The sequence below is a fragment of the Pseudomonas sp. S8 genome (genome assembly GCF_050473925.1).
Classification (GTDB): domain Bacteria; phylum Pseudomonadota; class Gammaproteobacteria; order Pseudomonadales; family Pseudomonadaceae; genus Aquipseudomonas; species Aquipseudomonas parakoreensis.
The window spans coordinates 5,820,296-6,049,651 of the sequence record NZ_JBFDVZ010000016.1 but is presented as its reverse complement, the minus strand read 5'-3'; the positions used below and the strand labels follow the sequence as shown (position 1 = coordinate 6,049,651).

Here is a 229,356-nt window from a genome sequence, read left to right as displayed (position 1 = left end):
GGCGATGCAGGCCGAACATTTCGACGTGGTGGTGCTCGACCTGATGCTGCCCGGCGAAGACGGCCTGTCGCTGTGCCGCTGGCTGCGTGCCGAATCGGACATCCCGATCCTCATGCTCACCGCCCGCTGCGAACCCACCGACCGCATCATCGGTCTGGAACTGGGCGCCGACGACTACATGGCCAAACCGTTCGAGCCACGGGAACTGGTGGCGCGGATCCAGACCATCCTGCGCCGGGTGCGCGATGACCGCACCGAACAGCGGGCCAACATCCGCTTCGACAACTGGCGCCTGAACAGCGTGCTGCGTCAGCTGATTGCCGACGATGGTCTGGTGGTGCCGCTGTCCAATGCCGAATTCCGCTTGCTTTGGGTGTTCATTGAACGCCCGCGTCGGGTACTCAGCCGCGAACAACTGCTGGACGCCGCCCGGGGCCGTTCGATCGAAGCGTTCGACCGCAGCATCGATTTGCTGGTGTCGCGCCTGCGACAAAAACTCGGCGACGACCCGAAAGCCCCGCAGCTGATCAAGACCGTGCGCGGTGAGGGTTACCTGTTCGACGCGCGGGATATCGGCTGATGCGAGGGCGCTTCGACACGTTGTTCGGCCGCCTGTTTGGCATGCTGTTCGTGGCGATCGTCCTCGCGCATCTGCTGGCTTTTGCCTGGTTTCACCACTACGGCCCGCCCCCACCGCCGCCCCCGCCGGAATTTGCCGAGGGCGTCGACGGCCAACGGCCGCCACCGGATCCGCGTTTCGCCCATCGCCCGCCACGTCCGTGGTTCGGCGGGCCGCTGGTGCCGCTGACGTTCCAGTTCATCTCGCTGATGATTGCTGCGTGGTACGGCGCCAAACTGCTCAGCCGACCGATCCAGCGCCTGAGCGACGCCGCCGAGCGTCTGAGCGAAAACCTCGACAGTCCACCGCTGGACGAGTCCGGCCCGCGTGAGGCACGGCAAGCGGCGCACACCTTCAATCTGATGCAACAACGCATCCGCGAACAGGTGCAACAACGAGCACGCATGCTCGGCGCCGTCTCCCACGACCTGCGCACCCCGCTGTCGCGACTGAAACTGCGACTGGAACAGATCGACGACGAAAAACTGCAAGGTCAGATGCGCCAGGACCTCAACGACATGATCGGCATGCTCGACGCCACCCTCACCTACCTGCACGAACAGCGCACCAGCGAAGCCCTGCAGTTGATGGATGTGCAGGCGCTGGTCGAATCATTGTGTGAAAACGCCCAGGATCAAGGCGCGGACGTTGAAGTCAGCGGCCATTGCGCGCCGCTGCTGGTGCAACCGATGGCGCTGCGCTCGTGCATCAATAACCTGATGGACAATGCCCTGCGCTACGCCGGGCAGGCGCGCATCGAACTGCAGGATCAACGCGAACAACTGCTGATCCGCGTGATTGACCACGGCCCGGGCATAGCCGAAGACCAACGCGAAGCGGTGTTCGAACCGTTCTATCGCCTGGAAGGCTCCCGCAACCGCAACTCCGGCGGCGTCGGCCTGGGCATGACCATTGCCCGTGAAGCGGCGCAGCGTTTGGGCGGGCAATTGAACCTGGAAGAAACTCCCGGCGGCGGCCTGACCGCAATCATCCGCCTGCCGCGCGCCTGAGAAGAACACCTGTCCCCCTGTGGGTTTCTGGTGTTTCCGCGACTGTGTACCACCCGGTACAAAATCCAAATACCCAGGACAACTAGCTCCTTGAGTCTGTACCAGCCGGTACACCGACCGGCTTTACAGTCCAAGGAGTGAGCCCATGATCGGTAGCGTCAGCAACTACACGAGCTATACCAGCACCAGCAGCACCCAGAACGCCCGCAGCCAGCAACTGCAAAAGCAACTGTTCGCCAAACTCGACAGCAACGGCGACGGCGCGGTGGACCAGGACGAACTGAAAAGCGCCCTGTCGCAGAAGTCCGACGACGGTTTGCTGGTCAACCTGAGCAAGCAATTCGGCGATCTGGACAGCGACGCCAGCGGCAGCCTCAGCGCCGAAGAAATGACCGCCATGGCGCCCCCTCCGCCGCCCAACGACCAGGCCCCGAACACCGACCTCGCCGACGCCCTGATCAGCGCCCTCGACACCGATGGCGACGGCGCCATCAGCAGCGACGAACTGAGCAGCGCGCTACAGACCCGCGACAACACCTCAACGAACAGCACCGACACCAGCGCCGCACTGCTCAAAGCGCTGGACAGCGACAGCAGCGGCGACGTGAGCAGCGACGAACTGAAAGCGGCGCTACAGGCAGGTCGGGAACGCCCGCCTGAAGAAAGGACCGCCAGCACCCAGACCACCAGCGAAGCGCTGAACCGGATGATTGCCAACTTGAGCAAACAGTACTCGCTGGACAATGCTGCGCCGGTGGGCAAGTACCTGAATGTGGCGACTTGAGTTGATGTAGTGATGAGTGATCGTTTCCATGCAGTGGTGTGGGAACGGTCATTTGAGTACAGCGAGAAGAGAGTGTTGCCTGAGAGGGCCTCATCGCCAGCAGGCTGGCTCCTACAGTGAGAATGGGTGTGATCAGTTAGAGATTGGTCGGCTGTCAGTCCGCCTTCGCGAGCAAGCTCGCTCCCACAGTGGGAATGGGTGCGGTCTGTTGGAAATTGGTCGGCTGTCAGGCCGCCATCGCTGGCAAGCCAGCTCCCACAGGTGGATTCGGTGGGTTCAGTTAGAGATAGGTCGGCTGTCAGGCCGCCTTCGCTGGCAAGCCAGCTCCCACAGATGGATTGGGTGTGTTCAGTTGGAGATAGGTCGGCTGTCAGGCCGCCTTCGCTGGCAAGCCAGCTCCCACAGGTGGATTGGGTGGGTTCAGTTAGAGATAGGTCGGATGTCAGGCCGCCTTCGCTGGCAAGCCAGCTCCCACAGTGGATGGGTGCGGTCTGTTGGAGATTGGTCGGCTGTCTGGCCGCCTTCGCTGGCAAGCCAGCTCCCACAGGTGGATTGGGTGGGTTCAGTTGGAGATTGCTCTGCTGTCCGGCCGCCTTCGCGAGCAAGCTCGCTCCCACAGTGGAAATGAGTGTATTCAGTTGGAAATTGGTCGGATGTCAGGCCGCCTTCGCTGGCAAGCCAGCTCCCACAGTGGGGATGGGTGCGGTCTGTTGGAGATTGGTCGGCTGTCTGGCCGCCTTCGCTGGCAAGCCAGCTCCCACAGATGGATTGGGTGGGTTCAGTTGGAGATTGCTCTGCTGTCCGGCCGCCTTCGCGAGCAAGCTCGCTCCCACAGTGGAAATGAGTGTATTCAGTTGGAAATTGGTCGGATGTCAGGCCGCCTTCGCTGGCAAGCCAGCTCCCACAGTGGGGATGGGTGCGGTCTGTTGGAGATTGGTCGGCTGTCAGGCCGCCTTCGTGAGCAGGCTCGCTCCCACAGGTGGAATGGGTGTGTTCAGTTGGAAATTGGTCGGCCCATAGGCCGCCTTCGCTGGCAGGCTGCCCCCCACAAAAAAGCAAAGCAGTCCAGGCAGACTGCATGCTTTTCACCACTCAACAGGATGAGCGTTAGCTCGACTGCAGCTCTTGATCTTGCCGTGCCGGCCCCATCGGCAGGCTGAGTGGAGGGGTTTATCCGGGGGTGGGAGCGCAGCGACCGTTCGACGCAGTCGAACACATCGAGAGGAGGTGCAGCGAAGCAAACCGGAGGCGATGCCCCCGGATGAATCCCGTAACGAAGGAACCCGAGCCTAGGCGAGGGCCGTACGCCGGGGCCAAGACCTTTGCTTCCTTTGGGGCGTTTGCCAAAGGGAGTCGCTGTAAGAGCGAAACCGCCAGCCGCAACACCCGAAGCAACGGATAAACACCCAAAACCCCAAGAACCTGGTCGGCCCAGAGGCCGCCAAGTCAAACCACCCCAGCCAAATCTAAACCCGAGCCTGACTCTTGCTCCAATCCGTCAACAAACTATAAGCCACCGCCAACAACGTAGGCCCGATAAACAGCCCGATAAACCCAAACGCAATCAACCCGCCAAATACCCCAAGCAACACAATCACCAACGGCAGATTCCCGCCCCGGCTGATCAGATAAGGCTTCAACACGTTATCCACGCCACTGATGATGAACGTGCCCCAGATCCCGAGAAACACCGCCATCCCGTACTCGCCCTTCCACGCCAGCCAGGCCGTCGCCGGAATCCACACCAACGGCGGCCCCATCGGAATCAGGCTCAACAGGAACGTCACGATCCCCAACACCAGCGCCCCCGGAACCCCGGCAATCAGGAATCCGATCAACGCCAGAATCGCCTGCGCCGCTGCCGTACCGATCACCCCGTTGACCACCCGCTGCACAGTGCCGGCCACCAGCTCGATGTAATACCCGGCACGCTCGCCAATCAGCCGCTCCAGCAGACCGTGCACAAACGCCGCCAGTCGCGGCCCGTCGCGATAGAAAAAGAACACGAAGACAATGCTCAGGGTCAGCTCGAGGATCCCGCCACCGATCTGCGCACTGCGCGCCAGCAGCCAGTTGCCGACCTGCCCCAGATACGGCTTGATCGACACCATCAGCGCTGCGCCCTGCTGATCGATGCTGTTCCAGACCCCGACCAGCCGCTCGCCGACCAGCGGCACGCTGCCAAGCCAGGTCGGTGCTTCCGGCAGGCCGTCGACCTGTACATCCTTGATGAACGCCGTGGCATCGCGCACGTGATCGGCCAGGTTGAACCCCAGCCACACCAGCGGCGCCGCCACCAGCAGCATCCAGCCAAGGGTCAAAATAGCCGCAGCGAGTGATTCGCGGCCATTGAGCCAACGGGTCAACAGACGCATCAGCGGCCAACTGGCGAACGCCAGCACCGCCCCCCAGAACAGCGCCGACCAGAACGGCGCCATCACCCATAGGCTGGCACCAAACAGCACCAGCAGGAGGATCTGCACCAACAGCCGATCATTATTGAGCATATAAAGTCTCGAAGAAGTCAGTCGGTCAAAGCGTAGGCGAACACGCCCCGCGTGCACGTACGATGCAGCTTATCGCAACAGATCAATGCGCAGGCCAGCGCCGTCGGCGCTCCCCGCCTCCATCCGCGCCGCGCGCACGCCCTGACCGATCAATGCCTGACGCCAGGCCTCGGCCTTCGGCCCGGCGATCGTCACGCGCTGGGTGGTGTCGAGGTTCAAGCCACGGGAAATCAGTCGTAGCCAGGTGTCATCCGGGTCTCCGGTCAGCTTGGGAAAGTCCAGTTCGCCGGTGCTTTTGAGCTGTCGCAACAGCGTGGCCGAGGTCGGCAGCAACTCGCCCAACGGCGCGCTCGCTTCGAACTGTTCGACATGCAGGTAGGCTTTGCGATTGCCACGGGTGATGCTGTAGAGCGCCACCAAGGTGTTGTCCTTCGGTGCGGCCAGACGCAACAGCAGATAGGCCTGTTGCTCGTCGGCACCGTACAGCTTGGCATTGCCGAACACTTCATTGGCCCACAGGCTGCTTTCGCCACAGTCGCGGGCCTGGCACCAGAACAGCAACTCGGCGTCCTGCTTTTGCAGGGCTTCGCGAGCAGCAGTGAAGGCTTCGGTGGCGGAGTGCTCCGGGGGCAATTCGTAGGTGACCGAAGTGGTCTGGCCGCGCGCGGTGACCTGGCCGTCGAAGCGCAACTGGCCGCTGATCTTGCGGATCGAGCCCAGCGGATAGATCCGCTCGAGCTCCACCGGAGGGCGATAGTCGACAATCTGCGCATCGGCCAGGCGCGGCACGATCTGCAGATCATGGCTGCCTGGCACATCGGCAGCGAAGAGAACGGGACTGAAACAGCACAGCGCCAACAGACTGAGTGACCGCATAGTCAGGCTCATCGGATCGGCATGGCTTGGCGGGTCGGGGTCGCAGCGGTATAGAAATCCATCGTGTTTGTCTCCCATTTCAACCCGCCCAGCCTCGACAGTTGCCCGGTGCAAGTCAAGGAATGGCGAAGAAGCGATTGAAACAGTCTGCGACAAGGTCGGCACCGGACTCATCGTTCAGGTGCAAATGATGCCCGCCCGCCAGCTGTTCCTGGCTAAAGGGTAGACGCTCCAGCAACTCCGGATGTCTGGCCAGCATGCCGTCGGCGGCCACCACCAGTTGCGCCGGACAGGTGATGCGCTGGACGAACGCCATCGCCTGCTCCTGCGTCAGGCGCAGCGGTGATGGCAGGGTCAGGCGATTGTCGGTGCGCCAGGTATAACCGCCGGGCACTGGCATCAGGCCGCGTTGCGCCAGCAGCTCGGCGGCTTCGCGACTGACCGCCACCAAGCCCTTCATCCGGGCTTCGATGGCACGATCGAGGGTGTTGTAGACCGGTTTGCGCTTCTCGCGCAGGTCCAGCTGCGCCTGCAAGGCCATGCCCATACGCTCGGCAGCGTTTTCGCCTTTGTCTGTAGGCGGAATCACCCCGTCGATCAACGCCAGGTGGCTGATACGCTCCGGCAACGAACCGGCCAGCACCAGCGAAACAATAGCGCCCATCGAATGCCCGAGCAGGCCAAAGCGTTTCCAGCCCAATTGCTCGGCGACCTGCAGCACATCATGGGCGTAGTCCCACAGCGCATAACCGGCGCCGTTCGGGCGATGCCCGGAATGCCCATGCCCGGCCATGTCCAGGGCAATGATGCGCAGGCCTTTGAGCCTCGGCGCCAGGCGCGCGAAGCTGTTGGCGTTGTCGAGCCAGCCATGCAGGGCGATCACTGGCAGACCGTCCTCGGGGCCGAACAAGTGCGCCGCCAGTTCGATATGCGGCAGGCTCAGGCGCACTTCTTCGAAGGTCGGGCTCATGCGCAGTCCTTCTGCTGGCGGCGCTCCCAACGCGTAAACAGCTCCTTGAGCAGGCGCGCGGTGTCTTGCGGACGTTCGAGCGGGAACATGTGCCCGCCGGGCATGCTCAGGGCTTCACCCTGGGGCAGGCGCCCGACGAACCGCGTGTGATGACGCATGACCACCCGGCTCTTGTGGCCACGCACCACGGCCAGCGGCACCTGCAATTGGCGCGTACGGCCCGGGCTGGTGTGCGGCACGCCGCGATAGATGCTGATTTCGGTGGCCGGGTCGAAGCGCAGACGCAACCTGTCGCCAACCGTCTGCAGCCCGTGTTGCAGGTAGGCATCGAAGCATTCCGGATCGAAACCGCGAAACAGGGTCTTGCCGGCAAAGTAGCTGCGCGCCGTGTCGAGGTCGGCGAACTCTTCGCGCCGCCCCAACGTACGTCCGGCCGGGGTCAGCCTGTCGATGAAGCCGAAACGCTTGGCCGCGCGGATCACCCATTGGTCAGTGCGGGTCAGCACCGGCGAGTCGAGCATGACCACGCCGCGATACAGCTCTGGGCAGCGCAATGCGGCGTGCAGGTGCAACACGCCGCCAAAGGAATGGCCGACGCCCCACACCGGTTGATCCTGCTGCTGCAAATGGTGGATCAGTTCGTCGACCAGGTTGTACCAGTTGTCGTCCGCCGGGAAACGCGGGTCATGGGCATGCTGCTCCAGATGCGCAACCCGGTACTCGGGCGCCAGCGCCGCGAACAACTTGCCATAGGTGCCCGAGGGAAACCCGTTGGCGTGGGCGAAAAAGATCGGTTGCGACATGCGGACTTATCCATGAACGGGAAAACGTGATGTTGATTGTCCGTAAGACCGGGATCGGCAGCAATGACCATAACTGCCAGAAAGGGTGGTGGAGATGTCGTGAAAAGCAAAAGATCGCAGGCTGCGCCAGCTCCTGCATTGAAATCGCTTACATTCTGTAGGAGCTGGCGCAGCCTGCGATCTTTTGATCTTATGGATCGTCACCGCAGCGGCGGCTGCTCACCCAACGGCACCACCGCCATGGTCAAACGCGAGACGCAACTGGCCTTGCCTTCATCGCTGGTCAGGCGAATGTCCCAGACATGCGTGGTGCGACCGATGTGAATTGGCGAAGCCACTGCGGTCACCCGCCCGCCGCGCAAACCGCGCAGATGGTTGGCATTGATCTCCAGCCCCACGCAATAGAATTTGCTGGCATCGATGCACAGGTAACTGGCCATGGAACCGACGGTTTCCGCCAGCACCACCGAAGCGCCGCCGTGCAGCAGACCATAAGGCTGATGGGTGCGGTGGTCGATGACCATGCTCGCCGTCAACGACGCTTCGTCGAAGGACTCAAAGCGGATATCCAGCACTTCGCCGATAGTGTTTTTCTGGATTGCGTTCAACTGCTCGATGTTCGGAGTGGTGCGCCACAAGGTCATCGCAGGCTTCCTTTGTTGTTTTGATCGTCACTCAATCCTGCCACAGCACCGCCTCGCTGCGCGCGCTCCATTCTTCAAACCGCGCACCGTAAGTGTCTTCGATGACGTTGCGCTTGATCTTCAAGGTCGGCGTGAGAAAGCCGTTTTCCACCGCCCAGCTGTCCTTGACCACCACCAGCCGCCGCAGGCGCTCGTGCTTGTCGAGCACGGCGTTGACCTCTTCCAGCAGTTTTTCCAGGCTCGAATACAGGCTGGCCCGTCCCTCGTCCTGATTGACGGTGGAGAGCACGCACAAGCCCAGCGGCGCACTCAGGCCATCGCCGACCACGCAGACCTGTTCGATCCGCGAGTGCACCGCCAGCCGGTTTTCAATCGGCGCCGGAGCCACGTATTTGCCTTTGCTGGTCTTGAAGATTTCCTTGAGCCGGCCGGTCAGGCGCAAACGCCCCTCGGCATCCTGTTCGCCCTTGTCACCCGTACGCAGGAAGCCGTCCTCGGTGAGGGTCTCGGCGGTTTTCTGCGGCTCCTTGAAATAGCCAAGCATGTTCGCCTGACTGCGCACCTGTACCTCACCGGACTCGTCGATCCGCACCTCGACCTCCGGGCACGGCTTGCCGATCCAGCCTTGCTTGTACTGACCCGGCAGACAGATGTGCGAATAGCCGCAACTCTCGGTCATGCCATACACCTCCAGCACATCGAGGCCGAGTTTCCGATACCAGCTGAGCAGGGTCTGCGGCACCGGTGCCGCACCGGACAGGGCAACGCGCAAGGCATCAAGGCCCAACCCGGCCAACACCTTGTGCCCGACCCGCTTGCCAATGAATGGCAGGCCAAGCAGGAAATCCAGGCGCTTGGCCGGGATCTTGCCGTAGACGCCCATCTGGAATTTGGTCCAGATGCGCGGCACGCCGAACATCGCCGTGGGCCGCGCCCGCTGCAGATCGGTGATGAAGGTGTCGAGGCTTTCGGCAAAGAACACGGTTTGCCCGGTATAGATCGCCGCCAGTTCAACGAACATTCGTTCGGCGACATGGCACAGCGGCAGGTACGACAGCAGGCGGTCTTGCTCGTTGAGCCCGAACAGTTGCGTGCCGCGTGTCGTGGCAAAGCCCAGATTGGCAAAACTGTGCATCACGCCTTTGGGCAACCCGGTGGTGCCGGAGGTGTAGATGATGGTCGCCAGTTGTTCGGCCGCCGGGCGCGGATCGTCCTGGATCGGCGAGCTCCTTAGCAGGTCATCCCAACTGAAATCAAACTCGCCGGGCGGATGCAGCGGCAGACTGATGGTTGGCAAATCCGCCGGCACACCGACCGACATGCCCGGCCAGTCATCGAGCTTGCCGATGATCGCCAGCACGCTTTCCGAATGTGTCAGGACCTGATTCACCGAGTCTGCCGTGAGGTTGGGATACAGCGGCACCGAGACGTGTCCGGCCATCCAGATCGCCAGATCGGCAATGATCCAGTGCGCGCAGTTTTTCGAGATCAGTGCAATGTGGCTGCCTTGCGGCAATTCCCGTGCGCGCAGCCAGTGCGCGGCGCAACGGGCCTGATGGCCGACATCGGCCCAGGTCAGCGTCTCGACCTGCCCGCCGCCGATGGGCTGCACCAGAAAACGCTGGCGCGGATGCCGGGCCTCACGCTCGTAGAACACGTCCAGCGGCAAACGGAAGGCGGCAGACATGCGACTCGCTCCTGTTTTTTGGGTCTGGAGCAAGCGTAGTCAACCAAGCAAGTGCTTGGTTGGATTTTTTACCAAAAGAAACAAGATCAAAAGATCGCAGCCTGCGGCAGCTCCACCAGACATCTGTGCAGGCTGCGATCTTTTGCTGTTAAGGATGCTTGAGGCTGTTGAGGGTCATCGAGCCAATCAACAACTCAGGACTTTCCAATTCGGCCAGGCCAGCGGTGCTGACCTTCTCCGGCGGATAACCGGCGCCGTGCTGCAGATAGCTGAGCAGATTGCCCACCAGCGGGTTATGGCTGACCAGCAGCACATTGCTCACCGACACCAACTGATCGGTGACCTTGTCCGGATCGGTTTCCGGCGTCAACCATTCGACGGTGCGGATCTCCGGCTCGAACCCCAGAGCCTCGCGAACGATCTGCGCAGTCTGTTGTGCGCGCAGATAAGGGCTGGCGTAAATCGCCGTCAGCGGCTGACCGATCAATCGGGCTGCGCTGCTCAAGGCCTCTTGGCGACCGTGCGCGGTCAGTTCCCGTTCGGAGTCGGGGCACGAGCCATAAGGCACGGCCTCACCGTGACGCAATACCCAGAGTTTCATAGCTTGGGTTCCTCATCGCGGGCCGGATGCGGGGCTGGCGGCACGGCGTGCGGCGCCTCGCCTTCCGGGGCACGCGGGGTCGGCCAGTCGGCGAACGGCCAGGGTTTCTGGTCGCTGTGAAAGCTGCCGAAGCGGCCGATCTGCGCGAGGAACTGGCTCAGGCTGTCGCCGAAATTCATCAGGCTGGCGCTCGGCGCGCCGTAAATCAAACGATAGATCAGTTGCACCAGCACCACGGCGCCGAGGATGAACTGCGCCACTTGCCAGACCAGCACGTAGACGATCATCCACAGCACCCGCAGGAGAATGGATTCGTACTTGGCTTCGGTTTTCGGATCGTTCATGGCTCGCTTCCTGTTGAATCAGTTGAAACCGCTGGTGGAAATAAAGTCGACGTCGGTTTTCGGTTCGGCACGCATCAGTAGACCGATCACCTGCTCCAGCGTGCGTCCTTCAAACAGAATCGCATGCAGCCCGGCGACCAGCGGCATGTACACGCCAACCTCCTGGGACTTGGCCTTGAGCACTTTCAGGGTGTTGACCCCTTCAGCGACTTCGCCCAGGCGCGACACGGCTTCATCAAGGCTCAAGCCCTGACCGAGGGCAAACCCGACCTGATAGTTGCGGCTTTTGGGTGACGAGCAGGTCACGATCAAGTCACCGACCCCGGCCAGACCGAGGAAGGTCATCGGGTTGGCGCCCTGGTTCACCGCGAACCGGGTCATCTCGGCCAGGGCGCGAGTGATCAGCATGCTCTTGGTGTTCTCGCCCATCTCCAGCGCCACCGCCATGCCGGCAATGATCGCGTAGACGTTTTTCAACGCGCCGCCCAGTTCGACACCGAAACGGTCAGCACTGGCGTAAACGCGGAAGGTGCGACCATGCAACGCAGCCTGTACCGCTTTGCAGAGTTCTTCGTCTTCGCTGGCAACCACCGTGGCGGTCAGCGCGTGCTCGGCGATCTCCCGCGCCAGGTTCGGCCCGGACAGCACGCCGATGCGCGCCTGCGGGGCGATTTCTTCGAGGATCTGGCTCATCAGTTTGAAGGTGTGGGCTTCGATGCCCTTGGTCAGGCTGACCAGCATCTTGCCACTCAGGCGCTCGGCATGAGCGGCCAGCACCGTGCGCAGGGCGCTCGACGGCAGCGCGACGAAGCACAGCTCGCAGGCGTCGAGGGTGGCCTGCAGGTCCGTGACCGCAGTCACCCCCGGCAGGATCTTGATGCCTTTGAGGTAACGCGGGTTCTCGCGATTGACCCGGATGGCCTCGGCCTGCTCGGGGTCGCGCATCCACTGCAGGACTTGATGGCCGTTCTCGGCCAAAAGATTGGCCACGGCGGTACCAAAACTTCCGCCTCCCAGGACCGCAATCGGGCGCTGTTCAGTCATATGCAATCCGTTAATCCATACCAGTGGCGATGCCGGCATTATACGGGGCGACCGGAGCGCGGCCAGCCCCTGCGTCAATTACCGACACTTGTAGGAAGAAGACCAATAAAACCTAGGAAAATGCCAGCATCGTGACTGGAAAAGTCACTGTGCTCGGTTAACATGCGCGCCAATTCTTTGTGATCAAGGCTGTGTCGTGTCTTTTGGCTCTCCCCCCTCACGTTCGTCCCTGTTGCTGGCGCTGCTGTTCAGCCCGGTGTTGCAGGCGGACGACCTGTTTGTCGACAGCGAAACGCTGCCGCAGGTGCTGACGGCCACACGCCTGAAACAGACACCGGCGGAAGTGCCGGGGAGCATGACCGTACTCGACAGTGAACTGATCAACGCCAGTGGCGCCCGCGACATCAGTGAGTTGCTGCGGCTGGTGCCGGGAATGATGGTCGGCAACATCAGCGGCAATCAGGCGGCGGTCAACTATCACGGGACCAATGCCAGCGAAGCGCGGCGCATGCAGGTGCTGATCGATGGCCGCTCGGTGTACCGCGCGGGCCTGGCCACGGTGGACTGGAGTGATATTCCGGTGGCCATGGAAGACATCGAGCGGATCGAGGTTTTCCGTGGGCCGAACACGGTCAGCTACGGCGCCAACGCGCTGATGGCGGTGGTCAACATCATCACCCGCAACCCCGCAGACAGCCACGGCACACGCCTGAAGTACACCCGCGGCCAGCGCGGCATCAACGACTTCTATGCCAGCCAGGGTACGGGCTGGAGCGGCGGCGACTTGCGCCTGTCGCTGTCCGGCCAGGAAGACGATGGCTTCGACAGCGACCGCACCGGCGCCGATTACCGCGACAGCCGCCGTTTGAACCGCTTCAGCCTCGCCGTCAGCCAGACTCTGAGTGACAACCAGAGCCTCGACTGGCAGGTCAATGCAAAGGACGGTACCAACCAGCGGCCTTATACCTACCGCCCGGTTTTCTCGGGGATTACCGCTGCCGGGAACAATTCCGACGTGATCGCCAAGGATTACGCCGGCTCGGTGCGCTGGAATCTCGACATCAATCCCGAACACAGCCTTTATATACAAGGCTCGGCGCAGCACTGGGATCGCCAGCAAGTGTGGCGCGCCTGCGATGCCGAAGTGTCGTTCAGCCCGCAACTGACCCAACTGTGGCAGCTCAACCCGAACTACACCGAACGCCTGGCACGCAATATCACCCGCTTCACCGGCCCTGGCGCCGCGCCGGGTACCCCGCAGGAAATGGCCCTGGCCAATCAAGTGCTGGATCAGTGGCGCAACGGTGCCAGCCAGACCCTGTGCGGCGACATCGACCAAAGCGCCCGCGAATCACGCTACGATCTGGAATTGCAGGACACTCTCAGCCTGTCCGACAGCCTGCGACTGGTCAGCGGCATGAACTATCGTTACGACCGGGCCGACTCCGAGACCTACTTCAACGGCACGCTGGACGACACCACCTGGCGCGCGTTCGGCCAACTGGAGTGGCGCGCCAGTGAACACTGGCTGTTGCAGGGCGGCGCCATGTTCGAAAACACCCAACTGATCGGCAGTTCGCTGACGCCCCGCTTCGCGATCAACTACCTGATCAACCCACGCCATGGCCTGCGCGCGGTGTACTCGGAGGCGATCCGCTCGCCGGACATGTTCGAGAACAACGTCAACTGGAGCTATCAGGTGAGCAACCTGCGGCCGTCCGCCTATGGCCAGTCTTCGGCGCGCTACTTCGTCAAGACTCGCGGCCCCGGCGATCTCGATCAGGAACACATGCGTTCGCGCGAGTTGGGCTACAACGGCTATTTCGCCGAGTGGGGGCTGGCCGTGGACGTGAAGCTGTTCTACGACGAAATCACCGGGATGATCAGCGAGCCGCTGCGCAACAATCAGTACATCGCCAGCAACGCCAACAGTTCACGCTTTCGCGGCAGCGAAACCCAGCTCGACTGGCGCCTGAGCATGATCGATCGCCTGCGCTTCACTTACGCTTTCGTCGACGCCGAAGCGAGCAATCCGCTGGATCAGCAATTCACCTCGCGCAACAGCGGTTCTGCCGGCTGGCTGCGTGATTGGGGCCACGGCTGGAACAGCGCCCTGTTCTATTACGGCGACAACGCGCTTAACGGCTACCGCTTCGAGCGCGTTGACACGCGCATCGCCAAACGCATCCCGCTGGGCAAGGCGCAACTGCAACTGGCCGGCGTGCTGCAGCAGCGGCTCGACAACCAGCCGACCACTTTCGTCGACAACAATTACGACGAACGCCGGGTGCTGTACTTCAGCGCCGAGCTGGAGTTCTAGGGTGCGCTACGCCACGGCAAACAAGACGCCCACCCTTGGCCACTGGCTGGCGGGTGCCTGTCTGTTCTTGACCGCGTGGCTGCACGGCGTGGCGGTGCAAGCCGCCGATATCCTGTTGACCGGCGCCGAAGAAAGCCCCGGGGTGCAAGCCTTCGTCCAGGCCCTGAGCGAGCTGCGCCCCACCGACAACGTGCGGTTTCAGCCGCTGGCCAGCCTGCCGGCGCCGGGCAAGTTGCCGGGCAATTTGCGGATGATTCTGCTCGACCTGCCCAGTCTCGATTGGCGCCTGCAAGAGTCTCAGGGGCCGGCGACGCTGGTGTTGCGCATCAGCCGTCTGCAAGCCCGCAAACGCCTGGGTGCCGCACAACCACCGCACTTGAGTCTGCTGTGGAGCGATCCGCCGCTGGGGCGGCAACTGCAACTGATTCGGCGGATTCTGCCGCAGGTGCGGCGGGTCGGCGTGCTGTTCGACCAGCACAGCGAATTCCTGCTCAAGGAGCTGCATCAGGCCGCAGCGCCGCTGAATCTGCAAATCGTCAGCCAGCGCTGGGACAACACCCAGGACAGTCGCCCGTTGCAAGGCGTGCTGAGAAACAGCGAGGTGCTGCTGGGCCTCGACGACCCCGATCTGTACAACCCGAAAACCGTGAAAAACCTGTTGCTCAGCAGTTACTCCCGGCAAGTGGCACTGGTCGGGCCGAACGTTGCGTTCGTGCGTGCCGGCAGCCTCGCCAGCACTTACAGCGATCAGCCCGACTGGCTGGCGATCCTTGACGGGTTGCTGGATCGTCCCCCGGCGACGTGGCCGCGCGCGCTCTACCCCGATCGCTTCAAGGTCTCAAGTAATGCACAGGTCGCTCGTTCCCTGGGTATCGAGCCAATCGATGAAGCATCTGTCGCCCGCCAGTTGGCTGAAGGAGAAAGCCACCCATGAATCTGCGTCGCCGTTGGGACATCAACACCCGCACGCAATTGATCAGCCTCGGCCCGGCCCTGCTGCTTACGCTGCTGCTGATCAGTTTCTTTACCTTCGTGCGGATTCAGGATTTGCGGCAGGAGCTCAATCACACCGGGCAACTGATCGCCAACCAACTGGCGCCCGCCACCGAGTACGGAGTGATTTCCGGCAACAACGAAGTGCTGGAAAGCCTGCTCAAAGCGACCCTGGCCACACCAAACGTACGTTTCCTGGAAGTACAGGACAGCGCCAACCGGATCCTGGCCTACGTAGAACAGGCCGCCGATGCGCACAACCGCCCGCATCAGGTCGAGGTGTTTCAGGCCCCGGTGCGCCTGCAACGGATCGCCCTCAACAGTGATTTTTTCCACGACGCCAAAGCCAGCAATAACGTGACCAGCGAGGACTATCTGGGCCGGGTGATCGTCGGCCTGTCCAACGATGCCTTCAGTCAGCGTCAGCAGGAAATTCTGTTCAAGGCCGGGATTCTGGCGTTGTTCGCCCTGCTCTTCACGTTTGTGCTGGCGCGGCGTCTGGCCGGCAGCCTGTCGGCGCCGATCCGCGATATCGGCAACGCGGTCAAGGCGATTCAGCAAGGCGACTACAAGACCCCGCTGCCGATTGTCGATGACACGGAACTGGGCGCCCTGTCGCAGCACATCAACAACCTCGCCCAGGCACTGGAACAGGCCAGCCGCGAACAGCATCAGGCGATGGCGCAACTGATCCAGACCCGCGAAGAAGCGGAAAAGGCCAACAATGCCAAATCCGATTTCCTGGCGATGATGAGCCACGAACTGCGCACCCCCATGAACGGTGTGCTGGGCATGTTGCAGTTGCTGGAAACCACGGACATGACCGAGGAGCAGATCGAGTACGCGGCGCTCGCTTCGGAATCGACCGAACATTTGCTGAAAGTCATCAACGACATCCTCGATTTCTCGCGGATCGAACGCTCGGAGCTGGAGCTTGAGCACATCCCGTTCAACCTCGCCGACCTGATCGGTGCGTGTGCCCAGTCGTTCCAGCACAGCGCGGTGCAACGTGGCCTGGCCCTGAACCTGCGGATCCCCGAGGACATGCGCGCGTTGCAGGTGCAGGGCGACCCGACGCGGATCCGGCAGATTCTGGTTAACCTGGTGGGCAATGCCTTGAAGTTCACCGAGCGTGGCCGGGTCAGTATCGAAGCGCAATGGCAGGCGCTGGATCACGAACTGCTGTGGTTCACCTGTTCGGTGCGTGACAGCGGCATCGGCATCTCCTCGGAAAGTCTGGAGTTGATGTTCAACGCCTTCCAGCAGGCCGACAGTTCGATTTCCCGGCGCTATGGCGGCACCGGCCTCGGCCTGCCGATCGCCCGCACCCTGGCCGAACGCATGGGCGGAACGTTGCGCGCGCAAAGTGAAGAAGGCCTGGGATCGGTGTTCACCCTGGAAATCCCGCTGGCCTTATATAAGCAGATATTGCCGCCGCTGGCGGCACCGCGCGCGGCCAATGGCAACGGGCATGGCGAGGGGCGCCATGTGTTGCTGGTGGAGGACAATCCGGTCAACCAGACCGTGATCGAGGCGATGCTGCGCAGCCTTGGCTTCACCGTCAGCGTCGCCACCGATGGCGCGCAGGCGGTGCGCAGCGCTGAAGGCAATGATTTCGAAGTGATTCTGATGGACTGCCGGCTGCCGATCATCGACGGCTATGAGGCGACCCGGCAGATTCGCCAACTGCCTGGACGCGGCGAGGTGCCGATCATTGCGCTGACCGCCAACGCGCTGCAGGGCGACCGCGAAACCTGCCTGTCGGCGGGCATGAACGATTACCTGGCGAAGCCGTTCAAACGCAATGACCTACAACAGATTCTGCAGCGCTGGGTGCAGTAGTGACGGTTTTTCGACCATCTGCGACTGGCGTGAAAAGCGAAAGTGCGGCAGTCTTAGGCACCCGAACGAGCCTCAAAAGAGGCTTGAATAAAAATTTCAGTGCACAAGTGTACATTCATGTCCTTGGTGCTGTGACTTTCACCACAACGCAATAGTCTATGAGTAGGCTGCCGGTACGAGGCATGAACGCGTCGATCGGCCGGGAAGATTTGCCCCACCTGCCGCATGGGATTATTGAGGAGCTCGCATGACCAAACAAAACGCCTTTACTCGGGAAGACCTGCTGCGCTGCAGTCGCGGTGAGCTGTTCGGCCCAGGTAACGCGCAACTGCCCGCCCCGAACATGCTGATGGTGGATCGCATCACCCTGATCAGCGAAGAAGGCGGCAAGTACGGCAAAGGTGAATTGGTCGCCGAGCTGGATATCAACCCTGACCTGTGGTTCTTCGCGTGCCACTTCGAAGGCGATCCGGTGATGCCGGGCTGCCTCGGTCTGGACGCCATGTGGCAACTGGTCGGTTTCTTCCTGGGCTGGCAAGGCCTGCCGGGCCGTGGCCGTGCGCTGGGTTCGGGCGAAGTGAAATTCTTCGGCCAGGTCCTGCCGACCGCCAAGAAAGTCACCTACAACATCCATATCAAACGCGTCCTGAAGGGCAAGCTGAACCTGGCCATCGCCGATGGTTCGGTGACTGTCGACGGTCGCGAAATCTACACCGCCGAAGGCCTTCGCGTCGGCGTGTTCACCTCCACTGACAACTTCTAAGGGTTATTCGCATGCGCCGCGTCGTTATCACTGGTCTGGGCATTGTTTCGTGCCTGGGCAATGACAAAGAGACCGTCTCCGCTAACCTGCGTGCAAGCCGCCCTGGCATCCGGTTCAACCCGGAATATGCTGAAATGGGTCTGCGTAGCCAGGTTTCCGGCTCCATCGACCTCAACCTTGAAGAACTGATCGATCGCAAGATCTATCGTTTCGTCGGCCATGCAGCGGCTTACGCCTACCTGGCCATGAAAGACGCCATTGCTGACTCCGGCCTGACCGAAGAGCAAGTGTCCAACCCGCGTACCGGCCTGATCGCCGGTTCCGGCGGCGCGTCGACCCTGAACCAGATGGAAGCGCTGGACATCCTGCGCGAGAAAGGCGTGAAGCGCGTCGGCCCATACCGTGTAACGCGGACCATGAGCAGCACCGTTTCCGCATGCCTGGCCACGCCGTTCAAGATCAAGGGCCTGAACTACTCCATCGCGTCTGCCTGCGCCACCAGTGCTCACTGCATCGGTACCGCCATGGAACAGATCCAGATGGGCAAGCAGGACATCGTCTTCGCCGGTGGTGGTGAAGAAGAGCACTGGAGCCAGTCGTTCCTGTTCGACGCGATGGGCGCCCTGTCCAGCAAGCGCAACGACACCCCGGAACAAGCTTCCCGCGCCTACGACGCCGACCGTGACGGTTTCGTCATCGCTGGCGGTGGCGGCATGGTCGTGGTTGAAGAGCTGGAACATGCGCTGGCCCGTGGCGCCAAGATCTACGCCGAAATCGTTGGCTACGGCGCCACGTCCGACGGCTACGACATGGTTGCCCCAAGCGGCGAAGGCGCGATCCGCTGCATGCAGATGGCAATGTCCACCGTCGACACCCCGATCGACTACCTGAACACCCACGGCACTTCGACCCCGGTCGGCGACGTCGCGGAAATGAAAGGTGTGCGTGAAGTGTTCGGCGACAAAGCGCCTGCGATCAGCTCGACCAAGAGCCTGTCCGGTCACTCCCTGGGCGCCGCTGGCGTTCACGAAGCGATCTACTGCATGCTGATGATGGAAGGCAACTTCATCGCCGGTTCCGCCAACATCGACGAGCTGGACCCTGAAGTGGCCGATCTGCCGGTGCTGACCAAGACCCGCGAGAACGCCACCATCAACACCGTGATGAGCAACAGCTTCGGCTTCGGCGGCACCAACGCCACGCTGGTACTGAAGCGCTGGGAAGGCAAGTAATTCCCCAGGCTTGCGCCACTCAGGAAAACGCCCCGACTGGTTCGGGGCGTTTTTTTTGGCCTGCAGAAATGACTGAGTAATGCATAAGCCCTGTAGGAGCTGCCGAAGGCTGCGATCTTTTGATCTTGTCTTTAAAAATCAAAGTCAAAAGATCGCAGCCTGCGGCAGCTCCTACAGAGGACATCAGTAGCCTCCAAGATGAAACTTCTGTCATGAAACTCCCCGCCCTGCGACCGAATGTCGCGGATTACGCGGGCTGCAGCACTGTTGCAAAAACCGCAACAACACCTTGCGCAAATCAAGCGTTTACTTAGCAAGCTAACAAATCATATAAAAGAGTCCTGCACACGCCTTGCTGCAGATAACTTGAGATTTGGAGCTAGCAGATGACTGTAAAAGTAACTGAACGCGACGATTCACACATGTCCCATGAAGGCGTAGCCGCCGGTGTACGGATCTGGGATGTGCATCAACAAGACTTGCTGGTCGGCATGTTCCACAACGAGATCGACGCCCACAACTACAAGGCCGAACTTGAACTGCAGGAACAGCAGCGGGATCTGAAATCCGCCTGAAGCAACCACAGCATTGAAAACGACAAACCCCGCCATGAGCGGGGTTTGTCGTTATTACAGCTTTATCGGTTTACCACATCAGGTCATCAGGGATCTGATAGGCCGCGTACGGATCGTCCTCGGCATTGACCTCCTCGGTCTGCACGTTGAGCTGCACGATACGCTGCGGGTCGCGCTCCTGGATCTTCAGGGCCGCTTCACGGGGGATCACTTCGTAACCGCCGGCATGGTGCACGATCGCCAGCGAACCGCTGCTGAGTTTGTTGCGCATCAGCGTGTTGACCGAGATGCGCTTGACCTTCTTGTCGTCAACGAAGTTGTAGTAGTCCTCGGTGGTCAGCTTGGGCAGACGCGAGACTTCGATCAACTGCTTGACCTGCGCGGCGCGGGCCTTGGCCTCGGCCTTTTCCTGCTGCTGACGGTTCAGCTCCTGGTCGCGCTTGACCTTCTCGGCCATGGCTTCCTGAGCGGCGCGCTGCTGCGAATCATCCAGTTCGGCCTGCCCTTTGTGGGCCAGGCGCTGTTGTTTCTGCTTGTCTTTGCTGACCTGCTTGGCCTGCTTTTGGTTGACCAGGCCTGCTTTGAGCAACTGGTCGCGAAGGGAAAGGCTCATTAATGCTTACTCACTTGGGCAACGGCTCAGCCGCAGCTGGGCAGATTCTTTTCCTGGCGTTTGGCTTCACCCCACAGGGCGTCCAACTCTTCGAGGGTGCAATCTTCCATGGGACGACGGGTGTCGCGCAATGCCTGTTCGATAAAACGGAAACGTCGTTCGAACTTGGCGTTGGCGCCACGCAGCGCGGTTTCCGGATCGACCTTCAGATGCCGGGCCAGATTGACCACGGAAAACAGCAGGTCGCCGATCTCGTCGGCCACCGCTTGCGGATCATTTTCGGACATGGCTTCGAGCACTTCATCGAGCTCTTCGCGCACCTTGTCCAGCACCGGCAGGGCATCCGGCCAGTCGAAACCGACCTGCCCGGCACGCTTTTGCAACTTGGCCGAACGCGACAGCGCCGGCAATGCGGCGGGCACGTCATCGAGCAGTGACAGCTGCTCGGGCGCGGCAGATTTCTCGGCGCGTTCTTCGGCCTTGATCTCTTCCCAGCGCTGCTTGACCTGTTCTTCGCTCAGGCGCGGCACATCCAGCGGCGCATACAGATCGCCGGTGGGGAAGACGTGTGGATGACGGCGGATCAGCTTGCGGGTGATGCTGTCGACCACCCCGGCAAATTCGAAGCGCCCTTCTTCCCGGGCCAGCTGGCTGTAATAGACCACCTGAAACAATAGATCGCCCAGCTCGCCCTGCAAATGATCAAAGTCACCGCGCTCGATGGCGTCAGCCACTTCGTAGGCTTCTTCGAGGGTGTGCGGGACGATGGTTGCGTAGGTTTGCTTGATGTCCCACGGGCAACCGTACTGCGGGTCACGCAGGCGATTCATCAGGTGGAGCAGGTCTTTAAGGCTGTACATACAAAATCTCACTCAACCGTGTAGGAGCTGCCGAAGGCTGCGATCTTTTGATTTTGATTTTCAAGATCAAAAGATCGCAGCCTTCGGCAGCTCCTACAGGGGACCGCGTTATGGGGTACGGTTACGCCGCGTTTCGATGATGTTCGGCAACTGCGAAATCCGCCCCAGCAAACGCCCCAGCGCATCCAGACCCGGAATCTCGATGGTCAGGGACATCAGCGCGGTGTTGTCCTCCTTGTTCGAGCGGGTGTTGACCGCCAGCACGTTGATGCGCTCGTTGAGCAGCACCTGCGAGACGTCACGCAGCAGACCGGAACGGTCGTAGGCGCGGATGACGATGTCCACCGGATAGGTGAGCACGGGCACCGGGCCCCAACTGACCTGGATGATCCGCTCCGGCTCGCGCCCGGCCAGTTGCAGCACCGAGGCGCAGTCCTGCCGGTGAATGCTCACGCCGCGGCCCTGGGTGATGTAGCCGACAATCGCGTCGCCCGGCAGCGGCTGGCAGCAGCCGGCCATCTGCGTCATCAGGTTGCCGACGCCCTGAATCTGGATATCGCCACGCTTGCCCGGCTTGTAACCGGTCGCTTTGCGCGGAATCAGCTCCAGTTGTTCGTTGCCGCGTTCCGGCTCGACCAGTTGCTGCGCCAGGTTGACCAGTTGCGCCAGACGCAGGTCGCCGGCACCGAGGGCGGCGAACATGTCTTCGGCGGTTTTCATGTTGGCCTTTTCGGCCAGCTTGTCGAAATCCACCGCCGGCAGACCGAGGCGATTGAGTTCGCGCTCGATCAGGGTTTTACCCGCCGCGACGTTCTGATCACGGGCCTGCAACTTGAACCAGTGAACAATCTTCGCTCGCGCCCGGGAGGTGGTGACATAGCCCAGGTTCGGGTTCAGCCAGTCGCGGCTCGGCGTACCGTGCTTGCTGGTGATGATCTCGACCTGTTCACCGGTCTGCAGGCTGTAGTTGAGCGGCACGATCCGCCCATTGATCTTCGCGCCACGGCAGTTGTGACCGATTTCGGTGTGCACGCGGTAGGCGAAGTCCAGTGGCGTCGCGCCTTTCGGCAAGTCGATGGCGTGGCCGTCCGGGGTGAAGATGTAGACCCGATCCGGTTCGATATCGACCCGCAGCTGTTCGGCCAGACCACCGATGTCGCCCAGTTCTTCATGCCACTCGAGGACCTGCCGCAACCAGGAGATTTTCTCTTCATAGTGGTTGGAGCCGGATTTGACGTCGGTGCCCTTGTAGCGCCAGTGCGCGCACACGCCCAGCTCGGCCTCCTCGTGCATGGCGTGGGTACGAATCTGCACCTCAAGCACCTTGCCCTCCGGACCGATCACCGCCGTGTGCAGCGAGCGGTAGCCGTTCTCTTTCGGGTTGGCGATGTAGTCGTCGAACTCTTTCGGGATGTGCCGCCACAGGGTGTGGACGATGCCGAGCGCGGTGTAGCAGTCGCGCATTTCCGGCACCAGCACGCGCACCGCGCGCACGTCGTAGATCTGGCTGAACTCCAGACCCTTGCGCTGCATTTTGCGCCAGATCGAATAGATGTGCTTGGCCCGGCCGCTGATGTCGGCGTCGACGCCGGTGGCCTGCAATTCATCCTTGAGCTGGGTCATCACATCGCTGATGAAGCGCTCACGGTCCAGCCGCCGCTCGTGGAGCAGCTTGGCGATCTGTTTGTATTGATCGGGTTCCAGGTAACGGAAGGACAAGTCCTCCAGCTCCCACTTGATATGGCCGATGCCGAGTCGGTGCGCGAGCGGCGCATAGATGTCGAAGACTTCCCGGGCGACGCGGTTACGCTTCTCGTCGTCGGCGGTTTTTACCGCACGGATCGCGCAGGTACGTTCGGCCAGTTTGATCAGCGCGACGCGGACGTCGTCGACCATCGCCACCAGCATCTTGCGCAGGTTTTCCACCTGGCCCTGGGTGCCCATTACCATCGACTGGCGCGGGCTGAGGCTGGCACTGATCGCCGCCATGCGCTGCACGCCGTCGATCAGCTTGGCCACCACCGGACCGAAACGCTGGCTGACGGCCGCGAGTTCAATCTGACCTTCACGTACGCCACGGTACAGCACCGCCGCGACCAGCGAGTCCTGGTCGAGCTTGAGGTCGGCGAGAATCTCGGCGATCTCCAGGCCCGTACTGAAACTGCCGCTGCCCTCGGCCCAGAGGTTCTTCTTGGCATTGGACTGCTGTTCGGCCTCGCGAGCGAACTCGCAGGCTTCTTTCAAGGCTTCGCGATCCAGTGCCATGTCGACACTGACCGCGTGATCGAGCCAAGCCTCGAGATTGATACTGCCGTCGGTGTTGATCGGCTGGTGTGCTCTCACCTGTACCATGCTGCTTTACCTTCCCTACGACGCAGATTCAATGCGTCAAATCGCTGATCCCTAATGCCCGTTTGCGCTCGCGGGGCTGAAGCGAGCGCTGCGCGGACAGATCAGACGGATTCAGACGAGCCATCCTGGCTCGCTTCAAATAACGCCATGGCCTCGACATGCGCCGTCTGAGGAAACATATCGAGAATCCCGGCACGTTTTAACCGGTAGCCCTGCTTGATCAATTCGACCGTATCGCGCGCCAGAGTTGCAGGGTTGCACGACACATAAACCAACCGCTCGGCACCCAGGGTCGCGAGCTTGCTTACCACCTCGAAAGCACCGTCACGCGGTGGGTCCAAGAGTACCGCAGAAAAGCCGTTTCCGATCCATTCGACATCGGTCAAAGGCTGGGATAAATCGGCTTGAAAAAACTTTGTGTTATGCAAATTGTTGCTAGCGGCATTCGCAGCGGCACGGTCGACCATGGTCTGCACGCCCTCCACCGCCACCACTTCACGCACGCTTTTGGCCAGCGGCAAGGCGAAGTTGCCCAGACCGCAGAACAGGTCGAGCACGCGCTCGTCACCGGTCGGTTTCAGCCAGTCCAGTGCCTGCGCCACCATCGCCTCGTTGACCCCGGCGTTGACCTGGATGAAATCCCCCGGCCGCCAGGCCAGATCCAGATCCCACTGTTCCAGGCGATAACCCAAAGACTGCGTGGCATCCACCGGTTGCGGCTCGCCGTCGCCATGCAGCCACAGTTGCGCGTCATGGAACTGGCAGAATTCCTTGAGGATCGTCAGGTCGGCTTCAGACAACGGCGCCATGTGGCGCAACAACACCGCCAGCGAAGAACCACTGAACAACTCGACGTGCCCCAGCGCTTGCGGTTTGCTCAAACGACGGAGCATCTCCGGCAATCGGGTCATGATCGGCTGCAAGGGCTGTACCAGCACCGGGCATTCGTTGATGGCAACGATGTCCTGGCTGCCGGCGGCGCGGAAACCGACTTCGAGTTTTTTCGCCTTCATGTCCCAACGCACGGCAATCCGCGCGCGGCGGCGGTAGCCGAACTCGGGGCCGGTCAACGGCGCCGCCCATTCTTCAGGCGCAACGCCTGCAACCTTCGACAACTGCTCGGCGAGCATGCGCTGTTTCAGGGCAAGCTGTTCGGCATGGGGCAAGTGTTGCACGCTGCACCCGCCGCAGCGGCCGGCATGCTGACAGGCTGCCGGGCGACGCAACTCGCTGGCCTTGAACACGCGCTCGGTGCGCGCTTCAACCACTTTGCCGCGGGCGCCAAGCACCCGCGCCTCGACCTCTTCACCGGCGAGGGCGCCGAGGACGAACCAGGTTTTGCCTTCGAAAAACGCGATGCCGCGACCGTCATTGGCCAGGCGCTCGATGTTCAAGCGCTGCTTTTTGCCGGTCGGGATTTGCGCGGCCTTGCTGCCGCCGGTGGGCTGGAAGCGCAGGCCTCTCTCATGCTTGGCCATCAGTTGGCCGCGTCGAAAATGCCGGTCGACAGGTAACGGTCGCCACGGTCGCAGATGATCGCGACGATCACCGCGTTTTCAACTTCTTTGGACAGGCGCAGCATGGCTGCCACCGCACCGCCCGAGGACACGCCACAGAAGATGCCTTCTTCGCGGGCCAGACGTCGGGTGACGTCCTCGGCTTCGCTTTGCGCCATGTCGACAATGCGGTCAACGCGGTCGGCCTGATAGATCTTCGGCAGGTATTCCTGCGGCCAGCGACGGATGCCGGGAATGGCCGAACCTTCCATCGGCTGCAGCCCGATGATCTGCACGCTGTCGCTCTGCTCTTTCAAGTAGCGCGACACGCCCATGATGGTCCCGGTGGTGCCCATCGAGCTGACGAAATGGGTGATGGTGCCCTGGGTCTGACGCCAGATTTCCGGGCCGGTGGTGGTGTAGTGCGCCTCCGGATTATCGCCGTTGGCGAACTGATCAAGCACTTTGCCACGGCCTTCGGCTTCCATCCGCTGGGCGAGATCGCGAGCGCCTTCCATGCCCTCTTCCTGACTGACCAGAATCAGCTCGGCACCGTAAGCGGTCATCGCCGCTTTACGTTCGGCACTGGAGTTGTCCGGCATGATCAGGATCATCTTGTAACCCTTGATCGCGGCGGCCATGGCCAGCGCAATCCCGGTGTTGCCCGAGGTCGCTTCGATCAGCGTGTCGCCGGCGTGGATCTGCCCGCGCAGTTCGGCACGGGTGATCATCGACAGCGCCGGACGGTCCTTGACCGAACCCGCCGGGTTGTTCCCTTCGAGCTTGAGCAACAGGGTGTTGCTGGTGGCACCGGGCAGGCGCTGCAAACGCACCAGCGGAGTGTTGCCGACGCAATCGGCGATGGTTGGGTACTGCAGGGTCATGGCGTATTCGCAATCCAGACGTGCGGGGGCGCCTATCATACCGGCAAACGTTCGCAGGCCATATCACGCAAAGTGCGGTGCTTATGGTTTCTGGGAATAAGCAGTAAAAGTCTCACCAGTGGTGAGACAAATGATCGGGCAGTTCTGAAGTTTCCAGAGTGATGCAAATGGCCTTATCGCTGGCAAGCCAGCTCCCACAGGGCTTCAGGTGTTCACACGGTATTTGTCTGACAGAAGTTCACTGTGGGAGCTGGCTTGCCAGCGATGGCGTCGGAACTGAGTGCAGCGTCATCCGCCACCAGGCGCAGATTCAGGCGCAACCCCGCCCCGGTATTCTCCGCCCACACCATCCCGCCCTGACGCTGCACCGCATTCCTCGCAATGCTCAACCCCAACCCAAACCCGCCATCCCCCGGGCGTGAGCCGTCGAGGCGGGTGAAGGGTGAGAAGATCCGTTGCAGATCGCCCTCGGCCACCCCGCCGCCCTGATCCTCCAGCCACAAATGCCAGTAATCGCCGTCACGCCGTCCATCGAGGCGCACGATGCCGCCCTCGGGTGAATGCCGAATGGCGTTGCGCAGAATGTTCTCCAGCGCCTGCGCCAAAGTATTGAGGTTGCCGCGCACCCAGCACGACGCCGGCACCGCGCACTGCAATTGCAGGCTCGGCCAGCCGCTTTCATAACAGGCGTTGTCGGTGAGCATTTCCCACAGCGCCTGAATCTGGATCGCTTCGTCAGGCAGCGGCGCACGCTCGGTGTCGAGCCACGCCAGTTGCAGGGTGTTTTCCACCAGTCGCTGCATGCCGTCGACTTCACGGCTGATGCGCTCGCGCAGTTGCCGTAGATCCTGTTCGCTTTCACTGGCCACCCGCAGCCGGCTCAGCGGCGTGCGCAGTTCATGGGACAGGTCGCGCAGCAATTGCTGTTGCAGGGCGACGGTGGATTGCAGACGTTCGGACATCGAATCGAAGGCCCGGGCCAGTTCGCCGAGCTCGTCCGGGCGCTGGGTGATGCCGCTCGACAGACGCACATGCAATTGGTCGGCACGCCAGGCGTTGGCCTGCTCACGCAAGTTATTCAACGGCACTACCAGCAAGCGATACAGGCCAATGCACAGCAATAAGGTGAACAGCCCCGGAATCAAGCCGTTGGTGATCACCCGCCAGAACACCCGGTATTTCCCCGGCAGGAATCGCTCGGGCAGTTCGATCACCAGACTGCCGGCGGACGGGTCCTTCGGAAACGGCACGCGCAGCCACGGCCGGCCCTTTTTGTGGATCGGCCAGTCGAGGCCGCGCAAAAAGGTCAGGTGCTGGATTTCCTGTTCATCCAGCGGCTCGCTGCTCAACGATTGCAGATTGCGGTCGATCACCCCGACCCAGGCCGCCTCGCGCAACTCCATGCTCTGCAACCAGTTATCGACACCGTCGCGCTCACCGCGCTGCCACGCCCGCTCGGCCTCGCCGGCATAACGGCTGAGGGTGCCGCGCGCCTCGTCGGAGAGGAACTGGTTGCGCTCCTCCATGTAGCGCCCCCACGACCAGCTCAGCCAGATCATCAGCAGACAGAACGCCACCAGCAGACACGCCAGTTTCCAGAACAGCGAATGCCGCCCCGGCAAGTCAGAGACTTTCATCGGGCGCACTCAGCACATAACCCTTGCCCCACACCGTGCGCACTTCTCGTTCGGTGTAGCCGATGGCCTTGAGTTTGCGGCGGATCTGGCTGATGTGCATGTCGAGGCTGCGGTCGTGGGCCGCGTAGCCGCGTTGCAGCACGTGCTGATACAGGAAGGCCTTGCTCAGGACTTCTTCATCGTTGCGATTGAGGGTTTCCAGCAAGCGGTATTCGCTGCGGGTCAAACCGGCAGCTTGCGCGTTATAGAAGACCTCGCACTGTTCTTCGTCGAAACGCAGCGCGCCATGAATCGCCGCCGGGGCAATCGCTGCCGGACGCCGATCCAGCGCCACCCGGCGCAGGATCGCCTCGATCCGCACATGCAGCTCGGCCATGCTGAACGGCTTGGGCAGGTAATCATCGGCGCCCAGACGAAAGCCGCTGATGCGATCGGCCTCGGCGCCCAGCGCCGACATCAGCAGCACTGGCGTCGAATGGCTCTGGCGCAACTGCGTCAGCACCTTCAGGCCATCGAGCCCGGGCAACAGAATGTCCATCAGCACCACGTCGAACGGCTGATGGCGAGCGATGTTCAGCCCTTCCTGCCCGTTCTGGCACCAGGTCACCGCAAAGCCACTCCGGCCCAGGTGTTCGTGAACATAGGCACCGAGCACCGGGTCGTCCTCGATGGCAAGAATGCGTGGCAGGTCGGTGGAAACAGGAGTCATGAGTATCTGCAAATAATTCTCAGTTGGCCGATTATTCAAGATTGCCCGCCATCGGGCAACCCAAGCTTGACCGGCCGGACAAACGCGCCTCGCCCTGACGGCCGAGGGCGAGATGATTTTTCCGAAGATTGCCTGCCTGCAAATCGCTACACTGCGCCAATGTCGCGTGCCGGACGCACGTGCGAGTCAACAGTTCAGCGGGATGCAGGAGATGGGTGTGCTCAAGAAACTGGGAATCAAAGGTCGCGTATTGTTGCTGACCCTGTTGCCCACCAGCCTGATGGCGTTGGTGCTCGGTGGCTATTTCACCTGGATGCAACAGTCCGATTTGCAGACCCAACTGATGCAACGCGGTGAAATGATCGCCGAGCAACTGGCGCCGCTGGTAGCGCCCGCCATGGGCCACGGCAACACCGATCTGCTCGAACGCATCGCCACCCAATCGCTGGAACAGCCTGACGTGCGCGCCGTCACCTTCCTCGCCCCTGATCGCACACCGCTGGCGCACGCCGGTCCGACCATGCTCAATCAAGCCCCCAGTGGCGACAGTGCACAACTGCAACGGCGCAGCGGCAATGACGCCACACGTTATCTGATGCCGGTGTTCGGCAAGCATCGCAACCTCGCCGGCGACGTGATCCCGCAAGAATCCGAGCGCCTGCTCGGCTGGGTCGAACTGGAGCTGTCGCACAACGGCATGCTGCTGCGCGGTTATCGCAGTCTGTTTGCCAGCCTGCTGCTGATCGCCGCGGGCCTCGCCGGCGCGGCCCTGCTCGCCTTGCGCATGGGCCGCACCATCAACCGCCCGTTGAGCCAGATCAAACACGCCGTCGCGCAACTCAAGGACGGTCATCTGGAAACCCGTCTGCCACCGCTCGGCAGCCAGGAGCTGGACGAGTTGGCCTCGGGCATCAACCGCATGGCCGGGACCCTGCAGAACGCGCGCGAAGAATTGCAGCATAGCGTCGATCAGGCCACCGAAGACGTGCGGCAGAACCTGGAAACCATCGAGATCCAGAACATCGAACTGGACCTGGCGCGCAAAGAAGCGCTGGAGGCGAGCCGGATCAAATCCGAGTTCCTCGCCAACATGAGCCACGAAATCCGTACGCCGCTCAACGGCATTCTCGGCTTCACGCATCTGTTGCAGAAAAGCGAGCTGACCCCGCGCCAGCTCGACTATCTGGGCACCATCGAAAAGTCCGCCGACAGCCTGCTCGGGATCATCAACGAGATCCTCGACTTCTCGAAGATCGAGGCCGGCAAACTGGTGCTCGACCATATCCCGTTCAACCTGCGCGACCTGTTGCAGGACACCCTGACGATTCTGGCGCCGGCGGCGCACGCCAAGCAGTTGGAGCTGGTGAGCCTGGTCTATCGCGACACGCCGCTGTCGCTGGTCGGTGACCCGCTGCGGCTGAAACAGATCCTCACCAACCTGGTCAGCAACGCGATCAAGTTCACCCGCGAAGGCACCATCGTCGCGCGCGCCATGCTTGAAGAAGAACATGAAGACAGCGTGCAACTGCGCATCAGCATTCAGGACACCGGCATCGGCCTGTCGAGTCAGGATGTGCGCGCGTTGTTCCAGGCGTTCAGTCAGGCCGACAACTCGCTGTCGCGCCAGCCCGGCGGCACCGGTCTGGGTCTGGTGATTTCCAAGCGCCTGATCGAACAGATGGGCGGCGAAATCGGCGTCGACAGCACCCCGGGCGAAGGCTCGGAGTTCTGGATCAGCCTGAGCCTGCCGAAAACCCGCGACGACACCGAAGATTTGCCGGCCCCACCGCTACTCGGACGCCGCGTGGCGGTGCTGGAAAATCACGAACTGGCGCGCCAGGCCTTGCAGCATCAACTGGAAGACTGTGGCCTCGATGTCACGCCATTCAATACCCTGGAGAGCCTGACCAACGGCGTCACCGGCGCGCACCAGACCGATCAGGCCATCGACCTTGCGGTGCTCGGCATCACCAGCAACGACATGCTCCCGGAGCGCCTGAACCAGCACATCTGGGATCTGGAACACCTCGGTTGCAAAGTGCTGGTGTTGTGCCCGACCACCGAACAGACGTTGTTCCATCTCTCGGTGCCCAACCCGCACAGTCAGCTGCAAGCCAAACCGGCCTGCACGCGCAAATTGCGTCGGGCGCTGGCGGATCTGGCCAACCCGCGCCAGCCGCGCAATGAACCAGGCGAACCGCTGTCGAGCCGTGCTCCGAAAGTGCTGTGCGTCGACGACAACCCAGCCAACCTGTTGCTGGTGCAGACGCTGCTCGAAGACATGGGCGCCAAGGTGCTGGCCGTGGAAAGCGGCTACGCAGCAGTCAAAGCGGTGCAGAGCGAATCCTTCGATCTGGTGCTGATGGACGTACAGATGCCGGGCATGGACGGACGCCAGACCACCGAAACCATCCGCCAGTGGGAAAGCGAACGGCATTGCACACCGCTGCCGATCGTCGCCCTGACCGCCCACGCCATGGCCAACGAAAAACGCGCCTTGCTGCAAAGTGGCATGGACGACTACCTGACCAAACCGATCAGCGAGCGGCAACTGGCGCAAGTGGTGCTGAAATGGACGGGGCTGGCCTTGCGCAATCAAGGCGCGGAGCGCGCCAGCGAGAGTGCGACGGGCAGCAACGAACTGCCCGTGATCGACCACGAAGAAGGCTTGCGCCTGGCCGCCGGCAAGGCCGATCTGGCGGCGGACATGCTGGCGATGCTGCTTGCCTCGCTGGAAGCCGACCGCGAAGCGATTCGCGCCGCCAGTGAAGCCCGCGATCAGAATGCACTGATCGAGCGCGTGCATCGCCTGCACGGCGCGACCCGGTATTGCGGCGTGCCGCAATTGCGCGCGGCCTGCCAGCGCAGTGAAACCCTGCTCAAACAGGGCGACCCGAAAGCACCGGCGGCGTTGGAGGAATTGGAGCGGGCGATCAATCGCCTCGCGACCCAGGCCAGAATCAGCGCCTGACCCATGGCAATACCGGCGTTCGCAACCGCCGTTAAAGTGGTGGTGGTCAATATTGACTCGCCACCCCGTTCCAGGAGGAATACATGCGCACGCTCGTTTTCAGCAGCCAGACCTACGACCGCGACAGTTTCCTCGCCGTCGATTGCCCGGGCGGGATAGAACTGCACTTTCAGCAGGCCCGGCTCAGTCTCGACACCGCCGCCCTGGCCGAGCACCACGAGGTGGTCTGCGCCTTCATCAATGACGATCTCAGTGCGCCAGTGCTGGAGCGTCTGGCGGCCGGGGGCACGCGCCTGATCGCCCTGCGTTCGGCGGGCTACAACCATGTCGATCTGCTCGCGGCGAAACGCCTCGGGTTGGCCGTGGTGCGGGTGCCGGCCTATTCGCCACATGCGGTGGCCGAACATGCGGTGGCGCTGATTCTGGCGCTCAACCGGCGCCTGCACCGCGCCTACAACCGCACCCGCGAAGGCGATTTCACCCTGCACGGCCTGACCGGTTTCGATCTGGTGGGCAAAACGGTCGGCATCGTTGGCACCGGGCAGATCGGCGCGACGTTCGCGAAAATCATGCACGGTTTCGGTTGTCAGTTGCTGGCCTACGATCCTTATCCAAATCCGCAGGTTTTGGCTTTGGGCGCGCGGTATCTGAGCCTGCCGGAGCTGCTCGCGCAGTCGCGGATCATCAGCCTGCATTGCCCGCTCAATGTGCAAAGCAAACACTTGATCAACCGGGAGTCACTGGCCCATCTGCAACCGGGGGCAATGCTGATCAACACGGGGCGCGGCGGCCTGGTGGACACACCGGCGTTGATCGATGCACTGAAGGACGGCCAATTGGGCTATCTGGGACTGGATGTGTATGAGGAAGAAGCGCAGCTGTTTTTCGAGGACCGCAGCGACCTGCCGTTGCAGGACGACGTGCTGGCGCGGTTACTGACGTTTCCGAACGTGATCATCACCGCGCATCAGGCGTTCCTGACCCATGAAGCCTTGGGTGCGATTGCCGCGACCACCCTGCACAACATCGCGACCTGGGCCGCAGGCACGCCGCAGAACCAGGTCGAAGGCTGAGGATTGGCGGCTTATTTGGGCGACAGCGACGAGGCCAGAATCAGCAGCGCCAGCCAGCCAAACCCGAAAAAGCGCTGTTTCATCGAGTGGCCGTTGCGCAGCAGGAACCAGACAAAGACCATCGGCAACAGAAACACCATGATCTTCAACCAGCCTTCCACCGGACGCGAACCATCGGCGTTGGCCTGAGGCTGCGGCGCGGGCTCGGGCTGCCGACGGCGCCGGCCGACAGCGGCCGGTGTCACTTTCGGCGTCGGCTCCGGAGCTGGTGGCGGAACAAAGGCTTCGGGCACGGATTTGTTGCGCGGCAGGCTGCCGAATGAAATCGTCGCGGCGGCTTGCGCCGGTGTGTGCTCGTGCTGCTGCGCCATCGGAGCACCACAATGAATGCACGCCTTTGCTTCCGAGCTGATGCTGCGCTTGCATTCATAACATTCGATCAACGCCATGTTCCGTTCCCTCAGATTGAAGGGCGGCAGTTTGCCATGAGCGCCAGCCGATTTGAACCGGATCGAAGGTCGCACACGTACGCCATCCTGCAATCCAGCCCGTGCTAGCATGTCGCGCAGATTTGGAGGACCCATGGTCGAACACGATTTCCGCTACACCCTGATGAACCCGCAACACACCCTCACCGAATGCCGCGCCCTTGTACCGGGCCGCTATCAGGTCACCGGCAATGGTGGCTCGATTCGCAACGGTGACGTCCTGTTGGTCACTCTCAAAGGCAGCACGGACTTGTCCATGCGCCTGACCGTCGACACCGTGCGCCACCTGATCAATCCGCCGGGCCAATGGACCGCGATGACCACCGGCCCGGTGTTCGGCGAACTGGCGATCCACACCTGGCAGGTCAACTGCGACAGCTGCGCCAAAGAGCTGAACTTCGAGTTCGCCGTGGACGCCAAGCTGGGCAAGAGCGCCGAGAAGCCGGCCGCCACCGCGCGCATCGCCGAGCTGGGCTGGAAAGCCGTCGGCGACAAGCACTTGTGCCCGAAATGCCAGGAGCCTGCGTGATGAAACGCCTTGCCCTGCCGCTGCTGGTCGGTGCCGGTCTGGTGGGCTGCGCCGCAGAGCCAGTGCAGTTGCAACAGAACCGCAGCTACATTCTGGAATGGATCGGCGAGCGGCCCTTGATGGATTACAGCCACCTGACCGTGACCCTCGGCGACGATGGTCGTGCTTACGGCAACGGCGGCTGCAACCACTGGTTCGCGCCGTACACCCTCGAAGGCGACAAGCTGAGCTTCGGCCCGATCGGCAAGACCCGCAAACTCTGCGCCCCGGCGCTGATGGAGCAGGAACAACGCTTCCTGCAGGCGCTGCAAGGCGTTGAGCGCTGGGACATCTCGCCGATCGAGCAGATGCGCTTCTGGCCGGCGCAAGGCAAGCCGTTGCGTTGGTGGCTGGAAGAGGGTTAACCCCCTCCTGCTGCTGAGACTACCCTGTGGTGAGGGGATTTATCCCCGATGGGGCGCGGAGCGCCCCCCCTTCGGAGGGTCAGGGTAAACCGAGCTCTCGGGTTTCAGGGCTGCTGCGCAGCCCATCGGGGCGGTGCGACGTTTCGCTAAATCCCCTCACCACAAAACCTCACTTGCCCTACTTCGTCGCCTGCAACGCCTCCAGCTTCGCCATCACCCCCGCCGCCGTCTGCTCACCCATCAACTGCTCACGCACCTTGCCCTTGTTGTCGATGATGTAGGTCACCGGCAAGGCCTCACTGCGCGGCAGGTCGAACAGGTCGGCCGGATCCTGCGCCAGCACGGTGAATTTGATGCCGAGTTTCTCGCTGGCGCTCTTCAGGTCTTCACCCTGGACGTTGTCGAAGTTGACCCCGAACACACCGACATTCTTGCTCTTGAGTTCGTCCGCCAAATGGTTGAGTTCCGGGATTTCAGTGCGGCACGGGCCACACCATTCGGCCCAGTAATTGAGCACTACCCATTGTTTGTCCAGGCGCTCGGACGCCACTTTCTGACCATTCTGGTCAATGCCGTAGTCGTTGCCGCAGCCCCCCAGCATCAACGCCCCGATTATCGTCAATGCCGCTGCCAATCGCCGTGTCATGTCATGTTCCCTGGTCAAAAATTGAAGACGCCTGCGACCCGTTGCCTCTGAAGGTTCTGGATTGCGCGCTGCACAGTTAGAATAGCCGCCACTTTACGCCAGAAGCGACCTGCCATGACCGATCTGACGCTTTATCACAATCCGCGCTGCTCGAAATCCCGCGGCGCGCTGGAACTTCTTGAGGCCCGTGGCCTGACCCCGAACGTGGTGCGTTACCTCGAAACCCCACTGAATGCGGTGCAAATCAAGGCACTGCTCGGCAAGCTCGGGATCAGCGCGCGTCAGTTGCTGCGCACCGGAGAAGATGAATACAAAATGCTTCAGCTGGCTGACGAAAGCCTCAGCGAAGCGCAATTGATCGACGCCATCGTCCAGCACCCAAAACTGATGGAACGGCCAATTCTTGAAGTCGGCAACAAAGCCGTGATCGGTCGCCCGCCGGAAAATGTGCTGGAGTTGTTGCCGTGAGCGCGCCCTATATTCTGGTGCTGTATTACAGCCGCAACGGCGCGACCAATGAGATGGCGCGGCAGATTGCGCGCGGTGTCGAACAGGCGGGTCTCGAAGCGCGCTTGCGTACGGTGCCCGCCATTTCCACCGAGTGCGAAGCCGTGTCGCCGGACATCCCGGATGAAGGCGCGTTGTACGCCACGCTCGATGACCTGAAGAATTGCGCGGGCCTGGCCCTCGGCAGCCCGACACGTTTCGGCAACATGGCCGCACCGCTGAAGTACTTCCTCGATGGCACCAGCAATCTGTGGCTGACCGGCGCACTGGTCGGCAAACCGGCTGGCGTGTTCACCTCCACCGCCAGCCTGCACGGCGGCCAGGAAACCACCTTGTTGTCGATGATGCTGCCGCTGTTGCACCACGGCATGCTGATCACCGGCCTGCCGTACAGCGAGTCGGCGTTGCTGGAAACCCAGGGCGGCGGCACGCCGTATGGCGCCAGTCATCACGCCGGGGCCGATGGCAAAAAAGGTCTGGATCCGCACGAGATGGCGCTGTGTCGCGCACTCGGCGCACGCCTGGCGAAAACCGCGCAAAAACTGGAGGGCTGACATGGCCCGGAAGCCGAAAGTCCTGCCCAGCGTTGAATGGCTGGAGCCGCGTGTACGGGCGATGCGGGTTATCAGTCTGCTGTGCTTTTTCGGCCTGGCAGGATTGCTGGCGGCTTATTACCTGGTGTTCGCCGACCTGCACGGCGCTCGACCGTGGGTGATCCTGCTGGTCGAGCTGATCCCGTGGCTGATCCTTGCGCCGGGGATGCTGATGGGCAACGCACGTGCGCACTCGTGGATGTGCTTTGTGGTGAATCTGTACTTCATCAAAGGTGCACTGGCGGCCTATGACCCGAACCGGCAGCTGTTTGGCGTGTTGGAGATGGCCGCGAGCCTGGCGCTGTTCTGCTCGGCGCTGCTGTATGTGCGGTGGCGGTATCAGTTGAATCGCAAGCTGGCTGGCGAGGGCGAGATGTCCGTAGCCTGATGAAAAAGATCGCAGCCTCCGGCAGCTCCTACAGGGGGAACGCATTCCAAATGTAGGAGCTGCCGAAGGCTGCGATCTTTTAGCGATTCAATGATTGACGGTGTACGCGAGCATCATCGAAATCTGGCTCATCGGCCGCCCGCCACTCTGCTCATGCCACTGATTGAACGCGTTCTGCACAATCGCCAGATCACGCAGACTGGTCGGCGCCTTGTCGACGATCTTCTGCGCATTCAGCGCCGCGACCACGTCATAGCTCGGCACGAAGGTGTCCTTGCCGACCATGCGCAGGAAGCGCGGTGCCGACAGCCCACCTAACTGACTCCCGTGTTTTTTCAGGTAGGTCCACAAACCGACGATATCGGTCACCGGCCAGTCGGCGATCAGCGCGCCGAAACTGCCCTTCTCCTGCTCGACATCGAGAATGAACTGCGCATTGCGCGGCACGCTCTTGAGCTTGCCCAGGTGGCGGATGATCCGCGCGTCCTGCATCAGGCGTTCAAGATGTTCGGCGCTCATCAGCACGACTTTTTCCGGGTCGAACTTGAAGAACACCTCTTCGAAAGCCGGCCACTTGGCGTCCACCAGGCTGTGCTTGAGGCCGGCGCGAAACACGCGCAGGGCCATGGTCGAGAGGTAGCGGTCGTCGCTGATCTTGCGCAATTGCGCGGGAGTCTTGGGAACGGGCAGATGGGCTTCCAGTTCAGCCGCCGAACCGAAGCGGTTCAGACAGTATTCGTGCAGCCACTTGTAATCGCGCATGCCCTCTCCTATTGAATGAAACGAAAAACCCCATGTGGGGGCAGGCCCTGTGGTGAGGGGATTTAGCGAAACGTCGCACCGCCCCGATGAGGAGCAAAGCTCCCCCAGAAAAGCTGGGGCTGCTGCGCAGCCCATCGGGGATAAATCCCCTCACCACAGGGCCGCTCCCACAGGGAAGGGGTTTACAGGTTGACGACGTTAACGAAGCGCGAAGCCGCCGTTTCGTCGATCTTCAGGCTGGTGAAGTCGAACAGGTTGCGGTCGGCCAGTTGCGACGGCACGACGTTCTGCAGACTGCGGAAGATGCTTTCAGTGCGGCCCGGAGTCTTGCGCTCCCAGTCCTGAAGCATTTCCTTGACCACCTGGCGCTGCAGGTTTTCCTGCGAACCGCAGAGGTTGCACGGGATGATCGGGAATTCCTTGAAGTCCGAGTAGGCCTGGATGTCTTTCTCGTTGCAGTAGGCCAGCGGACGGATCACCACGTTGCGCCCGTCGTCGGCGCGCAGCTTCGGCGGCATCGCCTTGAGGGTGCCGTTGAAGAACATGTTGAGGAAGAACGTCTCGACGATGTCATCGCGATGGTGACCGAGGGCCATCTTGGTCGCACCGATTTCATCGGCAAAGGTGTACAGCGTGCCGCGACGCAGGCGCGAGCACAGCGAGCAGGTGGTCTTGCCTTCGGGAATCAATTCCTTGACCACCGAGTAAGTGTCTTTCTCGACGATGTGGTACTCGACGCCCAGCTCTTTCAAGTAGGCCGGCAGCACATGCTCGGGGAAACCCGGCTGCTTCTGGTCCATGTTCACCGCGACGATCTCGAACTTGATCGGTGCAACCTTCTGCAGGTGCAGCAGCACGTCGAGCATGGTGTAGCTGTCCTTGCCCCCGGACAGGCAGACCATGACCTTGTCGCCGTCTTCGATCATGTTGAAATCGGCGACCGCTTCGCCGGCCAGGCGGCGCAGGCGCTTTTGCAGTTTGTTCTGGTTGACCGTAAGAGTGCCCATGACGCGAAATCCGTGAGGTGTGACGAAAGGCGGGCATTTTACGCAAAAACCCACCGGCGGCGCAGCCTCCTGACGGACGCACCCTGTAGGAGCTGCCGAAGGCTGCGATCTTTTGAATTTAAAAACAGGATCAAAAGATCGCAGCCTTCAGCAGCTCCTACAGAGATAACTGCGATTAACCCGTCCGTTTACAGCGCGATTTGCTCTAAGTCCCTAGTCCATGTGCGGTTAAGTCCTTTCTATACTGCGACATAAGGTCGCACACATCTGAAGACCTGTATTTGCTCGGCCACCTTGGCCCGTAGGCGCTCCGCTGGGGGGCGATGGCAATAACAAGAGGAGTGACTGGCATGATCCATCACGTAGTGGGACTTTTTACCCACCCCGATCAGGAATGGAAGGAAATCCGTGGCGACCAAGAGGAAAGCATCAGCCACATGTACCTGACGCACACGCTGATCCTGGCGGCGATTCCGGCGGTTTCGGCGTTTATCGGCACCACTCAGGTCGGCTGGGTGATCGGCAACCGCGCGCCGGTGATGCTCACCGTCGAAAGCGCAATCTGGATGACGGTGATGTCATACCTGGCAATGCTCGGCGGGGTCGCGGTGATGGGCGCCTTTGTGCACTGGATGGCCCGCACGTATGACGCCAATCCAAGCCTGGCGCGTTGCGTGGCGTTCGCGACCTACACCGCGACACCGTTGTTCGTCGGCGGGCTGGCGGCGCTGTATCCGCATATGTGGCTGGGGATGATCGTCGGCACGGCGGCCATCTGCTACACGGTGTACCTGCTGTACGTCGGGCTGCCGACGTTCATGAACATTCCGTCGGACGAAGGCTTCCTGTTTTCCAGCTCGGTGCTGGCGGTGGGTCTGGTGGTGCTGGTGGCCATCATGGCGTTCACCGTGATTGTCTGGGGCCTCGGCGTGGGGCCGGTGTATACCAACTGATAGGCTTTATCCCAGAGAAAAACAAGATCTGCCAATACAGGCCGCCGCAAGGCGGCCTTCTCGTTTGGCGGATGACCATTCGGCAGGTCAGCGATTCGCAAGTCAGGAACGTTGCGGCATACTCGACGCCTCTGGAGATCCATCAAGCATGCCCGAGCAACTCAATACCCGCGTCGAAGACTGTTACCAACTCGCTGAAGCCTTTTTCAAACGTCATTTCCAACGCCCGGTCGTCAGCCTCAAGCTGCGCGGGCAAAAAGCCGGTGTCGCGCATCTGCACGAGAACCTGCTGCGCTTCAACCCGCAGCTGTACCGGGAAAACACCGAACACTTCCTCAAGCAGACCGTGGCCCACGAAGTCGCGCACCTGATCGCCCATCAACTGTTCGGCGACCGCATCCAGCCGCACGGCGAGGAGTGGCAACTGATCATGCGCGGGGTTTATGAACTGCCACCGGATCGTTGCCACACCTACGCCGTGAAACGCCGCAGCGTGACCCGCTATATCTACAAATGCCCGTGCGCCGACAGTGATTTTCCGTTTTCGGCGCAGCGTCATAGCCTGGTGCGCCAGGGGCGGCGGTATTTGTGCCGGCGTTGTCGCAACACTTTGGTGTTCAGTGGTGAGATGCGGGTGGAATAGCCGGTTCGTTGCTGCATTGGAGGGCCTCATCGCTGGCAAGCCAGCTCCCACAGGTTTTGTGCCGAACACAGAGCCTGTGAACACCCCAAAGAAACTGTGGGAGCTGGCTTGCCAGCGATGAGGCCAGCACCAACGCTAGAGAATGACCTTGGCCGCACGCAATTGAGCAATCCGCTCAGCATCAAACCCCAACTCCCCCAACACCTGTGCCGTGTGCTGTCCCAACTTCGCGCCAACATGCCGCGGCGCCGGCAGCGCCTCGGAGAATTTCAACGGACAGCCGATCTGCGCCTGAGTCGTACCGTCGCCACGCGGCACCTGGGTCACCAGTTCCCGTGCCTGCAATTGCGGATGCTGCACCGCCTCGCTCAGGTTCAAGACCGGTTCGACACAGGCATCGACTCCGGCGAACAATTCACACAGCTCGGCAAAGTCGTGCCTCTCAAACTCAACTTTCAGCGCATCCTTCAATAACCGTTGGTGTTCGGGTTTCGGCGACAAGCCCTGCGCCGCCAGCTCCGGCCGGCCCAGCGCTTGACACAGCTGCTGCATGAACCCCGGTTCCAGACTGCCCACCGACAACCAGCGCCCGTCGCGCGAGCGGTAATAGTCATAGAAGCTGCCGCCATTGAGCATCTGGTCTTCCCAGTGCGGTTCCTCGCCACAGGCCAGATATCCGGCGCCAGCCATGGCGTTCAGGCTGAAGGCGCAATCGGTCATGCTCACGTCCAGATGCGTGCCCTGCCCGCTCTGCTGCCGGGCGATGACCGCCGCCAGCAGGCCGATCACCCCATGCAGTGAACCGCCCGCGATATCCGCCACCTGCATGCCCAACGGCAACGGCCCGCTATCGGTGCGGCCGGTGTAGCTGGAGAGCCCGGCCAGCGCCAGATAATTGATGTCATGCCCGGCGCGATCCTTGTACGGGCCGGTCTGGCCGTAGCCAGTGATCGACACGTAAATCAGCTTCGGGTTGATCGCCTTCAACGCCTCGTAGCCCAGCCCCAAACGTTCCATCACCCCGGGACGGAACTGTTCCAGAACGATGTCGTATTCGCCCAGCAACTGCCTGATCACCTCCAGCGCCTCCGGCTGCTTGAGATCCAGCGCCAGGCTGCGCTTGTTGCGGTTGAGGTAAGCGTGGCTGGCGGACACCCCTTGATCGTGCGGCGGCAACACCCGCAGCAGGTCCATGCGCGTGGGCGACTCGATGCGCAGCACTTCGGCGCCCATGTCGGCCAGCAACAGCGAGGCGAATGGCCCCGGTAGCAGGGTCGAAAAATCGAGAATCTTCAGTGAGGCCAGCGGTGCGGACATGGGCGAACTCCTTGTGCGATGCACTCAGACTAGGCAGCGATGCCGCGCACGGCAATCACCGGATGTGTCAGCGGCAGTGACCGTAATGCTCAAATCGCAGGCAATAAAAAACCCCTGTAGCGAGGGGATTTATCCCCGATTGACTGCACAGCAGCCCCCTTCTATCTAAGAAGGGGCCGCTTCGCGACCCATCGGGGATAAATCCCCTCACCACAAGGGTTATCAGGCTCCAGCATTACACTGGAGCCAATTCAGATTACTTGACGTTGCTCGGGGTAGCACCTTCAGCCACACCCAGGTCGTCTTCCGGACGGGTGTCAGCAATACCGCGACCACCCGAAGCCAGCTCGGCTTGCAGCACGTCGGTGTCCAGCTCTTTCACCCACTTGGCAACCACGATGGTCGCCACGGCGTTGCCGACCAGGTTGGTCAGGGCGCGGGCTTCGGACATGAAGCGGTCGATACCGAGGATCAGCGCCAGACCGGCCACCGGCAGGTGACCGACCGCCGACAGGGTGGCGGCCAGCACGATGAAGCCCGAACCGGTCACACCGGCGGCGCCTTTGGACGACAGCAGCAGCACCACCAGCAGGGTGATCTGATGGGTGATGTCCATGTGCGTGTCGGTGGCCTGAGCAATGAACACGGCGGCCATGGTCAGGTAGATCGCGGTACCGTCGAGGTTGAACGAGTAACCGGTCGGGATCACCAGACCCACGACGGATTTCTTCGCGCCCAGACGCTCCATCTTGATCAGCATGCGTGGCAGTACCGATTCCGACGAGGAAGTGCCCAGTACGATCAGCAGCTCTTCACGGATGTAGCGGATCATCTTCAGCACGCTGAAGCCGTGCATGCGGGCAATGGCACCCAGCACGATCAGGATGAACGCCAGGCAGGTGATGTAGAAGCAGGCCATCAGTTGACCGAGCTGCACCAGCGAACCGACACCGTAGGCACCGATGGTGAACGCCATCGCACCGAAGGCACCGATTGGCGCGAGCTTCATGATCATGTTGATGATGTTGAACATCACGTGGGCGAAGCGATCAATGAAGTCGAGGATCGGACGGCCGTAGTCACCCAGGCGGTGCAGGGCGAAACCGAAGATCACCGAGAACATCAGCACTTGCAGGATGTCACCGGTAGCAAACGCGCCGACGATGGTGGTCGGGATCACATTGAGCAGGAAGCCGACAACGCTCTGGTCTGCGCCTTGCTGCACATAAGTGGCGACTTTCGAGGCGTCCAAAGTGCTGACGTCGATGTGCATGCCGTTGCCCGGCTGCACGATGTTGACCACGATCAGACCGACCAGCAGGGCGATGGTCGAAACGATTTCGAAGTACAGGAGTGCGTAACCGCCGGTCTTGCCGACCGACTTCATGCTTTGCATGCCAGCAATGCCGCTGACCACGGTGCAGAAAATGATCGGGGCGATGATCATTTTGATCAGCTTGATGAACCCGTCGCCCAGCGGCTTAACCGCCACACCGAACTGCGGGTAGTAGTGACCAAGGGCAATACCGATGATGATCGCGACGATCACCTGGAAATACAGGGATTTGTACAGTGGCTGACGAGTCGTCATTGCAAGTGTCCTCAAGCGTCCCGCGGGCAACATCCATCTGTTGAGCGCAGAACCTGAATTGCGAACCCTCCTGCACTGGAGGGATTTGTTGTGTCGAGCAGCGTTTTTCCAGCGGAAAGACGCACACTTCTGTCGCTCTTATCGCAAACGCCGTGCCACTTTGGTGCGATTCGCTGCAAGCCTTTTGATATCAGGGTATGCAGGGTATTTTTTGTCACAGCCCGGTGACGCCGGTGTGGCGGATTTCCGCCAAGTCAGCGGATCTCGTCCTACAATTTGGCGGAAATCCGCCTTGTTGCCCTGCGCTTGCCCCGGCTACCATCCGGCGCCTGAGGAAGGATCAGCCGCTTATGCGCGAACGTACCATCGCCAGTCATTTCGCCCGCGCCGCCCTCGGTGGCGCACGCCGTTCGGGATTCGACTATGCGCCGTTGCTGCAGCAACTGGGGATCAGCCCCGAGTTGCTCGATGAGCCACGGGCGCGCATCGCCCCGGAACAATTCACCCAACTGATCCAGAGCCTGTGGCTGGCGCTGGATGACGAATACCTGGGCTTTGGCAACGCGCCGAGCAAACCCGGCAGCTTCGCGATGATGTGCCACGCCTTGATCCACTGCCGCAATCTGGAGAAGGCACTGCAACGCGGTTTATTGTTTTATAGCCTATTCCCCGAGGCCCCGCGCCTGAGCCTGAGCCGCGAAGACGAATGGGTGCGCCTGAGCCTCGATGATGCGCAGTTATGGGACCCGGATCACTTTCTCAGCGAGAGCCTGCTGGTGATCTGGCATCGCCTCGGCAGTTGGCTGATCGGCCAGCGGATTCGTCTGGAGCAGGCCACCTTCAGTTACCCGAAACCGGCGCACGGTGCCGAGTACGACCTGCTGTTCCCCTGCCCTTTGGTGTTTTGCGCCGAGCAGAGCAGCCTGCTGTTTCACAGTCGCTACCTGCACATGCCGCTGTTGCAGGACGAACGCACCTTGAAGCATTTCCTCGAACGCTCCCCCGCCGACCTGCTGTCGCGCCCGGACGACGGCGACAGCCTCAGCAGCCGCCTGCGCCGTTTGCTCAGCCGCGACAGCGCACAGTGGCCGGACCTCGAAGCCGTGGCCGCGCAGCTGCACATCAGCCCGCAAACCCTGCGTCGGCATTTGCGTGAGGAAGGCAGCAGTTTTCAGGAATTGAAGGATCAGTTGCGCCGCGACATCGCGATTTATCACCTGGGCCGGGCGGATCTGTCGTTGCAGCAGATTGCCGAGCAACTGGGGTTTTCCGAACCGTCGGCGTTTCACCGGGCGTTCAAGAAATGGACGGGGCTGACACCGGGGGCTTATCGGGCGCAGGAGCAGTGATCTGTTCGCCGTCTGTGACGCCTTGACTGGCCTCATCGCTGGCAAGCCAGCTCCCACAGGTTTTGATGTCGTTCAAGGAATTTGTATACGACTCGGACACTGTGGGAGCTGGCTTGCCAGCGATAGCGCCCGAAAGACCAACACCTAAACCGCAGGAAACTGAATCCTGAACGCCGCCCCGCCCATCGGCGAATCCCCGAGCATCAGCTTGGCGTTGTAGCTTTCGATGATGTCCTTGACCACCGCCAGCCCGATGCCCTGCCCCGGATGCTGACGATCCAGTCGTTCGCCGCGCTCAAGGATTCGCGCGCGCTGATTCGGCGGCACGCCGGGGCCGTCGTCTTCGATGCACAACTCGATGCCGGCGAGGCTCTCGCGCACGCTGATGCGCACTTCGCTCAGGCACAGGCGATAGGCGTTTTCCAGCAGGTTGCCCATCATCTCCAGCAACGCGCCCTGTTCGATCGGCACATAACATTGCTCCGGCAGGTCGAACGCCACTCGAACATGTTTGTCGCGGTAAACCTTGTCCAGCGTGTCGCACAGACTCTTGAGCACCGGTTGCAGCCGCACCTGATGGCGTACCAGACCGCTTTTGCGCAGGCTGGCCCGTTGCAGTTGATAGCTGATCTGCTGGCTCATGCGTTCGATCTGGGTTTGCAGCACCCAGGCCTGATCGCGATCTTCCGGGCGTTGGGCCATGTCTTCACTGACCCCTTGCAACACCGCCAACGGGGTTTTCAGGCTGTGCGCCAGGTCATCGAGAGAGTCGCGGTACCGGCTGCGTTGCTGGCGTTCACTGTGCAGCAAACGGTTGAGCGAGCCGGTCAGGCGCAGCAGTTCGCGCGGGTGCTGTTCGGTGAGGCTTTCGCGGGTGCCGCTTTCGATTTCGTCGAGTTCCTGACTCAGCCGACGCAGCGCCTTGAGGCCCCAGGTCAGGCCGATCCACAACAGCGCCAGCAGCACCAACAAGGCAGCGCCGAAGCCCAGATAGAGGTTCTCGCGCAGGCCTTCAAGGGTGTTTTCATATTCGCGCACCGGTTGCAGCGCAACGATACTGAAAGCCGCGCTCTTGCCGCCGAGCAGTTTGACTTCGACGTCGTAGACGAAGAACTCCTGGCCGTTGCTCTCGCGGATTCGCGCGAACTCGTTACCCATGCCGTCGTAACGCGGCTTGTAGTTGATCTGCTCTTCCTGCGTACCTTTCGAGCGCCAGACCAGTTTGCCCTGGCGGTCGTAGATGTAGCCGAGCAAGCGGTTGTCGGTGAGGTTGAAACGTTCATCCGGCAACTGCGTCGGCATCACCAGTTGGCCGCTGTCGATGCGCGCCGCCGAGATCAGCGTGGTGACATCCGAGGCCAGGCGCTGCTCGATCGAGTCCTGCAGTGCCAGGCTGAACGCGCCCTGCATGGCCGGCAGCAAGCCGAGCATGAACAACACCGCCAACGTGGTGGCGGCGAGCATCAAGCGAACGCGAAGAGAACGAATCAAGTGCAGCGCTCATTGAACAGGTAGCCGAGACCGCGCACGGTATCGATCGGCTTGAACCCGCCCGGGCCTTCGAGCTTGCGGCGCAAGCGGCCGACCAGCACTTCGATCACGTTCGGATCACGCTCGTCGTCGTCCGGATAGAGCTGTTCCATCAGGCGATCCTTGGGCACCACTTGCTGGTGGTGGCGCATCAGGTATTCGAGGATGCGGTATTCGTAGGCGGTCAGCGCCAGCGGCTCTTCATCCAGTGACGCCTGCTTGCGATTGAGATCAAGCAACAGCGGCCCGGCAACGATGGTCGACTGGGTGAAACCGCTGGAGCGGCGCAGCAAGGCGTTGAGGCGCGCGTCGAGTTCTTCGAACTGGAACGGCTTGACCACGTAGTCGTCGGCACCGGCGGCGAGGCCTTCGACCTTGTCCTGCCAATTGCCACGGGCGGTGAGGATCAGGATCGGAAAGGTCTTGCCGCTCGAACGCAACTGGCGAATCAGGTCCAGACCGCCCATGCCGGGCAGACCGAGGTCGATCACCGCCAGATCGAAGTTGAACTGCCCGGTCTGGTACAGCGCCTCTTCGGCATTGGCCACGGACTCGACCACGTGGCCACTCTCCGTCAGGCGGGTTTGCAGGTGATGGCGCAACAGCGCTTCATCTTCGACGACCAACAGTTTCATAACGCTCTCCCGGGCAAATCAAAAACTCCAACAACGCATGTGTGGGAGCGGGCTTGCTCGCAAAGGCGATGTACCAGCCAACAGTGTTGTCGACTGATAGACCACTTTCGCGAGCAAGCTCGCTCCCACAGGGTCTAGAGCGGACCGCGCTTTAGAAAGCGTAGTTCGCCGACAGGTAAGTCTGGGCGCTGCTGGTCAAGTCCAGCGAGCCTTGCTTGCTGCCACCGCTCTCTTTCATTTCGGTGCTGGCGTTGCTCATCAGGTAACGGTAACCGAGTTCCACCGAAACGTTCTGCGCCACTTGTTGCAGCACACCGAACTGACCACCAACGGCGTACCCGATGTCGCTGTCACGGCTGTAGCCTGGCGAATCCTGGGTCAGCTTGGTCAAACCGGCCGTGGCACCACCGAACAGTTTGGTGCTGCCGCCCACTGGATAGAACAGATCGTAGCTGCCCAGCAGATTTTCCTGGCGCAGTTTAATGCCATTGTGCGAACCGGACACGTTGTCGTAAGTGGCGTAGTAGCGACCTTGCGAATTTTGCTGACCGAGGCGCACACCGTAAGTGTTGTTGCCGTCGATTGCGCCGCTGGCGTCCGGGTGGCCAAGGTTGTCGTTCAGCGCGTGGGACTTTTTGACCTTGTCACTGGTCTGGCCGAACGTCAGGCCGGCGAAGTTGCTGGTGTCATCGGCATGTGCCGCAAGGCTGGAGCCCAACAAGGTAAAAGCCAGCAGCAGTTTGTTCAGACGATTCATCGCGTTTCCTCTTTCACAGTGCTGTTTGGGTATGGCGCAAGGTTACTGACCTGCCCCTGTACCTGCCCTGAACACTCTCTGAACCTGCGCTGAATCAAATCGACTAGGCTGTCTTGACCACTTTCGATAAGGAGACCGACCATGCGCCTGTTTTTCGCCCTTGCCCTGCTCGCCGCCAGCAGCCTGGCCAACGCCGCGATCAAGACTCAGGAGATTCCCTACCAGAGTGCCGACGGCACCCGACTGATCGGTTATTACGCCTACGACGACGCAATCAAGGGCAAACGCCCGGGCGTGGTGGTGGTGCATGAATGGTGGGGCCTGAACGATTACGCTAAACGCCGCGCCCGCGACCTCGCCGAACTGGGCTACAGCGCCTTGGCAATCGACATGTATGGCGAGGGCAAGAACACCGAGCACCCGAAAGATGCGATGGCGTTCATGCAGGCCGCGACCCAGGATGCCGCCGCCTCCAGCAAGCGCTTTGAGGCCGGGCTGAATCTGCTGAAAAAGCAGCCGCAGACCGACGTCAATAAAATCGCCGCCATCGGCTACTGCTTCGGCGGTGGCGTGGTGCTCAATGCGGCGCGTCAGGGCGAGCCGCTGGCGGGCGTGGTCAGTTTCCACGGTGCGCTGGCGACCACCACCCCGGCGACGCCCGGCAGTGTGAAAGCGAAAATTCTGGTCGAGCATGGCGCGCTGGACAGCATGGTCACTGCCGACAACGTCACCGCGTTCAAATCCGAAATGGACAAGGCCGGCGCCGACTACAGATTCGTCAGCCTCGACGGCGCCAAGCACGGTTTCACCAATCCGGATGCCGATCGCTTGAGCCACGGCGATCACAGTGGCCCGGATATCGGCTACAACAAAGCGGCCGATGAAAAATCCTGGGCGGACATGAAGGCGTTCTTCCAGAAAATCTTCAGCTGACCCACTTCGCCCCCTGTAGGAGCTGCCGAAGGCTGCGATCTTTTGATCTTGCTTCTTAAGATCAAGAACAAAAGATCGCAGCCTTCGGCAGCTCCTACAGGGTCAGCGACGCCTGATACAGGTTTTGGCTCTACCCAGCATCCGCGCCAACCGGCAAAATACCCGCCATGAATTCCAGCCCGCCCCTCCCCGCCTGCTGCACCCCGCTCGACGCCCATTGGCCGTTGCCCAACGTGTTGCCCGACACCGTCCTGCTCAGTACCCGTTTCGACCCGAAGCAACTGCTCGGCGATGACTTCCAGCGCAGCGCCATCGAGCCGCCGCCGAGCATTCAGCGCTCGGTGGCCAAACGGCAGGCCGAGTTTCTCGCCGGGCGGATTTGTGCCCGGGCTGCGCTGCAGCAACTGGAAGGCTCAAACGTGATTCCGGCGATTGGCGAAGACCGTGCGCCGGTGTGGCCGGCGCACATCTGCGGCTCGATCACCCACAGCACCGGACACGCGGCGGCGATTGTCGCCAACAAGCGACACTGGCGCGGCTTGGGCATGGATCTGGAAAACCTGCTCGAGACCGAGCGTGCCAAACGCCTGGCCGGGGAGATCCTCACGCCAGCGGAGTTGCAGCGCATGGCCGCCGGCTCGCGAGAGCAACTGGGGTTGTGGGTGACCCTGACGTTTTCGGTGAAAGAGAGCCTGTTCAAGGCGCTGTACCCGATTGTGCAGAAGCGCTTTTATTTCGAGCACGCCGAGGTGCTGGAGTGGACGGAACAGGGTCAGGTTCGCTTGCGCTTGCTGACCGATCTTTCAGGTGAATGGCGTCATGGCACCGAGCTGGACGCGCAGTTTGGTGTGCAGGATGGGCAGTTGTTGAGTCTGGTCAGCATCCCTGCCTGAAGATTTTTCAGCGCCGCTGAGGGGCCCATCGCTGGCAAGCCAGCTCCCACAGGTTTCAGGGGTGTATCCAAAATCTGTGCTCACCACGGACACTGTGGAAGCTGGCTTGCCAGCGATTGGGGCCGGCAAAACCAGCACAAAACTCAGCGGCGCTCCTGATTCCTCGGCCAGCTCAGACTGAAACAGGCCCCACCCAGACTCTTGCTCTTGTTGATCAGCGCCCGCCCGTCATGCCAGTGAATGATCCGCCGCACAATCGACAGACCCAGCCCATGCCCGCCCGACGCCCGCGTGCGGCTGTCATCCAGACGCAGGAACGGCGTGAAGATGCGCTCCCACGCCGACTCCGGCACACCCGGCCCGTCATCCTCGACATCCACCCGGCAGCGCAGCTGCCCAACCTGATAACTCACCGTGACGTTCGAGTGCGCATGGCGCATCGCGTTGCTCACCAGGTTCTGCAACGCGCGATGCAAAAAGCGCGGCTCGGCCTCGACCCAGGCGCCGTCATTATCGGCAGCGGACAGGCATAACCCGCGCTGCACCGTGACCTCGGCACGCAACGGCGCCAGTTCTTCAATCACTTGATTGACCAGCGCATCGAGGTCGATGCGTTGAAAGGTCAGCGCGGGCGACCCCTGCTCCAGCCGCGCGTAGGTGAGCATTTCGTCCACCAGCTTATCGAGATCCTCGATGTCGTGATCCATGCCCTCGCGGTACTTTTCCAGCGCCTGCGGGGTGGTGGCCGAGCCGATCATCTCCAACCCGAATCGCAGACGCGCCACGGGTGTACGCAACTCATGGGACACCGCGCGCACCAGTTCGCGCTGGATCGCCAGCAACTGCTGCAAGTGCTCGGCCATGCCGTTGAACGCTGCCGCCAGCCGCCCCACCGAGTCAGCGCCACGGGCCGGCACGCGGGTTTCCAGACTGCCCTTGGCGATGCGCGTGGCTGCGGCTTCGAGACCGCGCAGACGTCGTTCGAGCTGGCGCACCAACAGATAAACGATCAGGCCGATCAGGCTCAGGCCGAGGGCCGCAATCAGCACCAGCCATTGCGGCGGATACGGATTCATCTGATACAGCGGACCGATTTCCAGCACCCACGGCGTGCCGACCATGCCGGCAAACACCCGGATCGAATCCCCGCCCTTGCCCAGCGCCATCACCGTATCGCCCTCGGACACACGGCGGCTCTGGTCTTCGTCCATGTCGGCCTCGTTGACCGTGACCAGGCGCAAATCAAAACCGAAACCTTTCTCCTCCTTTAACTGCGCCAGCCGCTTGGGCTGTTCGCCAACCGGCACCCGCACCAGTTCATCGGCCAGCAGGTAAATAGTCGCGCGGGCCAGTTGTTCGCTGATCTGCTGGACGTCGCCGGTCAGCAGCAACTGTTCCTTGTCGCTGACCAGTCGATAGACCCGCGCCGCATGCGGGCCGGTCTGCTCTACCAAGGCCTGACCGCGCTGCACCCGGGCGCGCTGAGAGAGGTCCAGATCGGTCTCGGAAAACGTCTTCAGCGCCAGCGGAATCCCCAGCAGACGCTCCCAGACCAACAATGCCCGGTGGCGCTCGGTTGCGTTCATCGGTTGCAGGTTGTCGGCCATCAGCGAGAACGTGCCGTGGGCCAGGCGCTCGCGGTATTGCTCGCTGCGCACCTGATTGAGCAGGTGCAATGCCAGCACCCCAAGCACCGCCACCAGAATCAGCGCCGCGCACATGCCGCCATAGATGCGCAGGAAGATCGAGTTCACAGCGCCAGATCCACACAGGCTTCCGGAACGAACAGATAGCCTTTGCTGCGGATGGTCTTGATCAGGCGCGGATGATCGGGGTCATCACCGATTTTCGGGCGGATGCGCGAGATGCGCACATCGATCGAGCGGTCCTGGCCGTCATAGCCGATGCCACGCAGCGCAGTGAAAATTTCTTCGCGAGAGAGGATTCGTCCGGCATTCGACACCAGCAGCCAGAGCAGGTCGAATTCGGCGCTGGTCAGTTCGATGCCGCTGTCACTGAGCCAGGCTTCGCGCAAGGCGTTGTCCACCACCAGCGGGCCGAATTGCAGGCGGCGGCTTTTTTCCGTGACCGGCTCGGCGCTGTCACTGCGCCGCAGCAAAGCCTGAATCCGTGCCAGCAACAGCCGTGGGCGCACCGGTTTGCACACGTAATCGTCGGCACCGAGGTCGAGGCCCTGGATCTGGTCGGCATCGTCGGTGCGCGCGGTGAGCATCAGGATCGGCCCGTCGTAACGGTCGCGGACCTTGCGGCAAATGCTCAAGCCGTCTTCACCGGGCAGCATCAGGTCGAGGATCACCAGGTCCGGCTGCTCCTTGATGATCCGCGCCGCCGCCAACGCACCGTTGCCTTCGATCTCCACGCGCAATCCATTGGCTTGCAGGTATTCGCGGGTGAGTTCGGCCAGTCGCTGGTCGTCCTCGACTATCAATACCTGCCAGGCTTCTTGCTCCACCGGTGACCTCTGCTTGCTGTTTTTGTTAATAAGGCAGAAACACACTGCCCCCTGTAGGAGCTGCCGCAGGCTGCGATCTTTTGCTTTTAAAAAGCAAGGTCAAAAGATCGCAGCCTGCGGCAGCTCCTACACAGGCGTGCGGTTGCCCGCAGATTCCGATGCTCCCGTCTTTTTGTCATCTTTTGGGAGCATAAGAATGGGTAAACGCCGCCCGATTGTATAAACGGCGTACCGGCAGAACACAAGTCGGCAAATGCGTTCGGACACGGCGGTTTTTTGTGATAGGGTTCGCGCCCTTAAAAATCCGCTGAAGCGTTTTTCCCGCGTGAAAAACAGTGACAAACGGTCTAGCTCAGCAGGTTCGCGGCCTACACGCGAATCAGCCCTTTCGCACACAATTTACGCACAGGTTTATCCACAGGCTATACGTTGCAATACTCCCCCGAAACGCATTATCTTGTAGCCCGTGCGCAAAAAAACCCTACATGTAGGGGTTAGCGCTAAAAAACCAAACACAAACCGGACAGTGAATTCAAGGCTTTTTATTGCCATTGTCGGGTTGAACCAAACGTATTTTCAGAAGCCCAAACCGCGCCTGCGGATGGCTACCGTTTTTCGGTCGACCACGACGATAACGGTACGGGTGTTGCAGTGACGAATCTGCTCCCCGAAAGGAATGCGGTTTCACGCGTAAAGCGCGAACCGAAGACTTCGGCATGGAAGCGGCGCCCACAAGGCCCCCTTCCTGAACTGTCCCGAAGTCGTTATGCCCGGCGCGTGCCGGTTGTAGTGCTTCAGGACGGAACGGTGGGCACCTTCATGGTGCCCAAACAAACATAGAGAACGTGGAGACACCCATGCAAACCGACACAACTCGCGAGAACCCGCAGGGCACCTTGCCGCAGGCCGCCGATTCGAATTCGGATCTGGCCGCCACCGCGCCTGGTCAACTGCGCGTGATCAAGCGTAATGGCACTGTCGTTCCTTACACCGATGACAAGATCACCGTCGCTATCACCAAAGCGTTTCTCGCAGTTGAGGGCGGCACCGCTGCCGCTTCGTCGCGAATCCACGACACCGTTGCCCGCCTGACCGAACAAGTCACCGCGACCTTCAAGCGTCGCATGCCGTCGGGCGGCACCATCCACATCGAAGAAATCCAGGACCAGGTCGAACTGGCCCTGATGCGTGCCGGCGAGCAGAAAGTCGCTCGCGACTACGTGATCTACCGTGACGCCCGTTCGAAAGAACGCGCAGCCCATACCCCGGTCGAAGCCGCAGTCGACGCGCATCCGTCGATCCGCATCACCCGCGCCGACGGCAGCCTCGCGCCGCTGGACATGGGCCGCCTGAACACCATCGTCACCGAAGCCTGCGAAGGCCTGGCTGAAGTCGATGGCGACCTGATCCAGCGCGAAACCCTGAAAAACCTGTACGACGGCGTGGCCCTGAACGACGTCAACACCGCACTGGTGATGACCGCGCGTACCCTGGTTGAACGTGAGCCGAACTACTCGTTCGTCACCGCCCGCCTGCTGATGGACACCCTGCGTGCCGAAGGCCTGGGCTTCCTGGGCGTGGCCGAAAGCGCCACTCACCACGAAATGGCCGACCTGTACGCCAAGGCGCTGCCGGCTTACATCGCCAAAGGTATCGAGTTCGAACTGCTGAACCCTGTGCTGGCCTCCTTCGACCTGGAAAAACTGGGCAAGGCGATCAACCACGAGCGCGACCAGCAATTCACCTACCTGGGCCTGCAGACCCTGTACGACCGTTACTTCATCCACAAGGATGGCGTGCGTTTCGAACTGCCGCAGATCTTCTTCATGCGCGTGGCCATGGGCCTGGCGATCGAAGAGAAGCAGAAAGAAGACCGTGCGATCGAGTTCTACAACCTGCTGTCGTCCTTCGACTACATGGCTTCGACCCCAACACTGTTCAACGCCGGTACCCTGCGTCCACAGCTGTCGAGCTGCTACCTGACCACCGTTCCAGACGACCTGTCGGGCATCTACCACGCGATCCACGACAACGCCATGTTGTCCAAATTCGCTGGCGGCCTGGGCAACGACTGGACGCCGGTGCGTGCACTGGGTTCGTACATCAAGGGCACCAACGGCAAGTCGCAAGGCGTGGTTCCGTTCCTCAAAGTAGTGAACGACACCGCTGTAGCCGTTAACCAGGGTGGCAAGCGCAAAGGCGCTGTGTGTGCCTACCTGGAAACCTGGCACATGGACATCGAAGAGTTCATCGAACTGCGCAAGAACACCGGTGATGATCGTCGTCGTACCCACGACATGAACACCGCCAACTGGATCCCTGACCTGTTCATGAAGCGTGTCTTCGATGACGGCAAGTGGACCCTGTTCTCGCCTTCCGAAGTACCGGATCTGCACGACCTGACCGGTAAAGCCTTCGAAGAGCGCTACGAGTACTACGAAGCCCTGACCGAGTACCCGGGCAAGGTCAAGCTGTTCAAGACCATCCAGGCCAAAGACCTGTGGCGCAAAATGCTCTCCATGCTGTTTGAAACCGGCCACCCGTGGCTGACTTTCAAGGATCCGTGCAACCTGCGTAGCCCGCAGCAGCACGTCGGCGTGGTTCACAGCTCGAACCTGTGCACCGAGATCACCTTGAACACCAACAAGGACGAGATCGCCGTTTGCAACCTGGGCTCGATCAACCTGCCGAACCACATCGTCGACGGCAAGCTGGACACCGCCAAGCTGCAACGCACCGTGAACACCGCCGTGCGCATGCTCGACAACGTGATCGACATCAACTACTACTCGGTGCCGCAAGCGAAGAACTCCAACTTCCGCCACCGTCCGGTCGGTCTGGGCATCATGGGCTTCCAGGACGCGCTGTACCTGCAGCACATCCCTTACGGTTCCGACGCGGCCGTCGAGTTCGCCGACAAGTCGATGGAAGCGGTCAGCTATTACGCGATCCAGGCGTCCTGCGACCTGGCCGACGAGCGCGGCGCGTACGAGACGTTCAACGGTTCGCTGTGGTCCAAAGGCATCCTGCCGCTGGATTCGCAACAGATCCTGATCGAACAGCGCGGCCAGAAGTACATCGACGTTGACCTGAACGAAACCCTGGACTGGGCACCGGTTCGCGCCCGTGTACAGAAAGGCATTCGCAACTCCAACATCATGGCCATCGCACCGACCGCGACCATCGCCAACATCACTGGCGTCTCGCAGTCGATCGAACCGACCTACCAGAACCTGTATGTGAAATCGAACCTGTCGGGCGAATTCACCGTGATCAACCCGTACCTGGTTCGCGACCTCAAGGCTCGCGGTCTGTGGGACTCGGTCATGATCAATGACCTGAAGTACTACGACGGTTCGGTGCAGCAGATCGAGCGCATCCCGCAAGAACTCAAAGAGCTCTACGCGACCGCGTTCGAAGTGGACACCAAGTGGATCGTTGACGCCGCCAGCCGTCGTCAGAAGTGGATCGATCAGGCCCAGTCGCTGAACCTGTACATCGCCGGCGCCTCGGGCAAGAAACTCGACGTGACCTACCGCATGGCCTGGTACCGTGGTCTGAAAACCACTTACTACCTCCGTGCCCTGGCCGCGACCAGCACCGAGAAGTCGACCATCAACACCGGCAAGCTGAACGCTGTTTCCAGCGGCGGCAACCACGGCGACGATTCGGTTCTGGCCGCTCCGGCAGGTCCGGCGCCAGTGCCAAAGGCTTGCGCGATCGACGAGCCGGATTGCGAAGCTTGCCAATAAGCTGAGTCGGATCAGGCGTCGCGAGACGCCTGATGCTTCCAGGCAAAAGAAACCCCCGACAGACTTCTGGTATGTCGGGGGTTTTCTTTGTCTGGAATAAAAATCGAAGCAAAAAAAACGGCGAAACCTGAACGTAGGCTTCGCCGTTTTTATTCATACAACGCCTTTTGTCAGACTGTGAATGACTCGGACATTGCCTGCCCTACGACAGGAATGGTGAAGGATTCACCGTTGTTGGTGTAGAACTTCTCGATGGTATTGGCGCCCGCATTCCAGTCCTTGAGGAATACACCGGAATTCAGGTTGCCGCTCTGGAAATCGGCTTTATTGAAGATATAGACTCCCAGGTCATTGGACTTGAGTACGACGTCACTGAACGTCTGAATATTCCTCAGGGTAACAGTGTCATTGCCCGAGCTGCCCTCATCAAAAATCGCCACCATGGTTTTTGAGGCCACGAAGTACTGATCGCTTCCTTCACCACCATAGCCATCACCCGACGCACTCAGGTACAACTTGTCGTTACCCGCTCCGCCACGCAGCTCGTAGCCATTACCGATAGCTATCAGCTCGTCATCGCCATCGCCACCATCGGCGATACCGGAAACGACGGTGATCTTGTCATTGCCGGCATCCCCGTAATAGATCGAACCAACGTCGCGCACGTAGCCCGAAATGTAGTCATTACCATTGCCGCCGTGGATGATATCTGCTTGATTGTCGGTCGAGGACACGCCCGTCAGTGCACCGGTAATGGTAAAGCTGTTGCCGTAGAGGACGTCATTGCCGTCACCACCGTCGATGATATCGTTACCGTCTCCGCCCTCAATCATGTTGGCCAATGCGTTACCCGTCAGCGTGTCGTTGAACGCGGAACCGACCAGGTTATCAATGTTGCTCAACACATCTCCCTCGGCATCGCCCCCGGTGCCAGCACCGGTCAACAGGCTCACCTGAACCCCGGCAGCGCTGTTGACGTACCACGCGGCATCACCGCGCCCCACGCCCGTCAGCACATCCGCACCGCCGCCGCCAACAAAACTCTCAACCGCGCCGGCACTACCCGTGAAGGTGTCCGCATAACTGGAGCCCTGGAAGGCTTCAATGGAGGTGTACACATCTCCCGCACCAGCACCCGTCACAAGAGGAGCACTGAGATTGAAGGTAACGCCCTCGGTTTCATATGCAAAACTCAGGAAATCGACACCGAAGCCACCATCAAACCGATCCAATCCAGCACCGCCAATAAAGATATCGCCAGTATTGGAACCGTTGATTTGCTCGATACCGCTGTAAGTATCCCCTGCAGCCGATCCGCCATTGGCAACGCCGGTTTTGGTGCTGATAACCGCCGAACCGCTGTCGGCATAACTGGCGATATCAAAACCTGCCCCGCCAATCAGTTGATCCGCACCCGCACCACCATACAGAGTGTCATTGCCTGCACCGCCGGTGATGATGTTGTCACCGGCGTTACCGAAACCGATGAAGTTACCGGTGCCGGTATAGGTCAGACGCTCCACCTCTGCGTTCAGGGTGTAGTTGACCTGATTGGTACGGACCTCATCGTCTCCCTCTCCCGCCAGTTCGTTAACCAGTACCGAACCTGTGCCGGTGGCAAAATAGACGTCATTACCCAGCCCACCACTGAATGTCATGGTTCCGGCCGTAACCGTGAACTGATCGTCGAAGACTGTCCCGATAATGTTCTCGAAATTGCTGAACACATCGCCCTGTGCATCGCCACCGACGCCCGTGCCGGCGTTATTGGCGACCGTCATGACGACAGCCTGGGCAGAACTGGAGTAATCCAGCTTGTCGGCGGTTCCAGCAGCACCATCAAGGATATCGACCTGGGCACTTGCAACGAAGATATCGTTGAAGGATGAGCCACGGAACGTTTCGATTCCGGAAAAAGTGTCCCCGGCCGCAATCCCGGTGTGTACGCCGGTCTTGAGGTTCAGCGTCACGCCAGCACCGCTGTAATCGTCCTGATAGCTGACAGTGTCCGTACCGGCTCCGCCGATCAACTGGTCCGCACCGCCCCCCCCCATAAGCAAATCATTGCCGCTGCCGCCAGTGATGACGTTGTCGCTCGCATTGCCCCGGCCGGTGAAAGTGCCATTGCCGACACCGGTATAGGTCAGGCGCTCGACATTGTTTGCCAGTGTCACGTCGGCCTGACTGGTACGTACTTCGTCATACCCGCCGTCGACGCCCTCAATGACATTCAGGGTGTAGTTACCGTTGACGATGTAGACATCGTTGCCCGCACCACCGGTGAACGTCATCGAGCCCGCAGTAAGGGTGAACTGATCATCCTGGGCGGTCCCGATGATGTTCTCGAAGTTGCTGAACACATCGCCCTGCGCATCACCGCCCCCCCCAACGCCGCCGCCATTGGCGACAGACATGACGATGGCTTGCGCAGAACCGGAATAATCCAGCTTGTCGACGCCGCCGGCACCATCGAGGGTATCAACAGCAGAACTGGCAACGAACGTATCGCCATTGGCTGAACCACGGAAGGCTTCAATACCGGAGAAGGTATCCCCGGCCGCTATTCCAGTGTGCACACCCGTTTTCAGATTGAGCGTTACCCCTGCACCACTGGCATCATCCTCATAACTCACGGTATCGATACCAGCACCACCGATGAGCTGGTCAGCACCTGCGCCACCCGACAGCACATCATTGCCTGCACCACCGGTGATGACGTTGTCGCTGGCATTACCGCGCCCGGTGAAATTGCCGCTACCGGTATAAGTCAGGCGCTCGACCTCTGCGTGTAACCCGGCACTGATCTGACTGGTACGCACCTCGTCATCGCCGCCGCCTGCCACTTCAACGATATTGAAACCGCCCGTGCCGTCGACGACGTAGACATCGTTGCCAGCGCCACCAACCGCCACCGTGAGGCCTGCATTGACAGTGAACCGATCGCCGTAAGCCGAACCGATAACCCACTCCATATTACTGAACTGATCACCCTGAGCGTCGCCTCCCAAGCCTGTACCGGCGCCATTGGCGACGGTGATGCTGACTGCCTGATCGGAGAGGGAATAGTCCAGTTTGTCCAGACCACCCGCACCATCCAGAATGTCGGCGCCCGTTCCGGCGAAGAAGGTATCGCCATAGGCTGAACCACGAATGGCCTCGATGCTGTCGAAGGTATCGCCCTGAGCCAGACCGGTATGCACACCTGTCTTCAGGTTGATGGTGACACCGGCACCCGTCCTTTCATCTTCATAACTCGCGGTGTCCATACCGGCGCCGCCAATGAGCTGGTCAGCACCTGCGCCGCCGATGAGCACATCATTGCCAGCGCCACCTGAAATGATGTTTTCGCCCGCGTTACCACGCCCGGTGAAGTTGCCCGTGCCCGTGTAAGTCAGGCGTTCGACGTTGGCTGCCAGGGTCATGTCAGCCTGGTTGGTAAAAAGCTCGTCAATACCGCCGCCAGCAGCCTCGATAATGGCGCCGTTGAAATAGCCATTGATGATGTAGACGTCATTACCCGCCGCGCCATTCAACGACAGCCCACCGCCATTGAGGGTGAAGGTATCGTTGAACGCAGAGCCGATCACGGTTTCCACGTTGATGAACGAATCCCCTAGAGCGTCACCACCAGTGCCTGTTCCCGCATTCACAGCGGAAGACAGAATGCTGATGGCTTGGGCAGAGGTCGAATAGTCGAGAATATCGCCACCCTGAAGACCGTCGAAGCTATCAGCAGCAGCGCCGCTGACAAAAGTATCGCCGTAGTTGGTGCCCTTGTAGAGTTCGATACCGGAGTAGCTGTCGCCCAAGGCGATACCTGTATTTACACCGGTCTTGAGGTTCAGGGTCACGCCGATGCCATTCACGACTTCTTCATAGCTGGCGATATCGAAACCGGCACCGCCAATCAACTGGTCAGCCCCTGCACCACCCGTCAACACGTCGTCACCCGCACCGCCGGTGATGATGTTGTCACCTGCGTTACCAACACCCTTGAAGTTACCCGTACCCGTGAAGGTCAGGCGCTCGACGTTGGCCGCCAGATACGAGGTGTTCTGTGTCGTGCGAACTTCGTCATCACCACCGCCGAAGGCTTCGATGATACCGGCGTTGGTATTGCCATTGATGATGTAGACGTCATTGCCCGCGCCGCCATTGAGGGTCAATCCACCACCGGTGAGGGTGAATGTATCGTTGAAGGCCGAACCGATGACAGTTTCCACGTTAGTGAACGTATCGCCCTGAGCGTCACCACCCGTGCCAGTGCCCGCCCCAGCAACGGCCGAAGTAATACTGATGGCCTGCGCCGAGGTTGAGTAATCGAGGACATCGCCGCCCTGCAGGCCATCAAAACTATCGACTGCTGCACCGCTGACGAAGGTGTCACCGTAGTTGGTGCCCTTGTAGAGTTCGATACCGGAGTAGCTGTCGCCCAAGGCGATACCTGTGTTTACACCGGTCTTGAGGTTCAGGGTCACGCCGATGCCATTCACGACTTCTTCATAGCTGGCGATATCGAAACCGGCACCGCCAATCAACTGGTCAGCCCCTGCACCACCCGTCAACACGTCGTCACCCGCACCGCCGGTGATGATGTTGTCACCTGCGTTACCAACACCCTTGAAGTTACCCGTACCCGTGAAGGTCAGGCGCTCGACGTTGGCCGCCAGATACGAGGTGTTCTGTGTCGTGCGAACTTCGTCATCACCACCGCCGAAGGCTTCGATGATGCCGGCGTTGGTATTGCCATTGATGATGTAGACGTCATTGCCCGCGCCGCCATTGAGGGTCAGTCCACCACCGGTGAGGGTGAATGTATCGTTGAAGGCCGAACCGATGACAGTTTCCACGTTAGTGAACGTATCGCCCTGAGCGTCACCACCCGTGCCAGTGCCCGCTGCAGCAACGGCCGAGACGATACTGATGGCCTGAGCCGACGTTGAGTAATCAAGGACGTCGCCGCCCTGCAGGCCATCGAAGCTATCGGCGGCGGCGCCACTGACGAAGGTATCCCCCCAATTCGTACCTCTGAAAACTTCAATGTCAGTAAACGTATCACCCTTGGCGGCACCGGTGTGCACACCCGTCTTGAGGTTCAGCGTCACGGGGATGACGTTGGTCACATCTTCATAACTGGCGATGTCGATCCCCGCTCCTCCATTGATCTGGTCGGCCCCCTCCCCGCCCATCAACACATCATTGCCGGCGCCACCATTCAAAATGTCATCACCGGCAAAGCCACGTATCTGATCATCACCCGCGGTACCCACCAGGGTATCTGCCGCGTTGGTGCCATTTATAACTGCCATTACATCTTCCTTGTGTTGTGTGTCGAAACTACGCAGAAACGCCAGACACTCCGGGGTTGACCCTCTCTTGAAGGTGTACTGGGTTTGATTATTTGTGGGGTTGAGCAGGCGAGGCAGTGTTTTTTATGACATCCGTTTCCGAGCAGCCTGTCGCTGCAATGTGAGGCAGACCGTACGAAAATTTGACGGACACCGCTTGTTACTCGTGGCGTCAGCAAGTTCCACACCAGACGAGCCGACGAACGGTAGAGAATTGAAAAATTAAATTCCGTTTACGCAAAAAAAAACCGACGCATCAAGGCGTCGGTTTTTAGTAGAGCCGGCTCCAGCAATCAAGTCATCTGAATGATGGTCTGCATGATGGTGCTCTGAGTCGAAATGGTCTTCGCGTTCGCCTGATAGTTGCTCTGGCCCTTGATCAGGTCCACCAGCTCGTTGGTCAGGTTAACGTTGGACTCTTCCAGCGAGTTGGACGCGATCGAACCCAGCGTACCGGTTTCCGGTGCATCGTAACCCGGGATACCCGAGGCGAAGGTTTCTTTCCAGCTGGTACCGCCGACAGCCTGCAGGCCTTGTTCGTTGGTGAAGCTGGCCAGCGCAACCTGGCCGATGGCCTTGCTCTGGTTGTTGCTGAAGTTGGCGAACAGGGTACCGGTACCGTCGATGGTCAGGTTGGTGATCTGGCCGGTGGCGTAACCGTCCTGAGTCGGAATCGAACGCGCGGTGTCTGCGTTGAACTGAGTGGTCTTGGCCATGGAAATGGTCACGCCATTGGCGTTGGCAGCCGCGCCGTTAGGCGTGAATTTGCCGTTGGTCACGGTACCCGGTACCCAGCCGGTCAGCTTCAAGTCACTGCTGATGATCGGCTTGAGGGGATCCAGCGGGTCTGGCGTGCTGACCTGAGTCAAATTGCCAGAGCTGTCGAAGGTCAGTGTCGAAGCAACCGGAGGAGTGGCAGGATCGCTTGGATCGCTACCGGTAGCGTCCGGATTGCGCCCATCCACCAAGGTGTAAACCTTCCAGGTATTGTCATCAGTCTTCACAAAGTACTGATCCATGACGTGCGAGTTGCCCTGAGTGTCATAGATCGGGGTACTGAATGACTTGGTGTACGTCGCAAGCTTGGTCGGATCGAACACGACAGCGTTGGCGCCCGTATCGACGATTTTTGTTGCCGAGGAGTTCAGGTTGATGCTCGAAGTCACCAACGAAGTCGACTTCGGCGCCAGGTTCGAGGTGTCGATCTTCAGGTCGGTCAACACGCCGTTGATGATCTTGCCGTTGGCGTCCACACCGTAACCCTGCAGACGCGAGGTGTAGTCGGTGTTGGTGATGAAACCGGCGTTGTCGACCTTGAACGTACCGGCACGGGTGTAGGTGATCGAGCCGTTGTTGCTCATGGTGAAGAAGCCGGAACCGTTGATGCCCATGTCCAGCACGTTACCGGTGTTGTTGATGTCACCCTGGGTGAACTGCTGGGACACGTTGGCCAGGCGCACGCCGTTGCCGATGACCTTGCTGCCGCTACCCAGGCGAGTGGCCGAGTAGACGTCTTCGAATTCTGCACGGGACGATTTGAAACCGGCGGTCGCGACGTTGGCGATGTTGTTGCCGGTCACGTCCAGTTGTTTGTTGGCTGCATAGAGACCGCTAAGGCCGATATTGAAAGACATATTCCACTCCTTTGTGCCGGTTAGTCGGCTCTATATACCAATGGTTTGTACTTTGGACAGGGCGACGGTGCCCTTGCCGGACAGGTTGAGCATCAGCTCGCCACCGGTCTGGCTGATCGTCACGCTGTTGACCGTGGCTGGCAGGTAGGTCGCCATATCGGTCGAGGTGCCATTGATCGAGGCGTTGGCCTTGACGGTATAGGTACCGGTCTTCACCAGGTTGCCGTCCTTGTCCTTGCCGTCCCAGGTGAAGCTCGCGCTGCCTGCGGCGCGACTGCCCAGATCGAGGGTGCGAACGACCGCGCCGCTGCTGTCGGTAATGCTGACGGTGCCGCCGGCAATCGACGATGGAACGGTGACCGAACCGGTCATGCCTTTGCTCGGGTCGTCCAGTTGAACGGTGTTGGTCTGCACGATCACGTTGCGACCGACCAGCGACGACGCCTGCAGTGCCTGCGACGAGTTGTAATTGCCGGCCAGCGAGCTGACGGTGCTGTTGAGGGTGGTGATGCCCTCAAGGCTGCTGAACTGCGCCAGCTGCGCAACAAAGGCGCTGTTGTCCTGCGGGTCGAGCGGGTTCTGGTTTTTCAACTGGGTGACCAGCAATTGCAGGAACGCATCCTTGCCCAGGGCTTGGCCGCCGGTGGAGCTGTTGGTGGCCGAGGCAATGCCATCAGTGGTCGTACTGCTCGTTTTCTTCGAGGAGTTCGCCAGGATGTCATTCATGCTCAGGCTGCTGGTGGTATCGGAAACACTCATGGCAGTCGCCCCTTATTACTGACCGAGGGTCAGTACCTTCTGCATCATGGTTTTGGCGGTGTTCATCATTTCGGCGTTGGTCTGGAACGACCGGCTCGCGGAAATCATGTCAGCCATTTCTTCCACCACGTTGACGTTCGGGTAGTACACGTAGCCCTTGGCGTCAGCGGCCGGATGGTTCGGCTCGTAGCGTGCTTCGAGGTTGCTCTGGTCTTCGACCACGCCAAGTACCTGCACGCCCTGCCCTGCGGCGTCCTGGCTCTGGAACAGCGAGTTGCTGCCGCTGTTCTGGCCGCCCTGAAACATGGTGGCGAACACCGGGTGACGGGCGCGGTAAGTCTGGTCGATGCTCGACGAAACGGTTTCGGCGTTGGCGATGTTCGACGCCACGGTGTTCAAACGCGTGGTTTGTGCGCTCATGCCGCTGCCGGCAATGTTGAAAACGCTGGACAGGGACATGGATTACTCTCCGCGCAGGGCCGATACCAGCCCTTTGAATTTGCTGTTGAGCAGGGTGAAGCTGGCCTGGAAGCCCACGGCGTTTTCCGCGTAATTGGACTGTTCCAGCTGAGCATCCACGGTGTTCTGGTCAATCGAAGGCTGCATCGGCGTGCGATACATCAGCGACTCGTCGCCATTGCCCAGGCCTTCAGCTTCGATGTGACGGCTGTTGGTCATGTTCAGGGCGATGGTGCCGTTGGCGTTTTTCTGGCTCTGTGCTTCGAGCACTTTGGAGAAGTCCAGATCCCGAGCCTTGTAGTTCGGGGTATCGGCGTTGGCGATGTTGTTGGCCAGCACTTCAGCGCGCTGGGCACGGAAACCCAATGCCTTTTCGTGAATGCCGAGCGCTTTATCGAAGCTGATGCTCATGTCGGGAACCTTCGGGTGAGCGGTTTTTCGTACCTGAGCTTTAGCAAGCGCCGTGCCAAACACAAAAACCCACGTAAACCGGGGCTTTGCGGGGAATCGGCAAAGCGGCAATGCCAGAAAAGCGGCAACCGGTTTCCGCTGCCTGCCGCTTTTCTGCCGCTTCGTCCTGTTAACACCTCTCCCTGTAGGAGCTGCCGAAGGCTGCGATCTTTTGATCTTGATCCTTCAAAACAGGATCAAAAGATCGCAGCCTTCGGCAGCTCCTACATGAAACAAAGCATCAGGCATAAAAAAGGGAGCCCTTGGGGCTCCCGATTTTGTATGCCTGATGCTTTGTTTCACTTCGCCTGGTAAATGATCCCCGGACTGCACTGAACCATCTGGTAATGATCCGGCAAACCGTTCAGCGCTTCGGACGCGCCAAGGAACAGATAGCCGCCCGGCTTCAGCGTGCTGTGAATGCGCAACAGGATGTCTTTCTTCACCTCGGCGGAGAAGTAGATCAGCACGTTGCGGCAGAACACGATGTCGAACTTGCCCAGACTGGCGTAGCTGTCGAGCAGGTTGAACGAACGGAATTCCACCCGGTTCTTGATCGGCGCCTTGATCACCCAGCGCCCCGGCCCTTTCGGGTCGAAGTAGCGCTGCAGGCGATCAGCGGACAGACCGCGACCGATTGCCAGGCTGTCGTACTCGCCGGTCTTGCAGTTGGTCAGCATGCTGCCGGACAGGTCGGTGGCAACGATCTGCACGCCCATCTTCAACTGACCAAGGTTGCTGCGCTCGAACTCGTCGATCGACATCGACAGCGAATACGGTTCCTGACCCGACGAGCATGCCGCCGACCAGATCCGCAGACGCTGGTTGGGGCTGGCCTTGATCGCCTCGGGCAGCACCTTGTTTTTCAAGACTTCAAACGGATAGGTGTCGCGAAACCACAGGGTTTCGTTGGTCGTCATGGCATCGACCACCTGCTCGCGCAAACCGCTGCGCGGCTGGGTCTGGATGCGCTGTACCAGCTCACCCAGGGACTTGATGCCTTGCTGCTCCATCAGTTTGTTGAGACGGCTCGAGACCAGGTACTGCTTGTTTTCACCGAGCAAAATGCCACAGGCTTTTTCCAGGAAGACCCGGAACTGTTCGAAATCCAAATTACCCGTAGACAATGATGCCGCCTCTTAAATCGTGTTGACCGCCAGGGGCAGAAGGCCCCTAGCTGATATCTGCTGCTTTGATCCGGTCGACTACCCGGGATGCCAGGTCATCAGGACGGAATTTGGCCAGGAAGTCATCGGCACCGACTTTCTTGACCATCGCCTGATTGAATACCCCCGACAACGAAGTATGCAGGATGATATGAAGCTTTTGCATGCGTGGATCGCTGCGGATTTCCGCCGTCAGGGTGTACCCGTCCATCTCCGGCATCTCGATGTCGGAAATCATCATCAGGAACTCTTCTTCCGGCTTCTTGCCCTCATCGACCAGCTTGCGCAGGTAGTCCAGCGCCTGCTTGCCATCGTTCAGCGCCACCACTTCGACCCCGACCGTCTGCAGGCAGCGCGTGACCTGCTTGCGCGCCACCGACGAGTCATCGACCGTCAGCACCCGCAGCGACAACGCCTTGCTCTGGGTCTCGACATCGACCACGCCGACCGAAATCGCTTCCGGCGTCGGCGCGACTTCCGCCAGCACCTTCTCGACATCGATGATTTCGACTAACTGATTGTCGACTCGAGTCACAGCGGTCAGGTAATGATCGCGCCCCGTGCCCTTGGGCGGCGGATGGATCTCTTCCCAGTTCATGTTGACGATGCGCTCCACCGAGCGAACCAGGAAACCCTGGGTCTTGGTGTTGTACTCCGTGATGATCACGAACGGACTGTTCTTGTCTTTCAACGCCCCGGAACCGGTCGCCATTGCCAGATCAAGGATCGGAATGGTCGCCCCCCGGATATTCGCCACCCCGCACACGACAGGACTGGACTTGGGCATCAACGTCAGCGACGGGCATTGCAGCACTTCCCGCACCTTGAACACGTTGATTCCGTAGAGCTGTTGACCGTCAAGACGGAACAACAACAGCTCCAGGCGATTCTGCCCTACCAGTTGCGTGCGCTGGTTCACCGAATCCATTACACCAGCCATGCCCAGACTCCTACACCAACGCCAAGTGTTGTTGCGACGCACATTCATTGCTAAACGGCACGGCGCTTGCTTTTTAACTCGTATGAACGCTCAAACGACATTTTTCCGACGCCTGACCTCCCGCACCCGCAAAGCGCTGTGCGCGACGTCTGCCGTCTGCTTGTTTTTCGCTGGCAGCCCTGCCGGTGCTGATACGGTTACCTTGCCTGACATGCTTATCGGCGTCACTCAGGGCTTTCTTGAGTTCACCGTAGAAGACTATCTGGCTACCAGTCAAACCGAAGGCCGCTACGAAATCGAGGTCAACCAGCTCGACCCGCGTATGCGCATGCCTATGTGCGACAAGGAATTGACAGCGTCGCTGGAGAGTCCTGCACGTCCGCTGGGCCGGGTTACGGTCAAGGTCCGGTGCGAAGGAAGCTCGCCGTGGACGGTGTTCGTGCCCGCTCAAGTCCGCCTGTTTCGCGAGATTGTCACCACCACCCGACCGCTCAAACGCGCCGGCATTATCGAGCCGCAAGACGTGACCTTGCGTGAACGCGACATCAGCCAGATCAATCAGGGTTTTCTGACGTCGGTGGATGAAGCCATCGGGCAGAAATTAACCCGACCAACGGTAGCCGATCAGGTGATTACCCTCGTGCATCTGGAACAGGCAGAAGTGGTGCGCAAGGGCGATCAGGTGGTCATCATCGCCCGCAGCGGCACACTCGCCGTGCGCATGCCCGGTGAAGCCCTGGCCAATGGCGGTTTGAAAGAACAGATCCGAGTGAAAAACCTCAATTCCAACCGGGTAATCAAGGCGCAGGTCATCGCGCCGGGCCAAGTGGAAGTCGCCATGTAAAACGCTCGAGCAGAAAACTGGCGCCAGCCCCGACGCTTCCCTAAACTGTGCCGCAGCAGGACACGCTTCGGCACATGCAGCTCATTGCAAAGTGAGCCTAAAGTTTTCCAGGGAATGGCCGAGAACATGGCAAGCGTCCAAATTCCCAGAGGTTTTTAACATGGTCATCGATTTCAGCCGTTTGAACAGCTCCTCGTCACTTACGGGCAGTACGCGTACCAGCAACGCCAAGGAAACCGCCGAAACCGGCACCTCCGCGCCGCTGAATACCCAGGCCGAAACGGCCGGTACCGCAAAAAGCGGGGAATCGGTACACCTCAGCAATGAGGCTCAACAGTTGCAGAAGGTCACTGACAAGCTGCGCGATCAGCCTGCCGTCGACAAAGCCCGCGTGGCCGAGTTGAAAGCAGCGATTGCCGATGGCAGCTACAAGGTCGACAGCAACCGTGTAGCCAGCAAACTGCTCAACTTCGAAGCCCAGCGCTAGGCTTTTGCCGGCGCCAGGCTTTTGGACGCTTAGAACCCAAGGCCAGCCATGCACGACACTAATTTATTGCAACTGATCACTGACGACTTTGCTCCAGCTCAACAATTGCTGGAGTTGCTGCAAACCGAGTCCCTCGCTTTGCACGGTCGCGACATGCCTCTGCTCGAAGATATTCTGGCGCGCAAACAGGCATTGATCATTCTGCTTGAACAGCATGGCCGCAAGCGCAGCGAAATCCTTGCCAGCCTCAACCTGCCGCTCGACCGCCAGGGCCTGGAGCAACTGGCCAGCCAGTCGAGCATTGGCGACCAGTTGCTGTCCCAAAGCGATGTGCTGACCGACCTGATTGCCCAGTGCCAGGCGGCCAACGTCAAGAACGGCCAGTCGATCCAGATCCAGCAGGCCGCTACGGCCAATCAGCTGAAAATCCTCACCGGGGGCGAACCGCCAGCGCTGTATGACGCCTCGGGCACTTTCGCCAAACCCACCAAGCCGCGTACGCTCAGCCAGGCGTGAGCCATTCGATGTGCCTGCACTATCAACCCGCGAAACATGCTGGCAAAATGCTGGCTAGTCGTAGTCAAATTTTGTCTGGAGATTGAGAAAACGTGCCAAACGCCCTAAGCGCGGATGATACTCCGCAGCCACCAAAGGTGCTGACCACGCCCCTGGAAATCTCCAGCAACCTGCGCCAGCTGCAGGAAAGCCACGATCCGCTGATCATCACTTTCCATGAGCGCAGCCAGCGCTTCCAGAGCTACCTGATCAAGGTTGACCGGGAAACCGCGACGATTGCCCTGGACGAAATGATCCCGCGCGATGGCGAGCGTTTTCTGCAGGCGGGCGAACCGTTCAAGGTCGAAGGCTTCCACGAGGGCGTGCGCATCGCCTGGGAATGCACTGGCACGCTGAACATCGAAGAATCCGACGGTGACCGCTTCTACACCGGTCAACTGCCAACCGAAGTGGTCTACCACCAGCGCCGTAATGCCTTCCGTGCCGCGTTGAAGCTGACCGATCTGGTCAGCGTCGAACTTGGCGGCGAAAAACTCAAGGCGCCGATCAGCGGCAAACTGCTGGATATTTCCGCCACCGGGTGCAAGCTGCGCTTTGAAGGCGACATCACCGACCGCCTGCAACTGGGCCAAGTCTATGACCGCATGATCGCCACCCCGCTGTTCGGCAATCAACCGATCTCGGTCGAGCTGCGCTACCTGCACTTCGAAGAAAAGCTCAACATCACCTTCGCCGGCTTGCGCTTCCACAACATCAATGGCCAAGCGGCGCGCAACGTCGAGCGCTTCGTTTATCAACTGCAGCGTGAAGCACGCCGGTTCGATAAAGACGATCTGTGATTCGCACAGGCAAATAGAAAGGGCAGTCCCTGGCGGGACTGCCCTTTTTTATTTCTACGTTCCCGTCCTGGACTGGAGATACCTGTGGCGAGGGGATTTATCCCGGATGGGTTGCGCAGCAGCCCCAGACCGGACGCCTCGATTCCACTGCCACACCGCACTGAATGGCTTAGGGTCGCTTCGCAACCCATCGGGGATAAATCCCCTCACCACAGTTAAAGAATCACTCTTTGAACATTGTTGCCCTCACCCGACTCAGGGTCTGGCCCCACTGATGTCCGGTGTCGGTTTATCGCCCTCATCAGCCGGATCAGGTTCGGCCACTGCTTCAGGCTGCACTTCGGGTTCTGGCTCCGGTTCTGGCTCCGGCGTAACCGTGGTCTGCATCTGCTCCTGCACCACCTGCTCATCCACCCGCGGATCGAGCGCGGCCACCAGCGGCGAGCTGGACATGCTGTCGGGCATCGCCACGTGATGCAGCGGTGCGTCGTCGACCTGATGCAGATTGGTCACCGCTTTCGGCCGAATGCGCCACACCAGCACCAACGCAAAGAAGCTGAAGAACGCGTACAAACTCTGACTGCCGAACAGCTTCATCAGCACGCCCGCCAGCAGCGGACCGATACTCGCGCCGACCCCGTAGGTCACCAGCAGCATCGCCGTCAGCGACACCCGGCGATCGCCCTCGACATGGTCGTTGGAGAACGCCACCGCCAGCGGATACAGGCAGAACTGCACCAGCGAACAAAGGAAGCCGACCACGAACAGCACCTCAAGCGGCACCTGCGGCAAGATCGCCAACGGCAACGCCGCCACCGCGAGGAATCCGGCAAAACAACGAATCAGCAGCGCTCGGTCATAACGGTCGGACAACCAGCCCAACGGCCACTGCACCAGCAGTCCGGCAAAAATGCAGCTACCCATGAACAGACCGACCTGCTCGGTCGACAGCCCCTGCTGCGACGCATACAACGGCGCCAGACCGTAGAACGAGCCGATGATCAGGCCTGCGCCGAGCACCGTGCTCAACGACTGCGGCACGCGCTTGATAAAGAAGCGCGGCTCCATCGGTGCCGGATGCAGCGGCGCCGGGTGAATCCTTCGGGTCAGCGCCACCGGCACCAGGCACAGGGCAAAACACAGCGCGACCAGCATCAGCAGCTCCAACCCCAGGCCCGGGTGCATGACCAGAATCAACTGACCGAGCACCAGCCCCAAGTAAGAAGCGATCATGTAACCGCTGAACACCAGCCCGCGCTGATTGGCGTCGGCCTGCTCGTTGAGCCAGCTCTCGATCACCATGTACTGACACATCATGCCCAGACCGACGATGGTCCGCAGCACCAGCCACGCCGGCAGCCAGTCCACCAGGCCATGCCCGAGCACCGCCGCGCCGACGATCCCGGCACACGCCGAATACGCTCGAATGTGTCCGACACGGGCGATCAAGCGGTGACCGATCTTGCCGCCCAGCACCAGGCCGAAATAGTTGGCCGCCATCAGCGCACCAACCCACAGCCCATCGACATGGTCAGCGGCCAGGCGCAATGCCAGGTAAGTAGAAAGAAGGCCCGAGCCGATCAACATCATCAGCGAGGCGAAATACAGCGCTCGAAAGGATTTCCAGATTTGGCGCATCGGCGTTCCGAGCGGCTCCTTGCAGTGAGTATCGGGCTATCCAAACGATAGCCCGATGGCGACAGTTCGTCAGGCCTGGGCTGCTAGAACACGCCGTTCCCAGGGAGTGATTTCATCAAAGAAGCTGGTCAACTCCATGGTCTTCGAAGCGATGTAGCCTTCGATGAACTCCTGTCCGAACAGTTCCCTGGCCAATTGGCTACGTTTCAGACGCTCGAGCGCGGCATGCAAGGTACACGGCAGCGAAAGATTGTCCGGCACTTCGAATTCGCCCTGAATCGCCGCGCTTGGCTCCAGCTCATGTTCGATCCCGTGCAAGCCGGCGGCCAGACTTGCGGCAATCGCCAGATACGGGTTGGCATCGGCGCCAGGCAACCGGTTTTCCACGCGTCGAGCCACTGGCGAACTGGCCGGAATGCGCAACCCTGCGGCGCGGTTGTCGTGGGACCAGCAGGCATTGTTGGGCGATGCATACGGGTGACACAGACGCTGATAGGAGTTCACGTTCGGCGCAAACAGCGCGGTGAAATCGGCCATGGCCGCCTGCTGTCCGCCGATGAAGTGGCGGAACATCGCCGTCGGCTGGCCATTCTCGTCACTGAACACATTCTTGCCGGTCGCGATCTCGACGACGCTCTGGTGAATGTGCATCGAACTGCCCGGTGTGTGCGCCAGCGGCTTGGCCATGCACACCACGTTCAGACCATGCTTGAGCGCGACTTCCTTGAGCAGGTGTTTGAACAGGAAGGTCTGGTCGGCCAGCAACAGCGGATCACCGTGCAGCAGATTGATCTCGAACTGGCTGACGCCCATTTCATGCATGAAGGTATCGCGCGGCAGACCGAGGGCCGCCATGCATTTATAGACTTCGCTGAAGAACGGCCGCAGACCGTTATTGGAACTGACGCTGAACGCCGACTGACCATCCTCGCGGCGCCCGTCGAGGCCGACTGGCGGACGGAACGGTTGGGTCGGATCGGTGTTCGGCGCGAAGACGAAAAACTCCAGCTCGGTCGCCACCACCGGCGCCAAGCCACGTGCGGCGTAACGAGCGATGACTTTCTTCAGTTGACCACGGGTCGACAGGTTTGAGCTTTCGCCGCTCAGTTCGTCAGCATCGCAGATGGCCAGGGCACGCGGTTCGTCGCTCCATGGCAAGGGATGAATCATGCTCGGCTCGGCGACCAGCGCCAGGTCACCGTCATCACTGCCGTAAAACCGCGCCGGCGGATAACCGCCCATGATGCATTGCAGCAGCACCCCCCGCGCCATCTGCAAACGCCGCCCTTCGAGGAATCCCTCGGCGGTCATCACCTTGCCGCGCGGCACGCCGTTCAAATCCGGCGTGACACATTCAATCTCATCAATGCCGGTCAGTCGCTGCGCGAGTGAACGCTGGCCATCGGTTGTCATGACGCAATCCTTGTTATTGTGCGAGCCGCGAACGGCGACCCGTACAAAATAGGCTCCGGCTGTTCGGAATATCAAGCAGCGTCAAACAAAAACCCGAGTCACGGCAGGTAAAGGCTGAACACCCCGCCCCCCAATGGCCCGCCATTACGAATTTCGGTGTGCCCGACCACGCCGTTGCGCTGATGCAACGCAGCAATGCGGTTGGCGAAATACAGGCCCAGACCCGTGCTGCCGCTGCTGTGATTGATGCCCTGCACGTAATCCGCCTGACGCTCGAGCATCTCGGCCGGGTAACCGTCACCGTCATCATTGATGCTCAACACCAGCTGCCCGGCTTCGTCACTGACAGTGATCAGCAGCGACTCGCGGGCATAACGAATGGCGTTGTTGATGCAGTTGCCCAACACCGACGCAACCAACTCACGATCGAAGAAACCCAGCGGGCTCAGCGGATCGACTTCATAGGTGGCGATAATCCCGCGACTGGCGAACACCTCTTGGTGCGATGCCAGTTGCGCCTCGATGAAATCATCCAGCTCGTGATACGCCGGTTGCAGCGGCAACTGGTTGACGCCGAGCTTGTACAGCCCAAGCAACTGCACCAGCATGCCGTTGAGGTGGGCAAACTCGAAGTCGATCACGCCCTGCTCCGCCCCTCCACGCTGCCCCTCGGGCAAACGCGCCAACCACTGGCTATGGGCCTGCGTCAGCATCGCCAGCGAGTTCTTCATGTCGTGAACGGTGGAGGCGATCACCGTGGAAAAATCCAGCGCCTGCTCGTCTTGGTTCATTCGCCAAACGCCTTGCTTTTCAGCTTCTGATAACGCGCATAACGCGCGTCGGTGTCGGGCATCAGGCCGACCATTTTCAGGCAGGCCCGACATTCTTCCAGTTCCGCCGACGGCACACTCGTGTCGGTGCCGTGCAGCAGAGACTGGGCCATGTTCAGCGCGATACTGATGTTCTTCGGTTGCATCTTCAGCGCCTTGCGGAACACCTCGCGGGCTTCCACCAGGTTGCCGGTCTTGTACACGCGCACACCCTGCCGGTTGAGGTCGGCAGCAGCGTTGCTCGAACTGAGGATAGTCGGGTCGTCGGTGAGCTTGGCGATGTCTTTCATCACCGCCGGATCGTCACCGTAGATCTCCGCACAGCTCTTGAGCATCGAAGTGCCCGCCTCGGCCTGACCAAGCATCTGCAATTGCTTGGCGACCAGCAGCGCCGCTTCAGGGCTCATGAACTGCTCCATGCCGTCGAGGCGCATCAGCGCTTGTTCGGTGAGCTTGTCGGCGGTTTCGGCATCGTTGAGCAACAGACTGGTGGCCTTCATCAGGCGCGCACGGATCTGCAGGCCCGGGTCCGACGGGTTCTCTTTGGCGACGGCGCTGAGCGTGGTGTTGATCTCCAGCCGCGTGCGCGTATCGAGACCGCGTTCACTGCCCTTGCTGATCAAGGCATGGGCCAGGCCAAGATTGCTTTCCGGGTCCTTGAAGCGCGACTGCGCCCCCTGCGCCACCGCCTGCCGATAGGCCCGGGACGCGGTGTCGAAATCTTCGTTGGCCATCGCCAGCTTGCCGAGCAACGCTTGCCGACGCACCGCCAGCGGCGACAAGCGAATCGCCTCCTCCAGCACCCGCTGCGCGCCTTTGGTATCGCCCTCGGCGACCAGCACATCGGCCATGCCGTCGTACAACGCCGGCATCATCGGGAACACTTTCAGCGCCTTTTCGTAAACATCCTTGGCCTGCGCCACTTGCCCACGCTTGAACAGCAACTTGCCCAGCCCGGCAAACGCCCACGGCAAAGGCCGGTCAGCGATGATGCTGTCGTAGAGGCGTTCCAGCGCTTCGTTCTGGTTCATGTCGCGCAGGGCGTCGGCCCGATAACGCAGGCACAGCGGCGAATAACGGATGTCCTGCTTGCACAGCGCAATGCAGGCATTGAGCACCTCAACCGGCTTGCCGCGATCAAGGGCTTGCAGAATCGGTTTGAGCAACGTCTTGCGCTGCTCCAGACGCTCCAGGCGCTGAGCGAGACCGGAGCGGTTGAACGGCTTGGTCAGGTAAGCATCCGGCTCGTGCTCCAGGGCGCTGAGCACCATGGCCTGACTGGTCTCGGCCGTGACCATGACAAACACCGCTTCATGGCTGATGAGCTTTTCCGACATCAGATCTTCCAGCACCTGCTGACCGTTCTTCTTGCCGTCACCGAGGTGGAAATCCTGCAGGATGAAATCGTAGGACTTCTGCGAACACATCTTCAGCGCCTGCTCGCCGGTATCGGCGGTATCCACATCCTTGACCCCCAGTTCGCGCAGCATCGAGCGGACGGAACTGCGGAAATCCGAGAAATCATCGACGATCAGAAAACTCTTTTGGTGATACGACAGCATCGAGGATTTCCAGGCAATTGAAGTAGGTGAACCGGGGGCGTTTTCACAGGCGCGCAGATGATAGCTGGAGGCCAAATGCTATCAAGCGATTTCGTGCGAGTCTGAGGTCGCCGAATGAGTTATCGGCAAGGGGTGGGGTTCTCTGAAGTGGAGGGGTTCAAGATTCCTTGTGCAGCGATTACCCTGCGCGCCGGGTCATCTTTTCACTACAGGGTTTATCTCGTGTACAAAGGACGTTGCATCGTGTCCGCCTGTGCGCTGCTGTTTTTCCAGCAGGCGATGGCGGGCGGAATGGATTGCGCAAAAGCGGCGAGTGCCGTGGAGAAGGCTGTTTGTGCGGATAAAGGATTGTATGCGCTGGATGCGCAGATGGGTGCTGCTTATCGGGAGCTGATGAAGATCTCCGGTGATAAGCAATCTGAACTCAAGCGCACACAACGGTTGTGGCTCAAGACACGTAATCAGTGCGAAGCGGATATTGCTTGCCTTGAACAAAGTTATCGTGACCGGCTGAAGTTATTACAGGCGCAGCAGATGGATGCCGTTGCGCACAGACCGACCGGCATCGACAAACAGGTTCTGGAAGATCTGCAACGCAGTATTCAAGCGGCCAGCGAGGGCGGCAATCGCGAGGTGGCGGTTGAACGAGTGCTCGCTTCACTGGCTTTCAACTCTGAAGAGACATCGTTTTCAGGCGACTCCGACAAAGAAAACCCCAGCGAGCAAACGCACTTTCCAGCTTCGATCCCCAAAGGCGTTACACCGGATGAATGGAAGGCATTGACCGCCACCGAAATCGATGCAGCAGCAGAAACCGGTCAAACCTCCTACTCGTTGCTGGACATGGACGGCGACGGGCAACGAGACCTGATCGTCCAGACTTACGCCGGTGGCACCGGCATGTTTACCTACGTGGAAACCTGGCGCCGAGACGGTGACCATTTTGTCAAAAGGTCTCCTGAGCCTGAAAGCGCGCTGTTCTATACCAATGATCGCGGAGCCAACCAGTCGGCGTACTGGATCAGGGCTCGGGGTAATATTTACCTCGCCTACCGCAACGGTGCCTACGGCGTTGATCACATCTACTTGCTCAATCCGTTGAAGATCAACCGTGAAGTGCCCACCGTAACGGTGCGATATGGCTACTACTTGAACGTGCCTACCACCCAACACAAGGATGACGGCACCAGCACCTTTGAGTTGGAACCTGATCTGCGGCTTACGCTCAATCAGGCAATCACCAAGGCGAACGAAGCACGCCCCCGTAAACCGGACACTCAGCGCACGCCTCTTTGCCCGATTCCTGCAACAGGTGCAGGCGAGAGCGATTACTACAGCTACGGCCCGGTGCATTACTCGGTGGAAGATGTTTTCGACCTGCCGGTGATTATCGGTAACGAATGCTACATCGGAAAACTGATTGACTGGTTTGGCAGCTACGACGAGAAACACGGCTTGTTTGCACAACTGGCACTGCGCAAACCGGACGTTGATGCAGATGGGCGCAGTTACGAGGTCAACGGGCGCCGGCATGTGATCGAAGTCAGCACCTCAATTGGCAAGGCCGACGGTGGAGCACTGAACTGAGCCACTTAATTACGAGCATGAAAAAGCCCCGCCAGATCATCCTGTGCGGGGCTTTTTTGCGAACCTTGGCAAGGTTCTGAAACGCAACAGGAAAGACTCAAAACTTCTAGCATCCTATCGTTCACCAGAAACGACTTTCCGCATTTGCGAACCATTCGGCCTGCCGCTACGATGATGGCCATATGCCAAGAAATCGGTGTCGCGCATTTAGCGTAGAACAATGACCAATGGAGTGCTGATGAAAACCACCTATACTTTCGCGCTAGAAGGTCATAGCCGATTTATCTCGGAGGTAACAACCATCCGAGAAAATTATTTAGATCCTATGCTTGAAAGTGAAGACTGGGATTACTCGAGTAAGTCTTTTCAAGACATACCCTCTCTAAGATTGGACTTCAGACCAAAAGCGCTCGGCGGACCTGAAGTTGCAGGTACGGTAATATTATTCCTTGGCACCTGCTTTGCAAAAAAAGTTTTTGACGAATTCTATGACCGCCTACTAAAGCGTCCTGTCGGCGCAATGGTGGACACAATAATAAAAAAAGTTAAGCTACCAGATCATGCGTACCTAGAATACCGAGATATAGTGTACTTTGAAGACATTGATACCTCCGTAGTGATTCGGCTATTGCTCAAAACCACAGAAGGCATAGATGTTGACTCGCTTCTACTAGAAGGCCACAAAGCAGCCCACCATTACCTCGAAGCTCATGGCAAGAAAGCGCAAATTCACTGCCATAAAATCGTCGATGGAAAGCTAGATGTTAATCCGAGTTTTTTCACTTCCCTAGATCACATCAAAGCGAGTGACAAAGAGCAACTGCAAAGCCAAAGAATTTTCTAAACACCAGCCCGCCAAATCGAAATCTTCAGAATTATACTCAACCACCAGGGATGAAGCGAATGACGTCAGGCTACATATATGTTCTTCAGAATGAGCTTTTCGGTCCATACGTAGTAAAAATCGGTTTAACTAGATTCGAGCCGGATACGCGGGCTAAGCAAATTTACAATGGCTCGACGGGTGTGCCAATCCCTTTTGACATTGTCACCGCTTACTCTGTAGGTGACTGCAAGCAAGCAGAAACGGCCATTCACAAAAGGCTGAAGGCGTTTCGAATTCATGGTCGACGTGAATTCTTCCGAACAACTCCCTCGGTCGCAGCCTCCTTAGTCTATGAGACTTGCGCCCAAATCAACACAACGCTCGGGATAACGCCACCGAAACCGTACATGATCAAGTTACGAGAGCCTAAACTCACTAAATCCAACATAGAAGCTATCGAACGTAGAATTTCAATTCCTGAAGATAGCCAAGAACCAGTCAGAATTGCCTACGATAAAATCAAAAGAGCTCCCATCGGAACAAGTTTCTTATCATCCGACCAAGCTGACAGAATCAAAATAGTCGCAATGTTGCTTTCAAAAATATTTCCTTCTAAAGTGGAGGAGTGGTTAGAGGGCTTCACTCGTGACTCTAACCCTGAAAGAGAGCTTTGCGTGTGGGAGCATATAACAAAGGCTTATCTAACAATTGAAGAAATAGAAATTGCAAGCGACGATTTAAAAAACGAAGCATTTAGCTTACTTCTTCATCGTTCCGCCGCCCCAACTGCCGAAGTGTTAGCTGAAGCAACATTAAAATACATGAATAAAAAATCAGCGAAACGCTTACTGCAAGCGTACGAGCTGAAACCAAAGCCGTTAGTTATTCAAAAACGACATGATAGCTTTATGGACAACATTAAATCGTGATATCAGCTGATCTAGTGCAGGATTGAGTCCAGATGGGAGCAGATAGCTTTTGCGTGGCCAGTGCAATCAGCTTTGAGTGCATTTGAGTAGGAAACGATGTGTCAAACTATGGTCTTTCGCAGCCGCTGGATACTCAGCCGATAAACCGAAGGCTTTCCCTTATTGCTGATCGTGATGGGTTTGTAGCCAATTCAAATCCACTAGAGGCCATCCCACGAGCACAGCAAAGACCGCTCGAGGTCGACAACACAAACCGACTCGCTCAGAGGTAGCCGCGGCGTGGGGGGCGCCTGCGCGACGCAGCCAGCGAAGGAAGCATCCAGGTAATCGCAGGGAGCTAGCGTGCAGGTCTGTTTCAAACTGTACTTGGCGTGGTCTTTATTGCCATGAGCTCCGTAACGAACGGCGCAACCCTGCCACCAGGTATTGCACTCGCAGCCAGCGGAGTCATCCAGATGCTGCGCCCTCAAGCTACTGGCTTGAAGCAAAGCAACTCCCCTGAGAACGCTCCGTCCTATGCATTCGGCAGCACCAAGAACACCACGGCGAGCGGCAACCCGGTGCCGATCTGCATCGGCGAACGCCGGTAGGGAGGCATGATTATCTCGACCTCGATCTATGCCGAAGACAAAACATAGGTGTTCAGCATTTGACTTCTCTCAAATGAAACCTACCGTCAACCTAAGGAATACGGACGAACGGCAAAAAAATACTGTACATACAACCAGTGACAAGGATCTATCATTACGACTTAGCGCATTTTCGAATGCACGGAAATCCCACAGCTCAAGGATCGCTGAATGCTAGGTTTTTTGATGAAATTTGCACTTGTCGCGACCACTATTGCGCCGATTGGATTGACGCTGGCTTTCTTAGTTTACAAAGTACAACAAGATTGCCTGAAAGCACTCCTAGTCGCCGCGGTCTCGCTGATTCTTTGCGGTATCTGTTTAGAGATCATAGTTGCTAGCTCAAAACGGCTTAATCGAACCACAATAACAGTGAGCTCTACCAAGCCAGCAGACAAAGAAATCTCAGGATACTTCGTCGCATACATGCTCCCGATTCTTGGCGGTGGATCTTACTTCGTAGACGCCGCCACATTTTCTTTTTTCGCAGCGACATTTTTTGTTTTCATCTGGGTTTCAAAAGCCTCCTATGCAAACCCCATACTCGCGGTATGCGGTTACAAATTTTTTGAAATTCAATTGAGCAACGGTGCAAATCTCTTATTGATCACGAGATCAAAAATACACGCCCCCTCCGAAGTAACTCACGTGCGATATGTAACCTCTCATACAGTTCTTGATGCGAGCAAGGAGCAATGAAATGGATTTATTCGTACTACTTCAAACCACGCCGCGAATTTTGCGCGTTATAACGACCGCACCTTTGCAAAACGATCTAGAAACTGAGGTTCGCCGCCAAATCAATTTCTTCACGGCAGACAAGGAAGAAATTGATTTTGACGCACGTTACAGACCACTCGATAACGAGTTACTTATCATTCGAAACTTCGATGACATTGACGGGGTCTTATCAGCCGTACGCAACCCTCAAGACGTAGGCATTTGGGAGCCAACAGAGGAAGGGCTGTCAACGGTAAAGGCGCTTTTTGCGGGCGTTAGCATAGATGGAAAAACTACTGTTATGTTACAGGCGTTCGATAAACGACAAGCTATTACCGCAGGTAGATTTTCTTTATTTTACGATCAAAATACATTTCGTCGCATGACCGGCGTAGGTATGACACTAGACAACAAACCTACTGCTGTTTTAAGTCAGAATAGCGCTGCTACCGACCCAGCCGAGTTGCGTTTTGTTAGCCTCCACAACGTACGAAGGCTCTTTGACATGGATGCTTACTACCACGAAAGCACCCAGGAAGAGGTTAACAACTTCTTTAACGCGGAAAAGTTTCACGGATTCAATGAGGAATGGCTTAATGCCAATCTAGACAATTGGATTCGCAAAAAAGTAACCTTCATAAATCAAGAGGGAATTCTTGAGCGCTGCACCCCTAGTGAGATTAGAACTGCTGCAGCGGGCTTCGGAATAACTGTAGATATAGAAGAGTTTGGGGAGCAGTACAAACTTACATTTCCTGAAGACAAGCGGAGGCTAAAGGAACTCCTCCGTTTCTTAGACGAAGATATCTACCAATCTCCAATTTCTGGAAATAGATTCAAAACAAACTCAAAAACAAAAATTCAGGTTGTAGCTTAAGGTTTGAGCTGTGATCGGTTACCACCGCCTTCCGCTGGTCCGTCCTTTTGAGTATGCCTGAGCTGATACGCGCAAATTCGCGTTTATTTGCGCGTCCGGCTTGATAAGTGACACTCATAGTGCAACAGTATTAGTAGAACACCCTAACTGATACGGACAGCACATCATGTTCATCCGCGCATACCTCCGAGCATCGACCGAAGAGCAGGACGCCGGCCGCGCCCGGGCATCGCTCGAGCAATTCGCTACAGACCACAACAAGGTAATCGCGAGTGTGTACCTGGAGAATGCCAGCGGCGCGTCCGCAGATCGGCCTGAGCTGCTGCGCCTGCTCAAAGATGCGCGCAAGGGTGACGTGCTGTTGGTCGAGTCGATAGATCGCCTCTCGCGCCTTCCGGTGGAGGATTGGCAGAAGCTCAAGGCTGCGATCGACTCCAAGGGTTTGCGGATCGTCGCGCTCGATCTGCCAACCAGCCATCAAGGAATGCAGGACACCAAAGGTGACGAGTTCACCGGCCGGATGCTTGGCGCGATCAATTCCATGCTGGTGGAAATGATGGCCGCGATCGCGCGCAAGGATTACGAGCAGCGCCGCGAGAGACAGGCCCAAGGTATAGAAAAGGCGAAGGCTGCCGGAAAATACCAGGGGCGGCCAGTCGATGAGGATCTGCACAAGCGCGTCTCGGAACTGCTCGGCGCAGGTCTAGGGATTCGCGCAACGGCCAGGCACGCAGATTGTTCAACTACTACGGTGCTACGGATAAAGCGCTTTCTTGATCTGGCGATTTAAGATTTTGCTTCGGAGTCCAGTCATTTTCATAATCTCTAATCCTCTGCGCACAACGATTTCGGACGCCCCCTGATTGGATTAGGGATAGTTCACTCTCTGCGTGAGCAAGTAACACTGCAGCTTCGGTGTCGAAATCGAACCCCCTCTCGGAAGCGGCCCAGCGAAGGTAAGTTTCCACTCGATCTACACGCCTTTGGTCACTGTCAGCGGCAATCAAGGAAATACTGCTTTGATACCGATATCGTCCAAGATCGGTATAACCCTGCCCGAACAGATATGAGGCGAACCCTCGACTGTGAAGTGCCCTGATGAAGTTGCTAGGAGACAGCTCGAAGCTCTTTTCCCAGTAATGGCAGGCCATCTCGTGATCACCTATCGCCCCCAGTGCCTGAGCCACGAGGTTGATCTCTGAATGCGAAACTTGGTTGGGAATTTGCTCAATCAGATACCTTGCCTGACCGACAAGGAATGCCCTCTGGTCATTGTAGAAGCCAAACATCGCACGTTGATCGGCAGTCAATTGCACACCAGCGGTTTCGATTCGGTACCTTCTCGAGTCAGCTGCTACCGCGTTCAAACGTGCCAGCACATCCGTGAGCTGCGACCTGATAGTTCGAGTATTTTCCCCGGTCTTCATCAGAAGCGTTATCACTGAAAGGATCAGACTTGCAGCACCGACCATAGCAGCTGCGATGACCGCGTAATCCCTAAGCTCCATAAACAGCTCCTCAATGGGCTCGCACCCGACTCCCGACAAAAACGTAAAAAAGCCCCACCAGGCAATTGGAGGGGCCTCTTTTGCTTTCTGCTGCCACCTTGCTGTCACGGGAATATCGAGTAGAAGGTGATTTAGGCTGCAGAGCTGATTATATATGGTGTCCCAGGGCAGGTTCGAACTGCCAACCTTCCCCTTAGGAGGGTCAAATTGAGCCCAATGAAAATGGGTCTAAGCCCGCAGATACTGGGGCCTAGTGTCTGGTTGAGTATTCTTATACTGGCTGATACTGTGCTTTCTGCTGGTAGCCTGCTGGTACGGACATGAAAGCTAAGATCACTCAGAAACTCATCAACAGCCTGTCCCCCCAGGAGAAGCACTACCGCGTCTTCGACACGGACCAGCCAGGCCTGTTTATCAGGGTACAGCCGAGCGGGCACATGGCGTATATGGTTTCCTGGGCGCGCAACCGCGAGCGGTCCCTGGGTCGCGTTGGTACCCTGACGCTCGCCCAGGCCAGAACAGAGGCCGCCCGCTATCTGGCAGACGCGCACGAACACGGCGAGCCCCTGGCGGTCACTCAGAACCGCCGCAACGCGAACACCCCCACCCTGCGCGAATTCCTCGACGACACCTATTTGCCGTGGTTCAAGGCCCACCACAAGGGCTACGACAAAACGCTGCACACTCTGGACAATAACTTTTCCTCGATCATGGCCCGCCGCCTCAACGAAATAACCGGGCGCGACCTCGAGCTGGTGCGCACGTCCTGGCTCACCGGCGGGAACAAGCCGGCGACCGCAAATCGCAAGATGGGGACCATCAGCGGTGTATTCAGTCGTGCGGCTGAGTGGGGGCTGATTGCCGAGCACCCGCTGGAGCGGCTGAAACAGCTCAAGGTTGATTCAAAGGGCCAGGTCCGTTACCTGTCGCCGGATGAGGCTGAGCGCCTGCGTGGCGCCTTGGATGCCCGCCAGGAACAGATGCGCGCCGAGAGGGACAGCGCCAACAAGTGGCGCCAGGAACGCGATCGGCAGCCGCTGGAGGATCTGCGCGCGGTGACGTTTACCGACCACCTCAAGCCGATGATCCTGCTGGCGCTAAACACTGGTGTTCGCCGCGGGGAGTTGTTCAGCCTCAAGTGGTCGGATGTGAACTTCGACACCAAGACAGTCACGGTGGTGGGCGCCACCGCCAAGACCAGCGAAACGCGACACATACCCACCAACAAAGAAGCCCTTGCAACACTGCGGGAATGGAAAAAACAGGGTGAAGGTGTAGGTTACGTGTTCGCTGGCCAAGAAGGCGCGCGTATGGCGGACGTGAAAAGCGCCTGGCTCAAGCTGCTTGAGCGCGCCGAGATTCAGGGCTTTCGCTGGCACGATATGCGCCACGACTTCGCATCACGACTCGTGATGGCGGGCGTCCCACTGAATACTGTTCGCGATCTGCTTGGGCACTCAGATATAAAAATGACCCTTCGTTACGCTCACCTTGCACCTGGAACCAAAGCGGCGGCTGTTGAACTGATCGGGTGATTACACCAGCATTATTTTTTCTGGATAGTGCCCATTATCAAGAGCGTAATCCACCGCATCGTTTAACGCCTGCCAGTTTCTCCGTAGGGCCTTCAAATCAAGCGGCTGATTAAACCTGCAGTACTCTTTCATTACTTCCGCAAGTAATTCCTCATGGCCGATATTTAATGAAAAATAGTTCGGTTCATCTCCAAAAAGTTGTGGCTGATCAGCAGCAAGATCGAGCAGTGCCATTTCCCTTTGGGTCAATGTTCGCGGGAGCAAGACGGCCGTTCGCATGAGCCTTGTCGGCGCATCAATAGAGTAGATAAGAGTCATCAATTCGAAGAAACAAAGGTCGTCGAACCTCCCATTATTTTCAACTGTAGCCGTCCCTAGATATCCAATATCTACCGGTGTCCTATCGAATAACTCCCCCAAAGCTTTTTCAACTTCGGTCGTTAGAGAGCGCTCCTCCATTCTCGAGAGCAGCTCCAATCCAAATTTCAAATTAGGAGAAATTCGTAGCGACAGAGTTTCAGCTTTGGCTCTGTTGGGGGCCGGCTTTGCCATTTTTGCTCTCGGTAGTGACGTAGGGAGGTGATCGGAGGATGCCACAGCGTCAATATTTGTCAACGCGTCTCACCAAGTGTCGGTACGTGTAAGAAAAATATGGACACCAGTTTTTTCTGTCGCTAAGGTGGCCATATCTGGCAATACACCAACGCCAGCGGGAGAGAAAAGTGGAACAGCAAACTTCGAAAGCGGAACCGGCCCTACCTCCAACTCTTGTCGTGGGCCCTGACGAGGCTGCACGAATGACTGCACACAGTCGCAGCGGAATTTACAAGGCAATCGCAGGCGGCGAGCTCAAATCATTCAAGACGGGCAAGCGCCGCCTAATTCTTGTTCGCGAGCTGGAGGTTTGGATTAACCGAGTTGCGAGAGACAACGCCAAATGAATACGACCGATATAGCGCTCGATGAAGCACTTCTGACGCTGCCACACGAAGTCCGGGTTAAGTTGGCCGACCTGATTGAAGCGGAGCGAAAGCAGAGTTTGCGCTGGTGGACGTTTCTCAATGAGATGCGCTGCCGGGGGGATCTGCCGGAATGGGTAAAAACCCAGTACGTGGGAACGCAGGCTGATTACGGAAGGTACGCCGAAGCACGCCTCGAGTTCAACAAAGCCCTTTTTGGGAAAAAAGTTCACATTCGCGACGCCGGGGAGCCGGTATTCGAAAGTGTGTTTTTTGATGACCTGGAAGAAGAAGAGGGAGAAAAAAGCCGGAAAAGCTCAGCCAGGCAACTGGGTGAGATTCAGATGATTAATCCGGTTAAGGCGCCCATGGCGGTGTTACAGCACCGCCAAGGCGAGAACACATTGGCGAGCACCAACATGAGGAAAGAATCGTGACAGATTCCCACCCAACAGACAATCACTGTACAGAAGCCCAGGCCCTGCGCCTGGCCGTCGCCCTTCGACTGGGACCGGTATCTACCATCGAGGCGGCTCAGAGCCTCGACATAGTGCACCCACCATCATCAGTGCGATGGCTTCGCAACCGCGGGTTTTCGATCAAGACAGAGTGGACCTACAAGACCACCGAGCCAGGCCGCCGGCCGCATAGGGTTGGCCTATATGTATTGGCCAGCGAACCGTCCTGATTTGAATAGCGCTGTGGAGCCTCCCGCCGACGGTGGAGGCCTGCAGCCATTCTGCGAGCTGAGTAATGGCCAGAAAGACAAAATACAAGGTCGACTTCGGCGGTGGGCGCGTGCTCGCCCTCCCCTACCGGCTCCTTGTCCATCCGGCATTCGACAACCTGTCGCCCAAAGCTATCGCGGTGCTTATCAAGCTGGCAAGGGGCTACAACGGCAGGAACAACGGCGACCTGTCCTGTACGGCTTCGACGATGGCCAAGGGAAAGCCGATGGACGCGAAGACGCTTGCATCTGCACTGGCCGAGCTCATCGATGCGGGCCTGATCGTGCGCACGCGGGAGAACAGGAAGGGTGGTCGAGAGCACGGGATGGCGCGTTGTGCGCTGTACGCCATCACCTGGGCTGCAATCGATGATTGCCCAGGCAAAGACCTCGAGGTAAGGCCGGGGCCACCGCAATTCCGATTCATCTGAATTCGAGTTTTTCGGTGGGATATTTTCCGCCTAGTACTGGGAATTTTTCCTAGTCGTTGTGCTTAAAGAGTCCCGTTGTGTCCCGTTGATGTGGGCGCGTGGCTGAGTAGTGGGATTTTTTCCCAGTACTTCCCAATAAAACCGGGGCCTCCAAGGGGGGTGGGCAAACGGAAAAAATCCCACCCTTATTAAATTACCACCACCGGGGCTTATTACATGGCACCACAAACCTACAAGCAGAAGCGTTGCAGCCACGGCTATGCAGGGCACTGCAAGCGTGCTGGGGGTTACCACTTCCTTGTTGCTGATTGGCTTCCTTGGACATTGATCGGTATGTGCCGGCCGTGTGCTGAAGAGGTACGGAAGGACCTGATCTATCAGGCAGCTCAGGCAGTTGGTCTGCGCGGAGTGCAAGCGCTGCAAGAACGGGGTGCAGTTGACGCACCAGAGGAGTTTCTCCAGTCCAGGGCTCTTGGGGCCGGTGAGCAGCTCGGCTTAGAAGGGATGCGTCCAGATTTGGACTCACTAACGCAAAGGTAACGGAGGCAGCGTTAGTGGATGGCGAAGATCGGCTCCACGCCCGGGTGTCGTTCTCGCAAACGACACCCCCAAGCCGATGTTGACAGACTCAGATGTGAGCAAACCTGCTCGCATCTCGATGGGGACAGAAATCAAAAATGACCCGCTGTTGATCGGCCGCATCAGGCATTTAGCTACAGGCCACGGGGTGCAAGGCGTGCAGGCCGGACAGTAATCCACCAGCTGCGAGGAATAGAAAGTTAGATCGCATCTGTGGCTTCCGTGTTCTCGACCTGACAGGCGCCTGATTCGGAAATTCGCATAAATCGCTACAGGCCACGCGCCGCGAGGGCTGCGCGACCATTCAACAAACAATGAAAGTGGAGGTTGAAATGAAGCAGAACGACTACAGCCGGCCGCCGCGTGCGCCATTCCCTCGAGTTCTTGCGGCAGGAATCGCCCGCAAGGCCTCGATCATGGCCATCAGACTCGAGGAGCAGGCGATCAGAGCAATGGTGCGCGACGCTCAGCGAGCATTGGATCGCGGCATCACGGCGGAAGCCATCGCCCGGGAGATGGGCCTTCCCGCCGAGCCTGACCCGCAGGGGGAGGCTCAAAAGTCTGGGCACTTGTCGACCTAGACCGCGCCCTCAATCGTTTTCTCACACCCGCGAAATTAAAAATTCAGGAGTTGGGCATGAAACGAGATATTCCCAGGCTGAGAGCCCTTGAGCGGCACCTTCGATCAATGGGTGTCCCAAGATCCCTTGCCGTTCAATTCACCGGACTGGTGCCGGACCACGTTGTTCGAAGGCTTTTACCGCTGCGGGCCCGCATATGGCTTGCGTTAAGTGAATGGGCCAGTAGAATTGGATTGTCGGTTGGGCCTTGGTCCTCCGGCGCGACAACTTTGAAATCATCGACGGCGCGAGGCTGCGCGGTGATAGATGAGGCCAGTTCCGGAGCGAGTCCGGCGGGACGCGAAAGCAAGCAACAGCGCAAGAGTCACGCACCCAGCGTGGACAAGGCGCGTCCCCCATTTCGGAAAAAAGGTCATCATCATGTTTAATGCTATGAGCAACAACGCCCGCCGTGAGCTGCACACCAAAAGCGGTGGCGATCAACTCGAGGACGTGATCCTCAAAGAGCTTCAGTCCCGCGACGTTGAAATCAAGAATTTCAGCGAGAACGCAGTAAAAGAAATCACCGCCCTCAAAGACCGCCTGCAGGACCTGGAGCAGAAAGGCCAGCGCCGTGGCAGCAACGCGACAGCCGGTGGTGATGACGCAGTCGGGAAGATGGCCGAGGAGTTCACGAAGTCGGGCCAGTTCGCCGCTATGAAGTCTGGTGGCCCGACCACTGGCCGGGTCACTGTCGATAGTGTCAGCATCAAAGCGCTGACCAACGCCGGCCAGGGTGTCACCGGTTCTACCAGCTACTCCGCCACCGCCCAGCGTCAGCCAGGCCTGCATAACGATCCCCGCCGGGATCTCTCCCTTCTGGACTACTTGCCTTCCCTGCCCGCAACTTCCAGCACCTTCGAGTATATGCAGCTAAAGGACTACGTGAACAACGCCACGGAGCAGGAAGAAGAAGGCCAGCAGAAGGCAGAAAGCAAGATCGACGCCGAGCTGGAAACTGCCAATATCGCCACCGTGGCCCACTGGACTCGGGCCTCGAAGCAAGTGCTGGACGACACCCCAGCCCTGGGCCAGCAGATCGGCAACCTGCTGGACTACGGTCTGCTGGAAAAGCTTGAGGCCCGTTTGATCGCCGGCCCCGGCGGTAAGGGTAAGATCAAAGGCTTGCTCGGTTATGCAGTGCCGCACACTGTCGTCGGCACCCTTCTGCCCGTGGACGCAATTGGTCAGGCGGTCACCGCCATGAAGACCAGCGGCTGGCAAGCCCGCCTGATCATCATGAACCCAAACGACTGGTTCAATATCTCCAGCGAACGCGATGCTGATGGTCAATATGTGCTGGGCTCTCCACGAGATCCAGCGCCGCCAGTTCTGTGGGGCGTGCCGCTGATCACTTCCGGCTCGATGCCGGCCGGCACCGTCCTTCTCCTGGATACGTCGCAGGTGGCCATGCTCGACCGCGAGCAGCCTACGCTGATGCTCAGCCGTGAAGACGGCAACAACTTCACCAGCAACATGGTCACCTTGCTGGCAGAGCTGCGCGCCGGCTTGGCAGTCTTCTCCACTGGTGCAGTGCGGTCCGTAGATATCACCCCACCGGCTGGTGGCTGATCAGATCAGGGAGCATGAAAAGGCTCGCCCGACAGCTCGGAGCGGGCCTTTTTTACGATCCGGGAGGGGTGGGTCAGAAGTCTGGGCACTTTCGCTTCTCGACCGCGCCCGAAGGCTTTTTTCGCGCCGTCAAAATTAGATTTCCAAAATTGAGGTTTGCAATGACTACCCACCAAGAGCGTTTCGCCGAGGCTTGCAAGGTGCATCGCTTCCAGTCGCACGCCCTCTCGCAAGGTCCAGACTCGGGCTATGTGGTTTGGGATGTTCAACACGTTCGTGATGGTGAAAAGGTGACCATCGACGGGCCATATGTCACCGAAGAAGAGGCGCGCGTTTCCGCTGACTTATTGCGAGGTACATTCCGCGGCGCCCGGGCTTACCAGGCGATCTACGACCGAATCTGGAACTACACCCCGCAGCGTGAGCAGCTCACTTTAGACCAAGCACTTGTGTCGAGATCGCTTCTCGCAATCCGCCTCGGCGTACCCGCGCCGGCCTCAAACACGTAGGAGCCAGACCATGGCCGCAACAGCAGCGCACTACAACCGCATGACGACCATTCAGCTCAGCAGCATCCTGGGGAGAAAGTTTTTCCGGCAGAAGGATTATCACCTCGAAACCGGCAGCACTTGGGAGGTGTTCAAGGCGTTGAGGGCGACAGTCGACGGATTCACCGAGGAGGTTGCGCGCCTCGCCAGACTGGGTATGAGGTTCGCTATCGTCCGCAATGGCAAAAACGTGGGAGAGAAGGACTTTGACCTGGGCGGCATCAAGACGCTGAAGATCGTGCCGGTAGTATCGGGCAGCAAGCGTGCCGGCTTACTGCAGACAGTCCTTGGTGTGATCCTGATCGCTGCGAGCTCAATCACGAACGGCGCGACACTAGCGCCGGGGATTGCGCTGGCCGCCGGCGGCGTGATCCAGATGCTCAGCCCACAAGCACCAGGCCTCAAGCAGAGTGCATCCCCAGAAAACTCCCCGTCCTATTCCTTTGGCAGTGCCAAAAACACCACTGCCAGCGGCAACCCGGTACCGATCTGCATCGGCGAACGCCGGTGGGGCGGGATGATCATCTCGGCCTCAATTTACGCCGAAGACAAGGTATAAGTCGGTCGGTCAACACTTACGTTCAATGAGACTGATCGTCGGCAGCGCCGGCGGTTTTCTCGAGGACTAGCAAAATTTTACCGATCGCCTTAGCCCCCCCGCAAAGCGATAGCAGGAGGGCTTCTCATTTTAGGGCCGATGTCTCTTCATGAAGGCCAATCCGTCTGACAGGCAGTGCTTGGTAGCCCAATTGGGTCCGATCTCTATGACCGCAATCGAATCGTTTGAGTCGCAAAACTTGGTCAGATAATCCCGTATCTCGGCAGCAGTCGACCCGTGGTTAACGAGCCACAACGATTCAAGCAGCTTCGCGGCCTCGCCAAGATCCTCGATCCCTTTTTTTATCCGAGCATAATCTCGTCCTACCTGATGCAGGTCGTAACTCACAATGTACTGAGGCATATCCACATCCATTTGCTTGCTGAGGAGTTTGGATACTGCCACTGTATGGTTTAGTGTCAATAAGACACTACGAGCCACATATTTCTACTTGGAGAAACAGAATGCCGATGATCACGCTGGCCGCGCCGCTCGTTAATGGTGACTTGTGGGATCCTTTGGAAGAAGAGGCTTCATGTGAGGACGTGGTGGGATTGATATGTGGAGACGACCTCAGCCCGCCTCCGAAAAACGTCGTAATCAAGGTCACTACAGAGTCCGGGAAGGTGGTTGAGTTGAGGATTCCAAACTCAAGCAGCGGAAAAGCCAGCGTACGGATCGACGGGAAGGCCGTGTAAGCCAAACAGCCTGGTTGGAGCTTCCATGACCAAAATTGTCACGCAGGTAACCGTTCGACTACCCCGGTTAATGGAGGTCGGGGAGTATCGAAAGCTGAGATACGCCGGGAACAAGCCAAGCCTTCAGCAATTGAAGAAGTGGATTGAGGAAGGTGAGGTAGTTGGTGAGATCACCGGCGGTATGTACTTCGTTGACCTGCAGGCCGCGGTAATGGGATCGAACGATCCGCTATTGGCGAAAATGCTCTCCCTGGATTGAGCATCCTTACCTCGAGTATTTTTGGGGGCAGATTTAGAGACAAGCTGACGAACCACACCATTTAAACACCCGGATACACCAGCCAAAACAGCTAGGTGAGATCCTGTCTCTGTCTCAAAATATGGTTTTGATGACTTTATCAACGCCTTCAATGAGGTCACCAACTTCACTCGCGCTAGGGTCGCTAGTATTCTTGTGTCCGCATTTATTGCGAATATCACCCAAAAATTGGATATGACGTGACTGGGGAAGGTCAATAACTGCTGCTGCCTTGAGCGCATCATTCAAAACTGAAATGGTCCCAGATTTTTTGGGTAGGCTATGGTTGTCGCAGACCTGCTTTAAATGCCCTTCTAGCACCACCCCACAAACAGCGCCCGCTGCACGAGTAAATCCGGCTTTCAACAGGTCCCGAGCAGTATCCAGCTCCGAGTCATAAAGATCCGCCTGAACCAACTGCTTGATGTCAAAAAGAGAGCTATCAAATCGGCGCTTAATTGCTTCGACGATAGCAATTTGCTGACCAAGGAGAGGGATGGCTGACTTCTTATCGGCTTTCACATCCGATCCGCGGGTCACGCGAAGACCTTGGCAGGCGTCCTCGATACGATAGTTTTCAAAATCAATATCTTTGCGCGATTTTGGTTTTTCATAGAATCGGATGAAGTCAGAAACGCGATCGGGAAGCAGCTGCCGCACCAGAGGCAACGCCTCAGAGTACCAATGCTGATATGTTGAGGCGAAGGGCTTTAGCTTGTTCATAAAGGCTTCTGCTTCTTCTTTCTGGCTCTTCGCGAGAACTGTCTTGGCGAATTCTATTCGCCCATATGCTTCGAGGGTCAGAGATAAATTGACCAAGGTAGCCTCGGTCAATAGGGCGTCTAGATCCTTCCTGTACTTTTCCAGATTCGAAATCGACATATCTTCCCTGTCCCGCGACTGATGCTGAAAAATGAGTTGGGGCTAAGTCAGCCTCTTAGGTAAAGCTCCTACAGAGACCCAGGTACAAAAAATACACCTGCTGGTATCTCGCTGGTACGTTACCTCAGTCTCGGTTCCACATATTGAGGAAACCTAAGAAAATATGGTGTCCCAGGGCAGGTTCGAACTGCCAACCTTCCCCTTAGGAGGGGGATGCTCTATCCAATTGAGCTACTGAGACACTGAGTTATCGCGGCCGGAGACGGCGCGACGGACGGCGTGCATGTTAACGGCCAGCCCTTGATTTGTCATGTCGTCCGTGGGCTTTTTAAGTGTAGGCAGGCGCCTTGCAATGCTGCGAGAACATTTACCGTGCAATTTGCACTACCTCAAAAAGCCATCATTGCAGATTGCAACCCGCGCCTTATGAAAAACCCTTCCAAATGCTTGTTTTTAAAGGACTTCACAGCGGTTAGACTGTTGGCACGCCGGGTGCTTTGTCTGTTCGTATAACAGAACAAACGGAGTCCGCCCCATGAACAGCACTCTCTTGCTTGCAAACGCAATCGCACTGGCGGTTTTGGTTGGCTTTCATTTTGTTCCAGAGCGTGCTGAACCGGTGGCTCAGCGTATGCCGCATTACTTGCAGGTGCAGAAAGCGCCGCAGTTGGCGGTGCTGAGCGATCAGGGCGACTTCGCGGCGCAGGCAGTCAATGAGCCTGAGCAAGCACTGCCGACGCGCGACACCGAACGTCTGGTTTTTTGAAATATCTTCAGGAGTACAGAATGTCCAAATCAGCCGCAGGATTTCTGATCCTCGCCTTATTGAGTGGCGTTGTGCATTTTTCGCTGTTCGAGGAAACCGAAGTCACCCTGCCGCTGATTGGCTGCGGCGTGTTTGCAGTGTTGTTTGTGCTGGCCCTGGTGGCCGGGCGCAAGATCAAGTTTGATCCGGTACTGCGTTAAGTCGGATCAAGTCCAGCAGTTGCTTGACGGCGGCTGTCAGGTCGCCCGAGTTGTCGATCAGATGCACGGGCAAGTCAGTGGCCCTTCTATCCTTGAACTGCGCATTGCGCGCCAGCCTCGCATCAATCTGCTCAGGTGTTTCCCGGCCGCGCCTGAGCAGGCGTTCACGCAAAATCTCATCCTTGACCGTCAGCAGCACCGGCAGCAATGTCGGATAGCGCTCATGCGCCTGACGCAAATTGGCCCGTGAGCCATTTACCAGCACGGATCGCCCTGCACGCAACCGTTCATCCATTTCTGCCGGGATGCCATAAGCCAGCCCATTGGCGTGCCAGGAAAGCGAGAAATCCCCGGCCTGCTGACGTCGTTCGAATTCTTCGGGCGTTACGCCGATGGCATCCTCTCCCACCGATTCCGCTGATCGGGTAATCACTCTGCGGATGATTTCGCAGTTCAACTCACGCAAAGGCTCACGCGCGGCCTCGATCAGGCTGTCCTTGCCTGAACCGGAGGGTCCCATCAGATAAATAAGCCTGCCATCCATCCTGAAAACGCCCTCCAACGGGTGTTTGCCCTAGTAAATCGGCAAATTGCCACTATCCTGTACAGGTAAGGAACAAGGATTGAAAGCCGCATAGCATGCACGTTCTGACGTCTTCGGACATCAACAGATGTGCACCCGGAAGCGGTCATTGATGCGGACCAAGGCAAAGTTTTCAAACCAGTCCGCATTTCTGATAATTGGTGCTGGCATTACGCCTTTACCCAGCTCAATATTTGTCACAGAATTGACGCCAATGATCTGGCAATTTTGAGGCATGATGCGGGCCTCTTAACAATTCAGGTTGAACCATTTGGCGCGGATGCTTGTCCTATCACACATCCTGCGGCCAATCCCGAGAACCGCTCCCCTGAACTAACCGGTTAAATATATGCGCCCATTGAAACAGGCAATTTATTCCAGCCGTACGGCTGACAAGTTTGTCGTACGTCTGCCAGACGGAATGCGTGAACGCATTGCCGAGGTGGCTCGCAATCATCATCGCAGCATGAACTCCGAAATCATTGCGCGCCTTGAGCAGAGTCTTATTCAGGAAGGCGCACTGGGCGAAGAACTGAGCATGCGCCTGGACAGTCCGGAGCTGTCGCTGCACGAGCGTGAGCTGCTGCAACGCTTCCGTCAGCTGTCGCACCGTCAACAGAACGCTCTGGTGTCGCTGATTGCTCACGACGCCGAAATGGCCGCAGACGCGTCCTGAGTAACACCGAACATCTCAAGCCAGCTTAAGTGCTGGCTTTTTTTTGCCTGAAATCTGCCCCCGAGCAACCCTTGTGACGAGGGGATTTATCCCCGATGGACTGCGCAGCAGGCCCTCTTCCGGGGTCGCTGCGCAACCCATCGGGGATGAATCCCCTCACCACAGATCAATACACAAGCACAGATAACTACACAGGCACAAAAAAGCCCGCCATTTCGGCGGGCTTTTGCATGGTGGCGAATCAGAGCAGAAAGATCGTCGCCAACCCCAGGAAGATGAAAAATCCACCGCTGTCGGTCATGGCCGTGATCATCACGCTGGCGCCCATCGCCGGGTCGCGGCCCATCTTGGCCAGTGTCATTGGGATCAACACCCCCATCAGCGCCGCGAGCAGCAGGTTGAGGGTCATCGCTGCCGTCATCACCACGCCCAGCGACCAACTGCCGTAAAGCAGGTAGGCGACCACACCGATCACCCCGCCCCAGACCAGACCGTTGATCAACGCGACCGCCAGCTCCTTGCGCATCAGGCGCGAGGTGTTGCCGGTGCTGACTTGGTCCAGCGCCATGGCGCGCACGATCATGGTAATCGTCTGGTTACCGGAGTTACCCCCGATACCCGCCACGATCGGCATCAGCGCCGCCAGCGCCACCAGCTTCTCGATCGAGCCTTCGAACAGACCGATCACCCGCGACGCAACAAAGGCAGTGATCAGGTTGATTGCCAGCCACGCCCAACGGTTGCGCAGGGATTTCCAGACGGAGGCGAAGATGTCTTCCTCTTCGCGCAGACCCGCCATGTTGAGGACTTCGCTTTCGCTCTCCTCACGAATCAGGTCGACCATTTCGTCGATGGTCAGACGGCCGATCAGCTTGCCGTTCTTGTCGACCACCGGGGCCGAGATCAAGTCGTAACGCTCAAACGCCTGAGCAGCGTCATAGGCGTCCTCGTCCGGGTGAAAACTCACCGGATCGCTGGCCATGACTTCAGCCACCTGCTTCTCGGGGTCGTTGACCAGCAGACGCTTGATCGGCAGTACGCCCTTGAGCACGCCGTCGTAATCGACCACGAACAATTTGTCGGTGTGGCCCGGCAGCTCCTTGAGACGACGCAGGTAACGCAAAACCACTTCGAGGCTGACGTCCTCACGAATGGTCACCATCTCGAAGTCCATCAGCGCACCGACCTGCTCCTCGTCATAGGACAAGGCCGAACGCACGCGCTCGCGTTGCTGCTGGTCGAGCGTTTCCATCAGCTCATGGACGACGTCTCGCGGCAGCTCGGAGGCCAGGTCAGCAAGTTCGTCGGCGTCCATGTCCTTGGCCGCAGCCAGGAGCTCGTGATCGTCCATGTCGGCGATCAGCGTTTCCCGAACGGAATCGGATACTTCGAGAAGAATGTCGCCGTCGCGATCAGCCTTGACCAGTTGCCAGAGCGTCAGACGGTCGTCCAGCGGCAGGGCTTCAAGGATGTAGGCAACGTCGGCGGAGTGCAGATCATCGAGTTTGCGTTGCAGTTCGACGAGGTTCTGCCGGTGAACCAGGTTCTCGACCCGGTCGTGATGCGCGCCTTCCTGGCGATGAGTCAGGTCTTCGACGACCTTTTGGCGCTGCAGCAGCTCAACCACCTGAGCCAGGCGATCCTGCAGGCTTTCCTGTGTTTTCTTTACTTCGATTTCGGACATAGGCGAACTCCACTCCCAGCAGCGGGGCACGCCGGAAGGATCAATCAGTCAATTCATGATTGGTGAAACGGGCTACTGAGTAACTACTGGGTAAGTCCATGGAGGTTTTCCATAAGCCCCGGCGGGGCTGACGGGCGCAATGATACACCGCCTGACGGTTTTAAACGTTAAAAAATCGCGGTCGAAACAAGTGCTTGCGCGACAAAGTTGAGCGCTGTCCTGACCCGTGCAGATGCGACGACTCATCTTGAAAAGAAAACACACCGGCGTTGAAAAATGTAGCGACTACCCTTGAGCGTAGACCGTCACGGAGGACGTCGAATGCTATCCAGAACATCCCGTTTTGTAGTCGCCAGCCTGCTCTGCCTGCCACCCGCCGGGGCCGCTACCACCCTTCACCGATGCGAAGCGCCCGACGGCGGCATCACCTTCACCAGCCTGAGTTGTGCCAACGATGAACAGCTCTCGGTGCAGCAGGCTCACCCTTACATGCCCGGCTCCGTCGTGCCGATCATGCCGGAACACAATCACGAAGAAATATCCGGTATGACAATCAAGGGACGTGAACCGGGCATCGTTGGCCGCCTGGAGGACAAATGCGGCAACCTGATCAATGCCAGGCAGCGCCGCGAAGCGATCATCAATCGTCGCGTTATCGCCGGGATGAGCCAGCGGGATGTCGAGAGCGCTCTCGGCAAACCGGACAAGGTGAATATTCGAACGTCGACAACGAGCTATCGCTATGACCTGAAACGAGGCCGTAGTGCTCAAGTCGATTTTGATGAGAGGGGATGCGTGAAAGGAAAAACCAAATCGCAGACAACAAAAAGCCCGCGTTAAACGCGGGCTTCTTGAATATGGTGCACTCGACAGGATTCGAACCTGTGACCGCTCGGTTCGTAGCCGAGTACTCTATCCAGCTGAGCTACGAGTGCATTTTGTGTTTTTAAACCAGACCACAACTGGCTGAAGCCAAGTTACCTGCATCACTGCAACTAACTCTTAAATGGTGCACTCGACAGGATTCGAACCTGTGACCGCTCGGTTCGTAGCCGAGTACTCTATCCAGCTGAGCTACGAGTGCATTTGTGTTTTTTGACCAGACCACAACTGGCTGAAGCCGAGTTTTTTATATCGCTATAAACAACTCTTAAATGGTGCACTCGACAGGATTCGAACCTGTGACCGCTCGGTTCGTAGCCGAGTACTCTATCCAGCTGAGCTACGAGTGCATTTGTTGCGCCGCATTATAGCCCGTCTAATCTCTATTCCAACCACTTTTTCTAATAAATTCAACAACTTACAGAAAAAGCCAGATTACAACGTACTAAGCAAATAATGGCGGAGAACGGGGGATTCGAACCCCCGACACCCTTTTGAGGTGTACTCCCTTAGCAGGGGAGCGCCTTCGGCCACTCGGCCAGCTCTCCGCAACACGGGGCGTATATTAACCACCTTCTTCCCCGTTTGCAAACATAAAAATCGATAAAAATTAATGGCTTGGTTCTTCGTCCTTCTCTTTCTTTATACGCAGGTAAATTTCCTCACGGTGCACGGCAACCTCTTTCGGGGCGTTGACGCCGATGCGCACTTGATTTCCTTTGACGCCGAGCACGGTCACGGTGATTTCGCCATCACCGATAATCAGGCTTTCTGCGCACCGACGAGTCAGAATCAGCATACCTTTCTCCTCACGCATTTCATTTCAGGGACAACAGTCTGCAAAAAAAAGGCACCCGACCTACAACCGGAGCGATCGTAGCCCTACATGCCTGAGTATTGACCAGCGCGAGCAAAAGAACAGTTCAGGGGGCTCGCGCCATTCAAAAAATAAAGGGCGCGGTCAGACCGCGCCCTTCAGGTGACCGGATTACTCGCCCTGACGGGCCGGAGCGTCCAGTTCGAAAGCCGTGTGCAGGGCGCGCACAGCCAGTTCCAGGTATTTCTCTTCGATCACCACGGAAACCTTGATTTCCGACGTCGAGATCATCTGGATGTTGATGCTTTCCTTGGCCAGGGACTCGAACATGCGGCTGGCCACGCCTGCGTGGGAACGCATGCCGACGCCGACGATCGAGACCTTGGCAATCTTGGTATCGCCTACGACTTCACGGGCACCGATCTCGCGAGCGGTGTTTTCCAGCACGGTCTGTGCGGCCTGGTAGTCGTTGCGGTGCACGGTGAAGGTGAAGTCGGTGGTGTTATCGTGCGCGACGTTCTGCACGATCATGTCGACTTCGATGTTCGCGGCACTGATCGGGCCGAGAATCTTGAACGCCACGCCCGGGGTGTCTGGCACGCCACGGATGGTCAGCTTGGCTTCATCGCGGTTGAAAGCGATGCCGGAAATGATCGGCTGTTCCATGGTTTCCTCTTCATCAATAGTAATGAGGGTGCCCGGACCCTCCTTGAAGCTGTGCAGTACGCGCAGCGGAACGTTGTACTTGCCGGCGAACTCCACCGCACGGATCTGCAGCACCTTGGAACCGAGGCTGGCCATTTCCAGCATCTCTTCGAAGGTGATCTTGTCCAGACGCTGAGCGACTGGCACCACGCGCGGGTCAGTGGTGTAGACACCATCGACGTCGGTGTAGATCTGGCACTCGTCAGCCTTCAATGCAGCCGCCAGTGCCACGCCCGTGGTGTCGGAACCGCCACGACCGAGGGTGGTGATGTTGCCGTGCTCGTCGACGCCCTGGAAACCGGCGACAACCACCACGCGACCTGCTTTCAGATCACCGCGAATCTTCTGGTCATCAATCTGCAAGATACGCGCTTTATTGTGCGCACTGTCCGTCAGGATCCGCACCTGATTACCGGTGTACGACACCGCCGGCACACCGCGCTTGATCAGCGCCATGGCCAACAGGGCAATCGTCACCTGCTCACCGGTGGAAACGATCACGTCCAGCTCACGCGGAACCGGTTGCACGTCGCCACTGATTTGCTTGGCCAGATCGATCAGACGGTTGGTTTCGCCGCTCATTGCAGACAGCACAACCACCAGGTCATCGCCGGCATCGCGGAATTTCTTAACCTTGTCGGCGACCTGCTCGATTCTCTCGACAGTGCCGACCGAGGTGCCTCCAAATTTCTGTACGATCAAAGCCATTTCAAAGCCGCCTCTGCCCATGAAGGGCGCCCAATAATCACTCGAACAGCCGCCGGACCCGCCACTAGACTGCGGGCCCGGCGGGCCGTCTTATAAACCCTGCTCGACGAATGGAACGGTCAGCGCCAGGGCGCCATCCAGTGCGCCGGCGTCGACACCGCCGCCCTGCGCCATGTCCGGACGACCACCGCCCTTCCCGCCCACTGCCGCAGCAGCCTGTTTCATCAAATCACCGGCTTTGAGTTGGCCAGTCAGGTCCTTGGTTACGCCTGCAACCAGTACGACCTTTTCCTCATGGACACTGCCGAGCAGGATCACTGCGCGGCCGAGTTTGTTTTTCAGCTGATCGACCAGCGCCAGCAGCGCCTTGCCGTCCTGACCATCCAGACGTGCAGCCAGCACCTTCACGCCTTTGACGTCGACTGCCGAGTTCGACAGATCGTCGCCGGCGGCGCTGGCAGCCTTGGCCTGCAACTGCTCGAGTTGCTTTTCCAGCGCGCGATTGCGCTCCAGCACAGCCGACAGCTTGTCGATCAGATTGTCGCGGCTGCCCTTGACCAGGTTGGCCGCTTCCTTGAGTTGTTCTTCAGCAGCGTTCAAGTAGGCCAGCGCCGCAGCACCGGTGACTGCCTCGATACGACGCACACCCGATGCCACACCGCCTTCGCTGATGATTTTCAGCAGGCCGATGTCGCCGGTACGGTTGGCGTGGATACCGCCACACAGCTCGACGGAGAAATCGCCGCCCATGCTCAGCACGCGCACGTTGTCGCCGTACTTCTCGCCGAACAGCGCCATCGCGCCCTTCTGCTTGGCGGTTTCGATGTCGGTTTCTTCGGTTTCAACCGCGGAGTTCTTGCGGATCTCGGCGTTGACGATGTCTTCCAGCGCCTTGATTTGCTCTGGTTTGATCGCCTCAAAGTGGCTGAAGTCGAAGCGCAGACGCTGGCTATCCACCAACGAACCCTTTTGCTGAACGTGTTCGCCCAACACCTGACGCAGCGCAGCGTGCAGCAAGTGAGTCGCGGAGTGGTTCAGCGAGGTCGCGTGACGCACTTCGGCATCGACGTGGGTTTCCACTGGCGCGCCGATGGTCAGGCTGCCGGAATCCAGCACGCCGTGGTGCAGGAACGCGCCGCCGGTCTTGGTGGTGTCACGGACGTCGAAACGTGCGTTACCGGCCTGAAGGAAACCGCAGTCGCCGATCTGGCCGCCAGACTCAGCGTAGAACGGCGTCTGGTTCAGGACGATCACCGCCTCTTCGCCTTCACTCAAAACGTCGACCGACTGGCCATCTTTATAGATAGCGACGATTTTTGCCGAGCCGCTGGTGTCGGTGTAGCCGGTGAACTCGGTGGCCACATCAACCTTGACCAGGGTGTTGTAGTCCAGACCGAACGAGCTGGCCGAACGCGCGCGCACGCGCTGGGCTTCCATTTCACGCTCGAAGCCGACTTCGTCGACGGTCAAGCCACGCTCGCGAGCGATGTCGGCGGTCAGGTCCATCGGGAAACCGTAGGTGTCGTAGAGTTTGAACACCACGTCGCCCGGCACCACGGTGCCTTTGAGTTCCAGCAGATCCTGTTCGAGGATCTTCAAACCGTGCTCCAGGGTCTTGGAGAACTGTTCTTCCTCGGCCTTCAGTACGCGCTCGATGTTGCTCTGCTGCTTCTGCAGCTCCGGGAAGGCTTCGCCCATCTCGGCAACCAGCGCCGCGACGATCTTGTAGAAGAAGCTGCCAGTGGCGCCCAGCTTGTTGCCGTGACGGCAGGCACGACGAATGATCCGGCGCAGCACGTAACCGCGACCTTCGTTGGACGGCAGTACGCCGTCGGCGATCAGGAAACCGCACGAACGGATGTGGTCGGACACCACTTTGAGCGACGACTGATCGCCGTTTTCGCAGCCAATGGCTTCAGCCGAGGCTTTGAGCAGGTTCTTGAACAGGTCGATGTCGTAGTTGGAATTGACGTGCTGCATCACCGCACTGATCCGCTCCAGGCCCATGCCGGTGTCGACCGACGGCGCTGGCAACGGATGCAACACGCCATCGGCGGTGCGGTTGAACTGCATGAACACGTTGTTCCAGATCTCGATGTAACGGTCGCCGTCTTCTTCCGGCGAACCCGGTGGGCCGCCCCAGATGTGGTCGCCGTGATCGTAGAAAATCTCGGTGCAGGGGCCGCACGGGCCGGTATCGCCCATGGTCCAGAAGTTGTCGGAGGCGTAAGGCGCGCCTTTGTTGTCGCCGATGCGGATCATGCGCTCGACCGGCACACCGATTTCTTTGGTCCAGATGTCATACGCTTCGTCGTCGGACGCGTAGACGGTGACCCAGAGTTTTTCCTTCGGCAGTTTCAGAACGCCGGTCAGGAAGGTCCAGGCAAAGGTAATCGCGTCGTGCTTGAAATAGTCACCGAAGCTGAAGTTACCGAGCATTTCGAAGAAGGTGTGGTGACGAGCGGTATAACCGACGTTTTCCAGGTCGCTGTTCTTACCACCGGCACGCACGCACTTCTGGCTGCTGGTTGCGCGGGTGTACGCGCGCTTTTCCTGGCCCAGGAAGCAGTCCTTGAACTGGTTCATCCCCGCGTTGGTGAACAGCAGGGTTGGGTCGTTGCCCGGAATCAAAGAGCTGGAGGCTACACGGGTGTGGCCTTGCTCTTCGAAGAAGCGAAGGAAGGCTTCACGGATTTCTGCGCTTTTCATTAGGTTCTTCCACGGAGGCTGCGGCCAAAGGCCTGTACGAAACGTCAACAGACGAAACGACGGCAAAGGGCCGCATTATATCGGCCCTTCGCGCGGGGTACAGCGTGTTTATACGATAGTAACGGTCAATTGGACGGCTAACGCTGTCACTTGCGCGAAAACTCGACGAATGTCGCGATCACTTGCTCGATTTGCGAGCGATTGACGTCCATGTGCGTGACCATGCGCAAGCGCGCAGCGGCGCTCAACTTGATCCCGCGCTCGGCGGCAGACGCTTTGAGCGCTTCGGCACGGTCGCCCATTTGCACGTAGACCATGTTGGTCTGCACCGGCTCGACGCTGAACCCGGCCTCGCGCAGGCCTTCGGCCAGATAGTGCGCGTTGGCATGGTCATCCGCCAGACGCTCGACGTGGTGATCCAGCGCATACAGCCCCGCCGCCGCGAGCAAACCGGCCTGACGCATGCCGCCGCCGACCATTTTGCGCAGGCGGCGGGCCTTGCCGATCAACTCGGCTGAACCGCACAGCACCGAACCCACCGGCGCGCCAAGGCCTTTGGACAGACACACCGACACCGAATCAAAGTACTGAGTGATTTCCCGTGCATCGACGCCCAGCTTGACCGCGGCGTTGTAAAGGCGCGCGCCGTCGAGGTGCAGTTGCAAGCCTTTATCTTGAGTGAAGCGCCGGGCGCGGGCCAGATACTCCAGCGGCAGCACTTTGCCTTGCATGGTGTCTTCCAGCGCCAGCAAACGGGTACGGGCGAAATGGAAGTCGTCCGGCTTGATCGCTGCCGCGACCTGATCCAGATCCAGCGAACCGTCGGCCTGCACTTCCAGCGGCTGCGGCTGGATCGAGCCGAGCACCGCCGCGCCACCGCCTTCGTACTTATAGGTGTGCGCCTGCTGGCCGACGATGTATTCGTCGCCACGTTCGCAGTGCGCCATCAGGCCCAGCAGGTTGCTCATGGTGCCGGTCGGCACGAACAGCGCAGCGGCGAACCCCAGGCGCTTCGCCAGTTCCGCCTCCAGACGATTGACCGTCGGATCTTCGCCGTACACATCGTCACCGGTGGCCGCCGCCGTCATCGCGTCGAGCATGGCAGGAGTCGGTTGGGTAACGGTGTCGCTGCGAAGATCGATAATGCTCATGAACCTGGCCTCAGAGTCAGCAGGGGAAATCCCTTTTCGAAGGTGAATTACTGCGGTCATGGCGCCGATTAATCAACCCTTGGGGCAAGAATTCTCGCCACGAACATTCAACAAACTCGATAGCAATCATCACAAAGGCGCAATGCACCGCTCGCTGATCTGTGATAAAAACGCTGCGCCGCCCGAGAACGGGCGGCAAACACGTTCTCAGGGCGGGGTGTAATTCCCCACCGGCGGTAATTGCGCGCAATGCGCATAGCCCGCGAGCGCTTGGCGACGGACACGGCAAAGGCTGTGATCGGCGGCAAGGTCAGCAGACCCGGTGTGATTCCGGGGCCGACGGTCATAGTCCGGATGAAGAGAGAACGGGATTGACGCCAAAGGGCCGCCCGCGCGCCTGTGTGCTCGTGCGTACCCTTGAATCCCTTTCGATTCATAACGCCCTGTTTTTTACACAAACAGGAGTCAGAACATGCAACCCACCGCTATCGACAGCAAAAGCAAACACCCCCACGGCGAACGCGTTGCGTTCATCCAGGCCTGCTGGCACAAGGAAATCGTCGACCAGAGCCGTAAGGGCTTCGTCGCCGAAATGCTCGTTCAGGGTTATCAGGAATCGGACATCGATTTCTTTGAAGTCGGCGGCGCCTTTGAAATGCCTCTGCACGCCAAGTTGCTGGCCAAGACCGGCCGTTATGCCGGCATCGTCGCAGCTGCTCTGGTCGTGGACGGCGGCATCTACCGTCACGAGTTCGTTGCCCAGTCAGTGGTCAGCGGCCTGATGCAGGTGCAGCTGGAAACCGAAGTGCCGGTGTTCTCGGTATCGCTGACACCGCATCACTTCCATGCCGGTGAAGAGCACCAGAAATTCTTCTTCGAGCACTTCGTGCACAAGGGTCAGGAAGCGGCGCGGACTTGCGCGGATACGCTGCAGAAGGTTCGCGCACTGCGTCGCAGTGAGCCGCGCGCAGTCGCCGTCTGACCACAACGCTCCCCTGTAGGAGCTGTCGAGTGAAACGAGGCTGCGATCTTTTGATCGTCTAAAAACAAGATCTAAAGATCGCAGCCTTCGGCAGCTCCTACAGGAATTTCTGTCAGCTCAGAGACGGCATCAGGCGAGGTTTTCGTCGGTGGTCGGCACGATCAGAATGCCCGCGCGCAAGCCGTTCTTGACCTTGGGGTTCGGGAAGATGATTCGTGCGCCCTCTTCCTCGATGATCCAGCGGGTGTTGGCCAGATCTTCGGCCAGCAGATAACCCACATCCAATTCAGAAAAGTTCTCGATGTCCGCCGGCAGGTTCAGGCGGAAGGCATCGCTGTGCTTGATGATCTCCCGCGCGACGCTGAACAGCTGCAAACCGTCCAGGCCTTGTTCGGCCAGATCCGGCTCATTGCCTTCGATGATCTGCTTCAGACGGGTTTCCAGGCGCGAAACATCCACCCCTTCGTTCTGCCCGAATGGCCGCGCCTTGCCCAGTTCCAGAGTAAAGGCCTCAGCACCGAGCTTGTCGTAGGTGTAGGAGCTGAACACGATCGACGGCTTGTTCTGCAGCAGCACCGCGTCCATCCCGGCAGCACGCAGACGCGCCAGTTCGCGGCGCGAATGCTGACGTCCTTCTTTCCACGGGTACAAGGCGAACTGCTCGATCTTCGAACCACGAATCGCGGTGTGCAGGTCGTAGTGCAGACGCTGACGGTCCGGCAGGCTGAAGAAACTCGCCGCCAGGCGTTCCAGCTCGCAGGCGCGGATGGCTTCGGAACCGCTGGTTTGTTCATGCCGGCCGTTGAACAGCCGATTGACGTCCTGCTCGACGAAGCGCTCGCCCTTGCGGATCGCTTCCGGGTTGCCGAACAGGAACAGAATGCGTGCACGCGGCTTCAGATCGCCGCGAGCGATGTCATGCAGCAGCCGATCGAGCAACTCGATCGGCGCTGTTTCATTGCCATGGATGCCTGCCGACAGCAGCAGGTCCAGGCCATTGTCGCGCGCTTCGGGTGGCCGGACTTCCAGCGCACCCTCGCTCAACCAGCGCATGCGCACGCCTTCGACAGTCAGTTGAGTCTTCTCCGCCGGTTCACGGCCGGCGAGGGTCAGTTCAAGCAGTTTGCCGAGGGCGAGCATAGAGCGGTTTCCTTAGTGATCGTGGTTGCAATCCGGGCCGTGCACGTGGTCTTCGTCGCCGACGTCGGCCGGTTCCATTTCCAGTTGCAGACTGACCAGATTAGTTGCCAATGGGCGCAGCAGCAGGTTGGCGTACTCTTCGTCACCTTCCTCGACGTCCACGCCGATCAGCAGCTGGCCACGGCCGTCCTGCTGGATCCACAGCTCTTTGCCTTGCCACATGACCGCGACGCGGGTGCACGAGGTTTGCAGTTGCGTGCCGTCGGTGTCTTCAAGGATCAGCTGCAGGGAATCGCTCATGTTTTTACTCTCTTGGGGAGACAAGCCGCGCGTCGCGTTCAGGCAACGCGCCGGCCATCAATTGATCTGGAATGGATAAACCGCGCCCAGTTTAAGGATTTGCGTCAGTTCATCCAGTGCCGTCCGGCATTCAAGCAGCAATTGCGGGTCCGCCAGATCGGTTTCGCTCAGGCGGTCGCGGTAGTGCTTTTCAACCCATGCGGTCAACGAACCGTACAACGGTGCGGTCATGATAACCCCTGGGTTGACTGCTGCCAGCTCGGTTTCGTTGAGCGCGACGCGCAGTCGCAGGCACGCCGGGCCACCGCCGTTCTGCATGCTTTGCTTGAGGTCGAAGACTTTGACTTCGCGGATCAGGCCGCCGGAGCTGGTCAGACCTTGCAGGTAGTTCCACACGCGCTCGTTGCCACGGCATTCCTCCGGCACGATCAGCAGCATCGAGCCATCCGGACGCGACAGCAGCTGGCTGTTGAACAGATAGGAACGCACCGCATCATCCACGGTGACCGCCGAACGCGGCACGCAGATCGACTGGAACTTGCCGCCGACCTTGGCCAGTTTGCCCTGCAACTCGGCCAGCATCTGTTCGGTGTCGAGGAACGCGTCTTCGTGATAGAACAGCACCTCGCCGTTACCCACCGCGATCACGTCGTTGTGGAATACGCCCTGGTCGATCACCGCCGGGTTCTGCTGGGCGTAAACCACGCCTTCGTCACGCAGACCGTGCAGACGCGCCACCGCTTGCGACGCTTCCAGAGTCTGGCGCGCCGGGTACTTTTGCGGCGCCGGGTAGCGAGTGTCGAACGCACTGCGACCGAACACGAAGAACTCGACACCGGCCTCGCCGTACTCACGGCAGAAGCGCGTGTGGTTGGCCGCGCCTTCGTCACCGAATTGCGCCACCGCCGGCAACGCGGCGTGGTGCGCGAAGTGCTGCTGATCGGCGAACATCGCACCGAGCACGCGGCTGGTGGTCGGGTGTTCGATACTGCGGTGGTATTTGCAGTTGAGGTTAGCGGCGGTGAAGTGCACGCGACCGTCAGCAGTATCGGCACTCGGGCTGACGGTGGCGGCGTTGGCCACCCACATGCTCGACGCCGAGCAACTGGCAACCAGCAACGGCATGGCTTCTTTCGCGGCGCGTTCGATCACTTGCGCGTCGGTGCCGCTGAAACCCAGACGGCGCAACGCGGCCACGTCCGGACGCTCCTGCGGCGCCAGCACGCCTTGCTGAAAGCCCATTTCCATCAGCGCTTTCATTTTCGCCAGGCCTTGCAGCGCCGCTTCCTTCGGGTTCGAGGACTGCTGGCTGTTGCTCTGGGACGCAACGTTGCCGTAGGACAGACCACCGTAGTTATGGGTCGGCCCCACTAGACCGTCAAAATTGACTTCATAGGATTTCATCAGCGAGGCTCCACGAGAATCTGTTGTTATAGGCTTCAGTAACTATTCTTTGAGACCGCGGCGCGGCCATCGCTGGCAAGCCAGCTCCCACAGTGATCGCGTCGGACACAAAATGTGTGAACGCCTGCAATCCTGTGGGAGCTGGCTTGCCAGCGATAGGCATCACACCATTTTCACGCCAGGCGTCAGGGCCGCCGGCAACACCAGGCTCGGGGTTTCCAGCGAGGCCACCGGGTACGCGCAGTAATCCGCCGCGTAGTAGGCACTGGCGCGATGGTTGCCCGAAGCGCCGACACCACCGAACGGCGCGCTGCTCGCGGCACCGGTCAGTTGTTTGTTCCAGTTGACGATACCGGCGCGGCTTTCCAGCCAGAACTGCTGGTAACGATCTTCGGAATCCGACAGCAAGCCAGCCGCCAGGCCATAAGCGGTATCGTTGGCCTCAGCGATCGCCGCAGCGAAATCGGCGTAGCGGATCACTTGCAGCAACGGGCCGAACAATTCTTCGTCCGGACGCTCGGCCACGGCGGTCACATCAAGAATGCCCGGGGTCAGCAAGGCCGATTGCGCTTGCGGCTGAGTCATCGCCAGCAGCGATACCGCGCCATTGGCCAGCAGATGTTGCTGGGCATCCATCAGCGCTTTCGCCGCGCCAAGGGAAATCACCGAGCCCATGAACGGCGCCGGCTGTTGATCGAACGCACCGACTTCGAGGGTCGCGCTGACGTCCACCAGACGCTTGAGCAGGCTGTCGCCCCACGCGCCTTGCGGCACCAGCAGGCGGCGTGCACAGGTGCAGCGCTGGCCGGCAGAGATGAAGGCCGACTGAATGATCGTGTAAACGGCTGCGTCCAGATCAGCGACCTGATCGACCACCAGCGGATTGTTGCCACCCATTTCCAAAGCAAGAATCTTGTCCGGACGCCCGGCGAACTGCTGGTGCAGGTGATTGCCGGTGCGGCTCGAGCCGGTGAAGAACAGACCGTCGATGCCCGGGTTCGCCGCCAGGGCGATACCGGTTTCGCGAGCGCCTTGCAACAGGTTCAGCACGCCGGCCGGCAGACCGGCTTCGATCCAGCACTTGACCGTCAGCTCGGCGACTTTCGGCGTCAGCTCGCTTGGCTTGAACAGCACGCTGTTACCGGCCAGCAGCGCCGGCACGATGTGGCCGTTCGGCAAGTGGCCCGGGAAGTTGTAAGGGCCGAACACCGCTACCACGCCGTGTGGTTTGTGGCGCAACACGGCGGTGGCGTCGCCCAGCGGGCCGCTCTTCTCGCCGGTACGTTCGCGGTAGCTCTGCACCGAGATCGCAATCTTGTTGACCATGCTGGTGACTTCGGTCGCGGCTTCCCACAGGGGCTTGCCGGTTTCCTCGCCGATGGTGCGGGCCAGTTCGTCGCTGTGGTTTTTCAGGGCGGCGGCAAAGGCTTCGAGGACGCTGATGCGCTCATCCAGCGAACGCCGCGCCCAACCCGGAAAGGCCTGACGCGCCGCCTGCACGGCGGACTCGACCTGAGCGGCGGTGGCGCCCTCCCCTGACCACAGCACTTGCTGGGTCACCGGATTCAGCGACTGGAAGGCTTCGCCCTGACCGGCCAGCCATTCACCTGCGATGTATAGCGAATTCATTATTTCGACTCCCGAGCAGCAGACAACGCCACGGCGCGCACTTGATCGCCGGCGTTGAGTTGAAGACGTTTGGCGGTCAGCGGATCGACCACCAGCGTGCCGGCAGCCAGACGGGCCGGGGCAGCCGTAATGCGGCAGTCTTCGCGCTTGCGGTTATGGATGATGAACGGCGTGGCGTCATCGCCCGGCGTACCGATCGCCAGCACCAGCGCTTCGCTGTCGCGCACCGCGCGGATCTTGCTGGTTTCGCACTCGATGGCCGGGCCGGCATCGAAGATATCGACGTAGCCCTGATAGCTGAAACCTTCGCTCTTGAGCATCGCCAGCGCCGGCTCGGTGTCCGGGTGCACCTGACCGATGACGTTGCGCGCATCCGGCGACAGGAAGCAGGTGTACAGCGGGAATTTCGGCATCAGTTCGGCGATGAACGCCTTGTTGCCGACGCCGGTCAGGTAGTCGGCCTGGCTGAATTCCATCTTGAAGAAGTGCCGACCGAGGCTTTCCCAGAACGGCGAACGACCGGCTTCATCGGAGACGCCGCGCATCTCGGCGATGATCTTGTTGCCGAACAGCTCCGGGAACTCGGCGATGAACAGCATGCGTGCCTTGGACAGCATGCGGCCGTTCAGACCGGTGCGGTAATCGGCGTGCAGGAACAACGAGCACAGCTCGGAGTTGCCGGTCAGGTCGTTGGCGAGGAACAGCGTCGGAATCTCGCGATAGATGTTCAGCTCTTGCGAGGCGCTGACGGTCAGGCCGACGCGGAAGTTGTACCACGGCTCACGCAGACCGACCGCGCCGGCGATGGCGGAAATCCCCACCACGCGACCGTTGTCGTCTTCGAGCACGAACAGGTAGTCCGCGTCGCCACGACCGGCTTCGCCGCGGAAGGTCTTCTCGGCCCAGCCGACTCGATGAGTCAGGCGTTCTTCGTTGGCCGGCAAGGTGGTCAGGCCGGTGCCGGTGCTGCGGGCCAGGTCGATCAGCGCGGATAAATCGCTGCTGCGTACGGGACGAACAATCATGCTATCTCCTCAAACGGGCCGCCTTCGCCACCCGTGAAACTCGCTAAGGCGTTAAACCGCCACCAGGCGCACGCTGGCACCTTCACCGACGCCCAGGGCTTCGGCTGCTTCCAGATCCAGGGTCACCGGTTTGCCCGGCGCGTAATCGAGTTCCAGCAGCACCGCGCGGTAATCCTGCAACTGCGCGTTGGCCACCAGATACTGGCGCCCGGCACCTTTGACCGGCTCGCCGATCTTCACCGGCACCACACGGCTCTGGGCGATCGAACGGATCCCCGAAACACGCGCATGCAGGGTCGGGCCACCGTCGAAAATGTCGATGTAGTGATCGGTCTCGAAGCCTTCGCGCATCAGGATGTCGAAGGTGATCTGCGCACGCGGGTGCACCTGGCCCATCGCTTCCTGAGCGGAATCCGGCAGCAGCGGCACGTAGATCGGGTAATGCGGCATCAGCTCGGCGAGGAACGTGCGGCTCTTCAGGCCACACAGGCGCTCGGCTTCGGCGTAGTTGAGGTCGAAGAAGTTGCGACCGATTGCATCCCAGAATGGCGAGTCGCCGTTCTCGTCGCTGTAGCCGACAATCTCGGTCACCACCGAATCGGCGAAACGCTCCGGGTGGCTGGCAACGAACAGCAGGCGACCACGGGAGTTGAGCTCGGCCCACGGCGACCCCACCAGCTCACGCTGCACGTAGAAACTGGTCAGCAAGCTGTTGCCGGTCAGGTCGTGGCATTGCGAAAGCACGTGGATCTTGTTGTGGATTTTCAGCTCACGGGAGGCGTGGACGAAGGTCTCGTTGCGGAAGCTGTAGAACGGCTCCGAGTAACCGGCCGAGGCGACAATGGCCGAGCAGCCGACCAGTTTGCCGGTGGCGGTGTCTTCGAGGACGAAGAAGTAACTCTCCTCGCCGTTGAAACTCACTTCGGCAGCAAACGAGGCTTCGCTTGCGGCGATCTTGTCGCTCAGACGTTCCACGTCATCCGGCAAGGAAGTGACACCAATCGGACTGTCCGCAGCCAGACGCTGTACCTCGCCCAGATCAGCCATTTGCGCAGGGCGCATCACCAGCATGGTGTCACTCCTTTCTCTTATAAAAATTTACTGAATAAAACACCGGATACTGTGGGAGCGGGCTTTTGTGGTGAGGGGATTTATCCCCGATGGGGCGCGTAGCGGCCCTCAAAAAGCTTGGGGCTGCTGCGCAGCCCATCGGGGATAAATCCCCTCACCACAAGCCCGCTCCCACATTTGATATTGCCCGGTATCAAAATTGGGTTCGACACCCGATATCCCCGGGCGCCGAAGGGTCTATCAGGCTTGCGTCAGTGCTGCTGCCGCGCGTTCGAAGCGGTCGAGGCCGGCGTCGATATCGGCGTCTTCCACCACCAGGCTCGGGGCGAAACGAATGACGTCCGGGCCGGCCTGCAGAATCATCAGGCCTTCTTTTTCAGCGGCGTTGAAGATGTCCTTGGCTTTGCCTTTCCAGGCATCGCTCAGCACGCAACCGATCAGCAGACCGAGGCCACGCACCTGAGTGAACAGGCCGTACTTCTCGCCGATCTGCTGCAGGCGGGTCTTGAATTTGTCGTGCTTGGCGTTGACGCCGTTCAGCACCTCAGGGGTGTTGATCACGTCGATCACCGCTTCGGCTACCGAACACGCCAGCGGGTTGCCGCCGTAAGTGGTGCCGTGGGTGCCGACCACCAGATGCTTGGCCAGCGCTTCGGTGGTCAGCATCGCCGCGATCGGGAAACCGCCGCCCAGGCTCTTGGCGCTGGTCAGGATGTCCGGGGTGACGCCGTAGTGCTGGTAGGCGAACAGATGGCCGGTACGGCCCATGCCGGTCTGCACTTCGTCGAACACCAGCAGCGCGTTGTGCGCGTCGCACAGTTCACGGGCACCTTGCAGGTAAGCCAGTTCGGCCGGCAGTACACCGCCCTCGCCCTGGATCGGTTCGAGCACGACCGCACAGGTCTTGTCGGAAACCGCCGCTTTCAGCGCGGCCAGATCGTTGTAAGGAACGTGGGTGATGCCGGTGATTTTCGGACCGAAACCGTCGGAGTACTTCGACTGGCCACCAACGTTGACGGTGAACAGGGTACGGCCGTGGAAGCTGTTGAGCGCCGCGATGATCTCGTACTTCTCGCTGCCGAACCGGTCGAACGCCACGCGACGGGCCAGCTTGAAGGCGGCCTCGTTGGCTTCGGCGCCGGAGTTGCAGAAGAACACGCGCTCGGCGAACGTGGCGTCGATCAGCTTGTGCGCCAGGCGCAGGGCCGGCTCGTTGGTGAACACGTTGGACACGTGCCACAGCTTGTTCGCCTGTTCGGTCAGCGCACCGACCAGCGCCGGATGCGCATGGCCCAATACGTTAACGGCAATCCCGCCGGCGAAGTCGATCAGCTCGCGGCCGCTCTGGTCCCAGACGCGGGAACCGGCGCCACGCACCGGAATAAAAGCGGCAGGCGCGTAGTTGGGAACCATTACCTGGTCGAAATCGGCGCGTTCTACCGCAGCGTGCTCAACGGACATCGGAGTCTCCTGAAGAGGAACACCCGCCTGAAACTGGCGAGCGATGGGGGGATTGTAAGGACAGTTTTCAGCCCGGCCTTGTCGCCAAGCGACAACTTCTTATAGCGCAAACCCCGGATTTTCCCGGGTTTACGGCAATGCGACATATAGCGTCGCAAAGGCGCAGTTTAACTGGCCGCAGCCGTTTGCGGCAGCTTGCTGATTTGTACCCGAGAAAGAATTGGCGAGTGCGGTATATAGGTACCGCACATCACCCTGAAGAGCCGTTTTTACCGGGCGGGCTTTTCCAGCGCAGGCGACCGCCCACGCGCCGAAACAACCGGGCATCCCGATACACCCACGAAGAGAGATGAAAGAGGCGAGGGTCGACGCTGCAAAACACTCGGCTCGCCCCTGAACAGGACGCGGATCAACCGCGCTCTGGCGGCACCGACGACAGTTCGAAAGGACTGCTGCTGCGCCGCTGGTTGCGATCTTCCCGCGGCGTCGCGCCGAAGAAGTTGCGGTAGGCACTGGAGAAATGCGGCCCCGAAGAGAAACCGCAGGACAGGCCGATCTGAATGATCGACTTGCTGGTCTGCATCAACATCTGCCGGGCCTTGTTCAGGCGCAATTCCAGGTAGTACTGGCTCGGCACGCGGTTGAGGTATTGCTTGAAGATCCGCTCCAACTGGCGACGGGACACGCACACGTGCTGGGCGATTTCATCAGTGGTCAGCGGTTCTTCGATGTTGGCCTCCATCAGCAACACCGCTTGGGTGAGCTTCGGATGGCTGGAACCGAGGCGGTTCTGCAGTGGAATGCGCTGGCGTTCACCGCCCTCGCGGATGCGCTCGACTACCAGTTCTTCGGACACCGCACCGGCCAGCTCGGCCCCATGATCACGGGCCAGCACCGCCAGCAACAGGTCGAGTACCGACATGCCACCACACGCGGTCAGGCGATCGCGGTCCCAGTCGAACAGGTGACTGGTGGCGATGACTTTCGGGAAGCGTTCGGCGAAATCGTCCTGCCAGCGCCAGTGCACGGCTGCACGATAACCGTCGAGCAGACCGAGTTGCGCCAACGGATAGACACCGGCCGACAGCCCACCGATCACGCAGCCAGCACGTACCAGTTGCTTGAGCGCGCTGCTGAGGGCCGGGGCCAGCGTGGTCGGCGGCTCGTCGGCGAGCAGGAACAGTTTCTGGAAGTTTTCCAGCTTGCCGGTCCAGGCTTCGCCGGGCAGTTGCCAGGCTCCGTCGGCCGCCGCTTCAGGATTGGCTTCGGCCTGCAGGAACGACAGTTCGTAAACCACCTCCGGATGCACCCGCTGAGCAACACGCAAGGCCTCCTCCGCCAGCGCCAGCGTCAGAGCTTTAGTGCTGGGCCAAATCAGGAAACCAATTCGATGGGCAGTCATGGGCGGGCAATCCGAAACGAAGAACGGTGATGAAGGCATGGGCCAATGCTAGCCCGTAAATGAACGCAAATCTCGAAACCTGCAAAGCTCCCACTGTAGGAGCTGTCGAGTGAAACGAGGCTGCGATCTTTTGATTGTCAAAAGCAAGGGCAAAAGATCGCAGCCCTCGGCAGCTCCTACAGGGGATTGGAGCCAACCTTCAGGCTGCGAAGCATGCACTATTTGGGTGCATATCGGCAGCTCTGATTACTTGAGACTGCCCGACAGGAACTGCTGCAGACGCTCCGATTGCGGATTGACCAGCACTTCGCGCGGGTTGCCGCTCTCTTCCACCACACCTTTGTGCAGGAACACCAACTGGTTCGACACTTCACGGGCGAAGCCCATCTCGTGCGTGACCACGACCATGGTGCGACCTTCCTGAGCCAGCGCTTGCATCACCTTCAGAACGTCGCCCACCAGTTCCGGATCGAGCGCCGACGTCGGCTCGTCGAACAGCATCACTTCCGGCTCCATCGCCAGCGCACGGGCAATCGCCACACGCTGCTGCTCGCCACCGGACATGTGCCCCGGGAACGCGTCTTTACGATGGGCCACGCCAACCTTGTTCAGGTAGTGCTCGGCCTTCTCGCGCGCTTCAGCCTTGGACACACCCAGCACGTGGACCGGCGCTTCCATGATGTTTTCCAGCGCGGTCATGTGCGACCACAGATTGAAGTGCTGGAACACCATCGACAGGCGCGAACGCATGCGCTGCAGCTGTTTCGGGTCAGCGGCTTTCAGCGCGCCGTCCTTGTTGGCCACCAGCTTCAACTCTTCGTTGTTGAGCAGGATCTTGCCCGCGTGCGGCTGCTCAAGCAGGTTGATGCAGCGCAGGAAAGTACTTTTGCCGGAGCCACTGGAGCCGATGATGCTGATCACATCGCCGGCTGCCGCTTTCAGGGACACGCCCTTGAGCACTTCGTGACTGCCATAGCGTTTATGCAGGTCTTGGACTTCAAGTTTGTACATGCGGTCGGTTCTCACAAAAACAGTCAGTCAGTCGTTGAGCAAGCGCCCGTGACGCAGCGCTTCGCGCCCCGCCACCTTGGCCAGCCAGAAACCGGGTTGGGCATAGCGCAGCCGTTCAATGGCAAACAGCACCCCGGAGGTACCAGCACACACCGTGCTGACCCGATCGGACACAGGATCGATCACTTCGAAAATTTCATCTCCGGCTTCAACCCACTCGCCGGGTTTACGCAGAAAACTCACCACACCGGGGTGCGGCGCCAACAGTAATTCAGTGCCTTCAAACGGCATGCCTTCGCACGGTTCATTGGCCGGCTTCGGCCACTCGCCAGTGATCAGGCCTTGCTCGGCGAGGAACGCCAGAATGCCTTCGGCCCAGGCCAGCGCATCGGCGCGGTCGGTGTTGGCCTGACCGCCCAGCTCGACAGTCGTCGCCAGGCACGCCAGCGGAATCTGCGCGTCCGGGAACTGCCGCGACAAACGCAGCCACGGCAGCGAGCACGCTTCATCGAAGGAGCTGCCGCCGGAATCTTCCGCCAGCAGACCGACCTTCACATTCAGGTGCGCAGCCAGCGAACGCCACTGCGGCCAGTGCTGCGGCAGTGCATACATGTGCAGCGCGGCTTCGGCGTCGCAGTGCAAGTCAAGCACCACATCGGCAGTGCAGGCGTGGCTGAGCAACACGCGCTGCATGCCTTGCAACTGGCTGCTCGCCTCGGGCAATGCCGCCAGATGATCAGCCATGGCCTGACGGATCAGGCGAATGTTGGCGTGCGGATCGTCACCGAGACGCTCGGCCAGCGCCGCTGCAACCGGCGCGCTCAGCTCGACGAAATCGCGGTTGAAATTCTTGCCGCTGCCCGCCTCGAACCGCCCCTGATGACTGCCTTGCAGCAATTGGCCGAGGCCCAGCGGGTTGGCGACTGGCACCAGCTCGATCACGCCGTTGAGCAGGCCTTGGGCTTCGAGTTCGCCAAGGCGCTTTTTCAGCTCCCAGGCAGTGCGCATGCCCGGCAGTTCATCAGCGTGCAGGCTGGCCTGAATGTAGGCCTTGCGCTCGCCGCTCCCAAAACGGAAGACCGAGATCTTGCGCTCGCTGCCCAGATGGCTCCACGGCAATACGTGGTCGATGCGTTCCATATCAGTGCTTCCGCGGGGCCAGGTAGCTCAGCCAGCGTCGCTCGGCCAGCTTGAACAGCTTCACCAGAATGAAGGTCAGGCACAGGTAGAACAGGCCAGCGGTGATGTACGCCTCGAACGGCAGGTAGTACTGCGCGTTGACGGTACGGGCCGCGCCGGTGATGTCGATCAAGGTCACGATGGACGCCAGACTGGTGGTCTGCAGCATCATGATCACTTCGTTGCTGTATTGCGGCAGCGCCCGACGCAAGGCCGATGGCAACAGGATGCGCTTGTACATCTTGAAGCGCGACATGCCCATCGCCTTGGCGGCTTCGATCTCGCCGTTCGGCGTGGCCTTGAGGCTGCCGGCGATGATTTCGGCGGTGTAGGCACTGGTGTTGATCGCGAAGGCCAGGCACGCACAGAACGTCGCGCTGGACAGCCACGGCCACATGAAGCTTTCACGTACCGCTTCGAATTGCGCCAGACCGTAGTAGATCAAGAACAGCTGCACCAGCATCGGCGTGCCGCGAATCACGTAGGTATAAAGCCAGGCGATGCCGTTGACCGCGGTGTTCTTGGAAACGCGCATCAGGCCCAGCGGCAGTGCCGCCAACAGACCGAACAACAGCGACAGCGCGAGCAGTTTGAGGGTGGTCAGCAGGCCGCCGAGGTACAGCGGCATGGCCTCCCAAATGACGTTGTAGTCGAAGATCATAGATCAGCCGCCCTTACGCCTACCGAGTAGCGCTTCTCAAGGTGACGCAGCGCCAGCAACGAGACGCTGGTGATCACCAGGTACATCGCCGCCACTGCGAGGAAGAAGGTGAAAGGCTCGCGGGTGGCGTCTGCCGCCTGCTTGGCCTTGAACATCATGTCTTGCAGACCGACCACAGAAATCAGCGCGGTGGCCTTGGTCAGCACCAGCCAGTTGTTGGTGAAGCCGGGAATCGCCAGGCGAATCATCTGCGGCACCATCACCCGGAAGAACACCTGAAAACTGCTCATGCCGTACGCCATGCCCGCTTCGGCCTGGCCCTTGGGGATCGCCATGAACGCACCACGGAAAGTTTCCGACAGGTAGGCGCCGAAGATGAAACCGAGGGTGCCGATACCGGCGGCCAGCGGGTTCAGGTCGATGTAGTCGTCATAGCCGAGCATCGGCGCGACGCGGTTGAGCAAGTCCTGACCGCCGTAGAAAATCAGCAGGATCAGCACCAGGTCGGGAATCCCGCGGATCACCGTGGAATACAGATCGCCCAGCCACGCCAGCCAGCGAATCGGCGACAGGCGCAACGCGACCCCGATCAGCCCGAGAACGATGGCCAGGGCCATGGACGACAAGGCGAGCTGAAGCGTCAGCCATGCGCCATCGAGGATGACAGCCCCGTAGCCTTTCAACATGATTCAGGTCCTCGAAAGTTGGGATGAAAAAATGGCGCAAACCGCAGAGATCCTGTTGCTTGCGCCATTTCTGACTTGTCGCAGAGACGTGTTACTTGCCGTAGATATCGAAGGCGAAGTACTTGTCCTGGATAGCTTTGTATTTACCGTTTTCACGGATAGCCGCGATCGCAGCGTTGATCTTGTCTTTCAGCGCGTCGCCCTTGCGCACCGCGATGCCTACGCCGTCGCCGAAGTATTTGACGTCGGTGAACTGCGGGCCGACGAAGGCGAAGCCTTTGCCGGAATCAGTGTTCAGGAAGCCGTCCTGCAGCAGGGTGGCGTCAGCCACAGTACCGTCGAGGCGACCGGCGGCCACGTCGAGGTAGATTTCGTTCTGCGAACCGTATGGCTTGATCTCAGCACCCAGCGGAGCCAGGACTTCGCGGGCGAAACGCTCGTGGATCGAACCACGTTGCACGCCGATGTTCTTGCCCTTGAGCTCAGACAGGTTGTCGCTGACAACGGTGCCTTGCTTCATGACCAGACGGGCCGGGGTGTTGTAGTACTTGTTGGTGAAGTCCACGGACTTCTTGCGGTCTTCAGTGATCGACATGGACGACAGGATCGCGTCGATCTTGCGCACTTTCAGTGCCGGGATCAGACCGTCGAACTCTTGCTCGACCCACTGGCACTTGACCTTCATTTCTTCACACAGGGCATTGCCGATGTCGTAGTCGAAACCAACGATGCTGCCATCCGGCGCTTTGGAAGCGAACGGAGGGTAAGCCGCTTCGATACCGATCTTCAGAGGTTTTTCATCAGCGAAGGAATTCAGCGACAGCACGGACAGTGCCAGGGCGCCAAGCAGCACAAGTTTCTTCATCTTGGGACTCCATCGGTAAAGGGCAAAAACGGCAGAGTGAGCGACAGCCCAATATGCGAATGGGTGAATCGGGAAAGCGGTGCAGCATCGGTGGGAAATTTCCCGTTGAAACCATCAGGGGTTTCAACGTCAGCCACGATGAGCGAGTGATCGGCATTCTAACGACAGGCCCGAAGCCGATATTTCTTCAATGCGACAACTAATTACAGATGCACAGAGAAACCCGCTTGAGCGCATTGACAGCCCTGCAAATTCATGCAAGAGCGAAAGGCAGTGAACCGATCTATGCTGCAAATTGCGGGCCTATTATTCGCAAACCCTTCTAATCCGGCAAGCGCAGCGTTGGGTCTTATTATTCAGCGGGGATTTTGAGGCTCTAAAACGGGGCGATGCGTTTCCCCTCGCCCCGCTGCGGGGCGGGCGGTTACACATTTGGTTACTCAGGTAGGCATGGGTAACAGCGGGAAGGGGCTTACGCAGGAAATCGATAATTATTGGTTGGGTGGTTTGGGTTTCTGACAGGGGAATACTGCGGCGTCTGACAGATGGCTATCGCTGGCAAGCCAGCTCCCACAGGGATTTCGATTGAGATTGAAATCCCGTTCACACCTCGGAAACCTGTGGGAGCTGGCTTGCCAGCGATGAGGCCGGCACAGCCAGCACAAACCCACCTGACACAAAAAAGCCCCGCCCGGCATCACCGGACAGGGCTTTTTCAATGCATCAGAGAGGCTTAAGCCACATTCATCGTCTTGTGCGTATCAATCAAATGCTGCACCACACTCGGGTCCGCCAGGGTCGAGATATCGCCCAGCCCTTCGTACTCGGCCGTAGCAATCTTGCGCAGAATCCGCCGCATGATCTTGCCCGAACGGGTCTTCGGCAGCCCCGGCGCCCACTGGATCACATCCGGCGAAGCAATCGGGCCGATCTCTTTGCGCACCCAGTTCTTCAGTTCCAGACGCAGTTGCTCGCTCGGCTCTTCGCCATTCTTCAGGGTGACGTAGACATAAATGCCCTGCCCCTTGATGTCGTGCGGCACACCGACCACCGCCGCTTCGGCGACTTTCGGGTGGGCGACCATCGCGCTTTCGATCTCGGCGGTACCCATGCGGTGGCCGGAGACGTTGAGCACGTCGTCGACACGCCCGGTGATCCAGTAGTAACCATCGGCGTCACGCCGCGCACCGTCACCGGTAAAGTACATGCCGCGGAAGGTCTTGAAATAGGTGTCGACGAAGCGGTCATGGTCGCCATACAAAGTGCGCGCCTGACCCGGCCACGAATCGAGAATCACCAGATTGCCCTCGGCCTCGCCCTCGATGATGTTGCCGAGGTTGTCGACCAGCGCCGGCACCACGCCGAAGAACGGACGTGCCGCCGAACCCGGCTTCAGTGCATGCGCACCGGGCAACGGGCTCATCATGTTGCCGCCGGTTTCGGTCTGCCACCAGGTATCGACGATCGGGCAGCGCGACTTGCCGACATTCTTGTAGTACCAATCCCAGGCTTCCGGGTTGATCGGCTCGCCCACCGAACCGAGCAGACGCAGGCTGCTGCCATCCGCGCCCTCAACAGCAGCGGTACCCGACGCCATCATTGCGCGGATCGCGGTCGGTGCGGTGTAGAGGATGTTGACCTTGTGCTTGTCGACGATCTTCGCCACCCGGGTGATGTCCGGGTAGTTCGGCACGCCTTCGAACAGCACGGTGGTCGCGCCATTGGCCAGCGGGCCGTAGACGATGTAACTGTGACCGGTGACCCAGCCGACGTCGGCGGTGCACCAGTAGATTTCACCCGGACGGTAGTCGAACACGCGCTCGTGGGTCATTGCCGCGTATAGCAGATAACCGCCAGTGGTGTGCTGCACGCCCTTCGGCTTGCCGGTCGAACCCGAGGTGTAAAGGATGAACAGCGCTTCTTCAGCGCCCATCTCTTTCGGCGCGCAGACGGTGCCCGCCACTTTCATCAGGTCTTCGTACCAGATGTCGCGATGCTGGTTCCACTTGATGTCGCCACCGGTGCGCTTGCACACGATGACTTTCTGGATGCTGCTGGTTTCCGGGTTGGTCAGCGCGTCGTCGACATTGGCCTTCAGCGAGATCTTCTTGCCGGCACGAATGCCTTCGTCAGCGGTGATCACCACTTTCGATTTGCAGTCGATGATCCGCCCCGCCAGGGCTTCCGGCGAGAAGCCACCGAACACCACCGAGTGAATCGCACCGATCCGGGTACAGGCCAGCATGGCGACCACGGCTTCGGGGATCATCGGCATATAGATAGTCACCACGTCGCCACGGTGCACGTCCTGACCACGCAGGGCGTTGGCCAGTTTGCACACTTGTTCGTGCAGTTCGCGGTAGGTGATGTTGCGGCTCTCGGAAGGATCGTCGCCTTCCCAGATGATTGCGACTTGATCGCCGCGCTCGGCCAAATGACGGTCGAGACAGTTGTAGGATACGTTCAGGGTACCGTCGGCGAACCATTTGATGTCGACATGGTGATCGTCGAAGGAAGTCTGCTTCACCGTGGTGAAAGGCTTGATCCAGTCGAGGCGCTTGGCTTGCTCGCGCCAGAAACCGTCAGGGTTGACGACCGACTGCTGGTACATGGCTTTGTAGGTCGCCTCGTCAGTCAGCGTATTGGCCAGAACCTCGGGACGAACGGGATACAGAGAAGCCGCACTCATCTTTCTTACCTCGGTGGAATAGTTGTTTTTGTATGACCCCGTTGTAGCCGGGCCGGCCCGATAGAACCATTCGACGATGGTTGTAGGAGCTGCCGCAGGCTGCGATCTTTTGATCTTGCTTTGCAAAAATCAAAGGCGAAAGATCGCAGCCTTCGGCAGCGCCTACAAGGGTTGGGCGGTGTTTTGTGGGGATTGTTACCAAAACCACCAAAAGTGTTTATCAAAACCCCACCTGTTTACCCCCACCCCACCTCCCTAAAATCCACTCCGCCGACAAGGCAAACGCGATTAACAACGTTACAGCCCCCACGAAGGCCGTTAATCCAGCTCTCAAGTAATAACTGCAAATGATGAAGTTCCACACGCAACCCTAAAAAGGTTGCGTGACCCCACTCGACCTCAAAAAGGTAAATCTGAAATGAAAGCTTTATTGGTTCTGGCCCTCAGCAGTCTGTGCGCAACCGCCATGGCAGACGAGGTCCCGACTGATGTCGCACAGCAACAACCGGCTATCGAGGAATACACTTACTCGACCCACCTGGACATCGCCAACGTAGTGTCCATGAGCGAAGTTCCAAACGTCTGCGAAGTTGTTCCGATGAAAATGGAGTACGACGACTCCAAGGGTCAGCGTCACATCCTGCGCTACAGCGTGATGGGTAACGGCTGCACCAATTGATGATCGAGACTGCACCGAATCGGACCGCTCAGCGCCTCATTTGAGGGTCGATTCCAGCCCGGCTTCGGTCGGGCTCAGTTGTGTCTGGAGTCGTCAAAAATGCTTGCAAAACACTAGATGTAGTGAAAACCCGGTTTTTTTGTTCGTTTTTTGAGCAATTCCACAGTCGCGAGATTTTTACGAAAAAAAATCTATCCCCGGCAAAGCCCTGTAAACCCGCACTCTCATCGAAAAACCAGCCTCCTCGACCGCGCCATGCGCGGATTCGCCTCAGCACAGCCGTGTTTTTTTCCCTATAATGCCGCCCTAATCGGGTCAGCAATATTCCCTTACAGGGAGCAAAAGCCATTCTGAAGCCCCGCAGCAGCGTCAACGCTGATCTGCGCCCGTCAGAGGCTCTCGGAAACCCGTACAAAATTCTGTTTTATTGCCTGCCTTGGCTGCCGCAAAAAACGATTCCTTAAGATCCAACGCGGTCTGTACGACCGTGTGAAAAACCCACCAATCAGGTTTCACACGGGGCGACAGGCCCTCACGCAGGAGACGACACGTCATGCTGAGCTGGGACGAATTCGACAAAGAAGACAGTGAAGTAGCAACCGTGAAAGGCGCCAACGCCGGCCACGCTACTGAAGCCAACATGGACCGCCTCGACAGCGCCGGCGGTGCCGCAGCGCTGGAAGCCCGCGCCGTGACCGCCGACGACTCGGCCGCCGTGGCCCGCGCCAAGGCTGCACTGGATTCCCTCGACATCGCCGAAGGCCTCGCTGAACTCGAAGGCGCCTCCGCCCGCGTCGCCGTTGACGAAAAGCGCATGATCAACTGCCGCGCCGACCTCAACCAACTCGTACCCTTCAAGTACGACTGGGCCTGGCAGAAGTACCTGGACGGCTGCGCAAACCACTGGATGCCGCAAGAAGTCAACATGACCGCCGACATCGCCCTCTGGAAAAACCCGGAAGGCCTGACCGACGACGAGCGCCGCATCGTGATGCGCAACCTCGGCTTCTTCTCCACCGCCGACTCCCTGGTTGCCAACAACCTGGTTCTGGCCGTGTACCGCCTGATCACCAACCCGGAATGCCGCCAGTACATCCTGCGCCAAGCGTTCGAAGAGGCGATCCACACCCACGCCTACCAGTACTGCATCGAATCGCTGGCCATGGATGAAGGCGAGATCTTCAACATGTACCACGAGATCCCGTCGGTCGCGAAAAAGGCAGCCTGGGGCCTGAAATACACCCGCTCGATCTCCGATCCGAAGTTCGAAACCGGCACCCCGGACACCGACAAAGAACTGCTGCGCAACCTGATCGCCTACTACTGCGTACTGGAAGGCATCTTCTTCTACTGCGGTTTCACCCAGATCCTCTCCATGGGCCGCCGCAACAAAATGACCGGCGTCGCCGAGCAGTTCCAGTACATCCTGCGCGACGAGTCCATGCACCTGAACTTCGGCATCGACGTGATCAACCAGATCAAAATCGAAAACCCACATTTGTGGGATGCTGAGATGAAAGAAGAAGCGACCCAGATGATTCTGCAGGGTACGCAGCTGGAGATCGAATACGCCCGCGACACCATGCCTCGCGGCGTACTGGGCATGAACGCGGCGATGATGGAGGACTACCTGAAGTTCATCGCTAACCGTCGTTTGTCGCAGATTGGTTTGAAGGAAGAGTACCCAGGGACCACTAACCCGTTCCCTTGGATGAGCGAGATCATGGACTTGAAGAAAGAGAAGAATTTCTTTGAGACGAGAGTGATCGAGTACCAAACTGGTGGTGCGTTGAGCTGGGATTGATTGATATGGCCCTGCTGCACGAATTGCAGCAGGGCCTAAAAATATCAAAAGACTGGTATTCAGAAGGCAGAAACAAGAAACCCGCAGCAATCGCGCCAACGATTGCTGCGGGTCTTGACCGCACCATTGAACAGAAGCCCGAGGGTGCGGGCCGTGACTGGAAGAACTCAAATCACGATGCATTGGGAAAATGCGCGACGTGATTATAGACATCTTTCGGACGGTTACAACGGCCTCACGTCGGAGAATTCGTCATGAACGATTATCCGGTGGCACCGCCAGGATACAGAGCTGTTTTCTGTATGAGCTTTAAGCACTGGCGCAGTGGAAAAGACGTCTTTCGCAAAGACGGGCGTCCTTTCTGTTTTTTTGTGAAAGCCTAACCGTGCGGGACAGGCAACTGTCCCGCTCTATCATCACGTACAGAGTAATTCGCATGAAACAAATAATTGTTGATGCTATTAGAAACCGTCAAGTTTTGACGTTCACATATAGCGGTATTACGCGATCTGTTGAGCCGCATGCCGTAGGTATTTCTCGCACTGGAAAAGAAGTGCTTCGCTGTTTTCAGACGCATGGAGGACACATAACTCCGGGCCATGAATGGGATCTGTGCGAGCTTAATAAAATTTCCGACTTGAAAACATCTGGAGCTGTTTTCCAGGCTCCTCGAGTCGATTATCGCCGTGGTGATCGCCACATGACTCTTATTTTCGCGGAGCTATGACGTTTTACTAAGCAAAAAAAGCCCTGATCTGATCAGGGCTTTTTTATTTCCTAAAGGATAATTCCTCCCTACATCAGCACTCTAAATCTCCTACAGCACTTACAGCTGCGTCCCATTGAAGCCCTCTACAAGCACTACTAAGCTCTATCGCAGGTGCCTAAGAAACGCCCAACGTAGAAAGCTCGGTCAGTGACACAGACGTGTGATTCGTCGGTGACAACTGCTCTGCTCGTTGGGATTTCTTAAGTCCGCTCTACGTTGGGGTCAGTTCCTCCCAAAATCCAAAACGTAGAGGTCATAGATATGTCTGATCCATGCTCGGTAACAGTATTCTCTCGCCACAACCTTTCTCTGCATGCCCTTCTACTCGAAAACCAGCCATGGTTCTCCGCCCGGGATGTTGGCCGTTTGATGGGCTTCCACCTGAATAATCGGGTGGTCAACAAGCTAGATAGCGATCAACGCCGCGTCATGTGGATTGAGTACTTTCGAGAACCTGAACAGCATCTGATGCTCAGTGAATCTGGGGTGTACGCGCTGTTGGTTTATCACTACGTTCCGGGGAATCGGTTGTTTCGCGAGTGGCTGACCAACGAGTTAGTGCCGACATTGCGGGATGCTGCGGATTCAGGAGATTCAAATCGGCCAATGTTGAGTTTGTTGGATTGGCCGGAGATGTCTTTGAGTTTGCTGCATTGGCAGGATGAGGGCTGGATTCGGCTTCGGGATATGCCTTCTCTGTTGAACGATGAAAATCCACGACGAGCTTCTCTAGAGAAACCCTGGTGGCGGAGGATTACGCAGGTGTTTCAGTCCTCGAAGCACTCGATGAGCTAGGGAGAGGTTTGTAGGATTGCGCGGGATCCGCCGCTATTTTCTGTAGGAATTTTCGTAGACAGCAGTAATGGCCACTCAGTATCGTCCGAGGGTTTTCAACCCTCGGCGACTGTATGGATACCTCGAAAGAAAAGACTGGCTGGAGCGATGAGGAGCTAGAGGCTTCGGTAGACGCTTATCTGAAGATGTTGACTCTTGAGCAGCAAAAGCAGCCATTCAGAAAGGCAGACGAAAACCGTCTTTTGCGTGAAGGCCCGCTAAGCAAACGCAGTGCCTCCTCCGTCGAGTACCGCATGCAGAACATCTCTGCGGTGATGGAGCAATTGGGGCAGCAGCGAATTACTGGCTACGTTTCGGCAAAGAACCTTGGTTCTGGCGTTAGTAAACGGATCAAGGAATTCCTCGCGAAGAAGGGCATCCACGCATTACGCAAAGGCGAACAGCGAGCCATTACATTTACTCCGCTTCAGTTGGTCGAAGTCACTGCACCTCAACAGAGTGAAGCGCCAGTGGGCGTTCTTAACCCTAAAGAGACGACCTCCACTGTCGTGAGACTTGCGCGCGCCCAGAGCGTGAAAAAATGGGTACTCCAGCACTCCCGAGGCATTTGTGAAGGTTGCGGCCAAACCGCACCTTTCATTAGCGCAAATGGCCGTCCCTTTCTTGAAGTCCATCATGTTAAGCACCTTATTGATGGCGGAACCGACCGTATATGCAACACGGTAGCGCTGTGTCCGAACTGCCATCGCCGTTGCCATCATTCCAGCGATAAAAAAGAGTTCACCGCTGAGTTTTATAAGAAAGTCGGGCGGTTGAGGCCTGAATAGGAGATCACATTGAGGAAGCCGAACGCCCACAGACTCTGCACTGACCTCCAAATCAAACAGCGACAATTCCTAACCTGATCCCAGACCCGTCCTACAGCATCAAAGCATCACCTTCGTTAACGTCGCCCGGTTTCATTCCGGTGCGACCTATAAATGAACGAAAGGATGATCAGTGGCTGGCAAAAAGGATATTCCCCGGGTCAGGAACCCACCTTCTGGGGACGGGCATCACGTCACCTACCGGTTCATGAACGCGACCGAACTGGCCGAGCGCGAAGCCAGGCAGAACGCTTACGAGGCCATGCTGGCCCGGCAGGATGCGTTTGAGCGCAGCCGGCAGGTCGCTGTCAAAAAAGTCGAGGCGGTCCGGGCCGGATGCGTGTTCGCAAAGTCTTGCAAACTGCCGGACGCGATCATTGATTACTCGAATCCCTCCGGGATGGTGCCGACCGACAGCCTGAAGGATTATGGCGAATTCGCACTGCTCGGCGCCCGTGAAGCCGATGACGCTGGGCTGCACAACCTGCAAACCATCAGCGGAAATACCGTCGCACTTGGCCTTGGGCACCTTGCTCTTCGCAGCCCGGCACTCGCTACGCCAACGACAGGTCTGGGAGCAGCCATCGGCGCCACCAGTGCTGCACTCATGACCAGCATGGTCGCTTTGCTCTGGACACCCAGTCTGGGTGATAGCGCTCTCTACACCGAGGAACAATTGCGCGCCCTCAAGCAGGCCCGCACCCGTGTTCGCCTGCGCATTGAGCAGCAATCCGATGGCGTTCTGAAAGGTTATGCCTTCTACACCGGCAAGAACCGGGATTGGGAAATGGTTGAGGTCGTGAAACTTGAGACCCGCGACACTCAGTACGTCGCCAACCTGGGTGAAGGCGTCGAGCTGATCTGGACACCCGCCGTAGACGGCTCCGACATCCTCGGCATTCCGGCTCTGGAAGCCGCCCCGCAGACACCGCATATCTGGGTTTACCCGCCAACGAAAGCGGCGAACGACATCCTTGTGAATCCGGTTTACCCACCGGAATACAAGGATTTCATTCTGGTGTTTCCGGAGAGTTCAGGGGTAAGGCCGGTTTATATTGTGGTGAGTCTTTCTGATCACAAATATCATCCCGCACCGCCCGGACTTGCAGCGTTTCCAGATGCGATCAAGGCAGATCGTAAGACTTCCGTTAAAGGAGGCGGCGGGCTTAGAAAGCGATGGAAAACCAGAAAAGGACTGATTTTTGAATGGGACTCACAACACGGTACTGTCGAAATGTATGACAAACGAGGTCGCCATCTCGGTGAGTATGACCCAGCAACTGGCGCGCAAACCAAACCAGCGGATGGCACGAGGACAGTAGAACCATGATCTATCTAATCGAGGCATTTGATAAAGAAAGCGGTTTCCTGGCTTTTGAAGAGGAACTCCCAAGTGGATCAGATCAGGCGATAAAAACCATCATGGGATGGACGGCGGAACAGCAAGGATGGGAGGGATACGATCTCTCGCACGAACAGCTTGGAGCCCTGGAAAAACTACTGGGGAAAAAAATCTATAACCCTGCTTATAAATTCCAGCTCAGCTGCAATGTGTAAACGATGGTTCTGCCCCCCCCCAAAACAAACCGCCCTCTCCAAAGACAAGGACGGAACCATGACTCATGTAATTTATGCGTTTGATCGATCCACCGAAGCTCTGATTTTCGAAGTGCCTATCTTGGCAGAGAATATCGAGCAGCTGCGAGCCATCATGAAATGGAATGACGCAGAAAACGAACTCTACGGTTACGATCTTGATTTTCAGCAGCTAGCACAACTGGAAGCGTTAACCGGAAGATCCTTCTACGATCCTCAATACGATTACCAACTCGCTAGCTACGGAAACTAAAAATTTAGTCTCCTACACCGTCATGCGTGGTTGCTGTCAGGATCAACGATTGAGTTGATCCCACTAATCGCCAGCAGGCTGGCTTCCACAGGTTTTGCATCATCCTGAAAACAATCAGTGCAACCCGCTGCGCCTCCCGCTATTAATACCCCTCCCCCACTCAAGGATCCGAGCCCTGCCATGAAATTCGATCTCGCCTACTGCCTCAGCCTCGACGACAAGTTGTCGATCTATGACGTTCGCGATCTCAATTTCGATGAGACGGTGGCGTTCGATTCCGCGAAGGAGCATTTCCAGTGCCCCAACGATGCCTGTCGTTTGGCGTTTGATGCCTCCAACGAGTTGGGCACGTTCAACGCCAAGAATGTGAATTACATTCGCACGCCGCACTTCAAAAACCTGCCCGGTACGCAGCATGTAGCGGGTTGTCCGTATGTGAGTTTGAAGGCGTCGGCATCTGGCGTTGAGACGGCGGACGGCGACCTGGATGACGGGCGGGAGGAGCATTTTCCGTCGGAGTTGTTGCTGACGCGGCGTGAGTATGTGCGCAAGCCGGCTGCGCCTGCGGGGGCGGCGGATGTGTTGCGGGATGATCCGGTGCGGGTGGCGCAGGTGAGTTCCGGGGAGTCGCCGGGGCGTGAGACGGCGCCGGACAAGACCAGTGTGTTTGCGCATCCGGTGGAATGTTTTGTGTCGAACTTCGCCGACAAGGAGTTGCTCAAGCGCATGCCGTTGAAGATCGGTGAGCACACGGCGCCTTATGGCTCGTTCTTCAAGAAGATCGAGTATCTGACGGACAACAAGGGGCTGATTTACTGGGGCAAGATCAAGGAGATCAAGGATTACACCCAGAGTTTTCGCATCGACTTCGAGCAGAAGGTCTGGTTCAAGCAGGCGGATGAGGCGAAGAAGAAGCCGTATTCGGTGAACGTGTACTTGAGCAAGAAGTTGATCGACAACTACCGCAAGCGCAAGGCGTTTCTGGAAGAGATCAAGCACGCGATCGACAGTGACAAGGAGTTGTTCTGTTTCTTCTATGGCGTGACGCCGGAGTTGAAGCAGGTGCCGAGCAAGAAGAACCCCGAACAGACGTTCGGGGTGTTCAGTGCCAACATCGAGAACCTGGATCACTTTATTGTGCGGGAGGCGCCGGGGTTGGCGTGATGGCTATCAACTCACACACATGCTGATCATCACCATCATGAGCAAACCGATGTACACCCAAGCATGCACCCGATCCGGTATCCGCCCGATCCACGGCGTAGCCAACCGAATCCCGACCATCGACCCCAGTGTCAGCACCGCAAACGCCAGCAAATCCACGTACCCGATAAACCACGCGCCCAGATCCGTCTCGCTGTAACCGGCCAGCGCCATGTAGGTCAGTGTCCCGGCCACGGCCACTGGAACGCTTAACGGATTAGCCATGGACGTTGATTTAGACATGCTCAACCCGCAGCGGCGCAATAGCGGCACGGTCATGACGCTTCCTCCTACGCCGAGGAACGTGGCGACGGCGCCGATGCCTACACCGCCGGCGGATATTTCCTTGCGATTCAATCGGCGTGGGATGACGCCTTCGTCTCGGATGAGAAAGCCGTGTCTGAGCAGGCAGTCGATGATGGTGACGCCGAGGTAGGCGATGAAGGCGTAGCGGATGACCTCGCCGCTGACCCACACCGCAGCGATCGCGCCGATGATCGCGCCCAAGGCGATGAAGCCGCCGAGCGGCCACAGGTAATGGCGGATCAGGTTGCCGGCGCGGCGGTGTTTGTCGGTGGCGATCAGGGCGTTGACGATCATCACGCAGGTCGAGGTGGCGACGGCGATGTGCATGGCCGATTGGCTGATGGGGTCGTCGGCGCCGTGACTGGCGGTGAGCATGCGATAGAGCAGCGGCACGACGACGAAGCCGCCGCCGAAGCCGAACAGGACGGCGGTGATGCCGGTCATACAGCCGAAAAGGGTCAACAAGAGGTAAAACATGGCGCGTCTTCCGGTGGTGGCGAGCGGTCGACGATAGAACGACGCGGCTTGGCCTGCTTCAGCAACTCAGCCAATAATGTTTGCGTTTACGCCAACTACCGGGAAACGCTCGATGCGCAATGTTTCGATCAATCTACTGGATGACACGCCGCGCCCGGTGGTGGCGATCGGTACGGATTATTCCCACGGCCATCTGTTGCCGTTTCATACGCATCGACGGGCGCAATTGTTGTACGGCGCGACCGGGGTGATGCAGGTTCGTACTCATGACGGCAACTGGGTGGTGCCGCCACAACGGGCGGTGTGGATTCCGCCGGGAGTGGCACATGAGGTGCTGATGCTGGGCGTGAGCACGCGCAGTCTGTACATCGAGTCGGGGTCGGTGGATTTGGGGCAGCGTTGCCAGGTGATCAGCGTTTCGCCGTTGATGCGGCACTTGTTGATGGAGGCGGTGGAAGTGCCGCTGGCCTATGACCTCGAAGGACGCGATGGCGTACTGATCGACTTGCTGCTGCATGAACTGGCGCGCAGTGCCCCTCTGCCCTTGCACATTCCGCTGCCGACTGACGGAAAGCTCCTGGCTTTGTGTCAGAACTTTCTGCATCAGCCGAACGCCCATCAGTCACCGCAACACTGGGCCGAGCAGTTGCACATAAGCTTGCGCACCTTCAACAGAGTGTTTCGGCAGCAGACCGGGTTGAGCTTCAGCCAATGGCGGCAACAGGCCTGCGTGGTGCTGGCGCTGGCGCGGCTGGCGGCCGGTGAAGCGGTGACGCGGATCGCCCTGGATTTCGGTTATGAGAGCCCGGCGGCGTTCTCGACGATGTTCCGGCGCATCCTCGGCCAGGCACCGTCCGTCTGGTTGGAGGCGGCGAACTAGGGCAAATCAAAAAATGCGTTTGATCCCCGCCGAAAACAACTGTACAAAAACACAGTACATTTTCAATCAGCACTCTTGAGCCCGGAGCACACCATGGCCTCTCTTGCGATGAACCACATCCTCGAACGCATTGCCCTTTTCCAGTTCACCCCGACGCACTGCGTCCAGGCCCGAGCGATGCTGGGCTGGAGCGTGGAACAACTGTCGCGCGAGGCGGAGGTTGCGGTGGACGACATTCAGCGGTTTGAAGCGCAGCAGGACGTGGCGGAAGCAGCGCGGCTGGCGTTGGCTTACCGGTTTGAGGCGCAGGGGTTGGTGTTTTTTCCGGGGTTTGCGCCGGGTCGCAGTGCGAGTATGGGTGCGCCATCGGATGCAGTGGGGCGTGGGGATTATGCGATGGCTGAATGAACATTTGTGGTGAGGGGATTTAGCGAAACGTCACTGCCTCATCGGGGCGGTGCGACGTTCGCTAAATCCCCTCACCACAAAACATCAGCATTCACTAATGGGGGTCAGGCGTTCTGCACCACCCCTTCACTCTCCCCTTCAACCGCCAACCACCACGCACTCCCGCGCTGCGGCTGCATCAGGTTAAACGCCTCACCCATTTGCGGCGTGGTGATCGCCACACTGCGCTCCCAGGCCAGTGACAGGATGCGATCAAACGGTTCGTGCCAGGCGTGCATGGCCAGGTCGAAGGTGCCGTTGTGGATCGGAAACAGCCAACGGCCCTTGAGGTCGATGTGCGCTTGCAGGGTTTCTTCGGGTTGCATGTGCACGTGCGGCCATTCAACGTTGTAGGCGCCGGTTTCCATCAGGGTCAGGTCGAACGGGCCGTATTGTTCGCCGATGCGTTTGAAGCCGTCGAAGTAGCCGCTGTCTCCGCTGAAGAAGATCCGCGTGTCGCCATTGATCATCACCCACGAGGCCCACAGCGTGCTGTTGCTGTCGAACAGGCCGCGGCCGGAGAAGTGCTGTGAGGGCGTGGCGACGAAGCGGATGCCGGCGATTTCGGTGCCCTGCCACCAGTCGTACTGGCGGACTTTGCTGGCATCGATGCCCCATTTGACCAAGGTATCGCCGACGCCCAGCGGGGTCAGGAAGTAGTTGGTCTTGGCCGCCAGTTTCAGCACTGCCTGGTAATCGAGGTGGTCGTAGTGGTTGTGCGAGAGGATCACCGCTTCGATCGGCGGCAACTGGTCGATACTGATCGGTGGCTGGTGAAAGCGTTTCGGGCCGGCCCATTGCACGGGCGAAGCGCGCTCGGCGAAGACCGGGTCGGTGATCCAGAATTTGCCGCGCATTTTCAGCAACAGGGTCGAGTGGCCGAGGCGATAGACGCTGTGGTCAGGCGCGGCCAGCAGGCCTTCAGTTGTCAGCGACTGCACCGGGATCGCAGCGGCGGGACGGGCATTGCGCGGCTTGTTGAAAATCATGTTCCACATGATCCGCAGCATCTTGCGCCCACCTTCGCGCTGCACCGGCGCATGGTTACGGAACAGCCCTTGATCCTGGCGAGAGGCTTCAGGCGTGGAAGTTTGATCCGCAGAAATATCTGAATTGGCCATGACTGAGAGACTCCAGAAAAACCGCGCAATTCACGGTTTTTCACGGTGGGACGATAAATGGCCAAGGCACGCACGCATCAGCCGAACTGTCTGGTTTTTAGGTTGCGCGGATTAACGCAACATTACACTGGGCGGTGTAGTTTCTAGGTTGCATGAAACGTGGTGACAAGTAAACTGCCAAGTGTAATTCCCCTCTTTCTCTGCCGAAGCGTACTTATGACAGCTGCACAGCGCCTCACCGACCGCAAACGCGAAGCCATCATTCAGGCGGCGATTGCCGAATTCCGGGCCAACGGGTTCGAGATCACCAGCATGGACAAGATCGCGGCTACCGCTGGGGTGTCGAAGCGCACGGTGTACAACCATTTCCCCAGCAAGGAAGAGCTGTTCGCCGAAATTCTCAACCAACTCTGGGCACGGATTACCGAAGAGCAGACGGTGAGCTACCGCGCCGATCAGCCGCTGCGCGAGCAACTGCTGCCCATGTTGCAGGCCAAACTGCAGATGATGGCCGATGACAATTTTCTCGGACTCGCGCGGGTGGCGATTGCCGCCACCATCCATTCCCCGGAGCGCGCGCAAGACATGGTGGCGCGCATGGGCGAGCGGGAAGAAGGCCTGACGGTGTGGATTCGCGCTGCGCTGGCCGATGGTCGGTTGAAAACCGTGGATGCCGATTTCGCCGCGCAGCAGGTGCAGGGACTGTTGAAGTCATTCGGTTTCTGGCCGCAGATTTCCATGGGTTTGCCGCCGCTGGATGCAGACACGCAAAAAGCCGTGGCCGAGTCGGCAATGGAGATGTTTCTGGCCCGATACCAGCTCTAGACCGCTACTCTCCTGCGCCCACCACGATTAAATGGCTCGAAAGGACACTGATTATTCCCGTTGGAATAAATGACAATGTCCGACAAAGACCGACGAACGGTCGGCCTGAAAAAGATACTGCAAAGTATTTCAGGATGAATCTGGCGCAGGACATCATGGAAAATCAACGCGGCAAAGGCTTGTCATTCGCCAGACGCATTTATCTGCCCAGGATCATCGGTCTGGGTGTCGGCTTTTTCAGCGTCGCGGCCGCGCTGTATCCGTTGCAGATGCCGAACGGGCTCTGGGCGCTGCTGGTGTTCAACGGTTTTATCTGGCCGCATCTGGCCTATCAGCTTTCGACCCGCTCGACCTTCCCCTACCACGCCGAACGCCGCAACCTGTTGTACGACTCGTTGTGCGGCGGTTTCTGGACTGCGTGTTTTCAGTTCAATCCGCTGACCACCGTGACCATCCTGTCGATGATGACCATGAACAATGTCGCCGCCGGTGGACGACGTCTGTTCCTGCTCGGCGCCCTCGCCCAAATCGCCGGCGTGACGCTGGGCTGGTTAATGTTCGGCTTCAAGTTCAGCCTGACGATGACGCAAGTCGAGGTTTGGGCCTGCCTGCCGATGCTCACCTTGTACCCTTTGGCCCTGGGCATGGTCTGTTACCAACTGGCGATCAAACTCGCGCAGCACAAGCGTGCCCTCCGAGACCTGAGCCGCACCGACAGCCTCACCGGGCTGCTCAATCACGGCGCCTGGAAGGATCTGCTGCACACGCATTTCACGCTATGTCAGCAAAACCACACCCAGGACATTCTGGCGCTGATCGACATTGATCACTTCAAGAGCATCAACGACAACTATGGGCACATCGTTGGCGACGCCGTGCTGCGTGAGCTGAGCCAGGCACTCAAAGGATTGCTGGCCGAAGGTGAACGGGCCGGCCGTTATGGCGGCGACGAGTTTTGCCTGATCCTGCCTGACCAGCCACTCAAAAAAGCCGAGGCGCAAATGGAACGATTGCGTCAGGCGTTGGACCAATATCGGCACCCGGATGTACCAGAGTTGCGCGTCAGCCTGAGTATCGGTCTGGCACGGTTTCAGCCATCGTACAGCGACGCGGTTGCCTGGCTGGATGACGCCGACAAAGCGCTGTACACCGCCAAACACACGGGACGCAACACCATCAGTGTGGCGCTGAGCAGTCCGAGTTAGAACGACGCCAATTCCGTCGGCCTGGAAAAACTGTAAACATGTTGATTCGCATTTTCTTGTACAAACCCAGAAGGCTTGTATAAGATCGAGCCGTCAGCCTGGATGCTGGCACTTTGCAGTCAATGACAAATGCTGACCCGGCATTTGCTCTGCCAGCGCGGAAACAGGGACACAAACCTCGTCTTTCCCTACTTCCAGGTACTGCCTCTATGTTTTTCAAACGCCACCAGGCCGAACTCAACGATCTTCAACACACCATCACCGAACAAAACGGCCTGCTTGAAGCGATCAATCGCTCCATGGCGGTGATCGAGTTCGACCTTGACGGTGTGGTGTTAAAGGCCAATGACAACTTCCTCAAAACCATGGGCTACCGCGCCGAACAGGTGATCGGCCAGCCGCATCGCTTGTTCTGCACTCCGGAGTTTGGCCGCAGCGCGCAATACACCGAACTGTGGTCGCGCCTGAAAAACGGCCAGTTCCAGTCCGGCACCTTCGAGCGGATCAACAGCCAGGGCCAGCCGATCTGGCTGGAAGCCAATTACAACCCGATCAAGGATGCGTCGGGACGTGTGGTCAAAGTGGTCAAGTTCGCCATGAACGTGACGACCAAGGTCCAGCAGGAAAGCGAGGCCAACGCCAAGCTGCAGGCGATCGACCGGGCAATGGCGGTGATCGAATTCGACCTCAACGGCGGCATTCTCACCGCCAACCAGAATTTTCTGACGCGCATGGGTTACACCCTCGCTGAACTGAAGGGTAAACATCACCGCTTGTTCTGCCGCGCGGAGCTGGTCAACAGCAGCGCCTACGAGGATTTCTGGCGGCGGTTGAATCAGGGTGAGCTGTTTCAGGGTCAGTTCGAACGCGTTGACAAGCGCGGCCAGAGTATTTGGCTGGAGGCCAACTACAACCCGGTGTACGACGCCGCCGGGCGTTTGTGCAAAGTGGTGAAATTCGCCACGGACGTCACCGCCCGCGTCGAGCAGCACGAGCACGATGCCCGTAGCGCCAGCGCCGCTTATCACATCTCCGTGGAAACCCGGAAAGTCGCCGAGCAAGGCACTCAGGTGATCCAGCAGGCGGCCAGCGAAATGCGTGAAATTGCTGACGACATCGCGCAGTCATCAACGCTGATTGCGCAACTTGGCGAACGCTCGGAGCAGATCACCGCGATCGTCAATACGATCCGCGCGATTGCCGACCAGACCAATCTGCTGGCGCTCAACGCGGCGATTGAAGCGGCGCGCGCCGGGGATCAGGGCCGCGGTTTTGCCGTGGTGGCGGACGAAGTGCGGCAACTGGCGGCGCGCACCAGCGGCTCGACGGCGGAGATTTCCAGCATGATCGGCCTGATCCAGAGCGAGACACGGCAGGCGATCAAGAGCATGGAAGGCACCCGCGGGCGGGCGGCGCAAGGCGTTGAACTGGCGGATCAGGCCGGCAGCGTGATACTGCAGATCCGCGATGGCGCCAGTGAAGCAGTGCAGGCGGTGAGCATGTTTGCCAATGAGCGGGCGCCGGGCTAAGAAACCGCGTCGCGGCTTTCGCGAGCAGGCTCGCTCCCACAGGGATTGAGTCGATCAGTTGACTTGTGATCAACCCGGATTCTGTGGGAGCGAGCCTGCTCGCGAAAGGGCCATCAGCCTCGATGCAGGACTATAGTGACCTCCAGTCCCAAGTCCTGCCGAGCCCACCATGACCACAGAAAAACCCAACGTCCCCGCGCCCGCACCGGTCGACCACTTGCGCTTTCACCGCCCCCACGCCCACCTCAACACCACCTTCGGCAACGACGCGTTCGCCCTGCGTGCCGAGGCCTTCGCGCGGTTCTTTGGCACGCCGCTGTTTCTCGGCGCGCAAACGCTGATCGTCGCAGTGTGGATCGGCCTCAACGTCTCGGGCGTGACGCAGTTCGACGTCTACCCATTCATCCTGCTCAACCTCGCGTTCAGCCTGCAAGCCGCCTACGCCGCGCCGTTGATTCTGCTGGCACAGACCCGACAGGCCGCGCGGGACAAGGCGCAGTCGGACGCCGACGCGCAACACCGTGAAGCGCTGGCGGTGGCCAACAGCGAGCGCCAGGCGCAGGCCGCACAGACCACCGCGCAACTGCTCGAATTGCTGGAACAGAACACCCGACTCACCGAGATGACCAAGAGCCTGACTGAACGCATCGAAGGCCTGACCCGCGAACTGCATGCGCACATCTGCCAGGATCCGCAACGCTGATCATGGCAAACGCAGCGCCCGCCCCAATTCATCGAACAGCGTGACCACCGCGCGCAACGCGCGGCAGTCCGCGCGGGTCAGCAGCCACAGCGCGGTGTCATAGCCGTGCAGCGGTGCGCTGAGGGGCTGCAAACCTTCCGTGATCAGAAAGTCCGGCAACGCCGCCACGCCGAGACCGCCGCGCACCAGTTCCGTCACCGAGAGCATGCTGTTGCAGCGATAACTCGGGATCACGCCGGGCAACTGTTGGCGGCGCCAGGCGACGGTCGGGTGATCCGGCAGAAACTCGTCCGGGGCGATCCAGGTCAGCGCTGCCAGATCCGTCGCATCCACATTCTGCAGATAACGCGCACTGGCGCAGACCCGGTAGGAAACCTTCGCCAGTTGCCGTCCGACCAGATGCTCCGGCGGTGTACGCGTCAGGCGCAGGGCGATGTCGGCATCACGCCGGCTGAGGTTGGCGAAATCGTTGGAGGTGCTCAGCTCGAGAGTCAGCGCCGGGTAGTTCGGCATGAACTGCGCCAGCGCCGGCAACAACAGGCCTTGCAGCACCGAATCGGTACAGGTCAGGCGCACCGTACCGCTGACCACTTCCCCGCCCTGCTCGACACCGATTCGCGCCGCTTCCAGCGCCTGCTCGGCGCGCTCGGCCTGCTCGGCCAGCGTCTGCGCGAGGGTGGTGGGCAAATAACCGGCGCGGCTCTTTTCGAACAACTGCTGACCGAGCGCCGACTCCAGACGACGCACTGCACGAAACACCGTCGACACGTCGACCCTGAGCAACTGCGACGCCCGGGCCAGAGAGCCGCCGCGCACCAAGGCAAGGATCAGCGCCAGATCCGGGTAGTCGAGTCGATAGTGCGTCGCTGCATTGATCACTTGGGAAAACGCCAATATTGAGTGCGTGAACGCCAATCTATAGTGAGCCCCGGTGATCGACAACTGCACACATTCAATGTGGTGAGGGGATTCATCCCCGATGGACTGCGCAGCAGGCCTTGTTTGAGGGCCGCTTCACGCCCCGTCGGGGATAAATCCCCTCACCACAGAGGCTTACTCACTCAAATCAAGGAAATCCCATGGACGCCATTTCCATCGCCCTGATCGGCGATCACGACCCGCAAGTCACCGCCCACCAGGCGATCCCCGTTGCCCTCGGCATGATCGCCGAGCAGTCCGGCCACAATGTGCAATTCGACTGGCTGGCCACGGATCAAATCCACATCGATACACCATTGGCACACTACGACGGCTTCTGGTGCGTCCCGGCCAGCCCCTACAACAGTGAGGCCGGTGCACTCAGGGCGATTCGTTTTGCCCGCGAACAACAGCGCCCGTTCCTTGGTACCTGCGGCGGTTTTCAGCATGCGCTGCTGGAATTTTCCCGCAATGTGCTGGGCTGGGCCGATGCCGAGCATGGCGAAACGTCACCGGATTCGCCGCGAGCGGTACTGACACCGCTGACCTGCTCGTTGGTGGAGGCGGTAGACAGCATTCATCTGGTCGCCGGTTCGTTGATCGCCAAGGCGTACGAAACGTCTGAAATTCATGAAGGCTATCGCTGCCGATTCGGTGTGAACCCACAGTTCGAAAAGGAATTACTGACCCCTCCGCTACGTGCCGTGGGGCACGATTCGGCGGGCGATTTGCGCGCGATCGAATTGACTGACCATGTGTTTTTTGTCGCCACGTTGTTTCAACCGGAACGTGCGGCGCTCAGGGGCCATGTCCCGCCGCTGGTGCGGGCGTTTGTCGAAGCGTGTGCGGAGCAACGTCCATGAAGCCGAACGAATCCTGCTTCGCGGTGATTTTCACCTCGACCCGCACCGAAGGTGACAACGGTTATGCCGCGGCCTCCGAGCGCATGATGGAACTGGTCAGCCAGCAACCGGGGTTTCTCGGGATTGATTCGATTCGTGGGGAAGATGGCGTCGGCATCACCATTTCCTACTGGGAGAGCGAGGCGGCGATTCTGGCCTGGCGCGAGCATCCCGAGCACCGGGTGATTCAGGCGCGCGGGCGGGCGCAGTGGTATTCGACGTTTCAGACCCGGGTGTGTCGGGTGGAGCGCGAGTATCGGTTTGGGTAGGGAGTTGGGTGGTGTTCTCACTGGCCTCATCGCTGGCAAGCCAGCTCCCACTGGTACTGCGTGATCTTCAGAACAACGAATAACCTGTGGGAGCATGGCTTGCCCGCGATGCGGCCAGTAGCGTCAATACAAAAACCTCAGCCCTGCACCAGACTGCGCACCGCCACAATCTCCGGCACCTCAACCTTGCTCATGTACACCCGCAACGGCTCGCTGATGTTGATCCGCTCGTCGATGTTCTGATCCAGCAGCAACTGAATCAGCTCGCGCTTCAAGGTCATGGTGGTATCCGAAACCGGCGCCCAGACAAATTCGCTGGTGGGAATAATGCCGTCATCGGCCACGTCCATGCCGAACGAATCCTCGCTGAATCGCACGATGTACTGACCGGTCTTGCGGTTGAGGCCGACAAAACCCTTGAGGTCATCGGCGGCCTGACAGATGAGTTGGGAAGTGATGCGCATGGTAAACCTCACGAAAAATCATCGATGGTTTACACGCAGGGCAACAGACTCGGCGCGCCCTCTGCCGGAGCGTCTGCCGAGGCCAAGCGTACTGCAAACCGCGCCACAAAAGTGCAGGAAAAATCGCTTTTAATACGTTTATGTCGGTCTGGCGATAGCACGCAACCGATTCAGTTGTTAAAAGGTACGTCTTTGAAAATGCCCTGCGAAAGGAACTCGAACATGCCCGCCACTTTCACCAAAAGCGCCCTCATGCTGAGCCTGATGCTCGGTCTCGGCCAGGCCCACGCCGCCGCGACTGACGTCAACGCGCTGGCCGCCGCCCATGGCATCCCGCATCCAGCCGTGATCGCACACCGTGGCGCGTCCTTCGATGCGCCGGAGTCCACCGCCGCCTCCTACAAACTGGCCCGCGACCTCGGCGCCGACTACCTGGAAATGGACTTGCAGCGCAGCAAGGACGGCGTGCTGTTCGCCCTGCACGACAACAACCTGCAACGCACCACCGACGTCGCCACCAAGTTCCCCGAACGCAAAGACAGCCCGGCCACCGCCTTCACCATGGCCGAACTGAAAACCCTCGACGCCGGCAGTTGGTACAACAAGGTTTACCCGGATCGCGCACGTCCGTCCTACGCCGGGCTGAAAATCCTCACCCTCGATGAAATCATCGACATCGCCCAGGCCAACCCGAAACACAAGCCGGGCCTGTACATCGAAACCAAGGAGCCGCAACTGTTTCCGGGGATCGAGCATGACCTCAAAGAGAAACTGCAGGATCGCGGCTGGCTGAGCCCGGCCGGTTCGAAACTGGCCAAGAGCGAGCTGGGCGTCGGCCAGGGCAAAGGCAAAGTGATCCTGCAGACTTTCGAGAAGAACAGCCTCGAACTGCTGCAAAAGGAAATGCCGCAAGTGCCGAAGATCCTGCTTCTGTGGGTCGGCGAAGGCAGCATCGAGCCAAAATCCAGGGTGACCTTTGCCGAGTCCGGCGAGAAGGACAAGAACGTGTTCTACGGCAAGCAGGAGCCGAAGTCCGAAGCCGAATTCAAGCAATGGGTGGATTTCGCCAAGGCTCACGGCGCCATCGGCACCGGTCCCTCTGCCAAACTGACCCAGGGTGGCGATCAGAGCTACTCGGATCTGGTGCAACCGTGGATGAACCAGTACACCCACGATCAGGGCATGCTGGTGCACGTGTACACCGTCGATGAGCCGGTGGACTTCAAGAAAGTCATGGCGGCCGGGGTTGATGGCATCTTCACCAACCGCGCCAGCGAACTGTTGAAGTTCTACAAGCGTCCAGCCAGCGCCAGTGTCGATCAGGTGTTGAAGAACAACGGGTTCTGATCTGAAAAAACCGAGGCGCCTTGATCGCGGGCAAGCCACGCTCCCACAGGTTTTGTGTCGGGCATGGTTTGCCCGTTTTGTATTCGGGGTTTTAAGGGTGAATTAAGTTGTGGTGGTTAACCTGAGCCCACTTCAACGAACAACCCAAGGAATGAGCCGATGAAAACTTTGACTGCCCTGTTTACCGCCGCTGCCCTGACCCTGACTGCTGGCCTCGCCCAGGCCGATGTGCGCGTCGACCAGATCCCTGAGCTGGTCAAATCCGGCAAGATCAAGTCGCTGGAATCGATGAACGCCGAGGCACTGAAACTGCATCCGGGTGCGACCATCACCGACACCGACCTGGATAACCACTTCAACGGTTACGAGTACGAAGTCGAGCTAAAAACCGCCGATGGCAAAGAGTATGACGTCGACTTCGATGCCACCACCGGCAAGGTGCTGAGCAACAAGCAAGACACCTGATACACCGCCAACGCAAAGCCGCACGATCCCGGATCCTGCGGCTTTTTTGCGTCCGTTGTCCGGCGAATCACGCGGATGCCGCCTGAAGGGATGCCAAAACCGCCATCAGACGGCTAGTATGGCGACCATCAGATAAACAATTGCAGCCGAGAGCGATGGGCATGGGGCAGACAGCGGCAGCAGACATCGCAACGATCAAACGGATCAGCGCGGTTCCGGCGATTCTTCAGGTGATTCGCGAACTGACCGGCCTGCGCTTCGCCGCCGTGGCGCGGGTTACCGAGGAGTCATGGACAGCCTGCGCCGTCCTCGATCAGCTGGATTTCGGCCTGCAGGTCGGTGGCGAGCTGGATGTGGTCACCACGCTGTGCCACGAAATCCGCGCTGCGCACACGTCGGTGGTGATCGACAAGGCCAGCGAAGACCCGCTCTACCGCGATCATCACACCCCGCGTCTGTACAAATTCGAGAGCTATATCTCGGTGCCGGTGTTCCGCACCGACGGGCGCTTTTTCGGCACGATCTGCGCGCTCGATCCGAACCCCGCGCAACTCAAGTCCAGCAGCATCCAGAGCACCATGGAGTCGTTCGCGCGAATGCTCGCGTTGCAGATCGAAGCCGAGGAAAACGCGCAGCTCACCGAAACCGCGTTGTTGCAGGAGCGCGAAACCGCCGAGTTGCGCGAACAGTTCATTGCCGTGCTCGGCCACGACTTGCGCAACCCGTTGTTCGCGATCAGCGCCGGTGCCGAAATGCTCCTGCGCAAACACCCGGATCCGGCCATCGACGTTCGGGTACGCAATATCCTCGGCAGTGCGCAACGGGCAACCCGGCTGGTGGATGACGTACTCGACTTTGCTCGCGGACGCTTGGGCAAGGGCATTCCGGTGGATATCCAGCCCTGCGCCGATTTGACCGAAGCCGTGCAGCAAGTGGTGACGGAGATTCGTAACGTGCATCCGCAGCGCACCATTTACGCGTCCATCGGCGACTTGCAGGGCTTGCCCTGTGACCGCGCGAGGATCGCTCAATTGCTGTCGAACCTGCTGGCCAATGCCGTGGCCCATGGCGACCCGGAGGGCGACATTGAGGTCATCGCCCAGATTGATCACGGCGCGTTGATGCTGGCGGTGAAGAATCAGGGGCATATTCCCGAGGCGGTTTTGCCGCATCTGTTCCAGCCTTACTCGCGCCCAAGCGCCAGCACGCCCCAGGCCGGGCTCGGTCTGGGGCTGTATATCGCCAGCCAGATCGCCCAGTCCCACGGTGGGCATTTGCATGTGGCGTCCACCGCGCAGAGCGGCACGCTGTTCACCTTCAGCCTGCCCACTGCCTGAAAAGCACACCTTGGATCCCTGTGGGAGCGAGCTTGCTCGCGAAGCTGTTGTGTCTGCCACACATGAGGCGACTAGCACGCCGCTTTCGCGAGCAAGCTCGCTCCCACATTGGTTCTGCAGTGTTTCGCAGTTGTCAGGCCGACGTGCTGACCAGCGAGCCCGAGCTGCTCGACCCGGAATCCTGCAACGCCTGCAACAACGCCGCCGTCGCCGTCTGCAACGAAGCCGAGGTGCTGGAGATTTGCGACTCGGCGGAGGCCACGTCAGCCGCTTTGGCATCAGCGTCTTCCTGCTTGGCCTGAGCCGCTTGCAGCGCTTGCTGTTGCTCCTGCAATTGCTTTTGCAGCTCGGCGATCTGCTTGCGCAGTGCCTTTACCGAATCCGATTCACCGCTGCTGTCGGAACTGCTGTCGCCTGCCGGAGCCGCGCCCCCGCCGGCCGCCACTTTGCTGGTATCGGCGCTGGCGCTTGCGCTGCTGGTTGCAGTGGCCGAGGTGTCTTCACTGGCGTCGCTGATTTTGGTTTTGCTGGTGGCGGTGGTGACGGTCTGATTGATTGAAACAGAGGTGATGCTGACCATGGGCTGGCTCCAATGCCGGTTATAGATAACCGGCCATCGGCGGTAGTCGCACGGATTTGAGATCGACTGTGTACCGACTCGGTAACCGAACCGGTACACGTCGGCGGACGTCAGGCGCTCAGGCGCGCGGTGACCTCATTGAGTTGCCCGGACAGGCCATGCAGATTCTGGCTGGCACTTTCGGTGCGCTGCACGCTGTTGAGGTTGGTGCTGGCGATGGACGTGATCTCGGTCAGGTTGCGCGAGATGTCTTCGGCCACCGAGGTCTGCTCTTCGGCGGCGGTGGCGATCTGGCGGTTCATGTCGCGGATCGCTTCCACCGCATGGGTGATGCGCTCCAGCATCGCACCGGCCTGAGTCACTTGTTCGACGCTTTCGTCGCTGCGCGCCTGACCGCTTTCGATCGCTTGCGCAGCATCCACGGCACCGGTCTGCACGTTCTGAATGATCTGATTGATCTCGATGATCGACTCGGCCGTACGCTGCGCAAGGTTGCGCACCTCGTCGGCGACCACCGCAAAACCACGCCCGGCTTCCCCGGCCCGTGCCGCTTCAATCGCTGCGTTGAGCGCCAGCAGGTTGGTCTGTTCGGCGATGCCGCGAATCACTTCCAGCACCTTGCCGATGCGCCCGCTGTCGCTTTCCAGGCGACGAATCACTTCAGCGGTGTTGGCGATTTCGCCACGCATCCGGGTGATGGTGTGGATGGTGCCCTGCATGACCTTTTCACCCTGCTGGGCGGACTGGTCGGCATCGTCGGCAGCCCGCGCCGCATCCGCCGCATGCCGGGCGACTTCCTGGGCGGTGGCGGACATTTCGTTCATCGCCGTGGCCACCTGATCGGTGCGGTTGAACTGCTCGTTGGTGCCGCCGGCCATGGTCGTGGCGATCGCATTCAACTCGCCGCTGGCGCTGTCCAGATCACTGGCACTGCGTTGCAGGTGAGTGAAGGTTTCAGCGAGGAAATCACGCAGAGTATTCGCGGCCGCCGCAAGGTTGCCCAACTCGTCCTGGCGGGCGTTGGCAACGCGTTCGGCGAGGCGCCCACGGCTCAACTGGGTGACGTAATCGATCAGTTTGCGGATCGGTTCGATCAGGTTGCGGTTGACCAGCCACAGGCTGAGCAAGCCGATCAGCAGACCGGAACCGAGCATCACCACAATTCCCAGCAGCACGGTGCTGTCGGCACTGGCGCTGATCTGCGCCGACTGTTCGGTGCCCTGCTTGCGCAGCTCGGCGACCAGTTCGCTCATCTGATCGCTGGTGGCGCGGTCCACGCCTTTGACCGCACTGTCGCCAGCCGTTGGATCGGCACCGGCCGCGACATAGGCATCGCGACCTTTCTGGTAGGCGCTGCCGAGTTGGCGGTGCTCTTCACGCAGGCGTTCGATGCGGGATTTCAGCGCCGGCTCAAGGCCTTTCTGGCCGGCCAGTTCACCGAGAATGTTCTGCACATCGCGCTGACGATCTTCGAACTGGCTCCAGTATTTGGCCAGGTCCGCCGGTTGCTTGCCGCGCAGCAAGACGTTTTTCCACTCCTGCACCTGCACCTTGAATTGCAGATTGGCCTCATCGATCAATTGTGAGGTGTGCAAGGGGCCGGCGATCAACTGGCTGTAGTTCTGCACGCCATTGGACAGGAAATGAAAGCAGGCCAGTGCGATCAACAGCATCGCCAGCAGGCTGCCGCTCAGCAGGGCGAGAATTTGTGCTCTCAGGGATTTTTGCAGCATCGCGAGATACTCAGGACAGGGATGAGGCACGCCCGATAAGGCGTGGGATTTTGCCGGACATCCGTGTCGGCGAGCCTTGGCTCATGGCCAAGCGCGCGCAACGTAACCCAAGCGTGATCGGCGCACCAGAGCGCTTCTTGAAGAGAATCCGACCGCCGGCAAGACATTGATCTGGCGTCATTTTGTCGTCACGCAAGTGTCATATCCGGTTGCGATGATGCGGCTCAGGTGAATCTGAAAACTCCACGCCAGACGCCCTCCTCGCAGCGAGCCTCCATGAACCACAGCCTCGACCTCAGTCATCGCGATCCTGATTTGTTCGGTCTGCTTTACGGCTTCCGTTTTCGTCCTGGTGAGCGTGGCCGCGAAGTCGATTCGGCGACCGCCCTGCGTTGCTTGCAAGACGACAGCGACCGTGATGAATTCCTCTGGCTGCACCTGAACCTGGCGCACGCCGCGTGTGAGCGCTGGATGAAAAGTCATCTGCAATTGCCCGAAGAATTCTTCGAGGCGCTGCACGAAGGTTCGCGCTCGACGCGCATCGAACACGTTGACTCGGCGTTGCTGGCAGTGGTCAACGACGTGGTGTTCAACCTCAGCAGCATGGTGTCCTCGGACGTGTCGACGCTGTGGGTCTGCGTGCGCAGCAAACTGATCGTCAGCGCACGCCTGCAACCGCTGCACTCGGTGGACAAATTGCGTTCATCGGTAAAGGCCGGCGAATGCTTTCGCTCGCCGTCGGAACTGCTGGTGCACCTGCTGCGCGATCAGGGCGAAGTGCTGACGCAGATCGTGCGCAAAACCAGCATGAGCGTCGATCAGGTCGAAGACGAATTACTCTCCTCGCGCCTGTCGACCAACCGCGCCGAACTCGGTGCCAACCGTCGGGTGCTGGTGCGCCTGCAACGCCTGTTGGCGCTGGAGCCGGGCTCCTTGCTGCGCTTGCTCAACCGGCCGCCGGCGTGGCTGCAGAAGGAGGACGTCAAGGAGCTGCGCAAGTCCACCGAGGAGTTTGCGCTGATCATCAACGACCTCACCGCCCTCGGCGAGCGGATCAAACTGCTCCAGGAAGAAATCGCCGCCAACCTCAACGAACAGAGCAACCGCACGCTCTTCACCCTGACCGTGGTCACGGTGCTGGCGCTGCCGATCAACATCATCGCCGGCTTCTTCGGCATGAACGTCGGCGGCGTGCCGCTGGCGACGGATCCCGAGGGGTTCTGGATTCTGGTGGCGCTGGTCGCGACGTTTACCGTGATTGCCGGGCGCTGGGCGTTTCGCAAGCGTGGGGATTATTAAGATCAAAAGATCGCAGCCTGCGGCAGCTCCTACAGGGCACGGTAAACCTGTAGGAGCTGCCGCAGGCTGCGATCTTTTGATTTTCGCTATCAGATCAGCGGTGAGCTAATCCGCCAAACACTGATCTGCCGCAGTCTCTCTGTAATATTTAGCAACGATCATGACGAACAAACCTTCCCTCGCTCAGGATTGTCCGCTCATGGCTACTCCCTCCCTGACCGCCGCCCGCCCCACGTCCGCCCACGGCGGCCGGCCGGCACTTGATAAGAAACCCGGTCCGTTCACTTACGTGGTGTTCTTCGCGGTTCTGGCCATGGGCATGTTGTTCACCGCTTACAGCCTGATGCACGACATGCATGAGCTGGGCACCACCGTCACCACCTGGACCCCGTTCCTGTTGCTCGGCGTGGCGTTGCTGATTGCGCTGGGCTTCGAGTTCGTCAACGGTTTCCACGACACTGCCAACGCGGTCGCGACGGTGATCTACACCCACTCGCTGCCGCCGAATGTGGCGGTGGTCTGGTCGGGCTTCTTCAATTTCCTCGGGGTGCTGCTGTCCAGCGGCGCGGTGGCGTTCGGCATCATCGCCCTGCTGCCGGTGGAGCTGATTCTGCAGGTCGGTTCGTCCGCCGGTTTCGCGATGATCTTTGCCCTGCTGATCGCGGCAATTCTGTGGAACCTCGGCACCTGGTGGCTGGGCCTGCCGGCCTCCTCTTCCCACACGCTGATCGGCTCAATCATCGGCGTCGGCGTCGCCAATGCCCTGATGCACGGGCGCGACGGCACCAGCGGCGTGGACTGGGCGCAGGCAACCAAAATTGGTTACGCGCTGTTGCTGTCGCCGCTGGTGGGCTTCGGCTGCGCGGCGCTGTTGCTGCTGGCCATGCGCGCCTTCATCAAGAATCGCGCGCTGTACAAGGCGCCGCAAGGCAACAACCCGCCACCGTGGTGGATTCGCGGTTTGCTGATCGCCACCTGCACTGGTGTGTCTTTCGCCCACGGCTCCAACGACGGGCAGAAGGGCATGGGCCTGATCATGCTGATTCTGGTCGGCACCCTGCCCATGGCTTACGCGTTGAACCGCACCATGCCCGCCGATCAGGCGCTGCAGTTTGCCGCTGTCGCCGAAGTCACCCAGCAAGCGCTGGTGAAAAATACCCCGCTGCCAGCCCCGGTCGATCCGCGTCCGGTGCTGTCGGATTACGTGCGCAGCAAGCAAGCCACGCCGCAACTGATCCCCGCCCTCGCCGCCCTGACCGGGCACATTGGCGAAGAGGTCAAAGGCTATGGTTCGCTGTCGAAAGTCCCGGCCGAAGCCATGGGCAACGTGCGCAACGACATGTACCTGGCCAGCGAAAGCATTCGCTTGATGGAGAAGAACAAGGTCGGCAACTTCGACGCCGACACCACGGACAAACTGCAGCTGTTCAAGCAGCAGATCGACAACGCCACACGCTTCATTCCACTGTGGGTGAAGATCGCCGTGGCCATCGCCCTGGGGCTGGGGACCATGGTTGGCTGGAAACGGATTGTGGTGACGGTCGGCGAAAAGATCGGCAAGACCCACCTGACCTACGCCCAGGGCGCCTCGGCGGAAACCGTGGCGATGCTGACCATTGGCGCGGCGGACATGTTCGGTTTACCGGTCTCGACCACCCATGTGCTGTCATCGGGCGTGGCCGGGACCATGGTCGCCAATGGCGGTGGCTTGCAGATGAAGACCATCCGCAATCTGCTGATGGCGTGGGTGCTGACCTTGCCGGCGGCGATTCTGCTGTCGGGCAGCCTGTACTGGCTGTTCACCCAAATCTTCTGACTCCACAAATCCCTGTAGGAGCTGCGGCACGCTGCGATCTTTTGCTCTTTTTGTTAGAAGCAAAATCAAAAGATCGCAGCGTGCCGTAGCTCCTACAGGGGGATGTCGTCAGAGCGTCGAGCGGATGACCTCCCCCAACCACTCCATGAACACCCGCACCCGCAGCGGCAAATGCCGTTGCCGCGCATACAGGATTGAAATGCCCATCGCCGGTGCCGTGAACTGCGGCAGCACCGTCACCAGCTCTCCGGTGTCCAGGTGCGGCTGCATGCCGGTGCGCGGTACCTGAATCAGGCCGAAGCCACCCAGGCAGGCCGACTCATAGGCATCGGTGCTGTTGACTGTGACGCTGCCGGCCATCGGCAGGCGCCGCACCTGACCCTCCTGTTCATACACAAACCCTTCCGAGCGCGAACCGAGCACCCCGACGTAGTGCACCAGCCGATGCTGCGCCAGATCCTCCAGCGTCTGCGGCACGCCGTAGCATTCAAGGTACGCGGGGCTGGCGCAGTTGATCATCGGGAAGTCGCCCAAGTGCCGCGCCACCACCGATTGATCCGGCTGCGCGCCAATGCGCACCACGCAATCAAAACCCTCGCTGAGCAGATCGACGCGGCGGTCGGTGCTGCTGATTTCCAGTTCCAGATTCGGGTGGCGCGCCATGAACTCCGGCAGCAGCGGCATGATCAGGCGCCGCGCGAGGATGTTCGGCATGTCGACACGAATCCGCCCGCTCAGCGACGCTGGATCCTGCCGAAACAGACCCTCGATCTCGTCCATGTGCGACAGCAGATCCTTGCTGCGTTCATACAGCACCAGACCGTCCTGCGTCGCCTGCACCTTGCGCGTGGTGCGTTGCAACAGGCGCGTTCCAAGCAGGCTTTCCAGGGCCTGCACATGCTCGGACACCGTCGAGCGCGGCAGCCCGAGACTCTCGCCGGCCAGGGTGAAACTCGACAGTTCGCTGACCCGGACGAAGGTGCGCAGCAATTCCAGTTTGTTCATGAGGACACCCGTTGATTGTTCGACTGAGCCGATCAGTGATTCCGGTTTCAGTCTGTTTATCACCCCACGGCGGATAAATAAACTTTGCTCATCACCACTCACCGCAATCGAGGATTTCACATGAGCCGCAAAATCGCATTGATCACCGGCGCCAGCCGTGGCCTGGGCAAGAACGCCGCCCTGCACCTCGCCGCCGAAGGCGTGGACATCATCGGCACCTACAACAGCCGCGCCGATGAAGCCCAGGCGCTGGTGGCTGAACTGGAACAACGCGGCGCCAAAGCCGTGATGCTGCAACTGGATGTGGGCCGCAGCGAAAGCTTTGCCGATTTCGCTTCGCGGGTTGAGCAGGCGTTGCAGCACTTTGATCGTCCGCGCTTCGACTTCCTGATCAACAACGCCGGAATTGGCGTGCACGCACTGTTCGCCGAAACTACTCCGGAACAGTTCGATCTGCTGATGAACATCCAGCTCAAAGGGCCGTTCTTCCTGACTCAGCAGCTGCTGCCGCTGATCAATGACGGCGGGCGTATCATCAACATTTCCAGTGGGCTGACCCGCTTCAGCCTGCCGGGCTACGCTGCCTACGCGGCGATGAAAGGCGCGATGGAAGTGCTGACCCGCTATCAGGCCAAGGAGCTGGGGGCGCGGCAGATCGGCGTGAACATTCTGGCGCCGGGCGCCATCGAGACGGATTTTGGCGGCGGCGCGGTGCGCGACAACGCGGCGTTGAACGCGATGGTCGCCAGCAACACCGCACTGGGTCGCGCCGGGCAACCGGATGACATCGGTGGCGCACTGTCGATGCTGCTGGCGCCGGGTGCGCAGTGGATCAACGGGCAGCGGGTTGAAGCATCCGGCGGCATGTTTCTCTAAGCCCAACACGCCCCTGTAGGAGCTGCCGCAGGCTGCGATCTTTTGATCTTGTTTTTAAAAAATCAAAGTCAAAAGATCGCAGCCTGCGGCAGCTCCTACAGGGTTCGGGTTAGCTCTGACAGGCGCTGCGCTGCACAAACCGCTCCCGCACCACGTCATACCCCCAGTGATACACATAGGTGTACGGCAGGAAAAACAGCAGCACGCCGATGTCCAGCAAGAACGCCTGCCACAGGCTGACCGACAGCCACCAGGCAATCAGCGGTACGCCCATCACGATCAACCCGCCCTCAAACAGCAGCGCATGGATCACCCGCGTCCAGGCGTTATGCCCGAGGTTCAGGCGCTTGAGCGCGCGGTCGAAGAGTCCGTTGAACAGCACGTTCCACGCCAGCGCCAGCAGGGCGATCAGCACGGTCACGGCGCCCATGTCCAGCAGTGGTTTGTCCATGATCCACGCCAGCAACGGCGTACAGATCAGGATCGCCAGACACTCGAAACCGATGGCCTGGAAGATACGTTCAGTGATGGATTTGTTGGCAGTCATGGCCTGACTCCTTGAGTGAAGAGGGTTGCCATGATCGGCCACCACACCGATACTTCATAACCAATAACCATCGATCAAGGCGATAGTTCATGGTTTCGCAGGAAGTGCTGTTGGCGTTTGTTCAGGCTGCCACTCAGGGTTCGTTTTCGGCAGCGGCGCGCAAACTGGGACGCAGTCAGTCGACCATCAGTGCGGCGGTGGCCAGTCTGGAGATCGATCTGGATCTGATGCTGTTCGACCGCAGCAGCCGCAAACCGACCTTGACTCCGGCCGGCCATGTGATGCTGCAACGGGCCGAGGCGATTCTGGCGGCCACCCATCGTATGGCAATGAGCGCCAGGCAACTGGCACAAGGCGTCGAGCCGAAGCTGACCGTGGCGATTTCCGACACCTATCAATCGGCGCGCTTCGAAGCGGCGCTGGTCGACTTCGAGCAGCGTTATCCGGACCTGGAACTGGAATGCCTGATCGCCGAGTGCGACGACCTGATCGAACTGGTCCAGCGTGGCCGCGCGCACCTGGCATTTGCCGAAATGCGCGACAGCTACCCGCCGGACCTGGTGACCTCGACCGTGGCCGAGCACACCGACATCGCGCTGTTCGTCAAACGTGATCATGTGTTGACCGGCATCCAAGGTGTCGACCAGCAGGTGCTGGAGCAGCATCGCGAGTTGCGCCTGGCGACCATCGTCAATCCCTACGACAGCCGGGCCAAAGGCCGGGTTTGGTCCGCCCCGAGTTACCTGATGCTGATGGAGATGGCGGAAATGGGCTTCGGCTGGGCGGCGTTGCCACGCTGGCTGGTGGGGCGTTTCGGCAATGGCTCGCTGGTGGAGCTGACGGTGCGTGGCTGGCCACGGCCGTTGTATGTCGATGCGTTGTGGTCGCGGGTCTATCCGCCGGGCCCGGCGGGGAGCTGGTTGCTGAGCAAGATGCTGGAATAGCGGCGCCCCCAATCGCTGGCAAGCCAGCTCCCACAAGTACCGAGGTGTTCATTAACTTTGTGTACGGCGCAGACACTGTGGGAGCTGGCTTGCCAGCGATGAGGCCGGCACTGCCAATGAATTCCCCGGATCAGTCCAGTTCGCTCAGCCGCCCCTCGATAAACCGCCGCTCCGGCTCCTGCCGGGTCAGTTCCAGTGCTCGCCGGTACGCCGCCCGCGCCTGCTCCACCCGACCCAACTGCCGACAAAATTCCGCCCGCGCCGAATGCGCCAAGTGGTAATCCTGCAACTCGCCGCGATCCAGAATCCCCTCGATCAGCGTCAGCCCGGCCACCGCCCCATCACGCTTGGCCACCGCCACGGCACGGTTCAATTCGATCACCGGCGACGGCACTGCGCGCAACAGCACGTCATAGAGGCCCACGATCTGCTGCCAATCGGTTTCTGCCGCTGACGGCGCTTCGGCATGCACCGCGGCAATCGCTGCTTGCAGGCAATACGGCCCAAATCGCCGCGTGGTCAGCGCCCGCTCCACCAGCGCACAACCTTCGGCGATCAACCCGGCATCCCAGCGCGAGCGATCCTGGTCGTCCAGCAGAATCAACTCCCCCTCCACGGAAGTCCGTGCCGAGCGCCGCGACTCATGCAACAGCATCAACGCCAAGAGTCCCATAACCTCAGGCTCCGGCAGCAATTCCATCAGCAACCGCCCGAGCCGGATCGCCTCACGGGTCAGATCCTCGCGGGTCAATTCAGCGCCCATCGAGGCCGAATAGCCTTCGTTGAACACCAGATAAATCACCCGCAACACACTGTCGAGGCGCTCGGGCAACTCGCTCAGGCTCGGCACTTGATAAGGGATTCTGGCGTCGCGAATCTTCGCCTTGGCCCGCACGATGCGCTGAGCAATCGCCGCCGGTGCCGAAAGAAACGCGCGGGCGATTTCCTCGGTGGTCAGGTCGCAGACTTCACGCAAGGTCAGCGGCACTTGCGCATCCGCCGCCAAGGCCGGGTGACAGCAGGTGAAGATCAGCCGCAAGCGGTCGTCTTCCACGTCTTCGCCACTCCAGTCGGCCTGTTCCAGCGCTTCGAGCTGCGCGAGCAACAGCGGCTGCGAGGCCTTGAAGCGGGCGCGGCGGCGCAACACATCGATGGCCTTGAAACGCCCGGTGGACACTAGCCAGGTGCGCGGATTGTTGGGCACGCCGTCGCGCTGCCAGCGCTCGACCGCGACGAAGAACGCCTCGTGCAAGGCTTCTTCGGCGAGGTCGAAATCGCCGAGCAGGCGAATCAGGGTTGCCAGAATCCGCCGCGAGTCTTCGCGATAGACCTGCTCGACCCGCGCCCGGACTTCAGACATTCAACTGCCGCACCGGACGCACTTCGACGCTGCCGACCCGGGCCGCCGGAATGTGGCCGGCGACCTGAATCGCTTCGTTCAGATCCTTGGCATCGATCAGGTAAAACCCGGCCAGTTGCTCCTTGGTTTCAGCGAACGGGCCATCGGTGATCGACAGCTTGCCGTTGCGCATGCGCACCGTGGTCGCCGTCTGCACCGACTGCAGCGCTTCGGCGGCAACCATCCGCCCGCTGCCCTCAATCGACTCGGCATAGGCCCAGCACTCGGCGTCTTCCGGGCTGTCGGGCGAGGTGTGCAGCAGGCGCTCATCGCTGTAGACCAAGCATAGATACTTCATGGCTTTCTCCTGAATCGAACGGATCAACTATGGCTGAAGATCAGGGTTGCACATCGAACAGCGTGCTGCCGCTCATCGGATCGAACGGCGCCGACCAGTGCTCGTGGACAATCTTCCACGTTCCGCCCACTGGCCGATAACACGCGGTAGCGCGCATCCAGCAGCTCTGGGTTTCGCCCTTGTCGTTGGTCCCCCCGCAATGCGTGACCCAATGGGCGAAGGCGAGGTTGTCGGCGGTCTCGATGGCGATCTCGTGAAACTCGAAAACGTGCGGGCCGGAACACATTTCCATGCAGGCTTCCCAGTGCGCGCGGTAGGCCGCCTTGCCTTTGAATTGCAGGGCCTTGATCGCATCGAACGAGACGATGTCGTCGGCGTACAACGCCATCACTTTGTCGACGTTCTTGGTCATCACCGCTTCGCGGTAAGTGTTGATCAGGGCCTGGATTTCAGTGTGTGCGCTCATGGTGTTCTCCGTGTTTTTTGTAGTGAAGACACCCTTAGTCGTTCGGCCATCGGGCAGATCGACAGTCGAAACAAAAAATTTCCGCCAAAGACAAAATCGCTAGAATCCAAGGCTTACCTTTGTAGGAAAAAGGAAATTCCCGTGTCAGCCCAACTCGTGCCGTACGACAGCCTGAACGCCTTGCAGCGTCAGCAGGTCGAGGCGATTGAAATCCATCCCGAGCAGATCAAGTTTTCCGGCGACATTCACGGTGCGCTGCACACGCTGCTGTCCAAGCCCGGCCCCGGCGTGAAAGGCTTTGCCCTGCTGGCCGATCAAGTGCCGGTGGCGTTCCTGCTGCTCAAGCGCCCGCCGGTGTTGCCAGCCTGGGCCGATGAACACAGCGCCACCCTGCACGCCTTGCAGGTCGATCACCGCGCGCAAGGCAAGGGGTATGGCAAGGCCTGCCTGCAGGCCTTGCCCGACGTCGCGCGTGAAGCATGGCCGGAGATCAAAGGGCTGGAACTGTCGGTGGATGCCGATAACGACGCGGCGATCGCGCTGTACGCCAAACACGGTTTCGTCGACAGCGGCGAAGCGTACAAGGGCCGGATCGGTTACGAGCGGCGCATGGGGCTGTTTTTCTAAATCATCGAGGGATGCACGATGATCGATTCAATCGAAGCACTGGAAGCTATTTACGGCCTGCCCCACGAGCGCGCGGTGCGCAAGCAGATCGGTTTTCTCAACGAGGATTATCAGGCGATGGTGCGGGTTTCGCCGCTGGTGATTGTCAGCTCGGTGGGCGCCGACGGCCTGGACAATTCGCCACGCGGCGATGCGCCGGGATTTGTGCGGATCATCGACCAGAACACCCTGGCCCTGCCGGATCGCCCGGGCAACAACCGCATCGATACCTTGCGCAATGTGCTGCACGATCCACGGGTGTCGCTGCTGTTCATCATTCCGGGGATCGGCGAGACCTTGCGGGTCAACGGCACCGCGACCATCAGCGCCGATCCCGAACTGCTGGAAAGCTTTGCGGTGAACGGCAAACCGGCAAAAACGGTGCTGCTGGTGACGGTGGAGGCGGCGTTTTTCCACTGCTCGAAAGCCTTTGTGCGCTCTGACGCCTGGAACCCCGAAACCCACCTGCCGCGCTCGGCCCTGCCCTCTGCGGGCGCGTTTCACAAGCGTTTGAATGATGGGCAGTTCGATGCCGAGACGTACGATCGCGAAGCACCGAAGCGGGTAATCGACACCCTTTACTAAACGGGGAATTGCAAACACCGCTAGAACCTGTGGGAGCTGGCTTGCCAGCGATGGCGTCGGCGCATCAAACATTGATGTCGACTGACCCACCGCTATCGCTGGCAAGCCAGCTCCCACAGGTTATGTGCGATGCCTTACAAAGTAAGGATCATCTCGTGCCACGCCATCCCGCCATGGTCTGACTCCGACGGCTTGATGTAGGCAAAGCCGAATCCGGCGTACAGCGCAATGTGTCGTTCCTTGCACATCAGATGAATCGTCGCCTTGTCCATCCCGCGCATGCGCTCGATGAATTCGGCCATCAATCGCTTGGCCAGGCCCTGCCCCTGATAGTCCGGGTGTACCACCACCGACATGATCACCACGTTCGGCCCTTTCGGGTCGTGGCCGATCAGTTCCTTGAACGCCTCGTCGGACATCTGCACGTCAAACGCCGCGCCCGAATTGATGAACCCGGCGACCACGCCCTCCACTTCGGCGACGATAAAACCCTCCGGCCAGGTGGCGATGCGCGTGGCGATCTTTTCGCGCGTGGCGGCTTCATCGCCTTCGTAGGCAACGGTTTCGATGGCGTAGCAGCGGTCCAGGTCAGCGGCGGTGACGTTGCGGATGACGGTGTTCATGGCAGCTCGAAAATCAGCGGAGAAAAGTGCGCAAAGCATAAAGGAATAAGGTGTGCATATCGATCCGCGCGGGGGCCGTAAAGCTTGCGTATAAGCGCTTTTCTTCGTGCGGGCGGCGGGCTATTTCTGCGGTGTGTCTCTGATCACCCTTGGGGGTAACCGCTTATGAGCAGCGTTGAAATCGGCCTGTTGATGGTGTTGGGCATCAGTACGTTCGGCTTTATCACCTTGGGCATCGACCTGTTGCGGGCGCGACGGCTGGGCAAAGGCAAGCGCGGTTGAACAACATGAGGCGGATCAGTGATCCGCCTCATCGTTATGGTTCAGGCTTTGGTATCGACCGGCACGCAGATTTCCAGTTTGCCGGTGTGCAGTCGCGGATTGAAATCGGCGCTGTAGCGTTCCAGCTCCGGGGCGTTGAGCTCCACATAGTGGGAAGTCGGCAGCCAGGTTTTGTAGATGTATTGCAGAGTCTGAGGTAACTGATCGAGCGGTCCCTTGTGCTCGAATACGGCGTACTGACGAGGCAGCACTTCGACCCACTGATAGACCTTCTGGTCGAGGTCGTCGAGCTTGCTGATTTCCACCCCGGCGATGTAATCGAAGCCACCCTGGCCGTCGAAATTACTGCAGACGCCGTAGGTCACTTCGTTTTTTTGTCCCTGTATCTTTCCCAGGTGCGGCAAGAACCTTTCCCACAGTGCGGGGATGTCCTTGGCGGTGTCCTGGGTAAATCGACCACGAAATCCTGCGATCAGCAGGAAGTGTCCATGTTCGAAGCGAGGTTCAGCCACTTCGACGCGTTTTTGCTCATCCATGACTCGACTCCTGGAACAAAAGAAGGGGTTCGGCTGCTGAGTATAGAAGCCAAACCCGATTCGCAATGCTACAGGGCGTGCAACTGGTCGGCAGCCCCGGAACCGACGAACTCGTTATAACCGGATACGATCACGTACACCGCGAAATAGCAGAAGATCGCTGCCGATGCCATGTACGAGTAGCGCAACAGCTTGTCGCCGAGCAACTTGCCGCCGTGGCTCGCGGCGAAGCACAGCCCGGCCGACCACAGCAGCCCGGCGCACAGGAAGCCGCCGAGGAACAGCGCCGAACTTGCAGGGCCACCGCCACCGGAGCGGGCGATCAGGGTGCCGCCCACCGCGGCGAACCAGAGAATCGCGCTCGGTGAAGACATGGCGAGGAAAATCCCGCGAAAGAACTCCTTGCGATGCGAGTTCTGCCCCACCTCGGCGGTCGCCGCCAACTGCGCCTCGTGGTGAATCGCCGAATAGATCATCTTCGCCGCAAAGTAGATCAGCAGCGCCGACCCGCCGATCCACAGCACCCAGCGCACGCTTTCGTACTGCAGCAGCACGGTCATGCCGGCCAGCGCCAGCACCGCGTAGATCAGGTCACCGACGCAGGTGCCCAGGCCCAGCGCGAAGCCCTGAAAGTACCCGCGCTGCATCGCCAGGGTGATCATTGCGATGTTGGCTACGCCGATGTCCAGGCACAGCGAGAGGCTCAGCAAGAAGCCGCTGGTGAATTCCATTAAGCATTTCCTTGGAAAAAATTATTGTCTTGCACGCTGGACAGTCCGCCCTCGCTGCCCTTATCTTCCGCCACAGGTCACCGCAGTGACCAGCGTCGCTCGGACGGTTCCGGGCGCTTACGTTATCCGAGGCAACAATGGCTGAACAAGGTTCGCCGCGCCGCTTTGCGCGCATTGATCGACTCCCCCCCTACGTTTTCAACATCACCGCCGAGCTGAAGATGGCCGCGCGGCGCCGTGGTGAAGACATCATCGACTTGAGCATGGGCAACCCCGACGGGGCCACGCCGCCGCACATCGTCGAAAAACTGGTACAAGTTGCCCAACGTGAAGACACCCACGGTTACTCCACGTCCAAGGGCATTCCACGTCTGCGCCGGGCGATTTCCAACTGGTACAAGGAACGCTACGCGGTCGATATCGACCCGGAAAGCGAAGCGATCGTCACCATCGGTTCCAAGGAAGGCCTCGCGCATTTGATGCTGGCGACCCTGGATCAGGGCGACACGGTACTGGTGCCGAACCCGAGCTACCCGATTCACATCTACGGCGCGGTGATTGCCGGCGCTCAGGTGCGTTCGGTGCCGCTGGTGCCGGGCGTGGACTTCTTCGCCGAGCTGGAACGGGCCATTCGCGGTTCGATCCCGAAGCCGAAGATGATGATCCTCGGCTTCCCGTCCAACCCCACCGCACAGTGCGTGGAGCTGGATTTCTTCGAACGGGTGATCGCCCTCGCCAAGCAGTACGACGTACTGGTGGTGCACGACCTGGCCTATGCCGACATCGTCTACGACGGCTGGAAAGCCCCGTCGATCATGCAGGTGCCGGGCGCCAAGGACATTGCGGTGGAGTTTTTTACCCTGTCCAAGAGCTACAACATGGCCGGCTGGCGCATCGGTTTCATGGTCGGCAACCCGGAACTGGTCAACGCCTTGGCGCGGATCAAGAGCTACCACGACTACGGCACTTTCACTCCGCTGCAAGTGGCGGCGATTGCTGCGCTGGAAGGCGATCAGCAATGTGTGCGTGACATCGCCGAACAGTATCGCCAGCGCCGTAACGTGCTGGTCAAAGGCCTGCACGAGCTGGGCTGGATGGTCGAGAATCCGAAGGCGTCGATGTACGTCTGGGCGAAGATTCCCGAGGCTTACGCGCATCTGGGCTCGCTGGAGTTTGCCAAGAAACTGCTGGCCGAGGCCAAGGTCTGTGTCTCGCCGGGGGTGGGTTTTGGTGAGTATGGCGATGATCATGTGCGCTTCGCGCTGATCGAAAACCAGGACCGGATTCGGCAGGCGGTGCGCGGGATTCGCGGGATGTTCCGGGCGGATGGCCTGGCCCCGAAAACCGCCGGCTAACACATCCCCCTGTAGGAGCTGCCGCAGGCTGCGATCTTTTGATCTTGATCTTTAAAATCAAAAGATCGCAGCCTTCGGCAGCTCCTACAGGGTTAGCCCTTTCGCCTCATCCACAAAAAAACCGCATCGCTGCGGTTTTTTTGTGTCTTGCGTTCGAGGTTAAACGAACAGCGACAGCAATAGAATGAAGCCCAGGCCCACCACCGACAGGATGGTTTCCATCGCCGTCCAGGTCTTGAACGTCTCGGCCACGGTCATGTTGAAGTACTGCTTCACCAGCCAGAAACCGGCGTCGTTCACATGGGACAGGATCAACGACCCGGCACCGGTGGCCAGCACCAGCAGTTCACGGTTGACGCCCGGAATCATCCCCACCACCGGCACCACGATGCCGGCGCCCGTGATGGTCGCCACGGTGGCCGAACCGGTGGCGATACGAATCACCGCCGCCACCAGCCATGCCAGCAGGATCGGCGAGATCTGCGCGCTGACTGCCATGTGGCCGATCACGTCGCCCACGCCGCTGGTCACCAGCATCTGCTTGAAGCCACCACCGGCACCGATGATCAGGATGATCGCGGCGGTCGGCGCCAGGCTCGCGTCCAGCCACTTGAGCATCTGCTGTGAACCGATGCCCTGCTTGTGACCGAAGGTGTACAGCGACAGCAGCAAGGCCAGCAGCAGTGCCGAGATCGGATGGCCGATCATGTCCATCCAGGTGCGGAAGAAATGACCGTCCGGTAGCGCGACGTCGGCGAAGGTTTTCAGCAGCATCAGGAACACCGGCAGCAGCACAGTGACCAGGGTGATGCTGAAGCTCGGCAGGTTCTGCGAATCGGTTTCGCGGGCCAGTTGATCGACCAGTTCCTGATTCGGCGTGCCGGGAATGTGCTTGGCGATGAACGTACCGAAGATCGGGCCGGCGATGATGGCGGTCGGCAGCGCAACGATCAGACCGTAGAGGATGGTCTTGCCGATGTCGGCACCAAACACGCCGATTGCCAGCAGCGGGCCCGGGTGCGGCGGCACCAGACCGTGTACCGCAGACAGACCGGCGAGCAGCGGAATACCGATCTTGATGATCGACACCCCGGTGCGTCGGGCAACGATGAACACCAGCGGAATCAGCAGCACGAAGCCGATTTCGAAGAACAGTGGAATACCGACCAGGAACGCGGCGAACATCATGGCCCACTGCACTTTGTCCTTGCCGAACGCGCGGATCAGGGTCTGCGCGATCTGATCGGCGCCACCGGATTCGGCCATCATTTTGCCGAGCATGGTGCCCAGCGCGAGGATGATGCCGACGAAACCGAGCACGCCACCGAAGCCGTCCTGGAACGCCTTGATGATGGTGCCGATCGGCATGCCGGACGTCAGGCCGAGGAACGCGGCCGCGATGGTCAGGGCGATGAAGGGGTGAATCTTGAATTTGGTGATCAGGATAATCAGACCGATTACCGTGACCACTGCATCGAGCAGCAGGTAGGCGTCGTGGGACATGCCAAACATTGGGGGTGTCTCCTGGCTTGTTGTTGTTATTAAAGCGGGTTAAACAGAATTCGTGAGGACAGCGCTAGCTCTTTCAACACACTCATACCGCCTGTTTCAGACCATGAGCCTGCCACCAGACGTGCGCCTGGGTCGCCAGCTCTTCAACGCTGTGGATCGAAGCATTCAGCGCCAGGGTCAACGGCTCGCCGACCGGCGATTCGAGGGTGGCAAACTGGCTTTCGATCAACGTTGCCGGCATGAAGTGGCCCGGGCGATGGGACACGCGGTCGGCAGCCACTTCAGGGGTCAGTTCAAGGAATACGAAGCCCAGGCCCGGCAAGGCACTGCGCAGCACTTCGCGATAACTGTGTTTAAGCGCCGAGCAGGTCAACACCGGACGCTCGCCGAGTGCATCGACACGACGCAACTCAACACACAGGCTGTCGAGCCAGCCGGCACGGTCGTCGTCGTTCAAGGGGATCCCCGCGCTCATCTTTTCGATGTTCGCGGCCGGATGGAAAGTATCGCCTTCAATGGCAGTGGCGCCGCTCAATTGGCACAGGGCCTCGCTGACGCACGTCTTGCCGCAACCGGCAACGCCCATGATGACCAGGGCGGTGATGGGATGACTCATATAACACCTCAGCGCGCAGACAGCGCTACCTTTGCTAGCTATGACTCTAGTGCACAGGCAGAAGTTGCCGACGCCTTCTTGTCGTTTTTTTGGGTTGCAGCAGGTTGTCGCCCAACGCCAAAAAGCGAGGATCAGGCAGGACCTCGCTTACGCATTTGCAGCTGCATCAGGACAGCGCTACCTTAGTGCCTTGATTTTTGTTTGGCAAGCCGCCCGATGACCACCCCTAAAAACGATAAAAACACTCGCACCACCGGCCGTCCCACCCTTAATGAAGTTGCCCGCCTTGCCGGCGTGAGCCCAATTACCGCGTCCCGCGCCTTGCGCGGGGTCAGCACCGTGGCCACCGAACTGGTGGAAAAAGTGCAGAAAGCCGCGCTCGAACTCAATTACGTGGTCAACCCTGCCGCCCGCGCCCTGGCCTCGGCGCAGAGCCATTCGGTGGTGGTGCTGGTGCCGTCGCTGTCCAACCTGCTGTTCATCGACACGCTGGAAGCCATTCATCGGGTGTTGACGCCCAAGGGCTTCGAAGTGCTGATCGGCAACTTCCACTATTCACGCGATGAAGAAGAAAACCTGCTGCGCAACTACATGGCTTATCAGCCGCGTGGTTTGCTGTTGACCGGGTTTGATCGCACGGAAAGTTCGCGGCGGATGATCGAGGCCAGCAACATTCCCTGCGTGTACATGATGGAACTGGACAGCGCGGCCGGCGTGAATTGCGTGGGTTTCTCGCAGCTCAGCGCCGGCGAAACCGCGGCCGAACATTTGCTCTCGCGCGGTCGCAAGCGTCTGGCCTATATCGGCGCACAACTCGATCAGCGCACCTTGTTGCGCGGCGAGGGTTTTCGCAAAGCCCTGCAGAAGGCCGGGCGCTATGACCCGGACCTGGAAGTGCTGACCCCGCGCTCCTCGTCGGTGGGATTAGGCGGAGAGCTGTTCCTGCAACTGCTGGCGGCGCATCCGGACGTCGATGCGATCTTCTTTGGTAACGACGACCTGGCGCAGGGCGCCCTGCTCGAAGCGCTGCGCAACGGGATCAAGATCCCCGAGCAGGTGGCGATCCTCGGCTTCAACGACTTGCCGATGTCCGAGCACATGGTGCCGCGCCTGAGCAGCATCAACACCCCGCGCGAGGCGATTGGCCGGCGTGCGGCGGAGCAGATGCTGACGTTGATGGCCGGCAACAGCGTGGCGCGGCCGGTGGAAGACATGGGTTTTGAACTGAAGATTCGCGAGAGTACCTGAAGCCACTTCCCATGTAGGAGCTGCCGAAGGCTGCGATCTTTTGATTTTTCTTTTCAAGATCAAGATCAAAAGATCGCAGCCTTCGGCAGCTCCTACAGGGGGAATGTGTTGCGGTCAGTGGCTGAGCAGTTCGACGAGGGCCGACGCGCCCTTCTGCAGTGGCTGGCTCTTGAGCCACACCGCGTGCACCGGCAGCACCAGGCCGTTTTCGATGTTGCGGAAATTCAGGCGTTTCAGACGCCCACTGTCCAGCCACGGCTGCACCACCGATAACGGGAAATTGCCCCAGCCCAAACCTGCCTCGACCATCTCCAGCGCCGCCTCCAGCGTATCGGTGCGCCAGTGCGACTCAGCCACCAGCGGCCGGGTTTCGCTGATCGGCAAATCACGGCTGGCGACGAAAATCTGCCGGACATGCACCAGGTCTTCAAGGAACAGATCCTGCCCCCGCAACAACGGACTGTCCGCCGCCAGCGTGGCGATCATCCGTTCGCTGCCGACAAACTGAAAACGCTCCAGCACGTTCATGCTCAACCCGGCAAACGCCAGACAGACGCTGACGCGGCCACGGTGCAGCATCGCCAGCACATCGTCCTGCGGCGCGGTCAGCACTTCGATGTCGAGCAGCGGATGACGCTCGGCAATCACCTTGATCGCGGCGAGCAAGCGGCGCCGGTCGATGTCGGCGACCACACCAATCGACAGCTTGCTCTCCAGCCCCAACGACAACTCCACCGCGTGCACCTGCAGCTGCTTGAGCTGCTCGGCAATCAACCGCGCATGGGGCACCAGTGACAGCGCCATCGCGGTTGGCTGCGGTTCGCGATGGCTGCGGTCGAACAAGGCATAGCCAAGCTCCGCCTCAAGATTGCCGATGCCCATGCTGACCGCCGAAGGCACCCTGCCCAAAGCGCGGGCGGCGGCGGAGAAGGAGCCACGATCAATCACCGCAAGAAACAGCTCGATGCTGTCGCTGTTGAAATTCAAACCACCACCTATCACCAAAACTGAAAGCTACTGACTTTTTCTGTCACCACTATTGAAGCTATCTTTCGCCGCCTCCGCCAGTCCCGCTGGCCAACACATTGCAAGAAAGAGGCAAATCCCCATGCAAGGCGTCAAACGCAAACTGGTCTATGTGTCGCTTTACGAAGTGATCGGCATGACCTTCTCCGCCCTCGGCCTGGCGCTGTTGTCCGGCACTTCACCGGGCAGCACCGGCCCGCTGGCGGTGATCATCACCACCATCGCCGTGACCTGGAATTTCATCTACACCACACTGTTCGAGCATTGGGAAAGCCGCCAGAAATCACGCACCCGCACAGTCAAGCGGCGTATCGCCCACGCCGTGGGTTTTCAGCTGACACTGATCGTGTTCCTGATCCCGCTGATCGCCTGGTGGATGAACATCAGTCTGGTGCAGGCGTTCCTGTTGGATCTGGCGCTGATTATCTTCATCCCGTGCTACACGTTCACCTTCAACTGGCTGTTCGATCGCATTTTCGGCCTGCCGGCCTCAGCGCTGCCCGACTCGGCCGCAGCGGCATAAATCGTTAATTCGTAAGCAGTTATTGCGAAAAATCGGCGGTATCTGCGGGAGAACCGCCGATATTCACAATCCATCCACTCCGATAGCAGGCTAAGCTTTTCCATCAATAAAAAATGGACCAGCCCCATGACTGCTCACGCCCCCGCCGCCGCGCAATGCGACGGCATCGATCCGATACGCGCCGCCGAGATTTCCGCTCGCATCGACCGCCTGCCCGCCGTCGCCACGATCTGGCGACTGGTGGCGCTGTTGTCGATTGGCGGCTTCTTCGAACTCTACGATTTGTTCCAGACGGCCTACATCAGCCCCGGGCTGATCCGTGACGGGATCTTCGCCACCGGCAATCAGGGTGTGTTCGGTTTCTCCGATCAGGCGGCGTTCGCGTCGGCGACCTTCCTGGGTCTGTTTCTCGGCGCCAGCCTGCTCAGTCCGTTGGCCGATCGTTTCGGCCGCCGCGCGATTTTCACCTTTGCGCTGGTCTGGTACACCGTGGCCACGGTGCTGATGGGCATTCAAAGCTCGGCGCTGGGCATCATCTGCATGCGTTTTCTGGTGGGGATTGGCCTCGGTATCGAGCTGGTGACCATCGACGCCTACCTCTCGGAACTGGTGCCCAAGCGCATGCGCAGTTCGGCGTTTGCCTTCGCTTTTTTCGTGCAGTTTCTCTCGGTGCCAGCGGTGGCATTGATGTCGTGGTGGCTGGTGCCGCAGGCGCCGTTCGGTGTGTCGGGCTGGCGTTGGGTGGTGCTGGCGAGCGCGGTGTTTGCGCTGTTCATCTGGTGGCTGCGCAAGCGCCTGCCGGAGTCGCCGCGCTGGCTGGCGCAGCACGGGCGTTTCGATGAAGCGAACAAGATTCTCGACGCCATCGAAGCCCGCTGCGAGAAGGATCACCGGCAACCGCTGGATGCGCCTGAAGCCGTTCCGGTGGATGTCGAGGGCAAGGGCCGTTTCGCCGATATCTGGCAACCGCCGTATCGGCGTCGAGCGCTGATGTTGATCGTGTTTCACGTGTTCCAGGCGATCGGTTTCTTCGGTTTCGGCAACTGGCTGCCGGCGCTGCTTTCCGGCCAGGGCGTGAGCGTCACTCACAGCCTGATGTACGCCTTCATCATCACCCTGGCCTACCCGCTCGGGCCATTGCTGTTCGTGAAGTTCGCCAACCGTTTCGAGAACAAATGGCAGATCGTCGGCTCAGCCCTTGGCGCCATGACCTTCGGCACCTTGTTCGCGTTACAGACCAGCGCCTTCGGCCTGATCTTCTGCGGGGTGATGATCACCTTCTGCAATGCCTGGCTGAGTTTCAGTTATCACTCTTACCAGAGCGAACTGTTCCCCACCAACATCCGCGCCCGGGCGGTGGGTTTCTGTTATTCGTTCAGTCGCTTGTCGACAGTGTTCAGCAGCCTGTTGATCGGGTTGTTCCTCGACCACTTCGGCACGCCCGGCGTGCTGGCGTTCATCGTCAGCAGCATGCTGATCGTGATGCTGACCATCGGCGGATTCGGCCCGCGCACGCGCAATCTGGCACTGGAAAACATTGCCCATCGCTGACGGCCACACGGTCATCCTCTGCCGCCCGGCGGCAACGGATGACCGCCTGATTGCGCATGCACCAACAGTAAAGCCTTGAAATAGCGGGATTTGCTGCAGAGGCACGCTAATTGCTCGAATATGCCCGTCAGCAATTATCCAAAGGTCTCCATCATGATGTTGGTCAGTGCCAAACAGCAGCAGCTCATCCACCTGCCCAAGCGGTTGGCGGATGACGCGACCACGACCGCCGCTGCCGGTCTGCAAAGCGGCCTGCACGGCGCCATGTTGCAATCGCTGCAGAACCAGACTCAGTCGCAAGCCACCGATGCGACCTCCAAGGTCCAGGATTCGGCCACGCAGATCGCCACCCAGCAAGTGGCCGCCGCCACGCGCATCAGCGATAACGTCGACGAAGCCTTCGCCAAGACCCGTGTCGGCCTGCAAACCACCGACGCCACGACTGCCGGCAGCACCAGCGGCACCTCGGCCACCGACGCGTTCAAGGACTACATGAGCAAGTCGCCGGAACAGCGTCTGCGCGACAGTATCCTTCAAAGCATGGGCATCACCGAAGACGACATCAAAGCCATGCCGCCGGAGAAACAACTGGCCATCGGCAAAGAGATCGCCGAGCGTCTGCAGGACAAGATGAAACTGGCGCAGGCGGAAAAAGACAACGCCAATGACGTCAAGGACAGCGACAAACTGGCGGACAAGTTTCTCGCGGCGCTTTGATCTGAAGGTTGCTTAGTCCCCCTGTAGGAGCTGCGGCACGCTGCGATCTTTTGATCTTGTTTTTAAAAATCAAAAGATCGCAGCGTGCCGCAGCTCCTACAGGTTTTTGGCGTAGATGCTAGTTCAGTTGCAACGTCGCATTGAACTGCCCGATCGCATCCACCACATGTCGCGAACCCTGCTGAATCTCCAGGATCACCTCCCCCGCCTCGTTCGCCAGTTCCACACCCAGCCCGGTGCGGCTCAGGCTCGACTGCATGCTCGACACCGCGCTCAGCGACAGGTCATGGTTTTTGCGCACCACTTCGACAATCTCCAGGGTCGCCTGACTGGTGCGCGCCGCGAGACTGCGCACCTCGTCCGCGACCACGGCAAACCCGCGTCCGTGCTCACCGGCCCGGGCCGCTTCGATGGCGGCGTTGAGCGCCAGCAAGTTGGTCTGGTCGGCGATCCCGCGAATGGTCTGGACGATGGTGCCGATGATGTCCGACTGCTTGTTCACCGCATCGATGCTCCGCGCCGCTTCGTTGAGGTCGCGGGAAATGTCCTGAATGATCTGCACCGTCTGCTGCACGACCTGTGAGCCTTTTTGCGCGCAGGCGTCGTTTTGTACCGAGGTGCTGTGGGCCGATTCCGCGGCGTTCTGCAGCGTAGTCATCTGCTGGGTGATGTCGCTGGCGAACTTCACCACCTTGTACAAACGACCCTTGGTGTCGAACAGCGGGTTGTACGAGGCTTCGAGATAAACCATCTGTCCGGACTTGTTCTTGCGCTCGAAACGGTGCGAGTGATATTCGCCGCGATTGAGCGACGCCCAGAACGCTTTGTACTGCGCCGATTCGGATTCGGAACGGTGGCAGAACATGCTGTGGTGATGGCCGACGATTTCCGGCAGCGTGTATTGCATGGTGCGCAGAAAGTTGTCGTTGGCGGTAATCACATTGCCTTCCGGGGTGAACTCGATCACCGCCATCGAACGGCTGATTGCCGCCAGCATGCTTTCTTCTTCGTGCTCTTTGTTGACCCGGGCGGTGATGTCGGCGGCAACTTTTATGACGCTTTTGACCTGTTTGTCCGGGCCGTACACCGGCATGTAACTGGCTTCAAGCCAGATCTCCCTGCCGGACTTGTTCAAGCGCAGAAACGTGCCGCTGATCGGCTCGCCCCGGGCCAGGTCGCGCCACAATCTGGCGTATTCCTCGCTGCGGTAAAACGCTTCTTCGCAGAACACCCGGTGATGTTTGCCACGCACTTCCTCGGCGCTGTAACCCATGGTCTTGCAGAAGTTTTCGTTGGCATCCAGAACAATGCCTTCGGGGGTAAATTCGATCATCGCCATCGAGCGGCTGATCGCTTCGAGCTTGGCGTTGGCTTCGGTCAAGGCGCAGCTGAAACGCTCGATTTCCTGCAGGTCAGCCTTGTGATGTAGGTTGAACATGGTTGTATCACCTTCCGCGCGGTCTTTTGATTTGATGAAAGTTCAGGTCTTTCAGAATCCACCACTACGTTCCACAGAACAGGCACACGCATTCCTCCACGGGAGGAAGTTGTCAGGTGATAAATGATGTTTAATCCGAGCGTGCATGCCGCGACGCTCTCATCAAGACATCCTTCTCTTGATAGCCCGCGAGCGGGCCAGCCCTAACGTGCAGAAGAACTTCCATGTACAACTGGCTCCTTGTTGGTTCAGTGTCCGGTGCCTTTGATTGCGCACTCTGGCAGCGTTGAAATCACGGCTAACCGATGACGGTCGACATAGTTAGTTACAGCTAGCATAGCCAGCGCCCTGCCACGCGCAAGGCCACTAGTCGGCCAGTATCTGGCACTTTTTGCACAAGAAACGGTTCAGCGAACGGAGGCAAGCGAAGTCTCCGCCACCAAATCCAGCAGCGCCTGAACCGCTGCCGACGCCGTCTGCCCCGCAGGCAACACCAGCGAAAACACCCGCTCGACAGGTGGTTGCAGAGCAATCACGCGCAAGCCCTGACGGTCGACCGGCAAGGTCATTTCCGGCACCAGCGTCACACCGAGGTTTTCCCGCACCAGCGTGAAGGCGCTGCTCCACTCGCGCACCTCGACCCGCACATCCTGCAACTGCAAACAGGCTTCGGCGGCAAGGCTGCGGGCGTTGGTCGAGCAACCGCCGATAGCCAGCACAAAGGGCAGCGCGGTCAGTTCTTGCAGGGTGACGCCCTGCTCGGTTCCTCGCAGCGCCAACGGATGGCCCGTCGGCACGACCGCCACCCATTCATCACGGCCCAATGGCCCGGCATTGCGCTCGGGGGCCGGGTTGAGCACCACACCGACATCCACCAGACCGGCCGCGAGCAAGGTTTCCACCTCGTTATCGCTGACCTCCAGCGCCACCACTTCGATCCCGGGGTACAGGCGATTGAATTGACGCAGCAGCGGCGGCAGAAAACTCGCCAAGACCATGGGAAAACTTGCCAGGCGAATTGTCCCGCGCAGCATCGGGCGCACGCTGTCGACGGTCTGGCGAATGATTTGCAACGCGCCGAGCATTACGCGCGCCTGCTCAATCACCGGCAGCCCAATGGCGGTGGGCGAAGTTTGCCGGCTTTCGCGACTGAACAGTTGCACACCGAGGGTTTGTTCCATCAGCGCCAGGGCCTGGCTCGCGCCAGACTGCGTCATGCCGACCCGTTCGGCCGCGCGGGTGATGTTGCCGTGATCGGCCACAGCGACCACCAGCCGCCAATGCATCAGGTTCATCATGGCAGTAGCTGTCCTTATGGCTGCTTTCTGAAAGATTAATTTTACCGAAGGTGCGGCGCACTATGACACTGGCGCCAAATCCTCACCAGAGAGCTGCCGATGAAGCTGTATTACGCCCCGCAAGCCTGTTCACTGGCGCCGCACATTGTGTTGCGCGAACTGAAGCTGCCCTTCGTGCTGATCCGCGTCGACAACCGCAGCAAGCGCACCGCCAGCGGCGAAGACTTCCTGGCGATCAATCCCAAAGGCTATGTCGCCGCCCTGCAACTGGACAACGGCGCGGTGCTGACCGAAGGCCCGGTGATCCTGCAATATCTGGCGGATCTGCAACCACAGTCAGGGCTGGCGCCGGCGCCCGGCAGTTTCGAACGGCTGCGTTTGCAGGAGTGGCTGAATTTCATTTCGAGCGAGATCCACGGCGGTCTTGGTGCGCTGTTCGATGAGCGGTTGCCGGCCGAGGTGATCAAGGAGAAGTTGTTCAAGCGTTTTGCGGTGTTGGTCGCGGTGCTGGAGCAGCAGGAGTATCTGCTGCCGAGCGGCTTCAGCGTGGCGGATGCGTTGTTGTTTGTGGTGCTGCGTTGGGCCGGGTTGTTCGGGATCGAACTGGCGCAGTGGCCGGCGCTGGCGCGGTTTAAGGCGCGGATTGAGCAGCGGCCGACCGTGATGGCGGCGTTGGCGGCGGAAGCGGTGTAAGTCTTTAGATCATTCGCGAGCAAGCTCGCTCCCACACTGGATTCGGACAAGCCATAGACCCAGTGTGGGAGCGAGCTTGCTCGCGAAGGCGGTAGCTCAAACGCCACCGATTAAACAGTTGAAGCTCACAGCCCCGCCGTCACCTTGCTCGCCACCTCCCCCGGCACCCACGCCTGCCACACCTGCGGCTGATCGCGCAGAAACGCTTCGGCGACCTGCCGCGGTGGCTGGCGCTTTTCGCTCATTCCGGCCAGCGTCTGGTTCAGCAGATCAATCGGCAAGTCGACTTTCTCGAAGAACGCCACCAGTTCCGGGTATTGCGTCTTGAACGGCGCCGACACGCCAATCGCCAGGCTGGCCGGCATCGAGCGGGTGCCCTTGGGATTCGGATTATTGGCATCGGCCAGGGTTTTCCAGGCCTCGGCATCGAACGGCGGTTCTTCGAGTTTTACCAGTTTGAAGCGACCGAGCAGCGGCGTCGGCGACCAGTAGTAGAACAGCACCGGTTTGCCGCGTTTGATCGACGACGCCACTTCGGCATCCAGCGCCGCGCCGGAGCCAGTGCGGAAGTTGACGTAGCTGTCGGTCAGCGCATAGGCCTTGAGCTTCTGGCTGTTGACGATCTCCGAGGTCCAGCCGGTCGGGCTGTTGAGAAAGCGTCCACGGCGCGGGTCTTCCGGGTCGCGGAACACGTCCTTGTAGCGCGGCAGGTCAGCCACCGATTTCAGCTCCGGGGCCAATGGTTTGATACCGCGCTCGGGGTCGCCCTTGATCACGTATTCCGGCACCCACCAGCCCTCGGTCGCGCCTTCCACCGTATCGCCCAGGCCAAACACCTTGCCTTCATTGGCAGCCTTGACCCACGCCGGACTGCGCCCAGCCCATTCCTCGCCGATCACTTGAATGTCGTTTTTCGCCAGCGCCGCTTCCAGGCTGACGGTGCTGCCCGGCAGCGTGTCGGTGGGGTAGCCGTAGCCTTTCTCGACGATCAGCCGCAGCACTTCGGTGATGAAACTGCCGCTTTCCCAAGTGATGTCACCGAAGTGGATCGGCGCGGATTTTTCGCTGGCGGCAACGGCGCCAATGCTCAGGCTCAGTGCCAGCAACGAACGGCCGAGCAGGGTTTTGATCGATCTCATGCGGACCTCTTGTCTGTCAGGATTTGGTTGGCGCTGTGGCGGTCGCACAGGGCCTGGGAACGGCTCATGTAAACGCTGACCGAACGCTGCGAGATGCCCAGTTCAGCGGCGATTTGCGGATAGGTCAGGCCATCGATGCGCGCCAGCAGGAAGGTCGAGCGGACCTTGCCGGGCAGGCGTTGCAAGCTATGGTCGAGGCGCTTGAGGGTCTGGCTCAGGTGTGCGAGTTCTTCAGGCGAAGTGGCGACCTCGACCTCGAACTGCTGCACATGCCGGCGCTCCAGATCCGCGCGGCGCCAACGCTGATAAAGCAGGCGCTGGGCAATCGTGGTGAGCATGGCGCGGGGTTCACGTATCGCCGTGACACTGGGTGACTGAAGCAATTGCGCGAAGGTTTCGGCAGCGATGTCTTTCGCGCTTTCGGCGTCGTGCAGCTGCCGGTGCAGGTAAGTGCACAGCCAGCGGTAGTGGGCGCGGAACAGCACGTCGAGATGATTGCGGTGAACGGTATCGGCGCCGGACATAAGGGCTCCTGGGCAAGGGGTCGCTGGATGTCCGGTGATCCGGTGGCGCGATCCTAGCAAGGCGCCTTATGCATTAATAATATTTATATTTCATCCTTATATTCTTTTTGGCGATATAAGAGCAAAAGATCGCAGCCTTCGGCAGCTCCTACATTTGAAATGCGCTCAACCTGTAGGAGCTGCCGAAGGCTGCGATCTTTCAACGCAAGCGGCCATAGCCCAACTCTTCAGCCTCACGCTGATAGTCGAGCACAACCTGATAATCGCTTTCACTGGCTGCCAGAACCTCAGGCAATCCAAGGATCTGCGCCACATCCGGCAACTCAAGCAGCGTCTGATTCATCACCTCGCGCAAGCGCTCGATCTGTTTATCCGTAGTCGATACGGCGGTGATAAACGGCAACGTCGGACTGAACGCACTACGCGCCACAATCCGCAATCCGTTGACCTCCTCGGGTGCGTATTGCGCAAGGCAGGCATAGGTCACGCTGTCGATGGCCGCCAGATCGGCGCGTTCTTCACGCAGCCAGCGCAGACTCTCGCGGTGCGCCCCACTGATGCCGACCGTGACGAAGAACTGCCCGTCAAGGTGTAGCGGCGCCAAGCGCTGGCGCAGCAGATTCATGCCACTGTTGGAGTCTTCACTGTTGATCACCCCGCGACTGCCACGAAAATCCGCCAGGGTTTTGCGCACATCATCGGCACGGCTGAGGATCAGGCTGCAGTGATTGCCGGCGCTGGCGTCGGGCAATTCGTAGCGCGGGCGACCGACGATGCGCACCTGATCGCGCAGCAAGGTCATCAAGGGGTAGCCGCAGGTTTGCGTCAGTAGCAGATCGGGCGACAACCACAGTTCGGGCAGCGACAGGCTGGCGGCGTTCAGGCGGGAATGCCCGAGGTGTTCGAGGATGCGTGAAACCCAGCGCTCGTTGGCCGCGCGAATGGGCTCGGGGGCGGTGTACATCAGCAGTTCGAGGTGGTGTTGGGTCATACACATTATTTCCCTGCAAAGACTTACCTGTGGTGTTCCTGGGGTCAGTGAAAGGGATGCTCGGGACTGTCGATCGGCTTGAACCCGTGGCGCCACCACAACTGCCCATAACCCTGCACCAGAAATCCGCCGCTACGCGCGACCCATTGCTCGCGGCGCATACGGTAAGCCTGGGGCAAGTCGTACCACGCCAGCCCCGGCAGGTCGTGATGCACCAGATGAAAATTCAGATTCAGAAACAGCCAGCGCCATGGCCAGCCGGCCTCGTTGAGCACGGTGCGTTGCTCCGGTTGTGCGTGCGGGCGGTGTTCATAGTAGGAGCGGATCATCGCAATCGACAGCGCCGGTACGCTGATCAGCAACAGATAATGCCAGACCGGCAACACGCTGAAGCGCGCGACAAAGTACAGCATCAGCACGGTGAACGCACCGTGGGTCAGCCACATTAGCCAGGCTTGCCGCTCGCGGTTTTTCAAGCGTTGCAGTTCTTCCGCGGCCAATGCCAGCAATGCCAGCGGCGCGCCAATCGCGAACCGCCCGAGCACGGTTTTGTTCAGCCAGTGCAGGCCGCGTTCGAACAAGGAACTGCCCTGCCAACGCACGGCCGTCAGATAACGGCTTTCCGGATCGACACCGGGCACTGTCAGGTCTTCATCGCGGTGATGCAACAGATGGCTGTCGCGATACAAGGTGTACGGGTACCACACCGCAAAGGGTGCATAACCGAGGATTTTATTGCAAAGCACCGAGCGGGTCGGATGCCCATGCAGCAACTCATGCTGCACTGACAGCCACAGCACCAGCAGCGGAATCAGCAGCAATGAGCTCAGGCCGCGCCCCAGCCATGCGCTGTTGAGGATAATCGCAAACCAGCCGCCATACACGCCGATCAGCAACAGCCATGTCGGCCATTCGGTGCGGGCGGTGAAGCGCTGGCGCAGGGTTTCGATTTGCTGGCGATGGTCGGCGTCGAAGTAATTCGGCATGGCGTGGCTCGGAACGGGAATCTTCCCCTTCTGTGCAACGAAGCCGGGCAATCTTGCAGATTATTTTTGCGCTGAGGTGGGAGCCCGGAGGACGGGCTCCCGAGGGACGTGATCAATGACCGAAGATATCGACCTTCTTGGCTTTTTTCTCTGCACGCTTTTCAATCGCCGTCTTGGCCGGTTTCTTCTTCGCGGCTTTCTTTGAATCCATACCTTTGGACATGATGCGTACTCCACTCACAGGGATGTAGGCTCAGGTATACACCTATCGCGCGTCGTGCGTTCTTTTATAATCGGCGCTTTGCCCGCCGCCAGTCCGATCCCATGTCCGATACCCAGTACCGCCTGCTCGATGAGCCTTTGTGGCCGTTGATGAACAAGTTTTACCGCCGCCACCAATCGTCGATGAAAGCGGTGCGCGATGCGCAACTGTGGGTGGCCCGTCGCGAGGACATCGTCGCCGCGTTGTGCTTGCGACCGGTGGCGGGCGGGCACTGGTTGACCGGGTTGTTTGTCGACCCGGGTTGCCGTGAGCAAGGAATTGCCGGGCAGTTGATCGCGGCGGCGGTGAAGGATGTGCAGGAACCGGTGTGGCTGTTCTGCCATCCGGATTTGCGCGGGTTTTATGAGCGGCGTGGCTTCAGCTTCGACCCTGCCCTGCCCTATGCGTTGGCCGAACGGTTGAGCCGGTATGCGCGAAGCAAGCCGATGATTGCGATGGGGCTTGTTTGAAGATCAAAAGATCGCAGCCTGCGGCAGCTCCTACAAGGATCGGTGTAGGAGCTGCCGAAGGCTGCGATCTTTTGATTTTTGCTTAATCGTCTGCGCTCGGATCAAGATCCGGGAACATCACTTCGGTAAAACCGAATTTGCTGAAATCGGTAATCCGCGAAGGATACAAGCGGCCGATCAGGTGATCGCATTCGTGCTGCACCACCCGCGCATGAAAACCTGAGGCCACGCGCACGATCGGTTCGCCCTTGGGATCGAAACCTTCGTAGCGAATCTGCTGATAACGATCCACCGCGCCACGCAGGCCTGGCACCGACAGGCAGCCTTCGAAACCCTCCTCGGTCAGCGGACTCAACGGGGTGATCAGCGGATTGATCAGGATCGTCTGCGGCACCGCTTCGGCGTCCGGGTAGCGTTCGCTGTGCTCGAAACCGAAGATCACCAATTGCAGATCGACGCCGATCTGCGGCGCGGCCAGGCCAACTCCGCCGACGCTTTCCATGGTCTGGAACATGTCATCGATCAGTTGCCACAGCTCGGGGCTGTCGAACATCTCCGGCGGCACTGGCGGGGCGATGCGCAGCAGACGTTCGTCGCCCATTTTGAGGATTTCACGAATCATGATCAGGCTTCGTCAGTGTCCGGCTTGAGCGAATGATCGCGCCCCAGGCCCGAGACGTGTTGTTTGGGATGTACATCGAGTTCGCCGGGGACTTTCTCGCCCGCGTCCTTGCCCTCGCTGGACATGTGTTCGATCACCGCATTCATCTCCGCGCCGAGCAACAGCACCGCCGAGGAAATGTAGAAATACAGCAACAGCACGATGATCGCCCCGATGCTGCCATACATCGCGTTGTAGTTGGCGAAGGTTTTGACGTAGAACGCAAAGCCCAGCGAGGCGATGATCCACACCACCACGGCCAGCACCGAACCGGGGGTGATGAAACGGAACTCCTGTTTGACGTCGGGCATCACGTAGTAGATCAGCGCCACCGCGACCATCATCAGAATCACGATCACCGGCCAGCGCGCAATCGTCCACACGGTGACGATGAAGTCTTCCAGCCCTACCTGCGCGGCAATCCAGCCCATCACTTGCGGCCCGAGCACCATCAGTGCGGCGGCCACCAGCAACATGCCGGCAATGCCTACGGTGTAGAAAATCGACAGCGGAAAACGTTTCCAGATCGGCCGTCCCTCGACCACGTCATACGCGGCGTTCATCGCGCTCATCATCAGGCGCACACCGGCAGACGCGGTGTACAGGGCGATGACGATACCCACCGAGAGCAAGCCGCCCTTGGACTGCTGCAACTGATCGATCACCGGGTTGACCTGCTCCAGTGCCTGCGGCGGCAATACCAGCTCCGACTGCAGGCGCAGCCAGGTGAAGAAGTCCGGCAGGTGCAGGAAACCGATCAGCGCAATCAGGAACAGAATGAACGGGAACAGCGAGAACAGCATCTGGTAGGCCAGTGCCGAGGCGTAGGTCGACATCTCGTCGTCGACGAATTCAGTGACCGTGCGCACCATCACTCGATGCAGGGGCAGACCTTTCATGTCCGGAAAAATCATTCGCGTCTCCTTTCGCCGCATTACAGGTTGAAGTCGTGGCGACTCAGGGGCCGTTTTTTACATCACGGTAGCCTACTTGGCGACCTTCGTGGATGACCGTCGGGTTTTGACACAAAAACGGCCATCCTTGGATGGCCGTTCGTGTGTTTCGTTCAAGGCGGGAATTACGCCTTGTCGACACCTTTCTTGATGGCGTCTTTGGCTTTGCCGACAGCTTGCTGGGCTTCGCCTTTTTTCTCTTGCAGCTTGCCTTCGGCTTGCAGCTTGGTGTTGTCGGTGGCTTTACCGACACCTTGCTTGACGTTGCCGACGGCTTCGTTGGCCATGCCTTTTACTTTATCGCCAGTGCTACTCATGGTGTTTCTCCTTGGTGCATTGAAGGGGAAAAGTCAGTACGTAATGATTGACTGGCCAGGTTTGCCACGAGTTTCATTTATTTTTGCCCTTCATTTCGTCGTGCAATGCAGGTTGGGCTTTATGTTTGCCCCCCAAGCCCCGAGAATGCGCAGCTATGGGCGCACTGCGCCAACGATCAGACCCCGCAGGAATGTTATGAAACTCGATAAAAAGCAGGCCATTGCCCGTCGCAACCAGGAACTGGGCGGCGCTGTGCTCGGCACCAACAACTGCCACTTCGCCGAACTCAACCGCAACCGCAACATCTGGTGGTTCGACCTGCCGGTGACGCGCCTGGCCGTCGGTCAGTACGAGTGGATTCACCTGCTGATGCACACCCCGGCCACCGACGAACTGCTGCACCTGAAAGTGCCAACCGTGTTCCTGCGGGAAAAGCTCGAAGGCCTGGTGATTCGCAACGAAGGCAAGCGCAAGGCGGCGTTGAGCCTGGAATTGAGTGCAGACAAGGATTCGTACCTGCAGGACATGCGTCCGGCGGGGACCAACGTGAATTTCGCGCCGTTCCGGCAGTAACCGCGATGCCCCTGTAGCGAGGGGATTTATCCCCGATGGGGTTCGTTGCGCTCAAGCAACTGACGGCAGCTACGCTGCCGATCGGGGATGAATCCCCTCACCACAGGATCTCGTCACCCAACAAAAAGCCCCGCATCTGCGGGGCTTTTTGCTTCAGGCGGCGGACTTGGCCTTGATCTTCTTCAGCTCTTCGTCACGCAGCTCGCGGCGCAGGATCTTGCCGACGTTGGTGGTCGGCAGTGCATCGCGGAATTCCACCGAACGCGGCACCTTGTAACCGGTGACGTTGGCGCGCATGTGTTCCATCACGGTTTCCTTGGTCAGGGTCACGCCCGGTTTGGCCACGATGAAGATCTTGATCGCTTCGCCCGACTTCTCGTCCGGCACGCCGATGGCCGCGCACTGCAATACGCCCGGCAAGGTTGCCAGCACGTCTTCCAGTTCGTTCGGGTAAACGTTGAAACCGGACACCAGGATCATGTCTTTCTTGCGATCGACAATGCGCATGTAGCCATCGGGCTGGATCAGCGCGATGTCACCGGTCTTCAGCCAGCCTTCGCTGTCGAGGATCTCGTCGGTGGCTTCCTGACGCTGCCAGTAGCCCTTCATCACTTGCGGGCCCTTGACGCACAGCTCGCCGATTTCGCCCATGGGCTGCTCGACGCCGGCATCGTCGATGACTTTGCACAGGGTCGACGGCACTGGAATGCCGATGGTGCCGATCTGGATGTTCTGGATCGGGTTGACCGTGGCCACCGGGCTGGTTTCGGTCATGCCGTAACCTTCGCAGATCGAGCAGCCGGTCACGGCTTTCCAACGCTCGGCCGCGGCCAGTTGCAGGGCCATACCGCCGGACAGGGTGACTTTCAGGTTGGAGAAATCCAGCTTGCGGAAACCTTCGTTGTTGCACAGCGCCACGAACAGTGTGTTCAGGCCAACGAAACCGCTGAACTTCCACTTCGACAGTTCCTTGACCATCGCCGGCAGGTCGCGCGGGTTGCTGATCAGGATGTTGTGGTTGCCGATCAGCATCATCGCCATGCAATGAAAGGTGAACGCATAGATGTGGTACAGCGGCAACGGGGTGATCAGGATCTCGCAGCCTTCGTTGAGGTTGGAGCCCATCAGCGCCTTGCACTGCAGCATGTTGGCGACGAGGTTGCGATGGGTGAGCATCGCGCCCTTTGCCACGCCGGTGGTGCCGCCGGTGTATTGCAGTACCGCGACGTCGCTGCTGTGCGGGTTGGCTTCGGTCACTGGCTGGCCCTGGCCCTTGCTCAGCACGTCATTGAACTTGACGGCTTTAGGCAGGTGATAGGCCGGCACCATCTTCTTCACGTACTTGATCACGCTGTTGATCAGCAGGCGCTTGACCGGCGGCAGCAGGTCGGCGACTTCGGTGACGATGACGTGTTTGACGCCGGTTTTCGGCACCACGGCTTCCGCCAGGTGCGCCATATTGGCCAGACACACCAGGGCTTTGGCGCCGGAGTCGTTGAATTGGTGTTCCATTTCCCGCGCGGTGTACAGCGGGTTGGTGTTGACCACGATCAGCCCGGCGCGGATCGCACCGAAGACGGCGACCGGGTACTGCAGAACGTTGGGCAGTTGCACGGCGATTCGATCACCGGGTTGCAAGTCGGTATGCTGTTGCAGATACGCGGCAAACGCACCGGACAATTCGTACAGTTCACCGTAGGTGATTGTCTTGCCCAGGTTGCTGAAAGCCGGTTTGTTGGCGAAGCGTTGGCAGGACTGCTTCAACACTGCCTGAATATTCGGGTACTCGTCTGGATTGATGTCGGCAGCAATTCCAGCCGGGTATTTATCCTTCCAAAAGTCTTCGATCATGGAAGCCCACTCCTCAGCAACGCGAATTCTTCACCGCATTTGATGCGATTATTATTGGTGTGTGTTTTGTATTGGTGAATCTGGCTTTTCTACAGGCCGAGAAGTCACAAAGCGCGCCGAGAGTAGCAGCTTTGCCAAGGGCCGACTAGAGCCAAAAGCGGCCTCCATGGTCACTTTAATGACTCAAGACTTTCTAACAGTCATTTTAGAGCAAAAATCCTATATCACCCTGAAAGCCCCGGTTTTCCGGGCCTTCACCCCCCAAAAAGCATCGCGGGCAAGCCCGCTCCCACAAGGTTGATGGAGATCCCTGTGGGAGCGTGGCTTGCCCGCGATCCGCGCAACGCGCGGCCATTCACCGATCAGGCGATATCGCGCAACTCCCGCCGTAAAATCTTGCCGACCGGCGTCATCGGCAATGACTCACGCAGCACGATGTGTTTCGGCACCTTGTAGGCCGTGAAATTCTCTTTGCAGTACGCCTTGAGCTCTTCGAGGCTGACCCCGGTTTCCCGCGCCACCACAAACAGCTTCACCGCCTCGCCCGAACGCTCGTCCGGCACACCGATCACCGCGCAGTTGGCGACTTTCGGGTGAGCCATCACCACGTCCTCGATCTCGTTGGGGTACACGTTGAAACCCGAGACGATGATCATGTCCTTCTTGCGGTCGACGATGCGCACGAAGCCGTCCGGGTCGATCACCGCAATATCACCGGACTTGAACCAGCCCTCGGCGTCCAGCACTTCGGCGGTGGCCTCGGGTTTGTGCCAGTAGCCTTTCATGATCTGCGGGCCTTTGATACACAGCTCGCCACGCTCGCCCATCGGCTGCTCGACGCCCTCGTCATCGATGACTTTCAGCAGCGTACCCGGCACCGGCAGGCCGACCGTGCCCAGGCGCGACTTTTCGCCATACGGGTTGGTGCAGGCCACCGGCGAGGTTTCGGTCAGACCGTAACCTTCGGTAATGCGGCAACCGGTGATCTGCTCCCAGCGCTCGGCGGTGGCCTTGACCAGTGCGGTACCGCCGGAGTTGGTCAGCTTGAGGCTGGAGAAATCCAGGGTCTTGAAGTCCGGGTGATCCATCAGCGCGACGAACAACGTATTCAGCCCGAGCAACGCCGAGAAGCGCCAGTTCTTCAGTTCCTTGATGAAGCCGGCGATGTCTCGCGGATTGGTGATCAGCACGTTGTGGTTGCCGGAAACCATCATGCACATGCAGTTCGCGGTGAAGGCATAGATGTGATACAGCGGCAGCGGCGCCACCATCACCTCCTGCCCTTCACGCAGCAGTGGCTGACCGTCAGGCCCCAGTTGGGCGAGACAGGCGCGCACTTGTTGCATGTTCGCCACGAGGTTGCCGTGGGTCAGCATCGCGCCCTTGGCCAGCCCGGTGGTGCCACCGGTGTATTGCAACACGGCGATGTCGTCGAGGCTGACTTTCAGCGGTTTGATTCCCAAACCACGGCCCAGGCGCAGCGCACTCTTGAACGAGATCGCCTGCGGCAGCGAATAGTCCGGGACCATTTTCTTCACTTTGCTGACCACAGTGTTGATCAGCCAGCCCTTGGCGGTGGGCATCAGATCGCCCATTTTCGCTTCAATCAAGTATTGCAGGTCGGTGTCCGGCAGCACTTCCTGGACCTTCTGCCCGAACATGTTCAGGTACACCAGCGCCCGGGCACCGGAGTCCTTGAACTGGTGGCGCATCTCGCGCGCGGTGTACAGCGGGTTGGTGTTGACCACGATCAGCCCGGCGCGCAAGGCACCGAACACGGCAATCGGATATTGCAGCACGTTGGGCATCTGCACCGCGATGCGATCCCCCGGCACCAGATCGGTGTGGGCTTGCAGGTAACCGGCGAACGCCGCGCTGTAGCGCTCGAGTTCAGCGTAGGTCAGGGTCACGCCCATATTGCTGAAGGCCGGACGGTCCGCGAATTTCTTGCAGGAACGCTCAAACACCTCGATCACCGACTTGAACTCGCCCATGTCGATGTCCAGGGGTACGCCGGCGGGGCGTTTGTCATTCCAGAAATCAGGTTGCATTGTTCTTGTCCTCTTTACCTGAATCGATCCGGGAGCCGCTTTTCTGTGGTTTCGCGCTTACCCCTGAGGGCACAAAGCAAAAAGCGGAGCTTCACGGACACTAGCAGTTATGGCCATTGAGGCAAATAAGGGCAATGGCGACATTGATCGTATGAATCTTCCTGCCGTGGCGTGAGCTGATCGGACGCGCTATACAATGCAACGACTGCGGGCCGTAACCGCTCGATAAAAAGGAATTGCCATGATCCACCGTGCTTTCTGGCTGGACGCGAGTGACCGCAGCCGCCTGTTCGTCAACCAGTGGCTGCCCGCCGCGCCATTGAAAGCAGTGATCCTGCTGGCCCACGGCATGGCCGAACACAGCGCTCGCTATGAAAGGCTGGCGAATGCGTTCTGCGAACAAGGCTATGGTGTGTATGCCCCGGATTTGCGTGGACATGGCAAAACCGCCGAACACGGGACGCTCGGGCATTTCGCCGATGACGACGGCTGGTGCAAAGTGATCGGCGATCTGGCCAGCCTCAATCAGCACATCGGCCAGCAGCATCCCGAGGTACCGATCATCCTGCTCGGGCACAGCATGGGCAGCTACCTCGCCCAGGGTTACCTGCTGCATCACAGCGCCAGCCTGCACGGGGCGATTCTCAGCGGTTCGAATTTTCAGCCTGTCGCGCTTTACGGCGCGGCGCGGCAAATCGCCCGTTTCGAAAAACTGCGTCAGGGTGGCAAGGGCCGCAGCGCGTTGATCGAGTGGTTGTCGTTCGGCTCGTTCAACAAAAAATTCAAACCGGCGCGTACCCCGTTCGACTGGCTGAGCCGCGATCCGGTGGAGGTCGATCGCTATGCCAGCGACCCGCTTTGCGGCTTTCGCTGCACCAACCAACTGTGGATCGACTTGCTCGGCGGCTTGCAGCAGATCAGCAAAGCGTCCAATCTCGCGCAGATCGACCCGGGCCTGCCGCTGCTGGTGATCGGCGGTGAATGTGATCCGGTGAGCGAAGGCAAACGTCTGACAGATCTGGCCGAAGCGTTGCGCTCGGCCGGCAGCCAGAACCTGCAACTGAAGATCTACCCGCAGGCGCGGCACGAATTGTTCAATGAAACCAATCGCGACGAAGTGATCGCCGATGTGCTGGCCTGGATCGACCAGGCGCTGAGCCATCGCCGCCCTCATCGCAGCGAATAATTTTTTGTGGATTCACTTTAATCCGTCACAGGAATCAAGACCGATGACCCAGGTTACCAACATCCCTTACGAAGCCCTCGAAGTCGGCCAGACCGCCAGCTACAGCAAGACGGTGGAAGAACGCGACATTCAGCTGTTCGCCGCGATGTCCGGCGACCACAACCCGGTGCACTTGGACGCCGAGTTCGCCGCCGCCAGCATGTTCAAGGAACGCATCGCCCATGGCATGTTCAGTGGTGCGTTGATCAGCGCGGCCGTGGCGTGCGAGCTGCCTGGGCCGGGCACCATCTACATCGGTCAGCAAATGAGCTTTCAGAAGCCGGTGAAGATTGGCGACACCCTGACCGTGCGTCTGGAAATTCTCGAGAAATTGCCGAAGTTTCGCGTGCGCATCGCCACTCGCGTGTTCAATCAGCGTGATGAATTGGTGGTGGATGGCGAGGCCGAGATTCTCGCGCCGCGCAAGCAACAGACCGTGACCCTGCCGACGTTGCCGGCGATCAGCATCGGCTGATGGAAAAAATCGCAGCCTTCGGCAGCTCCCACCGTGGAATGCGTTCCCCTGTAGGAGCTGCCGCAGGCTGCGATCTTTTGCTTTCCCCTCACGCATAAAAAAACGCCAGACAAGCTGGCGTTTTTTGTAACCTGCGAACGCTTACGAACGAGCGCGAGCCTGGTTACGCAGGGCTTTCACCTGGTCGTGATTGCGTTGCACGCCATGGTACTGACGCTCAACCAGGTCACGGATGCCGACCAGGTTGTGCTTGTTGATTTTCTCGATGGCTTCACGATAAGCCTTGAGTGCATGATCTTCACCGCGCTCGGCTTCGTTCAGTACAGCCTCTTCGTCCTTGCCGGTGAACATGGCTTTGACGTCGACCCAGCGACGGTGCAGGTCACCGCTGACGCTGGTAGAGGTTTCCGGATCACCGCCCATCGAGCGCACGGTAGCCTGCAGTTCGGCAGCGGCAGTGGCGCAATCGGCAGAACGCTTGGCGAACAGCGCTTTGAGTTCTGGATGCTTGATGTCTTCGGCGCAAGTCTTGAACCCTTCCTGACCGTCCTTGCTGGTTTCGATCAGGTCGTTGAGTACAGAGATGGCTTCTTTGTTCATGTCAGTCATTTTTCAATTCCTTGCGGTTGGTTGAAGATGCAAGGGTTATTGCAGTGTGCGTGCCAGCTTTTTGATAAAATATAAATCCTTATTTTTCAACAACTTAAAGATATTTGAACTATCTGTATCACGGTTATTTGCATGATCTGTCATTTGGCCTGCATGCAGAATGCCTGTATTTTCCAGAGTGTTCCGAAGCCAGATGATTGCCCCTGATGAATCCTGAAAAACTCGAACTGCTGATCACCCGTGAAATGCCCTTTGGCAAGTACAAGGGCCGGATCATTGCCGACCTGCCGGGCCCTTATTTGAACTGGTTCGCTCGCGAAGGCTTCCCTCACGGCGAGCTCGGCGGACTGTTGGCGCTGATGCAGGAAATCGACCATAACGGTCTGTCGGAGCTGCTTGAACCGCTACGCGCCAAACATGGCAAACCCGCCCCGCGCCACTGAAGCGCCCTCCCCTTCCTGAGCCGAGTCGACCATGCCTGACAACACCCGCCGCGCCCGTGACGAAGCATTCTGGCAAACCTTCGCCGATCGTTACGAAGCGCAAACCGGCCCGCTGAACCTGGAGAACGGTTACTTCGGGCGCATGTCGCGCACAGTGATCGAGGACTATCAGCGCAATATCGAGATGATCAACACCCGCAACTCGGTGTACGTGCGCCAGCGTTTCGAACAACACGACAGCCTGGAGATCCGCGCGCAACTGGCCGAGACCATCGGTGTGCGCGCGCAGAGCATCGCCTTCACCCGCAACGCCAGCGATGCGCTGCAGTCGCTGATCCGCAATTACAATCGCCTGCAGCCGGGCGATCAGGTGCTGATCTGCGACCTGGAATACGACACGGTCAAAGGCGCCATGCGCTGGCTGGCGCGCCATCGCGGTGTGGAGGTGATCGAGATCAGCCACACCCATCCGGCCACTTTCGACAGCCTGCTGGATACCTATCGCGAAGCCTTCGTCCGCTATCCAAAACTCAAGCTGATGGCCCTGACCCACGTGACTCATCGCACGGGGCTGGTGATGCCGGTGCAGGCCATCGCTGCGCTGGCGAAACAACATGACGTAGACATTATCCTCGACGGCGCCCACGCCCTCGGCCAGATAGAGTTCAACCTTGAAGCCTTGGGCATCTCGTTCGCTGGCTTCAATCTGCACAAATGGATTGGCGCACCGTTGACTCTGGGGTTTCTGTACATTGCCCCGCAGCGCCTTGCCGACATTGATCCGGACATGGGCGAAATGCACTTTCCGGCCAGCGACATCCGCGCGCGCACGCCGTACAGCACACCGAACATTCCGGCGTTGATGTCCCTGCCGCTGGCGCTCGAGGAGCATCGTTCGCTCGGCGGCGCAGCAGCCAAGGGCGCGCGACTGAATTACCTGCGCAACCTGTGGGTCAGCGCCGTGCGCCACTTGCCGGGGATCGAAGTGATGACCCCGGACGATCCGCGCTTGTATTGCGGCATCACCTCGATGCGCTTCACTCGCCACACCGATCAACAGGCGATGGTCGAACGCCTGCTCGATGAGTACCACTTGTTCACCGTGGTGCGTAACGGTGCGGCGAGCGGGCCGAGCATCCGTATCACTCCGGGATTGACCACCACGGCGGCTGACATGCAGTTGCTGACCCGTGCACTCAACGAGCTGCGCTGATCCGTTCACACAGTGTACTTGTCGAAGTCCTCGGGCTTGATCTGCGACGAGGCGGCAAAGGTGTCGATGCCGATGGTCAGGTGGCCGAAAAAACCGTCCTCGTGCGATTCACGCCCGATCGGCCACACCGTCAAGGTTGAGCCCTCGCCGCCCATGTTGGCGTAGTAGCTGTCCTCGGCATTGTTCAACGGTGCAGAGGCCCGCCCGCGATAGTCCCGGGCATTGAGCACGGCGCGTGACACCACCTCGGGAAAATACAGCTGACCGACCCAGGCCACGTTGCGCTCATCCAGATATTCACTGCCGGTAACCATGCGCACGGCCACATGAATGTGCAGCGCCCGACCGGCATAGAACCCCGGATAGATGGTGGTGAAGCGCGCCCGTCCCTGCTGATCACAGAACTGGCTGCCGCGCAGGTAGGTGTCATCATCGGTACGCGGGATCGAGCCGATGGCATCGGTGTCGACCTCCCGATCCGGATTGATCCGGCTCCACCCCGAATAGGCGCCCCGCGCATTGCAGTGCCAGATATCCACCAGCGCGCCGCTCACCGGCTCGCCGGTCATCGCGTCGACGATCGTCAGGCGCAGCAGCAGTGGCAGGCCCTCGGCGCCCTCGCTGATATTGCGTCGCAGTAATTTGGGATTGCGGAAATACGGCCCGGCGATTTGCTCGGGCGCCAGTTGATACACCGGTTGGGGTGTTGCGGCTGAAATGTCTCGTTCCATGACGCGTTCTCTCTTCCATAAGATGAACGCAGATTAACGGCGCGCGCCGCTCTCGGTGCGGTAACTATGTATCGCAGCGTAACGGTGATACCGCACGCCCCCACTGTAGGAGCTGCCGCAGGCTGCGATCTTTTGATGTTGTTTTTTAAATCAAGATCAAAAGATCGCAGCCTGCGGCAGCTCCTACAGGGGTTGGATTTTCTTCGGGCAAAAAAAACGGTGCACCGACCAAGCGCACCGTAAAGCCGTAGAACACACAACGAAGTGTCAGGTAAAACGTTTAGTCCAGCAGTGCCAGGGCCTCGGCAGTGCATTCCTGAATGCGCGCCCAGTCGCCGTTCTTGATCCACTCCGGATCGAGCATCCAGCTGCCGCCCACGCACATGACGTTTTTCAGCGCCATGTAGCTCTTGATATTGGCCGGGCCGACGCCACCGGTCGGGCAGAATTTCACTTCACCGAACGGGCCGCCGAGGGCCTTGATCGCCGCCACGCCACCGCTGACTTCCGCCGGGAACAGCTTGAAGCGGCGATAGCCCAGGCCATAGCCTTCCATGATGCCGGAGGCGTTGCTGATGCCTGGCAGCAGCGGAATCGGGCTGTCGACGCTGGCTTCGAGCAGGTCACGGGTGATACCCGGGGTGACGATGAACTGCGAACCCGCCGCTTCAGCCGCCGCAAGCATGTTACGGTCGAGCACGGTGCCGGCGCCGGTCACCAGTTCCGGACGCTGCTCACGCAGGATCTGGATCGCCTTGAGGCCGAACTGCGATCGCAGGGTCACTTCCAGCGCCGTCAGACCACCCGCGGCCAGGGCGTCGGCCAGCGGCAGCACGTCCTGTTCACGGGCGATGGTGATCACCGGCAGGATCCGCGCCTTGGCGCAGAGGCTGTCGATCAGGGCAACTTTATCCGCCATGGAAACGGTCGGGGATGGGGTTGTCATAGCGGCTGTTCCTTGGCTCATGGGCACCAGTAGATCTCTAACGTAGGTTGCAGAAACGCGCGCACCGGCATGGCCGCGACGTCGTCGGATGCCAGTGCGGCATTCAGTGTGGTCAGTTTCGATTGACCGGAAATCGACAGAATCTTGTGCTTCGCCGAAGCCAGCAGCGCTCGGCTCATGGTCAGACGTTGACGCGGCACACTCGGCGCCAGCATTGGCCAGCAGCGACGGCTGCCGTCAGCCTGCAACGCTTGCGTCAGGTTCGGGCTGTCGGGGAACAGCGACGCGGTGTGACCGTCATCGCCCATGCCCAGCACCAGCACGTCGATCGGCGGCAATTTTGCAAGCAAGCGGTCGGCCTGCTCCGCAGCCTGCTCGACGTTGGCCGCCGCGCTGTAGAGGCTGAGGAACTGCGCCTTGGCAGCCGGTCCCTTGAGCAGGTACTGCTTGAGCAGACCGGCGTTGCTGTCGGCGTGTTCGACCGGTACCCAGCGCTCGTCGGCGAGGGTCACGACGACCTTCGACCAGTCCAACTCCTGCTTGGCCAGGTGCTGGAAAAACGCCACCGGACTGCGACCGCCAGAAACCACCAGCACCGCGTTGCCGCGTGCCGAAATGGCATCGCTCAGTTGCTTGGCAACATTCAGCGCCAGACCTTCGGCCAACAGCACCGGACTCTTGAACTGGTGAGCGTGGACGCCCGCAGGCAGTTTCACATCAGATATCGCCATACCACGACCTCCCGTCCCGCGTGATCAGTGCAATCGAGCTCATCGGCCCCCACGACCCGGCCGCATACGGCTTGGGCGCGTCACCGGATTTTTTCCAGCCGGCGATCAACTGGTCACACCACTTCCACGCGGCTTCGATTTCATCTTTACGGACAAACAGGTTCTGATTGCCGTTCATCACTTCCAGCAACAACCGCTCGTAGGCGTCGGGGATCCGCGCGCTGCGCCAGGTGTCGGAGAAATTCAGTTGCAGCGGGCCGCTGCGCAGTTGCATGCCCTTGTCCAGGCCTTGCTCCTTGGTCATCACCCGCAAGGAAATGCCTTCGTCCGGTTGTAGACGGATGATCAGTTTGTTGCTGATCTGCAGGCGCTGTTCCGGCGCAAAGATATAGTGCGACGGCTCCTTGAAGTGAATGACGATCTGCGACAGCTTCTGCGGCATGCGCTTGCCAGTCCGCAGGTAGAACGGCACGCCGGCCCAGCGCCAGTTGCGGATGTCGGCACGCAGGGCGACGAAGGTTTCGGTGTCGCTCTGGGTGTTGGAATTCGGCTCTTCGAGATAGCCCGGCACGGACTTGCCTTCGCTGTGCCCGGCGATGTACTGACCGCGCACCACTTGCGTGGTCAGGCCTTCCGGGCTGATGGGCGCCAGGGCCTTGAGTACCTTTACCTTTTCGTCACGGATGCTGTCGGCGGACAGGTCGGCCGGCGGGTCCATGGCGATCAGGCACAGCAGCTGCAACAGGTGATTCTGGATCATGTCGCGCAGCTGGCCGGCCTTGTCGAAGTATCCCCAACGGCCTTCGATACCGACCTTCTCGGCCACGGTGATTTCCACGTGGGAGATGTAATTCTGGTTCCACTGGGTTTCGAACAGGCTGTTGGCGAAACGCAGGGCGATCAGGTTCTGGACGGTCTCTTTGCCCAGGTAGTGGTCGATGCGATAGGTGCGGTTCTCCGGGAAGAACTGCGCCACGGCGTCGTTCACCTTGCGCGAGGATTCCAGATCGGAGCCGATCGGCTTTTCCAGGACCACGCGGGTGTTTTCTGCCAGACCGACTTTCGCCAGGTTCTCGCAGATCGCGCCGTACACCGCTGCCGGTGTGGCGAAGTAGGCAATCATGCGTTGCGCGCTGCCGGCCGCTTCGGCCAGCGCCACATAGTCTTCAGACTTGAGGAAGTCGACGTGCAGATAGCTCAGGCGCGCGAGAAAGCGCTCGGCCACCGCCTCGTCCAGCTCTTTGCCGACGTAACGGCGCAATTCGGCGGCGATAAACGCCAGGTGCTGCTGCTCGGAACCGGGTTCACGGGCCAGCGCAATAATGCGCGTGTTCTCGTGCAACAGGTCGGCGCCATCGAGGTGATAAAGGGCAGGAAACAGCTTGCGCAGGGCCAGATCGCCCAGAGCGCCGAACAAGGCAAAGGTGCACGGTTCAACCGTAATCGAAGGCATGATGTTTGTTCTTTTATCAAGTTAAGCTACAAATACCTTTTTTCAAGGCATCACTCAAGGGAAAATGTAGTAATAACCACAACATTTTCGCAAAATACAGATTCCGAGTGGTGGTCGGTCGGAGCCATCAGTAGGATAGGCCACCGTCACGGGCCACATCAAAGGCCCAATTTGCATAGCCCGGCGCACCTTTGCGCAGGTGAATTAGGAATTCCATATGGACCGCGTGCGAAATTTACTGGAACAGATCCAGAGTCGCCTTGAAGAGCTGAACAAGGCCGAACGCAAAGTCGCCGAGGTGATCCTGCTCAACCCACAGCAGGCCACCCGCTTCAGCATCGCCGCCCTCGCCCAGGCCGCATCGGTGAGCGAGCCGACGGTCAACCGTTTCTGCCGTTCGTTCGGTGTCAGCGGCTACCCTGAACTCAAGCTGCAACTGGCGCAAAGCCTGGCCAGTGGCGCGGCGTATGTCAGCCGCGCGGTGGAGGCCGATGACAATCCCGAGGCGTACACGCAGAAGATTTTCGGCAGCGCCATCGCCTCGCTGGACAGCGCTTGCCAGGCGCTCGATCCGAACCTGATCAGCCGCGCCGTCGACCTGTTGATCCAGGCGCGGCAGATCCACTTTTTCGGCCTCGGTGCTTCGGCTCCGGTGGCGCTGGATGCGCAACACAAGTTCTTCCGTTTCAACCTCGCCGTCACCGCGCACGCCGACGTGCTGATGCAGCGAATGATTGCGTCAGTGGCGCACACCGGCGAGCTGTTCGTGATCATTTCCTACACCGGGCGTACCCGCGAACTGGTGGAAGTGGCGCGCATCGCCCGGGAGAACGGCGCTTCGGTGTTGGGCCTGACCGCGGAGAATTCGCCGCTGGCCAAGGCCAGTACCCTGAGCCTGAATATTCCGCTGCCGGAAGACACCGACATCTATATGCCGATGACCTCACGGATCATTCAGTTGACAGTGCTGGATGTGTTGGCGACCGGCATGACCCTGCGTCGCGGGGTGGATTTCCAGCCGCATCTGCGCAAGATCAAGGAGAGCTTGAATGCCAGCCGGTATCCGGTGGGTGACGAGTTCAATTAGGACGCTTCGCGTAAAAGATCGCAGCCTTCGGCAGCTCCTACAGATGTGTACGCCACCTAAATGTAGGAGCTGCCGGAGGCTGCGATCTTTTGATTTTCAGGCAGCTGCCCACGCCTGCAAACTCAAATGCGCCTTCTCCCCCGGCGCCAGATGCAGGCTGTCGGTACCGCCCGCCGCCGCTTCGACACAGACAAACTCCGCCACTTCATCCCAGCTCACCCCCAGCAATGGTCGCGAGCCAGGATGCCAGACCACGGTGTCGCCGCTGTCACCGGTATCGATGCACAATTCGCGCTGCCAGGCGTGATCCTTGAGCTGCAATTCGCCGTCGTGCTGGAACACCCGCTGACAACCGCCCTCCACGCGCAGTTCGCCTTCCTGCTGGCAGGACTGGCGGCTCAACTGGTCATAACCCTGCGCCCCTTCGAGCCCGGACAGCGCTATCTCACCGACATCACCAATACGCCAGTAAGCATGCAAAGCCTGGCTCAACTGGCACGGCATGTCGTCCTGATGCTCGGTGCTCAGGCGTAATTCCATGCGTTCGCCCAAATGCGCGTGCAGGTCGACCTGCCAGTCGCACAGCTGCAATTGCCAATGCAGGCGCACGCCATCCTCGGCACTGCTGCTGTCGATCAGTTTCCAGTCGAGCAGTCGCGCCCAGCCATGGGACGGCCAGGCGTTTTCGCTCGGATGGCGGCCATACCATGGCCAGCACACCGGTACACCACCGCGAATGGCGCCCACATGCGGCCACTTCGCCGCGCACCACAACCACGGTTTCTGCCCGCGCGGCTGAAAGTGCAGCAACTGCGCGCCCTGGCGACTGAACACCGCCTGACACAGCGGATGGTCGATCACCAGCACATCGCGCATCTGATAGCGCTCCCAGGCAAACACCGGTCGTTCGCGCAGGGATTTGAAGAAGCGTTGCAGCGGATGCTCATGCATTGGCCACGGTCCTGAAAATCATGGGGGTACTCAATTACCTTTGTGCCCAGTGAGAGTGAACACTGTGGCGAGGGGATTTAGCGAAACGTCGCACCGCCCCGATGGGGCGCGGAGCGGCCCTGAACCAATTGCATACGGTATGTCAGGGTGAAAACGGTTGCAGGTCTGGGGTCGCTTCGCAACCCATCGGGGATAAATCCCCTCGCCACAGGTATTTCATTGGACGGCTATCGCAAAAAAAAGCGGACAGCCTGGGCTGTCCGCAAATATGCGCACATGGAGAGGAGCTTATCGCAGACGCGTCAGAACGTAGACTGAATTTTCAGGCCAGCGACCAAAGCGTTGTCCACGGCATCAACACCGCCCGGGTGAGTGATGTACTGCAGGTTAGGACGCACGGTCAGCCAGTTGGTGACGTGGAAGCCGTAGTTGATCTCGTAGTTGTATTCGGTTTCACGAATCGGCGAGAACACCGGATTGTCGTAATCCGAGACACCGTTGGAGGCATTCAGCAGTTCGGCGTTTTTCTTCACGTCATCGTTGACGTGGATACGCGCCGCGCCAATGCCGACGTCATCCTTCGGACGGGCGTCGAACGGGCCTTTGTAGACAAACATCACCGACTGGTAGTTATCGATGAAGTTGGTGTCCTTGTCGTGGAAGGTCGCGTTGGCGGCAATGTTCAGACCGCGGCTGGCATCACCGTTGTGGCTGGTGAGTTGCTGCTGCGCGACGAACCAGTAGCCGTGTTTGCTGCTGTGGGTCTTGTAGGCGTCGCCAGTGGTCGCTGCGTCGAAACCGTTGACGTCTTCACGCACGTCGCTGGCGTCAGCGGTGCTCTTGTAGTAACCGATGCGGTATTCGCCCGGCAGGCTGTTGACCTTCGGCGACCAGACCAGTTCGACTGGCAGAACAGTCCCTTTGGTGCCGCTGCCGCTGAGCTTGAAGCCGTTGCCGTGTTCCAGCTGCGACGGGTTCTGGTTGTATGCACCGATCTGCGCGTAGAGCTCGTCGTTGATGTTGTACTTCACGCGGATCGCGGCCTGGCTGACCGGCCAGTTGTACCAGATGTTGGTCGCCCAGTTACCCACTTGCGAGCCGCAGAACGCCAGGTTCTGGAAGTCGCACGGGAAGGTGTTGAAGTCTTCGCCTTCACCGAAATAACCGGCCTTGACGTCGAGCTTGTTGTCGAAGAACTGGTGCTGAATCCACAACTGGGTCAAGCGCACCATGTGGCCACGACCGTAGACTTCCTGCGAGGAAGACAAGGTGCCGGCACGCGGATCGCCAACGCGGTCGTTGGAGATGTTTTGCCCGTTACGGTTGGTCAACTGGATCTTGGCCTGAGTGTTGTCCCAGCCCCAGAGTTTTTGCAGGTCCAGCGCCACGCCCAGACCGAACTGATCGCTGTAGCGACCGGTCTTGTCGTCGTTGTAGCCGCCATGCAGGTTGGCACCCATTTCCCCAACGTAGTCGGCCTTGATGTCGATACCCTGCTCGATCAGCTTGGTCCGCTCGCCACCCCAGTCACCGGTCATCCATTTCGAATCGGAGCTGAACGCATCCGCAGCCATTGCATTGCCGGCCAGCACCAATGCCGCCGCAGCTGACACTTGGCAGATCAACCGGGCATTGACGTGTTTCTTTTTCATCCCTACATCCTCGTCTTTATTGTTATTAACTGTTTTTTTCCAACGCGGTTTACATAAATTGCGCTGGATTACAGGCAATCCAGCGCGTGCTCCTGTTTGGAATCCGATCCCTGTGGGAGCTGGCTTGCCAGCGATGGCGGTGATTCAGGCGACATCCATGTTGGATGTGCCGGCCCCATCGCTGGCAAGCCAGCTCCCACATGACCGCATTCCAGCATTGATCTTCAGCGCCCCTTGAACTGCGCGACGTTCGCCGACCGCGCTTCGGTCTGCGCCTGGCCCGCAACGCCCAGACGCTCGCCAGTCTTGGCATCGAACAACAACACTTTCGACGGATCGAATTGCAGGGTCAGGGTCTCGCCCACCTGCGGTGCCACGTCCGGCGCCAGGCGGCAGCAGACTTTGGTTTCATTCAGGTTGACGAACACCAGTGTGTCCGGACCGGTCGGCTCGGTGACCTGCACTTCGGCCTTGATGCTCGGCAGGCCATTGCCCTCGCCGTTCGCCAGCACGATCTGCTCCGGGCGCAGGCCGAGGATCACTTCGCGATCTTCCAGCCCTGCATCCTGCATGCTCATCGGCAACTCGCAACGCGCCTGACCGCTGTCGAGCAGCGCCAGCAGACGACCGTCCTTGCGTTGCAGACGCAGCGGAATGAAGTTCATCGGCGGCGAACCGATGAAGCTCGCCACGAACAGGTTGGCCGGATCGTTGTAGATCTCTTTCGGAGTGCCGAACTGCTGAATGATGCCGTCCTTCATCACCGCAACCTTGTCGCCCAGGGTCATTGCTTCGATCTGGTCGTGGGTCACGTAGACCGTGGTGGTTTTCAGACGCTGGTGCATCAGTTTCATTTCGGTACGCATCTCGACGCGCAGCTTGGCGTCGAGGTTGGACAGCGGTTCGTCGAACAGATAGATCTTCGGCCGACGCGCCAACGCACGGCCCATCGCCACACGCTGTTGCTGACCACCGGAGAGCTGGCCCGGCTTGCGGTTGAGCAGGTGTTCGATCTGCAGCAGCTTGGCCACGCGGGCGACTTCTTCGTCGATCGCCGCCTGGCTCATCTTGCGAATTTTCAGACCGAACTCGATGTTCTCGCGCACGCTCATGGTCGGGTACAGCGCGTAGGACTGGAACACCATGGCGATGTCGCGATCCTTCGGGCTCATGCCGCTGACGTCCTGGTCGCCGATCATGATCGCGCCACCGGTGATGGTCTCCAGGCCGGCGATGCAGTTCATCAGGGTCGACTTGCCGCAGCCCGACGGGCCGACCAGGATCAGGAACTCACCGTCCTTGATCGACAGTTCGATGTTCTTCAGGGTGTCCGGCAGGCCGGCACCGTAGGTCTTGTTGACGTTGCGAAGTTCGAGCGTTGCCATGATTACCCCTTGACTGCGCCGGCCGTCAGCCCGCGCACGAAATACTTGCCTGCGACCACATAGACCAGCAGGGTCGGCAGCCCGGCGATCATCGCCGCTGCCATATCAACGTTGTATTCCTTGGCCCCGGTGCTGGTGTTGACCAGGTTGTTCAGCGCCACCGTGATCGGTTGCGAATCACCGCTGGAGAACACCACACCGAACAGGAAGTCGTTCCAGATCTGGGTGAACTGCCAGATCAGGCAGACCATGATGATCGGGGTCGACATCGGCAGAATGATCTGCCGAAAGATCGTGAAGAAACCCGCGCCATCCAGCCGTGCTGCCTTGATCAGCGCATCGGGAATGCTCACGTAGTAGTTACGGAAGAACAGCGTGGTGAACGCCAGACCATAGACCACGTGCACGAACACCAGGCCGGTGGTGGTGCTCGCCAGGCCCATCTTGCCGAGGGTGAACGAGGCCGGCAGCAGCACGGTCTGGAACGGCAGGAAGCAACCGAACAGCAGCAGACCGAAGAACAGCTGCGAACCACGGAAGCGCCAGAACGACAGCACGTAACCGTTCAACGCGCCAATGGCAGTGGAGATGACCACGGCCGGCACGGTGATCTTGATCGAGTTCCAGAAGTAACCGTCAACCGTGGCCCAGGCCTTGACCCAGCCGATGCCGCTGACCACGGTCGGCCAACTGAGCAGGTTGCCGGTGCTGATGTCTTCCGGGGTCTTGAAACTGGTCAGCAGCATCACCACCAGCGGAATCAGGTACAGCAGGACCGCGAGGATCAGCACCGCGTAGATCGCCACACGACTGAGGCTGAACGCGGGTTTGGCAGCGAGACTAGTCATGACGCTTGGTCCTCAGCTCGGAGTACAGGTAAGGCACGATGATCGCGAGAATCGCACCGAGCATCAGAATCGCACTGGCCGAGCCCATGCCCATCTGGCCGCGACTGAAGGTGAAGGAGTACATGAACATCGCCGGCAGGTCGGAGGAATAACCCGGACCACCCGCCGTCATCGCCGCGACCAGGTCGAAGCTCTTGATCGCGATGTGGGCGAGGATCATCACCGCACTGAAGAACACCGGACGCAGGCTTGGCAGTACGACTTTCCAGTAGATGGTCGGCATGCTCGCACCGTCGATCTGTGCGGCACGGATGATCGACTGATCAACTCCGCGCAGGCCGGCGAGGAACATCGCCATGATGAAGCCCGAGGCTTGCCACACAGCGGCGATCACCAGGCAATACACCACACGATCCGGGTCGATCAGCCAGTCCAGACGGAAGCCTTCCCAGCCCCAGTCACGCAACAATTTGTCCAGGCCCATGCCCGGGTTGAGCAGCCATTTCCACGCGGTACCGGTGACGATCATCGAGAGCGCCATCGGGTACAGGTAAATGGTGCGGATAAAGCCTTCGCGACGGATGCGCTGGTCGAGGAACACCGCCAGCAGCACGCCGATCACCAGGGTGATGCCGATGAACATGCCACCGAACACCGCGAGGTTCTTGCTCGCTACCCACCAGCGGTCGTTGTCGAACAGCCGGGCGTATTGCGCCAGACCGGCCCACTTGTAGTTGGGCAGGAACGTCGAGGTGGTGAACGACAGCACGAACGTCCACAGGATGTAGCCATAGAAGCCCACCAGTACGATGAACATGCTCGGCGCCAACACCAGTTTCGGTAGCCAGCGCTGCAGTGCATCGAACGGCGAGGCTTTGCTGAACACAGCAACAGAACTCATGGGGAAATCCAGTACGAGGGTAGAAAATTCACACGCTTTCCCCTTGTGGGAGCGAGCTTGCTCGCGAAGGCATCCTGTCAGTTGATATTTCGATTGCCTGACACTCCGCTTTCGCGAGCAAGCTCGCTCCCACAGGGGCTGCGGTGCTGATGCTTATTTGGCCGACTGAACCGCCGCACCCAGTTTCTTGGCCGCATCGGCCGGGTCGGCTTTCGGGTCGTTGATGTAGTTGGTCACGACATCAAAGAACGCGCCCTGCACCGCCAGCGTGGTCGCCATGTTGTGCGCCATGCTCGGCTGCAGGCCACCGGACTTGGCGTCAGCCAGGAAATCCTTGGCAGCGGTCTGCGCGCAGGAGTCGAAACCGAGTTTGTCCATGTTGTTCAACATGTCGTTACGTACCGGGATCGAGCCTTTGTTGATGCTGAAGACTTTCTGGAAGTTTTCACCCAGCACGACTTTGGCGATGTCCTGCTGACCGGCCGCAGTGCCTTTGTCTTTCTGCTTGAACACCGCCAGGGAGTCGATGTTGTAGGTGAACGCCTTGTCGGTGCCCGGGAAGGCTACGCACTCGTAATCCTTGCCGGCGACTTTCTTGGCGGCGGTCCATTCGGACTTGGCCCAGTCACCCATGATCTGCATGCCGGCCTTGCCGTTGATGACCTTGGCCGCTTCCAGGTTCCAGTCCTGACCCTTGCCGTCGGCGTCCATGTAGGTCGCGACTTTCTTCAGCTCGGTCAGCGCCTTGACCATTTCCGGGCCGGTCAGCGCCTTGTTGTCCAGATCGACCAGGGCTTTCTTGTAGCCATCAACGCCCATGACCGAGAGCACCACGGCTTCGAACACGGTGCTGTCCTGCCAAGGCTGACCGCCGTGAGCCAGCGGGATGAAGCCCGCAGCCTTGAGCTTGTCGCCGGCGGCGTAGAATTCTTCGAGGGTGGTCGGGTTCTTGGTGATGCCGGCTTTCTTGAACACTTCCGGGTTGATCCACAGCCAGTTCACGCGGTGAATGTTCACCGGTACGGCCACGTAATCACCGTCGTACTTCACGGTATCGGAGACTTTCTTGTCGAGCAGGCTGTCCCACTTCTCTTCTTTGGCCACATCCTTCAGGACGTCGGTGTCGAGCAGACCGGTGGAGGCCCATTCCTGGATGTCCGGGCCTTTGATCTGGGCCACGCCCGGTGGGTTGCCGGCCACGGCGCGGCTCTTCAGCACGGTCATGGCCGTGGCACCACCACCGCCGGCGACAGCGCCGTCTTTCCAGGTGAAACCGTCTTTTTCAACTTGCGCCTTGAGCACATCGACAGCGGCTTTTTCGCCACCGGACGTCCACCAGTGCACGACTTCGACCGAACCTTTGGATTCGGCAGCGGACACACTGAGAGGCAGAATTGCGAGCGGGAACAGGGAGGCGACAGAAATGACAGTAGCGAGGCGAGAAATCGCATTCATCTGAGATGTACCTTTCTTGTTGTTATGCATGCAAGTCTGGTGCTTGCGCTGCACAGGAGTTTAAACAGGGCGATTCCCTTCGCAGGTAACGAAGGGACGCGCAAATGTCACCACATGGTTACACAGGAACAGCCCGGGATATTTGCGCCAGAGCGGTTGCCATACTCGGTGACAAGGGTAGACGAGGGATCAACACCGCTTGCCACGCGTGGTAGAGATCGGGTTTGCCCGGCCAGATATCGGCGCTCGGACGGTTTTGCGGATCGAGTTCGTGATGCCAACTGCCATCGCAGCGATCAATGAAATGGCCTTCACAGAATTCCCAGAACAGCCGGTACCAGGTTTCGTATTGCGCATCACCGGTGCGTTTGAGCAAGGCGCTGGCAGCCGCGCTGGCTTCAGCATGGGTCCAGTGCAAGCGATGACGCACCACGGCTTTGTTGTCCCAGTCGAGGGTGTAAACGATCCCCGGCGCGCCATCGACGTCCCAGCCGTTGCAGCAGTTCTGCTCAAAGAGTTTTTGCGCGTCGGTCGCCAGCCAGCCGGGCGTAAGCATCCCGGCCTGGACCCGCGCCGCTTCGAGGTGCAGCAGCAGCCGCGCCCACTCGAAACCGTGGCCCGGGGTGGTGCCGTAAGGGCGGAAGCCGTCAGCGGGGTTGTCGTGGTTGTACTCGCGCAGCGGTTGCCAGTCGCGGTCGAAGTGCTCGATGACCATGTAGCCGTTGGCGGCGGCGTGACCGTGAATCACCCGCTCGACGATGCGTTGCGCGCGCACCAGCCAGCGCGGGTCTTCAGTGACATCGGCCAGCGCGAGGAACGCTTCGGTGGCGTGCATGTTGCTGTTGGCGCCGCGGTACGCCTCTTCTTCGCGCCAGTCGCGATTGAAGAATTCGCGCATGGCGCCTTCTTCTTCGCTCCAGAAATACGTGTCGATGATGTCGATCGCATCATCCAGCAGCGCCTGGGCGCCGGGACGTTGCGCGACCACCGCCGAGCTGGCCGCGAGCGCAACAAAGGCATGCAGATAGGCGTTCTTGCCGGTGTTGCCGTCGCGATGTTCGGCGACCGCAAACCAGCCGCCGTGCAGCGCATCTCGCAACGGGCCGCGCAGGGCCGCGATGCCGTGATCGACCAGCTCCGCGAACCCCGGCAAGCCCTGAATATGGGCCATGGCGAAACTGTGGGTCATGCGCGCGGTGTTCATGGTTTCAGCTTGCGCGTTCGCCGGCAGATGGCCGCGCTCGTCGAGGTTGCCGAAACCTTCGGGCAGTTTTGCCGCTTTGGCGAACGCCAACAGGCGCAGGCCCTCGTCGGCGAGCCATTGCTGGTGGGCAGGGGCATTCAGCCAACTGCTGAAGCCTGGGTGGAAAAGATCCATGAGTGGCCCTTTTTTTGTTGTTATGACTGCGGGCAGTCTAAACAACGGGCCGGGATGGGCTTGTAACGAAGGGGACGGGGTTTGTCACCAAGCCGTGACATTAGAAAAGCAAAGTCAAAAGATCGCAGCCTTCGGCAGCTCCTACAGAGTACGGTGTAGGAGCTGCCGAAGGCTGCGATCTTCTGATCTTCAGTCTACTGAACGCGGTAACTGCAACGTCACCCGCAACCCGCCCTCACGCAAATTCTGCAGCGTCACCTCACCGCCATGGCTGTGGGCGATGTTGCGCGCAATGCCCAAACCGAGACCATAGCCTTGCTGCTGCCCGGCCAGTCGAAAGTGCGGCTCGAACACCTGCTCCAACCGCTGCTCCGGCACGCCCGGGCCTTCGTCGTCGACGTGCAGGACAAACGCGCGCTCATCGTCATCGATGTGCAAGTGCGCGTTCTGCCCGTACTTCAGCGCATTGTCGATGAGGTTGCCGATGCAGCGTTTCAACGCCAAAGGCTTGCCCGGATACGCCGCCATCGCCTTGCCTTGCAGGGTCACGCGACCATTACCGTTGGGCGCCAGGTACGGCTCTACGAGGCAGTCGAGTACATGATTGAGATCCACCGGCTCGATGTTCTCGTGGATGTCGGTGTCTTTCACGCACTGCAGCGCGCCCTTGACCAGCAACTCCAGTTCATCCAGATCGCGGCCGAACTTGGCTTGCAGCTGCTCGTCTTCGAGCAACTCGACGCGCAAACGCAGGCGAGTGATCGGCGTGCGCAGGTCATGGGAAATCGCGCTGAACAATTGGCTGCGCTCGGTCAAGTAACGGCTGATGCGTTCGCGCATGGTGTTGAACGCACGGCCTACTTCCACCACTTCACTGCCGCCGCCCTCGGCCACCGGCTCGACATCGGCGCCCAGCGACAGATCCCGCGCCGCCCGCGCCAGACGCTTGAGCGGCCGGCTCTGCCAGTGCACCAGCAAGCCGATGAACAGCAGCAAAAAGCCGCTGGTGAGGACGATGAACCACACCTGCTGCGCCGGCAGGCCTTGCTCTTCAAGACTGGTGTAGGGCTCGGGCAATAACGAGGCGATGTACAGCCACTCGCCCGGGGCCATTTGAATCTGCGTCACCAGCACCGGCGGATTCACCGGTTCCAGCGTCAACGCGTAATGCGCCCACGAGCGCGGCAGCTCATCGAGTTTCAGCCCGGCATTGAAGATCCGCAGATCCTCGGGGCTGACGAAGGTCACGGAGATATCAGTGTCATGGCCCAGCGACTGGCGCAGCACTTCATCCACCGCTTGAATCACCGCGGCCTTGCGCGGGGTGATCGGCAGCACGTCCATGCCCAGCGGCTTGTCATTGAGCGTCACCACGAAACGGGTGCCGCCCATGCTGCGCAACTGATCGAGCACCAGCGGCCGGTAAGCCACCGGCAGCGAACGGAAATAGCTGACGCTGGCGGTCATCGAATGGGCGAGGCTGCGGGCGCTGGTGACCAGACCTTCGAGCTGGGTGGCGCGCAGTTGCGAGACCCAGATCACGCTCGACAACGTCTGCGCAAACAACACCGCCAACAAGGTCAGCAGCAGCATCCGCCCGAGCAGCGAACGCGGCACCGGTACTGTGTTGGCGAGCCTGCGCAGCGACTCAGTGACCATTGCCGGCAACCACATTGGCTGCCAGTTGGTAGCCACTGCCGCGCACGGTGCGGATCAGCCGTGGCGGTTTTTCCGTGTCGCGCAGGCGCTGGCGCAAACGGCTGACGGCCATGTCGACGATGCGGTCGAGCGGCATCAGGTCACGGCCACGGGTGGCGTTGCCGATGGTGTCGCGGTCGAGAATTTCCTGTGGATGATCGAGAAACAACTTCAGCAGCGCGAAGTCGGCGCCGGAGAGAATCACTTCCTCGCCGTCGGTGTGGAACAGTCGATGGCTGACCATGTCCAGCCGCCACTCGTCGAAGGCCAGTACGTCGCTGCCGCTGCGCTCTTGACCGAACTGCGCGCGACGCAGCAGCGCCTTGATTCGGGCTTGCAGCTCGCGGGGGCTGAAAGGTTTGCCGAGGTAGTCGTCAGCGCCGAGCTCCAGACCGATCACGCGGTCGGCTTCGTCGGAACTGGCGGTGAGCATGATGATCGGCACCTGCGCCTGACGCGGATGCTGGCGCACCCAGCGGCAGAGGCTGAAACCGTCCTCGTCGGGCAGCATCACATCGAGGATCACCAGATCGCTCGGCGCCTCGTTGAGGGCCTGGCGGAAACTGGCGCCATCGGCGGTGGCCCGCACCTGAAACCCGGCGCGGGTCAGGTAGGTTTCCAGCAACTCGCGTATTTCCTGGTCGTCATCGACCAACAATATCGACTTGTTGACTGAGCTCACTTCGAAGGCATCCTTGTTGTTGGAATTGGGGCGGATTATGCCTTAAGCACTGATTTTACAAACACCACAAAACACCTGTGGGAACAAACCTGTGGTGAGGGGATTTATCCCCGATGGGTTGCGCAGCGACCCTGGAAAAACCGGGCCTGCTTCGCAGGCCATCGGGGATGAATCCCCTCGCCACAAAGGCTCACTCCTACAATTGGATTGCATTTCAGGCAGGGATTGCTTGCTCCAGGGCCACACCGGCACCCACCAGCCCGGAATACGGCGCCGTCACCAGCCACACCGGAATGCCCTTGAAGTAATCGCTCATGCAGCCCTTGTCGGCGAAGCTGCGGGCGAAACCGCTTTCGACGAAGAAATCGGCAAAGCGCGGAATCACTCCGCCAACGATGTACACGCCGCCACGCCCACCGGTGGTCAGCACGTTGTTGCCGGCCACACGGCCGAGCCAGCAGCAGAACTGTTCCAACACTTCCAGGGCAATCGGATCGCCAGCCAGACCGGCTGCGGTGATCGCTTCCGGCGTCTCAAGCTTCGGTTCATGTCCGTCCACTGCGCAGATCGCCCGGTAGACGCGCGGCAAGCCACCACCGCTCAGCGCCGTTTCTGCGCTGACGTGTCCGATCTCGTTGTGGATGTGCTGCCAGAGCTGGGTTTCACGCGGACTGCTCAGCGGCAGATCGACGTGCCCGCCCTCCCCCGGCAGCGCGGCAAACCGGCCTTCGCCCAGATCGAGCAAGGTACCGACGCCCAGCCCCGTGCCCGGACCGATTACCACCGCCGGGCGCAACGGCTCCGGCGTGCCTTCGCAGACCACACGGAATTCCCCGGGCTGCAAACGGGTCATGCCCAGCGCCATCGCCGAGAAATCGTTGATCAACAGCAGTTGTTCGACCTGCAAGGTCTTGCAGAACGCCGTGCGACTCAAGCGCCAGTGATTGTTGGTGAATTTGAATTCATCCCCACTCACCGGCCCCGCCACCGACAGGCACACCGAACCGATCGAACCCGGCGCCAGACCGAGGCCGCTCAGGTACAGGCTGATCGCCTCTTCCGGGCTGGCATGGTCGGCTGTCGCGAGCACCTGAACCGATTGCAGTTGCTGGTTTTTCCACAACGCGAACCGCGCGTTGGTGCCTCCGATATCACCGACCAAAGCCAGTTTCAATTAAGCGTCTCCAGGGCAGAAGTGAAGGCGCTGGCGCCCTGCTCCGCCGAGCTGAAGGCCAAACGCATGAAGCCAAACAGTTCGCGACCGCTGCCGATGTTGTTGCCCAACAGGCCTTTGGCGGGTTCGCGCGCTGCAAATTCGGCGGCGTCGACCTTGAGTTCCAAAGTGCCTTTGACGCCATCGACGCGGATGATATCGCCCTCTTGCACCCGCGCCAAAGCACCACCTACATAAGCTTCAGGGCTGACGTGAATCGCCGCCGGGATTTTCCCCGACGCGCCAGACATGCGCCCGTCGGTGACCAGCGCGACTTTGAAGCCACGATCCTGCAGCACGCCGAGGAACGGCGTCATCTTGTGCAGCTCGGGCATGCCGTTGGAGCGCGGGCCCTGGAAGCGCATCACCGCAACAAAATCCTTCTCCAGCAAACCGGCCTTGAACGCGTCGGCCAGGTCCTGCTGATCCTGGAACACCATGGCTGGCGCTTCGACGATCTGATTTTCCAGCGCCACGGCGGAGACTTTCATCACGCCGCGACCGAGGTTGCCTTCCATCACCCGCAGACCGCCCTCGGCGGAGAATGCACGGGCGACCGGACGCAGGATGTTTTCGTCGAGGCTTTCGGTCGGGCCTTCGCGCCACACCAACTCACCGTTATCGAGGAATGGCTCCTTGGTGTACTGGCTCAAGCCGTGGCCGAGCACGGTGTTGACGTCTTCGTGCAGCAGGCCGGCCTCGAGCAGTTCGCGGATCAGGAACGACATGCCGCCAGCAGCCTGGAAATGGTTGATGTCGGCTTTGCCGTTCGGGTAAACGTGGCTCAGGGTCGGCACGACTTCGGAGAGGTCGGCCATGTCCTGCCAGGTCAGTTGAATGCCAGCGGCCATGGCGATGGCCGGCATGTGCAGGGTGTGGTTGGTCGAGCCGCCGGTGGCGTGCAGCGCGACGATCGAGTTGACCAACGCCTTCTCGTCGACGATTTCGCCGATCGGCATGAAGTTACCGTTCTGCTTGGTCAGACGCGTGACCTGATGCGCGGCTTCGCGGGTCAGGGCATCACGCAGCGGTGTGTTCGGGTTGACGAAAGACGCGCCCGGCAAGTGCAGGCCCATGACTTCCATCAGCAACTGGTTGGTATTGGCGGTGCCGTAGAAGGTGCAGGTGCCCGGGCTGTGGTAGGACTTCATTTCCGATTCCAGCAGCTCTTCGCGGGTCGCCTTGCCTTCGGCGTACTTCTGCCGCACGTCGGCTTTTTCCTTGTTGGAAATCCCCGAAACCATCGGCCCGCCCGGGACGAAGATCGTCGGCAGATGGCCGAAGCGCAGCGAGCCCATCATCAGGCCCGGGACGATCTTGTCGCAGATGCCGAGCATCAGCGCGCCGTCGAACATGTTGTGCGACAGCGCCACCGCCGTCGACATCGCGATCACTTCGCGGCTCGGCAGGCTCAGCTCCATGCCCGGCTCGCCCTGGGTCACGCCATCGCACATCGCCGGCGTACCACCGGCGAACTGGCCGACCGAGCCGATTTCGCGCAAGGCGTTTTTGATCTGCTGGGGAAACACTTCGTACGGCTGGTGCGCCGAGAGCATGTCGTTATACGAAGAAACAATGGCGATGTTCGCCGAGTTCATCATCCGCAGGCTGTGCTTGTCTTCGCTGCCACATCCGGCCACGCCGTGGGCGAAGTTGGCGCATTGCAGCTTGCCGCGCATCGGCCCGTCAGTGGCGGCGCCGCGAATCAGTGCAAGGTAAGCCTGACGCGTGGCGCGGCTGCGGGCGATAAGCCGTTCGGTGACCTCAAGAACGCGGGGATGCATGTGTAGAACTCCAGGCTAACGGATGTGGCGACCTGATTGTCTATGCTGATCAAACGCCGTTGTTGTTGGAATGACAGACGGCTTTTTTGACCATTCGGACCAGTTGATTCAGGTCACTCGTTGTAGATAAAACAAAATATTGCCACTAAAAAGGCTTGTTTTCTATTTTTATGCGAATAATCTTGTAATTCCAACAACAAAACGACGGCGGCGCTGTTCAATGACTCTTCGAATCGCAATCAATGGTTTTGGCCGCATCGGCCGTAATGTCCTGCGCGCACTGTATACCCAAGGCTATCGACAGGATTTGCAGATCGTCGCCATCAACGATCTGGGCGACAGCGCCATCAACGCCCATCTACTCAAATACGACACCGTTCACGGCACATTCGACGCCGAAGTGGCCCATGACAATGAGAGCCTGACGGTCAATGGCGACCGCATTGCGGTCAGCGCCATTCGCAACCCGGCCGAGCTACCATGGGCCGCGGAAAAGATCGATGTGGTGTTCGAATGCACCGGTCTGTTCACCGACCGCGCCAAAGCGGCCGCGCATCTTACTGCCGGCGCGCGCAAAGTCATCATCTCGGCACCGGCCAAAGGCGCCGACGCTACCGTTGTTTACGGCGTGAACCACGACATTCTGCGCCAGTCGCACCAGATCATCTCCAACGCTTCGTGCACCACCAACTGCCTGGCGCCCGTGGCGCAGGTGCTGCACCGCGAGCTGGGCATTGAAAGCGGTCTGATGACCACGATTCATGCCTACACCAACGACCAGAACCTCACCGACGTCTATCACACCGACCCATACCGCGCGCGTTCGGCCACGCAGAACATGATCCCGAGCAAGACCGGCGCCGCCGAAGCGGTAGGCCTGGTGTTGCCGGAACTGGCGGGCAAACTGACCGGCATGGCCGTGCGGGTGCCGGTGATCAATGTGTCGCTGGTGGACCTGACTGTGCAGTTGAAGAAGGAAGCCACGGCCGACGAAGTCAACGCGCTGATGAAAGCCGCCAGCCAACACTCGAAAATTTTGGGTTACAACACGTTGCCGCTGGTTTCCAGCGACTTCAACCACAACCCGCTGTCGTCGATCTTCGACGCCAATCACACCAAATCCAGCGGCAAACTGCTGAAGGTGCTGGCCTGGTACGACAACGAATGGGGCTTCTCCAACCGCATGCTGGATAACTGCCTGGCGCTCTGCAACGCGGAGTAACCGACAACTCCTTGTAGGAGCTGCCGAAGGCTGCGATCTTTTGATCTTGTTTTAAAAGCAACATCAAAAGATCGCAGCCTTCGGCAGCTCCTACATTTGTCTGCTTCGTTCAAAAACAACACTTGACCACTCGACTAGATGATAAGCATTATCATTCGCTCGAAATGGATCAGGTTCCCCCGTGAGTCAATCGCGCTTCAATCACGTCTTCCTCTCTCAGCGCACATCCCTGCTGCGTACGATCGAGCGGATGGTCAACAATCACAGCACCGCCGAAGACCTGTTGCAGGAAACCTACCTGCGCGTCACGCGGGCGTTGAGCGAGCGCGCCATCGATCACCTTGAACCCTTCGTGTTCCAGACCGCGCGCAATCTGGCGCTGGATCACCTGCGCGCGCGCAAGATCCATTCGCGAACCATGGTTGATGACGTGCCGCAGGACGTGGTGCACAGCGTCGCCGCCCCCGCCAGCAGCGCCGAAGACGCCGCCCACGCCGAACAACTGCTGGAGCGCCTGAACGTGAGCCTCAGTCAACTCAGCCCGCGTCAGCAGCAGATTTTCATCCTCAGCCGCCTGCACGGGCACAGCTACCAGGAAATCGCCGACGAATTGAATGTGTCCCTCAGCACCGTGCAGAAGGAACTCAAGCTGATCATGTCGATCTGCATCGGTGTCGCCGAGCGCTTGAATGGCGCCTGAGGTCGCAGGCGATTTCTGTCAGCATCAGCATCGACTGCACTGATCAGCGGGCTTTGCTACCCTTGCCCGACTTTTACGCTTCACTAAAAAAACAGCCGTGCACAGACACTGCCGAGGAAACACCGTGACGGACACCCACCGCCCGCCTTCGCCCGACACGGCGCAGGACGCTGCCCGTGCAATGGACCAGGCTCTGGACTGGCTCATCGTGCTCGGCAGTGCGGACGAAGAGCAGACCCGGCAATTTCACGCATGGCTGGCGGCCGATCCGTTGAATGCCGCGGCGTTCGCCAGGGCCCAGGCGATCTGGGACGGGCCGCAAGTGGTGCAATGCGCACAGAGTCTCGCTGCGAAACCCGCGAAAGTGACGCTCATCAAACGTCTGCGTCCGCACTGGAAACCGTTGGCGACTGCTGCGGTGCTGATTCTGGGCCTGTTCAGTTTCAGCAATCTGCCGATGCGCCTGCAGGCCGATCACCTGACCGTGGTCGGCGAACGCCAGCGCCTGCAACTGGAGGATGGCTCCAAGGTGCTGCTCAACACCAATTCGGCCTTCTCCAGCAGCATCAATGACCGGCAGCGCGTGGCGCGGCTGTATCAGGGCGAAGCGTTTTTCGAGGTGGCCGCCAACCGTGGCCAACCGCTGGAAATCGATGCGGGCCCGGTACAGGCCAGCGTGCGCGACACCGATTTCGCCGTGCGTTATCTGGACGGTGTGGCACAGGTCAACGTGCAGCGCGGCGATGTCGATCTGCGCGCCACCCACAACGACGCGCGCGTGCGTTTGAGCGCCGGCGAAAGCATCCGTATCGGCCCCAACGGTTTCGATCATCCGGCCAAACTCGATGCCGCCACCGACCTGGCCTGGGTCCAGGGCCGGTTGATCTTCGAAAACTGTCCGCTCGACAAGGTGCTGGCCGAACTGCGCCGCTACTACCCGGGCTGGATCATCAACACCAACGAGCAGTTGGCCGACGTCAACGTCACCGGCAATTACCGTCTCGACCAGCCGCTGGACGTCGTACGTTCCCTCGCCCACATCACCTCGGCGCGCCTGCAGGAATTCCCGGCGCTGGTGATCCTGAACTAAATGAGAATTATTTTTACTCGATAGCGAACCCCCGTTCGTCTCGTTATAGCCAATGCAATTGATTCGCATCTTCGGAGGCGGATCAGCACCTATAAAGATTCGTGCGACACGGAGCGCTATCGATGTCCTCTCGCCTTACCCGCCAGACTGCTTCCCCTTCCCGCGTATTGTCGCTGCTGACGGCTGCCATCCTCATGGCCGGCACCGCACCGCTGATGGCTGCCACCGAGCAACCGGCACGCAACATGGGTGATTACTCGTTCTCGATCGGCCAGCAACCGCTGGTGTCGGCGCTCAATGCCTTCACCAGCGTGACCGGTTGGCAGGTCGGCTTGCCGGCGGAACTGGGTCAGGGCGTGTCGTCGCCGGGCGTGCGCGGTTCGCTGCCGCCGGAGAAAGCCCTGGAACGCCTGTTGGTGGGGACCAACCTGAGCTTCCGCAAGCTGAGCAACAACAACGTGGTGCTGGAAAAACGCAGCACCAGCGGCACCTTGAATCTGGATCAGGTGACCATCAGCGCCACCCGCCAAGAACAGTCGGTCAACAGCGTGCCGGCCACTGTCACCGTGCAGACCCGGCAGGATCTGGACCGCAACAACGTCAACACCCTCAAGGATCTGGTGCGCTACGAGCCGGGTGTGTCCGTCGGCGGCGCCGGTCAGCGCGGCGGTATCAGTGGCTACAACATTCGCGGCATCGACGGCGACCGCATCCTCACTCAGGTTGACGGCGTCGAAGTGCCGGACGGTTTCTTCAACGGCCCGTACGCCAAGACCCAGCGCAATTACGTCGACCCGGAAATCATCAAACGCGTGGAAATCCTCCGGGGCCCGGCCTCGGTGCTGTACGGCAGCAACGCCATCGGCGGCGCCGTCAGCTACTACACCCTCGACCCGGACGACATCATCAAGCCCGGCAAAGATGTCGGTGCCCGGTTGAAGACCGGCTACAGCTCCGCCGATGAGAGCTGGCTGAAATCCGCCACGGTTGCCGGGCGTGCCGAGCAGTTCGACGGCTTGCTGCACTTCAGCCAGCGCGACGGTCACGAAACCGATTCCTACGGCAGCAACAACAGCACCGGCCTCGCCCGCACCGCCGCCAACCCGGAAGACGTCAAAGCCACCAACGTGCTGGCGAAGATCGGCTGGAACTACAACGAAGATTCGCGTCTGGGCCTGACCTACGAAAAGTACAAGGACGACCGCGACACCGATCAGAAAAGTGCCTACGGCGGCCCGTACTTCAACGGTGCCCCGACCATCCCCAACAGCGTGCTGCCCGGCGGCATGTATCAGTGGCGCACCGGCAACGACACCATCACCCGCGAGCGTTTCGGCCTCGAGCACAGCTTCGCCCTCGACAGCCTGCTGGTCGATAACGTGAAGTGGAGCCTCAACCACCAGATCGCCAAGACCGACCAGAGCACTGAAGAGTTCTACTACCCGATGACCCGTAAAGTGCTGCGCACCCGCGACACGGTCTACGAGGAAAAACAGTGGGTATTCGACGCGCAACTGGACAAGGCCTTCGCCATCGGTGACACCGATCACGTGCTGACCTACGGCACCACGATCAAACAGCAGAAGGTCACCGGCTCGCGCAGTGGCGACGGCAAATGCCTGGCAGTCGGCCGTGGCTGCACCGCCATCGGCGCCACCAGCGCGGCGGACGTGCTGAAAAAATCCAGCGACTTCCCGGACCCGACCATCAACACCTACAGCCTGTTTGCCCAGGATCAGATCAGCTGGAACAAGTGGACCTTCCTGCCGGGCCTGCGCTACGACTACACCCAGCTCAAGCCGCACATCACTGAAGAATTCCTCAACACCGTGGCCGCCGACGGCAACGGCACCGTCAGCGACGAGAACAAGACCTGGCACAAAGTCTCGCCCAAATTCGGCCTGACCTACGCCCTGACCGACAACTACACCTGGTACGGCCAGTACGCCGAAGGCTTCCGCACGCCGACCGCGAAAGCGCTGTACGGACGCTTCGAAAACAGCACCACCGGCTACAACGTGGCGCCGAACCCGAACCTGGAACCGGAAAAAAGCAAAAGCTATGAAACCGGTCTGCGCGGCAACTTCGAGCAAGGCACGTTCGACGTGGCGGTGTTCTATAACAAGTACCGCGACTTCATCAACGAAGACGCCGTCACGCCTGGCTACGACGAGCTGACCTTCCAGTCGAGCAACATCAAACACGCGACCATCAAGGGCGCCGAAGTCAAAGGTCGTCTGAACCTCGATGCGTTCGGCGCGCCGCAAGGCCTCTACACCCAAGGCTCGATCGCCTACGCCTACGGTCGCAACAACGACAACGGCGAGCCACTCAACAGCGTCAATCCGCTGACTGGCGTATTCGGTCTGGGTTACGACCAGGACAATTACGGCGGCCTGCTGAGCTGGACCGTGGTGAAGAAAAAGGATCGCGTCGACGACAGCAACTTCAAGTCGCCGGATGGCGTCAGCAGCCAGTTCAAGACCCCGGGCTTCGGCATTCTCGATCTGGCCGGCTACTACAAAGTCACCGACGATGTCACGGTCAGCGGCGGCATCTACAACCTGACCGACAAAAAGTACTGGCTGTGGGATGACGTTCGCGGCTACGACAGCGTTGGCGAAGCCTCTGTAACGCAGCCGGCCAACCTCGATCGCCTGACCCAGCCGGGCCGCAACTTCGCAATCAATCTGGTCTGGGACATCTGATCGGTACAGCCCTGCGATACGCATTGATCAGCGCGTCGCGGGGCTTTTTTTACGGTTTGGCACCTGCCCGTTCGTCTCGTTATCAAGCGCCTCTTTTATCAAGGACACCCCCATGACCATTTCGGAAAAAGCCCTGCGTTCACAACGCCTGAACCAGATCACCCACGAGCCGCACAGCAAGCTCGACGCCTTGGTCAAGGCCCACGCGCCGTTCGAAACCCGCGCCAACTTTGCGCGTTTCGTGGTCGCGCAGTACCTGTTTCAGTCGGAACTGGTCGACCTCTATAACAACGCCGAACTGAAGGCCATCGTCCCGGATCTGCCGGCCCGTTGCCGCGCCGAAGCGGCCAAGGCTGACCTGGCGGATCTCGACACCGACATCCCGGCACCGGTGGCCGGCGCGCTGAAAAACCCGAGCAAGGCCCGCGCCCTCGGCTGGATCTTCGTCTCCGAAGGCTCGAAGCTCGGTGCTGCGTTCCTGATCAAACGCGCGGTAGCGCTGGAGCTGAGCGAAACCTTCGGCGCCCGCCACCTCGGTGAACCGGAAGGTGGCCGCGCCGAGGGTTGGAAAAGCTTCGTGCGTACTCTCGACTCCCTGCCGTTCACCGCCGAAGAGGAAGCCGAAGTCGAGCAAGGCGCAATCGACGCGTTCAACCGCTTCACCGTGCTGCTGGAACAGGCTTACGCCACCGAAGCCGAACCGGCCTGACACAACACAAAAATCCCCGTGTAGGAGCTGCCGCAGGCTGCGATCTTTTGATCTTGAAAACAACATCAAAAGATCGCAGCCTGCGGCAGCTCCTACAGGGTGGTCGCGCAAGTCTGTAAGATTCCCGTTTCGTCTCACTGTACTCCCCGAGCCCATGCCGCAACCCGCCACCTCAAAACTCGCCCGTCTGCTGTTCGGCCTGCTGGCCTACGTCAGCCTCGGCATTGGCCTGATCGCCATCGTCGTGCCCGGCCTGCCGACCACCGAGTTCATCCTGCTCGCCGCCTGGGCTGCGACCCGCAGCTCGCCGCGCCTGAGTGCCTGGCTGGAAAACCATCGGCTGTTCGGGCCGATCCTGAACAACTGGCGCAACGGCAAGATCATCGCGCGCAAGGCCAAGGTCAGCGCCACCGTTAGCATGCTGCTGTGCGCGACACTGATGCTGGTGATGCTCGACCACGGCTGGCCGGTGTACCTGGCGATTGCCGGGATGAGCCTGGGCAATCTGTGGATCTGGTCGCGCCCGGAAGCGATCCCGCCCCCCGCCTGACCGCCCGCTATTTTTGGCAAATGAGCTTTTGTGGTGAGGGGATTCATCCCCGATGGCTGCGCAGCAGCCACTAATCCGGCTCCGCAGCGTTTCAGTTAAAAATGGTTGTCAGCTTTTGGGCCTGCTGCGCAGTCCATCGGGGATGAATCCCCTCACCACAAAGCCTCATCACCAACAGCTCCTCAGTGTTCACCCGGCTGAAACTTCCCTGTAATTAATCGCCTTTTCAGCACATTCCCCTGCGCAAACGTTTAGCGCTGACCGTTCGTCGGCAAGCAACTCATGCGCCGTCGCTGCGCGCCGATGAGCAATGCATGGCGCTGAATGGATTTGGCGAACCGGGTAGTTCATCCCGTGGCCACCTGCTCATTCATTCACGAGATCGCCCCATGTTCGACTCTCTTTCCATTCGCCTGAAAATCGTCCTGCTCTCCGGTCTGTGTCTGCTCGGTGTGGTCGCACTGATCGTCGGCATGAACATTTACCAGACCAACCAGAACGACGATCTGGTCAGTGACTCCAGCAGCAAGATGCTCACCGCCAGTGTGCAAAACCTGTTGCAGGCCAAGGCAGCCGAGCAAGCGGTGCGGGTACAGAAAACCTTTGGCGAAAGCCTGACGGTGATCACTGCCCTGGCCGACCAGATCAAGGACATGCGGGTGATGGCCGCCAAGCGTTCGCTGGACGCCGGTGCCCTGCGTGAAGAGTTGAACCAGAGCCTGAAAACCGCGTTCGAGCGCAACGACAAGGTGCTCGGCATCTGGCTCGCTTTCGAACCCAACGGCCTCGACGGCAAGGACAGCGAGTTCGTCAACGATGCCGCGCGCCAGTCCAACGAAGCCGGGCGCTTTGCGACCTACTGGAGCCGCGCTGCCGGTTCCGCGCTGAACACGATCATGGTCGAAGAAGACATGACCAAGACCACCCTCAGCGTCAGCGGCACGCCGTACAACAGCTGGTACACCTGCCCTCGCGACAACAAGCGCACCTGCCTGCTCGACCCGTACGCCGACACCGTGGGCGGCAAGGAAATGTTGATGACCACCATTTCCGTGCCGCTGATCGTCGACGGCAAGGCCATCGGCGTGGCCGGCGTCGATATCGCCCTCGATGCCCTGCAAGCAGCGGCGGTGGACTCCCAGCGCGATCTGTTCAACAACGCCGGGCACATGCTGATCGTCTCCGGCAGCGGCGTACTCGGCGCCGACAGTTCCGACGCGACCAGGGTCGGCAAAAAAATCAGCGATACCCTCGGCGCCGACGGCAAGGACCTGCTGCAACTGGTCAGCAGCGGTACGCCGAAGATTCTTGAACAGGGCGAGCTGATTCGCGCGGTGTACCCGGTCGATCCGATTGGCAATTCGCGGGCCTGGGGCGTGGTCATCGACCTGCCGAAACAGGTGCTGCTGGCCGACTCGGTCAAGCTGCAAGCGGTGCTCGACGATGCGCAGAAAAGCGGTTTGGTCAGCGCGTTGCTGGTGGCCGTGGTCGCGGGTCTGATCGGTTTGCTGCTGATCTGGCTCACCGCCTCGGGCGTGACCCGGCCGATCAACAGTGTCGCTGAAATGCTGAAGAACATCGCCAGCGGTGAAGGCGATCTGACCCAGCGCCTGAACTACAGCAAGAAGGATGAACTGGGCGAACTGGTGAACTGGTTCAACCGCTTCCTCGACAAGCTGCAACCGACCATCGCCCAGATCAAACAGAGCATCACCGAAGCGCGTGGCACTGCAGATCAGTCCTCGGAAATCGCCCGCCAGACCAGCGAAGGCATGCAGGTGCAGTTCCGCGAAATCGATCAGGTCGCCACCGCGTCCAACGAAATGAGCGCCACCGCCCACGACGTCGCCAACAGCGCGTCGAACGCAGCAAACGCCGCCAAGGGCGCTGATCAGTCGGCCCGCGACGGCATGTCGATCATCGAACGCAGCACCCGCGACATCAATCAACTGGCCGACGAAGTCAGCAAAGCGGTGACCGAGGTCGAAGCATTGGCGGTCAACAGCGAACAGATCGGTTCGGTGCTGGAAGTGATCCGCAGCATCGCCGAACAAACCAACCTGCTGGCGCTCAACGCCGCCATCGAAGCGGCCCGCGCCGGGGAAAGCGGTCGTGGTTTCGCAGTAGTCGCCGACGAGGTGCGCAACCTGGCCAAGCGCACTCAGGATTCGGTGGAAGAAATCCGCATCGTCATCGAGCGCATCCAGACCGGCACCCGTGGCGTGGTCGCGACCATGCATTCGAGCCAGACCCAGGCACACAACAACGCCGGGCAGATCCGTCAGGCCGTGGACGCGCTGGGCAAAATCAGCGACGCGGTCACCGTGATCAGCGACATGAACCTGCAGATCGCCAGTGCCGCCGAACAACAGAGCGCCGTGGCCGAAGAGGTCAACCGCAACGTCTCGGCGATTCGCACCGTGACTGAAACGCTGACCGAGCAGGCGACTGAATCAGCGGCGATCAGCAGTCAGTTGAATGCCCTGGCGAGCCAGCAGATGAAGCTGATGGACCAGTTCCGCGTCTGATAATCACCACCGTCCCTGTGGGAGCTGGCTTGCCAGCGATTGCGGTGTGTCAGTCACTCATGTACTGACTGATCCACCGTCATCGCTGGCAAGCCAGCTCCCACAGGGGGCAGCGTGGGTTGTCCGGAATTTCATCTGGCCCGAGATTCTTTTGCACTATCATCGCCCTCTCTCCCGGAGGGCCTTCGATGACTGATCTACTCACGTCCATTCAAGCCGCACTCGGCTTGCCCCACACGCCGATTCCGTTCACGGGCCATGGCGCCCTGCCCTCGGCATTCGCCGTGACCGACCTGGCCTGCGCCAGCATCGGCGCTGCCGGGCAGGCCGTCAGCGAACTGCTCCGGCAACAGACCGGGCACTTGCCCGCGGTGGAAGTCGATCGACGTCTGGCCTCGTTCTGGTTCGCCACTTCGCTGCGTCCGATGGGCTGGAACGCTCCGCCGCTGTGGGATCCGGTGGCCGGTGACTACGCAACCGAGGACGGCTGGATCCGCCTGCACACCAACGCCCCGCATCACCGCGCCGCCGCCGAACGCGTACTGGGCACCTGCGCCGACCGTGCCGCCATGGCAGCGAACGTCGCGCAATGGCGCAGTGCCGATCTGGAACAAGCAGTCGTCGACGCCAACGGCTGCGCCGCCGAAATGCGCAGTTGGGCGCAGTGGCAGCAGCATCCGCAGGGGGTGGCAGTGAGTGCCGAACCGCTGGTGCATTTCCTCGATGCGCAGGATGAACACACCAACGCCTGGCAAGGCTCGGCAGCGCGGCCGCTGGCCGGCCTCAAGGTGCTGGACCTGACCCGCGTGCTTGCCGGCCCCACTGCCAGCCGTTTCCTTGCCGGTCTCGGCGCCAATGTGCTGCGCATCGATCCGCCGACCTGGAACGAACCGGGCGTTATCCCGGACATGACCCTTGGCAAACGCTGCGCGCGGCTGGATCTGCAGCAACCGGCAGATCGCGTGGTGTTTGAAAACCTGCTGAAGGACGCCGACATCCTCGTGCACGGCTACCGTGCCGACGCGCTGGAACACCTCGGCTTCGGCTCCGAGCGCCGGCGGCAACTGGCGCCGGGGCTGATCGACGTCTGCCTCAACGCCTACGGCTGGAGCGGCCCGTGGCAGTACCGCCGTGGCTTCGACAGCCTGGTGCAGATGAGCAGCGGCATTGCCGAGGCCGGGCAACGCTGGAAGCACGCGGACCAACCGACGCCGTTGCCGGTGCAGGCGCTGGACCATGCAACAGGGTATTTGATGGCGGCGAGTGCGATCCGGCTGTTGACGCAACGTTTGAAGACGGGTCGAGGTGGCTCGGCACGCTTGTCGCTGGCGCGCACCGCCAAGCTGTTGATCGAACAGGGGCCGGGGTCGAGCGAAGCGTTGCGGGCTGAAGATGCGCAGGATCAAAACCCGCTTCTGGAACAAACACCTTGGGGGCCTGCGCACCGCTTGCTGGTACCGGTGAATATCAGCGGGACGCCGCTGCAATGGCAGTTGCCGGCCACAGAGTTGGGTTCACACCGCCCGCTGTGGTGAAACCATGGAGGCCTCTTCGCTGGCAAGCCAGCTCCCACAGGTTCAGGGATGTTCACAAACCCTGTGCTCGACACGGACACTGTGGGAGCTGGCTTGCCAGCGATGTGGCAACAACTGACAACACATAATCCGGGTCACCGAAAGGCGAGCGTCAACCTCACAACGACAACACCCCGCTGTACAACCCATATGCCGCCAACCCCGCACCAATGACCACGCCGGTGAAAATCACCTTCTCGACATGAGTGAACAATGGCTCGCCCTGCTCATGCTTGGCCTTGGCGAACAGCACCACACCTGGCGCATACAGCAGCGCCGACAGCAGCAGGTATTTCACCCCGCCGGCATACAACAGCCACACCGCGTAGCACAGCGCTATGCCGCCGATCAGCAGGTCCTTGGTGCGCTCGGCCGAGGCATGTTCATAGGTTTCGCCACGCCCGCTGAGCAACACCGCGTACGCCGCCGACCACAGGTACGGCACCAGAATCATTGACGAGGCGAGGTAGATCAGGCTGGTGTAGGTGCCGGCGGAAAACAGCGTGATCAGCAGGAAAATCTGAATCATCACGTTGGTCAGCCACAGCGCATTGACCGGCACGTGGTTGGCGTTTTCCTTTTTCAGAAACGCGGGCATGGTCTTGTCCCGCGCCGTGGCAAACAGGATTTCGGCGCACAACAACGCCCACGACAGCAACGCGCCGAGCAGCGACACCGCCAGCCCAAGGCTGATCAACAACGCGCCCCATGGCCCGACGATGTGTTCCAGCACCGCCGCCAGCGACGGGTTTTGCAGGGTCGCCAATTCTGGCTGGCTCATGATCCCCAGCGACAGCACGTTGACCAGCACCAGCAGCGCCAGCACGCCGAGAAAACCGATTACCGTGGCGCGGCCGACATCGGTGCGTTTCTCCGCCCGTGCCGAGTACACGCTGGCGCCCTCGATGCCGATGAACACGAACACCGTCACCAGCATCATGTTGCGCACCTGATCCATCACCCCGCCGAAGCTCGGGTTGCTTCGGCCCCAGATGTCGCGGGTGAAGATATCGGCCTTGAACGCCACCGCCGCAATCACGATGAACATGATCAGCGGCACGATCTTGGCGACCGTGGTCACCTGATTGATGAAGGCCGCCTCCTTAATCCCGCGCATCACCAGAAAATGCACGGCCCACAACAGCACCGACGCACAGCCGATGGCGACCGGCGTGTTGCCCTGGCCAAACACCGGGAAGAAGTAACCGAGCGTGCTGAACAGCAACACGAAATAACCGACGTTGCCCAGCCAGGCGCTGATCCAGTAACCCCAGGCGGACGAGAAACCCATGTAGTCGCCAAACCCGGCCTTGGCGTAGGCGTAGACGCCGGAGTCCAGCTCAGGCTTGCGGTTGGCGAGGGTCTGGAACACGAACGCCAGGGTCAGCATGCCGATGGCGGTGATTCCCCAGCCAATCAGGATCGCCCCGGCATCGGCGCGCGCCGCCATGTTCTGCGGCAGGGAAAAAATTCCCCCGCCAATCATCGAACCTACAACCAGGGCGATCAACGCACCAAGGCGCAGCTTTTGCGTCGGTTGCGACATTCTTGTCTCCCTTTTCCTGACAACGGTTCTCGAAACCTGTTTATACCTGTAGCGAGGGGATTTATCCCCGATGGGTGGCATAGCCGCCCCAAAACCTGAGAACTCGTTCTGCCTGATACACCGCGCTGAATGGATCTGGGGCGGCTACGCCACCCATCGGGGATAAATCCCCTCGCCACAAGGTGTGTCTATTTCTGAGTATTAACTAAACGGATAAAGCGTAAGTACGTTCTGTGAATAACGCCAATACCGCTCTTATATATAGCCAACAACGCTAACGCATAGCACGACTAATCGCTTTTGTGCGCGAATCCTGATTATTCGATTCTGTACTGAAAACAGATGTGAAAAATTTGCCAAAAGCTGAAAACCAACTAGCGTGATAATTCCAAAGTAATAGGAGAAATTCCCAACCACATCTGCCGCAAGCCTCTGGAATGGGCCTCTTCGGGCAGCAGCTTTATGCCATCAGCCTTTTCATAAGTCATTCATTAACAATGGAATGTGGCCATGAACTGATCTAAGTCAGCTGTTTGAACAGACAACGGCACTACGCTGTGAACTCTTCTCTCCTGCAATGGAGTCATGCAATGTCTGAAGCTCCCGGAAAACTACGACTCGGTGCACTGGTTGCATTGGTAGTCGGTTCAATGATCGGTGGCGGGATATTCTCTTTGCCACAAAACATGGCCGCCAGCGCCGACGTCGGTGCAGTGCTGATCGGTTGGGCCATCACCGCTGTCGGCATGCTCACCCTCGCTTTTGTCTTTCAAACCCTCGCCAATCGCAAGCCTGACCTGGACGGCGGCGTCTACGCCTACGCCAAGGCCGGATTCGGCGATTACATGGGTTTCTCGTCCGCCTGGGGCTACTGGATCAGCGCCTGGCTGGGTAACGTCGGTTACTTTGTTCTGTTGTTCAGTACCCTCGGGTATTTCTTTCCGGTTTTCGGCGAAGGCAACACGGTGGCCGCCGTGATCGGCGCCTCGGTGCTGCTGTGGGCCGTGCATTTCCTGGTGCTGCGCGGAATCAAGGAAGCGGCGTTCATCAACCTCGTGACCACCGTCGCCAAGGTCGTACCGCTGCTGCTGTTCGTCCTGATCGCGGTCTTCGCCTTCAAACTGGACATCTTCACCGCTGACATCTGGGGCGTGAAAAACCCGGATCTGGGCAGCGTGATGAACCAGGTGCGCAACATGATGCTGGTCACCGTGTGGGTGTTCATCGGCATTGAAGGCGCGAGCATCTTCTCGGCCCGGGCGGAAAAACGCTCCGACGTCGGCAAGGCCACCGTGATCGGTTTCATCACCGTGCTGCTGTTCCTGGTGCTGGTCAACGTGCTGTCGCTGGGCATCATGACCCAACCGGAACTGGCCAAACTGCAGAACCCGTCGATGGCTGCCGTGCTCGAGCACGTGGTCGGTCACTGGGGCGCGGTGCTGATCAGTGTCGGTCTGATCATCTCGCTGCTGGGCGCGCTGCTGTCGTGGGTGCTGCTGTGTGCGGAGATCATGTTCGCCGCCGCCAAAGACCACACCATGCCGGAGTTCCTGCGCAAGGAGAACGCCAACCACGTACCGGTCAACGCGTTGTGGCTGACCAACGCGATGGTTCAGTTGTTCCTGATCATCACCCTGTTTTCGGCCAGCACTTACCTGTCGCTGATCTACCTCGCCACTTCGATGATTCTGGTGCCGTACCTGTGGTCGGCGGCCTACGCCCTGCTGCTCGCGGTACGCGGCGAAACCTACGAAGGCTTCGCCGCCGAGCGGCGCAAGGACCTGATCATCGGTGGTATCGCCCTGATCTACGCGGTCTGGCTGCTGTATGCCGGTGGGGTGAAGTACCTGCTGCTCTCAGCCCTGCTGTATGCCCCCGGCGCGATCCTGTTCGCCAAGGCCAAGCTCGAACTCAAACAAGCGGTTTTCACCAACGTCGAGAAGCTGATTTTCGCCGCGGTGGTCGTCGGTGCCCTGGTGGCAGCCTACGGTCTCTACGACGGCTTCCTGACCCTGTAATTGCCCAAGTTTTTACCTCTGGAGGATCACTGCAATGACCACGGAAAAAGTTAAGTACGGCGTCCATTCCGAAGCCGGCAAACTGCGCAAAGTCATGGTTTGCTCCCCAGGTCTGGCCCACCAGCGGCTGACCCCGAACAACTGCGACGAACTGCTGTTTGACGACGTGCTGTGGGTCGCCCAGGCCAAGCGCGACCACTTCGACTTCGTGACCAAAATGCGTGAACGCGGGATCGACGTGCTGGAAATGCACAACCTGCTGACCGACATCGTCGCCATCCCGGAAGCACTGGACTGGATCCTCGAGCGCAAGGTCACTGCCGACTCGGTGGGCCTGGGCCTGATCAGCGAAGTCAAATCCTGGCTGAAAAGCCTTGAGCCACGGCACATCGCCGAATTCCTGATCGGTGGCGTGTCCGCCGACGATCTGCCGGACAGCTTTGGTGGCAAGACCATCCAGATGTTCCGCGACTTCCTCGGCCACTCCAGCTTTATCCTGCCGCCGCTGCCGAACACCCAGTTCACCCGCGACACCACTTGCTGGATCTACGGTGGCGTGACACTGAACCCGATGTACTGGCCGGCGCGTCGTCAGGAAACCCTGCTGACCACCGCCATCTACAAATTCCACCCGCAGTTCACCAATGCCGATTTCGAGATCTGGTACGGCGATCCGGACAAGGATCACGGCAGCTCGACGCTGGAAGGCGGCGACGTGATGCCGATCGGTAACGGCGTGGTGTTGATCGGCATGGGCGAACGCTCATCCCGACAGGCCATCGGCCAACTGGCGCTGAACCTGTTCAAGAACAAAGCGGTGGAGAAAGTCATCGTCGCCGGCCTGCCGAAGTCCCGCGCCGCGATGCACCTGGACACCGTGTTCAGTTTCTGCGACCGCGACCTGGTGACGATTTTCCCGGAAGTGGTGAACCAGATCGTCGCGTTCACCCTGCGCCCTGACGAAAGCAAACAGGGCGGCATCGACATCCGCCGCGAAGAAGGCAGCTTCCTCGACACCGTAGCCAAAGCCCTCAACCTATCGAAGCTGCGCGTGGTGGAAACCGGCGGCAACAGCTTCGCTGCCGAACGCGAGCAATGGGACGACGGCAACAACGTGGTCGCGGTAGAACCGGGCGTGGTCATCGGCTACGACCGCAACACCTACACCAACACCCTGCTGCGCAAGGCAGGCGTCGAAGTCATCACCATCAGCGCCGGCGAACTCGGCCGTGGTCGCGGCGGCGGCCACTGCATGACCTGCCCGATCATCCGCGACCCAATCGATTACTAAACGACCATCTCCCCGGCCGCACTCACCCTGTAGCGGCCGGGCCGATTACCGAATCCAAGGAGAATCATCATGGCGTTCAACATCCACAACCGTAACCTGCTCAGCCTGGAACACCACACCCCGCGCGAGCTGCGTTATCTGCTCGACCTGTCCCGCGACCTGAAACGCGCGAAATACACCGGCACCGAGCAGCAACACCTCAAGGGCAACAACATCGCCCTGATCTTCGAAAAAACCTCGACCCGCACCCGTTGCGCGTTCGAAGTGGCGGCCTATGACCAAGGCGCCAATGTCACCTACATTGACCCGAACTCATCGCAGATCGGCCACAAGGAAAGCATGAAAGACACGGCCCGCGTGCTGGGTCGCATGTACGACGCCATCGAGTACCGTGGCTTCAAACAGGAAATTGTCGAAGAGCTGGCGAAGTTCGCCGGGGTGCCGGTGTTCAACGGCCTGACCGATGAATATCACCCAACGCAGATGATCGCCGACGTGTTGACCATGCGTGAACACGCCGACAAGCCGATCCACGAAATCAGCTACGCCTACCTCGGCGATGCGCGCAACAACATGGGCAATTCGCTGCTGCTGGTCGGTGCCAAACTCGGCATGGACGTGCGCATCTGCGCGCCAAAAGCCCTGTGGCCGCATGACGATCTGGTGGATCGCTGCAAGAAATACGCGGAAGAATCCGGTGCACGCATCACCCTCACCGAAGACCCGAAAGCGGCGGTCAAAGGCGTCGACTTCATCCACACCGACGTCTGGGTGTCGATGGGCGAACCGGTTGAAGCCTGGGCCGAGCGTATCCAGCAACTGCTGCCGTATCAGGTCAATAAAGAGCTGATGAAAGCCACCGGCAACCCACGCACCAAGTTCATGCACTGCCTGCCGGCGTTCCACAACAGCGATACCAAAGTCGGCAAACAGATCGCCGAACAGTACCCGCACCTGGCCAACGGCATCGAAGTGACCGACGACGTGTTCGAGTCGCCCGCCTGCATCGCCTTCGAGCAAGCGGAAAACCGCATGCACACGATCAAGGCGATTCTGGTCTCGACCCTGGCTGATCTGTAAACCAATACAGCTCTCACTGACACGACACGGTCACTGTGGGAGCTGGCTTGCCAGCGATAGCGGTGTGTCAGCCAGCGACAATGTTGCCTGATCCACCGCCATCGCGGGCAAGCCCGGCTCCCACAGGGACCGCATTCGTCCTGCGAGCTTTCACTGTTTTCCAGAAGGACATGCACCATGCGCATCGTCGTAGCTCTGGGCGGTAACGCCCTGCTCCGCCGTGGCGAGCCGATGACCGCTGACAACCAGCGCGCCAACATCCGCATCGCCACCGAGCAAATCGCCAAGATCCATCCTGGCAACCAACTGGTCATCGCCCATGGCAATGGCCCGCAAGTCGGCCTGCTGTCGCTGCAAGCGGCGGCGTACACCTCCGTCACCCCTTACCCGCTGGACGTGCTCGGTGCCGAAACCGAAGGCATGATCGGCTACATCATCGAACAGGAACTGGGCAACCTGCTGGACTTCGAGGTGCCGTTCGCCACCCTGTTGACCCAGGTCGAGGTCGACGCCAAGGACCCGGCCTTCCAGAACCCGAGCAAACCGATCGGCCCGGTCTACGAGAAAGCCGAAGCAGAAAAGCTCGCCGCTGAAAAAGGCTGGGCCATCGCCCCGGACGGTGACAAATTCCGCCGCGTGGTGGCCAGCCCTCGGCCAAAACGCATCTTCGAAATCCGTCCGATCAAGTGGCTGCTGGACAAGGGCAGCATCGTGATTTGCGCCGGTGGCGGCGGCATTCCGACGATGTACGACGAGCACCGTAACCTCAAGGGCATCGAGGCGGTGATCGACAAGGATCTGTGCTCGTCGCTGCTGGCCGAGCAACTGGAGGCCGATTTGCTGGTGATCGCCACGGACGTCAACGCGGCATTCATCGATTACGGCAAGCCAACCCAGAAAGCCATCGCCGAAGCGCACCCGGACGAACTGGAACGCCTCGGTTTTGCCGCCGGTTCCATGGGGCCGAAGGTACAGGCAGCTTGCGAGTTCGCGCGCCATACTGGCAAGGTCGCGGTGATCGGTTCGCTGGCGGACATCGAAGCCATCGTTCAAGGCACCGCCGGAACCCGTGTCAGCACCGCGAAGCCGGGCATCAGCTATCGATAATCAGAAACTCCGGGGGCAGGCCCAGGGCCTGCCCTTCTCCCATGCCTTGAGAAGGAGAAACCCATGGCCATATTCAACCCCGGTCATTTGCACATCGAGCGACATGCGTTGACGCCAGATGACGTCAGTTACGACTTGTGCCTCGACTATGAAGTGTTCACCGATCCGCAAAAAGGCAAAGGGATACAGTTCACCCTGCACGGCAATATGCAGGGCAAGGACATGAAGGAAGCGTTTTTCCTGCCCAAGGAAGAGGCTTACAACTTCGCCCGCGACGTGACCCGGATTGCCGAGAAGTACGGGATTCCAAAGGCTCACAGCCAGATCGGCTCGGTGCACAAGCATTACGACCTGATGTTTGAGGACATTCGGCAGAAGTTGAATATGCAATCCGGAGATCCGGTCAATCCCGAGCATTTCGAGTAACCCCAGGTTCAAAGATCGCAGCCTTCGGCAGCTCCTACATTGATCGCTTTTCTGTAGGAGCTGCCGAAGGCTGCGATCTTTTGATCTGATTTCACCATTGCCCCGCCCCAAGGCATACTTGCCCCCCTCCGCATTCCAGAACACTGAACCGCCCCATGCGTATCCACGTCAGCTTCATCGACCGCGTCGGCATCACCCAGGAAGTCCTGGCGATCCTCGGTGGACGCAATCTCAATCTGGATGCGGTGGAGATGATTCCGCCCAACGTCTACATCGACGCCCCGACCTTGAGCCCGCAAGTGCTCGAAGAACTCAAAGATGCGCTGTTTCGGGTGCGCGGTGTCGAAGCGGTCACGGTGGTCGACATCCTCCCCGGCCAGCGTCGGCACCTGCAGCTCGATGCATTGCTCGCGGCGATGACCGATCCGGTGCTCGCCCTCGACAGCGCCGGGAAAGTGCTGCTGGCCAACCCGGCACTGATCGCGCTGTACGGACGCGAACCGGCGGGTGAAAGCGTCTCTGAACTGTTCAACGATCCGGGACTGCTGGACGCCCTGCTCGAACAAGGCTTCCGTCTGCCGCTGCGCGAGATCACCGTCAACGGCCAGACCCTGTTGCTCGACGCCACGCCGATCACCGACGCCGGCGCGCTACTGACCCTGTATCAACCGAACCGTATCGGCGAACAACTCTCGGCGCTGCACCACGACCATGCCGAAGGTTTCGATGCGCTGCTCGGCGAATCCCCGGCGATCCGCACCCTCAAGGCCCGCGCGCAACGGGTCGCCGCCCTTGATGCGCCGCTGCTGATTCAGGGCGAAACCGGCACCGGCAAAGAGCTGGTGGCCCGCGCCTGCCATGCGATCAGTACGCGACACAGTGCGCCGTTCCTCGCCCTGAACTGCGCGGCCCTGCCGGAGAACCTCGCCGAGAGCGAACTGTTCGGCTATGCCCCCGGCGCCTTCACCGGCGCGCAACGTGGCGGCAAACCGGGGCTGATGGAGCTGGCGAACCAGGGCACAGTGTTTCTCGACGAAATCGGCGAGATGTCGCCGTACTTGCAGGCCAAACTGCTGCGTTTTCTCAACGACGGCAGCTTCCGCCGGGTGGGTGGCGATCGCGAGGTGAAGGTCAACGTGCGGATCCTCAGCGCGACCCACCGTGATCTGGAAAAAATGGTCAGCGAAGGTCTGTTCCGCGAAGACCTGTTCTATCGCCTCAACGTGCTCAACGTCGAAGTGCCGCCGCTGCGAGAGCGTGGTCAGGACATTCTGTTGCTGGCGCGTTACTTCATGCAGCAGGCCTGTGCGCAGATTCAGCGGCCGGTCTGTCGCCTCGCGCCCGGTACCTATCCGGCACTGCTCGGTAATCGTTGGCCGGGTAACGTGCGGCAGTTGCAGAACGTGATCTTCCGCGCCGCGGCGATCTGCGAAAGCAGCCTGGTCGACATCGGCGACCTCGACATCGCCGGCACCTCGGTGGCGCGGCAGACCGACAGCGACGTCGACAGCCTCGAACAAGCCGTCGAATCCTTCGAAAAATCGCTGCTGGAAAAACTCTACGTCAGCTACCCCTCGACCCGCCAACTGGCCAGCCGCCTGCAGACCTCGCACACCGCGATTGCCCATCGCCTGCGCAAGTACGGCATTCCGGGCAAGTCTTAAATTCACCCTAACCCCTGTAGGAGCTGCCGAAGGCTGCGATCTTTTGATCTTGATCTTAAAAAAACAAAATCAAAAGATCGCAGCCTTCGGCAGCTCCTACAGTCCGGGTTTCCAGTTCAAAATTTGTATTTTTCTACTTGAAAACGACCTCCATCTGTACTGAAAGCGCTACAGCGGAACGATATCGCTACACCCACCTACAGCGACCGCTGTGCAAGGCTTTGATCCGCTTCAGCTTTTCTCCCCGCCCTGAACTGTAGCGATTTCGCTACAGCCATCCCTTCACCAGGCTCACAGATAACCAATAAGTCATTGTTTTATATAGATAAATCCAAGATGGCCGCGTTCTTGCTAAGTAACCGCTCATAAAATCAGGGCTTTCATGCCCACGCCTTCCACCGCGTCCACCAGACGAGTCTGGCCCCTTAGGAGTTTCCATGAGCGAGTTGCGTTTTACTGAAGATCACGAATGGCTGCGCACCGAAGCTGACGGCAGCGTCACTGTCGGCATCACCGCTTTCGCGCAGCACGCCTTGGGCGACGTGGTGTTCGTGCAACTGCCTGAGCTGCAGGCTTACGAAAAAGGCGCCGAAGCCGCCACCGTGGAATCGGTGAAAGCCGCCAGCGGTGTGTACATGCCCCTCGATGGCGACGTCCTGGAAGTTAATCCGGCGCTGGAAGACGCTCCGGAACTGGTCAACGAAGATCCGCTGGGCGAAGGCTGGTTCTTCCGCTTCCAGCCAAGCGACACCTCGGCGGTGGCGAAATTGCTGGATCAGGACGCCTACGACCGTTTGATCAAAGCCCAAGACGAAGCCTGAGGAGTAGCGACATGACTCAAGTAAACCTCGGCACTGCCAACGAATTCATCGCCCGTCACATCGGCCCGCGCGCCGGTGACGAGCAAGCCATGCTCAACAGCCTCGGTTTCGACTCGCTCGAAGCGCTGAGCGCCAGCGTCATTCCGGAAAGCATCAAGGGCACCAGCGTGCTCGGCATGGACGACGGCCTGAGCGAAGCCGACGCCCTGGCGATGATCAAATCCATCGCCGGCAAGAACCAGCTGTTCAAGACCTACATCGGCCAGGGCTACTACAACTGTCACACGCCGTCGCCGATCCTGCGCAACCTGCTGGAAAACCCGGCCTGGTACACCGCTTACACGCCGTACCAGCCGGAAATTTCCCAGGGCCGTCTCGAAGCGCTGCTGAACTTCCAGACCCTGATCAGCGACCTCACCGGCCTGCCGATCGCCAACGCCTCGTTGCTCGACGAAGCCACCGCCGCTGCCGAAGCCATGACTTTCTGCAAACGCCTGAGCAAGAACAAGGGCAGCCACCAATTCTTCGCCTCGATCCACAGCCACCCGCAAACCCTCGACGTGCTGCGCACCCGTGCCGAGCCGCTGGGCATCGAAGTGGTGGTTGGCGATGAGCGTGAACTGACGGATGTCACGCCGTTCTTCGGCGCGCTGCTGCAATACCCGGCGAGCAACGGTGACCTGTTCGACTACCGCGAACTGACCGAGCGCTTCCACGCCGCCAACGCGCTGGTGGCCGTGGCTGCCGATCTGCTGGCCCTGACTTTGCTGACCGCTCCAGGCGAGTTCGGCGCGGACGTCGCCATCGGTTCGGCGCAACGCTTCGGTGTACCGCTGGGCTTCGGTGGCCCGCACGCCGCCTACTTCTCCACCAAGGATGCATTCAAGCGTGACATGCCGGGCCGTCTGGTCGGTGTTTCGGTTGACCGTTTCGGCAAGCCGGCCCTGCGCCTGGCGATGCAGACTCGCGAGCAACACATCCGCCGTGAGAAAGCCACGTCGAACATCTGCACCGCGCAAGTGCTGCTGGCCAACATCGCCAGCATGTACGCGGTCTACCACGGCCCGAAAGGCCTGACCCAGATCGCCAACCGCGTACATCACCTGACCGCGATTCTCGCCAAGGGCCTGAGCGCACTGGGCCAGACCGTCGAACAGGCAAGCTTCTTCGATACCCTGACCCTCGCCACCGGCGCGCACACTGCCGCGCTGCACGACAAGGCGCACGCTCAGCAGATCAACCTGCGGGTGATCGACGCCGAGCGTCTGGGCCTGTCGGTGGACGAAACCACCACCCAGGCTGACATCGAAACCCTGTGGGGCCTGTTCGCCGACGGCAAGACCCTGCCGGACTTCGCTGCACTGGCCGCTTCGGTGCACAGCACCATCCCGGCGGCGCTGGTGCGTCAGTCGCCGATCCTCAGCCACCCGGTGTTCAACCGTTATCACTCGGAAACTGAGCTGATGCGCTACCTGCGCAAACTGGCGGACAAGGATCTGGCACTGGATCGCACCATGATCCCGCTGGGCTCGTGCACCATGAAACTCAACGCCGCGAGCGAAATGATCCCGGTGACCTGGGCCGAATTCGGCGCCCTGCACCCGTTCGCTCCGGCTGCGCAGAGCGCCGGTTATCAGCAATTGACCGACGAACTGGAAGCGATGCTCTGCGCCGCCACAGGTTACGACGCGATCTCGCTGCAACCGAACGCCGGCTCGCAAGGTGAGTACGCAGGCCTCTTGGCGATTCGCGCCTACCATCAGAGCCGTGGCGATGAGCGCCGCGACATCTGCCTGATCCCGTCGTCGGCCCACGGCACCAACCCGGCCACCGCCAACATGGCCGGCATGCGCGTGGTGGTGACCGCGTGCGATGCGCGCGGCAACGTCGATATCGAAGACCTGCGCGCCAAAGCCATCGAGCACCGCGAACACCTCGCGGCGCTGATGATCACCTACCCGTCGACCCACGGCGTGTTCGAAGAAGGCATCCGCGAAATCTGCGGGATCATTCACGACAACGGCGGCCAGGTGTACATCGACGGCGCCAACATGAACGCGATGGTCGGCCTCTGCGCACCGGGCAAGTTCGGCGGCGACGTCTCGCACCTGAACCTGCACAAAACCTTCTGCATTCCGCACGGCGGTGGCGGCCCGGGCGTCGGCCCGATCGGCGTCAAGTCGCACCTGACCCCGTTCCTTCCGGGCCATGGCCAGATGCAACGCAAGGAAGGCGCGGTCTGCGCAGCGCCGTTCGGCAGCGCGAGCATTCTGCCGATCACCTGGATGTACATTCGCATGATGGGTGGCGCCGGTCTGAAGCGGGCTTCGCAACTGGCAATCCTCAACGCCAACTACATTTCTCGTCGTCTGGAAGAGCACTATCCAGTGCTGTACACCGGCAGCAACGGTCTGGTGGCGCACGAATGCATCCTCGATCTGCGCCCGCTGAAAGACAGCAGCGGCATCAGCGTCGATGACGTCGCCAAGCGCCTGATCGACTTCGGCTTCCACGCCCCGACCATGTCGTTCCCGGTCGCCGGCACGCTGATGATCGAGCCGACCGAAAGCGAATCCAAGGAAGAACTGGACCGCTTCTGCGACGCCATGATCCGCATCCGCGAAGAAATCCGCGCAGTGGAAAACGGCACCCTGGACAAGGACGACAACCCGCTGAAGAACGCCCCGCACACGGCGGCGGAGCTGGTCGGCGAGTGGACGCACCCGTACAGCCGCGAGCAGGCGGTATATCCAGTGGCGTCGTTGATCGAAGGCAAGTACTGGCCGCCGGTCGGTCGCGTCGACAACGTGTTCGGCGACCGCAACCTGGTCTGCGCCTGCCCGTCGATCGAAAGCTACGCTTAAACGAAAGAGGGGCAGGTCACCTGCCCCTTTCTCCAGAACACCACAAATCCCTGTGGGAGCTGGCTTGCCAGCGATGAGGGTGGATCGTCTCCATCTCTGTTGCCTGACACACCGCCATCGCTGGCAAGCCAGCTCCCACAAGAAACGCATCAAGCCTGATATTCCGCCAATTCCTATAACAAGAAACCGGAGAACCACTCATGTCGTTAAGCGTGTTCGACCTGTTCAAGATTGGCATCGGCCCTTCCAGCTCCCACACCGTCGGCCCGATGCGTGCCGCTGCGCGCTTCGCCGAAGGCCTGCGCCGGGAAAACCTGTTGGCCGCTACCGCCAGTGTCCGGGTCGAGTTGTACGGCTCGCTCGGCGCCACCGGCAAAGGTCACGGCAGCGACAAGGCCGTGCTGCTCGGTCTTGAGGGTGAACACCCGGACACCGTCGACACCGAAACCGTCGCCGCACGCCTGCAGGACATTCGTGGCAATGGCCGGCTGAATCTGCTCGGCGAACACAGCATTGCCTTCAATGAGAAAGAATACCTGGCGATGATCCGCAAACCGTTGGCCTATCACCCCAACGGCATGATCTTTCGCGCATTCGATGCAGCCGGTATTCAGATCCGCAGCCGCGAGTACTACTCGGTCGGCGGTGGTTTCGTCGTCGATGAGGATGCCGCCGGCGCTGACCGCATTGTCGAAGACGCCACACCGCTGACCTTCCCGTTCAAAAGTGCCAAGGACTTGCTCGGCCATTGCGCCACCTACGGCCTGTCGATCAGCCAGGTGATGCTGACCAACGAAAGCGCCTGGCGCCCGGAGGCCGAGACCCGCGCCGGTCTGCTGAAAATCTGGCAAGTGATGCAGGACTGCGTCGCCGCGGGCTGTCGCAACGAAGGCATTCTGCCGGGCGGGCTGAAGGTCAAGCGCCGGGCGGCGGCGCTGCATCGACAGCTGTGCAAGAACCCGGAATCGGCGCTGCGCGATCCGCTGTCGGTGCTTGACTGGGTCAACCTCTACGCCCTCGCCGTCAACGAAGAAAACGCCAACGGCGGGCGCGTGGTCACCGCCCCCACCAACGGTGCGGCCGGGATCATTCCGGCGGTGCTGCATTACTACATGCGGTTTATCCCGGGTGCGAACGATGACGGCGTGGTGCGCTTTCTGCTGACCGCCGCCGCGATCGGCATTCTGTACAAGGAAAACGCCTCGATCTCCGGCGCCGAAGTCGGCTGTCAGGGCGAAGTCGGCGTGGCCTGCTCGATGGCCGCCGGCGCGTTGTGCGAAGTGCTCGGCGGCAGTGTGCAGCAAGTGGAGAACGCCGCGGAAATCGGCATGGAACACAACCTCGGCCTGACCTGCGACCCGATTGGCGGGCTGGTGCAGGTGCCGTGCATCGAGCGCAATGCCATGGGCTCGGTGAAAGCGATCAACGCGGTGCGCATGGCCATGCGCGGCGACGGGCAACACTTCGTCTCGCTCGACAAGGTCATCCGCACCATGCGCCAGACCGGCGCCGACATGAAAAGCAAATACAAGGAGACCGCCCGTGGCGGTCTGGCAGTCAACATTATCGAATGCTAATTAGCCCCCTCTTCCTCCGGGAGAGCGCTGGTATGAATCAAGGAGTCACGCATGTCCACCGAACAACTGTCGAAAACCCCGCTGCACGCTCTGCACCTCGAACTCGGCGCCCGCATGGTGCCGTTCGCCGGCTACGACATGCCGGTGCAATACCCGCTCGGCGTGATGAAAGAGCACCAACACACCCGTGAGCAGGCCGGGCTGTTCGATGTCTCGCACATGGGCCAGATTCGCCTGACCGGCGCCAATGCCGCCAAGGCCCTGGAAACCCTGGTGCCGGTGGACATCATCGACCTGCCGGTGGGCATGCAGCGCTACGCGATGTTCACCAACGACAACGGCGGCATCCTCGACGACCTGATGGTCGCCAACCTCGGTAACGACGAGCTGTTCCTGGTGGTCAACGCCGCGTGCAAGGATCAGGACCTGGCGCATCTGCAAAAGCACATCGGTGATCAGTGCACCATAACGGAGCTGTTCGAAGCGCGCGCGTTGCTGGCGTTGCAAGGTCCGGCTGCAGTCACCGTACTGGCGCGTCTTGCACCAGAGGTGGCGAAGATGACGTTCATGCAGTTCAAGCGCCTGCAGCTGCTGGGCATCGATTGCTTCGTCAGCCGTTCGGGTTACACCGGTGAAGACGGTTTTGAGATTTCCGTACCGGCAGCCAATGCAGAAAAACTCGCCCGTGCCCTGCTGGCCGAACCGGAAGTCCAGGCCATTGGCCTCGGCGCCCGCGACTCGCTGCGCCTGGAAGCCGGCCTGTGCCTGTACGGCCACGACATGAACACCGACACCACCCCCATCGAAGCCAGCCTGTTGTGGGCGATCTCCAAGCCACGCCGCGCCGACGGCGCGCGAGCCGGCGGTTTCCCGGGCGCAGAGCAAGTATTTGCTCAGCAGCAGAACGGCGTGGCACGCAAACGCGTCGGTCTGCTGCCACAGGAACGTACGCCGGTGCGTGAAGGCGCTGAAATCGTCAACGAAGCGGGCGAAATCATCGGCAGCGTGTGCAGCGGCGGCTTCGGCCCGACCCTGGGCGGGCCGTTGGCGATGGGTTATCTCGACAGCGCTTATGTGGCACTGGACACGCCAGTCTGGGCCATCGTTCGTGGGAAAAAGGTGCAAATGCTTGTAAGCAAAATGCCATTTGTTCCACAACGCTACTATCGTGGTTGATTGACTGTTTCTATAAGTAACGCGATTGCGTTATGCGTGCACTAATGTGTAACGCAATCGCCACAAAAAAGTGCATTTTCTAACATCTGATTCGAATATGAACTTTGCTTATAACGATCGAAAACAATTGAACCCGTTCATCGTCTAAGCCGACACTAGTGGATTGACTAACTGCCAGCAAGCGCAGGAAAACCGGGCCTTCGCGGGGCTTGTTTTTTCTCCCGTAGTTGGCGTAGAGTTTGTCCACTGTGTTTGCATGGGTCAGCTTGGAATCGTGACCTGGGCAGTAGCCTACAAAGTTAGCTACATCCCGCTCGACGTCTTCTTACTCTCCTGCAACCAGCCCCAGTACTCTTTCATGAGAAAGAGACTGTCATCAATTTATGCGTCAAAGGAAATAAGAAATGTCGACACGTCAGAGCGGTACCGTCAAGTGGTTTAACGACGAGAAAGGTTTTGGTTTTATCACTCCAGAAAGCGGTCCGGATCTGTTCGTGCATTTCCGCGCCATTCAGGGCAACGGCTTCAAGAGCCTGAAAGAAGGCCAGAAAGTGACCTTCGTTGCTGTGCAAGGTCAGAAAGGCATGCAGGCTGACGAAGTCATCGCCGAAGCCTGATTTTCTGTCACAAAAAAGCCCCTGATATTGATATCAGGGGCTTTTTTGTGCGCGCGAATCCGTAAAATGGCGCTTCATTTTGCGCCCAGAGGCTGCCATGTCGAAAAACCTGCTCACTCCCCAGGGCGACTTTCCTGCTGTTGGCCTTGGCCGGCGTCTGGCAGCAATGTTCTATGACTTCCTGCTGTGCACCGCCCTGCTGATCGTCACCGGCTTCGTTTACAAGTTGATCCAGGCAGCAATCATCGGTGAAGAACGCCTGCGCGCACTGATCGATGCCGGCAAGATGGATGGCGATCCGCTGTATTCCACGGTGCTGTTGCTGGTGCTGTTTGCGTTCTTCGCCAAGTTCTGGACTCACGGCGGGCAGACACTGGGCATGCAGGTGTGGGGGATTCGAGTGCAGAACGCCGATGGCAGCGCGATCAGCCTGTGGCAGGCGCTGCTGCGCTTCATGGTGTCGATCGCCTCGTGGCTGTGCGCAGGGCTTGGATTTCTCTGGTCGCTGTACGACAAGCAGAAGCGCACCTGGCATGACATCTATTCCGATACCCGCGTGGTGCGGATTCCGAAGAAGAGCAAATAATTTCCTGACACCGAATACCACTGTGGGAGCGAGCCTGCTCGCAAAAGCGTAGCATCAGCCGACATTTATGTTTGCTGATTCACCGCCTTCGCGAGCAAGCTCGCTCCCACAGGTTTTGGGGTGTTTCTGAAGGACCTCAGGCGTTACCCGCCAGCTTCATCCGCGCTGCCTGGGTGAAATCCAGCATGCGCTTCAACGGGCGGATCGCCTGTGGAATCAGCGCCGGATCGACAAAGATCTCGTTCGTCCCTTCCTTCAGGCTCTTGAGCGTGCGCTCAAGGGTGTTCATGGCCATCCACGGGCAATGTGCGCAACTGCGGCACGCGGCGCCGTTACCGGCGGTTGGCGCCTCGATGAAGACCTTGTCCGGGCACAACTGCTGCATCTTGTAGAAAATGCCGCGGTCGGTGGCGACGATCAGGGTCTTGTTCGGCAGGCTTTGCGCGGCAGCGATCAACTGACTGGTGGAACCGACGGCGTCGGCCAGCTCGATCACCGAGGTCGGCGACTCCGGGTGCACCAGAATCGCGGCGTCCGGGTACAACGCCTTCATGTCTTCAAGCTGCTTGGACTTGAACTCTTCGTGGACGATGCAGGCACCGTCCCACAGCAGCATGTCGGCGCCGGTCTTGCGCTGAATGTAAGTGCCCAGATGCTTGTCCGGGCCCCAGATGATGGTCTCGCCGTTGTCCATCAGGCTTTCAACGATCTCCAGTGCGCAGCTCGACGTCACCACCCAGTCAGCACGGGCTTTGACTGCGGCCGAAGTGTTGGCGTACACCACCACCGTGCGCTCCGGGTGCTGATCGCAGAACGCCGAGAACTCGTCCACCGGGCAACCCAGGTCCAGCGAGCAGGTCGCGTCCAGGGTCGGCATCAGCACACGTTTTTCCGGGTTGAGGATCTTCGCGGTCTCGCCCATGAACTTCACACCGGCGACCACCACGGTCTTGGCCGGGTGAGCGTTGCCGAAGCGCGCCATTTCGAGGGAGTCGGACACACAGCCGCCGGTTTCTTCGGCCAGGGCCTGAATCACCGGATCGCAATAGAAGTGGGCCACCAGCACCGCGTCCTGAGCCTTGAGCTCGGCGGCGATGGCAGAACGGTAGTAGGCCTCTTCCTCGGCAGTCAGCGGTTTGGGCTGTTTGGCATCGAGGTGGGCTTGAACCAGAAGGCGTTCGGAAATCTGCGTCATGTTCGCAAGACCTGCAGGCGCTTTCGCGCGAAAGTCGAGTATACACCCGGCTCCGGACCACTTGAGGGTACCGCCGGGAGAGTGAGTATTATCAGGCACGGACAGCATTGAAGCTGCGCAAGGCTACAGAATATCCCGTTGATACAAAAGATGATTCTGACCTGTGTCAGCGCAGGCAATGATGAAAGGAGCGGTGCCTGATTCGCAGGCAAAAAAAAACCCGGAAATCCTCACTTTCGTGGGCCTTCCGGATTTTCTAAACCGCCAAATATGGTGGGTCGTGTGGGATTCGAACCTACGACCAATTGGTTAAAAGCCAACTGCTCTACCAACTGAGCTAACGACCCGCTGTGTGGTGGCGCGTATAATACTGATTTTTAAGGACTATTCAACACCTTTTTGAAAAAAATCAAAAATAAGGTGTTGGATCGCTTACACCGGCCGCCGCAAAGCCCTCTGCACGCAGGCGGCAGCTGTCGCATTTACCGCACGCACGGCCTTCATCGTCCGCCTGATAGCAGGAAACGGTCAGGCCATAATCGACGCCCAGCTTCACGCCCGCCTGGACGATCTGCGCCTTGCTCAGGTTCTGCAGCGGCGCCTGGATACGGAAACCGTTGCCTTCCACGCCCGCCTTGGTTGCCAGGTTGGCCATGCGCTCGAACGATTCAATGAACTCGGGACGGCAATCCGGGTAACCGGAATAGTCCACGGCGTTGACGCCGATAAAGATGTCACGCGCGCCGATTACTTCGGCCCAGCCCAGTGCCAGTGATAGAAACACCGTGTTGCGCGCCGGCACGTAGGTCACCGGGATGCCCTCGCCCAGCTCTTCCGGGATGTCGATGCTGGTGTCGGTCAGCGCCGAGCCGCCCATGCCGTTGAGGTTCAGGCCAATCACTTTGTGCTCGACCACACCCAGATCGCGGGCGACGCGCGCTGCAGCATGCAGCTCCGCATGAGAGCGCTGGCCGTAATCGAAACTCATGGTG

Annotated in this window: 215 protein-coding genes, 6 tRNA genes, 6 pseudogenes and 1 riboswitch (2 of these 228 only partly in view); of the genes and pseudogenes, 112 read left to right on the top strand and 115 right to left on the bottom strand. The window is 59.7% G+C overall.

What is annotated here, in order from left to right; all coding sequences use genetic code 11:
* The 3 genes from AB1J88_RS28560 to xopAW all read left to right on the top strand — a co-directional run.
* Positions 1-580: the 3' portion of a response regulator gene (locus AB1J88_RS28560; RefSeq protein ID WP_419186751.1), read on the top strand. It extends 182 nt beyond the left edge of the window; the window shows 580 of its 762 coding nt (coding positions 183-762); the start codon falls outside the window, past its left edge; its stop codon occupies positions 578-580.
* Positions 580-1,629, top strand: coding sequence for a sensor histidine kinase (locus tag AB1J88_RS28555; RefSeq protein WP_430292601.1), 1,050 nt, complete (start codon positions 580-582; stop codon positions 1,627-1,629). Before AB1J88_RS28560 ends, AB1J88_RS28555 begins: the two co-directional genes overlap by 1 nt.
* Positions 1,630-1,774: 145 nt before the next feature.
* Complete coding sequence (gene xopAW, locus AB1J88_RS28550) at positions 1,775-2,413, top strand: XopAW family type III secretion system calcium-binding effector (RefSeq protein ID WP_430292600.1); 639 nt, start codon at positions 1,775-1,777, stop codon at positions 2,411-2,413.
* Between the two features lie 1,466 nt (positions 2,414-3,879).
* Here the strand turns inward: xopAW and AB1J88_RS28545 are convergent.
* The 9 genes from AB1J88_RS28545 to AB1J88_RS28505 form a co-directional block, all read right to left on the bottom strand.
* Positions 3,880-4,920 carry an AI-2E family transporter gene (locus AB1J88_RS28545; protein ID WP_198758355.1) on the bottom strand — a complete coding sequence of 347 codons (1,041 nt, stop codon included), beginning with the start codon at positions 4,918-4,920 and terminating at the stop codon, positions 3,880-3,882.
* A 69-nt stretch (positions 4,921-4,989) separates the two neighbouring features.
* Entirely contained in the window at positions 4,990-5,796 is an 807-nt protein-coding gene (locus AB1J88_RS28540) for a DUF4892 domain-containing protein (protein ID WP_222018628.1), read from the bottom strand.
* A 115-nt stretch (positions 5,797-5,911) separates the two neighbouring features.
* The gene (locus tag AB1J88_RS28535; RefSeq protein ID WP_108183510.1) at positions 5,912-6,766 is read right to left on the bottom strand and encodes an alpha/beta hydrolase; all 855 of its coding nucleotides are present in this window, start codon (positions 6,764-6,766) and stop codon (positions 5,912-5,914) included.
* Positions 6,763-7,569: an alpha/beta fold hydrolase gene (locus AB1J88_RS28530; RefSeq protein ID WP_430292599.1), complete on the bottom strand. Its 807-nt coding sequence runs from the start codon at positions 7,567-7,569 to the stop codon at positions 6,763-6,765. Before AB1J88_RS28530 ends, AB1J88_RS28535 begins: the two co-directional genes overlap by 4 nt.
* 200 nt (positions 7,570-7,769) lie before the next feature.
* Complete coding sequence (locus tag AB1J88_RS28525; protein ID WP_430292598.1) at positions 7,770-8,213, bottom strand: hotdog fold thioesterase; 444 nt, start codon at positions 8,211-8,213, stop codon at positions 7,770-7,772.
* Positions 8,214-8,244: 31 nt separating this feature from the next.
* Positions 8,245-9,900: an AMP-binding protein gene (locus AB1J88_RS28520; protein WP_430292597.1), complete on the bottom strand. Its 1,656-nt coding sequence runs from the start codon at positions 9,898-9,900 to the stop codon at positions 8,245-8,247.
* A gap of 148 nt (positions 9,901-10,048) precedes the next feature.
* Positions 10,049-10,501 (bottom strand): phosphohistidine phosphatase SixA, encoded by a 453-nt coding sequence (gene sixA / locus AB1J88_RS28515; RefSeq protein ID WP_430292596.1) that lies wholly within the window; start codon positions 10,499-10,501, stop codon positions 10,049-10,051.
* On the bottom strand, positions 10,498-10,845 hold the full coding sequence (locus AB1J88_RS28510; protein ID WP_007968953.1) for a DUF4389 domain-containing protein: 348 nt from the start codon (positions 10,843-10,845) through the stop codon (positions 10,498-10,500). Before AB1J88_RS28510 ends, sixA begins: the two co-directional genes overlap by 4 nt.
* 18 nt (positions 10,846-10,863) lie before the next feature.
* On the bottom strand, positions 10,864-11,889 hold the full coding sequence (locus AB1J88_RS28505) for an NAD(P)H-dependent glycerol-3-phosphate dehydrogenase (protein WP_047295760.1): 1,026 nt from the start codon (positions 11,887-11,889) through the stop codon (positions 10,864-10,866).
* Positions 11,890-12,085: 196 nt separating this feature from the next.
* Here AB1J88_RS28505 and AB1J88_RS28500 point away from each other — a divergent pair, with 196 nt between their 5' ends.
* The 6 genes from AB1J88_RS28500 (at position 12,086) to AB1J88_RS28475 (ending at position 19,614) form a co-directional block, all read left to right on the top strand.
* Positions 12,086-14,209, top strand: a complete 2,124-nt coding sequence (locus AB1J88_RS28500) for a TonB-dependent receptor plug domain-containing protein (protein WP_430292595.1) — start codon at positions 12,086-12,088, stop codon at positions 14,207-14,209.
* 1 nt (position 14,210) lies between these two features.
* Positions 14,211-15,143 carry an ABC transporter substrate-binding protein gene (locus tag AB1J88_RS28495; RefSeq protein ID WP_414905485.1) on the top strand — a complete coding sequence of 311 codons (933 nt, stop codon included), beginning with the start codon at positions 14,211-14,213 and terminating at the stop codon, positions 15,141-15,143.
* Positions 15,140-17,044, top strand: a complete 1,905-nt coding sequence (locus tag AB1J88_RS28490; RefSeq protein WP_430292594.1) for a response regulator — start codon at positions 15,140-15,142, stop codon at positions 17,042-17,044. The genes AB1J88_RS28495 and AB1J88_RS28490 overlap by 4 nt, the downstream gene beginning before the upstream one ends.
* Before the next feature lie 247 nt (positions 17,045-17,291).
* Positions 17,292-17,807, top strand: a complete 516-nt coding sequence (gene fabA / locus AB1J88_RS28485) for a 3-hydroxyacyl-[acyl-carrier-protein] dehydratase FabA (protein WP_003227150.1) — start codon at positions 17,292-17,294, stop codon at positions 17,805-17,807.
* A gap of 11 nt (positions 17,808-17,818) precedes the next feature.
* Entirely contained in the window at positions 17,819-19,039 is a 1,221-nt protein-coding gene (fabB, locus tag AB1J88_RS28480; RefSeq protein ID WP_003227152.1) for a beta-ketoacyl-ACP synthase I, read from the top strand.
* A 386-nt stretch (positions 19,040-19,425) separates the two neighbouring features.
* Positions 19,426-19,614 (top strand): hypothetical protein, encoded by a 189-nt coding sequence (locus tag AB1J88_RS28475; RefSeq protein ID WP_003227153.1) that lies wholly within the window; start codon positions 19,426-19,428, stop codon positions 19,612-19,614.
* Positions 19,615-19,684: 70 nt separating this feature from the next.
* On the opposite strand, the gene AB1J88_RS28470 is transcribed toward AB1J88_RS28475, so the two are convergent.
* The 7 genes from AB1J88_RS28470 to AB1J88_RS28440 form a co-directional block, all read right to left on the bottom strand.
* Positions 19,685-20,227, bottom strand: coding sequence for a DUF2058 domain-containing protein (locus AB1J88_RS28470; RefSeq protein ID WP_007968960.1), 543 nt, complete (start codon positions 20,225-20,227; stop codon positions 19,685-19,687).
* Between the two features lie 26 nt (positions 20,228-20,253).
* Entirely contained in the window at positions 20,254-21,087 is an 834-nt protein-coding gene (gene mazG, locus AB1J88_RS28465; RefSeq protein ID WP_430292593.1) for a nucleoside triphosphate pyrophosphohydrolase, read from the bottom strand.
* A 108-nt stretch (positions 21,088-21,195) separates the two neighbouring features.
* A complete protein-coding gene (gene relA / locus AB1J88_RS28460; protein WP_041067509.1) occupies positions 21,196-23,439 on the bottom strand; it encodes a GTP diphosphokinase in 2,244 nt (747 codons plus the stop codon).
* Between the two features lie 101 nt (positions 23,440-23,540).
* A complete protein-coding gene (rlmD, locus tag AB1J88_RS28455; protein WP_430292591.1) occupies positions 23,541-24,917 on the bottom strand; it encodes a 23S rRNA (uracil(1939)-C(5))-methyltransferase RlmD in 1,377 nt (458 codons plus the stop codon).
* Positions 24,917-25,819: a cysteine synthase CysM gene (gene cysM / locus AB1J88_RS28450; RefSeq protein WP_041067515.1), complete on the bottom strand. Its 903-nt coding sequence runs from the start codon at positions 25,817-25,819 to the stop codon at positions 24,917-24,919. Before cysM ends, rlmD begins: the two co-directional genes overlap by 1 nt.
* Positions 25,820-26,031: 212 nt before the next feature.
* Positions 26,032-27,456 (bottom strand): histidine kinase sensor domain-containing protein, encoded by a 1,425-nt coding sequence (locus AB1J88_RS28445; protein ID WP_430292590.1) that lies wholly within the window; start codon positions 27,454-27,456, stop codon positions 26,032-26,034.
* On the bottom strand, positions 27,443-28,165 hold the full coding sequence (locus AB1J88_RS28440; RefSeq protein WP_041067521.1) for a response regulator transcription factor: 723 nt from the start codon (positions 28,163-28,165) through the stop codon (positions 27,443-27,445). Before AB1J88_RS28440 ends, AB1J88_RS28445 begins: the two co-directional genes overlap by 14 nt.
* 217 nt (positions 28,166-28,382) lie before the next feature.
* On the opposite strand from AB1J88_RS28440, the gene AB1J88_RS28435 reads away from it, so the two are divergent.
* Both AB1J88_RS28435 and AB1J88_RS28430 read left to right on the top strand, forming a co-directional pair.
* Positions 28,383-31,136 (top strand): response regulator, encoded by a 2,754-nt coding sequence (locus AB1J88_RS28435; RefSeq protein ID WP_430292723.1) that lies wholly within the window; start codon positions 28,383-28,385, stop codon positions 31,134-31,136.
* An 83-nt stretch (positions 31,137-31,219) separates the two neighbouring features.
* Complete coding sequence (locus AB1J88_RS28430; protein ID WP_430292589.1) at positions 31,220-32,209, top strand: 2-hydroxyacid dehydrogenase; 990 nt, start codon at positions 31,220-31,222, stop codon at positions 32,207-32,209.
* 11 nt (positions 32,210-32,220) lie between these two features.
* On the opposite strand, the gene AB1J88_RS28425 is transcribed toward AB1J88_RS28430, so the two are convergent.
* Entirely contained in the window at positions 32,221-32,658 is a 438-nt protein-coding gene (locus AB1J88_RS28425) for a hypothetical protein (RefSeq protein WP_041067528.1), read from the bottom strand.
* A 133-nt stretch (positions 32,659-32,791) separates the two neighbouring features.
* On the opposite strand from AB1J88_RS28425, the gene AB1J88_RS28420 reads away from it, so the two are divergent.
* Together AB1J88_RS28420 and AB1J88_RS28415 are read left to right on the top strand one after the other, a co-directional pair.
* Positions 32,792-33,226: a hypothetical protein gene (locus AB1J88_RS28420; RefSeq protein ID WP_430292588.1), complete on the top strand. Its 435-nt coding sequence runs from the start codon at positions 32,792-32,794 to the stop codon at positions 33,224-33,226.
* Positions 33,226-33,630: an META domain-containing protein gene (locus tag AB1J88_RS28415; RefSeq protein ID WP_108183526.1), complete on the top strand. Its 405-nt coding sequence runs from the start codon at positions 33,226-33,228 to the stop codon at positions 33,628-33,630. Before AB1J88_RS28420 ends, AB1J88_RS28415 begins: the two co-directional genes overlap by 1 nt.
* 178 nt (positions 33,631-33,808) lie before the next feature.
* Here the strand turns inward: AB1J88_RS28415 and AB1J88_RS28410 are convergent, their stop codons facing one another.
* On the bottom strand, positions 33,809-34,276 hold the full coding sequence (locus AB1J88_RS28410) for a TlpA disulfide reductase family protein (RefSeq protein WP_041067536.1): 468 nt from the start codon (positions 34,274-34,276) through the stop codon (positions 33,809-33,811).
* 114 nt (positions 34,277-34,390) lie between these two features.
* Between AB1J88_RS28410 and arsC the strand changes: the two genes are divergently transcribed.
* The 3 genes from arsC to AB1J88_RS28395 are packed head-to-tail and all read left to right on the top strand — an operon-like array spanning position 34,391 to position 35,764.
* Positions 34,391-34,744 (top strand): arsenate reductase (glutaredoxin), encoded by a 354-nt coding sequence (gene arsC / locus AB1J88_RS28405; protein ID WP_041067539.1) that lies wholly within the window; start codon positions 34,391-34,393, stop codon positions 34,742-34,744.
* Positions 34,741-35,337: an NAD(P)H:quinone oxidoreductase gene (gene wrbA / locus AB1J88_RS28400; RefSeq protein WP_041067542.1), complete on the top strand. Its 597-nt coding sequence runs from the start codon at positions 34,741-34,743 to the stop codon at positions 35,335-35,337. The genes arsC and wrbA overlap by 4 nt, the downstream gene beginning before the upstream one ends.
* Before the next feature lies 1 nt (position 35,338).
* Entirely contained in the window at positions 35,339-35,764 is a 426-nt protein-coding gene (locus tag AB1J88_RS28395; protein ID WP_108183527.1) for a DUF2069 domain-containing protein, read from the top strand.
* Between the two features lie 87 nt (positions 35,765-35,851).
* On the opposite strand, the gene AB1J88_RS28390 is transcribed toward AB1J88_RS28395, so the two are convergent.
* On the bottom strand, positions 35,852-36,526 hold the full coding sequence (locus AB1J88_RS28390; RefSeq protein ID WP_041067548.1) for a DNA-3-methyladenine glycosylase I: 675 nt from the start codon (positions 36,524-36,526) through the stop codon (positions 35,852-35,854).
* A 182-nt stretch (positions 36,527-36,708) separates the two neighbouring features.
* A complete protein-coding gene (ttcA, locus tag AB1J88_RS28385; RefSeq protein WP_041067551.1) occupies positions 36,709-37,533 on the bottom strand; it encodes a tRNA 2-thiocytidine(32) synthetase TtcA in 825 nt (274 codons plus the stop codon).
* A gap of 350 nt (positions 37,534-37,883) precedes the next feature.
* On the opposite strand from ttcA, the gene AB1J88_RS28380 reads away from it, so the two are divergent.
* Both AB1J88_RS28380 and AB1J88_RS28375 read left to right on the top strand, forming a co-directional pair.
* Positions 37,884-38,486 carry a Yip1 family protein gene (locus AB1J88_RS28380; protein WP_007917515.1) on the top strand — a complete coding sequence of 201 codons (603 nt, stop codon included), beginning with the start codon at positions 37,884-37,886 and terminating at the stop codon, positions 38,484-38,486.
* 148 nt (positions 38,487-38,634) lie between these two features.
* Positions 38,635-39,129 carry a SprT family zinc-dependent metalloprotease gene (locus AB1J88_RS28375; protein ID WP_041067555.1) on the top strand — a complete coding sequence of 165 codons (495 nt, stop codon included), beginning with the start codon at positions 38,635-38,637 and terminating at the stop codon, positions 39,127-39,129.
* A gap of 135 nt (positions 39,130-39,264) precedes the next feature.
* On the opposite strand, the gene AB1J88_RS28370 is transcribed toward AB1J88_RS28375, so the two are convergent.
* Together AB1J88_RS28370 and AB1J88_RS28365 are read right to left on the bottom strand one after the other, a co-directional pair.
* Positions 39,265-40,446, bottom strand: a complete 1,182-nt coding sequence (locus AB1J88_RS28370) for a CaiB/BaiF CoA transferase family protein (protein ID WP_430292586.1) — start codon at positions 40,444-40,446, stop codon at positions 39,265-39,267.
* 256 nt (positions 40,447-40,702) lie between these two features.
* The gene (locus AB1J88_RS28365) at positions 40,703-42,037 is read right to left on the bottom strand and encodes a dicarboxylate/amino acid:cation symporter (RefSeq protein WP_041067561.1); all 1,335 of its coding nucleotides are present in this window, start codon (positions 42,035-42,037) and stop codon (positions 40,703-40,705) included.
* Between the two features lie 350 nt (positions 42,038-42,387).
* On the opposite strand from AB1J88_RS28365, the gene AB1J88_RS28360 reads away from it, so the two are divergent.
* Positions 42,388-43,386, top strand: coding sequence for an AraC family transcriptional regulator (locus tag AB1J88_RS28360; RefSeq protein WP_222018614.1), 999 nt, complete (start codon positions 42,388-42,390; stop codon positions 43,384-43,386).
* A gap of 144 nt (positions 43,387-43,530) precedes the next feature.
* Here AB1J88_RS28360 and AB1J88_RS28355 read toward each other — a convergent pair whose 3' ends face one another.
* The 3 genes from AB1J88_RS28355 to AB1J88_RS28345 all read right to left on the bottom strand — a co-directional run bounded on the left by AB1J88_RS28355 (position 43,531) and on the right by AB1J88_RS28345 (position 46,308).
* Positions 43,531-44,877 (bottom strand): ATP-binding protein, encoded by a 1,347-nt coding sequence (locus AB1J88_RS28355; protein ID WP_086794698.1) that lies wholly within the window; start codon positions 44,875-44,877, stop codon positions 43,531-43,533.
* A complete protein-coding gene (locus AB1J88_RS28350; RefSeq protein ID WP_027612288.1) occupies positions 44,874-45,551 on the bottom strand; it encodes a response regulator transcription factor in 678 nt (225 codons plus the stop codon). Before AB1J88_RS28350 ends, AB1J88_RS28355 begins: the two co-directional genes overlap by 4 nt.
* Positions 45,552-45,702: 151 nt before the next feature.
* The gene (locus tag AB1J88_RS28345; RefSeq protein ID WP_027612287.1) at positions 45,703-46,308 is read right to left on the bottom strand and encodes a membrane protein; all 606 of its coding nucleotides are present in this window, start codon (positions 46,306-46,308) and stop codon (positions 45,703-45,705) included.
* Between the two features lie 141 nt (positions 46,309-46,449).
* Here AB1J88_RS28345 and AB1J88_RS28340 point away from each other — a divergent pair, with 141 nt between their 5' ends.
* The gene (locus AB1J88_RS28340; RefSeq protein ID WP_430292585.1) at positions 46,450-47,241 is read left to right on the top strand and encodes a dienelactone hydrolase family protein; all 792 of its coding nucleotides are present in this window, start codon (positions 46,450-46,452) and stop codon (positions 47,239-47,241) included.
* 167 nt (positions 47,242-47,408) lie between these two features.
* Positions 47,409-48,134 carry a 4'-phosphopantetheinyl transferase family protein gene (locus tag AB1J88_RS28335; protein WP_430292584.1) on the top strand — a complete coding sequence of 242 codons (726 nt, stop codon included), beginning with the start codon at positions 47,409-47,411 and terminating at the stop codon, positions 48,132-48,134.
* 143 nt (positions 48,135-48,277) lie between these two features.
* Here AB1J88_RS28335 and AB1J88_RS28330 read toward each other — a convergent pair whose 3' ends face one another.
* Together AB1J88_RS28330 and AB1J88_RS28325 are read right to left on the bottom strand one after the other, a co-directional pair.
* Positions 48,278-49,888: an ATP-binding protein gene (locus AB1J88_RS28330; protein ID WP_041067572.1), complete on the bottom strand. Its 1,611-nt coding sequence runs from the start codon at positions 49,886-49,888 to the stop codon at positions 48,278-48,280.
* On the bottom strand, positions 49,885-50,607 hold the full coding sequence (locus tag AB1J88_RS28325; RefSeq protein WP_047295809.1) for a response regulator: 723 nt from the start codon (positions 50,605-50,607) through the stop codon (positions 49,885-49,887). The genes AB1J88_RS28330 and AB1J88_RS28325 overlap by 4 nt, the downstream gene beginning before the upstream one ends.
* A gap of 857 nt (positions 50,608-51,464) precedes the next feature.
* Between AB1J88_RS28325 and AB1J88_RS28320 the strand changes: the two genes are divergently transcribed.
* Positions 51,465-54,359, top strand: a complete 2,895-nt coding sequence (locus tag AB1J88_RS28320; protein ID WP_041067575.1) for a ribonucleoside-diphosphate reductase subunit alpha — start codon at positions 51,465-51,467, stop codon at positions 54,357-54,359.
* Between the two features lie 170 nt (positions 54,360-54,529).
* On the opposite strand, the gene AB1J88_RS28315 is transcribed toward AB1J88_RS28320, so the two are convergent.
* The 7 genes from AB1J88_RS28315 to AB1J88_RS28285 form a co-directional block, all read right to left on the bottom strand.
* Positions 54,530-59,668, bottom strand: coding sequence for a beta strand repeat-containing protein (locus AB1J88_RS28315; RefSeq protein WP_430292583.1), 5,139 nt, complete (start codon positions 59,666-59,668; stop codon positions 54,530-54,532).
* A gap of 332 nt (positions 59,669-60,000) precedes the next feature.
* Positions 60,001-61,341, bottom strand: a complete 1,341-nt coding sequence (flgE, locus tag AB1J88_RS28310) for a flagellar hook protein FlgE (RefSeq protein WP_145594380.1) — start codon at positions 61,339-61,341, stop codon at positions 60,001-60,003.
* Positions 61,342-61,371: 30 nt separating this feature from the next.
* Positions 61,372-62,100 (bottom strand): flagellar hook assembly protein FlgD, encoded by a 729-nt coding sequence (gene flgD, locus AB1J88_RS28305; protein WP_145594382.1) that lies wholly within the window; start codon positions 62,098-62,100, stop codon positions 61,372-61,374.
* A 15-nt stretch (positions 62,101-62,115) separates the two neighbouring features.
* Positions 62,116-62,559 (bottom strand): flagellar basal body rod protein FlgC, encoded by a 444-nt coding sequence (gene flgC, locus AB1J88_RS28300; protein ID WP_003227217.1) that lies wholly within the window; start codon positions 62,557-62,559, stop codon positions 62,116-62,118.
* 3 nt (positions 62,560-62,562) lie between these two features.
* The gene (gene flgB / locus AB1J88_RS28295; RefSeq protein ID WP_025112931.1) at positions 62,563-62,970 is read right to left on the bottom strand and encodes a flagellar basal body rod protein FlgB; all 408 of its coding nucleotides are present in this window, start codon (positions 62,968-62,970) and stop codon (positions 62,563-62,565) included.
* 338 nt (positions 62,971-63,308) lie between these two features.
* On the bottom strand, positions 63,309-64,136 hold the full coding sequence (gene cheR, locus AB1J88_RS28290; RefSeq protein ID WP_007963053.1) for a protein-glutamate O-methyltransferase CheR: 828 nt from the start codon (positions 64,134-64,136) through the stop codon (positions 63,309-63,311).
* Between the two features lie 46 nt (positions 64,137-64,182).
* Entirely contained in the window at positions 64,183-65,115 is a 933-nt protein-coding gene (locus AB1J88_RS28285) for a chemotaxis protein CheV (protein ID WP_041074300.1), read from the bottom strand.
* 82 nt (positions 65,116-65,197) lie between these two features.
* On the opposite strand from AB1J88_RS28285, the gene flgA reads away from it, so the two are divergent.
* The 4 genes from flgA to AB1J88_RS28265 all read left to right on the top strand — a co-directional run bounded on the left by flgA (position 65,198) and on the right by AB1J88_RS28265 (position 67,801).
* Positions 65,198-65,959: a flagellar basal body P-ring formation chaperone FlgA gene (flgA, locus tag AB1J88_RS28280; RefSeq protein WP_081755196.1), complete on the top strand. Its 762-nt coding sequence runs from the start codon at positions 65,198-65,200 to the stop codon at positions 65,957-65,959.
* 160 nt (positions 65,960-66,119) lie between these two features.
* The gene (gene flgM / locus AB1J88_RS28275) at positions 66,120-66,446 is read left to right on the top strand and encodes a flagellar biosynthesis anti-sigma factor FlgM (RefSeq protein ID WP_041074296.1); all 327 of its coding nucleotides are present in this window, start codon (positions 66,120-66,122) and stop codon (positions 66,444-66,446) included.
* A gap of 48 nt (positions 66,447-66,494) precedes the next feature.
* The gene (locus AB1J88_RS28270; protein WP_027612275.1) at positions 66,495-66,962 is read left to right on the top strand and encodes a flagella synthesis protein FlgN; all 468 of its coding nucleotides are present in this window, start codon (positions 66,495-66,497) and stop codon (positions 66,960-66,962) included.
* Positions 66,963-67,054: 92 nt separating this feature from the next.
* Positions 67,055-67,801, top strand: a complete 747-nt coding sequence (locus AB1J88_RS28265) for a flagellar brake protein (protein WP_430292582.1) — start codon at positions 67,055-67,057, stop codon at positions 67,799-67,801.
* Positions 67,802-68,056: 255 nt separating this feature from the next.
* Here AB1J88_RS28265 and AB1J88_RS28260 read toward each other — a convergent pair whose 3' ends face one another.
* From AB1J88_RS28260 to AB1J88_RS28245, 4 genes are all read right to left on the bottom strand, one after another.
* Positions 68,057-69,439 (bottom strand): MFS transporter, encoded by a 1,383-nt coding sequence (locus AB1J88_RS28260; protein ID WP_430292581.1) that lies wholly within the window; start codon positions 69,437-69,439, stop codon positions 68,057-68,059.
* 69 nt (positions 69,440-69,508) lie between these two features.
* Positions 69,509-70,750 (bottom strand): glutamine synthetase family protein, encoded by a 1,242-nt coding sequence (locus AB1J88_RS28255; protein WP_174377055.1) that lies wholly within the window; start codon positions 70,748-70,750, stop codon positions 69,509-69,511.
* Positions 70,751-70,950: 200 nt separating this feature from the next.
* Positions 70,951-71,643 carry a sensor histidine kinase gene (locus AB1J88_RS28250; protein WP_108183536.1) on the bottom strand — a complete coding sequence of 231 codons (693 nt, stop codon included), beginning with the start codon at positions 71,641-71,643 and terminating at the stop codon, positions 70,951-70,953.
* The gene (locus AB1J88_RS28245; RefSeq protein ID WP_430292579.1) at positions 71,640-73,244 is read right to left on the bottom strand and encodes a response regulator; all 1,605 of its coding nucleotides are present in this window, start codon (positions 73,242-73,244) and stop codon (positions 71,640-71,642) included. The genes AB1J88_RS28250 and AB1J88_RS28245 overlap by 4 nt, the downstream gene beginning before the upstream one ends.
* Before the next feature lie 114 nt (positions 73,245-73,358).
* Between AB1J88_RS28245 and AB1J88_RS28240 the strand changes: the two genes are divergently transcribed.
* The 8 genes and pseudogenes from AB1J88_RS28240 to AB1J88_RS28205 all read left to right on the top strand — a co-directional run bounded on the left by AB1J88_RS28240 (position 73,359) and on the right by AB1J88_RS28205 (position 79,602).
* Complete coding sequence (locus AB1J88_RS28240; protein ID WP_430292578.1) at positions 73,359-74,831, top strand: lysozyme inhibitor LprI family protein; 1,473 nt, start codon at positions 73,359-73,361, stop codon at positions 74,829-74,831.
* A 238-nt stretch (positions 74,832-75,069) separates the two neighbouring features.
* Positions 75,070-75,675, top strand: a complete 606-nt coding sequence (locus AB1J88_RS28235; protein WP_430292577.1) for a hypothetical protein — start codon at positions 75,070-75,072, stop codon at positions 75,673-75,675.
* Between the two features lie 50 nt (positions 75,676-75,725).
* Positions 75,726-75,989, top strand: a pseudogene (locus tag AB1J88_RS28230) (GIY-YIG nuclease family protein); the annotation flags it as partial.
* A gap of 75 nt (positions 75,990-76,064) precedes the next feature.
* Complete coding sequence (locus AB1J88_RS28225) at positions 76,065-76,586, top strand: hypothetical protein (protein ID WP_430292726.1); 522 nt, start codon at positions 76,065-76,067, stop codon at positions 76,584-76,586.
* A 341-nt stretch (positions 76,587-76,927) separates the two neighbouring features.
* Positions 76,928-77,176 (top strand): annotated as a pseudogene (locus AB1J88_RS28220) (tail assembly protein); the annotation flags it as partial.
* A 210-nt stretch (positions 77,177-77,386) separates the two neighbouring features.
* Positions 77,387-77,914 (top strand): hypothetical protein, encoded by a 528-nt coding sequence (locus AB1J88_RS28215; protein ID WP_430292576.1) that lies wholly within the window; start codon positions 77,387-77,389, stop codon positions 77,912-77,914.
* A gap of 1 nt (position 77,915) precedes the next feature.
* Positions 77,916-78,812 carry a hypothetical protein gene (locus tag AB1J88_RS28210; protein WP_430292575.1) on the top strand — a complete coding sequence of 299 codons (897 nt, stop codon included), beginning with the start codon at positions 77,916-77,918 and terminating at the stop codon, positions 78,810-78,812.
* Between the two features lie 166 nt (positions 78,813-78,978).
* Complete coding sequence (locus AB1J88_RS28205) at positions 78,979-79,602, top strand: recombinase family protein (protein WP_430292574.1); 624 nt, start codon at positions 78,979-78,981, stop codon at positions 79,600-79,602.
* On the opposite strand, the gene AB1J88_RS28200 is transcribed toward AB1J88_RS28205, so the two are convergent.
* Positions 79,559-80,320 carry a hypothetical protein gene (locus AB1J88_RS28200; protein ID WP_430292573.1) on the bottom strand — a complete coding sequence of 254 codons (762 nt, stop codon included), beginning with the start codon at positions 80,318-80,320 and terminating at the stop codon, positions 79,559-79,561. The two genes, AB1J88_RS28205 and AB1J88_RS28200, sit on opposite strands and share 44 nt — an antisense overlap.
* Positions 80,321-80,640: 320 nt before the next feature.
* Between AB1J88_RS28200 and AB1J88_RS28195 the strand changes: the two genes are divergently transcribed.
* The gene (locus AB1J88_RS28195; RefSeq protein ID WP_430292572.1) at positions 80,641-81,855 is read left to right on the top strand and encodes a phage integrase; all 1,215 of its coding nucleotides are present in this window, start codon (positions 80,641-80,643) and stop codon (positions 81,853-81,855) included.
* On the opposite strand, the gene AB1J88_RS28190 is transcribed toward AB1J88_RS28195, so the two are convergent.
* On the bottom strand, positions 81,856-82,407 hold the full coding sequence (locus tag AB1J88_RS28190; protein ID WP_430292570.1) for a hypothetical protein: 552 nt from the start codon (positions 82,405-82,407) through the stop codon (positions 81,856-81,858).
* A 170-nt stretch (positions 82,408-82,577) separates the two neighbouring features.
* Here AB1J88_RS28190 and AB1J88_RS28185 point away from each other — a divergent pair, with 170 nt between their 5' ends.
* From AB1J88_RS28185 to AB1J88_RS28140, 10 genes are all read left to right on the top strand, one after another.
* Positions 82,578-82,796, top strand: coding sequence for a helix-turn-helix domain-containing protein (locus tag AB1J88_RS28185; protein ID WP_430292568.1), 219 nt, complete (start codon positions 82,578-82,580; stop codon positions 82,794-82,796).
* Positions 82,793-83,251 (top strand): hypothetical protein, encoded by a 459-nt coding sequence (locus AB1J88_RS28180; RefSeq protein ID WP_430292566.1) that lies wholly within the window; start codon positions 82,793-82,795, stop codon positions 83,249-83,251. Before AB1J88_RS28185 ends, AB1J88_RS28180 begins: the two co-directional genes overlap by 4 nt.
* Complete coding sequence (locus AB1J88_RS28175) at positions 83,248-83,502, top strand: helix-turn-helix domain-containing protein (protein ID WP_430292564.1); 255 nt, start codon at positions 83,248-83,250, stop codon at positions 83,500-83,502. The genes AB1J88_RS28180 and AB1J88_RS28175 overlap by 4 nt, the downstream gene beginning before the upstream one ends.
* A 65-nt stretch (positions 83,503-83,567) precedes the next feature.
* The gene (locus AB1J88_RS28170; RefSeq protein ID WP_430292562.1) at positions 83,568-83,972 is read left to right on the top strand and encodes a hypothetical protein; all 405 of its coding nucleotides are present in this window, start codon (positions 83,568-83,570) and stop codon (positions 83,970-83,972) included.
* 911 nt (positions 83,973-84,883) lie between these two features.
* Positions 84,884-85,132, top strand: coding sequence for a hypothetical protein (locus AB1J88_RS28165; protein WP_330206604.1), 249 nt, complete (start codon positions 84,884-84,886; stop codon positions 85,130-85,132).
* A gap of 432 nt (positions 85,133-85,564) precedes the next feature.
* A complete protein-coding gene (locus tag AB1J88_RS28160; protein ID WP_430292560.1) occupies positions 85,565-86,743 on the top strand; it encodes a phage major capsid protein in 1,179 nt (392 codons plus the stop codon).
* A 161-nt stretch (positions 86,744-86,904) separates the two neighbouring features.
* On the top strand, positions 86,905-87,252 hold the full coding sequence (locus AB1J88_RS28155; RefSeq protein WP_430292558.1) for a hypothetical protein: 348 nt from the start codon (positions 86,905-86,907) through the stop codon (positions 87,250-87,252).
* Between the two features lie 10 nt (positions 87,253-87,262).
* Complete coding sequence (locus tag AB1J88_RS28150; RefSeq protein WP_430292556.1) at positions 87,263-87,850, top strand: tail assembly protein; 588 nt, start codon at positions 87,263-87,265, stop codon at positions 87,848-87,850.
* A 503-nt stretch (positions 87,851-88,353) separates the two neighbouring features.
* The gene (locus AB1J88_RS28145) at positions 88,354-88,587 is read left to right on the top strand and encodes a hypothetical protein (protein ID WP_430292554.1); all 234 of its coding nucleotides are present in this window, start codon (positions 88,354-88,356) and stop codon (positions 88,585-88,587) included.
* Between the two features lie 25 nt (positions 88,588-88,612).
* Entirely contained in the window at positions 88,613-88,846 is a 234-nt protein-coding gene (locus AB1J88_RS28140) for a hypothetical protein (protein ID WP_430292552.1), read from the top strand.
* Between the two features lie 114 nt (positions 88,847-88,960).
* Here the strand turns inward: AB1J88_RS28140 and AB1J88_RS28135 are convergent, their stop codons facing one another.
* Entirely contained in the window at positions 88,961-89,767 is an 807-nt protein-coding gene (locus AB1J88_RS28135) for a hypothetical protein (RefSeq protein ID WP_430292550.1), read from the bottom strand.
* 164 nt (positions 89,768-89,931) lie between these two features.
* Positions 89,932-90,008, bottom strand: a tRNA-Arg gene (locus tag AB1J88_RS28130).
* Positions 90,009-90,302: 294 nt separating this feature from the next.
* Between AB1J88_RS28130 and AB1J88_RS28125 the strand changes: the two genes are divergently transcribed.
* Both AB1J88_RS28125 and AB1J88_RS28120 read left to right on the top strand, forming a co-directional pair.
* The gene (locus tag AB1J88_RS28125) at positions 90,303-90,533 is read left to right on the top strand and encodes a hypothetical protein (RefSeq protein ID WP_097085812.1); all 231 of its coding nucleotides are present in this window, start codon (positions 90,303-90,305) and stop codon (positions 90,531-90,533) included.
* Positions 90,534-90,553: 20 nt separating this feature from the next.
* The gene (locus tag AB1J88_RS28120; RefSeq protein WP_047295827.1) at positions 90,554-90,733 is read left to right on the top strand and encodes a PA3371 family protein; all 180 of its coding nucleotides are present in this window, start codon (positions 90,554-90,556) and stop codon (positions 90,731-90,733) included.
* On the opposite strand, the gene phnN is transcribed toward AB1J88_RS28120, so the two are convergent.
* Positions 90,708-91,277 (bottom strand): phosphonate metabolism protein/1,5-bisphosphokinase (PRPP-forming) PhnN, encoded by a 570-nt coding sequence (gene phnN / locus AB1J88_RS28115; RefSeq protein WP_430292548.1) that lies wholly within the window; start codon positions 91,275-91,277, stop codon positions 90,708-90,710. The two genes, AB1J88_RS28120 and phnN, sit on opposite strands and share 26 nt — an antisense overlap.
* Positions 91,278-91,665: 388 nt before the next feature.
* Between phnN and AB1J88_RS28110 the strand changes: the two genes are divergently transcribed.
* Positions 91,666-91,992: an Arc family DNA-binding protein gene (locus tag AB1J88_RS28110; RefSeq protein WP_003178899.1), complete on the top strand. Its 327-nt coding sequence runs from the start codon at positions 91,666-91,668 to the stop codon at positions 91,990-91,992.
* A 241-nt stretch (positions 91,993-92,233) separates the two neighbouring features.
* Here AB1J88_RS28110 and mgtE read toward each other — a convergent pair whose 3' ends face one another.
* Positions 92,234-93,676, bottom strand: a complete 1,443-nt coding sequence (mgtE, locus tag AB1J88_RS28105) for a magnesium transporter (RefSeq protein WP_007963078.1) — start codon at positions 93,674-93,676, stop codon at positions 92,234-92,236.
* A gap of 321 nt (positions 93,677-93,997) precedes the next feature.
* Between mgtE and AB1J88_RS28100 the strand changes: the two genes are divergently transcribed.
* Positions 93,998-94,516 (top strand): cell envelope protein SmpA, encoded by a 519-nt coding sequence (locus AB1J88_RS28100; RefSeq protein ID WP_430292546.1) that lies wholly within the window; start codon positions 93,998-94,000, stop codon positions 94,514-94,516.
* Positions 94,517-94,534: 18 nt separating this feature from the next.
* Here the strand turns inward: AB1J88_RS28100 and AB1J88_RS28095 are convergent.
* From AB1J88_RS28095 to ltaE, 8 genes are all read right to left on the bottom strand, one after another.
* A tRNA-Arg gene (locus AB1J88_RS28095) sits at positions 94,535-94,611 on the bottom strand.
* A 72-nt stretch (positions 94,612-94,683) separates the two neighbouring features.
* Positions 94,684-94,760: transfer RNA gene (locus AB1J88_RS28090), tRNA-Arg, on the bottom strand.
* A 71-nt stretch (positions 94,761-94,831) separates the two neighbouring features.
* Positions 94,832-94,908: transfer RNA gene (locus AB1J88_RS28085), tRNA-Arg, on the bottom strand.
* Positions 94,909-95,015: 107 nt separating this feature from the next.
* Positions 95,016-95,106 (bottom strand) — tRNA-Ser (locus tag AB1J88_RS28080).
* A 62-nt stretch (positions 95,107-95,168) separates the two neighbouring features.
* Positions 95,169-95,357 carry a carbon storage regulator CsrA gene (gene csrA, locus AB1J88_RS28075; protein ID WP_002554426.1) on the bottom strand — a complete coding sequence of 63 codons (189 nt, stop codon included), beginning with the start codon at positions 95,355-95,357 and terminating at the stop codon, positions 95,169-95,171.
* Positions 95,358-95,546: 189 nt separating this feature from the next.
* The gene (locus AB1J88_RS28070; RefSeq protein ID WP_025112914.1) at positions 95,547-96,788 is read right to left on the bottom strand and encodes an aspartate kinase; all 1,242 of its coding nucleotides are present in this window, start codon (positions 96,786-96,788) and stop codon (positions 95,547-95,549) included.
* A gap of 90 nt (positions 96,789-96,878) precedes the next feature.
* Positions 96,879-99,497: an alanine--tRNA ligase gene (alaS, locus tag AB1J88_RS28065; RefSeq protein ID WP_086794684.1), complete on the bottom strand. Its 2,619-nt coding sequence runs from the start codon at positions 99,495-99,497 to the stop codon at positions 96,879-96,881.
* Positions 99,498-99,643: 146 nt separating this feature from the next.
* Positions 99,644-100,648, bottom strand: a complete 1,005-nt coding sequence (gene ltaE / locus AB1J88_RS28060) for a low-specificity L-threonine aldolase (RefSeq protein WP_430292543.1) — start codon at positions 100,646-100,648, stop codon at positions 99,644-99,646.
* A gap of 199 nt (positions 100,649-100,847) precedes the next feature.
* Positions 100,848-101,019, top strand: a riboswitch (FMN riboswitch).
* A 101-nt stretch (positions 101,020-101,120) separates the two neighbouring features.
* Here ltaE and AB1J88_RS28055 point away from each other — a divergent pair.
* Positions 101,121-101,630: a 6,7-dimethyl-8-ribityllumazine synthase gene (locus AB1J88_RS28055; RefSeq protein WP_041066540.1), complete on the top strand. Its 510-nt coding sequence runs from the start codon at positions 101,121-101,123 to the stop codon at positions 101,628-101,630.
* 129 nt (positions 101,631-101,759) lie between these two features.
* Here AB1J88_RS28055 and astE read toward each other — a convergent pair whose 3' ends face one another.
* From astE to acs, 14 genes are all read right to left on the bottom strand, one after another.
* Complete coding sequence (gene astE, locus AB1J88_RS28050; protein ID WP_430292542.1) at positions 101,760-102,770, bottom strand: succinylglutamate desuccinylase; 1,011 nt, start codon at positions 102,768-102,770, stop codon at positions 101,760-101,762.
* 12 nt (positions 102,771-102,782) lie between these two features.
* On the bottom strand, positions 102,783-103,070 hold the full coding sequence (locus AB1J88_RS28045; RefSeq protein WP_041066534.1) for a hypothetical protein: 288 nt from the start codon (positions 103,068-103,070) through the stop codon (positions 102,783-102,785).
* 57 nt (positions 103,071-103,127) lie between these two features.
* On the bottom strand, positions 103,128-104,474 hold the full coding sequence (gene astB, locus AB1J88_RS28040; RefSeq protein ID WP_003227272.1) for an N-succinylarginine dihydrolase: 1,347 nt from the start codon (positions 104,472-104,474) through the stop codon (positions 103,128-103,130).
* Positions 104,475-104,636: 162 nt separating this feature from the next.
* Positions 104,637-106,106 (bottom strand): succinylglutamate-semialdehyde dehydrogenase, encoded by a 1,470-nt coding sequence (gene astD / locus AB1J88_RS28035; protein WP_222019370.1) that lies wholly within the window; start codon positions 106,104-106,106, stop codon positions 104,637-104,639.
* Positions 106,103-107,128 (bottom strand): arginine N-succinyltransferase, encoded by a 1,026-nt coding sequence (gene astA, locus AB1J88_RS28030; RefSeq protein ID WP_027612638.1) that lies wholly within the window; start codon positions 107,126-107,128, stop codon positions 106,103-106,105. Before astA ends, astD begins: the two co-directional genes overlap by 4 nt.
* 51 nt (positions 107,129-107,179) lie before the next feature.
* Positions 107,180-108,199 (bottom strand): arginine/ornithine succinyltransferase subunit alpha, encoded by a 1,020-nt coding sequence (aruF, locus tag AB1J88_RS28025; RefSeq protein ID WP_025112905.1) that lies wholly within the window; start codon positions 108,197-108,199, stop codon positions 107,180-107,182.
* A gap of 240 nt (positions 108,200-108,439) precedes the next feature.
* Positions 108,440-109,660 (bottom strand): aspartate aminotransferase family protein, encoded by a 1,221-nt coding sequence (locus AB1J88_RS28020; protein ID WP_047295848.1) that lies wholly within the window; start codon positions 109,658-109,660, stop codon positions 108,440-108,442.
* 409 nt (positions 109,661-110,069) lie between these two features.
* Positions 110,070-111,062 carry a transcriptional regulator ArgR gene (argR, locus tag AB1J88_RS28015; protein WP_047295850.1) on the bottom strand — a complete coding sequence of 331 codons (993 nt, stop codon included), beginning with the start codon at positions 111,060-111,062 and terminating at the stop codon, positions 110,070-110,072.
* A gap of 246 nt (positions 111,063-111,308) precedes the next feature.
* Positions 111,309-112,073, bottom strand: a complete 765-nt coding sequence (locus AB1J88_RS28010) for an ABC transporter ATP-binding protein (RefSeq protein WP_003227281.1) — start codon at positions 112,071-112,073, stop codon at positions 111,309-111,311.
* Between the two features lie 27 nt (positions 112,074-112,100).
* The gene (locus AB1J88_RS28005) at positions 112,101-113,213 is read right to left on the bottom strand and encodes a M14 family metallopeptidase (RefSeq protein WP_430292539.1); all 1,113 of its coding nucleotides are present in this window, start codon (positions 113,211-113,213) and stop codon (positions 112,101-112,103) included.
* A gap of 1 nt (position 113,214) precedes the next feature.
* Positions 113,215-113,913, bottom strand: a complete 699-nt coding sequence (locus AB1J88_RS28000; RefSeq protein ID WP_095668533.1) for an ABC transporter permease — start codon at positions 113,911-113,913, stop codon at positions 113,215-113,217.
* A complete protein-coding gene (locus AB1J88_RS27995; protein WP_003227287.1) occupies positions 113,910-114,599 on the bottom strand; it encodes an ABC transporter permease in 690 nt (229 codons plus the stop codon). Before AB1J88_RS27995 ends, AB1J88_RS28000 begins: the two co-directional genes overlap by 4 nt.
* Before the next feature lie 91 nt (positions 114,600-114,690).
* Positions 114,691-115,464 carry an ABC transporter substrate-binding protein gene (locus AB1J88_RS27990; protein ID WP_027612633.1) on the bottom strand — a complete coding sequence of 258 codons (774 nt, stop codon included), beginning with the start codon at positions 115,462-115,464 and terminating at the stop codon, positions 114,691-114,693.
* Positions 115,465-116,197: 733 nt separating this feature from the next.
* Positions 116,198-118,153 (bottom strand): acetate--CoA ligase, encoded by a 1,956-nt coding sequence (acs, locus tag AB1J88_RS27985; protein WP_047295856.1) that lies wholly within the window; start codon positions 118,151-118,153, stop codon positions 116,198-116,200.
* 418 nt (positions 118,154-118,571) lie between these two features.
* On the opposite strand from acs, the gene AB1J88_RS27980 reads away from it, so the two are divergent.
* The 10 genes from AB1J88_RS27980 (at position 118,572) to AB1J88_RS27935 (ending at position 126,079) form a co-directional block, all read left to right on the top strand.
* The gene (locus tag AB1J88_RS27980) at positions 118,572-118,832 is read left to right on the top strand and encodes a DUF2790 domain-containing protein (RefSeq protein WP_003227290.1); all 261 of its coding nucleotides are present in this window, start codon (positions 118,572-118,574) and stop codon (positions 118,830-118,832) included.
* A 553-nt stretch (positions 118,833-119,385) separates the two neighbouring features.
* On the top strand, positions 119,386-120,636 hold the full coding sequence (locus AB1J88_RS27975) for a ribonucleotide-diphosphate reductase subunit beta (RefSeq protein ID WP_222018599.1): 1,251 nt from the start codon (positions 119,386-119,388) through the stop codon (positions 120,634-120,636).
* Positions 120,637-120,641: 5 nt separating this feature from the next.
* Positions 120,642-120,839 (top strand): hypothetical protein, encoded by a 198-nt coding sequence (locus AB1J88_RS27970; RefSeq protein ID WP_430292536.1) that lies wholly within the window; start codon positions 120,642-120,644, stop codon positions 120,837-120,839.
* Positions 120,840-121,072: 233 nt separating this feature from the next.
* On the top strand, positions 121,073-121,363 hold the full coding sequence (locus AB1J88_RS27965; protein ID WP_430292534.1) for a hypothetical protein: 291 nt from the start codon (positions 121,073-121,075) through the stop codon (positions 121,361-121,363).
* Between the two features lie 303 nt (positions 121,364-121,666).
* Positions 121,667-122,200 carry a BRO-N domain-containing protein gene (locus tag AB1J88_RS27960; RefSeq protein ID WP_430292532.1) on the top strand — a complete coding sequence of 178 codons (534 nt, stop codon included), beginning with the start codon at positions 121,667-121,669 and terminating at the stop codon, positions 122,198-122,200.
* Between the two features lie 113 nt (positions 122,201-122,313).
* A complete protein-coding gene (locus AB1J88_RS27955) occupies positions 122,314-123,027 on the top strand; it encodes an HNH endonuclease (RefSeq protein WP_430292530.1) in 714 nt (237 codons plus the stop codon).
* Between the two features lie 172 nt (positions 123,028-123,199).
* Positions 123,200-124,396, top strand: a complete 1,197-nt coding sequence (locus tag AB1J88_RS27950; protein ID WP_430292528.1) for a colicin E3/pyocin S6 family cytotoxin — start codon at positions 123,200-123,202, stop codon at positions 124,394-124,396.
* A complete protein-coding gene (locus AB1J88_RS27945) occupies positions 124,393-124,623 on the top strand; it encodes a DUF7683 domain-containing protein (RefSeq protein WP_430292526.1) in 231 nt (76 codons plus the stop codon). The genes AB1J88_RS27950 and AB1J88_RS27945 overlap by 4 nt, the downstream gene beginning before the upstream one ends.
* Before the next feature lie 58 nt (positions 124,624-124,681).
* Entirely contained in the window at positions 124,682-124,915 is a 234-nt protein-coding gene (locus tag AB1J88_RS27940; RefSeq protein WP_115984204.1) for a DUF7683 domain-containing protein, read from the top strand.
* Positions 124,916-125,095: 180 nt separating this feature from the next.
* Positions 125,096-126,079, top strand: coding sequence for a hypothetical protein (locus AB1J88_RS27935; protein WP_430292524.1), 984 nt, complete (start codon positions 125,096-125,098; stop codon positions 126,077-126,079).
* Positions 126,080-126,085: 6 nt separating this feature from the next.
* On the opposite strand, the gene AB1J88_RS27930 is transcribed toward AB1J88_RS27935, so the two are convergent.
* Positions 126,086-126,901, bottom strand: coding sequence for a sulfite exporter TauE/SafE family protein (locus tag AB1J88_RS27930; RefSeq protein ID WP_430292522.1), 816 nt, complete (start codon positions 126,899-126,901; stop codon positions 126,086-126,088).
* Positions 126,902-127,013: 112 nt separating this feature from the next.
* Here AB1J88_RS27930 and AB1J88_RS27925 point away from each other — a divergent pair, with 112 nt between their 5' ends.
* A complete protein-coding gene (locus AB1J88_RS27925; protein ID WP_430292520.1) occupies positions 127,014-127,781 on the top strand; it encodes an AraC family transcriptional regulator in 768 nt (255 codons plus the stop codon).
* Between the two features lie 93 nt (positions 127,782-127,874).
* The gene (locus tag AB1J88_RS27920; RefSeq protein ID WP_430292518.1) at positions 127,875-128,189 is read left to right on the top strand and encodes an XRE family transcriptional regulator; all 315 of its coding nucleotides are present in this window, start codon (positions 127,875-127,877) and stop codon (positions 128,187-128,189) included.
* 104 nt (positions 128,190-128,293) lie between these two features.
* On the opposite strand, the gene AB1J88_RS27915 is transcribed toward AB1J88_RS27920, so the two are convergent.
* Positions 128,294-129,349 carry an MBL fold metallo-hydrolase gene (locus AB1J88_RS27915; protein ID WP_430292516.1) on the bottom strand — a complete coding sequence of 352 codons (1,056 nt, stop codon included), beginning with the start codon at positions 129,347-129,349 and terminating at the stop codon, positions 128,294-128,296.
* 216 nt (positions 129,350-129,565) lie between these two features.
* Here AB1J88_RS27915 and AB1J88_RS27910 point away from each other — a divergent pair, with 216 nt between their 5' ends.
* The 5 genes and pseudogenes from AB1J88_RS27910 (at position 129,566) to AB1J88_RS27890 (ending at position 133,611) form a co-directional block, all read left to right on the top strand.
* Positions 129,566-130,174 carry a TetR/AcrR family transcriptional regulator gene (locus tag AB1J88_RS27910; protein ID WP_430292514.1) on the top strand — a complete coding sequence of 203 codons (609 nt, stop codon included), beginning with the start codon at positions 129,566-129,568 and terminating at the stop codon, positions 130,172-130,174.
* Positions 130,175-130,329: 155 nt separating this feature from the next.
* Positions 130,330-131,379 (top strand): diguanylate cyclase, encoded by a 1,050-nt coding sequence (locus AB1J88_RS27905; RefSeq protein WP_430292512.1) that lies wholly within the window; start codon positions 130,330-130,332, stop codon positions 131,377-131,379.
* Between the two features lie 122 nt (positions 131,380-131,501).
* Positions 131,502-132,362, top strand: a pseudogene (locus AB1J88_RS27900) (PAS domain-containing protein); the annotation flags it as partial.
* A gap of 51 nt (positions 132,363-132,413) precedes the next feature.
* A complete protein-coding gene (locus tag AB1J88_RS27895) occupies positions 132,414-132,908 on the top strand; it encodes a methyl-accepting chemotaxis protein (protein ID WP_371851402.1) in 495 nt (164 codons plus the stop codon).
* Positions 132,909-133,077: 169 nt separating this feature from the next.
* Complete coding sequence (locus AB1J88_RS27890) at positions 133,078-133,611, top strand: DUF1003 domain-containing protein (protein ID WP_198759452.1); 534 nt, start codon at positions 133,078-133,080, stop codon at positions 133,609-133,611.
* On the opposite strand, the gene AB1J88_RS27885 is transcribed toward AB1J88_RS27890, so the two are convergent.
* On the bottom strand, positions 133,612-134,553 hold the full coding sequence (locus tag AB1J88_RS27885; protein WP_041066609.1) for a LysR family transcriptional regulator: 942 nt from the start codon (positions 134,551-134,553) through the stop codon (positions 133,612-133,614). It lies immediately after the preceding gene.
* Positions 134,554-134,690: 137 nt separating this feature from the next.
* Between AB1J88_RS27885 and AB1J88_RS27880 the strand changes: the two genes are divergently transcribed.
* Positions 134,691-135,392, top strand: coding sequence for a CTP synthase C-terminal region-related (seleno)protein (locus AB1J88_RS27880; protein WP_430292510.1), 702 nt, complete (start codon positions 134,691-134,693; stop codon positions 135,390-135,392).
* Positions 135,389-135,700 carry an antibiotic biosynthesis monooxygenase family protein gene (locus AB1J88_RS27875; protein WP_041066466.1) on the top strand — a complete coding sequence of 104 codons (312 nt, stop codon included), beginning with the start codon at positions 135,389-135,391 and terminating at the stop codon, positions 135,698-135,700. The genes AB1J88_RS27880 and AB1J88_RS27875 overlap by 4 nt, the downstream gene beginning before the upstream one ends.
* Before the next feature lie 137 nt (positions 135,701-135,837).
* On the opposite strand, the gene AB1J88_RS27870 is transcribed toward AB1J88_RS27875, so the two are convergent.
* Complete coding sequence (locus AB1J88_RS27870) at positions 135,838-136,164, bottom strand: DUF2025 family protein (RefSeq protein ID WP_041066464.1); 327 nt, start codon at positions 136,162-136,164, stop codon at positions 135,838-135,840.
* A gap of 222 nt (positions 136,165-136,386) precedes the next feature.
* Between AB1J88_RS27870 and AB1J88_RS27865 the strand changes: the two genes are divergently transcribed.
* The 3 genes from AB1J88_RS27865 to AB1J88_RS27855 all read left to right on the top strand — a co-directional run bounded on the left by AB1J88_RS27865 (position 136,387) and on the right by AB1J88_RS27855 (position 139,313).
* Complete coding sequence (locus AB1J88_RS27865; RefSeq protein ID WP_430292508.1) at positions 136,387-137,511, top strand: glycerophosphodiester phosphodiesterase; 1,125 nt, start codon at positions 136,387-136,389, stop codon at positions 137,509-137,511.
* 159 nt (positions 137,512-137,670) lie between these two features.
* Positions 137,671-137,976, top strand: coding sequence for a PepSY domain-containing protein (locus tag AB1J88_RS27860; RefSeq protein WP_041066459.1), 306 nt, complete (start codon positions 137,671-137,673; stop codon positions 137,974-137,976).
* A gap of 161 nt (positions 137,977-138,137) precedes the next feature.
* A complete protein-coding gene (locus AB1J88_RS27855; RefSeq protein ID WP_430292506.1) occupies positions 138,138-139,313 on the top strand; it encodes a GAF domain-containing sensor histidine kinase in 1,176 nt (391 codons plus the stop codon).
* Positions 139,314-139,446: 133 nt separating this feature from the next.
* On the opposite strand, the gene AB1J88_RS27850 is transcribed toward AB1J88_RS27855, so the two are convergent.
* Both AB1J88_RS27850 and AB1J88_RS27845 read right to left on the bottom strand, forming a co-directional pair.
* Positions 139,447-139,893: a hypothetical protein gene (locus tag AB1J88_RS27850; RefSeq protein ID WP_430292504.1), complete on the bottom strand. Its 447-nt coding sequence runs from the start codon at positions 139,891-139,893 to the stop codon at positions 139,447-139,449.
* A gap of 110 nt (positions 139,894-140,003) precedes the next feature.
* Positions 140,004-141,626 (bottom strand): methyl-accepting chemotaxis protein, encoded by a 1,623-nt coding sequence (locus tag AB1J88_RS27845; RefSeq protein WP_430292503.1) that lies wholly within the window; start codon positions 141,624-141,626, stop codon positions 140,004-140,006.
* Positions 141,627-141,902: 276 nt separating this feature from the next.
* On the opposite strand from AB1J88_RS27845, the gene AB1J88_RS27840 reads away from it, so the two are divergent.
* Positions 141,903-142,925, top strand: a complete 1,023-nt coding sequence (locus tag AB1J88_RS27840) for a transporter (RefSeq protein WP_041066447.1) — start codon at positions 141,903-141,905, stop codon at positions 142,923-142,925.
* Positions 142,926-143,124: 199 nt separating this feature from the next.
* Positions 143,125-144,741: an inorganic phosphate transporter gene (locus AB1J88_RS27835; RefSeq protein ID WP_047295902.1), complete on the top strand. Its 1,617-nt coding sequence runs from the start codon at positions 143,125-143,127 to the stop codon at positions 144,739-144,741.
* A 108-nt stretch (positions 144,742-144,849) separates the two neighbouring features.
* Here the strand turns inward: AB1J88_RS27835 and AB1J88_RS27830 are convergent, their stop codons facing one another.
* On the bottom strand, positions 144,850-145,746 hold the full coding sequence (locus tag AB1J88_RS27830; protein WP_430292501.1) for a LysR family transcriptional regulator: 897 nt from the start codon (positions 145,744-145,746) through the stop codon (positions 144,850-144,852).
* Positions 145,747-145,866: 120 nt separating this feature from the next.
* Between AB1J88_RS27830 and AB1J88_RS27825 the strand changes: the two genes are divergently transcribed.
* Positions 145,867-146,622 carry an SDR family NAD(P)-dependent oxidoreductase gene (locus AB1J88_RS27825; RefSeq protein WP_121186789.1) on the top strand — a complete coding sequence of 252 codons (756 nt, stop codon included), beginning with the start codon at positions 145,867-145,869 and terminating at the stop codon, positions 146,620-146,622.
* 109 nt (positions 146,623-146,731) lie between these two features.
* Here the strand turns inward: AB1J88_RS27825 and AB1J88_RS27820 are convergent, their stop codons facing one another.
* The gene (locus tag AB1J88_RS27820) at positions 146,732-147,169 is read right to left on the bottom strand and encodes a multidrug/biocide efflux PACE transporter (RefSeq protein ID WP_430292499.1); all 438 of its coding nucleotides are present in this window, start codon (positions 147,167-147,169) and stop codon (positions 146,732-146,734) included.
* 89 nt (positions 147,170-147,258) lie between these two features.
* Between AB1J88_RS27820 and AB1J88_RS27815 the strand changes: the two genes are divergently transcribed.
* Positions 147,259-148,113 carry a LysR family transcriptional regulator gene (locus AB1J88_RS27815; protein ID WP_430292497.1) on the top strand — a complete coding sequence of 285 codons (855 nt, stop codon included), beginning with the start codon at positions 147,259-147,261 and terminating at the stop codon, positions 148,111-148,113.
* Between the two features lie 130 nt (positions 148,114-148,243).
* Here the strand turns inward: AB1J88_RS27815 and AB1J88_RS27810 are convergent, their stop codons facing one another.
* From AB1J88_RS27810 to AB1J88_RS27800, 3 genes are read right to left on the bottom strand one after another with little or no spacing between them, the layout of a single operon-like run.
* On the bottom strand, positions 148,244-149,473 hold the full coding sequence (locus AB1J88_RS27810; protein WP_430292495.1) for an RNA polymerase sigma factor: 1,230 nt from the start codon (positions 149,471-149,473) through the stop codon (positions 148,244-148,246).
* On the bottom strand, positions 149,466-149,810 hold the full coding sequence (locus tag AB1J88_RS27805) for a YciI family protein (RefSeq protein ID WP_430292493.1): 345 nt from the start codon (positions 149,808-149,810) through the stop codon (positions 149,466-149,468). The genes AB1J88_RS27810 and AB1J88_RS27805 overlap by 8 nt, the downstream gene beginning before the upstream one ends.
* Before the next feature lie 40 nt (positions 149,811-149,850).
* Positions 149,851-150,276 (bottom strand): YybH family protein, encoded by a 426-nt coding sequence (locus AB1J88_RS27800; protein ID WP_041066426.1) that lies wholly within the window; start codon positions 150,274-150,276, stop codon positions 149,851-149,853.
* 141 nt (positions 150,277-150,417) lie between these two features.
* On the opposite strand from AB1J88_RS27800, the gene AB1J88_RS27795 reads away from it, so the two are divergent.
* On the top strand, positions 150,418-150,903 hold the full coding sequence (locus tag AB1J88_RS27795) for a GNAT family N-acetyltransferase (protein WP_222018582.1): 486 nt from the start codon (positions 150,418-150,420) through the stop codon (positions 150,901-150,903).
* Between the two features lie 18 nt (positions 150,904-150,921).
* Positions 150,922-151,527, top strand: a complete 606-nt coding sequence (locus AB1J88_RS27790) for a pyridoxamine 5'-phosphate oxidase family protein (protein ID WP_430292491.1) — start codon at positions 150,922-150,924, stop codon at positions 151,525-151,527.
* Positions 151,528-151,661: 134 nt separating this feature from the next.
* Here AB1J88_RS27790 and AB1J88_RS27785 read toward each other — a convergent pair whose 3' ends face one another.
* From AB1J88_RS27785 to AB1J88_RS27775, 3 genes are all read right to left on the bottom strand, one after another.
* Positions 151,662-152,150 carry a GNAT family N-acetyltransferase gene (locus AB1J88_RS27785; RefSeq protein ID WP_041066417.1) on the bottom strand — a complete coding sequence of 163 codons (489 nt, stop codon included), beginning with the start codon at positions 152,148-152,150 and terminating at the stop codon, positions 151,662-151,664.
* A gap of 323 nt (positions 152,151-152,473) precedes the next feature.
* Positions 152,474-152,968 carry a GyrI-like domain-containing protein gene (locus AB1J88_RS27780; protein WP_041066414.1) on the bottom strand — a complete coding sequence of 165 codons (495 nt, stop codon included), beginning with the start codon at positions 152,966-152,968 and terminating at the stop codon, positions 152,474-152,476.
* A gap of 68 nt (positions 152,969-153,036) precedes the next feature.
* Entirely contained in the window at positions 153,037-153,699 is a 663-nt protein-coding gene (locus AB1J88_RS27775; protein ID WP_108183570.1) for a LysE family translocator, read from the bottom strand.
* 137 nt (positions 153,700-153,836) lie between these two features.
* Between AB1J88_RS27775 and alaC the strand changes: the two genes are divergently transcribed.
* Positions 153,837-155,054, top strand: a complete 1,218-nt coding sequence (gene alaC, locus AB1J88_RS27770) for an alanine transaminase (protein WP_202368817.1) — start codon at positions 153,837-153,839, stop codon at positions 155,052-155,054.
* Positions 155,055-155,213: 159 nt separating this feature from the next.
* Here alaC and AB1J88_RS27765 read toward each other — a convergent pair whose 3' ends face one another.
* Both AB1J88_RS27765 and AB1J88_RS27760 read right to left on the bottom strand, forming a co-directional pair.
* The gene (locus AB1J88_RS27765) at positions 155,214-156,566 is read right to left on the bottom strand and encodes a GntP family permease (RefSeq protein ID WP_047295923.1); all 1,353 of its coding nucleotides are present in this window, start codon (positions 156,564-156,566) and stop codon (positions 155,214-155,216) included.
* A gap of 82 nt (positions 156,567-156,648) precedes the next feature.
* The gene (locus AB1J88_RS27760; RefSeq protein WP_430292488.1) at positions 156,649-157,182 is read right to left on the bottom strand and encodes a gluconokinase; all 534 of its coding nucleotides are present in this window, start codon (positions 157,180-157,182) and stop codon (positions 156,649-156,651) included.
* A gap of 216 nt (positions 157,183-157,398) precedes the next feature.
* On the opposite strand from AB1J88_RS27760, the gene AB1J88_RS27755 reads away from it, so the two are divergent.
* Positions 157,399-158,430, top strand: coding sequence for a LacI family DNA-binding transcriptional regulator (locus AB1J88_RS27755; protein WP_047295927.1), 1,032 nt, complete (start codon positions 157,399-157,401; stop codon positions 158,428-158,430).
* 114 nt (positions 158,431-158,544) lie between these two features.
* Here the strand turns inward: AB1J88_RS27755 and AB1J88_RS27750 are convergent, their stop codons facing one another.
* Positions 158,545-159,417 carry a LysR family transcriptional regulator gene (locus tag AB1J88_RS27750; RefSeq protein WP_430292486.1) on the bottom strand — a complete coding sequence of 291 codons (873 nt, stop codon included), beginning with the start codon at positions 159,415-159,417 and terminating at the stop codon, positions 158,545-158,547.
* 121 nt (positions 159,418-159,538) lie between these two features.
* On the opposite strand from AB1J88_RS27750, the gene AB1J88_RS27745 reads away from it, so the two are divergent.
* The 3 genes from AB1J88_RS27745 (at position 159,539) to AB1J88_RS27735 (ending at position 162,247) form a co-directional block, all read left to right on the top strand.
* Complete coding sequence (locus AB1J88_RS27745) at positions 159,539-159,979, top strand: PACE efflux transporter (protein ID WP_182402131.1); 441 nt, start codon at positions 159,539-159,541, stop codon at positions 159,977-159,979.
* Between the two features lie 126 nt (positions 159,980-160,105).
* Positions 160,106-161,530, top strand: coding sequence for an MFS transporter (locus AB1J88_RS27740; protein ID WP_108183573.1), 1,425 nt, complete (start codon positions 160,106-160,108; stop codon positions 161,528-161,530).
* Positions 161,531-161,686: 156 nt separating this feature from the next.
* Positions 161,687-162,247, top strand: a complete 561-nt coding sequence (locus AB1J88_RS27735) for a hypothetical protein (protein WP_041066606.1) — start codon at positions 161,687-161,689, stop codon at positions 162,245-162,247.
* Between the two features lie 118 nt (positions 162,248-162,365).
* On the opposite strand, the pseudogene AB1J88_RS27730 reads toward AB1J88_RS27735, so the two are convergent.
* From AB1J88_RS27730 to AB1J88_RS27720, 3 genes and pseudogenes are all read right to left on the bottom strand, one after another.
* Positions 162,366-162,788, bottom strand: a pseudogene (locus tag AB1J88_RS27730) (methyl-accepting chemotaxis protein); the annotation flags it as partial.
* A gap of 120 nt (positions 162,789-162,908) precedes the next feature.
* Positions 162,909-163,685, bottom strand: a pseudogene (locus AB1J88_RS27725) (PAS domain-containing protein); the annotation flags it as partial.
* A gap of 407 nt (positions 163,686-164,092) precedes the next feature.
* Positions 164,093-164,983 (bottom strand): LysR family transcriptional regulator, encoded by an 891-nt coding sequence (locus AB1J88_RS27720; protein WP_430292484.1) that lies wholly within the window; start codon positions 164,981-164,983, stop codon positions 164,093-164,095.
* 99 nt (positions 164,984-165,082) lie between these two features.
* Between AB1J88_RS27720 and gstA the strand changes: the two genes are divergently transcribed.
* Positions 165,083-165,676, top strand: a complete 594-nt coding sequence (gene gstA / locus AB1J88_RS27715; RefSeq protein ID WP_430292482.1) for a glutathione transferase GstA — start codon at positions 165,083-165,085, stop codon at positions 165,674-165,676.
* A 125-nt stretch (positions 165,677-165,801) separates the two neighbouring features.
* Here the strand turns inward: gstA and AB1J88_RS27710 are convergent, their stop codons facing one another.
* From AB1J88_RS27710 to AB1J88_RS27695, 4 genes are all read right to left on the bottom strand, one after another.
* Positions 165,802-166,815, bottom strand: coding sequence for an ABC transporter substrate-binding protein (locus AB1J88_RS27710; RefSeq protein WP_430292480.1), 1,014 nt, complete (start codon positions 166,813-166,815; stop codon positions 165,802-165,804).
* Positions 166,812-167,339 (bottom strand): sigma-70 family RNA polymerase sigma factor, encoded by a 528-nt coding sequence (locus AB1J88_RS27705; protein ID WP_430292479.1) that lies wholly within the window; start codon positions 167,337-167,339, stop codon positions 166,812-166,814. The genes AB1J88_RS27710 and AB1J88_RS27705 overlap by 4 nt, the downstream gene beginning before the upstream one ends.
* A 199-nt stretch (positions 167,340-167,538) precedes the next feature.
* Positions 167,539-168,330, bottom strand: a complete 792-nt coding sequence (locus AB1J88_RS27700) for a phosphate/phosphite/phosphonate ABC transporter substrate-binding protein (protein WP_430292477.1) — start codon at positions 168,328-168,330, stop codon at positions 167,539-167,541.
* Positions 168,331-168,374: 44 nt separating this feature from the next.
* Positions 168,375-169,316, bottom strand: coding sequence for a fatty acid desaturase (locus AB1J88_RS27695; protein WP_430292476.1), 942 nt, complete (start codon positions 169,314-169,316; stop codon positions 168,375-168,377).
* Between the two features lie 324 nt (positions 169,317-169,640).
* On the opposite strand from AB1J88_RS27695, the gene AB1J88_RS27690 reads away from it, so the two are divergent.
* On the top strand, positions 169,641-170,048 hold the full coding sequence (locus tag AB1J88_RS27690) for a GNAT family N-acetyltransferase (protein ID WP_430292474.1): 408 nt from the start codon (positions 169,641-169,643) through the stop codon (positions 170,046-170,048).
* Positions 170,049-170,130: 82 nt separating this feature from the next.
* Here AB1J88_RS27690 and def read toward each other — a convergent pair whose 3' ends face one another.
* The 3 genes from def to AB1J88_RS27675 form a co-directional block, all read right to left on the bottom strand.
* Complete coding sequence (def, locus tag AB1J88_RS27685) at positions 170,131-170,670, bottom strand: peptide deformylase (protein WP_047295954.1); 540 nt, start codon at positions 170,668-170,670, stop codon at positions 170,131-170,133.
* Positions 170,671-170,672: 2 nt separating this feature from the next.
* Positions 170,673-171,623, bottom strand: a complete 951-nt coding sequence (locus tag AB1J88_RS27680) for a YihY/virulence factor BrkB family protein (protein ID WP_041068694.1) — start codon at positions 171,621-171,623, stop codon at positions 170,673-170,675.
* Between the two features lie 164 nt (positions 171,624-171,787).
* Positions 171,788-171,979 carry a CsbD family protein gene (locus AB1J88_RS27675; RefSeq protein WP_027612573.1) on the bottom strand — a complete coding sequence of 64 codons (192 nt, stop codon included), beginning with the start codon at positions 171,977-171,979 and terminating at the stop codon, positions 171,788-171,790.
* A gap of 196 nt (positions 171,980-172,175) precedes the next feature.
* Between AB1J88_RS27675 and AB1J88_RS27670 the strand changes: the two genes are divergently transcribed.
* A complete protein-coding gene (locus AB1J88_RS27670) occupies positions 172,176-172,553 on the top strand; it encodes a hypothetical protein (RefSeq protein ID WP_007969330.1) in 378 nt (125 codons plus the stop codon).
* Positions 172,554-172,706: 153 nt separating this feature from the next.
* Here AB1J88_RS27670 and fadD1 read toward each other — a convergent pair whose 3' ends face one another.
* Both fadD1 and fadD2 read right to left on the bottom strand, forming a co-directional pair.
* Positions 172,707-174,404: a long-chain-fatty-acid--CoA ligase FadD1 gene (gene fadD1, locus AB1J88_RS27665; RefSeq protein WP_086791900.1), complete on the bottom strand. Its 1,698-nt coding sequence runs from the start codon at positions 174,402-174,404 to the stop codon at positions 172,707-172,709.
* Positions 174,405-174,766: 362 nt separating this feature from the next.
* Entirely contained in the window at positions 174,767-176,455 is a 1,689-nt protein-coding gene (fadD2, locus tag AB1J88_RS27660; RefSeq protein ID WP_041068686.1) for a long-chain-fatty-acid--CoA ligase FadD2, read from the bottom strand.
* A 241-nt stretch (positions 176,456-176,696) separates the two neighbouring features.
* Between fadD2 and AB1J88_RS27655 the strand changes: the two genes are divergently transcribed.
* Positions 176,697-177,641 (top strand): alpha/beta hydrolase, encoded by a 945-nt coding sequence (locus tag AB1J88_RS27655; protein WP_041068683.1) that lies wholly within the window; start codon positions 176,697-176,699, stop codon positions 177,639-177,641.
* A gap of 43 nt (positions 177,642-177,684) precedes the next feature.
* Entirely contained in the window at positions 177,685-178,155 is a 471-nt protein-coding gene (locus AB1J88_RS27650; protein ID WP_003227420.1) for a MaoC family dehydratase, read from the top strand.
* Between the two features lie 141 nt (positions 178,156-178,296).
* Here the strand turns inward: AB1J88_RS27650 and AB1J88_RS27645 are convergent, their stop codons facing one another.
* The gene (locus tag AB1J88_RS27645; protein WP_025112834.1) at positions 178,297-178,764 is read right to left on the bottom strand and encodes a ferritin-like domain-containing protein; all 468 of its coding nucleotides are present in this window, start codon (positions 178,762-178,764) and stop codon (positions 178,297-178,299) included.
* A 206-nt stretch (positions 178,765-178,970) separates the two neighbouring features.
* On the opposite strand from AB1J88_RS27645, the gene AB1J88_RS27640 reads away from it, so the two are divergent.
* Together AB1J88_RS27640 and AB1J88_RS27635 are read left to right on the top strand one after the other, a co-directional pair.
* Positions 178,971-179,207, top strand: coding sequence for a DUF3820 family protein (locus AB1J88_RS27640; RefSeq protein WP_003213031.1), 237 nt, complete (start codon positions 178,971-178,973; stop codon positions 179,205-179,207).
* 31 nt (positions 179,208-179,238) lie between these two features.
* On the top strand, positions 179,239-180,420 hold the full coding sequence (locus AB1J88_RS27635; protein ID WP_198759246.1) for an aminotransferase class V-fold PLP-dependent enzyme: 1,182 nt from the start codon (positions 179,239-179,241) through the stop codon (positions 180,418-180,420).
* A 5-nt stretch (positions 180,421-180,425) separates the two neighbouring features.
* Here the strand turns inward: AB1J88_RS27635 and AB1J88_RS27630 are convergent, their stop codons facing one another.
* The 4 genes from AB1J88_RS27630 to zwf all read right to left on the bottom strand — a co-directional run bounded on the left by AB1J88_RS27630 (position 180,426) and on the right by zwf (position 184,281).
* On the bottom strand, positions 180,426-181,151 hold the full coding sequence (locus AB1J88_RS27630) for an intradiol ring-cleavage dioxygenase (RefSeq protein WP_430292470.1): 726 nt from the start codon (positions 181,149-181,151) through the stop codon (positions 180,426-180,428).
* A gap of 280 nt (positions 181,152-181,431) precedes the next feature.
* On the bottom strand, positions 181,432-182,097 hold the full coding sequence (locus tag AB1J88_RS27625; protein ID WP_007969324.1) for a bifunctional 4-hydroxy-2-oxoglutarate aldolase/2-dehydro-3-deoxy-phosphogluconate aldolase: 666 nt from the start codon (positions 182,095-182,097) through the stop codon (positions 181,432-181,434).
* A 17-nt stretch (positions 182,098-182,114) separates the two neighbouring features.
* Positions 182,115-182,828 (bottom strand): 6-phosphogluconolactonase, encoded by a 714-nt coding sequence (gene pgl / locus AB1J88_RS27620; RefSeq protein ID WP_430292468.1) that lies wholly within the window; start codon positions 182,826-182,828, stop codon positions 182,115-182,117.
* On the bottom strand, positions 182,815-184,281 hold the full coding sequence (gene zwf, locus AB1J88_RS27615) for a glucose-6-phosphate dehydrogenase (protein ID WP_430292466.1): 1,467 nt from the start codon (positions 184,279-184,281) through the stop codon (positions 182,815-182,817). The genes pgl and zwf overlap by 14 nt, the downstream gene beginning before the upstream one ends.
* Positions 184,282-184,507: 226 nt before the next feature.
* Between zwf and AB1J88_RS27610 the strand changes: the two genes are divergently transcribed.
* Positions 184,508-185,368, top strand: a complete 861-nt coding sequence (locus AB1J88_RS27610) for a MurR/RpiR family transcriptional regulator (RefSeq protein ID WP_169842436.1) — start codon at positions 184,508-184,510, stop codon at positions 185,366-185,368.
* A gap of 96 nt (positions 185,369-185,464) precedes the next feature.
* Here the strand turns inward: AB1J88_RS27610 and AB1J88_RS27605 are convergent, their stop codons facing one another.
* The 11 genes from AB1J88_RS27605 to edd all read right to left on the bottom strand — a co-directional run bounded on the left by AB1J88_RS27605 (position 185,465) and on the right by edd (position 199,315).
* A complete protein-coding gene (locus AB1J88_RS27605; RefSeq protein ID WP_086791892.1) occupies positions 185,465-186,319 on the bottom strand; it encodes a D-hexose-6-phosphate mutarotase in 855 nt (284 codons plus the stop codon).
* A gap of 302 nt (positions 186,320-186,621) precedes the next feature.
* Positions 186,622-187,971, bottom strand: a complete 1,350-nt coding sequence (locus tag AB1J88_RS27600; protein ID WP_108183589.1) for a carbohydrate porin — start codon at positions 187,969-187,971, stop codon at positions 186,622-186,624.
* A gap of 224 nt (positions 187,972-188,195) precedes the next feature.
* Complete coding sequence (locus AB1J88_RS27595; RefSeq protein WP_430292464.1) at positions 188,196-189,356, bottom strand: ABC transporter ATP-binding protein; 1,161 nt, start codon at positions 189,354-189,356, stop codon at positions 188,196-188,198.
* Positions 189,357-189,358: 2 nt separating this feature from the next.
* Positions 189,359-190,204: a carbohydrate ABC transporter permease gene (locus tag AB1J88_RS27590; RefSeq protein WP_007969317.1), complete on the bottom strand. Its 846-nt coding sequence runs from the start codon at positions 190,202-190,204 to the stop codon at positions 189,359-189,361.
* Positions 190,197-191,105: a carbohydrate ABC transporter permease gene (locus AB1J88_RS27585; protein ID WP_003227452.1), complete on the bottom strand. Its 909-nt coding sequence runs from the start codon at positions 191,103-191,105 to the stop codon at positions 190,197-190,199. Before AB1J88_RS27585 ends, AB1J88_RS27590 begins: the two co-directional genes overlap by 8 nt.
* A gap of 153 nt (positions 191,106-191,258) precedes the next feature.
* On the bottom strand, positions 191,259-192,560 hold the full coding sequence (locus AB1J88_RS27580; protein ID WP_007969316.1) for an ABC transporter substrate-binding protein: 1,302 nt from the start codon (positions 192,558-192,560) through the stop codon (positions 191,259-191,261).
* A 118-nt stretch (positions 192,561-192,678) separates the two neighbouring features.
* A complete protein-coding gene (locus AB1J88_RS27575; protein WP_430292462.1) occupies positions 192,679-193,938 on the bottom strand; it encodes an AGE family epimerase/isomerase in 1,260 nt (419 codons plus the stop codon).
* 189 nt (positions 193,939-194,127) lie between these two features.
* On the bottom strand, positions 194,128-195,597 hold the full coding sequence (locus AB1J88_RS27570; RefSeq protein ID WP_430292722.1) for an ATP-binding protein: 1,470 nt from the start codon (positions 195,595-195,597) through the stop codon (positions 194,128-194,130).
* A complete protein-coding gene (locus AB1J88_RS27565) occupies positions 195,587-196,318 on the bottom strand; it encodes a response regulator (RefSeq protein WP_003227460.1) in 732 nt (243 codons plus the stop codon). The genes AB1J88_RS27570 and AB1J88_RS27565 overlap by 11 nt, the downstream gene beginning before the upstream one ends.
* 214 nt (positions 196,319-196,532) lie before the next feature.
* Positions 196,533-197,492: a glucokinase gene (locus tag AB1J88_RS27560; protein ID WP_430292460.1), complete on the bottom strand. Its 960-nt coding sequence runs from the start codon at positions 197,490-197,492 to the stop codon at positions 196,533-196,535.
* On the bottom strand, positions 197,489-199,315 hold the full coding sequence (edd, locus tag AB1J88_RS27555; protein WP_041068637.1) for a phosphogluconate dehydratase: 1,827 nt from the start codon (positions 199,313-199,315) through the stop codon (positions 197,489-197,491). Before edd ends, AB1J88_RS27560 begins: the two co-directional genes overlap by 4 nt.
* Before the next feature lie 220 nt (positions 199,316-199,535).
* Between edd and gap the strand changes: the two genes are divergently transcribed.
* From gap to AB1J88_RS27510, 9 genes and pseudogenes are all read left to right on the top strand, one after another.
* Positions 199,536-200,537, top strand: a complete 1,002-nt coding sequence (gene gap, locus AB1J88_RS27550; RefSeq protein WP_145594494.1) for a type I glyceraldehyde-3-phosphate dehydrogenase — start codon at positions 199,536-199,538, stop codon at positions 200,535-200,537.
* Between the two features lie 181 nt (positions 200,538-200,718).
* Entirely contained in the window at positions 200,719-201,237 is a 519-nt protein-coding gene (locus AB1J88_RS27545; protein WP_041068631.1) for an RNA polymerase sigma factor, read from the top strand.
* Positions 201,238-201,361: 124 nt separating this feature from the next.
* Complete coding sequence (locus AB1J88_RS27540; RefSeq protein WP_430292457.1) at positions 201,362-202,327, top strand: FecR family protein; 966 nt, start codon at positions 201,362-201,364, stop codon at positions 202,325-202,327.
* A gap of 122 nt (positions 202,328-202,449) precedes the next feature.
* Positions 202,450-205,035: a TonB-dependent receptor gene (locus AB1J88_RS27535; RefSeq protein ID WP_430292455.1), complete on the top strand. Its 2,586-nt coding sequence runs from the start codon at positions 202,450-202,452 to the stop codon at positions 205,033-205,035.
* A 112-nt stretch (positions 205,036-205,147) separates the two neighbouring features.
* A complete protein-coding gene (locus tag AB1J88_RS27530) occupies positions 205,148-205,744 on the top strand; it encodes a biliverdin-producing heme oxygenase (RefSeq protein ID WP_430292453.1) in 597 nt (198 codons plus the stop codon).
* Between the two features lie 154 nt (positions 205,745-205,898).
* On the top strand, positions 205,899-206,294 hold the full coding sequence (locus AB1J88_RS27525; protein WP_430292451.1) for a YbaN family protein: 396 nt from the start codon (positions 205,899-205,901) through the stop codon (positions 206,292-206,294).
* Between the two features lie 314 nt (positions 206,295-206,608).
* Positions 206,609-207,916: pseudogene (locus AB1J88_RS27520) on the top strand (cache domain-containing protein); the annotation flags it as partial.
* Between the two features lie 150 nt (positions 207,917-208,066).
* Complete coding sequence (locus AB1J88_RS27515) at positions 208,067-208,822, top strand: methyl-accepting chemotaxis protein (protein WP_371260381.1); 756 nt, start codon at positions 208,067-208,069, stop codon at positions 208,820-208,822.
* 188 nt (positions 208,823-209,010) lie between these two features.
* A complete protein-coding gene (locus tag AB1J88_RS27510; protein WP_430292449.1) occupies positions 209,011-210,357 on the top strand; it encodes a CoA transferase in 1,347 nt (448 codons plus the stop codon).
* Between the two features lie 157 nt (positions 210,358-210,514).
* On the opposite strand, the gene arcD (AB1J88_RS27505) is transcribed toward AB1J88_RS27510, so the two are convergent.
* A complete protein-coding gene (arcD, locus tag AB1J88_RS27505; RefSeq protein ID WP_430292448.1) occupies positions 210,515-211,942 on the bottom strand; it encodes an arginine-ornithine antiporter in 1,428 nt (475 codons plus the stop codon).
* A gap of 590 nt (positions 211,943-212,532) precedes the next feature.
* Here arcD (AB1J88_RS27505) and arcD (AB1J88_RS27500) point away from each other — a divergent pair.
* The 12 genes from arcD (AB1J88_RS27500) (at position 212,533) to AB1J88_RS27445 (ending at position 227,169) form a co-directional block, all read left to right on the top strand.
* Complete coding sequence (gene arcD / locus AB1J88_RS27500) at positions 212,533-213,960, top strand: arginine-ornithine antiporter (protein ID WP_041068609.1); 1,428 nt, start codon at positions 212,533-212,535, stop codon at positions 213,958-213,960.
* Positions 213,961-213,994: 34 nt separating this feature from the next.
* Positions 213,995-215,251 (top strand): arginine deiminase, encoded by a 1,257-nt coding sequence (gene arcA / locus AB1J88_RS27495; RefSeq protein WP_041068607.1) that lies wholly within the window; start codon positions 213,995-213,997, stop codon positions 215,249-215,251.
* A gap of 69 nt (positions 215,252-215,320) precedes the next feature.
* The gene (locus tag AB1J88_RS27490; protein ID WP_003227481.1) at positions 215,321-216,331 is read left to right on the top strand and encodes an ornithine carbamoyltransferase; all 1,011 of its coding nucleotides are present in this window, start codon (positions 215,321-215,323) and stop codon (positions 216,329-216,331) included.
* 177 nt (positions 216,332-216,508) lie between these two features.
* Positions 216,509-217,438: a carbamate kinase gene (gene arcC / locus AB1J88_RS27485; protein WP_115984261.1), complete on the top strand. Its 930-nt coding sequence runs from the start codon at positions 216,509-216,511 to the stop codon at positions 217,436-217,438.
* A 63-nt stretch (positions 217,439-217,501) separates the two neighbouring features.
* Complete coding sequence (locus tag AB1J88_RS27480) at positions 217,502-217,864, top strand: DUF5064 family protein (protein WP_041068604.1); 363 nt, start codon at positions 217,502-217,504, stop codon at positions 217,862-217,864.
* A gap of 155 nt (positions 217,865-218,019) precedes the next feature.
* Positions 218,020-219,528 carry a sigma-54-dependent transcriptional regulator gene (locus AB1J88_RS27475; protein WP_430292445.1) on the top strand — a complete coding sequence of 503 codons (1,509 nt, stop codon included), beginning with the start codon at positions 218,020-218,022 and terminating at the stop codon, positions 219,526-219,528.
* Between the two features lie 437 nt (positions 219,529-219,965).
* Positions 219,966-220,349, top strand: coding sequence for a glycine cleavage system protein GcvH (gene gcvH, locus AB1J88_RS27470; protein ID WP_430292444.1), 384 nt, complete (start codon positions 219,966-219,968; stop codon positions 220,347-220,349).
* An 11-nt stretch (positions 220,350-220,360) separates the two neighbouring features.
* Positions 220,361-223,213, top strand: a complete 2,853-nt coding sequence (gcvP, locus tag AB1J88_RS27465) for an aminomethyl-transferring glycine dehydrogenase (RefSeq protein ID WP_430292442.1) — start codon at positions 220,361-220,363, stop codon at positions 223,211-223,213.
* A 200-nt stretch (positions 223,214-223,413) separates the two neighbouring features.
* Complete coding sequence (locus AB1J88_RS27460) at positions 223,414-224,790, top strand: L-serine ammonia-lyase (RefSeq protein ID WP_430292441.1); 1,377 nt, start codon at positions 223,414-223,416, stop codon at positions 224,788-224,790.
* A 51-nt stretch (positions 224,791-224,841) separates the two neighbouring features.
* On the top strand, positions 224,842-225,966 hold the full coding sequence (gene gcvT, locus AB1J88_RS27455) for a glycine cleavage system aminomethyltransferase GcvT (protein ID WP_430292440.1): 1,125 nt from the start codon (positions 224,842-224,844) through the stop codon (positions 225,964-225,966).
* A gap of 404 nt (positions 225,967-226,370) precedes the next feature.
* On the top strand, positions 226,371-226,583 hold the full coding sequence (locus tag AB1J88_RS27450; RefSeq protein WP_007951194.1) for a cold-shock protein: 213 nt from the start codon (positions 226,371-226,373) through the stop codon (positions 226,581-226,583).
* Positions 226,584-226,680: 97 nt separating this feature from the next.
* Positions 226,681-227,169 carry an RDD family protein gene (locus AB1J88_RS27445; RefSeq protein ID WP_430292439.1) on the top strand — a complete coding sequence of 163 codons (489 nt, stop codon included), beginning with the start codon at positions 226,681-226,683 and terminating at the stop codon, positions 227,167-227,169.
* A gap of 136 nt (positions 227,170-227,305) precedes the next feature.
* Here AB1J88_RS27445 and nadA read toward each other — a convergent pair whose 3' ends face one another.
* The 3 genes from nadA to queC form a co-directional block, all read right to left on the bottom strand.
* Positions 227,306-228,364 (bottom strand): quinolinate synthase NadA, encoded by a 1,059-nt coding sequence (gene nadA, locus AB1J88_RS27440; protein WP_003227499.1) that lies wholly within the window; start codon positions 228,362-228,364, stop codon positions 227,306-227,308.
* Positions 228,365-228,635: 271 nt separating this feature from the next.
* Positions 228,636-228,711, bottom strand: a tRNA-Lys gene (locus AB1J88_RS27435).
* Between the two features lie 62 nt (positions 228,712-228,773).
* Positions 228,774-229,356 carry the 3' portion of a 7-cyano-7-deazaguanine synthase QueC gene (gene queC, locus AB1J88_RS27430; RefSeq protein WP_222018557.1) on the bottom strand. Its footprint extends 110 nt past the window's final position, so the window shows 583 of its 693 coding nt (coding positions 111-693); its start codon lies off the right edge, out of view; the stop codon is at positions 228,774-228,776.

Coding starts and splice junctions, on each gene's coding strand:
- AB1J88_RS28555 (WP_430292601.1), top strand. CDS start 580: ATGCGAGGGCGCTTCGACACGTTGTTCGGCCGCCTGTTTGGCATGCTG.
- xopAW (WP_430292600.1), top strand. CDS start 1,775: ATGATCGGTAGCGTCAGCAACTACACGAGCTATACCAGCACCAGCAGC.
- AB1J88_RS28545 (WP_198758355.1), bottom strand. CDS start 4,920: ATGCTCAATAATGATCGGCTGTTGGTGCAGATCCTCCTGCTGGTGCTG.
- AB1J88_RS28540 (WP_222018628.1), bottom strand. CDS start 5,796: ATGCGGTCACTCAGTCTGTTGGCGCTGTGCTGTTTCAGTCCCGTTCTC.
- AB1J88_RS28535 (WP_108183510.1), bottom strand. CDS start 6,766: ATGAGCCCGACCTTCGAAGAAGTGCGCCTGAGCCTGCCGCATATCGAA.
- AB1J88_RS28530 (WP_430292599.1), bottom strand. CDS start 7,569: ATGTCGCAACCGATCTTTTTCGCCCACGCCAACGGGTTTCCCTCGGGC.
- AB1J88_RS28525 (WP_430292598.1), bottom strand. CDS start 8,213: ATGACCTTGTGGCGCACCACTCCGAACATCGAGCAGTTGAACGCAATC.
- AB1J88_RS28520 (WP_430292597.1), bottom strand. CDS start 9,900: ATGTCTGCCGCCTTCCGTTTGCCGCTGGACGTGTTCTACGAGCGTGAG.
- sixA (WP_430292596.1), bottom strand. CDS start 10,501: ATGAAACTCTGGGTATTGCGTCACGGTGAGGCCGTGCCTTATGGCTCG.
- AB1J88_RS28510 (WP_007968953.1), bottom strand. CDS start 10,845: ATGAACGATCCGAAAACCGAAGCCAAGTACGAATCCATTCTCCTGCGG.
- AB1J88_RS28505 (WP_047295760.1), bottom strand. CDS start 11,889: ATGACTGAACAGCGCCCGATTGCGGTCCTGGGAGGCGGAAGTTTTGGT.
- AB1J88_RS28490 (WP_430292594.1), top strand. CDS start 15,140: ATGAATCTGCGTCGCCGTTGGGACATCAACACCCGCACGCAATTGATC.
- fabA (WP_003227150.1), top strand. CDS start 17,292: ATGACCAAACAAAACGCCTTTACTCGGGAAGACCTGCTGCGCTGCAGT.
- fabB (WP_003227152.1), top strand. CDS start 17,819: ATGCGCCGCGTCGTTATCACTGGTCTGGGCATTGTTTCGTGCCTGGGC.
- AB1J88_RS28475 (WP_003227153.1), top strand. CDS start 19,426: ATGACTGTAAAAGTAACTGAACGCGACGATTCACACATGTCCCATGAA.
- AB1J88_RS28470 (WP_007968960.1), bottom strand. CDS start 20,227: ATGAGCCTTTCCCTTCGCGACCAGTTGCTCAAAGCAGGCCTGGTCAAC.
- mazG (WP_430292593.1), bottom strand. CDS start 21,087: ATGTACAGCCTTAAAGACCTGCTCCACCTGATGAATCGCCTGCGTGAC.
- relA (WP_041067509.1), bottom strand. CDS start 23,439: ATGGTACAGGTGAGAGCACACCAGCCGATCAACACCGACGGCAGTATC.
- rlmD (WP_430292591.1), bottom strand. CDS start 24,917: ATGGCCAAGCATGAGAGAGGCCTGCGCTTCCAGCCCACCGGCGGCAGC.
- cysM (WP_041067515.1), bottom strand. CDS start 25,819: ATGACCCTGCAGTACCCAACCATCGCCGATTGCGTCGGCAACACTCCG.
- AB1J88_RS28445 (WP_430292590.1), bottom strand. CDS start 27,456: ATGAAAGTCTCTGACTTGCCGGGGCGGCATTCGCTGTTCTGGAAACTG.
- AB1J88_RS28440 (WP_041067521.1), bottom strand. CDS start 28,165: ATGACTCCTGTTTCCACCGACCTGCCACGCATTCTTGCCATCGAGGAC.
- AB1J88_RS28430 (WP_430292589.1), top strand. CDS start 31,220: ATGCGCACGCTCGTTTTCAGCAGCCAGACCTACGACCGCGACAGTTTC.
- AB1J88_RS28425 (WP_041067528.1), bottom strand. CDS start 32,658: ATGGCGTTGATCGAATGTTATGAATGCAAGCGCAGCATCAGCTCGGAA.
- AB1J88_RS28420 (WP_430292588.1), top strand. CDS start 32,792: ATGGTCGAACACGATTTCCGCTACACCCTGATGAACCCGCAACACACC.
- AB1J88_RS28415 (WP_108183526.1), top strand. CDS start 33,226: ATGAAACGCCTTGCCCTGCCGCTGCTGGTCGGTGCCGGTCTGGTGGGC.
- AB1J88_RS28410 (WP_041067536.1), bottom strand. CDS start 34,276: ATGACACGGCGATTGGCAGCGGCATTGACGATAATCGGGGCGTTGATG.
- arsC (WP_041067539.1), top strand. CDS start 34,391: ATGACCGATCTGACGCTTTATCACAATCCGCGCTGCTCGAAATCCCGC.
- AB1J88_RS28395 (WP_108183527.1), top strand. CDS start 35,339: ATGGCCCGGAAGCCGAAAGTCCTGCCCAGCGTTGAATGGCTGGAGCCG.
- AB1J88_RS28390 (WP_041067548.1), bottom strand. CDS start 36,526: ATGCGCGATTACAAGTGGCTGCACGAATACTGTCTGAACCGCTTCGGT.
- ttcA (WP_041067551.1), bottom strand. CDS start 37,533: ATGGGCACTCTTACGGTCAACCAGAACAAACTGCAAAAGCGCCTGCGC.
- AB1J88_RS28380 (WP_007917515.1), top strand. CDS start 37,884: ATGATCCATCACGTAGTGGGACTTTTTACCCACCCCGATCAGGAATGG.
- AB1J88_RS28375 (WP_041067555.1), top strand. CDS start 38,635: ATGCCCGAGCAACTCAATACCCGCGTCGAAGACTGTTACCAACTCGCT.
- AB1J88_RS28370 (WP_430292586.1), bottom strand. CDS start 40,446: ATGTCCGCACCGCTGGCCTCACTGAAGATTCTCGATTTTTCGACCCTG.
- AB1J88_RS28365 (WP_041067561.1), bottom strand. CDS start 42,037: ATGACGACTCGTCAGCCACTGTACAAATCCCTGTATTTCCAGGTGATC.
- AB1J88_RS28360 (WP_222018614.1), top strand. CDS start 42,388: ATGCGCGAACGTACCATCGCCAGTCATTTCGCCCGCGCCGCCCTCGGT.
- AB1J88_RS28350 (WP_027612288.1), bottom strand. CDS start 45,551: ATGAAACTGTTGGTCGTCGAAGATGAAGCGCTGTTGCGCCATCACCTG.
- AB1J88_RS28345 (WP_027612287.1), bottom strand. CDS start 46,308: ATGAATCGTCTGAACAAACTGCTGCTGGCTTTTACCTTGTTGGGCTCC.
- AB1J88_RS28340 (WP_430292585.1), top strand. CDS start 46,450: ATGCGCCTGTTTTTCGCCCTTGCCCTGCTCGCCGCCAGCAGCCTGGCC.
- AB1J88_RS28335 (WP_430292584.1), top strand. CDS start 47,409: ATGAATTCCAGCCCGCCCCTCCCCGCCTGCTGCACCCCGCTCGACGCC.
- AB1J88_RS28320 (WP_041067575.1), top strand. CDS start 51,465: ATGCAAACCGACACAACTCGCGAGAACCCGCAGGGCACCTTGCCGCAG.
- AB1J88_RS28315 (WP_430292583.1), bottom strand. CDS start 59,668: ATGGCAGTTATAAATGGCACCAACGCGGCAGATACCCTGGTGGGTACC.
- flgE (WP_145594380.1), bottom strand. CDS start 61,341: ATGTCTTTCAATATCGGCCTTAGCGGTCTCTATGCAGCCAACAAACAA.
- flgD (WP_145594382.1), bottom strand. CDS start 62,100: ATGAGTGTTTCCGATACCACCAGCAGCCTGAGCATGAATGACATCCTG.
- flgC (WP_003227217.1), bottom strand. CDS start 62,559: ATGTCCCTGTCCAGCGTTTTCAACATTGCCGGCAGCGGCATGAGCGCA.
- flgB (WP_025112931.1), bottom strand. CDS start 62,970: ATGAGCATCAGCTTCGATAAAGCGCTCGGCATTCACGAAAAGGCATTG.
- AB1J88_RS28285 (WP_041074300.1), bottom strand. CDS start 65,115: ATGGCTGGTGTAATGGATTCGGTGAACCAGCGCACGCAACTGGTAGGG.
- flgA (WP_081755196.1), top strand. CDS start 65,198: ATGAACGCTCAAACGACATTTTTCCGACGCCTGACCTCCCGCACCCGC.
- flgM (WP_041074296.1), top strand. CDS start 66,120: ATGGTCATCGATTTCAGCCGTTTGAACAGCTCCTCGTCACTTACGGGC.
- AB1J88_RS28270 (WP_027612275.1), top strand. CDS start 66,495: ATGCACGACACTAATTTATTGCAACTGATCACTGACGACTTTGCTCCA.
- AB1J88_RS28260 (WP_430292581.1), bottom strand. CDS start 69,439: ATGCGCCAAATCTGGAAATCCTTTCGAGCGCTGTATTTCGCCTCGCTG.
- AB1J88_RS28255 (WP_174377055.1), bottom strand. CDS start 70,750: ATGACCGCCGAGGGATTCCTCGAAGGGCGGCGTTTGCAGATGGCGCGG.
- AB1J88_RS28250 (WP_108183536.1), bottom strand. CDS start 71,643: ATGAACCAAGACGAGCAGGCGCTGGATTTTTCCACGGTGATCGCCTCC.
- AB1J88_RS28245 (WP_430292579.1), bottom strand. CDS start 73,244: ATGCTGTCGTATCACCAAAAGAGTTTTCTGATCGTCGATGATTTCTCG.
- AB1J88_RS28240 (WP_430292578.1), top strand. CDS start 73,359: ATGAGTTATCGGCAAGGGGTGGGGTTCTCTGAAGTGGAGGGGTTCAAG.
- AB1J88_RS28235 (WP_430292577.1), top strand. CDS start 75,070: ATGAAAACCACCTATACTTTCGCGCTAGAAGGTCATAGCCGATTTATC.
- AB1J88_RS28225 (WP_430292726.1), top strand. CDS start 76,065: ATGATCAAGTTACGAGAGCCTAAACTCACTAAATCCAACATAGAAGCT.
- AB1J88_RS28215 (WP_430292576.1), top strand. CDS start 77,387: ATGCTAGGTTTTTTGATGAAATTTGCACTTGTCGCGACCACTATTGCG.
- AB1J88_RS28210 (WP_430292575.1), top strand. CDS start 77,916: ATGGATTTATTCGTACTACTTCAAACCACGCCGCGAATTTTGCGCGTT.
- AB1J88_RS28205 (WP_430292574.1), top strand. CDS start 78,979: ATGTTCATCCGCGCATACCTCCGAGCATCGACCGAAGAGCAGGACGCC.
- AB1J88_RS28200 (WP_430292573.1), bottom strand. CDS start 80,320: ATGGAGCTTAGGGATTACGCGGTCATCGCAGCTGCTATGGTCGGTGCT.
- AB1J88_RS28195 (WP_430292572.1), top strand. CDS start 80,641: ATGAAAGCTAAGATCACTCAGAAACTCATCAACAGCCTGTCCCCCCAG.
- AB1J88_RS28190 (WP_430292570.1), bottom strand. CDS start 82,407: ATGGCAAAGCCGGCCCCCAACAGAGCCAAAGCTGAAACTCTGTCGCTA.
- AB1J88_RS28180 (WP_430292566.1), top strand. CDS start 82,793: ATGAATACGACCGATATAGCGCTCGATGAAGCACTTCTGACGCTGCCA.
- AB1J88_RS28170 (WP_430292562.1), top strand. CDS start 83,568: ATGGCCAGAAAGACAAAATACAAGGTCGACTTCGGCGGTGGGCGCGTG.
- AB1J88_RS28165 (WP_330206604.1), top strand. CDS start 84,884: ATGAAGCAGAACGACTACAGCCGGCCGCCGCGTGCGCCATTCCCTCGA.
- AB1J88_RS28160 (WP_430292560.1), top strand. CDS start 85,565: ATGAGCAACAACGCCCGCCGTGAGCTGCACACCAAAAGCGGTGGCGAT.
- AB1J88_RS28155 (WP_430292558.1), top strand. CDS start 86,905: ATGACTACCCACCAAGAGCGTTTCGCCGAGGCTTGCAAGGTGCATCGC.
- AB1J88_RS28150 (WP_430292556.1), top strand. CDS start 87,263: ATGGCCGCAACAGCAGCGCACTACAACCGCATGACGACCATTCAGCTC.
- AB1J88_RS28145 (WP_430292554.1), top strand. CDS start 88,354: ATGCCGATGATCACGCTGGCCGCGCCGCTCGTTAATGGTGACTTGTGG.
- AB1J88_RS28140 (WP_430292552.1), top strand. CDS start 88,613: ATGACCAAAATTGTCACGCAGGTAACCGTTCGACTACCCCGGTTAATG.
- AB1J88_RS28135 (WP_430292550.1), bottom strand. CDS start 89,767: ATGTCGATTTCGAATCTGGAAAAGTACAGGAAGGATCTAGACGCCCTA.
- AB1J88_RS28125 (WP_097085812.1), top strand. CDS start 90,303: ATGAACAGCACTCTCTTGCTTGCAAACGCAATCGCACTGGCGGTTTTG.
- AB1J88_RS28120 (WP_047295827.1), top strand. CDS start 90,554: ATGTCCAAATCAGCCGCAGGATTTCTGATCCTCGCCTTATTGAGTGGC.
- phnN (WP_430292548.1), bottom strand. CDS start 91,277: ATGGATGGCAGGCTTATTTATCTGATGGGACCCTCCGGTTCAGGCAAG.
- AB1J88_RS28110 (WP_003178899.1), top strand. CDS start 91,666: ATGCGCCCATTGAAACAGGCAATTTATTCCAGCCGTACGGCTGACAAG.
- mgtE (WP_007963078.1), bottom strand. CDS start 93,676: ATGTCCGAAATCGAAGTAAAGAAAACACAGGAAAGCCTGCAGGATCGC.
- AB1J88_RS28100 (WP_430292546.1), top strand. CDS start 93,998: ATGCTATCCAGAACATCCCGTTTTGTAGTCGCCAGCCTGCTCTGCCTG.
- csrA (WP_002554426.1), bottom strand. CDS start 95,357: ATGCTGATTCTGACTCGTCGGTGCGCAGAAAGCCTGATTATCGGTGAT.
- AB1J88_RS28070 (WP_025112914.1), bottom strand. CDS start 96,788: ATGGCTTTGATCGTACAGAAATTTGGAGGCACCTCGGTCGGCACTGTC.
- alaS (WP_086794684.1), bottom strand. CDS start 99,497: ATGAAAAGCGCAGAAATCCGTGAAGCCTTCCTTCGCTTCTTCGAAGAG.
- ltaE (WP_430292543.1), bottom strand. CDS start 100,648: ATGAGCATTATCGATCTTCGCAGCGACACCGTTACCCAACCGACTCCT.
- AB1J88_RS28055 (WP_041066540.1), top strand. CDS start 101,121: ATGCAACCCACCGCTATCGACAGCAAAAGCAAACACCCCCACGGCGAA.
- astE (WP_430292542.1), bottom strand. CDS start 102,770: ATGCTCGCCCTCGGCAAACTGCTTGAACTGACCCTCGCCGGCCGTGAA.
- AB1J88_RS28045 (WP_041066534.1), bottom strand. CDS start 103,070: ATGAGCGATTCCCTGCAGCTGATCCTTGAAGACACCGACGGCACGCAA.
- astB (WP_003227272.1), bottom strand. CDS start 104,474: ATGAAATCCTATGAAGTCAATTTTGACGGTCTAGTGGGGCCGACCCAT.
- astA (WP_027612638.1), bottom strand. CDS start 107,128: ATGATTGTTCGTCCCGTACGCAGCAGCGATTTATCCGCGCTGATCGAC.
- aruF (WP_025112905.1), bottom strand. CDS start 108,199: ATGCTGGTGATGCGCCCTGCGCAAATGGCTGATCTGGGCGAGGTACAG.
- AB1J88_RS28020 (WP_047295848.1), bottom strand. CDS start 109,660: ATGTCCGTTGAGCACGCTGCGGTAGAACGCGCCGATTTCGACCAGGTA.
- argR (WP_047295850.1), bottom strand. CDS start 111,062: ATGACTGCCCATCGAATTGGTTTCCTGATTTGGCCCAGCACTAAAGCT.
- AB1J88_RS28010 (WP_003227281.1), bottom strand. CDS start 112,073: ATGTACAAACTTGAAGTCCAAGACCTGCATAAACGCTATGGCAGTCAC.
- AB1J88_RS28005 (WP_430292539.1), bottom strand. CDS start 113,213: ATGGAACGCATCGACCACGTATTGCCGTGGAGCCATCTGGGCAGCGAG.
- AB1J88_RS28000 (WP_095668533.1), bottom strand. CDS start 113,913: ATGATCTTCGACTACAACGTCATTTGGGAGGCCATGCCGCTGTACCTC.
- AB1J88_RS27995 (WP_003227287.1), bottom strand. CDS start 114,599: ATGTTGAAAGGCTACGGGGCTGTCATCCTCGATGGCGCATGGCTGACG.
- AB1J88_RS27990 (WP_027612633.1), bottom strand. CDS start 115,464: ATGAAGAAACTTGTGCTGCTTGGCGCCCTGGCACTGTCCGTGCTGTCG.
- acs (WP_047295856.1), bottom strand. CDS start 118,153: ATGAGTGCGGCTTCTCTGTATCCCGTTCGTCCCGAGGTTCTGGCCAAT.
- AB1J88_RS27980 (WP_003227290.1), top strand. CDS start 118,572: ATGAAAGCTTTATTGGTTCTGGCCCTCAGCAGTCTGTGCGCAACCGCC.
- AB1J88_RS27975 (WP_222018599.1), top strand. CDS start 119,386: ATGCTGAGCTGGGACGAATTCGACAAAGAAGACAGTGAAGTAGCAACC.
- AB1J88_RS27970 (WP_430292536.1), top strand. CDS start 120,642: ATGGCCCTGCTGCACGAATTGCAGCAGGGCCTAAAAATATCAAAAGAC.
- AB1J88_RS27965 (WP_430292534.1), top strand. CDS start 121,073: ATGAAACAAATAATTGTTGATGCTATTAGAAACCGTCAAGTTTTGACG.
- AB1J88_RS27960 (WP_430292532.1), top strand. CDS start 121,667: ATGTCTGATCCATGCTCGGTAACAGTATTCTCTCGCCACAACCTTTCT.
- AB1J88_RS27955 (WP_430292530.1), top strand. CDS start 122,314: ATGGATACCTCGAAAGAAAAGACTGGCTGGAGCGATGAGGAGCTAGAG.
- AB1J88_RS27945 (WP_430292526.1), top strand. CDS start 124,393: ATGATCTATCTAATCGAGGCATTTGATAAAGAAAGCGGTTTCCTGGCT.
- AB1J88_RS27940 (WP_115984204.1), top strand. CDS start 124,682: ATGACTCATGTAATTTATGCGTTTGATCGATCCACCGAAGCTCTGATT.
- AB1J88_RS27935 (WP_430292524.1), top strand. CDS start 125,096: ATGAAATTCGATCTCGCCTACTGCCTCAGCCTCGACGACAAGTTGTCG.
- AB1J88_RS27930 (WP_430292522.1), bottom strand. CDS start 126,901: ATGTTTTACCTCTTGTTGACCCTTTTCGGCTGTATGACCGGCATCACC.
- AB1J88_RS27925 (WP_430292520.1), top strand. CDS start 127,014: ATGCGCAATGTTTCGATCAATCTACTGGATGACACGCCGCGCCCGGTG.
- AB1J88_RS27920 (WP_430292518.1), top strand. CDS start 127,875: ATGGCCTCTCTTGCGATGAACCACATCCTCGAACGCATTGCCCTTTTC.
- AB1J88_RS27915 (WP_430292516.1), bottom strand. CDS start 129,349: ATGGCCAATTCAGATATTTCTGCGGATCAAACTTCCACGCCTGAAGCC.
- AB1J88_RS27910 (WP_430292514.1), top strand. CDS start 129,566: ATGACAGCTGCACAGCGCCTCACCGACCGCAAACGCGAAGCCATCATT.
- AB1J88_RS27905 (WP_430292512.1), top strand. CDS start 130,330: ATGGAAAATCAACGCGGCAAAGGCTTGTCATTCGCCAGACGCATTTAT.
- AB1J88_RS27890 (WP_198759452.1), top strand. CDS start 133,078: ATGACCACAGAAAAACCCAACGTCCCCGCGCCCGCACCGGTCGACCAC.
- AB1J88_RS27880 (WP_430292510.1), top strand. CDS start 134,691: ATGGACGCCATTTCCATCGCCCTGATCGGCGATCACGACCCGCAAGTC.
- AB1J88_RS27875 (WP_041066466.1), top strand. CDS start 135,389: ATGAAGCCGAACGAATCCTGCTTCGCGGTGATTTTCACCTCGACCCGC.
- AB1J88_RS27870 (WP_041066464.1), bottom strand. CDS start 136,164: ATGCGCATCACTTCCCAACTCATCTGTCAGGCCGCCGATGACCTCAAG.
- AB1J88_RS27865 (WP_430292508.1), top strand. CDS start 136,387: ATGCCCGCCACTTTCACCAAAAGCGCCCTCATGCTGAGCCTGATGCTC.
- AB1J88_RS27860 (WP_041066459.1), top strand. CDS start 137,671: ATGAAAACTTTGACTGCCCTGTTTACCGCCGCTGCCCTGACCCTGACT.
- AB1J88_RS27855 (WP_430292506.1), top strand. CDS start 138,138: ATGGGGCAGACAGCGGCAGCAGACATCGCAACGATCAAACGGATCAGC.
- AB1J88_RS27850 (WP_430292504.1), bottom strand. CDS start 139,893: ATGGTCAGCATCACCTCTGTTTCAATCAATCAGACCGTCACCACCGCC.
- AB1J88_RS27845 (WP_430292503.1), bottom strand. CDS start 141,626: ATGCTGCAAAAATCCCTGAGAGCACAAATTCTCGCCCTGCTGAGCGGC.
- AB1J88_RS27840 (WP_041066447.1), top strand. CDS start 141,903: ATGAACCACAGCCTCGACCTCAGTCATCGCGATCCTGATTTGTTCGGT.
- AB1J88_RS27835 (WP_047295902.1), top strand. CDS start 143,125: ATGGCTACTCCCTCCCTGACCGCCGCCCGCCCCACGTCCGCCCACGGC.
- AB1J88_RS27830 (WP_430292501.1), bottom strand. CDS start 145,746: ATGAACAAACTGGAATTGCTGCGCACCTTCGTCCGGGTCAGCGAACTG.
- AB1J88_RS27825 (WP_121186789.1), top strand. CDS start 145,867: ATGAGCCGCAAAATCGCATTGATCACCGGCGCCAGCCGTGGCCTGGGC.
- AB1J88_RS27820 (WP_430292499.1), bottom strand. CDS start 147,169: ATGACTGCCAACAAATCCATCACTGAACGTATCTTCCAGGCCATCGGT.
- AB1J88_RS27815 (WP_430292497.1), top strand. CDS start 147,259: ATGGTTTCGCAGGAAGTGCTGTTGGCGTTTGTTCAGGCTGCCACTCAG.
- AB1J88_RS27810 (WP_430292495.1), bottom strand. CDS start 149,473: ATGTCTGAAGTCCGGGCGCGGGTCGAGCAGGTCTATCGCGAAGACTCG.
- AB1J88_RS27805 (WP_430292493.1), bottom strand. CDS start 149,810: ATGAAGTATCTATGCTTGGTCTACAGCGATGAGCGCCTGCTGCACACC.
- AB1J88_RS27800 (WP_041066426.1), bottom strand. CDS start 150,276: ATGAGCGCACACACTGAAATCCAGGCCCTGATCAACACTTACCGCGAA.
- AB1J88_RS27790 (WP_430292491.1), top strand. CDS start 150,922: ATGATCGATTCAATCGAAGCACTGGAAGCTATTTACGGCCTGCCCCAC.
- AB1J88_RS27785 (WP_041066417.1), bottom strand. CDS start 152,150: ATGAACACCGTCATCCGCAACGTCACCGCCGCTGACCTGGACCGCTGC.
- AB1J88_RS27780 (WP_041066414.1), bottom strand. CDS start 152,968: ATGGATGAGCAAAAACGCGTCGAAGTGGCTGAACCTCGCTTCGAACAT.
- AB1J88_RS27775 (WP_108183570.1), bottom strand. CDS start 153,699: ATGGAATTCACCAGCGGCTTCTTGCTGAGCCTCTCGCTGTGCCTGGAC.
- alaC (WP_202368817.1), top strand. CDS start 153,837: ATGGCTGAACAAGGTTCGCCGCGCCGCTTTGCGCGCATTGATCGACTC.
- AB1J88_RS27765 (WP_047295923.1), bottom strand. CDS start 156,566: ATGTTTGGCATGTCCCACGACGCCTACCTGCTGCTCGATGCAGTGGTC.
- AB1J88_RS27760 (WP_430292488.1), bottom strand. CDS start 157,182: ATGAGTCATCCCATCACCGCCCTGGTCATCATGGGCGTTGCCGGTTGC.
- AB1J88_RS27755 (WP_047295927.1), top strand. CDS start 157,399: ATGACCACCCCTAAAAACGATAAAAACACTCGCACCACCGGCCGTCCC.
- AB1J88_RS27745 (WP_182402131.1), top strand. CDS start 159,539: ATGCAAGGCGTCAAACGCAAACTGGTCTATGTGTCGCTTTACGAAGTG.
- AB1J88_RS27740 (WP_108183573.1), top strand. CDS start 160,106: ATGACTGCTCACGCCCCCGCCGCCGCGCAATGCGACGGCATCGATCCG.
- AB1J88_RS27735 (WP_041066606.1), top strand. CDS start 161,687: ATGTTGGTCAGTGCCAAACAGCAGCAGCTCATCCACCTGCCCAAGCGG.
- AB1J88_RS27720 (WP_430292484.1), bottom strand. CDS start 164,983: ATGATGAACCTGATGCATTGGCGGCTGGTGGTCGCTGTGGCCGATCAC.
- gstA (WP_430292482.1), top strand. CDS start 165,083: ATGAAGCTGTATTACGCCCCGCAAGCCTGTTCACTGGCGCCGCACATT.
- AB1J88_RS27710 (WP_430292480.1), bottom strand. CDS start 166,815: ATGAGATCGATCAAAACCCTGCTCGGCCGTTCGTTGCTGGCACTGAGC.
- AB1J88_RS27705 (WP_430292479.1), bottom strand. CDS start 167,339: ATGTCCGGCGCCGATACCGTTCACCGCAATCATCTCGACGTGCTGTTC.
- AB1J88_RS27700 (WP_430292477.1), bottom strand. CDS start 168,330: ATGACCCAACACCACCTCGAACTGCTGATGTACACCGCCCCCGAGCCC.
- AB1J88_RS27695 (WP_430292476.1), bottom strand. CDS start 169,316: ATGCCGAATTACTTCGACGCCGACCATCGCCAGCAAATCGAAACCCTG.
- AB1J88_RS27690 (WP_430292474.1), top strand. CDS start 169,641: ATGTCCGATACCCAGTACCGCCTGCTCGATGAGCCTTTGTGGCCGTTG.
- def (WP_047295954.1), bottom strand. CDS start 170,670: ATGATTCGTGAAATCCTCAAAATGGGCGACGAACGTCTGCTGCGCATC.
- AB1J88_RS27680 (WP_041068694.1), bottom strand. CDS start 171,623: ATGATTTTTCCGGACATGAAAGGTCTGCCCCTGCATCGAGTGATGGTG.
- AB1J88_RS27675 (WP_027612573.1), bottom strand. CDS start 171,979: ATGAGTAGCACTGGCGATAAAGTAAAAGGCATGGCCAACGAAGCCGTC.
- AB1J88_RS27670 (WP_007969330.1), top strand. CDS start 172,176: ATGAAACTCGATAAAAAGCAGGCCATTGCCCGTCGCAACCAGGAACTG.
- fadD1 (WP_086791900.1), bottom strand. CDS start 174,404: ATGATCGAAGACTTTTGGAAGGATAAATACCCGGCTGGAATTGCTGCC.
- fadD2 (WP_041068686.1), bottom strand. CDS start 176,455: ATGCAACCTGATTTCTGGAATGACAAACGCCCCGCCGGCGTACCCCTG.
- AB1J88_RS27655 (WP_041068683.1), top strand. CDS start 176,697: ATGATCCACCGTGCTTTCTGGCTGGACGCGAGTGACCGCAGCCGCCTG.
- AB1J88_RS27650 (WP_003227420.1), top strand. CDS start 177,685: ATGACCCAGGTTACCAACATCCCTTACGAAGCCCTCGAAGTCGGCCAG.
- AB1J88_RS27645 (WP_025112834.1), bottom strand. CDS start 178,764: ATGACTGACATGAACAAAGAAGCCATCTCTGTACTCAACGACCTGATC.
- AB1J88_RS27640 (WP_003213031.1), top strand. CDS start 178,971: ATGAATCCTGAAAAACTCGAACTGCTGATCACCCGTGAAATGCCCTTT.
- AB1J88_RS27635 (WP_198759246.1), top strand. CDS start 179,239: ATGCCTGACAACACCCGCCGCGCCCGTGACGAAGCATTCTGGCAAACC.
- AB1J88_RS27630 (WP_430292470.1), bottom strand. CDS start 181,151: ATGGAACGAGACATTTCAGCCGCAACACCCCAACCGGTGTATCAACTG.
- AB1J88_RS27625 (WP_007969324.1), bottom strand. CDS start 182,097: ATGACAACCCCATCCCCGACCGTTTCCATGGCGGATAAAGTTGCCCTG.
- pgl (WP_430292468.1), bottom strand. CDS start 182,828: ATGGCGATATCTGATGTGAAACTGCCTGCGGGCGTCCACGCTCACCAG.
- zwf (WP_430292466.1), bottom strand. CDS start 184,281: ATGCCTTCGATTACGGTTGAACCGTGCACCTTTGCCTTGTTCGGCGCT.
- AB1J88_RS27605 (WP_086791892.1), bottom strand. CDS start 186,319: ATGCATGAGCATCCGCTGCAACGCTTCTTCAAATCCCTGCGCGAACGA.
- AB1J88_RS27600 (WP_108183589.1), bottom strand. CDS start 187,971: ATGAAAAAGAAACACGTCAATGCCCGGTTGATCTGCCAAGTGTCAGCT.
- AB1J88_RS27595 (WP_430292464.1), bottom strand. CDS start 189,356: ATGGCAACGCTCGAACTTCGCAACGTCAACAAGACCTACGGTGCCGGC.
- AB1J88_RS27590 (WP_007969317.1), bottom strand. CDS start 190,204: ATGACTAGTCTCGCTGCCAAACCCGCGTTCAGCCTCAGTCGTGTGGCG.
- AB1J88_RS27585 (WP_003227452.1), bottom strand. CDS start 191,105: ATGAGTTCTGTTGCTGTGTTCAGCAAAGCCTCGCCGTTCGATGCACTG.
- AB1J88_RS27580 (WP_007969316.1), bottom strand. CDS start 192,560: ATGAATGCGATTTCTCGCCTCGCTACTGTCATTTCTGTCGCCTCCCTG.
- AB1J88_RS27575 (WP_430292462.1), bottom strand. CDS start 193,938: ATGGATCTTTTCCACCCAGGCTTCAGCAGTTGGCTGAATGCCCCTGCC.
- AB1J88_RS27570 (WP_430292722.1), bottom strand. CDS start 195,597: ATGGTCACTGAGTCGCTGCGCAGGCTCGCCAACACAGTACCGGTGCCG.
- edd (WP_041068637.1), bottom strand. CDS start 199,315: ATGCATCCCCGCGTTCTTGAGGTCACCGAACGGCTTATCGCCCGCAGC.
- gap (WP_145594494.1), top strand. CDS start 199,536: ATGACTCTTCGAATCGCAATCAATGGTTTTGGCCGCATCGGCCGTAAT.
- AB1J88_RS27535 (WP_430292455.1), top strand. CDS start 202,450: ATGTCCTCTCGCCTTACCCGCCAGACTGCTTCCCCTTCCCGCGTATTG.
- AB1J88_RS27530 (WP_430292453.1), top strand. CDS start 205,148: ATGACCATTTCGGAAAAAGCCCTGCGTTCACAACGCCTGAACCAGATC.
- AB1J88_RS27525 (WP_430292451.1), top strand. CDS start 205,899: ATGCCGCAACCCGCCACCTCAAAACTCGCCCGTCTGCTGTTCGGCCTG.
- AB1J88_RS27515 (WP_371260381.1), top strand. CDS start 208,067: ATGCAGGTGCAGTTCCGCGAAATCGATCAGGTCGCCACCGCGTCCAAC.
- AB1J88_RS27510 (WP_430292449.1), top strand. CDS start 209,011: ATGACTGATCTACTCACGTCCATTCAAGCCGCACTCGGCTTGCCCCAC.
- arcD (WP_430292448.1), bottom strand. CDS start 211,942: ATGTCGCAACCGACGCAAAAGCTGCGCCTTGGTGCGTTGATCGCCCTG.
- arcD (WP_041068609.1), top strand. CDS start 212,533: ATGTCTGAAGCTCCCGGAAAACTACGACTCGGTGCACTGGTTGCATTG.
- arcA (WP_041068607.1), top strand. CDS start 213,995: ATGACCACGGAAAAAGTTAAGTACGGCGTCCATTCCGAAGCCGGCAAA.
- AB1J88_RS27490 (WP_003227481.1), top strand. CDS start 215,321: ATGGCGTTCAACATCCACAACCGTAACCTGCTCAGCCTGGAACACCAC.
- arcC (WP_115984261.1), top strand. CDS start 216,509: ATGCGCATCGTCGTAGCTCTGGGCGGTAACGCCCTGCTCCGCCGTGGC.
- AB1J88_RS27480 (WP_041068604.1), top strand. CDS start 217,502: ATGGCCATATTCAACCCCGGTCATTTGCACATCGAGCGACATGCGTTG.
- AB1J88_RS27475 (WP_430292445.1), top strand. CDS start 218,020: ATGCGTATCCACGTCAGCTTCATCGACCGCGTCGGCATCACCCAGGAA.
- gcvH (WP_430292444.1), top strand. CDS start 219,966: ATGAGCGAGTTGCGTTTTACTGAAGATCACGAATGGCTGCGCACCGAA.
- gcvP (WP_430292442.1), top strand. CDS start 220,361: ATGACTCAAGTAAACCTCGGCACTGCCAACGAATTCATCGCCCGTCAC.
- AB1J88_RS27460 (WP_430292441.1), top strand. CDS start 223,414: ATGTCGTTAAGCGTGTTCGACCTGTTCAAGATTGGCATCGGCCCTTCC.
- gcvT (WP_430292440.1), top strand. CDS start 224,842: ATGTCCACCGAACAACTGTCGAAAACCCCGCTGCACGCTCTGCACCTC.
- AB1J88_RS27450 (WP_007951194.1), top strand. CDS start 226,371: ATGTCGACACGTCAGAGCGGTACCGTCAAGTGGTTTAACGACGAGAAA.
- AB1J88_RS27445 (WP_430292439.1), top strand. CDS start 226,681: ATGTCGAAAAACCTGCTCACTCCCCAGGGCGACTTTCCTGCTGTTGGC.
- nadA (WP_003227499.1), bottom strand. CDS start 228,364: ATGACGCAGATTTCCGAACGCCTTCTGGTTCAAGCCCACCTCGATGCC.